A 230,686-nucleotide genomic window follows, 5' to 3' on the forward strand; every position below is an offset into this window, starting at 1 on the left:
GTATTTGTTTTTGGCGAAGTGAATTATACGAGATTACCTTCTTCGCACAAAATTCAAACAAAGATCAACAGCCCCTAATAACTTCCAAAGTTTTTTATATATTTTTTTTGTGTTATCAGGAAATCGTTCTTCCTTATTTGACAGTAAATTATTCCACTTATCAGTAACCTTGATAGTCCTTAATGCAATAGATTTTATTTCTTCAACATAGAATAAAATCATTACCATTTCAAAAGCTCTAAACTTTAATATGTTTTGCTCTAAGGCTCTGAGATTTTCTCCTCGGGGATTGAAACTAAACATAAAACCTCTAATAAGTTGCACTATTTGCAAAGTATAAATTGCTTGTTGGACTTGGCCGATGCCACATCCATATTAATCGGTAACTATTAACATAACATGCTATCGGAATTTTCTTTTTTGCGGTAGTTATTTTTTGTACAATCTTTCTGCTAATCGATTGTTCTAATTACACCTTTTAAGATGTATTTTTTAGTCATTCAGCCGATTTTTACCATTCATCACAGAATCTCATTATGATGCTTGGTTTAACATTTTCAGGGTTCCATGAATTGAGGTCGTTGAAGAAAATGACGTGGGTCCAGACATGGATGTCTGGCTAGCTTTCGCGGTACAGGATGTACCATCGGAAGCGATAGCATTTTCGAATAAGGCTGAAGCAGACACAAATGCAGGTCAAAGTTAAACTTGACCCCATGGCGACCTTTTCGCTGTTTGAAAATGTTGCGGGGCGGCTGGGAGATCCAAGAGGGAACAGCCGTTGGTTTCCTCTTGGTCTGGTGTGGGCGACGCGCCACGACGTTAGTGGCCGCAGGCCATAAATACAAAGAATAGCGCTGGATTCCGGCTCAACAACATTACCTGAACGACGGTGGGTTTGGCCTGTGCGGAATGTAACTTTCAACACGTAACTTTTATATGAAAACTTAACAATAGTATGCTTAACTTGAGCTTAGCGAAAATACGTCATACGTTATTAGGTATCACACAAACCAAGGGGATTACATGAATATACTGCAACGTTATAACCTGCTGTCCACCAGCATATTAATGTGTTGTTTCTTTTTTAGTGCGGGAGTATTTAGTTCGGGTGTGAATAGTTCGGAAGTGAATAGCTCGGAAGTGAATAGTGCCGATGTGAACAGTACAGGCAGCATGGCGAATATTGACACCAACACACTTGGCGACATAAAAGCAGTTAAATTTAATAACCAGCAAGTGATTACTGCAGGTTTACCCACAGAGCAACAATTTGCACAACTCGCTCAAGCTGGTATCAAAACGGTGATTAATCTCATTCCCAATGACAACCCAAACGCCTTACAAAATGAGCAGCAAATCGTCACTCAACTCGGTATGAACTATCACAATATTAGCGTGGACTGGCAGCAGCCTACACCAGAAAATCTACAGCAATTTTTTAGCCTGATGGACCAGAATGGCGATGCCCCTGTGCTAGTCCATTGCGCGGCTAATTATCGAGCGTCAGCCTTTTATTATTTATACCAAACCCGCCAAAACAAAGCACCGACGATGGCCGAAGCACTCACCCCTTGGGGCGACTTACAACAAAGCTTTGCTGAATACCCTCAGTGGCAACAACTGATAGAAGACACAAAACTGCAATATCAAACCAAGCAATAGTAATGTAAATACAGCTATCGCATTAGCTGAAACTAACAATTTTTTTGTTTGCGACTTTTGCGTATTTTACTTTGAAACCTTCAGTATCCAATAAATTGAGGCCGTTGAAGACTCTTTATAAAAGAATGCGTGAGCTGACCATGGCCTTTCACGTATATCCATATACTCCAAGGCATTCAGGCATCCTGCCTATCAGATGCCAGCTAGCTTTCGCGGGGAAAGGTCGTTCTTTGGCATCTGACCCATATGGACATGGGGAATGTCATTTGATGTCGGGAACATTATTGACCATGCCACCACAACATTCGTGAATCCATTCACATCAGATCCCCATCGGAAGCGTTAGCATTTTCACTCTTTACTGCAAGATGGGCCGAAGCAGTCTACAAACGAAGTCACAAGCTGGATCGTACCACGTCGCGAAATTATCGCTTCTATTGCTTAAATCACATTGGGATAATGTTGATGTGGCGGCTGGGCCAATTCTTTGAATAAAAAGTAAAGAGGAAACAGCCGTTGGTTTCCTCTTGGTCTGGTGTGGGTGAAGCGCCACGACCTTAGTGGCCGCAGGCCATATCTAAAAAATAAAGAAAAAAACCTACTATTGAGTATGAAAACCCTTCAAATCCATTTTATACAAAGGCGCTGGCAGCATCTCTGATGTAATAAAAATGCTGCTACCCTCTTGGCTAAAACTAACCGCTTCAGCTTGTTTTATCGCTGGCAGAGCAATCTCTTGTGGCGCTGTAGAAAACAGCGTTAACCAATCGCCAGGCTGTGATTGGGTAAAATAGAACGCGTGAGTGTAGGTTAATACTACAGCCGATAAACCATCCGCGGAGATATCAATTGCGGTGGGCTTTCCGGCAAAACCGGCCCAAGTATAGATACTGGCATAATCGAGCATCGCGGTTGGTAATGGCGCGATTTCGCCCAGCTTTTTGGCTTGTTTGTTAACCATTTGAACCGATGAATTGTTGGAAGCACTTTGTCCTAAAGCTGGAGCAATTAATGGCAACTCGAATAATATTGGTAATTTATCGCGTTTGCTCAGTAACAGTATTTTTTGCTTAGCCACATCAACGGCTACAGATTCACAATCGTGTGCACCATCTGGGTAGGTAAATGTCATGCTCCAAACGGGTTTAGCCGACAGTGTTTTTTGGCCATTCAGTTGGCTTAAATCAGGCTCTTTGATCAGATGTAGCTGATATTGCGATCGTTTCGCTTGGTTATCACCCACATCGGCGATCAATAAATACGATTCACCTTGGTAAACGAACGAGGCGATGTCTTCCCAATCGTTATTCTTAACGCCTGTAATGTTAACTGTCGCCAACTGATGACCTTGGGTATCAATGGCAAAAATTCTTGCGGTGTCACCACTGTCGTTATGTAGCCACAATATATTGTCGTTGAGCCTCGATACCGCCAAACCGCTGGCTTCGTCAATAGACGGGGCGGTAATGCTACCCGCTTGTGTCATCCCCAGTGGCATGGCGCATGCGCTGATCGATATAGCTAAGATTAAATACAAAAATAGAGAAAGACGGTTAAACATAATGGTTATTAACTCGGACTGCAGCTTGCAAAAGGTAGGTGTATTCTAACAACATCAGAGACTATTACTAAAAAGATAAAAAATCGATTAACCTATGTTAATCGACTTTATAAAGATTACTAATTAATTATAACCACGCTCGCTCAAATGCATTGATCATATCAAATGGCTGATGAATACCTTCCACTAGCTGTAGTTTATTTTTGTACTCAACAGGTAAAGAATCATATTGCTTCTGAGCTCTTAACTCCGAAGTAGAAAAAATTAACAATTTGATTTTATCTATTTCTTGAGTGACAAAAGTATTCTGTTCTGTCTTATTTTCATTTTCTAAATCTAGAAACACTTGGAGTAACTCAGTGTATTCATCACCCACGCACATCCGTATCGCTTTAAGATGTAAATAGCCTAAAGCCTCACCAACTGAAATGGGTAACTGTTTTAGAGTGGCAATGCTGCTATCAGATAATTGATTCTTTTTTGACATGATTAAACATTTATTATGTTTGACTTCAAAGGCTGTAAATTTCTCACCCAATAAATTCATACCAAAATCTAAGTACTCATCAGCTGAAATTTGTGAAGATGAGGTAGTTAAGATAAAGAATAAAAACGATAATATCTTCATTTTACTTTGCAACCATAGTGGACTGATTTCCAAAACAACCTCTCCTTTGAGTAGATTTCAGATCTTAACATTTACATAACTGCAATTGTTTCAGTTTGATTAAACACCGCTATCTTCATTATCGAATGAAATACATTCTCTATTGCCTAACGCAAGCTCATAATTATCTTGATTTTTTATCGCGATAATAATATCACGACGGTTATAACCTTATTTCCCACGATACTCATATTTTTGATACTCGCTGACTTATCTGCACCTGAAATTTTGTCTCTTCGATTTAGCTTCATTTATAGCAAATTGTAAAAGCAAAAATATTGAAATAAATCCATAGGTGAGTAGTTTTAGTTTTTTTACATGATCCATATGAATTGAGGATATCGAGAAAATTCCGTGAGTTTGGCATGTATGCTGCGCTAGCTTTCATTAGGCCAAGGGCGGCCCGTCGGAACCATGAGGTACTGTTGTATTAGACGACAATGGCCGGAGCTGACTACAGATACGCTTTAAAGCGGGATAGTTCCCCATCGAAAATATGCGCTTTTCAGCATTTTTAGTCTGGGGTGCAGAGGATTTTAAAAGGGATACAAACGCTTTGCCCCTTTGATCTGGTGTAGCCTCAACGCCACGACTCACGTCAGCCGTTGAGGCCGCAGAGCACTCGGCCACTAATCTATTCACTGAGAATTTCATCGTCAATCTAGGTTTAAGATACCAGCTCAATAGCTTGTTTTGCGGTTGTATATAGTGTTTTTATCATCAAGCCTAAAACCCAGCGAATAAACTTCACACTCATTTCTTTAACCGTTTGTATTCTATTTCCAGCAAAAACTAGCATGTGACCTAATAAACCTCTTAACTCCTCAGCTATTTCATCAGTTGACTTAACAACGATACCATGCAGGCAGCGAGCTAATATGTCATAAAACTGCAAACCATGACTTAAAGAGGCTTGGGCGACAATTAATGCATACTGACCTGTTTTTTTCAAAAGAGTGATTAAAGCATCGGTAATGATTTGCTGCCAGCGTTGAGAGAATGATGCATTATGACGTTGATCATATTTTAGTACCGTATGCTTATGGTTAAGCGTTTTAAGAGCTCTATTCATCGCGCTATAGCTCTTATATGATGCAACGGTATTGACATAACCAGGTGTGGCTTTTTCCATAGAATGCGCACCAATCGAGAAAAAAGATCCACTGTTCATTGCTGTTTGGTACTCACCGACAGTATGACTAAAGGGCCATACCGGAACTGCTGGTACAGGGTCCGCACCATGCGTAACACGATAATGCTCGATATTAGTAGATGCTTGGTGAACAAATCTCTCAGTAACAACCCTTGGCGCACCAAAGGTATATAACTTGGTGTCAATCCCTTTCTCACTTGCCCAAAGCGCTGTTAATTGCGCAATAGCCCCACCCAAACTATGACCCACAACATGTAAACAATGAGGTTTATGCAGTGCTACATAATCATTAAATTCAGACTGCATACTGCTAAAAGCTTTTTCAAATCCTGAGTGTACTTCAAGACTTTTAGGCCCAACTGTTATAGCAATATTGCCATTAGTTAACCAGTCAGCAAATGACGTAAAAACAGTGCCACGAACACTAATAATATGATGCTGTTTAAATTGTGGCGAGATCCCTTGTGCCGTTAATGCAAAGCCAGTACTGCGATTCAAGAGTTGGTTAACTAAGCCACCACTAACGCCTTGGATCTGACTATTAGTTATTTTAAAATTTTTAATAAAATCAAGATGAAAGTCACTCTGAAAACTTTTATTTTTCCTAGTATCATATACTCTTGAGGCTATACTAGCTGCTGTGCTAGGTGAAATTGTGTTACTCATAATTCGACTTCCTTGCCGGTAAAACGATCCGTTAGTTTATTAAAATCACCATCTTCAACAATATATTCCTTGTCACCATCATAAACTAATACGGGAGTATAATCCTCACCCCAGCGGCAGATGCTTGAAGCCATATGATCAAGATGTTCGTTATTGGTATTGTTAAATTGAAAACTCACACGCTTATCGGTCAATTCACAATTCATAAAAGATAGCTTTTTAGAAAACTCTGGCACTTCCTCAATACCAATATGGTTAGCAGACCATATTGCTAGCAGCTCATTATCGTAAACTACAGTAATCTGTTGTGACACTCTGTCTTCAGAGAAAAGTCTATTAGGAATAGATGAACGAATGCTTTTTTGAGGAAAATGGAAATGACCCTTACTATCGGTAATAGCCACATCAAGATGATCTTTTTCATCAATATACATTAATGAACGCGTCACCTCTAAATTAGCCACTGGATTACCATTTTTGGTAATAACACCATTAACTTCTGAGCTTAAAAAGACTTCCTTTTTTTTAAACCAACCAAACATATCAACTCCATGACTTAGAATAGGGTAAGCAAGCGCTAAAAAAACCAGTAATATGACACGACGGGGCCACTGTAAACGATTGTTCATTCGCTATCCCTGCTAAATAGTAATTTCGATTTTACTTAAAAATACTCACTGTTTATTTTACCCATTCGATTGCAAATTACTATTATCCAATAGAATGGGTTTTATCAATTAGTGACTCTTTTGGGCTGGGCGAGATTACGAACGTTTTACGAACAGACTCAGTATATTTTTCAAACTACATTTGCTCATAACTTTTTCTCTTCATGAATGATTGGAAGTGATTCTATATTTAAATCATTCATTGTGAGTAAAAAGCGCACACTCATGCTGTTGACCTGCTCTTTTGGATGTATATAAGCGCATTACCGGCATAAATTTCATAATATGCTTAAACAAAAAAAGGCCACTTTCTTTGTTCCGAAGAAAGTGGCCATGCACATTTTTAGCGATTGAAATGATGAATAAAAATCGCTAAAAACAAGTACTCTTTTATACGTGACTCTGAACACACTATTACACGTAACGATTAAACCTATTAATACTCATAGCTAAATTGCAAAGTGAACTCTGTGCCAGGGTCTTTAGCGTACACTTGAAGATCTTGCTGTTCGTATTCAGTGGTTTCACCTAAGATATTTTTCGCTTTTACTTTTACCGTAACGCTATCTGTCGGAAAGAAACTATAGGTAAAATCAAGGCTATGAAATGGCTTTTCAAATACGTCATCTAAACCACCACGGCCACCATAGGCAATGCGTTCACCAAACACGTTATAAACTAATGTGGCACTGTGATAACTGTCTGGCGAGTCGTAACTTAACTGTAAGTTAGCCACCCATTGTGAATGTCCGGTCATGCGGCGCGTGTTATTGGTTGGGTCGATTTCGCCGTTAGCAGCGATATCGATTTCTGAGTCGCCTAGGGTTAAGTTACCTGCGACAAAGAAGTCCTCCCAAATACTGCCATCGCTACCCAAAAACTCAAGCTCTTGCAAAAACTCGGTTTCAAGACCGTACACATAACCCGACTCGGCGTTATAAAATTTAAGCTGACGCCCCGCTTCTGAAATACGTTGAATAGGTTCAATCGGTGCGTCTACATCCTTATAGAATGCGCCCATACTGAAATTATTGCCCGAATCTGAGTAGTATTCCCAACGTAAGTCGAGGTTAACAATGTCGGAGCTTTTAAGTTCTGGATTACCGAAGAAATCAAAACCGGTAACGGGATCTTGGAATCGAACGGGCGACACTTCACGCAGATCTGGTCGTACTATGGTTTTGCTCGCGCCTAAACGCCATTGGGTAGTATCGGTTTGTTTCCAGGTTAATGACAACGACGGGAACCAACCATCTTCAGCAATCACATAATCAGTCAAGTCGTAACGCCCGCCTTCATCTGAAATTTCACCATCAGGGTCGATAGGTAAAGTCACGCGGCGAAAATCTTCGTAGCGAATACCAGCATATACGCGCCAAACATCATCAAAGTCGATGTCCATGCTCACAAAGGCGGCATCGTTTTTCTCTGCAGCAATGTAGTCTTCAGTGTCGGTTGACGCGTCTTTCAGCTCTAGTCCTAAGGTATTGTCGGTAATGTTTTTATCCGAAAAAATATCATTAAAGTCACTCGCTAAAATGCCACCGTTAGCATCAGTTGGACTTAAATCGACATCAAAACCTAAACGGGTGGCATAGCTTTCACGGGTACGCTCAAAGTATTCATAACCGGTTGTCAGTTTAACCAATGCGCCGTCTAAATTGATTGGGTAAGTAAAGTCCCAGGCATAGTTTTGGCTGTCATCTTCTAAGCGGCTGTAGACATACTTTGGCGCATCTTGAGTGTTGAGGTTACGTGACAATAACTGGTTGTTTTCATCTAAAATCACATTATAGGTGTACGACACTTCATTAGGAGCATAACGCTCTGAGCGGGCATCAGAAAACTTCCAGTTCACTTCAGCATCATTTAACAGCTCAATAAAATGATGACCTTTTATTTGGTTACTGATTAACGAACGTTCCTCGTAATCAATAGCATAAACTTGCAATGCATTAGGCTCACCCAGAGTATCGATGGTTTCTTCAAGCCCTATAGACACATCATCAGAGGTGTCTTGCAGATAAGTGGTGAAGGTTTCGATTTTATGGTTGTAACCAATTTCTAAGCCTAAGTTCAGCATGCCAGACACTTGCACAATCGAGTCGGTGCCGACGATGTCTTTTTGGTTTTCAACTTGTACTTGGCTGCTATCACCATCCAGTTCAACTTCGCGTTTAGTGTAGTTTTCGGCTTGCTGCTTGTACGACACCGCTGATAATGCACCAAAGATGATGTCGTCAGTAATGTCCCAACGATCACCAATGGCGATATCACCGCGCATTGCAGGATCAGTACTTTGACTTTGTACCGTCATATCGCGATACATGTCTAGTGCCAATTCGCGGTTAACTTGTTGTGCTGCGGGGTAACTTATAGCGCCATTAGAATTGCTGACGATATCAATTGGGCTAATTCCACCATATTGATTAATGGTGTTATTAATGTTGCTTGGCATGCTGCGAGTGCCATCGTCTTGGCCGGTCCAATCATCGCCACCACCATTATAGGTGAAGCTGTCATCTGAATCATTGGTGTTATAACGACCGCCCACAGAGGCTTTAAAAAAGAAATCTGCTGGAATAGATTTAGTCCGAATATCCACATGTCCGCCACCAAATGCGGCTGGAGAATTGGCAGAGGCTGACTTTTGCACCGATAACGATTCAATGATCGATGCAGGAAACATATCTAAAGGCACCACGTTACGGGTTGGATCCGGTGACGGCACTGTCGCGCCATTCAGTGAGGTACTTGAATAACGCTCACCTAAACCACGAACATAAATGAATTTGCCATCTTTTAAGGTTAAACCTGTCACACGACGAAGCGCTGCGGCTGCATCACTGTCACCGGTTCTTGAAATTTGTTCTGAGCCCATAATATCAGCTACAGCAATTTGTTCACGACGTTCTTCAGTTGCTTCTGATGCAGAGCTGCGTAAACGCCCGGTAACTGAAATCACTTCTATCGGTTCAATTGGGATCACTTCACCAGGATCGCGCGCAGGCGCTGGTTCTTGCGAGTATACGGGGGTAGCTGTTAATAGTGCCGCCGCAGAAATCACAGAGATAATGGCAAGACTTAACTTATTAACGGTAAAACTCGGCTTGGTTTTCATACTTAACTATCCTGTATGCGGTTCAGAGATAACCGCCCTTGCGGGCGGCTATTAATAGGTCACAGATTAATGTTATCGAGGTGATTACTGTGGAAAGTAAGCCCAACCTTGACGCCAGTCATTCTGGCCATCGAATGCACCAATAAAGTTGGTTGATTCGAAGAAGCTATCATCTGTGCTTAAGTCTTTACCTTTGCCAAGTAGCGTTGTATCTGTAGCTGCTGGCATACCGTCGGTGAGAGTCACTGCAGCTGTTGAGTTACCTTCTTGGCCCATGAACCAGGTTTCAACATTGACAGCGTCTGCTGTTGCTGCATTATCAGAGCTGTACTTAAAGGGCTCGTTACAGTCGATAATTGAATGAGACATCGTCAGCGTTTTGCTGTTTACGTTGTCGACTAAACCAGCGTAAGAGCCATCTAACTCTAAACATTCGCCAGACTCAGTTTCAGCAGTGCTGCCTTTACGACCTTGAACTAACACGTTGTATAACTCACCAGCAGTAGCCACACGTAGTAAGATACCTTCACCTTTATCGCCACTTGCGTTAGCAATATCTGTACCCGGTAAAATAGTGAAGTTAGCTAATTTAGGCGCTGACACTGGAGTATCCGTAGCACCTTTATGGCTATCACCTTCGATACCACGGTTAGCATTACCGTCTTCGTGAGTGATATACACAAACTGTGCTTTACCTGTCCAACCGTTAGTCCAATCTAAGCTGTCATCGAAGTTGGCTGTTAAGTACACATATTTCAAGTTAACTGCACCACCCCAAAACTCAACACCGTCGTCGCCGTTAGCGTGAATTTGAATATGGTCTACTTGAGTTCCGCTGCCCACTGCTGCAAATGAGATACCGTTCATTTCTTGAGTATCATTCACTTTAAAGCCAGCATACTTAATCACTACGTAGCTGATTTGACCGCTGTTATCAGCGTTGTTGTTACCACCGTATGGAAAGTCACCGACTTCAAACGACGCTGAACAAGCATTATGATCAGGACAGGTATTGGTTAAACCATTACCTAGAATAACCAAACCACCCCATTGACCACGTTCGCCACTTGCACCCGCAATAACATCTTCTTCAGAGGTCATTTCAATTGGGTGAGTTGCACTACCTTGAGCCATAATTTTTGAGCCACGACTCACTGCGATAAAGCTGTTAGATGTCGCGAATAGCTTAGTACCCGCTTGAATAGCCAATGTTGCAGGCGTGGTGTTATCACCACCGACGACTACCGCACCGCCATCAATTTTGTACATTACGTTTTGGCCAGCGAGAAGCGTCGTGTTGCTTAAAACATTGCCTTCAAGGGTACAAATTAACGTGATTGATGCATCTTTATATAACCCTGTTGCCGCTGCTGAAGCTGTTGTGCCTACTGGACAAGAGGTTAATACTGGTAATGCTGTTGGCGTTGGCGTCACATCGTCATGAATAGCTGTAGTCCAGCCTTTAGTCCAATCATTAGATCCATCAAACGCGCCAATATAGTTAGCATTAACTAAACGCGCATCAAGGTTAGCCAAATCAGCCTTACCAGCCGTTAAGGCAACAGATGATGAATTAGGCATGTAATCGGTTAAATCAGCTGCGGCAACTAAGTTATCGTCTTGCCCTGTGTACCAGGCTTCAACATCTAGCGCTAAAGTACGGCCTTCAGCAGCATCTGCCTTAGCATTTTTAAACGGTTCAACACAGTCAATTAAGCTGTTTTGCATGGTCAATTCAGCGGTGTTGGCGTTGTTAACGGTATTGTCGTCGTTAACCTCTAAACATTCGCCAGAATCAACGTCACCTTTAACAAGAATGTTATAAGTATTCACGCCAGTGCCTTTACGGAATAAAATACCTTCCGCATCGTCACCACCACTGTTGGTGCCATTAGCAACCTGAATAGTAAAGTTGGCTAACACTGGTTTTGACATAGGTACAGCGCTGGCATCACTGTTACTGTCAGCTTCAATACCACGGTTAGAAGCATTGTCAGCTTGACGGATATAAACGTGCTGCGCGCTACCTTGCCAACCGTTAGTCCAATCTAACGAGTCATCAAAGTTTTCTGTTAGTACGATATTTGTTACTGAAACATTACCGCCCCAGAATTCAAAACCGTCATCGTTATTCATGTGAACTTGTACGTGGTCAATTTCAGTACCCGCACCCACACCGGCAAAACTAATACCGTTCATTTCTTGGGTGTCATTGATTTTGAAACCACCAAACTCAACGCGTACATACTTGATTGAACCTGAATTGTCTTCGGTGTCATTACCGCCATAGCTGTGGTTACCCACTTCAAAAGACGCTGAACAATTGGTTAAATCTGGGCAGGTGTTTACTGGCGCATTACCCAATAACACTAAACCACCCCACTGACCCGCTTTACCTTCTTGGCCTAAAGCCGTCTCAACAGACGTAAATACGATAGGTGCAGCTGCAGTACCATCAGCCATAATTGTTGAACCACGGCTAATCACTAAATAAGAATCGCTGCCACCTAAGATTTTGGTGCCAGGTAATATCGATAACTCAACTGCATTGGCATTATCGCCACCGGCAATCACCGCGCCATCAAGCTGCCATACAACATCATTACCTAACACTATTTTGTCGCCATCTTGGCCACCGGTGGTAATGGTTGATGCTGCTGTTGAAGGGGCTAACGTACCTTTTAATACCCAAACTTCTTTACCATCAACGGCTGTCATTGTGGTGCTTTTAGTTGCAAAGCCACTGTATGATTTTTCTTGATCTGTCTGAGTTGGCGTTGTTGGAGTTGTTGGCGTAGTAGGGGTAACGGTATCGCTACCCGCATTGATATTAATATCACCACCACAACCAGCAAGCCCTAATGTTGCAGCAAGGGCGGTAGCAAGTGCAGTAAGTTTAAAAATGTTTTTCAGTTCCATTGTCATCTCCGAAGACGGATGTAAGCGTGTGAGTAAGTTGGTTGGATTACAAACTAACCTGCAAAAATGACAAAAAGACTGCGTAAACATGACACTCACATTTCATTAACATTACAGAAATATGCAAGTCCAATGGTGCTGCGGCTTAAGGGGAGTTTAGCTTGACATAAAATTTTAACAAATTAGCCAAAATAACGGTTTCACTGCCTATACAACAAAGCTGAGTCTTTAATCGATACTGACGTATAACGTCCAAAGACCCAATATTAAGGCGCAAAATCCTGCTGGTCTAAACCAACTAAGGCAATGTTTTACAGCCCATAACGCAAATGTTTTATGGTGTTTTTCAGTCATAAAAACTAAAATAATAGCGACTACAAACAAAATCTTAGCTATTACTTCAAACACTAACGGATATAAGGTATTACGCGCATCGAGTAACAATGCTGCGCCAATCACTAACCGAGAAATGATTTCGACATAATGAAAATAATCTTGGCGACTAAATAGAACAATAGCATCAGCAAAACCTTGGGGCTTAAGCAGCATAAACAGCCCAACACCACAGGTAATAACGCCCCAAACACTAATGAATATGGCCATGATGTTTCCACTATGTACTTTTATGAACTGATATTAGCAGTTTAAAATGTAATAAAAATGTTGTTAGACTGCTATTATTGCGCGAGTAAACGATCTATCCATTATGATTAAAGCTAAAACAAACAGACTCATCCTGTTTATATCTCTATTTCCACAAGCCAATAATGCATGGTCTTTATTGCAACCCACTGATGGGATATGAATTAATATTAATAAATACTCATAAAACGAGTTTAGGCTAATTTAATGCTAAAATAGCCATTTAGTGCAATTTAAACTAGCCAAGGAGTGCCTATATGCCATCTGATATTATTATTTTAGGGATCTCCATTCTTATTGCTATTGGCATTTTGCTCCATCATCCTTCTAAAACATTAGGCTTACCCTCGCTTCTCATTTTCATGGGCGTAGGCCTTGCTTTTGGTAATGGTGAATTTGGTTTTGTATACGACGACCTGAAGCTTACCTCGCTTATCGGTACCCTAGCGTTAAACACCATAGTGTTTGTGGGTGGGCTGAATACCCCAATGAAACACATTCAATTTTCTTGGAAAGAAGGCGGCATGTTATCCACCGCTGGAGTGATCTTTACAACGGTTATTTTTGGCTTTATCTTGAATGCGTTACTCGATTTTAACCTCATCACTTGCATGCTGTTTGCAGCGGTAGTGTCATCGACTGATGCTGCGGCAGTATTTTCTATTTTAGAATCCAAAAAGCTTAAATTAAAACATGGCACTGGCACTATTTTAGAATTCGAATCTGCTACCAATGACCCCGTCGCCCTACTGATGGTTGTCATGTTAACCGACTATATTATCAATAGTGCCAACGGTGCACCCACTACATTGTCAATACTCTCTAGCCTAGTTCAGCAAATTGGTGTTGGGGTGGTAGTAGGACTAATAATGGGTAAGATGGCCGTTTGGGCACTTAATCGCATCAAGTTGCCAGAATTTGGGCTTATTCCGGTATTTATTTTGGCAACCTTTGCCATCACAGTATCGAGTACCGAAATCTTGGGCGGTAATGAACTGATTGCTGTGTATATTGCAGGGGTAATAATAGGCAACTATTTGAAGAAAGGCGCTGAAGTCAGTAAACATTTCTTCAATGGCATATCTTGGTTAGCACAATCGTTGATGTTTATCATTTTAGGCTTACAGATATTCCCACAAAAATTATTGCCTGTGTTGATGGTGTCTTTATTGCCCGCAATCTTGTTGATTTTAGTGGCACGCCCTTTAGCAGTACAGTTGTGTTACCTGCCTTTTAAACAAGTTAATTGGCGCAAGCGCTTGTTTGTGTCGATGATCGGCCTCAAAGGCGCCACCCCAATCGTGTTTGCGCTTATTCCAGCCGCTGCCGGCGTTGAGGGATCACGTGAAATGATCCACATGGTATTTTTCATTGTACTGATTTCGGTCATAGTTCAAGGTGCAGCTATCGAGCCGTTAGCCAATAAACTCAAGCTCAACTTAAAGCCTAAACCACCTAAACCGCCTAAACTGCCTAAGGTTTAAGGTTTAAGGTTTAAGGTTTAAGGTTTAAAAAAGCCTAATCAGATGATTAGGCTTTTGGGTTTATTGAGCTAATGAGGTTTTATTTCGTTAGCCTCAACTCGGGTTAACTAAAACCTTGTCTCGATACAACCATTGATACACCGTCGGCAACACCAGTAAGGTCAAGGCTGTTGAGCTAAATAAGCCGCCGATGATCACTATCGCTAATGGTTGTTGGATTTCACTGCCAACGCCGGACGATATCAAGATTGGAATTAACCCTAATGCAGAGGTTAACGCGGTCATTAACACCGGACGTAATCGCCCAACAGTGCCTTCATACACACTGTTATATAGGCTTTCATCCATTGATTGTCTGCGCTGATTAATCGAGTCCACCAGCACCACACCATTGAGCACAGCAACGCCAAATAAGGTAATAAAACCAATTGAACTGGGTACCGACAAATAAGTGCCAGTGGCATACAAGGCCACCACGCCGCCAATTAATGCTAACGGCACATTAGCCATAATCAAGGTAACTTGTTTGATTGAACCAAACGAGAAATACAGCAATAACGCAATCAGTGCGATGGAAATTGGCACCACCAACATGAGTTTTTGTTGTGCCCGTTGTTGATTTTCATACTGACCGCCCACCACCACGGTATATCCAGGGGGCAATTCAGCTTGCGGCACTATGGCATAAATATCGCTGACGACCGAACCCATATCGCGCCCCGCCACGTTAGCTTGCACCACGACTCGGCGTTGCACGTCATCACGGCGAATATTCGGCGGCGCCATTTCGGTCACCACATCGGCGAGATCCCCCAGCCTCACAATCGCGCCATTAGCACCACTGAGTAACAAGTCTTCAATCGCATCTGGGGCATTACGATACTGCTTCGCTAATCGCAGGTTGATGTCATAACGGGCGTTACCATCAATCACTTGGCCTGCACTGGCACCCCCAATACCTTGGGTGACTAAACTCATCACTTCATCGACGCTGATGCCATAACGAGCAAGCACCTCGCGCTTAGGCCGAACCACTAATTGTGCCTCACCGCTGACTTGCTCTAACGACACATCAACCGCCCCGGGGATGGCAGCGACTAAGTCCGTTAACCGCTGACCTTTTTCAGACAATATCGTCAGATCTGGACCAAATATCTTAATCGCTAACTGCGCCTTAACCCCTGATAACAGTTCATCGACACGGGTGGCAATGGGCTGTGAGAAAGTCAGCAACAGTCCTGGGAATATTGCTAAACGTTGCTCCATCAAGCGTTGTAGTTCATAACGCGAACTTGCCGACGTCCATTGTTCTATCGGTTTAAGACCTATATAGATTTCAATATTACTCACAGGTTCAGGATCGCCGCCAAGCTCTGGCGCGCCAATTCGGCTTAAGGCATATTCCACTTCAGGAAACTCCAGCAACATGGCTTCAATTTTAGGCGCAATGCTGATAGAAGTAGCCAAGCTTGCCGTGGGCGCAAGAGTGACTCGCAAATTGATGGTGCCTTCTTCGAGTTCCGGCACAAATTCAGTACCTAACTTGGGCAGCAATAACATGCTTAACCCAAACAAACACACCGCGGCTATCATCACCCATTTTGGGCTTGATAACGCCAGCGTAAGAATACGTCGATAAACCGCATCAATGGGCGCTAGCACTTTGCTTTGACGTACCACAATACCGCGTTTAAATAAGAATACCGCTAATGCAGGTACCGCAAATAACGCCACCACCAATGCCGCCATCATGGCTAAAATAATACTGATCGCCATTGGCTGAAATAACTTGCCTTCTACGCCTTCAAGGGCAAATAACGGCATAAACACCACGATAATAATCGCCGTGGCAAAAAAGATCGGGTTGCAAACTTCTTTTGCCGCCAGCATGATCCTAATCGCAATGCTGCTGGGCTCACTCGTATCGCTAGCGTTGACATCTTGCTGCTGACTTGCCACAGATTGCCCGCTGACATGCTTAAAGATGTTTTCAACCATCACCACCGAGCCATCAACCAACATACCAATCGCAACCGCAAGACCACCCAACGACATTAAATTAGCCGACATACCATAGTAAGACATGATCAATAACGCCAAACCGATCGACACCGGGATCGACAACAATACCAACAATGTCGCCCGTATATTGACCAAAAACAGCGCCAGAATAATTACAATAAAACCAAATGCCATTAATAACGCATCAATGACCGTGGTCACGGCTTTTTCAACTAACTCCGCCTGGTCGTAAAACACTTCAAATGACACGCCTTTTGGCAAGGATTGTTCAATTAAACTCACTCGTGAATTGATGTCATCAATGGTGGCTTTGGTATTAGCGCCCATGCGCTTAAGCACCACGCCGGCAACGACCTCACCCAATGCTTGTACATCGGATGATGAGTCAGTATCAGCAGATGCCTGCCTGCGAGACATGGTCACCGCGCCCACTCTTATTTCGCTACCAAATACCACGTTAGCAATATCGGCCACGCGGATTGGCGTGCCATTGATTTCGGTTAACGGAATGTCGGCAATGGCTTGCAAGCCAGCGTCACCTGCTGGCAATAAACCGTAACCACGGACCACTAATTGTTCTTGGCCTTGGTCCATAAACCAGCCGCCCGCATTGCGGTTATTACTTTCCAGTGCTTGGCTAACCTGGGTCATCGACAAGCCATAACTGCGCAGTTTATTGGGGTCGACTTGCACTTGGTACTGCAACACTTCGCCGCCAAATGACAACACCTCAGTCACGCCGCTCACCGGCATTAATATCAACTTCACCAAGTAGTCATTTAAGCTACGCAGTTCAGAAGCACTGATATTGGTTTCGGGATCGGCGCGCAAAATGTATTGATAAATTTGCCCTAAACCAGAGGTATTCGGGCCAATTTCAGGCGTACCAACACCTGCGGGAATAGACTCTTTTGCCGCTTGTAGTTGTTCAAATACTTGCTGGCGAGCAAAGTAAATGTCGGTACCTTCGGCAAACACTACGGTCACCAACGACAAACCCGTGCGCGATAATGAACGCACTTCAGTCACAGCAGGCAAGGCATACATGGCTGATTCAACCGGATAACTGATCAGCTTCTCAACCTCTTCAGCCGCCAAGCCCTCGGCTTCTGTGTTGATGCTCACCTGCACGTTAGTCACATCTGGAAACGCATCTAAGTTTAGCTTTGGCAGCATTAATATTGAAGCCACCACTGTCGCGAGTAAGCCAAGTAAAACCAATAACCGCTTTTCAACGGCAATCTCAATTAATTTATATAACATGATGATGTCCTAGCGCTTAGTGGTTATGGATGTCAAAACCAGCTTTGGCTTGCTCTGAGGCTAAGAAAAAAGCCCCAGAAATAACCACTCGTGTTTGGGGAGCTAAACCGCGAATAAAGCTCAACCCACGTTGGCGTTCAACCACAGTGACCTCTACTGCGCTAAATCCACCCTCTTGCTCAACAAACACTTGCCAGTCGCCATCACCACCGCGAGTTAAGGCCGCATCAGGCACAATAAAACCAGCAGACTTCGCCTGCTGATCGTCTGCTAGGTATAATTCGGCAAACTCACCTGCATGTAATTCATGGCCTGGATTAGCCATCCTCACCAATACTTGTTCTGTGCGGGTTTGCGGATTAATTTCATGAGAGCGGCCAATAATGACCCCATTACGAGTACGACTGCCAACATGAACCAACACATTGCTGCCCATATTGACTTGATCCGCTTGCATAGGCGTAACCTCAGCCTCCACCCATAAATACGATTCATCTGTCAGTTGCATCAAAGGCGTACCCGCTATTAGCACTTGGCCTAAGGTCGCGACATCTTGTTGTACCCGGCCATTAATGGAAGCTAATAACTGAAACTGGCCAATCGAACTCGGCGATTTGGCTAACGCAGCAATTTGCGCTGGGGTCATCATGATTGATTCTAAAATGGCCCGTTTTAACTCAGCATTCACTTCGATTTGCATGCGTTGGCTAGCACTGATGGTGCCAGGACTCATGCGCTTTATTCGGTCCCATTCCGTCGCCGCATTAATGTAGTTCGCTTGGGCGGCAGCAATCTCCGCTCCGCCTATGGTTAACAAAGGTTGGCCTTTTGTCACCAGCTCTCCAGGCACCACATGACGCTTAAGTACCTGCATATCTAATTGCGGTGCAATGGTAATGGTTTTATCTTTATCAACGATTAATTGCGCGGTAGCGACAGCCTGTAAATTAAAAGCTTGCAGACTCAATTGTGACACCTCTATCCCCGCTAATTGGCGCTGCTCAGTATTTAAGCTTAGTAACGACTGTTGGTGGTCAGTTTCGGCTGGCTGACTACTTGCCTGAGCAGGCAAACTAGATAACATTAATAATGAACCGAGTAACGCTGAGCCGAACAATAATCCTCGAGAAACAGTTAAGTTACTTTGGTTATTTCTACGAGCATTGCTACGAGCATTTAATAGGGGATTTAACAGGCTTGTTAACTGAGCATGAGTGTCTGTATTACTCACGACACGACTCACGGCATTATTCACAAGAGATTTGGCATTTAATGCTGCCAGCAAAGACAGAGGCGGTACTAATTTGGTGTTCATGGTTAATCCTAAAACAATCTAGACCGTCGATAGCCACATATGACATCAACGGTAATAAGTTTAGCCACCGCCATAAAAAGCTTCACATAACGTCATAATAGAATGCAAAAGCAGCACTCATTGGCGCAATGTGAGCGGATCAAGAGGGGGTTCTAAACAGTAAAAAAGTGTTTAAAAGGATTAAACGGTAGGAGGACGATAAGCAGGGAAAGGCGCTGGCGCCATATAGTGCAAGCTAACATTGCCATAAGCATCATGAAAATGTTCACGGATAACATTATCACCAAGCGTCACCAGTGCCACATGGCCACCATGACACTGACAATCTAAGCAGATATCAACTTGCTCAATCTCGGTGATGTTATTAGCATGCTGATGATCATCATTAGCTGAATGAATACGTGAACCGTCTAGCGCACAAGCACAGTCTACACATTCAGCAAGGGTAATCACTTCGGTAGTAAATTGCAGATGTGAATGATTATTTTGCTCTTCGTTGCTGTTGCCCACATGCAGTTGATGCGCACCCATATTGGCGCCCATAAATTGCAGTAACACAATAGCAATTAGTAATCTTGATATCCCAGCCATTGAAAAGCGAGAAAGTAAATTGGACAACAATATAAAAGAATCCTGAGCAACGAGAAATCCACAACAACAAAGTGTAATGATACACACTTTTTATTAAAATCTAGAATAATTTACACAAGATTTTGACCCTGTAACCTATTCTTTGCTCAGTAACCTCAGTTTATCAAACTGCTCGTTGTTCTGCTATCTGTGTTGTATTGACTTACAATAGGTCTGTTATTGCCGCGTTGGCACTGTGTTGATGTGCTTTAATATATCTCCCCTCAAGACATTCCCACGCTGTATCGCTATCAGTCGATAATGCCTTGAACAATCTGAGTAAAATACCTTTTCTTGACCACAGTAAAAAACGACGGTAAACCGTATTCCATAAGCCAAAATATTCAGGTAAATCGCGCCAAGGACAGCCGACACGCAATCAATAGAGGCTCCCTTCCATCGTATATCTATGCTCTCGCTTGTTATAAACGCTATCGTCAAGCAGAATAGCTTTTAGCTTCGACCACATCTCATCAGCAAGCATTAATCGGGGCATGGTAATCTCGTTGTATTTGTTTTTGGCGAAGTGAACTATACGAGATTACCTTCTTCGCACAAAATTCAAACAAAGATCAACAGCCCCCTAATTTATAAAGGTATAAAACAATAAATTAACTGATTTACAGGCCTATTTAACAGATAATTTTAGTCAAATTCTTTTCCAGACAACTCAGCCTGTAGCTCTTCAGTAATTTTTGTAGTGCGAAAATCTTTGTATAAATTCGCTTCTAAAGACGGGTCTAGCGACACACCAGCGGAAGCCAATAAGTTATCAAATAAGGGTTGGGTATTTTCCATCTCAACCAATGCACAAAGTTGTTTCTGATTATCGATTAAGGCAAAAGCCACTTCTTTTGGAATGGCACCAATTAAACTTTGCTCGGCTACTTGTTTACTCACTTGACTAAACGTCGATTTATTCTGAACTTCAGTACCTTGTTGAGATTGTGAGTTCATGGTTTTATCCATGACTTTTGCACGAGTTTCAATTTGTAGCGCAAGGTCCGCTTTAGCATTGGCAATGGCTTGAGCTCTTGCTGCCGACATATTCCCACCCCAAGCAACACAACTTGAAGAAGCTAAGCCTTTTTCACTTGTTGGCATAAATACCCAACTTGGCACTGAATCATTGTCCGCAAGAGATGTAGATTGTGATTGAGGCGTACTGTTACAAGCCGCTAGCATTAAAACAGATGCAGAAATTAGTAGCACTTTTTTCATCATTATTCCCTTATTCGGATAAATTCCATTGATTAATTTGATGTTGATATTTAGCTTCAAGTTTAGACACTTTGGCTAAATACTTTTGAGTTTCGGGGTAAGGTAAACGCTTCATTAATTTGCTATAGACTTGATCGGGCGATAACGCATTAATCTTGCTATAAGCCTGCTTTATAGAGCGATTATTTCCACCATTAAAGGTTTTTGCAATATTACCTGCGCCAGTATTGTAAGCGGCTATAACGCAATATTGCCTGCTTGTTGGATCGTCAATACCATCAAGGTATTGTTCATTTAAAATGGACAAATAACCCGCGCCGTAACGAATGTTAATATTAGGCTGATACAGCTCTATCGAAGTTGGAGCTTGATTTTTACGATAAAACTTTCTAGCAACATCCATACCTGCAGATCTTGGCACAATTTGCATTAATCCAAATGCAGGAATATGAGATTTTGCTTTTGGGTCAAAAGTTGATTCAGCATATGAAATAGCAAGTAATAACGATAAGGGAATATTCATTTCTGAAGATTGCTTTTGATAGAAACTTAAATAATCCTTGGATAATTTGTACAAATAATCTTCAGGTAAACGCATGGTATTTACTTGAATTTTTTTATACGTAGGATTGATTTTAACTAATGCCTCAACTTGCTTATCGGCTATTTTTTTACGTTTTTGAGATTGCTTATTAATCTCGTTAACTTGCTTGAGTTTACTTTTTATCTCAAGAGATTTAGCCTTGCTAGGGGTAACTTTAGCCGCAATTTCTATCTCTATTTCTTCAATACTTTGTTGCGCATCAAGCTGTGACAGCATTTGTTGCTGTTGCGTATCAATTTGTTCGTTAATGACTTTTTCTGCCACGACTTCTGAAGGTTGGTCAATTAACGTATTAACAATATTTTTTTCATCTGTTAGCGAAGCTTGGTTATTTATATTGGTTAATAAAACGCGAGTATTAGGGTCGGCTTTCAACTTACTAATAATAACGTCTTGATCTATAACTTCATCAGTTAGATTTTCGATGACCACTTGTTGAGTTAACGCATCAATTTTAACGCGCGTCTGTTTATCTTGTGTATAAATAACTTCTACTTCGGAAGAGCTTTGTTCTGGTACACTCCAAAATTTCAGCAATTCACCACGGTAGGCGTCATACTCAGCTAAGTACTCATCACGGAATTTTTTAAATTCCGCTTTTTTAGATTGATTAAATTGTGAAACCTCAGCTTTACGCTGTTGTTTAAATTTCTCAAAATCACTATCTGCAGCATCAACCAGTGAGCCGACAGATAAGCCAACACCAATAAAGCAAAGGCTTATTAGAATCGGTTTGGCTTTATTTAATATCACACGTTTGCCCATGTTTCTTCATCCTTTGAAAACATCAATCCTTGAAATAAGCATTAAATTCATAGCGAGTTAATAAACTGTCGGCAATAATTTGCTCATCTATCTCATATACAGCATAAAAATTAGCGGCTTGTACTGTGAGTTTTTTAGCTAACGGTGCTACCTTTTCAGTTTCATCTAACATCAACACCTGGCCTAATTCATCTAAAGTAGATTTGAAATGATCTTGTTGTCCGTCATACTCTGTAAAACCAGCCGCTAGTTGTAACTGCATCCCAGCAGCACCAAGACCTGTGGTGGTCATAAAGTAAATTAAATTATTACTATCAAAGAAAAAGTCATTACTTCGCTGCGTAATTGATTCAATACTATCGGTTAGCAAATGTAAGTCCGTAAAGGGGATTTGCGGCGCAAAGCGATCTAATATTACGCTGTCATTAAATAAACTATGAACCACAACGCCAGAGACTCTTTGCTGCTCTGTAATTAAAGTTAGTAAGTACTTATCTTGTTTATAGTATCGATACTTTAAAGCGCTATTGATGCTTGAGCTTTTTATTATCGTTGGCATACCAATGTTGGCTTCAACATGTGCTAGATAATTACCCACTCTGATGGTATTAAGCGATTTTTGTTCTACTCTGTCAGTAAAATGAGTAATAAACCCTTGATAACCTTCGGTGAGTAACTCTTTAGTATCAGACCAATTACCTAACCCCATTAAAATAAATGCAATATAGATAAATAAACGAGACATTTTGGCAAAAAAACCAACTTGGCCTTCATCTTCTTCTATGGTCGAACCCGTAAGTAACTGCGCTACCGCTTTTTTCATCTTGGTCATGGAGTAATTTTTTTATGTTTTAGCGAAGATAAATCAACAAAGAAACTATCTAAACTGTCGCTTATTGCTAATTGAGTTAATTCACTTCGGCTTCTTTGACTGTAACTCATGGCTTTACCTGAATAGGTCTTATGCCAAATAGGTTGATTATTTCTGCTCACTTTAACGATAAGATTATTTTTAACCATATCGATACGCGCACTGACAATCTTACTCGTAAGCCTATATTTTACCTGACAAGTTTTGTCTGGATTAAATGCGAACCCTTGCTGTAACAAGCGTTCAATCATCCATTCTTTAACATGGACTCGATTCTCACCAGAACTTTCAACACAAGCATTTTGGGCCACCAACTGCTGTTGCTGTGCCTCTAGTTGTTCAGTTTTACCTTTATCGAGATCAGCTTGTTTTAACATAATCCCTGCATAAACAATACAGTTTTGATTATCAGTCCAACGCTCAAAAATAGTGGCATTTTTTAAGATGTGTTCACTTGTTAATTCAGTATTTGATTTATATCGTGAGTAACCCGCATCACCAACTGCACCAATAGATGTTTTCTCGCGAGTAGATACCGAAGTGTTTAACATTTTGGTCAGTGACGCTCTAGCGTCATTATCCACTCTTCGTTCATCTAAATTTTTGAGGCCCGTACACAATGATGACCCAGCTGCAATATAGGTTATTCCATCAGCTGTTTGGGAGGTAACCCAATCAGGCTGAGGGCGTTCTGCATAATATTGAGCACAGCTGCAAGCGACTACTGACGTCGGCCAAACCAAAACCAATGTTAATATAGATAGACTTAAAGCACGACGATGTCGTGCTTTATTAATAAAGGAAACCATTATTACAAACGCTCTGTGATTATCTTATTCAACACTTCCGTATCAATTAAGCGTTGTTTAATACGGGTTTCACCTTCCATAACTAATTTCAATTCATCAATTTCATCAGTCATAGTTGTTGCTTTAGAATAGAAAGCGTCAGCCATTTCAACATCCGCTAGAAACTCTGCACAAACTGCATTGTTATAGGTGATTGCAATAGATGATGAATATTTAGTTTGTGCTTTAGCAAACATTTGACAGGCATTTTTATACATACCTTCTTGTGTAAATTCAATGCCCATATCAAACATTTTTTCAGCATCATCAGGCATGTCAGAATTGTCGTCATCCATAAGGTCGACATCAGTTGTTAATGTAAATGGCGCTAAATCAATTTTTAATTCATGAGTAACTCGAGCCAAAGCTCTGCCAACTAATTCTTCATCTGTTGGTTGTGCATCGTTAGAATCATTACACACCTTACTCTCAGCAATTTCGCTATAATGGTTTGAAAATATAATTTGACCAGACTCTACAGAAACCGCTTTCGGTTCCAAGATAACAACAGCAGTTTTTTTGGTACAACTAACGGTATATTTTCGACTTTTTTTACACTTATACCAATTATCACCTTTTTCCGTACATTCACTTCTTTTTTCTGAATAACGAGATGAATCAACTGTAGTAGAGTAACCTGCATTGATTAATGTATCAGCACCCGTTAACTTACCTAATTTAATACGAGTCGCTGAATTAGTTAATATGCCATCATTCAACTTTTGTTCTTTAACAATAGCATCAATTTGAGAACGCTCGACTAAAGTGAAGTATGGGGAGTTATTAAGTTTAATGTTGGTAAGGTTGGTCTCTAGAATTGAACCACCCGTAGGCCTGCGTTGATCATGAATCACCGCAATACGCTTCATGTTTTTTGCGCTAGATTCTCGTGCTGGTTTTAATTCAGATACTGGAATTTGAGGTGTACTAAATGCGTTAGTTAAAGTCTTCATGCTATCATTAATGGTTTTTTCGATACTAACGCAACCAGATAATATTGCACATGCGACAGTTGCCGCAAAGAGTCCTTTCTTCATAAATTCCATCCTAAATAGTTTATAAACCTTTAAAATACATAAAGATATAACAGAGATTTGTTTCTAGCGATTCGCTCAATATACATTAATTATTATTAATGAGAAGTGGTTTGGCTCACATTAACATCACTTATTATCCAATGAATTTGGTGGCACTAAAAAATAGAATAAATATCAAACAAACTGATCAATGTTTATTCAATTTTTTGTGTTTATATTACTTAAAAATATTAAAACCAATAAATAACAACCAAAAAGTTATTAGAATAAAATAATATTCATTTAAATAGCTTAAATAGCTTAATTAGCCAGAATGTACTGCTTATCATATTTAAAGATGAACATTAAATTAATTAGAAGGGTTATGTACAAGTGCTAACAAAGGAAAATCTCGAGAGGGTGTATACTTTAAGGATTATTTTTCTTTATATTAATTTAGTACTATTGCAAAAAACTGAAAATTAAAATAGGGCATTTTAATAACAAATGCCCCTGTTTTAAATAAAACCAGATATAAATTTATTTAAAGACGCAGTATTTGGCATAATCGGCTGCTTCATTGGCAGTCCAATCACCACTTTGTTTTTCTTTCATCTGCTTACACCATGCTTCGCTACCGACTTCTGGTGCACATGCCGTTAAACTAAGGGTTAACAATAACGCACTTGATACGGCAAATAATTTTGATAATGACATAAGCTATCCTGTTCTAAAGTAATAACATCAATACTAACATTGCGATCGTTTGGTGATCCAAGTAACCGCATCTTGTTTACGTTCTAATGGAAACCAGGCGACTTCACCTTGCATAAACGGCCCCATTAACCTAACAGCATTACCGACCCAATCAGGGCCGCCCACAAACACTAAGGCATCAAACGCAGGTAACTGTACTTCACCACTGCCGGTTAATGAAGCAAATTCCCAGCCTTCTAATAACACATCCGCTTCAATGTAAAGACACACTTGATCCCAGTCTTTACGATAACTCTTAATGGCGGGCTGTAAACGGCTTCGGTAATCTTGGGCCGATAAACGGCCGCTGACAAATAAACTAATGACACCCTTGGTAATATCGGGGATTTGACATAACATAACGGCAACTCCAGCCTTATAATCAGGCCATAGAACAGACTTTATACGGTGATGTTATCGTGTAAAGCGACAATGGCGCTTATGATAGCAAAACTATTCTATTCATTTCATTAAATATGTAATAACTCAGAGGCCAGTCAGGCTTTTTAGTTCAAAGCCCATAGTTAAAGACCAAGGGTTAACGCCCCCGCGGCTAAAGGCTAACGGGTCATTGAAACATCAACACAGATATCACCATAAGACAACTCTGAAAATTTTCCGCGTCTGCGGTAGAATAGACCTACATCACCCAACATCAACACTCATGCCTTAGCGACATTTAAGCACAACGATAGGTTTATCGACAGTCAATGAAGGGGGCTATCACAACCCAATGATACAAATTACTCAACGAGTCATATTGCAAGACAATGAAATTGAATGGCACTTTGTCCGCTCAAGTGGTGCGGGTGGCCAACATATCAATAAAGTGTCGACCGCCGCTCAACTCAGCTTTGATATTGCCTCATCATCGTTACCCGAATTTTATCAACAAAAGCTGCTTGAAAAAGCCGATCATCGCATTACTAAAAGCGGCAAAGTCATTATAAAATGTCAGCAATCACGCAGCCAAGACTTTAACCGTCAAACGGCACTGGAACAATTTATTGAGCTGGTAAAAGGTGTTGGTATTGTTCAAAAAAAACGTATCCCGACTAGAGCAACAAAAGGCAGCCAAACGCGACGCATTGAAACCAAAAAACAACGCGGTGCCACCAAAGCGATGCGCCAAAATAAATCTGACTATTAATAAAAAAGTGAGCCCGCCATCGCTCAATCAATAAGGTTACACGCTAGTTGAGCATTTTTTGGTTTACCTGATAACCATCTTCGGTAAGAATGCTTGTTAAAAACCTATTTATGCTGCAGATTAAATCGACTTACGTTGCGATTTTTACAGGAACCGTCATGAGCCAAACAACAAAAATTTTATTGATCAACGGCCCCAATTTAAACCTGCTCGGCCGTCGTGAACCCGGACATTACGGTCACCAAACGCTCACCACTATTGTTGAAGCGTTAAGTAAAAGTGCGGTCCAAGCAGGGGTTCAACTGGAACATATTCAGTCTAATGCTGAGTACCAGCTGATTGATGCCATCCATGGGACTGATGCGCAGTTTATTATTATCAATCCTGCCGCTTTTACCCACACCAGTGTCGCCTTGCGTGATGCCATACTCGGTGTCTCGATCCCGTTTATTGAAGTGCATTTATCTAACGTACATGCCCGTGAGCCATTTAGGCACCATTCGTACTTTTCAGATAAAGCCCTAGGGGTGATTTGTGGCTTAGGTGCCCAAGGCTACGACTTTGCGTTGCAAGCGGCAATTAAACACTTAACAGATCAACACTAATAACGACGATTTAATCGCCATTGATCCGCCTCATTGGGTATTTACGTCGAACACAATTGGGTCGCAATTGTTGCTAAATCAACAAAAGGATAGCGCTTGAGTAAGTTAACAGCGGATGTGAGCATTATTTACAGTGGCATATTCAGTCAATGGGACAATCAGAACGACGACCTGCCACGCTTGTTACAGGCAACGGTTCATGTGCCCGCTATTATCGATACCGAATTTGGCTTTATCACTCGCATCCGTAAAGCCAAAAATCAAGTGCTAACCTACTGTATTTACCACCCGGATATTACTGATAACAATGGCAATATTCGTCCGCCATTCGATGGTGAAGTGTTTATTAAACAAAACGATTGGCGCTTTTATCTGGGTGATTGTATTTGGGCACCCATCACCAATAAAGTCGGTAACTGGCGAATGACGCTAGAGCTAAACGGTAAAATCATTGCCAACAAAACCTTTAAAGTGCATCTGCCAGATGAATAGTCTCTGCCGCAACTTCACTAAATCGGAATGTTTGCTATAATCCGCGCCAATTGCCACTCCATTTAACGAGCTCCCATGTCCATTCAAGCTGTTTTAGCCGATGCGTTAGCCAAACGAGCCACTTTTTTTGAGCAAGCGGCCCACAATAATACTGATTGTTATCGCGTTTTCCATGGCACTGTTGAAGGTGAGAATGGCCTGAATATCGATCGTTACGGTGATGCATGGCTAATCCAAACCTTTCATCAAACATTATCCGCGCAGCAACTTGAAGACATATCAAGCCTACTTACCGCCCATGCTGACTACCATATTGTTTACAACGACCGCTCTGGCAGTCATTCTCGGGTGGTAAATCATCCCGAAAATGAAGCCCAAGACTACGCGCAATCGACCCAAGTTATCCAAGAAAATGGCATTCTGTTCACGTCAAAACTGCGCCATGAAGGTCAAGATCCATTATTATTTTTAGACATGCGTATTGGCCGCGAATATGTTCGTAATAATAGCCAAGGCAAGACGGTGTTAAACCTGTTTTCATACACTTGTGGGATTGGAATTGCCGCCGCTATGGGCGGCGCTCGTAGAGTGATGAATGTCGACTTTTCATCATTTGCATTGGCCGCTGGGCAAACAAATGCCGAGTTAAACAATGTCACTGATGTGTGTGAATTTGTCCAAAGTGATGCCTTTCCGGCGCTGCGCCAATTGGCGGGTTTACCGATAGGCGGACGTCGCAATCAAAAACTGCCAAAATACCCCAAGCTGCGCGCAACACAATTTGATTTAGTCTTTTTAGACCCGCCACGTTTTGCCAAAAGTGCCTTCGGTATTGTCGATCTCGTCAATGATTACCAAGGCCTATTTAAACCTGCTGTTCTGGCGACAAAAGTCGGCGGCACTTTAGTATGCTGTAATAATGTCGCCAAAGTGGACCGCCAAGCATGGTATGACAGTTTAGTGCGCTGCGTTGAAAAACAAGGGCGTAAAGTTATTTATAATCAATGGCTCGACTGTTATGAAGATTTTCCGTCATTTGATGATAATCATCCGTTAAAAATTGTCGCTCTGACCATTAATTAACCTCGATCCGGATCTTGTTTCCAACAGCTTTAGCAATAAAAAAGCCACCTGAAGGTGGCTTTTTTACATCCAATGTCGATTAAAATGACACTACCTATGACGAAACGGGCATCACTTTAGGGCTACCCGCCGCGCTAGTGGCACTGTAACCACGCCCATCTAACGGAGCAAACGTCTTATTTAAAATCGTGTCTACATATTGCCAATCACTGCGCACTTCATCTTGAGTAAATGTCAGTAGCAAGTAACCGCGGTCTTTTAAGTTGGCGTAGTTAAGATCGGCGATCAAATCAACGATCGCCGCTTCTGTTGCTGGCATTTCAGCATCAGACAATCCTAAATAGTATTCCAGCCCAGGAGACGATACTGAACTGGTGGCAAATTCTATCCCCACGATCTCCCCGCCACTGTCGGTTAAATCACTCGCCCATGCATTATGAGTATCACCGGCAATAACCACCAAGTTATGATTTAACGATTTTGCCGTCGCTAAAATAACTTCACGCTCGTAAGCATAACCGTCCCAAGCATCTAAGTTGTATGGAATGGCTGGTAGTTGTAGCAGTGCAATAACCTCAGGGGTTAATTTGTCTTGATTAGCTTGTAGGTAAGCCAACTCTTGTGTGGTTAATGTCGGGTCGCTCGCTTGGGCGCGACCGGCTAATTGCGCTAATCCGGCGAGCTCTGCAAACTGCGGAATACTCATTTGTTGGGTGGCAATAGCCGCTGGCATTAACATTTTACCCATTAACACTTGTTGACCCAACACTTGCCACTTAGCAGTAGACTGCAATAAGGTTTGCTGTAACCACAATAATTGTGTCTGGCCTAGCATAGTGCGGTTGGTATCGGTCACATCGGCTAGAAAGGTTACGTTGTTAAATGCCCCCGTCGTCGCATCAATGTATTGGCTATATTCTAACTGCTTATCGCGAGCCAATACCCGAGTATCGAGCATATGCAAATCAACCAAATTACCAAAATTAAAGCTTCGGTAGATTTCCTCATGATTACCTTCGCTCCATGGGCGAATTGGCAGCCATTCAAAGTAAGCTTGCAGTGCCGCCTCTTTGCGCTGATCAAAATCGCCTTCACTATCGTTATGATTTTCGGCACCGTCTTTCCAAGTATCGTTGGCCACTTCATGGTCGTCCCACACGGTAATGAACGCCACTTTGGCATGCAGTTTTTGTAAACTGGCGTCACTACGATACTGACTGTAACGAGTCCGATAGTCGTCTAATAGAAATAGCTCGCCGGCTGGCAACACTTCACGATCCAGCTCAATGGCATGCTCACTGGCATATTCACCGCGGGCATACTCATATAAATAATCACCCAAATGCACCACAGCATCTATATCATCTTGCTGCGCCGCCATTTCGTATACATTAAAGTAACCCGCGGGAAAATTAGCACATGACATTACCGCTAATGTTACCGATGCAACACTGCCCTCGGGTAACGTGCGCGTTTGGCCAATTTCTGACACTGTATCGCCGGCTGTAAAACGATAAAAATACTGCTGACCCGCCTCCAGACCGACCGCGTCCACTTTAACGGTATAGTCACGATCTTTAGTCGTCACCATTTGGCCGTTAGTGACTAGCTGAGTAAAGTTACTGTCGGTGGCGACTTGCCATGAAACCGTAATATCACCTTCAACATCGGGCGTGACCCGGGTCCATAAAATGACGGCATCGGTTGCGGGATCGCCACTGGCAACACCTTGTAAAAACTGCCCTGAAATAGCATCGTCATCATCACTACTGCAGCCCATTAATCCATACGACACGACTACCGCGCCTACGCCTTTAGCTGACATTGCCAGAAAATCACGACGAGTCACAAACCGTTTCATAGCCTATCCTTATTTTTATCGTTAGCTGTTTATACGGCGATGCTTAGCACTGCCTAAGGGATCTAATGAGACGCTATTGTGAAAGCAAATGATGACATAAAGGTGACAAAATAATGACAAACTAATCATATTGATATCGAGGTGCAGATACGAATTGGGGCAATAAAATAACGGTAAGTAGATACAATAAAAAATTAAATTGTGCACAATGTAGTTGCAAAAGTTAAATCCTCGCGTTATAGTAAACACAATTAGATTGTGCGCAACTTAATATCGTTAATCACTTGATATGATCATCACTTAGTAACATCAACAAGATGTCGATATGAGCCAAAGCAATCAACAGAATTTTTACCACCAATATTTTTAACATACTTTATGAGGTCTATTATGAAAGCGTTATACACAACTTCAGCTACAGCACTAGCAGGTCGTAATGGCCAAGTTTCTACTGACGACAAAAAAGTTGATTTACAGTTAAGTTACCCAAAAGAAATGGGTGGCAGCGGTGAGTTTACTAATCCAGAACAGTTATTTGCTGCAGGTTATGCCGCGTGTTTTTCTAACGCGATTCTGCACGTTGCGAGTCAAACTAAAGTGGCGATCAAATCGGCTCCAACCACGTCTACTGTGGGTATAGGCGCCAATGATAGTGGTGGTTTTGCATTAATAGTTGCGCTAGCCGTTGAACTTGATCTGGACCAAGCAGAAGCTGAACAGTTAGTTAAAACAGCTCACCAAGTTTGCCCATACTCAAACGCAGTACGTGGCAACATTGATGTAAAACTGACTGTAAATGGTCAAGCTATTTAGCCTTTTTGAGCTGACCAGTTTAGATCTGACAGACAAAAAAACCAAGACATGTGTCTTGGTTTTTTTATGCTTTTAGCCACCATCAACTAAGCAATTGTGCAGCAAATGGGTATGCTATTGCTTCACGCTCATTAAAATATCTAAGGCGCGTAAACGGTGCTCGCTGTCATACAAGTCATTGGTAAACATCAACTCATCTACCCCAAATTGCTCTACAAACATCTCTAATTGATGCTTAATCGTTACTGGGCCGCCGCAGATAGACAAACTTAAAAAGCTATCAACATAGTTTTTTTCTTGCTCGCTCCACAGGCCATTCATGCTGTCTATTGGCGGTTTAAGCCACATTTCTTGGCCACGAATTAACGCTAAAATACGCTGTTTAGAGGTAGTGCTAAGATGCTCTGCCTCGGCATCGGTTGGCGCGGCAACTAAAGGCAGGCCGACCATCACATAAGGTTTATCCAGCACAGCTGAAGGAGTAAATTTACGTCGATAAAGCGCAAGGGCTTCAGACAGAAAACGCGGCGCAAAGTGGCCAGCAAACACATAAGGCAAGCCTCGCTCTGCCGCTAATTGCGCACTGAATAAGCTAGAGCCTAATAACCAAATAGGCACATTGGTGTCTTCACCAGGGATCGCTCGCACCGCTTTGCCGTTACTGTGTTGACGCAGTTCATGTGGGCCGAGTAACGATTGCAACTCGCGCACCTCATCAGGAAAATGTTCTGCCCGTTGGTTATCACGATTGAACGCTAAACTTGTGACCGGATCGCTGCCTGGTGCACGGCCTAAGCCTAAATCAATTCGTCCAGGATACAGACTGGCCAAGGTGCCAAACTGCTCTGCCACCACGAGCGGTGGATGGTTAGGTAACATAATCCCACCAGCACCAACACGAATGCGCTCAGTACCACCGGCAATGTAACCGATTAAAATTGAGGTGGCAGAGCAAATAATGCCCGGCATATTGTGGTGTTCGGCTAACCAAAAACGGTTCACATCAAGGCGTTCGGCGTACTGGGCATAACGTAAACTGTCTTGTAAGGTCTCTGACACAGTGGAATCTTCACGCATCGGCGCGAGTTCAAGTAATGAGAAAGGAATATCTGCCAATATTGACATCATGGCTCCTTATTTAAGGTAAGAATTGATGGCATCTACTGAAAAAATCAAGCTGTCGAGCCAGCAAAAAAGGTTATCAGCAGATGATAGATCTAAAAGTCTTTTAGCATTTCGGGAGTAAACTCATCCACATCAATAGAAAAACCAGCAGCGTCAATAGACTTTTGGAGTTTATCTAACTCATTGTTCACGTTTGACATGGTTAAGGTGTTGTTATCTAAATTATAAACTAACGCTAAGCTTTGATAATAAAAACACAGTATCAGCAATGCATCGCGATTATTATCTTTAGCGGCTTGTTGAATCGATTTTAGTTTACGAAAAATTTTATTCTGTAGCTGTTTCAATTGCCACACATAATACACTTCATAAAACTTCGGTTTTTGACGTAGGTTTCGCACCAATAAACTGCACACCATCAATGCCAAAATAACCCCGGTTAAATTCAAATGAAAATTACCGGTCGACTCTGCACCTGGTAATGGTTTCACACCGAAAAAGTAGATCAGCAACTGACCAAATATCAGCGACAAAATGGCTAATGTCGCCAGTAATCCTATCTGCACTAAATTGTTGGCCGAACGATATTGGCTCTTATTTATGTTGACTAACTTCATCACGCCACTCACATCTCTTATTTTGTGCATAGCTTAACGTGTCACGCCTATTTATAGAATGAAATATTAACGCTTATTAAGTGTGATTTAATCTAATGGCGCTCAAAATAGGTCGACTGATAAGACGGGGCGACGAAGATCGCCCCAAACAGAACCCCTCAAACAAACATACCTCAAACAGCGCCTTAGCGGATCGCCCCCTAAGCAGCCGATGTTGAACACCCTGTTGTATTATTTGAGCAATGGTTAAACCGTCAATACCATGGCTCGCGGTGTTGCGGTGAACAGGTGTAGATTAATTACGTCCTGCCATCACGCCGCCATCAACATCCCATACGGCGCCCGTGACCCAAGATGCTTGCTCTGATAGCAAAAACACTATGCTATTAGCGACATCGGCCGGACTACCCACTCGGCCGATAGGATGAAATGCATTGAAGCTTTCAAGCACACTAGCCATATTTTCAGGTTCAATAAAGGCTTCATAAATAGGTGTACTCACCACGGCGGGTGATACCGCATTAACTCGAATATGGTGCTCTGCCAGTTCCATTGCCATGTGTTGCGTTAAGGAATGCAAACCCGCTTTAGCCATAGAATAGGCACTTGATGGGGTGGCTTTAATGGCTTGTTTAGCCCACATAGAGCCAATATTCACAATGCTGCCACCGCCATATTTAATCATGTTGTTGCTAACCGCTTGCGAAATAACAAAAATCGCTTTGTTAAGATCCATGTAAGTATCGTAATCACTTACTTGATGGTCTAAAAATGGCTTAGGATTAAAAGACCCTGCTGCGTTAACCAAATAAGCAATCTTCTTGTCTGTTGAGTTGATCATATTGATCAAACGGGCAAGGTCTTGTGAGTCATATAAATTAGCTTGAAGCCCGTTTACACTGCCTAATGATGAGAGTTGCGCCACTGCGCTATTAAGCTTATCGACTTTGTTACCAACAATAATAGTATCGATACCTTGAGCCACTAATTGCTTTGCTGTTTCAAAGCCAATACCACTTGTGCCGCCAATAATTAGCGCTGTTTCTTGGGGTAAATTCGTCATGTGTTCACACCTAATGTAAGAGTAAGTGTGTTAAGCTTATGGGTAAACTATCCGATTGAATAGTAAGTACAAATCGGTGACATAGGTACTTTTAGGTACATATTGATGAATACAAAAGAAAAAATATTCCCTCGAAAATCCGCCCCAGAAAAAAGTGCCCGTATGGTCGAAACCATCTACGGCTGTAAATGGTCTTTAACTGTATATCAGTTATTAGCCAATAACATTAACCGTCCCGGTGAAATGGTAAAGTCAGTAGAAGGACTCAGCACTAAAGTGCTTAATCAATGTTTGAAGAAAAACATCGAATTCGGCATTTTGAATAAAATTAATTACCCTGAAATTCCACCCAGAGTGGAATACCAAGTGACCGAATTTGGGCAAAAATTTATGCGCATTTTAGATGACATCGAAAAGCTGCAACACGAAATTGATGCTTAGCCCGCAGGCTAAGCAATCGTTCACCTCATAACACATTTATTTGAATTAAGTTTCTGATGGCTCATTAGATCCACTTGCCTTATTCAGCCACACGAACTCAGGTAAAGCGTTTAAGTCTAGGCAATCTCCTCGCTCAGCAATGGCGCTATTTTTCGGTTTATTGGCACTGTCTTGATTAAGCGCTTCAATCAATACTTGCTGTGCTTCTAGTTCACCATGTACCAATATCACTGCGGGAGATTGCTCAAAATGGCGATACCAAGACAATAACTCGGCTTGGTCGGCATGGGCTGATAACCCACCTACCGTATGGATACTTGCAGCAACCTTAATACTCTGGCCATGAATCGTCAGTTCTTCAGCACCGTCGACGAGTATTCGGCCTGGCGTTCCCATTGCCTGAAAACCACAAATAATAATATCGGCTTCTTTACGCCATAGGTTATGCACAAAATGATTACGAATGCGGCCGCCATTACACATACCACTGCCCGCAATAATGATTAATCCTTTATGAATATCGTTCAGCTCTATCGACTCTTCAGTGCTACAGACAAATTCAGCACTGGATAACAAGGGATGTTGCCCAGAAGATAAGCGGGTAAAACGCTTAAAGTCATCGTCCATCAATGGATAATTGTTAACATATACCTCGGTTGCTTTTATCGCCATTGGACTGTCTAAACAAATACGCCAACGTGATAAGTCCCACTCTTTGGCATATAAATGAAATAGATAAAGAAGCTCTTGAGCACGTCCCACCGAAAATGCTGGGATCAAAATATTGCCCCTACTTTCATGAATAGTTCGTTTGAAAATTGATTTCAGTTCAACCAAGGTATCTTGCCAACTGCGATGCAACCTATCGCCGTAAGTACTTTCCATTAGCACTAAATCAGCTTGTTCAATAAACGTTGGGTCATCCAAAACCGGCATACCTGCACGACCTAAATCACCACTAAAAACCAGTTTTTTCTGTTGAGGTTTATTGCCTAACCACAACTCAACCACCGCAGAACCCAGAATATGTCCCGCATCGGACAAACAAACCTCTACCCCATCGGCAACCTGCACTCGCTGGCCATAATCTACCATCACAAACTGCGCCATCACTTGCTCAACATCCTCCTCGGTAAATAGCGGCTCGAGCGGTTCTAAATCATGTTTTGCACGTTTTTTATTTTGTCTGTCGGTGTCTCTTTCTTGCAGCATAGCCGCGTCACGCAACATCACATCACATAACTGCGCGGTGGCTTTTTGAGTATAAATGGGCCCAGTAAACCCCTGATTAATCAGATAAGGTAGACGACCGGAATGATCAATATGTGCATGGCTTAATACCACAGCATGGATATCTTGCGCTTTGAATGGAAAAGGATCGTGATTACGTAACCAGTCAGCTTTACTCCCTTGAATTAATCCACAATCAAGCAGCACTTGCTGCCCTTTGACTGTGAGTAAATGGCAAGATCCAGTGACCTCTTGAGTTGCGCCGTGAAACTGCAAAGTCATGTCCATAATGTCGCCCCCGATAAAATCGATAACAGTGCTAAATTAAGCGTATGCCATTGGTGAAATAAAGTCGCGATCTACATCAAATAAACGCTTAAAAAACACACTAGTTATAAAGCAAATAAAAATTCATATTAAATGCATAAGCAACCGCAATATAACATCTCCTTACAATTATTAACCATACTACAACCCAGTGTTAACACTCAATTTTGCTAAGTCATTGAACAACGTATTTTAAGAGATATATCGCCTTTTTTGAGCATATTTCACTTTGTGAGTCACTCATAGGTTTGATATTCTCCGTCGTCTTAATGGAAAGATATCTTAACGGACTAAGCTGTGCTTACTCAAACAACAAGACAAGAGATTAAAATGAACAGAACATTAATTGCAGCATTAATTTCAACCATTCTTATCGCACCCTCAGCGTCGGCAATCGAAATTTATAAAGATGATGTCAATGCGGTTAAAATTGGCGGATTTATCGATGCGCGCGTGATCAATACTCAAGGTGAAACAGAAGTTGTTAACGGTGCTTCACGCATTAATTTTGGTTTTAATCGTCAGCTACAAAATGACTGGAGAGCCTACGCCTTGCTTGAATGGGGTGTTAATCCGGTAGGTAGCACAGACATTGTTTACAACAATCGCTTTGAATCAATCCAAGAAGAGTTTTTTTATAACCGTTTAGGTTATGTCGGTATCGCACATGACACCTACGGTAGCATCACAATTGGCAAGCAATGGGGTGCTTGGTATGACGTGGTTTATAGCACAAACTATGGTTTTGTGTGGGACGGTAACACTGCTGGTGTTTACACTTATAACAAAGATGACGGCGCCGTAAATGGTGTCGGTCGTGGCGACAAAACAGTTCAGTATCGCAACAGCTTTGGCGACGTCAGTTTTGCAGTGCAAGCCCAGTTAAAAAACTCTGCTTTTTATACCTGTGATGTCGAAAACATTACCGAAAGTGCCTGTGAAGAATTGTGGGACTCTGGCTCAACGGCAGCACAACAAGTTGAATTCAATTATACTTATGGCGGTGCTGTCACTTACCAAGCAACCGACAAGTTAGTGTTAACCGCTGGGGTTAACCGGGGTGAGTTTGATGTGAACTTTGCTGATGGTGGCTCATCCACTGCGGTTGATCTTATTTACGGTATGGGGATCACGTGGGGCAACTTTGATCAAAACGGTTTTTATGCCGCTGCCAACGTGAATAAAAACGAAAATCACGACACCGACAACATCGGCCGGTTAATTAACGACGCTGTGGGTCTTGAGTCATTGTTCTCATACAAGTTCGATAATGACATTCGTGCTTTTGTGTCATACAACGTACTGGATGCGGGATCTAACTATGTGATCCAACCTAACTACAATGCAGACCCTAACGACGTCTTTAAGCGCCAATTTGTGGTAGTAGGTTTGCACTATTTATTTGACCCTCAAACGGTGATATACATTGAAACTCGTAGTGACTTCAGTGACTTTACCAGTGCAGACAAAGTACAACAAGCCAGAATGGAAGTGTCTGAAGATGACGGTATCGCCATCGGTCTTCGCTACACGCTTTAATCTGAACCTCTGTGCTATATCTCTGTGCTATTGCTAAATAGCACATTAAATTAATAGCAGATCAAAAAAGGTTCGACAGTGATGTCGAACCTTTTTTTATGGCTGTTGTTAAGCTGACAAAAACGCGCGCTTGAATTAGCACACCTAAGCCGCAAGGCTTAAAAGACAAATGCTGAACAACACATTTAAACAAGCAGTTAAACAAGCATTTAAACCAAACCCTTTAAACCACCGCGCTTAAGCAACGGGTTTCTCGTCAATTATCGTTACTTTCTCAACCACAATCGGCTCACGCGGCACATCATCATGGCCCGCAATAGTCGTGGTGTTAACCCGCTCCATTTGTTGGATAACATCCATACCCGCGGTCACTTTAGCAAACACCGCATAACCCCACCCTGCATTAGTTGTCGCAACGTGGTCTAGAAAATCATTGTCAGCGACATTAATAAAAAACTGCCCAGTAGCAGAATGCGGCGAATCCGTTCGCGCCATGGCTAACGTGCCCAACACGTTTTTCAAGCCTTTATTGGCTTCATTGGCAATAGGGTCGCGAGTTGGTTTTTCTGTCATTTTGGCGGTTAAGCCACCACCCTGCACCATAAAACCTTTAATAACCCGATGAAAAATAGTGCCTTGATAAAAACCGTCTTGGCAGTATTTTAGAAAGTTTTTTGAAGAAACCGGTGCACGTTCCATTTCAAGCTCTACGGTAAAATCGCCAAGGTTGGTGCTAAAGATAATCATATACTGCCATGTTCCAAAAATGAGAATAGCCGCCAGTATATTCTATAGTACCGAAGGCGGCTATTACGCTTATCCTTGAATGAAATCCCTGCCCTTTACATTTTCCACTTATTGGGCGGGCTGATTAAATAAATCCATCGCGGTGCGCGTCATTGCCCGAACGCCTGTTCGGATGGTTAACGGATAATCTGGCGCAAACTGGCTAGAATGCAAAGACGGCAAGGTATCGCCCGACTCAACACTTGCTTGATACTGGCTAGGTTCTACCGCGCCAAGCCAAAATAAAGTAATAGGGCGTTTCTCTGGTGTCAGTCCATATAAACCAAAATCTTCGCCAGCCATTACCGGTGGCGCCACCAGTACATTATCGCTGCCTAATTCGGCTTCGATACTGGCTTTAACCTTAGCGGCTAACGCTGGATGATTATAGGTTGACGGAATGGTTTCATCATCATGCACATACACCACAGGCATTAACTCATCTGCTAAGCCTGCGCTCAATGCAATACCTGTAGTAATACGTTTAATCGCCGCCATTTGCTGCTCACGCACCTTAGGATTATACGAGCGCAAGGTCAGCTGAAGCTTCACTTCATCGGAAATAATATTGTGTTTTGAGCCTCCATGAATCGAGCCCACAGTCACCACATTAGGCTCTAACGGCGACACCTCGCGGCTCACAATAGTTTGCAGTGCAAGTACGGTGCGCGCAGCAAGTACTACCGGATCGATGGTGGCGTGCGGATAAGCCCCATGGCCACCTTTACCCTTAATGGTAATATCAACCGAATCAACATTCGCCAAGGCATAACCACTTACGGTACCTACTTTACCCGCTGGGATTGACGCACTCACATGCAAACCAATAATGCTGTCTGGTGTCGGGAATTGGCTAAACAAACCCTGTTTGAGCATGGCTTTGGCGCCGCCGCCAACCTCTTCTGCAGGTTGAGCCACCATCATTAACGTGCCTTGCCAATCAGCTTTGTGAAGCATTAATTGTTGTGCAGTGCCAATTAAACTGGTCATGTGAATATCGTGGCCACAACCATGCATAATCCCAACCGTATTATTGTTCGCATCTTGCGTGGTAACCGTTGAGGCATATTGTTTACCGGTTTGCTCAATAATAGGCAATCCATCAATATCAGCACGGATCATCACCACTGGTCCTTTACCATTTTTAACGATGCCGACCACACCATAACCACCAAAATTAGCAGTCACCTCAAATCCTAATTGTTTCAGTTCTTGCGCCATGCGTTGGCTAGTGGCTTTTTCTTGATATGACAATTCAGGGTGTTGATGAAGGTGTAAATAAAGCTGCTCCAGTTTAGGTAATGCTTTAGTTACAGAGAGATCAAGATCGCTCGCGCTAACCGTAAATGACAACAACGAAACTGAAAACACTAACGCCAATAAGGGATATGCAACACGTAAGCAGGTCATATTATTATTCTTAATTGTCGGGAATTGAGTATGTTAATCTAGCATAAGCTTAAGCTACTTTATAATGGGTTTTCGTTAACCCCAAGCCAATTAAGGGATAAGGTTTGTAGTGGCATAGTGATTAAGTCATTGCGGACATAAAAATAATAGTAAGGGAAACCAATGACAGTCATTACTGAAACACCCAGGCTAATTATTCGACAATTTACCCTTGATGACGCGCCAGCCGTATTACACTTCAATACTCCAGAACAAGTCAGCCTCTATACCGGTGACGCAGGAATGTGCACAACATTAACCGACGCCGAAAATATCATTGCCAATATTTGGTTAGTTGAATATCAGCAATACGGTTTTGGCCGTTGGGCTGTGGTATTTAAAGAAACCAATACTGTGATTGGTTTTTGCGGTTTTAAAAATGAAACTCGTATTAATGCCATCGATATTGGTTATCGCCTACACCCTGACTACTGGGGTATTGGCTTAGCCACAGAAGCCAATCTCGCCTGCATTGCATACGCTAAAGAGCACATGTCACTAGACCTTGTTTATGCCGATGTTGTTGATGCCAATAGCGGCTCGATCAACGTGGCCACTAAGTTAGGCATGACATTTCATTCTCAATTCCAACGAGATGAATTTACTTTTAATCGTTATGTCATGTTATTGAACGGCAACTAACGAGTACTTATCTAAGTACTAACGCTAAGCTCTAAATCTAAGTACTAAATCTAAGTACTAAATCTAGTCACTAAAAAAGATCGCAAGCCGCAAAAGGATAACCGGCTTTGCCATCAGAACACACTCGGTGCTGCTGGCTTATTTTTGTCCCAAGCTAGCCTCCCACAAACAAATCCACTTTATAAAATGGCCTAAGCTGGTGATGATATAAGCCGTTATAACAAAGAACATGAAAATTATTGTTCCATGAAATGTTAACTAAATAAATTAAACAACATAAATGTCACAACAACCCCTTAACCCGCCTATACTCGATCGAGGACAGATTTAACGGCTCGCTGACGACTCAGTTGTATATCCGTATTCGCTCTGCCACAGAGTGAATTCGGATCACCTAATATAAGTTTAATTAATGTTTGCATAACACAACTTATTTGAGTAGGTTGATAAATAACCTCAGCTCGGGGTAATAGTCGGTTATCAAAGTGGTTTTTATCTATTTATCCTGTCGCTGATTGAGCGTTAAAGTTAAATAAAAACCGTATAGATTGAAGCGTACAAACGATATTTATGACTAACACTGTTATAGAGCATTTATCTTAGGTTGTAAGAGTGCTGTGTAAGCGTACGGTGTAAAAGAGCGATATGAGATTCATGGAAGAAGAGCAACTACTGCACTTAACATTGCTAGACCTGTTATGTAGCAACAGAATGGACTCTTTAGAAATTACCTGATCGGTATTTCCCCTTCATTCATGGCCTCACATTATGTAATAGCATGTTGATATGTGATTAAAATAATATATAGGTTTATATACCTTTATATACCTTTATATACCTTTATATAGGTTTATATAGAGCTAACAATATAGCTGTTAGTGATTAACTCGAATGTGCGCACCTTACAAAATGGCAAGCTGTTAACGTTTTTTAATATACAAACGGTCTGTTTATTGAGTAACAAGACAATGAAAGTAGGGATAATACGATGTTGAAAAACAACACTATTGCGATACCAGCAGAAATGCTAACGTCTTGGCAAACCACAGTAGACCTCATCGCCAAGGTCGCTAAAGTGCCAGCATCATTAATCATGAAACTTCATACTCATGAATTAGAAGTCTTTGTTGCCAACAATAATACTAACAGTCCATTTGCGGCTGGGATGAAGGACTCGCTGGGTCATGGTTTATATTGCGAATCAGTGATTGTTCAACAAACTAAATTACATGTCGAAAATGCCCTAGAAGATCCCAAATGGTGCACAAACCCTGCGCTTGCAGTAGGTATGATGTCTTATTATGGCTTACCCCTCAATTGGCCCGATGGGGAGCCTTTTGGCACCATTTGCATGCTAGACATAAAAGCAAATAGTTACTCAGGCGACCTTATGATGTTGATGGAGTGTTTTCGTCGCTGTATTGAAGGTAATCTAGAAATGTTAGCGCAAAAGGAAAAACTTGCACAAGCCAATTTACATTTAGAAACCAGTATTGCACAGCGCACCTTTGAATTAGAGAAGCTTAACAGCGATTTAATGCAAGAAATCGATTCACGCATCGCGGCGGAAAAACTATTAGATATCCAGCAACGTTTCGACTCCGTCACTGGTTTGCCTAAATTTAACCAGCTCGAAAAAGTGTTTAACAAACTTATTGCAAAAAATGAGTTGACTAGTATTTCGATAATTCATTTCAGCATCACTAACCTAAAGAGAATTCAAGACGGATTTGGTTATGACATAAGTGACAAAGTGCGCAATACCGTTGTCCAAAAACTGCAACTCTTTACTAATAATAGTACCTATCTTGCCATTTTCAGTGAAACCACATTCTGCATCATTATCCCGACCAAAAAACAGCAGTATGCCAACAAGATGGCGGTTTTTTGCAGCCGCTTATGTCAGCAATTTAGCCAAGATATTTATGTTGATGAATTATCACTCTCCATTACCACAGCAATGGGAGTCGCATTTTACCCCAATGATGGTAGTGGATTTATGGACCTATCAAGAAAATCCAGCGCCGCGCTATCAAATTGTGAAATGGGTAATAACAATAGCTATAAGTTTTTTAACCCAAAAATGGAATCTGAACTGTCTAGTCGTATAAAAATGGAATCATTATTAAGGGCGGCACTGCAGCGCGATGAGTTGTCATTGCATTATCAACCTTTTGTAAACACCCAAAGCCAAAGTGTTGTCGGCGCCGAAGTACTTATAAGATGGCATAACCCAATTTTAGGCCAAGTTTCACCGGTCGACTTTATTGAAATTGCAGAACATTCAGGGCAAATCATTGAAATCGGTTATTTTGTATTAAGAAGCGCTCTGAAACAGTTAGCTTATTGGCGCGAAATATACAATCAAGATTTTTATCTGGCGATCAATTTGTCTCCAGTACAACTCAAAGACAGCTACTTGGTCGATAAAATTGTTAACTTGCTTGAGTTATACAAAATACCCGGCCATTTGCTTGAGATTGAGCTAACAGAAAATGCGTTAATACATGATGCCGCATATGCCCAAGAAGTACTGAGCAAGTTACATCGGAAGGGGATCCGTTTGTCGTTAGATGATTTTGGTACTGGCTATTCATCACTCAGTTATTTGCAGTATTACCCTTTTAACTCAATTAAAATTGATCGCAGTTTTATTCACAATCTTGAAACCTCAGAACAGAGCCGACAGTTGGTGAACACCATTATCGCCATGGCCAATAACTTACAGTTGTCATTAGTGGCAGAAGGGGTCGAAAATCAATTTCAAGCCGATTTTGTTGCCAAGCAAGGAGCCAATATATGGCAGGGTTATTATCTGGGAAAACCGGTAGATGCCAATGCTTTTGCCCAGCAATACCTCATTCCCTCAATGACACCACTGTTTTAACCTTCGCCAGTTAGGACACAAAGCAGGATTAGAGTATGTACCATCATTAAGGGCGGATACGTCAACTGACGCACCCTTGGATCATACCCATTACATTTGTAAGCGCACATTTGAGGTTATTTTGGTCGAACATGCCAACACAAAACCTGCCGCAATTTCTTCAGCCGTTAATGCCATCTTACTAGACGACTCAGTGGTGCCCGAAACAACCTGACATTTACACGCCCCGCATACGCCAGAACGACAAGCAGCAATAATCGGTAACTTTGCAGACTCAATACCATCTAATAGCGTTTGATTGCCCGTTAATGGGATCTGTTTATCGCCAATGCTCAACATAAACTGCTCGGTAGATGGATTACTTTCCATCGCGGCTTTCAACCCCATAGCACTACTTGCACCAAAGCTTTCTTGATTGAACTGGCTCATATCAAATTCGGCAGCTTCAAGCATTAATTTTACCGCCGCCATGTAGGGCTCAGGTCCGCACACAAATACGGTACGCTGTTGATAATCTGGCACTAACTTGACTAAGGTTTGTAAACTTAAGCGACCACTTTCACAACCAGTAGAGGCATGCTTATCAGTCAAATTTTGCTTATTGCCGTCAGACTCAAGTACATAATTAAGATTGAATTTTGGGCTTCGTGATGCCATCGACGCCATTGAATTGGCAAACATAATGTCATCAACCGTTTTGGCACTGTGTACAAAGGCAATATCGCTGTCGGTGGTGGTATCGCAAAGCCAGCGCGACATAGAATGCATTGGCGTCACGCCGCAACCGGCACTTAAAAATAAGTACTTATCGGCCTCAATATCGACTAAGTTAAATATCCCATCAGGGCCAGTAACAGTCACTTCATCGCCTACGTTCAGCGACTCAGTTAAGTAATTAGACACCACGCCACCAGTGATTTTTTTAATCGTGATCACTAATGAAAATGGTCGTGAAGGTGACGATGAAATAGTGTAACTGCGGTAAACCTTGTCGCCATTAATCGCTAATTTAAAGGTAATAAACTGTCCCGGTTTAAAATTAAATTTAACCGGTGTAAGTCCCTGAAAGCGAAAACTGACCACATCGTGGGTTTCATTCCATTTTTCAACACAGCAAAGCTGTACTTCACCTCGTTGCCAGTTATCGGCAGCCAAAAGTGCTTTCGGAGTTGCCAGTACAGCAGGTTCAACCACAGGTGGAGCATCACTAACTGGGGTAACCTTTTTAGCCGTTTGGGCAGAAAGCGCTTGTGAAAATGAAAAACCAACGGAGGGAGTACTACTCATTTTGATGCCTTTAACGCAGTAAAAAAGAGAGGTGGCAATATGGATAATCCCATAGTGCCATTAATCGCAATAGTGCAAATAAGCTGGGCTTAGATGCACTATTGTTATAACAAGATTACGCCACGTTGATCATGGCTTTTAAGTCTGTTTCAACATCGGTAGTGGTGCGTAAACCAAACTGTTGCTCTAAAATGTTTGCTAGGTTTTCGGTTAAGAATCCTGGTGCACTTGGGCCAGTACGAATGTTTTTCACCCCAAGAGACAACAAGGTTAACAACACTACAATCGCTTTTTGCTCAAACCACGACAACACTATGCTTAACGGTAAGTCGTTAAGGTCACATTCAAAAATGTCCTTTAACGCTAACGCCAACTGAATAGCAGAATATGCATCATTACACTGGCCAATATCTAGCAAGCGTGGCACACCGTTAATGTCGCCAAATTCCAGTTTATTGAATTTGTACTTACCGCAACCTAAGGTCAAAATAATTGAATCATCAGGCACAGACTTAGCTAAGTCTGTAAAGTAATTGCGCTCTAATTTGTCGCCATCACAACCACCAATTAAGAAGAAGTGCTTAATAGAACCATTCTTAACGTTTTCAACCACTGTTGGTGCTGCAGCCATTAATGCATTGCGAGCAAAACCAATGGTGATCATGTGGGGGATTTCATCATAGATAAAGCCTTCAAGCGCGAGTGCTTTATTAATCACTTCGCTAAAGTCATCACCTTCAACATGGGTCACACCAGGCCAACCGACAATACTACGAGTATAAATACGGTCAGAGTATTCACCCACAGTAGGGTCGATAATACAGTTTGAGGTCATCACCACTGCACCAGGGAAAGTGGCAAATTCTTTTTGCTGATTCTGCCAAGCGCCGCCGTAGTTACCGACTAAATGCGGGTACTTTTTAAAGGCTGGGTAAGCCAGAGCCGGTAACATTTCGCCGTGAGTAAAGACATTAATGCCCTTGCCTTCGGTTTGTTGCAAAATAAGCTCTAAATCTTTCATGTCGTGGCCAGACACTAAAATCGCCTTGCCTTTAACAGATTTTGTATTCACTTGCGTTGGCTCAGGGTGGCCAAATGAGGTGGTTTCGCCTAAATCTAACATCGCCATAATGCGATAGTTTAATTGGCCAATTTCCATTGAGGTAGCAAATAACTTGTCAGCATCAACTGAGTCTTCACCTAAAAATGCCATGATTTTATGGAACTCAGCAGCCACATCAACATCAGTTTGGTCTAATACGCGAGCATGCTCCATATAAGCAGCCGCGCCTTTTAAGCCGTATAAGCATAATAAGCGTAAGCCAAGAATATCTTCATGCACGTCACCACGATTAGGCAGTGCTATTGGCGCTTGAGCTAAAATTTCAGGCTTAGATGCACCAAGTAATATCTCACCTTGGGCGCTGACTATTTCAGGCTCTATGCCTTTGTCTTTACAAGCAGCTATATAAGCGGCTTTTAATTGGTCACGATAGGTTTGAGCCTGATAGGCATAATCAATTAACCGTTCATCGTCAAAGTTTACGTTAGTGAGTGTGGCAAAAAAGGCCTTAGGAACAAAGACATCAATGTCGTTGTCTACAATGCCGAACTCGCGGGCTTTAATTGCGTAAGCAGACACGCCTTGCAGCATATAAATTAATAAGTCTTGAATATCAGACGTCGACGCCAACTTGCCGCACATTCCTTGCGAGTAACTACAGCCATTACCTTCTGGTGTTCTAATGGTTTGCTCACATTGCACACAAAACATAACTCTACTCCTCAAATATTATTCATGTATAAAGTTTACATGTTATAAATGAGTTTACTCTTTACACCGTAAAGCAAAACCCATTTTTAAGACCAATGTTGTATTTTACGAGCTACGTCACCTTCAGCAATCGCTAATGTAATCAGCTTTTATTCTAGCTTTTTCAAGCATGAACACCGATAGGTACCACAACAAGGTCTATTATCAATATCAGCATAAGTCGATATGATGGTAACAGTCGGTCTTTAAAAAACGTTCCATTTACCCAATGAAAACAAGTAGAATTAATTAAAGATTTTCAATCAGGATGAATAGATGAAAACCAAGCTTAATGTTATCGCATCGACCCTATTGTTGGTGCTTGCCCCCGTAGCTATGGCCGCCGATGTTGCAGTCATCACTTTAGACAATGGCGCTAATGTTCGCCTAAAAGATGACTTTACCTGGGAATACATCATTACCGAAACCGTCAGCCATGCGGCTATTACCGCTAAAATGGCAGTGACACAAGCTCCAGTATCAGTGACTCAAGACTCAGCATCTGTAACCCTGCCGGCAGGCGCAACGGTGAGCGTTGCTGCAAATGTCCCCCTAGCCACAACAAATAACCCTGCAGTTTCCACGGTCACCTCAACGCTAGCCACCACACGCTTAACGGCAGCGGCATTAGCACAACCAGAACTGTTAGGCAGCACGGCCAAAGATGGCATTAAAATCACCCTTGTAGACACCAAATGGAAGGATGATAACGTCGGTTTAGTGTTTGATTTTGACAGCACCAGTAACGAGCATGTCACCCTGGTTGAAGTTGAAGCCAGCTTTTATAACGACCAAGGTGAACTGATCAAACAAGAAAACCTACAAGCGTGGGAAGCTATTCCTAGGATGCCAGACACTTACCTGCGTAAAGGACAGCATCGCCAAAGTGATACCCTATGGATAGAAAATATTAATCAACAGCAATGGCAAAAGCAGTTGATAAGTTTAAAAATTGTCGAAATTGAGTCGCGCTAACCCTGCATCCAGTTCAACAGATAGCAACTAAAAATTGATATAAAAAAGCCTAAGCGAAATCAATATTTCATTTAGGCTTGGTCTTTGCGCGCCAAAGTGTTAACCCCCCCGCATAGGGACACTGATTAGTTTAACAATTCATGCTCTTTAGGCAGCTGCTTACTAATCCACAATATCAATTTATGTTTGCGATTCGGACCATCGTCTTTATCTTCGGCTAAGGGTTGGATTAAGTTGTCTTGAACCAATAATCGATAAATACATTCGACTTTATCTTTTGGCGAAATGCCTTTACCAAAATCATCAAAACCACGCTTTTGCGCGTATCCCATGCCAATCTCCATCGCGAGCTTGAGCAGTTTTGTATCGTGCTTACCAACTTTCATCTATCACCCTCATCGTACTATCTATTGCTATTAAGCTACGCGAATATCCACAAATTGCCACTACAATTGCGCCAAGAATGCCCCAAAACCTAACAAACATCACTATTGGTAAGTTTCGTTACAATAATTAATCATAGTTTATCCCTTTAACCTATGCTGCAAGACGCAGTCTTGTTATTGTATTGTGGTTATTTCATTACGTTTTTATTGTCACTATTGTTCGCCACAGCTACATTTCGAATAGGCATAAAAACACCTAAAAGGGCAAAGACCCAAGGATATTTCAATGCGCAAAACACTTATTACCACTGCAGTGAGTGCTGCACTGATGCTCAGCGCCTGTTCAGAGCCATCAGTAGATACTGCCATGGCAGACAAAACCGCCGCTGAGGCAACAAAAACAATGACTAAAGCTCCTGCAACTGCCAACAACGTACTGTTAACACCTAGCCCTTTACAATACATGGCGCCGCAGTTCGACAAGTTTACAGCCAGCGACTACTTGCCTGCATTTAAGCAAGGAATGCTAGAGCACAAAACTGAAATCGCAACTATCACCAATAACAGCGAACCAGCCACGTTTGACAACACCATTGTCGCGTTAGAAAAAACCGGAGCCACACTAGACCGAACTCAACGTGTTTTTTTCAATCTTTCAGGACTTATTTCAGACGACAACTTCATCAGCGTTGAAGAACAGATTGTGCCTAAGTTAACCGCACACCAAGACAACATCTACCTTGATGAAAAACTGTTTGCTCGCGTCCAAGTTATATATAAAAACAAAGCCGCATTAACAGGCGAAGATTTACGCTTGGTTGAAGTGTATTACGACCGTTTTGTGCGCGCAGGTGCTGAATTATCTGTCGCAGACAAAACGAAAATGCGTGAGCTAAACGGTGAGTTAGCCAAACTTGAAACCAGTTTTTCACAAAACGTTTTAAAATCATTTACAGCTGACGTTATCGTCATCGAAGACAAAGCTCAACTTGATGGTTTGTCAGACAGCGACATCGCATCATTAGCTGCTGCAGCAAAAGATGCTGGCAAAACGGGCTACATGATCACGCTAGTGAACACCACCACTCAGCCGCTACTGTCTAGCCTTAAAAACCGTGATGTTCGCAAACAACTGTGGGAAACCTCAGCTTATCGCGCCATGGACACTAACGCGCCGTTAAACATCAAAATAGCTCAACTGCGGGCACAAAAAGCCACACTATTAGGTTACCCAACTTGGGCGGCATACTCCTTAGGCGACCAAATGGCCAAAAACCCAGAAGCGGTTTATGGAATACTTGACGACCTAGCACCAAAAGCACTGATTAAGGCCAAAGTCGAAGCCGCTGACATCCAAGCCGAAATTGTTAAAGATGGCAAAGATTTCAAACTTCAGCCATGGGACTGGGCGTACTACGCAGAAAAAGTACGTAAAGCCAAATATGACTTAGACGACAACCAAGTTAAGCCGTATTTTGAAATGAATACCGTACTAAACGATGGCTTGTTCTTCGCCATGAACAAACTCTACGGCATCACGATTAAACCACGCAATGACTTACCGGTATGGCACAAAGACGTGTCAGCTTATGAAGTCTTTAACAAAGACGGTAGCTCAATTGGCTTATTCTATCTAGACCCATACGCTCGCCAAGGCAAACGTGGCGGCGCCTGGATGGACGAACTTGTCACCCAGTCATTCTTGCAAAACACTAAGCCTGTGGTCTATAACGCGCTGAATATTCCTAAGCCAGCCGAAGGTCAGCCAACACTGATGACATTCGACGAAGTTAACACCATGTTCCACGAATTTGGCCATGCTATCCATGGATTGTTCTCACAAGTTAACTACCCTAGCCTAGCGGGCACCGCAACCGCGCGTGACTTTGTTGAGTTTCCATCACAAGCTAATGAAGACTGGAGCGTCGACCCACAAGTGCTTGCCAATTACGCTAAGCACTACCAAACGGGCGAACCAATCCCAGCAGAGTTACTCGCAAAAGTATTAAAGTCACACACCTTTAACCAAGGCTTTAATACGGTTGAATACCTAGCCGCTGCGCTACTTGATATGGAATGGCACTCTATTGCTGCTGGAACTGAAATCACCGACGTTACGGCCTTTGAACAACAAGCACTGGCTAAACACGGTTTAGATTACACGCCTGTACCACCTCGCTACAAAACAACCTACTTTAGCCACAGCTTCGCTGGCGGCTATTCAGCAGGTTACTATGCGTACCTATGGACTGAAGTGTTTGCTGCTGACTCATTCTCTTACATGATGTCAAATGGTGGATTAACCCTAGAGAATGGCCAAAAGTACCGTGACACAGTGTTGTCAAAAGGTAACAGCCAAGATCTGATGCAAGACTACATCGACTTTACCGGTAAAAAACCCACTACCGACGCCTTATTAAAGCGCCGTGGTTTGGTTAACTAATCACGAAAAAGTCATTAGCCTCTCGACTTTGGTAACTCACCCCGTCGAGAGGCTAACTAATAATAAAAGTGTCACCAGGGTAATACAGGATAAATATTGCGCAACCGTGAGCTTATTTGTGTCATTTTGCACATTTGTTGTGCCATTAAACACCTCAAGGCTTTACATTTTCGCCAATACCCTTATTATCCACCCTGTTCGGAGGGATGGCAGAGTGGTCGAATGCACCGGTCTTGAAAACCGGCAACGGTTTATCCCGTTCTAGGGTTCAAATCCCTATCCCTCCGCCACATTTAAATAAAAAGGCCTGCTATTTATAGCGGGCCTTTTTATTGGGCGAAAGATAGGACTTTAAACCCAGGGTTCCTATTTATTACAAGCAAGCTATCCCTCCGCCACATTCAATGAAAAAGCCTTATCAGAAATGATAGGGCTTTTTTGTGTCTGTAGCATTTAAACCCACGGGTTCCTCTTTATTACAAGCAAGCTATCCCTCCGCCACATTTGACTACCAAAAATATCAACCCATGCACTTTTTTATATAGACATTTAGACTATTGATTTCAAATGAAATGCACATTAATTCAAGGTTTGTTCAATACTTTAATCGTGCTGGCTCGTTTTGTTGCTGTAAAACAGAAAAGATTAGAAGATTCACATCAAAGGCATAGCAATAAAATATGAAATAAATCAATTACTTATTCGGCCTAATTTATTATTCGATCCATTCAATAAAAGTTAGTGCGTTAAGGATTCATTTTGAATACCTTTTAATAGCTTGTATGGCTTTATCCTTTGCTGTTTATACGGAAACCACATTTAATAACGTAAACGAACTTGAGCCATCGTCAGAGCATGATGTTGATATGCTACGCGTAATAGACCTGAAGCAAGGTCATCATGAGATAACACAGATCAAACTTGCCGATAAGGAAAATAGCATGTCGAGTCAGTTTGTTAATTTTTGGAGTAAACAACCCTTACCTGATTATCCGTAAATTAACGATATACCACTATCTGTGATTGCTTCCATAGAAAATCACTAATAAGCCTGCGTATCTGTTTTTTCGCGAATAAAGATCCAAAATATGGGGCGAACTATGGCAAGGTTGGACGCACGTTTTCCCACACAGAAAACTGTATTGGCGCAAAACTGCGAACACTAGGTACAGTTTGATGAACCAGAATGGGTGATTAAGGAGCTTTTGTTACTCACCTCGACGCTGGATAATAGATGGGATAAATCGTTAAAAACGGGTTTACTTCAACTCTGTAATATCAAATTAGCCATGTGTTTTGCTAACAAGGCAGATAGCAAAATATAGGGTTGTTTGATAAGCTTTATTATCCAGAATTGAGGTTACTTATGCCGACGTTGGACAAACACTAACGAGCAAAGGCTGCACCGCGCGCCAGCGTTGGGCGAAAATATCAACCACGAGGATCTGGCGAGTCGTGTTATCTTAAAATTATCCATACAAAACTAGGCTCTCTATGTTAACGATACTGACATTTTGTACGCTATTGATCCTACTAGCTACTTTGTTGCCTTTGTCGCGACATCCGCATTGGATTGTCAGGGGCATGGATTTCCCTCGATTGCAGTTGACGATATTGGCAACGGTGCTGTTGATCGCTGATGTTGTTTTTCTCGACACTCAAATGATCAATACACAGGCACTGATTTTGGTCACTATGCTGTGTTTAATCTGGCAGTTGTGCTGGATATTGCCTTATACTTTTTTATTTCCCAAGGAGGTCAAAACCTCCACTGAATTCAATGCCGACAATCAACTCAGCATTATCACATCGAATGTACTCACACCAAATCGCAATGCAGAAGCGTTGATCCAGCTGGTTAACAAGCATAAGCCTGATGTACTAGTCACACTGGAATCCGACCAATGGTGGGAAAACAAACTTAAGATATTAGAAACTGACATGCCCTACAGCATCAAATGTCCTCTGGATAACCTTTATGGTATGCATGTGTTTTCACGCTTGCCGTTAGGCGAGCAAGAAATCTGCTATTTGGTTGAGAAGGATGTTCCATCGATACATGCAACATTAACGTTACGTACGGGAGATCACATTCGCGTGCACTTTCTCCATCCAGCGCCCCCAAGCCCAACAGAAAACGCTGAATCGGCGGAGCGAGATGCTGAATTGGTGATAGTGGCTCGAAGTGTAGCCGAGAGTGACCAACCTGTGATTGTAACCGGTGATCTTAACGATGTGGCTTGGTCTGCCACAACTCGTCTTTTTCGTAAAATTAGTGGCCTGCTTGATCCGCGCGTGGGGCGTGGAGCATTTAACACTTTTCACGTGGATTACTCGCTCTTGCATTGGCCTTTGGATCATTTGTTTCACAGTCGGCATTTTACTTTGCAAAACATTCAACGCTTACCTTCGATTGGTTCGGATCATTTCCCTCTACTGACTAGGCTCTCATTTACTCCGTCGCAAAGTACCAACCAGGAAGGTATTAAAGCCGGTGCTTGTGAGCATGAGTGGGCCAAAGCAGTATCAGCAGAGCAGAAAGTGAGTAAGAATGATGTGCCGAAGCCTGGAGAAGCACCCTAAGCAACAATAGCGATATTGATGAACATATACTTAAAAAATAACTGTTTATTGCCTAATCTCACTTATGAGGTAATAATATCACCTCGAATTTGGTGGCCAATAATGAGTGAGCTATTACTAACCTCCCCTTAAAAAGCAAATTTCTATCTTTAAATAATACTAAATAGTATTGACTAGGTATCGACCAAGCCTAACAAACGATTTATGCCTCGCACACAGCGTAACTCATAAAGACAATACGACAACACTAGAGGATGACAACAATGTACAAACAGATTTCAATTATTACACTCAGCATGATGCTGTTAATGGGTTGCTCTGGCACTGTACCTACATTGGGCTTAAATGATGGCCAATTAATGCCATGCCCTGACTCGCCAAACTGTGTCAATAGTCAACAAGCAGCAGATGAAGAACATTTTATAGCACCGATCGATTTCATCGGAACGCAGCAACAAGCGAAAGTGCGCCTTTTACACATATTAAAGGCCTCGGAGCGAACAAATATCGTCGTGGTTGAGGAAAATTATATTCGAGTTGAGTTTACCTCTCAGGTATTGCAGTTTGTTGACGATGTTGAGTTTTATTTCCCATCTACAATATCCGATAAAATATCCATACATGTCAGATCAGCTTCACGTATCGGACACTCTGACTTTGGTGTTAATCGGGAGCGAATAGAACAAATTAGAAATAAATTTAACGCATATGAACAACAATAAAAAATTTACAAACGTAATTTATATAGGTAATAGTGGTTTAGCTTTTGTCAGTCCAATTTTAGCTAAAATGGACTCGATGGAAGCTATCATTTCTCTGGAAATTGACAGAAAATTTATCGGGGATCCCCAATAACGAAACGTTATTGATTTCGTAAGTGCCATTAGTTTCAGGTCCATTATCTGTAACCTCATCAACTGTGACCTCTTAAAAGTCAGGAGTAAGAATGAATAATAAAATTATTGGGATCGTGCTTGTTATTGCGGGTATTTTTTTAGCTATGTGGGGCTACAATATTTATGATTCAGCGGGCTCTCAATTTAGCCGAGCGTTAAGTGGTGATGCGCCTATTGAAGCTTGGGCAGGAATGGTGGGGGGTATCATTTGCGTGTTAATTGGTATCACAAAATTAAAGTAAATTTGTTGTGGTTAAACACTTAGCAAAGTATTTGACGATAATAAGGCGTTAACAATAAATATTATTTATTGTTAACGCCTTATTATGCCTATTTATATGCAAGGTTATTTGTTGCAAGAACTGCACATTAACGTCGAGCATACAGCTAAACTTATCTTTTAAAACAAGTTGTTAAATAACCAATGCTCATTCTGTAACTATTGGGATCGATGCAGGCTGCAGTAAATAGTCACTGCAATCTTGCTTTAGGCTGTCATCTAAATAACATTACTCACTCAGCTTATCATCAAGTAAATCTAATCTATCTTGTCCCCAAAATTGCTCTTTTTCATACACATAAGCTGGCACACCCAACAAACCTTTCTCGATAGCGTCTAAGGTGTTGGCTTCGTATATTGCATCGATATCGGCTAATAGCGCTTGCTGTAAAACACTGTCTGCATCGATATTAACCGAGGTTAATATTTGTCTAATAACTGCCTCATCAGCAATGTTTTGATCTGCAGCCCAACATGCTGCCAGCACATTGCCGACAAACTCGCTGACCTCTTGCCCAGCTTGCTGTAATACAATCGTGCACTTATCTGCCAAACTAGGGTCTGCAGGGAAAAAAACCGGATGTAGACTAAGCGGTAATTGGCGCTTTTTTGCCCAGCGAGCTAGCTCTATTAAGCGATAGTCTTGTCGAGCTTGTGGGCGCTGTTTTACAGGCAGCACACCTAATACCGCAAATAATTTTGACAGTTTAATGGGCTTATAGTTTATCCCTAAGTGGTACTTATTTGCCAACGAGATAAAGGTGTTGTGGCCTAAATAAGTATAAGGAGAGAGGCTAGTAAAGTAATAATCTATTGCTGTTGTCATGGTTGGCACTACCTTTATGTTAATGGGATAATTAACACGACCCCATGATTTCATTTTAAATTCATCTTGAACATACTGTATTCGGTGCTGGGTAATCGCTACTCAAACTATAGCAGGTGTTGGCAGGTTTAATAACTCAGATGACATCAGAAGATAGTCACGCTTTACACCAATAGAAATATTGCATTGAAAGCTAGGGCCTGTTGATCTTTGCTGGTTAAATTTTGTTCGAGATAAAAACGTTTTAATCGAGGCGAGTGGATTGCTGCCTAGCAATCTAAGCAAAATTCGCTCAACAAAGAGTAAAACGTTTTTAGCCGAACCCTTCGGGCAGCTTTTGTTGGTCATTTCTACTGCGTTATTGGCTTTTTATGTAGAATAACTACACCACACAGCCTCTGCTTCATAGCTCATGTTTAAGTAATGAGCAACAATTCGCTGCAAAAACAACCTTGAAAGATCAACAGGCCCTATTAGGCCCATAAAAAAAACGCGAGTAGTACAGTTATATCTGCTGACGTTATTGCAATAACTAAGCTTAACGTAACACCAAAACACCACTCATTTGTACAATATCATCTTATATTGCAACTGGACGTAATGTCTATTTAGCTTTTTTTATCCCATGTTGATTGAGATAAACAAGCATGAATCATGGCACACGTCGACGAGTGTTATCTGTAATCATTTGCCTAATAAAGGCGCTAACACGGTTAACTGGCCATCTATGGGTTCTGTTATGGTTAAGCCTAAAATATGGGCGATAAGAGGATATAAATGGATGTTTTCAGCATTGGCTATGGTGACTTGATTAAACGCGGGTCCTTGAGCATATAACACAGTATTCATGTCGGTAATCACATTGGCATCGTAGCCGTGCTTACCAATGCGCCCTGCCCGTGCATCGCTACTAGTAATGTAGTGTTGATTACTGATCAGTACCGCATCTTCAATAGAGGGATTCGCGCTAAAGTGTAAATTGGCCGGTATATCTTGCTGACGATAAAACTGTAAACCGGGTACCTTTTGGGTTAATGCTTCTAACGCGGCTAAGTCTTGCTGTTTGTTTTGCCCTGTCGCAGTCACTAACGAAAATGCGGCATCGTTGTTAAAGCTAAATTTATCTTTTAACGTTTCATTGCCAGCAAACAGTTTGTCGGTATATACACGTTCAAATCCGTCAACCTTAGTCATGCCATGGTCGGAGGTGATAATTACATTCACTTTAAAGGGTAAGGCTTTTATTCCAGTCAGTAATTGCCCTATGGCTTGGTCAACGTTCTGCACTGCTTGGTAGGTGTTATCTGATGTTGGACCATAGAGATGCCCGGCAGTATCAACGTCTGAAAAATACAAGGTCACAAATTGTGGACGCTGATCTTCGGCCAAATTAAACCACTGTAACACCTGCTGTACTCGTTGATTATTTGCCGCATCATCTTTGTAAGGCAGCCAATAATCTGGACGGTGACCCGCAATTTTGGCTTCTGAACCTGGCCAAAAATAGCTGGCACTTTTTAACCCTTGTTGACCCGCTAATGACCATAATGGAACCCCATGGTAAAAGCGGCCATCGGTCAAAGCTTGTTTAATATTCAACCCATAGGGCTGCTGCAGAGTATGGTTATAAAAACGGTTTGACACTATGCCGTGATGGGCGGGATACAAACCTGTGACTAAGGTAATGTGGTTAGGAAACGTTACCGTGGGAAACGATGGCTTAAAGCGAGTCACTTGCGCTGCATGGCGAGCAAATTCGCTCAGATGTTTGGGTTTATGCAGACGGTTGTAATCGTATCGATAGCCATCAATAGAAATCAGCAAAACATAGGGTTTCTCGGGCTGTGCTATTGCGGCTTCAATTGGCTGAGCCAATAAAAAAAAGCTACTCACACTGAAAAATATGCAGCTAATAACTACACTTATGATGGCAATTACACGCATTGTGATTTACTCAATAAATCTAAAGAATATCGGCTAATAATATCAATTAAACATGACAGCTTTATTGATCTTTATGCTGTCTTTTTTCAATATTTTGAGCCTCACTCAATGCTATGTCTAAATTGTAAATAGGCCGTGGTAATGGCTTGTGCATCTTCGATGTGCGGGTAGTGGCCTAAGGTTAGCATTTCAGTGACATTGGCATTGGGGATCAAATCTCGATAATGATCGATCATATGCTGACCCGAGATCGGATCGAGCGCTCCGGCGATCAGCTTTATCGGTATCTTACTGTTGATAATGGCACCCACCCAACGCTCACGGTATTGTTGTCGCTGAGTAATGTAGTGAATCAATTTATGCATCACCGACAAACCGTCATTGTGGGTTAATAATTGCCATAGAGTGTCGATCGCTTCTGGCGAAGGTGGTGTCGACGGCCCAAATATGTGTTGTAGATTATTGGCAAACTTTTGTTTGTTGATCAGTTTAGACACCAAAACCCCTAACGGCGACAACAACAACTTCTGAATGAATAGCGGTTTATGGGTTTCAGGAAACAAACCACCATTTAAAAAGCACACACTCTCGATGGTCAATGGACTACAGCCGTCAATTTGCCTCGCTAACAACTCTTGCGCGACAGTGTCACCGTAATCATGAGCTAAAATATGATATTCACTGACACCTAGCTTGTATAAGCATGCCTGATAAATATCGGCTTGGTCGCTTATTAAATATGCCGAATTTTTGGGTTTATCTGATAAGCCAAAACCCAACATATCCAGAGTGATCACATAATAGTGCTGGGTTAATTCATACCACATGCCTTCCCAATCCCAACTGGCGCTAGGAAAACCATGAATGAGCAATAATGCAGGCGCCTTACAATCCCCCGCTTGACGGGTAAAAATTTGCTGACCGTTAATGAGAAGGTATTGTCCCTGCTGCTGCCACTCGCTCAATTGGATCATCGTTTCGTTATCCCTTCATTGATAGTTTATGTGCCGTAGAGTTATATCTCTTATCTGGAGTTGAGGTTATATATTGTGTTAATTAACTGACTCTATACTAAAAGGCAGTGATATTATCTCTGACTAACAATATCAAATAGCCAATTCCAATTATCTAATATCAATAGCCAATAGCAATGATTGGCGCGGGAGCATCGGTGTTAACAGATCCGTTATTTTGGTTAGTGGCTATTCCGGCAGTGTTAATCACTGGTATGTCAAAATCAGGTTTTGCTGGCGGTGCAGGCGGATTAACCGTCCCGTTGTTGGCATTAGCGATTAGCCCAGCAACCGCGGCAGCGGTGATGTTACCGTTATTAGTTTACATGGATTTTTTAAGTGTGCGTTCTTGGTGGGGAAAACACAATACCGCGCAATTGTGGATTTTATTGCCTGCTGCCATTGTCGGTATCGTGGTGGCTTATCTGTTATTTGATCAACTTAACGAGCAATATTTACGCGGTATATTAGGAGGGATTTCGTTAGGGTTTGGTATTTATGGCCTCACTTTAGGTGAATGGTCACAAGGTAAACCGTCCTCGTTCATTGGCCAAGTTTGCGGCACTATTGCAGGCTTTACTAGCTTTGTAGCCCATGCCGGCGGGCCACCATTAAATGCCTATTTAATTCCACTGCGTTTAGCCAAAACAGAATACTTGGGCACTGCGGTAGTCTTTTTTGCAGTGGTAAATATGGTCAAGTTAATTCCCTACAGCATGCTGGGACAAATCAATGGTAGCAATTTATTGATATCTGTATCGTTGGCGCCTATCGCTTGGATTGGGGTAAAACTGGGGCTGCGTATTCAAGATAAATTTAACGACAAACAGTTTAAGAAAATCATTCTCAGTTTAATGATAATAGTCGGTTTACGATTGCTGTGGACTGCATTAATGGCATAACTGTCCTTATAATGAAGCCATAACTATGGTCATATCAGTCCCTATAATAAATGCCATAACGATGGCCATATCGGTTCCTATAATGAATGCCATAACGATGGTCATATCAGTCCCTATAATGAATGCCATAACGATGGCCATATCGGTTCCTATAATGAATGCCATAACGATGGCCATATCAGTCCCTATAATGAATGCCATAACCATGGCCATATCTGTCCCTATAATGAATGCCATGATATTGATGATATGATATTAATTTTACCGTATTGATTTCAAAATATTGATGACATCGTCATGCCTAATAACGTCATTTAAGTTTACCAATATAAAGAAGGGAAGATATGAGTGCTGATAATCGCTATTTTTATGAACCAAGCAAAGGCCATGGTCTACCACATAACCCACTAAATGCCATTATAGGCCCGCGCCCAATTGGTTGGATTGCCTCTCGTAATGCCCAAGGCCAGCGAAACCTCGCGCCTTATAGTTTCTTTAACTGCTTTAATTACGATCCGCCCATTATCGGTTTTGCCAGTACCGGCTGGAAAGACAGCGTCGCCAATATTGTTGAAACCGGCGAGTTTGTGTGGAACTTAACCACCCGCAGTTTAGCCGAGCAAATGAATCAAACCTCTGCGGCATTACCTCATGGCACCGATGAATTTGAATTTGCAGGATTAACCCCAATAGCAGGCAACATAGTTAAGGCTGATCGTATTGCACAAAGCCCTGTTAGCTTCGAATGCAAACTGTCGCAATGCATCCAGCTAACGGCAGCAAATGGTGACAAAATTGATAGCTGGCTAGTGTTAGGTGAAGTCGTGGCGGTGCATATTGAAAAGCACTTACTCAGCGCCGAAGGGATTTATCAAACGGCATTAGCTGAACCGGTATTACGTGCTGGCGGTCCATCTGCCTATTATGGTATTTCAGACCAGTTACGCTTTGATTTACACCGCCCAACGGTGTAAGCCACTCATAAATATGACTTAACAACAAAGTTGCCATTGGCAGCCTTGTTGTTGAAAAGAATAAAATAGTCTCTTCACTACCTTTAATATCATGATTTTTTAGTAAAATAATATCAAATTGACTATATCCTCAACCAGTCTTGGCTAGCATGTTAGCGAATATTTAATTGAACCAACAAAATTTGTTACTATTATTACAAGACTAAGGTCGCGATTAAAAAATCATATCGATAACATCACTAACACGAGAACACCTTGAGTATTCCACCTAATATACTAACGCGAATTACCCATGCCCTAGGTGCAACTTCGCTAGATCATATCGAGAAAATACAGCCGCTTTGGGGAGGGTATGGTCAGCTATTTCGAGCCTATGTCACTGGCAAGCCATACCCGTCTGTGATTGTAAAATATATCTGTTTCCCTCAACCAGAATCACATCCTAAAGGTTGGAACACGCCGCTGTCGCATCAACGTAAATTGCGGTCGTATCAAGTAGAAGTTAATTGGTATCAACACTATGCTAATGCCCATGCAGAGCACTCAATGTGCCCGTTGCCCCGTTGCATACATGTCGACCAACAAGCCGATGAAACCCTATTAATATTACAAGATTTATATAACATCGGTTTTACCCAAGTAAGAAAAACTGCCACACCCGCGACTGTGCGCGAGTGTTTAACCTGGTTGGGACATTTTCATGCTAAATACATGCATGTCGAGCCTAATGGGCTTTGGCCTATAGGCACTTACTGGCATCTAGGCACCCGACCGGATGAATTAGCCGCCCTACCCGAAAGCCCGCTTAAGTCAGCGGCTCACCTTATCGACCAAGCGCTGAGGCAATCTAAGTACCAAACCTTGGTACACGGTGATGCAAAATTAGCTAATTTTTGCTTTAGCCCAGATGATCGCGCCGCTGCGGTAGACTTTCAATATATTGGTCAGGGCTGTGGCATGAAAGACGTGATCATGCTGTTAAGCAGTGTGCTGAACTATCGAGAGCCAGAAGCCTTAATTAATGACCATCTTAATCATTACTTTGCCGCTTTAACGCAAGGACTCATAGCGTTTCACCCTCAAATAAATCCGCTTGATGTACAACAGCAATGGCGGCCTTTATATTGCGTGGCTTGGGCTGATTTTCAGCGTTTTGTCAAAGGTTGGAGTGTTGAGCATTGCAAAATTAACCCTTATACCGAATCGCTAACCGAGCAGGCGATTAAGCAACTTACTATGGTGTAATACCAATAAGTGTAAATTAATTAACCACCTATTTGTCACGATTGGCTAAGGCGACTATTGCCGTCGACAGCTTACAAACACAGTCGTAATGGTTGCCCTACCTCAACTTAACCTCAACTCGGGTTAAGCATGGGGTAAATAGGTAAAAATTAGCATAGTTCATCTATTTCATATCAAACTTGCCATTTGTTTAGCTAACAAGCCGTTTTCACGTGTTAACCGCGGGGTCAATAGTTAACCTATTGCAAGTCAATGCAACTCAGATAGCATAACAAATGGCTGTCTGATAATCGTTTCTTGTCTTAAGCAGAGTTTACTTAGTAACATCGATACGAATATTATCGCTTAAGGTTTCAAGTTGAGATACTAACAGCGCTTTGGTCACGTTCTCCGGTAACCTTAACGTCATCTTAGCGCTATATACCGTTTTACCTAAACTGCTTACTTGCACACGATAACATTCTTGGTGATCAACACTCACATCAAGGTCTGATAAAATTTCATTAATATCATGGGTTAAACCCGAACGATCATTGCAATCTAAAGTGAGTTTACACTCTGTAGATAAATGTATAGATTGATGTTCAAACTCAGCATAGACAAAAGTCAATTGCGAAAACTGCTGCTCTAATGCTTGTTTTAAGGAAGCTTCCTTATCGACATCTATCATAACCCGCATCATTGCAACAAATTGCCCGTCGAGTTTGATGACTTTACTGGTTTCCCAACTTGCGCCTATTTCACGGCTGACTTGAGCAAGTGATTGCAGAAGATTGGGCTGTAAAGTGCCTAATACCGTAGTGATAAACTTATGTTGCATATAACCTCCGATGATAAATAAACCAAAATGATTTTGACCTATTTAATGTGGTTTTAGTTAAGAGCTAACCACAGATTAACTATCATTAGAAAGCTAATCTATGACCTAGGAAACAAATTAGATAATTTGAATTCGCCCAACAATACCTTAAAGAGCCCTCAATATACTCGGTCATTGTCCGACTCATGCCAATGACAATTGCGGACAGCAAATTAACATTATCACCAATTTTGGGGGTAGTTGAACTCAGCGACCAAGACATACCGATAGAGTAAGCAATCGATCTTGCGGATACCGGATTGCTTCAGTCCAAAATTAGCGCCCGAAATAAGGTGATATTGAGTGAATCATAAGCCGATAGACACCGAAAATGGCGCTGGCATCAATTAACATTAACTGACATTAACTGACAACAACCTCTGTCACGACACACTTTTTAGCATTAAAAGAAACTTTATTAACGTTTTGTAGCCTTAATCAAGTTTAGCTCATTAACCCAAGCATGATCACAAATATCTGCGGCTTTAACCCATTATTGCTGCGGCGAATTGGCGATTATTTAGGCGATACATTATGGGGGTCACGCTTACCACTCAAACGGTGAATACCATCACCCTCATTGTAAGATGTCTGTCTATCTAATTGAATTCAAATAACTTCCTACAATATTAATTTTCATTCAAATATGCCAATTACTCACAACGAGTTTAAGTAATTGTTTTTAATGATAATTTATTATTACATTTTACAATACTGCTACCTCTTCAGGCATATTGCGACCCCGGCCCCCTTTCTCTAGAATGCGCGCCTTACGCTATAAAGATACAGATTAACGCTCACTGAATCGACAGGATTCAGTGACCTTTACACTAGGGGAACTTAATGTCTACAAAACTGGCCAACCCAGCGCCACTGGGATTAATGGGCTTTGGCATGACCACCATTTTGCTGAATATTCACAATGCGGGTTACTTTCCAATTGATTCGATGATCCTTGCGATGGGGATTTTTTACGGTGGCATTGGCCAAGTGATTGTGGGCATCATGTGCTTTATGCGCGGCGATACCTTTGGCACAACAGCATTTACTTCCTACGGTTTGTTTTGGTTGACTTTAGTTGGGCTAATATTAATGCCAAACATGGGTGTTGCCGCCAGTCCCGCTCATTTTATGGGCTGGTATTTAACCTTATGGGGCATATTTACCGCCTTTATGTTTGTCGGGTCTTTACGATATCCACGAGCAAAACAAGTGATATTTGGTTCATTGACGGTGTTGTTTTTCTTACTGGCTGCACACGACTTTACCGATAATGCCCTGCTTGGCACTATCGCAGGATTTGAAGGTATTTTCTGCGGAGCAAGTGCCATTTATTTTGCTATGGCGCAGTTACTGAATGCCGAATACGGCCGTACTATTTTGCCCGTGGGTGAAGTCACTCAGACCAAACAAGTCACGCTCAACTCAATAAAAATATAACGGGTAGTCACTAGGGCCGGTAGATCTTTGAAGGTGAATGCTGCTGCATTTTGTGGCAGTTTTATCCAAGGCAGAGCTTATGACATGTCGTTGTTATACATTAATAAGCGATAACGCAGTACAAAGAAGCCACAAACGCAGCCCGAAGGGTTCGGCTAAACGGTCGTCCTTATTTGTAAGCGAAGAGTTTGTGCTAGGTATTAGCGTACAATGCTAGGCGCCGCATTTTTATTCAAAGCGCTAAACCGTTTAGCCCTTTGAACACGAAAGGTCAACAAGCCCTAGACACTAGAAGGTCGATGCATTTGCATCGACCTTTTTATTGGGTTTGATTAATGCACTAAGCGACAACCACACACGGTATTGCTAGGTTGAAACAGGACCACCGCATAATCTTTTGCTTCGTCTCGCTCAATAACTTGAAGCGATAACGAATGCAGCCCTTTTTTATTTAAATTTAAACTACTGACATAAGACAAGTACGCTAAATGCTGTGGCACTTTTGAGTTGTGACTCGCCAGGAATTCTTTTTTGGTGGTCACTGAAATATCGTAGATTTGATTTTCGGTATCAATTCTATCCACAGTTCCTTTCATTGATAATGTACCCGCCAAATTACCCTCGTAGTCAAAATAACGATAATTAATCTGAGCTTGGCCTTCATTGGAGACTAAATCGACTAATAAATAATGACGTTGGTCTTGTGCCGCGCTCTTACGATGAAATAATTCTGAACTGCAACTGAGCATAAAACTTGGCACACGTGTAGTAAGTCTATAAATAATTCCCATACTGGCCAGCAATAACACTAAGATCATAATATTAATAGCCCACAATCTACTTCTAGTCATACTATTATTACTCCAAATGCTGACTTGTTTGGGCTAGCTGTGCGTTAATCGTGTCACAAATATTCACCTGCCTGAGCCAATCACGATTAACAAACTGTTTAGGCTGCCTTAAATCACTGATTTTTAAATTACGAATAAGAGACTGTCCTAAGAGATCTCCCCGCAAGGTAATGTTCAATACTTGCTTGTCGTGAGACAGTGATAAATAAACTCTCTCCCAACTGCTCACGTCACAATCGGCAAAGCTTTGCTGTATTTGTTGCCCAAGTTCAATCAACTGCTCATTGTTGGTTCTTGATGGGGCATAGAGCATCACATCAACGGTACTTCCAGATAAGAGTTTAACGGTATTGACACTCAAAGGCGGGGTTGGTGTAACAATAGGCTGCATCAGTTTCACTGCAGCAATGCTACAAACGATTAGTATTATTGCCGTTACGATTAGTAATCCAGAATGACGGCGAATAATCGACGGTAATACACTTGCTGTTTGCTTACGAGGACGATGATGCCGCAGTAAGTAGCCCTGACCTTTAACCGTTTCAATAAGAGATTCCTGCTGTGGCCCAAAAAAAGACCGCAATGTAAATATGGCTCGCGCCACCGAAGCACTGCTTAAATGCGATTTATCACCATAGCCAGATTCTAATAAGGGTTTAGCAACAACTTTGCCTTGATACTCGACCAATAATGTCAGCACATGTAGCTCTGCTCGGGGAAGGTGCCACACCACGCCACTTTCCTGATTGATCAGATCACCTTTGTCGATATCAAACCTGCAATGGCCCAATTGCATATCAACTGCCTCAATACTGTTAACAATTGATAAAGTGTATGCAGAAAATCTTATGAAATCTGTGATCCCGATATCTTCACACTATTATTCCTTAAATTTTGTAAGGTGTAATGACTAACAATGATGTAATTGAGACGTTAATCACATAATTTCATGATGTTAATTTCAATAAATACACAGATAAATATGCATAAATCTTATAAATAATAAGACTACTGTCACAAAAAAAGCGCTTTTGGTATTTATTTTTGACCGTCATAGTCAGTGTTTATTAGCTAAATTTAATGGTTTTTTAAAAACAGTTTTATCGGGCATAAATCACACCATTAATAACCCTATTGATTATTGTTAGGTCATCGCGTTGCTGCCGACATTCAGGCCAGCAACGAATGTCAAAACAAGCCTAAGCCATAACAAATATTAGCGCTTGAATATAACAACAATGATATAGAGGGTAACCACAATGAGCATAAATAGACGCCAAGCATTAACAAAAATTATTGGATTAAGCACCGCAGCTGCTGGGGCAACACTATTAGGTACATCGGCATTTGCCGCCACCGATGAAGCCGGTAACTACCGCTTAGAGTTAGGTGAAAAACTCAAATATGTACCTTTAGATGCAATGGCAACCGCTAAGTTAGCCTATGAAACGGGCGGCGGCTGTATGCACCAAGTTTTCCATGCCATTATCACTATGCTTGCAGCATCTAGTAGTGCTGATGCCAGCAAATTTGCCACCATACCAACAGCATTAGCCGGTTATGGTTGGGCAGGGGTTGTGGGTCAAGGAACACTTTGTGGAAACTTAAATGCATCGGGTATGTTAATCAATTTCCTAGATGACATTAATGGCCAAAACAGTGCCATTATTGGTGCTTCATTCCGCTACTATGAAACGACAGATTTACCTTTATCCTCTGCTGAGTTTATTGCTGGGATTGGTTCTACGGAAGAGAAATCATTAGAAGTCGGTGCAACCTCTATTGCCAACAGCCCATTATGTCACTCATCTATTAGTAACTGGTCTGCTGCATCAGGCTTACCGTTTGTCAAAAAAGGTGAGCGCTGTAAACGTCTATCAGCCAGTATGGCTTTTCATATTGTTGAACTGCTCAACCGCGCTTATGCCTTAGAAGATATTTCAGCATTACCAGAAGCTAAACCTTCTGCTGAAGCACAAGCATGTCAAGTCTGTCATAATAAAGAAGCATCTGTTATGCCTTTGGCCAGTGTTCAAACCGATATGGAATGTACTACTTGTCATACCGGACATTTCAATTAAGGAGCGCATGATGAAAGTTAAATATCTCAGCGCCATATTAGCCAGTTCATTACTAATATTTGGCTGTAATAGTGATAACGATGACGACGTGGCTGTTATTGATCCACCAGTGGTCGTTGTACCTCCCGTTGTTGTGCCGCCAGTAATTGATGGCGTTAGTATCGATGATGCCAGCAGCGTGGTGGTTAAACTCGACACATTTGATGCCACCACTGGCGCACTATCATTCACCGTTGCCAATAGTGACGGCGAAGCACTCACTAACGTAGCCGATTACGATATTGTGTATTTTGGTTTTCCCGACCCAGCCTCACCGTCCACCAAACCTAAGGCTTGGAAACGTTGGCATGTCACCCAAAGCTATCAATGCGACAGTTCAACTAGCGATGAATGCACTGGAACATTGGAAGCCACCGACACAACCGGTACATATACGTTTAATGTCCATGACCTCGACTTACAAAGCAAAGCATCCGATAATGCGACGCTGCTTTACCAGGTCGCCATTAAAATCAATGGCACACTGGCAAGTAATGATATTGAGTTAATTAGCGCCACTAATTAATCGTCATTGAGCCTACCCCCCTAGCTAATGGCGCGAAAGGATCACTCGCGCTCATTTGCTTCAGGCTATTTTGCCGCAGTACTTCACTGCGGCAATTTTTTCATTATTGGGTAGGTTAAGCATCGATGCACTAAGGTAAATACTAACGTAAACACTAATGTGAACATCACTGTTAGAATTAGCGTAAAAATCAACGTTGAATTCTAAAATATAAAAAAAGGGCTTCAGTAGCACTGAAACCCTTTCTTTATTAATCACTAACCAAGTTTTTTAACGCAGCTGCTGCATTAAGTAAGCGTAAACCATTGAGCTTAACTCGGCAGCTTGAGTGTTATCTGCCGCGCCAGCATGGCCGCCTTCGATGTTCTCAAAATACAACACATCAATGCCCATGTCTGCCATTTTAGCCACCATTTTACGCGCGTGTGCAGGATGAACCCGATCATCACGTGTTGAGGTAGTAAAAAACACTTTAGGGTATGTAACCCCTAGTGTTAAATTATGATACGGCGAGTAGGTTTTAATATAGGCCCACTCTTGTGCGATATCAGGATTACCGTATTCACCCATCCAGCTGGCACCTGCTAATAACTTATTGTAGCGTTTCATGTCCAATAACGGCACTTGACACACTACGGCGTTATATAGCTCAGGGCGACGAGTAAATGCAGCGCCCACTAGCAAGCCACCATTACTGCCACCTTGAATGCCAAGATGTTGGCTTGAGGTGATTTTACGGGCAATTAAGTCTTCTGCAATGGCTTCAAAATCTTCATACGCTTTATGACGATGTTGTTTTAACGCCGCTTGATGCCAAGCGGGGCCGTATTCGCCACCACCACGAATGTTGGCAAGCACGTATACACCGCCCTGCTCTAACCAGTTTTTGCCAATAGTGGCCGAATAGGCCGGCAAGCGAGACACTTCAAAACCGCCATAACCGTAAAGTAACGTAGGGTTGCTGTTATCGAGTTTGATGTCTTTAGCCATCACCACAAAATAAGGCACTTTAGTGCCGTCTTTTGATTCAACAAAATACTGCTGGGTGACAAATTTATCGGCGCCAAATTGCTGTGGCATCGCTTTAATTTTATCCGCTTTTAGGCTTGCACCATTTAAGCGATATAAACTGGCAGGCTCTAAAAAACTGGTGTAGTTAACAAAAAAGTCATCGCTATCACGTTCAACATCAAACACACTTAAGGTGCCATTAGCTTCAAAGGGGACAGGCTTACTTTGCCACTCACCTTTATCATTTTGCATGTAGCGTACAAGTTGGCTTTTTACATCATCCAACCAAGTGACAAAAATAGCATTCTGGCTAAATGACACTTGCGAAATAGAGGCGTGCTTCGTTGGCGATACCAATTCACTAAACGCTGGTTTTTGCGCAATCAGCTTATTTACTGGGGTATAGACGATGGCACCTTGTTTAAAAGTACCGTTTTTAGTGACTAAATCACTTTTTAACTCAATATACAGCTGCCCCTTAAAGTAGCCTTTTAAATCTGCATCCTCAGGAATAGGCAGCGAGACCAGCTTTTTATTTTGATAAACATAATGTTTCGCGGTGTAAAAGGTTAAGCTTTCGGTGACGATATTCAGTGGTGTTTTATCATCAAACATCACATAACCCGACACCGCAACGGATGTTTTATCGCCTCTAAACACTAATTTAGCGGCAGACAATGGCGTACCGCGTTGCCACAATTTAACCACACTTGGGTAGCCTGAATCGGTCATACTGTGCCCATCACCAAAATCAGTACCAACAAACACGCTATCTTTATCAATCCAGCTTAGCATTGACTTCGCCTCAGCCAACACAAACGGCTGCTGAGTACTGTCGACAAAAGATTTAGTGGTTAAATTAAATTCGCGTACTTCAGCAGCATCTGCACCACCGCGAGACAAGGACACAAAGCAGCGCTCGTTTTGTGGGTATTGGCATTCAATGCCCTTAAATACCCAATTAACACTCTCAGCTTTACCGAGGGCATCAATATCAAGCACCGTTTCCCAGTTTGGTTGCGCTTTGGCGTATTCAGCTAACGTGGTACGGCGATAAATTCCACGCTGGTGGGTTTCATCTTTCCAAAAATTATACAAATAATCGCCAATGCGGCTGGCATAAGGGATACGCGCTTTATCGTTTAAGATCTCTAGGCTGTTTGCCACCAGATTATCAAAACTTGGGTAAGCCTTAATGTGGGCCGCAGACAGGGCATTTTGCTGCTTAACCCATTCCATTGGCTTTGCGCCTTCAACATCTTCTAGCCAAATATATTTGTCTTCTTCTGCATGAACAGGTGTTGCCATAGTCATCGCACTCGCTATACATAATGGTATGATTCGCTTAAGCATTAAAATTTCCTTTTCATTATCTGCTCGCGGTATTTTATAAACTTGCCAATACTGTAATCCATTTAAACAGTGTTTAATCACTAAACTTGCGCAAACGATAGCAAGTTATGCCTAGCTGATTGACTGGTTAGCGTAATGAATATCACTGACAACGGCACGAAAATGGCCAGTCCCAATGAGATAATATGCCATAGCTAACTGAGCTTGTAAGCGCATTCAGCCTAAGAAAAGCATGAACGATGCAAATCTCAACACGGTTATCTTACGCTAAAGTGCACCATAGTAAGCGCGTCATTGGACTGCCTAAATACCCATGTCAAACACACTCTTGAATGCATTTTTTGTGAGTAAAGCTAGGCGGCAACGCTGGACTAAACCTCAATATGGTTTTTACCTGCCAGTGATCATTATTGCAACACTATTATTGATGTTTACCTATGATACTTTGGCAGTTTTCAGTCAATTTACGCAATTCTATTTAGCGCATTTTGATTCACCGTTTATTCAGTTTTCAAGCTTATTATTAGTGCTGGCAATCGTTATTGTTGGCGCAATCCTCTTTACTCTCGTGCTGTGTTTACAATTGATTTTTTTGGCGAGAGATTGACCTGGTCACCCGGCAACATAATGGTGTAAACATCACTCAATGCTCACCATCTTTGACCTTATGGGATTGAATATATTATTCGGGTAAGGATCTACTGCCAATTTAGCTGACAAAGCAGGTATAATAATGCGCTAACTACAGCGACACTAAGACCGACATCATGGCCAAAACCGCAGCAGCATTACATATATTAGTTAAACACCAAACTCAAGCTGAAGACATCATCAAGCAGCTTAATAATGGCGCCAAGTTTGACGTGTTAGCCAAAAAGCATTCTAGCTGCCCTTCAGCTAAAAGTGGTGGTAACTTAGGTGAGTTCAAAAAAGGTCAGATGGTGCCACCATTTGACAAAGTGTGTTTCAACGGTGAATTAATTACCCCACACTTAGTCAAAACCAAATTTGGTTGGCATGTGGTGAAGGTACTTTATCGCACCTAGAAATACTCGTACCTAGAAATGGTCGATCTTAGAATGAGTCGCACCTAGAATAGTCGTTCTTAGCATGAGTCGCTCTTAGAATAAATCAGTCCAGAACAATCTTGTGATAAGTAAATGGTAAATAGTGGGCTTGATATCAATGCCCACTTTTCAAAACACCCTCGGTTTACAAAATTTACTCTCGCAGTTTGATCGACAGCTCACCGTCACGAATTTGAATATCATCCACACCATCGGCAAACGCATTCCAAAAGCCGCGATCGCCAAACTCACCCACCAAATTGACGTTTTTCATATTCCCAAGCCAGGCATTCGGGATAGGTACGCCCATTAAGCTCACGCCAACCAGAGCGACCACCGGGCGACGATTAGCGTCTAAATGAATATCTAGCCCTGTATTCACTCGTAAAATCTCCCCTGCCATAATCGGGAAATCTTCTGGGATGGGGATCAGCATTTTGGCGCTGGCTAAATTATTGGAAAAATCAATCGCGACACGCTGCGCAAAATCAGGATTGCGGCCAATCATTGAATTAACTTCTTTTTCACTAAAGGTCACCTGACGGTCGGCGTCAAATTCTCGATAGGCCTGTGGGGTTAACTCTGCGCTGTTATTATTGCCACGATTGCTTCGCTTGTTGGGATCTGACGATTGACTCACTTGAGTGCTAGGCTCAGCTTGCCAGCCCAATTGTGCCAGTTTATGGTCTAGCTGTTGAGTTTCTTTGGCCGTTAAGGTGACGGGGGTTAACGGCGACGGGAAGATATAAGTGCGGATAATAAAAAATGTTAATCCCACAGTCACCAACATGGTCGCTAAAATAATCAGCAGTAGTTTAACCCCAGACGCGCCACCTTGCCGACGGCATAGCGCCGAGATATTGATTAATGAAGCTCGCATTGACTCGCCTTTTTTTATTCTATGTTGGCCTATCATGGTAATGCTCTCTTTAGTTAAACAGCAACTATAAACTGAACATTGCAACGGATGCCCTCGTATAAAAGTATCATTACCCCGCAGATAGCATGGTTGTTAAATCTTATCTTTGTTCAATAAACCGAGTTACAAATCAAGTCAATTGTAATAAAGTTGTAAATAATAAAAGACTCAAATTAACCATGACATCTGAGTATATTAAAGGATTATGATGAAGTTACTCCCTAGACACATATTAGCCCCATTGATTATCAGCGCCAGCTTGCTGCTATTAACCGCTTGTGGCGGTTCATCTGGCGGCGATGACAGCACCAATACAGGGTCTACCTCACCTCAGTGGGTTGCAGGCCAATTTGCTGACGATTCGACCTTAGCAAATCAGTGCAGCGCGCCATTAACCCAAAAGCTGTGGCTCCGCTCATGGAGTAATGACACCTACCTGTGGTACAACGAAATTATTGATCGCGATCCGGCGCCCTATAACGTAGCAGAATATTTTGAACTGCTTAAAACAGAAGAATTGTCTGACACTGGTAACCTCAAAGATAACTTTCACTTTTCCATGTCGACAGCAGAATGGGAATTACTCAATGGATCCGGCGCCTCGGTTGGTTATGGCATGACGCTAAATTTGCGTAACGCTTCAGCAGGTATTTCACGACAAGTCACTGTGGCTTACAACGAACCCAACTCGCCAGCGAGTGATGCAGACATTAGCCGTGGCGCTATTATTGTCACTGTTGACGGCGTAAGCGTCGCAGATGCCAATGACAGCGGCAGTATCGACACCATAAATGCAGGTTTATTCCCCAGCACCAGTGGCAAGCAAACCGTGTTTACGCTTCGTGATTTAGATGCACAAACAGACCGCACCGTGACACTCTCTGCTAGCACTGTGGTATCAACACCAGTACAAAACACCAAAATCATTCAAACGGCTAGTGGCAAAGTGGGTTATTTACAATTTAACGCCCACATCGCAACCGCTGAAAAAGGTTTATACGATGCCATGACTTTGCTCAGCAACGCGCAAGTTGACGATTTAGTCGTGGATATTCGCTATAACGGCGGCGGATTGTTAGCCCTCGCCAGCCAAATGGGCTACATGATTGCCGGCGATAATGCTACAGCCAACCGAGTATTTGAACGCACCAGCTTTAATGACAAATACCCTACCGTTAATCCCGTTACCCGCGAAGCCTTAACGCCGATGCCGTTTATTCCTGAATCAATTGGATTTAATACTTCATTGCTTAGCAGCGGAGTCCCACTGCCTTCGTTAAATCTTAAGCGGGTATTTGTACTAACAACGCCAGGTACCTGTTCTGCCAGTGAAGCCTTAATGAATGCCCTTCGCGGTATTGATGTTGAGGTAATTCAACTCGGCGAGACCACCTGTGGAAAACCATACGGCTTTTACCCCACCAATAACTGCGACACAACATATTTTACCATCCAGTTTAAAGGGGTAAATGATAAAGGCTTTGGCGAGTATTCTGACGGTTTTATGCCATCAACCAATCCAACCGTAGACAGCGAAGTACCAGGTTGCGAGCTAGCCGACGACCTTGGGCACGCATTAGGTGATACCAACGAAAGATTATTGAGTGCAGCCTTATTTTATCGCGACAACAACCGCTGCCCATCGACAGCAACTGCAGTCGCACGCGCACCAGCACAAGATCCCTTTGTCGACCCAGGCTTTATGCTGCAAGACACACGTAATCAAAATGTGCTTAAAAATAACCGTATTCTCACGCCATTGGCTTTGGAGCAATAATGCTAAAGCAATTAATTGGCATACTGGCGATATTGGCGGTGGGCGGCTGTGGTGCAACGGCAAACGAGTCGCCAGCCCAAATGCAACGTGCAACACTGACCAACCCAAGCAGCCAAATCCATGCTGAGTTACAACAAGCATTGGCAACTTTGTTAGGGGCAAGTAATGTATTAATCGCAGACGATGCCTTCACACAGTTGAGCCAAGAAGTGATTGAACGTGCGCAGCACAAGGATGCTAATGGTTTGCTCATAATGGGGCGCAGTACTGAGATGCCAGTCACTGTGCAACTGCTTCAACAAGGCGATAATTGCCTATTGCGTCATGTGCAAAGCGGCAATACCACCTCGTTGTCGCAAGCACGTTGCGCCGCTGAAAAATAACGGATAAATGGCCCGAGCGCATATCACTTGCGGTCGGGCCATTTATACAGATCAAGCTTAACGGCTTGGTATCCAGCGCCATGAAAACTTACTACCGCAGTTATGTGGTAGAATTAGCCTATGTTTAACATCAACGATCACACAAGGTATCGTAATGAACCCTATTCTTGCCATCTTCAAAGAACACAATATCAGTGACGCGCAAATTAATGAGCTGTTCCAGACGTTGACTGAAAACCCATTTGCCGCAATGGCGACTATTGGCCAGTTAGGGATCCCTGCGGATAAGCTACAACAATTGATGGGCATGGTTATGCAAAACCCAACCTTAATCAAAGAAGCAGTCGATGAACTGGGTTTAGACTTTTCAAAAGTTGAAGCAGCAAAAGCGCAGCTACAGCCATAAGCGCAAAGCCTTTTCAACCTGCAATAACAAAAACGGCTAGGGTCTTAAAGACACTGGCCGTTTTTTATAGCATATCTTAACTCGGGATAATAAACGTTTATTAAACAGCACTTTGACCTGATAACTGCGTGTTATTGACTTACAATAGACCCACTATTGGCGTCCCTCAAAAGCAGTTAACCAATTTTTGAGTAGTTGGTTCAATTCGGGCACTTCAGCATCAGACAGGCTTTGGACCAGTTTGTGCTGAATTTTCACGTGCTGTTCAATCACTTCATCTATGGTGACAAGACCTTTTTCAGTCAAGCCAACCGAGACACTGCGCCTGTCTTCAGTGCTGTGTACACGTGCAATTAAGTCTTTATATTCAAGCTTATCTAAACGATTTGTCATCGCGCCAGAGGTTAACATCATTGACGATAATAACCCTGAAGGGGTTAAGATATAAGGCTTACCTGCACGTCTTAATGTCGCCAGCACATCAAACTCACCCATGGTCAAGCCAAACTGTTTATGGCAAGCGGATATTTCGGCTTCAATGTGTTTTTGCAAACGCAAAAAGCGCCCAAGTAACGCCATTGGTAGCGTATCTAAATGCGGCTTTTGTTCGCCCCATTGTGCTACCACTCTATCAATATCCTCCATACCTCACCCTTATCATTTGCCACTCAAAACACAAGTTAAAAACTTAATGTAAAGATACTTCATAAAAAGGTACTTTACAAAAATAACTTAACGGTTCAGAATTGATACTTATCTTTACGTGAAGATATTTAATACAAAGGTAGTTAATGAATATTTTACTGGCCATGATCCCAGCATTTTTTTGGGGTACCACTTATGCGATGACCCAGTTCACCTTGCCCGACTGGCCACCATTATTACTCGGTGCCCTACGTGCGTTGCCTGCTGGACTGATATTATTGGCAATAAAACCTAGCCGACCTCTAAAGGCAGACTGGCCCATTTTGATTAAACTCGGCGCAATCAATATTGCGGTATTTTTCAGTTTGATTTTTATTATGGCACTCACACTTCCGTCGGCCATTTCTGGTATTGGTATGATTTCAGTGCCGGTTTTCGCGATGTTATTTCATTGGGTTAGCAGTAAAAAGCGCCCGAATCTGCAGCAAGCCTTTTCTGGCGCTATCTTAATGGCCTTAGCTTGGATGCTGTTTGATCCAAATTCGATCAGCTTAAATCCGATCGGATTAGTGGCGATGCTGGCGGCTATCAGCTGTATTATTATCGGCAGCACGGTAACTAAATCGTTAGGTTCGCGGATTCATTGGTGGACAATATTAACCTGGCAACTCGTTATCGGCGGTGCATTCTTATTGGTTGCAGCAGGAATTCAGGCACTGTTTTCACCTGAGCAATACCTCAATGTGGTAAACCAATTTAGTCTAACTAATGGTTTAGGCATCAGCTGGATAATCTTACTCAACACCGTACTCGGTTACAGTATGTATGTGTGGTTATTACAACGCATGTCAGTGGTCGACTTCACTTTTGGCGGCATTGCCAACCCAGTAGCAGGTATAGTCTGCGGCCTGGTATTAATGGGTGAGTCATACACACCACAGCAATATCTGTTGATGAGCGGGATGATTTTAGCCTCTATCGCGCCAACATTAATTCAGTTGTTACGCCAAAGAATACCCAGCACTTAGGCTAGCGATTAAAATTAGGCGCTTAGCGAGTAACTAGATTTGTAACTAAGCTAGTCGCTCTAGCCTTTAAGCGAGTAACTTAGCGAGTAATGAGACTCGTAACTAAGTTGGTCACTCTAGCCATTAAGCTAGTCGCTTAGTGGCTAATAGACTAAAAATTAAGCGAGTGACTAGACTAGTTACTTAGCTGGCAATTACAGCATTGCTCTTAACTGATTGAGTGCATCAACTGAAAAGCCTTGGTCATAAAAGTAAATCACTTTACCTTGTGCATTTAATAGCACCACTCGAGTATTGTTTGGTTTTTCATTACCGGTAAAGGCTTGTACTTTTTCACCATCTTTATAGACAGTAACTACGCCTTTCCAAAGCGGTTTAGGTATTCCTGAACGCATGCCATTATCAATAAATGTACTGAACATTCTAGGAAACAGTCCCTGTATTGTCGGAACCTCAAATACCGAAACTTGAGTTTGGGTCATATCTAAACCAATCAACCAGCGATCAATGTCAAACTGAGAGTCTTGCTTGTAACCGATCAATAATAACGCCACTTCACCTTTTAAATCGTCAGGCAAGGTCATAGACTTTTCTTCAAGGTTTTGCCCTGATACAGACGGGAAAGCTTGCCCTGTAATAGCCTGATTTGGATAACTAGTGCTACAAGCACTAAGTAGCAATAAACTTGCAATAATCATTAAATAACGCATCTGTAGTCCTTTTTGATAAATTCCTTATCCCTTTGTACGCTGCTAAACGGCAAAAGGATTTTATTAAGCTAATTGAGATCTTTATTTTTCGGGCTCAAATAACGTTACCCTAAAGACATCTTCAAAGCTGCCATCTTGGTTACGCCGATATACACTCACTCTTTTTACTAAGTCGATTAACAGTTTAGCCAAGTTTTTATAAGCTCGCACCCACTTATTTTGGCTCTAAGCTCTATATTTTAAGCTCTATGTTTTAAATTTTAGCGGCTCTTTGCTTATGTCGCACAGGTGGCTATCGCTGTTTTTTTACCTGCTTTCGATACTGGCTTGGGGTCATGTTTTTGCAGCGCTTAAAGCTGTGGCTAAAATTAGCCCCATCACTAAAACCAAGGCGTTCAGCAATTTCATCAAGTTGTATCGGCGTTAATAATAACGCTTCGGCGATGCCAAAACGAACATCATCACGCACTTGGCGCCAACTGGTTTGTTCTAGTGTTAGTTGACGATGTAAAGTGCGAGTGGTTCGCGCTAAATGCTGGGCGATGTCTTGCATTGATGCTGTTAAGCCTAAGTGTACTAAGGTGTCTTTTACCAACTTAGCGACAGGCTGCCAGTTTTGCTTTTGTTGCAGTAGTTGGCTGCATTGCGCTTCACATAGTCTGGCGGTGGCTTCATTGGCTTTTATCAATGGCAAATCTAATAGCGGTGCCAATCCAGCAAAACCGTTATAGCTGGCATTAAACTCAATCTCAGCGCCCAGTCTTTGCTTTATATCCTCGAGTGACAAGCCTGGGGGCTGGGGCGACGTAAACTGCAATTGTATCGGCCAGTCGTTACTTTCAAATACTTCTCGTTGGAGCATAGCGGCGCCCAACATGTCTCTGACTAACACCAGTTCGCCTAACTCACCAGGAATGTCGCATGAGAACCTTAGGGATAAATCGTCTTTAAGCTCAGTTAATGTTATCTGTGAAAAAACATAGGTTAAATCTAGATAACGTAAGCCTAATTCAATTGCCTTTCTCGCAGTACTGCTCGCCAATAGGGCATAGCCCATGATGCCATAACTGGTCAGGTGATAACGGCAGCCTAACGCCATTCCCACCTTAAATGGGCATGAGGTATTGAGCATGAGGTTATTTAACACCTGTAATTCTTGTTTGCCTTCGACCAGTTGGTCGTGATCTGCTAATTGGGCGCTCACCAGACCCGACCCTTGCAGCAACCGATCCTCATCAATACCCAGCTCGATGCCATAAGAAACAATAATTTGCACACTGGTAATGCTGCGAAATGTCATAACTGATGGCCGCCATGTCTTAAAATCACAAATATACGTCCCTTTAGCGTGTAGATCAATTAACAATAGTTTCCTATGCTGGAAGGATAATACAAATCGTTAACATTCTTTGAATGCTTAGAGGCATTATTACTCAAAGCAGCAATAACAACAGCGAATAACGATAGTCATCATTGAGGGTCCCGATGAACCAAGTAAAGCGAAACCCTTCGGTTGTCATCATTGGCGCAGGCATGACGGGCATCTTAATGACCATTAAACTGCGCCAAGCTGGTATCACTGACATTGTAGTTCTAGAGAAAAAAGACTGCGTCGGCGGAACGTGGCGAGAAAACACTTATCCAGGGGCTGCCTGCGATGTACCCGCTCACATGTATACCTATTCATTTGAACCTAATCCCAACTGGAGTCGCTTTTTTGCCCATGGACCAGAGATTAAACAATACTTCGAGCACGTGGCAGATAAGTATGAGGTTAAACGAGACATCCGCTTTAACGAAGCGGTTACTGACGCACAATATGCCAATGGCAAATGGACCGTAAAAACCAGCCAACAGCAAACCTATATTGCCGATTTTATAGTGTGCGCCACGGGCATTTTGCATCATCCGCAATTTCCAGACATTCCCGGACTAGCAGATTTTAAAGGTACGACATTTCATACCGCCCAATGGAACCACGACGTCGACATATCCGCTGCAACCCGGGTTGGGGTGATAGGTACAGGGTCAACCGCCGCACAAGCCATACCCGAATTGATTAAAACCGGTGCTAAAGTCTCGGTTTTTCAGCGCACACCACAATGGCTAATGCACCTGCCCGATTTTACTTTTTCAAACACCAGCAGAAAGTTAATGGCTCGCTTTCCCATCATCACCAAAATTCATCGCAATACGGGCAAGTTCTTTCTAGAACATTTTTTTACCAAAGCGGTAACGGGTCACTTTATCCAAAAGCATGTGTTAAATTTTTTGTGTAAAGCCAATTTACGATTAAGCATCAAAGACAAAACCTTACGGGAAAAGCTACGACCTCATTATCAAGTAGGCTGTAAACGGGTCATTATCAACACCACCTTTTATAAAGCCATTCAAAAACCCAATGCTGAGTTAATAACAGCGGCCATTGAGCGCATAACTGAAACAGGCATTATCACTACAGACGGTAAACACCATGATCTAGACGTGTTGGTTTTATCGACGGGGTTTAATGCATTTAATTTTATGCGCCCAATGAATCTAATTGGGCGTAACAATTTACACATTGATAAAGCTTGGCAACATAAGATCAAAGCCTATCGATCAATGCTGCTCAGCGACTACCCTAACTTCTTTTTAATGCTCGGCCCCAATACCCCAATTGGTAACTTTTCGGTTATCGCCATGAGCGAGGTTCAAGCTGATTACGTGATTAAAATGATTGATAAATGGCGTGACCATGAATTTGATGAGTTTGAAGCCAAGCAACAAGCCATTGACGATTTTAATGCCTACGTAAAGGAAGGGTTAAAGGGTACGAGCTGGGTTGGTGGATGCCAAAGTTGGTATTTAGATGCCGATGGCGACCCAATTTTATGGCCTTATACTTGGCAGCGATGGGTGGATGAAATGAAACAGCCGCAGATGGAACACCTTAATACCCGATCATTTTAATTGGCGACTAATGGTAACGACTAGCGGTAACGATTAGCGGTAACGATTAACTGGATTTTATGATGAACAAAAACACCATCTTGATTACCGGCGCGGCTTCCGGCATTGGCTTAGCGGCAGCACGGCACTTTCATAAAATGGGCTACTGGGTCGGTATGGCCGACCTAAATTTAGCGCTATTAAAAGACGTCACCAAACCATGGGATCACGCTCGGGTGCGGCTATTTCAACTTGATGTCAGTGATTTTACCCAAGCACAAAATGTTGTGGCCGAATTTTGTGCTGAACATAATAATAGCTTAGCGGTATTACTCAATAACGCCGGCATATTGGAGATAGGTCCTTTTGAAGACATACCTATCGAACAGCATCAGCGCACGCTAAGTGTCAATGTCATCGGTGTAATGAACCTATGTCATGCTGCATGGCCATATTTAAACAACAATGGCACAAGTACCATTATCAATATGTCGTCAGCCAGCAGCGATTACGGAGTGCCAGAATTGGCCAGCTATTCGGCCAGTAAGTTTGCCGTAAAAGCGCTTACCGAGGCGCTAGAACTAGAATGGCAAAAATACGGCATCAGTGTATGCGATGTTATGCCGCCCTTTGTCGCCACCAATATGCTTAAGTCACAGAAAAACACTGCAAAAGTCATGCAACGACTCGGTGTTAATATCACCGCAGAAGATGTGGTAGCAGTGATAGATAAGCAAGTAAGGCAGCCTAAAACCCACAGAACGGTGAGTGTTTTTTATGGGCTATTACATGGATTAAGTAACGTATCACCAGCGCTTATCAATCGCCTAGCAATGAAGTTTTTAAGCCGATAAAGCTTTTTTAAATGCGTAACAATAACAACAAGGCCCATTAAAATGGACAGTTTCAACAAGCCACCGGCACAAGGCATTCAATCACACAAAAAACAGCTACCCATCGAGCAATTACAAGGCAAACCATTACAAGCCCCTCAACTTGAAGCTAAACAATTAATGGCCGCAAAGATGTTGTCATTAGCACCGTTATACAAGTTGCCAGTAACATTATTCAGATATGTATTTCTCGCGATGGACCGAGTACTTGGGCTGACTAAAATTGAAATGAATAAGGTGGTTAATTTAACTGTGCCAGTGCGCACTGGCACTCCTCTTATGGGCACTATTCCTTTGAACGAACATAGCGCCAGCGTTACTAGCAATAGCACAATCAACATTCGCAGCTATTATCCCAGCGCCAAAACACCTCAAAAAACACTGGTGTACTTTCATGGTGGCGGCTGCGTCATTGGCAGTATTAACACCCATGATCGCTTTTGCCGCTACCTGGCTAAACATGGCAAGATGAACATTATCTCAGTCGGTTATCGGCTGGCACCCGAACATAAATTCCCCATCCCGATTTGTGATGCCATTGAAGCGTGGAACTATATCAATGACAATCATCAACAATTTAACATTAACCCAGAACACATCGGTGTGGGCGGCGATAGCGCAGGCGGATATCTGGCATGTATCATCGGCTTAAATTCTCTGCAAACATCGCTGCCAGTAAAGACAAAAGTAAAACCCGCATTTCAGTTTTTAATCTATCCAATGGCAGATCTGCAAGGCTTAACTGAGTCTTATCAAGGTTTCAATAAGCAGTTAATACTCACTCGCGATTTAATGGATTATTTCAGGTTGCATTATTTAAACTCTCTCGACGAAGTCACCCTGCCCTTAGTGAGTCCACTGCAAGCAAAAGACATTAGCGAATCGCCCAAAAGCTACATATTAACCCTTGGTTTCGATCCATTAAGAGACGATGGCATAGCATATGCGCAACGCCTAAAAGCAGCAGGCATCAACACACAACACCAGCATTATGACGATTGCATGCATGGCTTTATTTCAATAACAAAGCTCAGCGCGCGCGCCAAACAAGCCACTCATAACATAGCAATGGCATTAAACCGCTTCAATGATTAATGATTGATTGATTGATTGATGGATTGATGGATTGATGGATTGATGAAAAGTTTACTCAAACATCACGTATTTCCAGCTAGCGAGACAACTTATGCTAAAATGCACCAATCAGCTTTATGAATGTGCAACTCTCATTTGTTTGACTGAGCGTAGTGAAACGCTACCGTGATTAACTAATGAGGATACAACAATGAGTAAGTTAAATGCCGAAGAACGCAAAGCCCGTGATAACGAACGTTTTTCACAACGAGTGGATGAACGCAGGGTAAAGGGCGAAGATGTTGTTGCGTATGCACTTGCCAATGATAAAGCGTTTAAGTTTCTGACCAAAGATGAGAAACATAGCCTTAAGGAAAGACAGGCAGCGCTTGCAGAAGATGTCAGTATTAAAAGACAGCAACAAATCGAGCTTAAAAATCAGCAAGAATTAGACAAGATTGCAGCGGACTTTACCGAAGAGTAACCCCCCTATAAACAGCCATTGTTAATGACGATGGCTGGCTTACATTCAAATGCTTATTTTTATAAACTAAAATCGATAAAGATAGGCATTTGAAGCGGCAAAAAGCTTACTGACTTACGGCAATGAAAACACTGCAATTCTTAGTCAGCGACTAGCAAGCATGCGATTAAATTTATGGGGGAGCTCCTAGACTCTTAGCCCATTTATTCAAAAGAGATAAAGTTTACTTCGCCCCTGACGACCTCTGATAACGATCACTCCAAAATGACTAGCGTACCCACCGCATGAGCTCGTTAGCATCTATCACCGCGAGCTGCCTTTTAGTTAGGATCCCTGCTGAGTCAAAGAGTAATAACTCTGAAGCGCTGGCACGATGTTTAGTGATGAACGCCTTTCCCTCAGGAGTACCCACTCTGGCAAGAAGAAAGAACACATTATCACCAAGATGAGCACGAGCTTCATTCATCTGCTCAGTCTGGCTGATACTCGCAACAAGGTTAGGATCATAAACAAATACTACCGAAGGCTTACCCGTTCCGATTTGTTCGTGGGTCGCCTTAAACCCCTTGGGCATCACCATTAGCAACAGTCCAAACAGCAAGACGATGGATGCAATAACACTTATCGTAATCCAAGGCATTTTACGCGTCGCGTTTGAATTATGTTTATCCATAATAATAGGTCCCTCTTTTAACGGTTGAAGTACATAACCAAGCAACGCAGTATAATTAATAAAGCTGAGGCCTAGATTAAAAATTGTTGCGATAAATAAACAGTAGATGATTTAGACGGCAATAACGCTTACTCTGCCTTCACTAAATATCAACCACTAAGAACATAATGCAATACACTGTGCATCATGCAAAGTGTACAGGCAACACATCATCACATGTGCCACTGCATGTCGGCGCAGTTAACGTTAATTTTGTTATTGTTTTAGAATGAGTGACTTGAGTTATTTCTACCTATTTTATCTGAAGGATTAAATTTTTTATGGAAAAAGTGTTTGAAAGATTGATGTATGCATCACGCTGGATCATGGCGCCTATTTATCTGGGATTAAGCCTAATCTTATTCGCCTTAGGCATAAAGTTCTTTCAGGAGATCTTTCATCTCCTACCCAATATCTTCTCGATAGCAGAAGTTGATTTGGTGCTAATCACACTATCACTTATCGATATTACCTTAGTCGGTGGTCTGCTCATCATGGTGATGTTTTCAGGCTACGAAAACTTCGTATCACAGCTTGATGTGGGCGAAAACAGTGAGAAACTCAGCTGGCTTGGCAAGATGGACACAGGTTCGCTTAAAAACAAGGTGGCCGCATCTATTGTAGCAATTTCATCCATTCACTTACTTAAAGTATTTATGAATGCCGAAAATATCGCGAACGACAAGATCATGTGGTATCTACTTATCCACATCACTTTTGTGTTATCGGCCTTTGCCATGGGATATCTGGATAAAATTACCCGCAAATAATAGCAGACTTATATAGTACAGATAGCATTGGTAAATGGGGTCATAGTCTGCCCCCACTAATTACAGATTTATGACATAGTACCTAATTAACTAGCGATTACTTTTCTGACGGTGTTACAAATGCAGGCTAGCGGTGTTACTAAGGTGGGACTCCACACTTTGGAATACTGGCTCTTAATGATAAGAATAAAATTGTGTGGGGGTGAGAGATGAAAGCTAAAGCTTTACTCATTGGGATTCTAATACTGATTGCTGCTTATGTGGCAGGGGCTATTTACACATTATCAAACAGTAAGATTGAAAGTGTCATTATTAGTGGTGCGGGTGAAGATGGCCTGTATATTCCCAATGCAATTAGTCACGCATACTTAATGAATTTTAGATTAAGGGATTCTGATATCAAAGAACTCGAATCTAGGGCAGGCATAGCAACCCTATTCGGAGTTCAGGATGAAGATAGAAAGTATCTCTACTTAGACAGTTTTATTAAAAATGGTGCATCAGTAAATGCAGAGAGCGTAATTAGTGGCCTGCCGCCACTTCATGCTGCCTTATTGTTTAATGATAGTAAGCTCGTTCACTTTTTGATCCTTCGAGGCGCTGAGACTAAGCAAAAAAATACTCAGTTCGGAATGAATGCCCATGACTTTGTGAAGCATTTACAGGCTAAGAAACCATTAATCGATCGAAGTGATGTTTTGATAGCGTTATCTCTGTAAGGCCATTTATGTTGATCCACATCACTTTTGTATTATCGGCCTTTACTGGGAGGCATGGACAAAATCACTCGCACAAAAATAGTAGAATTAAAAATAAGCCCCTATCAAATGGGGCCAGTTTAACTACCATTGCTTTAACAAGGTAAAAGGGACACCTGAAGATAGACGAGTTAACACATAAGCATACACAGAGGAGTAACTCCCACCCTCGACGCTGTTTTCAATATAAAACAATACATCTTCGATACCATCGCCGTTATAATCGCCTTTTGCCATTAATGTTATTTTTTGTCTGCCGCCTGTAGAATCGACAAAAATAGCCTGTTCAATATTCAGCTTTTCCACACTCTTAATTTGGCTCATATCTTCCCAGCTAGCCGCTTTAGCAAGAAGACGTTCATCATCTCTAGATATGACCAATGCTAATTGAGGTGGCGTTATGCCGGCAAAAGCTTTATTAAACTCGATATTTCCAAGAAAAGACTGTTTCGAAGCCTTAAAATCAGCCATGATCTGCCAGGTCATACAAACTGTATGCTTGGCATCAAACATTCCTTGTTTACTATTTTCTGTAGCAAAATACCCTGATGAAGTGAGATCTATCAGTGACGCACAACTGTTAACATTAACGATGTCCAAACCACGCTTCATCGTTTTTGAATAAAACCATTCTTTATCCAACGCTTCAGCCATATCGGTTGAAGTAGTTGCAATTACTGGCTCCATAAAATAACCATTAGTTCGATTATGTTCTGTAAAACTAGGAGCTATTATAAACTGTTCGTTACTCGCACAGGCTATGTGGGAAAAAATCAAAAAACCTAACAGAGCAATTTTTTTAATCATTTTGCATTACCTAATAAATTGCGAACGTAAGCATTACGTTCATCCGATATTTTTGCACGTGGAGACTCTAAAGAGGCACTTTTAAAATCACCAGCTTTAAGATTGTGTGGGGTGAGAGATGAAAGTTAAAGCTTTACTCATTGGGATTCTGATATTAAAGAACTGGAATCTAGGGCAGGCATAGCAACCCTATTCGGAGTTCAGGATGAAGATAGAAAGTATCTCTACTTAGACCGTTTTATTAAAAATGGTGCTTCAGTAAATGCAGAGAGCGAGATTAGTGGCCTGCCGCCACTTCATGCTGCCTTATTGTTTAATGATAGTAAGCTCGTTAACTTTTTGATCCTTCGAGGTGCTGCTACTAAGCAAAAAAACTCAGTTAGGAATGAATGCCCATGACTTTGTGAAGCATTTACAGGCTAAGAAACCATTAGTCGATCGAAGTGATGTTTTGAAAGCGTTATCTCTGTAAGGCCATTTATCTTGACCCACATCACTTTTGTGTTATCGGCCTTTGCCATGGGTATCTGGACAAAATCACCCGCAAATAATAGTAAAATCAAAAACTAGCCCCTATCAAATGGGGCTAGTTTTACTACCATTGCTTTAACAAGGTAAAAGATGCTTCTGAAGATAGACGCGTAAGAATGAAGTAATCGACTGAATTGTAGCTCCCACCTTCGACGGTATTACTGGTGCTCAAAAGCATATCCTCAATACCGTCACCATTATAGTCACCTTTAGCTCTTATATTAAGCCTTTGCGATCCTCCAGAATTATCAACAAAAATTGCGCTAGTTTCATCGATGGCTTCAACCTTCACGATGTGACTCATTTCATCCCAGTTTGTGGCTACAACCAGACGACGCTCATCATCCTTCGAGATAATTAAAGCTAATTGCGGCGGAACACGTTTGGCAAAGTTTTTGTCCAAATTAACAACACTAAGGTAGCTTTGATGCGACGGCTTAAACAGGGATAATTCTTGCCATGACTTACATATTTTATAATCTATTATAACGGCCCCATAATCCGCAGACTGCGAAGCTTCATACCCTAAATCTATACTCGCAACTAAATCTGCGCAGGTATTAACCGTTAACTTCTTATGGTGATTATGTTTCAGCTCTGTTTCATAACCCCATATGTCTTTATGTAAAAGTTTGAAGTCATCAGCATTGTGTGTTTCCCTTGTTTGTTCTAGGAAAAACTCACCTGCATTTAATGGTAATAATGGTGCTATATTTCCAGTTGCATTCACACAACCCAATCCTAATACAACTAAAATTATTAACGCTATTATTCTTACCATCTTGATATTAATCATAAATTTAAATTGGCAATGTAGGAAGACTGTATGAAATGAAACTCTAAATCTAACACTTTATTAGTATTCAAAATCGCTTACTATCAAGAATGCAAACGTTAAATTAGTGTGATGAAATACTGAGCTTAACTTCGACTGAAGAAAAAATAATATCATTCAGCTAAACACTTGCCCTATCAAATGGGGCTAGTTTTACTACCATTGCTTTAACAAGGTAAAAGAGGCATCTGAAGATAGACGAGTTAATACATAAGCGTACACAGAGGAGTAACTCCCACCTTCTACACTGTTTTCCATATAAAACAACACATCTTCAATACCATCGCCGTTATAATCGCCTTTTGCCATTAATGTTATTTTTTGTCTGCCGCCTGTAGAATCGACAAAAATAGTCTGTTCATTATTCAGCTTTTCCACACTCTTAATTTGGCTCATATCTTCCCAGTTAGCCGCTTTAGCAAGACGACGTTCATCATCTCTAGATATGACCAATGCTAATTGAGGTGGCGTTATGTCGGCAAAAGCTTTATTAAACTCGATATCTCCGAGGAAAGACTGTTTCGAAGCCTTAAAATCAGCCATGATCTGCCACGTTTTGCAAATATGAAACATCGCATCAAACATTTCTTGTTCATTCGCTTTCAACGCTGAATAGCCTTGTGTTGTTAATTCAATCATTGAGGCGCAACTATTTACATCAACAACTTTACCGTTGTCATGTCTCATATTGTCAGAGAAATACCATGGCAGTGCTAATGCTCTAACCATCTCGGCAGAAGTTGTTACTATGACTGGCTCCGTAAAATAGCCATTTGTCTTATTATGTTCACTATAACTTGGATCTATGAACTGTTCGTTACTCGCACAGGCTATATTTACAAAAATTAACGCACCTAACAGAGCAATTTTTTTTATCATTTTGCATTACCTAATAAATTACGAACGTAAGCATTACGTTCATCCGATATTTTTGTACGTGAAGATTCTAGAGAGGCACTTTTAAAATAACCAGCTTTGAGGTGCCTATTAAAATTAGGAAAGGTATTTTTTAGCTTAGTCATTCCTAAATTAAATATCATATCAAACAATGCCAATTTAACATCATTGGGAAACGCCGCAAATTCAGTAGCTCCATAAATACGTTTTAGCTCAATTTCAAAACTGGAAATGTGTTTTTGAATTTGATTATCAATCATTGAATCTGTTAGTACTAATGAGGTAAATGCTTTGAAACGTTTAGAGCCTTCCGCTTTACCAAATGGGCGTTTCTGTATTACATTAAACTCATCTTCAATCTGCTTAGCAGTTGCCGGCACTCCCGTGCTACTAACCACAAAAGGTACCTTTTGAGCAGCCTGAACATCAACCATCATATGCCCAACACCTACAGTGACTTTACCGACAGTATCTAAATACATATGCGGCACACGCCCTTCATATTTCTCTAGGTTTTTCTTCAAAATCACTTTCAGTGAACCAGAAATAGGTACTACTGCTGCCATCGCGATTGCGCTTAATTTTTCATTAAACTTACGATGTGAGCGACCGTTAGTATCTATTTTTCCGTCAGGGCGAACCATGGCAACTGATTTACTTTGAAAGATTTTAATCGCAGCTACAGTTTTTGAATTCTCTGGACGAGCACCCAATCTGCCGTCTTCAGCCAATTTTCTTGTGGGCGGTATGAGTCCTAATAAATTATTTAGTGCTACCTGCACGGCTTTTACATCATTCGGTGTGTTTACACCGCCCAATCCTACAGATTGAGTGATTACTAACTTAGCCATTGTTACTCCTTGTAAATGTCTAAACGTTTTAATTAGAACTGACTTATAAAATCTGTAACCCATTAGTGTGCATCTAAACGAGACCTAAAAACTCAAAAACCTATTTGATGTTCGTTTATTAGCCTTTTCAAGACTAACTTTTAAGGCGCTTCCGTAGTCAATAGCACATCAAAAGATTATTTCGTTTGATAAATAAAGGGATGGTAATTGATATAGTGGACTTTTTTGTATTATGCCAGCCAATAATAGCCATATCTAACGTCAAATAGACAAGAGAACTAGGCCTTTAACTATTTAATACTTACCAAATAGGCTGAAAATTAATAGATAGAATATACTTGAATTACCGAGCAGGTTAAATAATCAGAAATGATAGATTTTCCATCATAAATAATTACTTATGATGAGTTTAGGAATAAATGGGGTCAGAGTCTGAGGGATCCCCACGAATTTAATAGCATGCTTGTGGATCCTTGATTAACGATTGTAGCATCTTAATTCCTGCTAGCCAGTGAGACTTCAGTAGCCTCAAAGACTTATCTTTGTAGGCCCTTAATCCTATAAATTGGTTTGAGAGCACGTTGCGATGCTTTATTGAGTTAGCTTGATATTGCCTGTGCTTATCAGCTGATTTTACTGCCAAACCAAGCAGGTAAAGTATAAATTGTGATAAGCAAGCTATGAGCAGGAGTACGCCTAATTTACGGTGAATCCTTGTTCCGCTATCATTCATTTTCAACCCTGTTTTAACATCTCTAAAACTCTCTTCTATCTGCATTCTCGTCGCATAAATTTTAACGACTCTTTTAGCAGCATCTCTTCTACTGCATAGCGATGTTGCCAGTAACCACGGCTCTTTTTCTCGCTCGGCACTTGTTCGTGACTGTTTACTCCGTCTAGCTTTATCACCTGTAGCCACTTTGTCTTTTCGCCCTTTAGCGTTGCGTTTAAAAATCACTAAGCGAGATTTAAAAGCAGTTTGCTCACCTAAGTAATATATGCCGAGATTTTTGGCATTTGAGTTTGCTTGAGCATACAAATTTTTAACTGGAAACCAATCATCCCCAATATGCTTTTTACAGTGAGTTCTGTTTCTGAATCGCCCGACATAATCCCAATCAAGTGACAGTATTTGTTTAAACCATGGAATTCGAAATCCAGCATCAGTCACGATGACAGGCTTGCAGTCACTAGGTAGCATCGCCTTCAGTTTGGTCAGAAAGAGTAGATGAGTTTTAGGCTTTTCTTTTTTGTTTAGCGGATGTATTTCTTCATAAAGTGTCAATGAGCGTCCTTGAGCCGCCAAAGATGCTCTAATGAGAAAATGCTGCTTACGGTCATCAAGATCTGACCAATCGATATGAATGATGGGTTGCTTCATTTTTCCGAGGAGCAAGCAGGTCATACGAGTATAAATGAACTCAATATCACGATGAAGATGAGGATTACTACAAAGCCTATCAACACGCTTAATCTTATGTTTTTCTTTGGCTTTACTTTCAATATCACGACCAAGCCCTGTGATTGATAATGCTCCACCATTCATTGAGCTTTCAATTGCAGAGAACAGACTTTGTCGGCGAGTTTTGTGCATTAACGGGGTGACAAGTGAGAGGCATTTTGATAAAACTTGTTTTGCATTCATGGCATTTACTCGTGGTAATTTTTGTTTGGCGATAAATTTGATCACCAAATGTCATGAATGTTCCTTAGTTTTTAACCTATCTCATTATTTTTATTCATTCTTTTGTGGGGATTCGTCAGACTCTGACCCCACTAAATTCTTCACTAAATTCTTAAAGTATTTATGAATGCCGAAAATATCGCTAACGACAAGATCATGTGGTATCTGCTCATCCACATCACTTTTGTTTTAACGGCCTTTGCCATGGGATATCTGGATAAGATTACGCGGAAGTAATAACTGAATTTCGTCGTGGAAATGGCATAGACAATATCGTGGGGCAGAAAGTTTACTCTGACCCCACTAAATGTGCCACTAAATTTATTAATTCCTGCTAGCCAGTGAGACTTCAGTAGCCTCAAAGACTTATCTTTGTAGGCCCTTAATCCTATAAATTGGTTTGAGAGCACGTTGCGATGCTTTATTGAGTTAGCTTGATATTGCCTGTGCTTATCAGCTGATTTTACTGCCAAACCAAGCAGGTAAAGTATAAATTGTGATAAGCAAGCTATGAGCAGGAGTACGCCTAATTTACGGTGAATCCTTGTTCCGCTATCATTCATTTTCAACCCTGTTTTAACATCTCTAAAACTCTTTTCTATCTGCATCCTCGTCGCATAAATTTTAACGACTCTTTTAGCAGCATCTCTTCTACTGCATAGCGATGTTGCCAGTAACCACGGCTCTTTTTCTCGCTCGGCACTTGTTCGTGACTGTTTACTCCGTCTAGCTTTGTCACCTGTGGCCACTTTATCTTTTCGACCTTTTGCGTTGCGCTTAAAAATAACTAAGCGTGATTTAAAAGACACTTTCTCACCTAACAAGTAAACGCCGAGACTTTTGGCCCTAGCACTTGCTTGAACATAGAGTTGCTTAACGGGATACCAGTCATCCACAAGGCATTTTTTGCAGTGTGTTCGGTTTCTAAATCGACCTACGTAATCCCAGTTAAGCGACAATATTTGCTTAAACCAAGGGATCCGAAAACCTGCGTCAGTAACGATAATAGGCTTGCAGTCATTGGGTAGCATAGCCTTAAGTTGAGTCAGGAAGAGTAAATGGGGTTTAGGCTTCTCTTTTTTGTTTAGTGGATGTATTTCTTCATAAAGTGTCAGTGAACGTCCTCGAGCGGCAAGAGATGCTCGAATGAGAAAATGCTGCTTACGGTCATCAAGATCTGACCAATCGATATGAATGATTGGCTGCTTCATTTTACCCACTAACAAATGTGTCATGCGGGTATAGACACACTCGATTTCACGATGAAGATTAGCATTACTACAAAGCCTATCTACACGCTTAATCTTATGTTTTTCCTTCGCTTTATTCGTTATGTTACGGCCGAGTCCCGTGATAGAAAGTGGACCACCATTCATTGAGCTTTCAATGGCAGCAAACAAACTAGTACGAAGTGTTTTGTGCATTAATGGGGTGACAAGTGAGAGGCATTTTGATAAAACATGTTTAGCATTCATGGTATTTACTCGTGGTAATATTTGTTTGGCGATAAATTTGATCACCAAATGCCATGAATGTTCCTTTCTTTTTTACCTATCTCTTTATTTATTCAGTTCTTTTTGTGGGGATTCGTCAGAGTCAGAGTAAAAATATCCTTAAATCCCCAAATAACCAATAACAAAAAGCCCCGATATAGTTAAGTATCGAGGCTTTCTCTTTTCTTTTACAAGAAGTTTAGCTCTAAGCTTCTAGGCTTTAGAACGACAAGCAATATAGCGCAGGATAAATCGGGTTAGAACAAGGCGCTTTACCACGACGTTTAGTTTCTCATAAACGAGTGGTGAAGCAACGCAGTTATCACCGATTTAGACAAGCTAGATTACATCATACCGCCCACCTACAACTTAAGTAACTGATATTTAGATAAAAAATAAAATCCACAAAGTGGGATACCCCAAATTATACCCCGACCAATCAAGCAACCTAGTTAAGTAGTTGAAAACAACAAAATAAAATGTTTGTTGAAAATTCAATCGTGATTCACCACTATTCCAACACAGAGTCTAAAATTGTTACGACTCATTGTCTGCATCGCTATCATAACGGACATAGAAGCCTTAAACCAGATTGGCAGATGATCTGACTAGCCCTCATTAAAACCTATGAAAAGAGAAAATCCAGGCCCATACGACAATTTATATTTGCCTTAGTATTTTTGTAATACCTGCGAGCCCTTGTAATTTTGTTATCTATAATACTGGTATTAGAAATTATCCACCATCTGTCACCATCAAATAATAATTGAAAGTGGTTTAGTCCTTTCATCAATGGTTTTTCATCGGTCGTTTTTAACTTCACATCAAAGCTACTGTATACATTAGCCATGTTGCCGTACTGAACAACCTCCTTTGAAGTTTCTAATTCATGAAACCCTGTTTTGCCATAAGCCGATTCGGTCTGAGCGATAATGCCTTCAATATCAGCAGCGATAATCCCCGAAAATTGTGAAGATTGCATTGCAATCAACATCTCTGCATTGTCAAAAAACAAGTCTATAAAGCGGCACCAATTTCGTTTTTGATTTGGGCCCGCAGATATCGTGTTATACATCGCATCTATAATAGCTTCAGGACTTTTCCAGTCATTCGCATACAATTCACTATTAGCTTCATTGGCATTTATAGTAATACTGGTCAGTAGGGTACATAATAAGCAACGATCACTAAATTATGTATTTTCTTTAAATTAAACATTCGCTTACTCCTTCGTTGTTAATACCGGTTCTGAATGATTTAATTTTCCGTTAATCAAGTTGCCAGCGAGAAAAACTTGAGTAATTGTTTTTGTATTAGCAATATTTTCTAATGGGTTATTTTTGAGGAATACGATATTAGCGATTTTACCTTGCTCGATAGAGCCGTGTTGATCAGAGATATTCAGTTGTTTGGCAGCATTGATCGTTGCCATTCTTAGGATCTCACTATTAGGAATACCAGCATCTGCAAATATTTGCATTTCCTGATGTACACTAAAGCCTGGGATCACCCAAGGGTTACCTAAGTCTGTGCCGATGGTGAGCGGTACACCCTCTTTGTGTAAACGATTCACAAAACTTAATACCTTTGGCCACACTTTTTTAGCGCGGCTAAAATCTTGTTCTTTCCAGCCGATGTTAAAAGTGAAAAACGATTGCCAATTATTGAGTAATTCTGGGTGAACGTATTTAAGGTTTGGGTGCGCAACAACTTGTTGACTATCACCGTAAAAACTATTTTTAAACGCGATTAATGTCGGATCAACATGAACTTTGTTCTCACGTAAAGCTTGATATAGTTCGAGCATTGGTTTTGAGTTTAAGTCAGAATGCTCATACCACTCAAAATGAGCGAAAGGTCCAGGACGACTATTTTTCTGATATTCCTCTTTTGCTTCTTTACTGAGCAATTTAGATGAAACAGGCATAGCATGAACTATCCCGTCTATTTGCCAGTTTGCAGCATCCGTCCAACTCACTTCTTCGAGATGACCAATAACCTGCATATCGAGTTTATGACCAATTACTATAGCATCTTGAATCTGCTGCTCAGTTAAACCAGCATAAAGCTTAATAATATCTATACCCGCAGCCTTTTGTTGTTCAATTGCCGCGTGCAGTGACATGTTTTTATTTATATCAACGGTTAAACCTTCAAAGGCTCCTTGATTAATAATTTCACCAGCAATTATTACCCCAGGCCCAATAGTATTACCAGTAGCTACGTCGCGTTTGTATCGAAGGTTATGCTCACTACTACCACCTGGGTTTCTAATGAAGGTGATACCCCAACGCAGAAGCTCCTTTGCATTCCATTCAGATAACGCATCACTACTATTTGCATTGATAGCAAGCTTTCCACGTGTTTTTTTAAAGGTCACTTCGCCTAGTGAAATATGAGCGTGGGTGTCAATAAGCCCAGGAAGAAGGTATTGCCCCTGAGCATCAATAGGTTCAAGTTGTGAATATTGCTTGGGCAACTCTTGGCCAACATACTCAATAGTGTCACCATTAATCACTAAAAAACGGTTTTCGAGAATTTCGCCTTTGTTCACATCAACAATATTGGCATTACTAAATGATTGTACAGGGTTATTCGGTGTTTGATTGGCAAATGCTGTGTATGAAGAGCATAGGCAAACTGCTGTCGTAATAATTCTTGAAATGTTCATAAAAACTCCACGTATTAACTTAAATTTAAGTTCAACCTAACAGTGGAGTATTTTGAAAAAACCTTACAAATTATTGATTTTATTTTAATTTAGATAAAAACTCGTTGTGCTTTTTGATTTGTTTGATATTAAAAAGCCATACAAACGTCAACCAAATGATGCCAAATAAATAACGCCAAACGAGATCACTTATCGGACTTTCCATATAGAAATACTCGTAAGTAAAAGAAGTCGTGACCGCCCCAGCAAAAACAGCGATAAGGTATTTAGTATACTTTCCTCGCTGTAGCACTTCGAGACTCATACGTTCTTCAAATTCAATCCATTCACTTGTCGAGTTTTTGATCATTTGGTAACCTTTGAATCGGCTTTTCGACATTAATATGAAGGTGAATACACCGATGAACAGCGCAAAGATAAGCCCTATTTTTAAATGAATAGCCCAAGACTGGCTAAATGCTATCATTAAAAACCAAGCCACCGCTAATAGAATACCCAATTCAACGGTTGTTACTGCGAACAAACCTAATCGCTTTTTAATGAGCCGTTTTTTTATTTGCTCTTTTGTGAATTTGCTTGGGGTATTTTGGGCCTGCCAAACTGTTGACAAAGACTCTATATCGAAATCATCGTTCATAATTTCTACTCCCGTATATAAATTGATAGCTAATCATTAGATATTAATTGTGCTAAAGATTTTTTTGTCCTAGTGATTTTGACCGCTATATTATTTTCACTCATCCCGACGATCTCCGCGATATCCTGCTGTTTTACACCATCAAGATATAAAGTAATTATTTGTCGTTGGAGTAAAGGTAACTGCCAAATGGCGTTCATCAATCGTGTTAACTGTTGATCATTTGAGATCCCTTGCTCTAAGGAAGAAGTAACAGGAATATTATAATCTTCACTTGTTGTTTTTACCTGTTTCACCTGCTTTTTTATATGACCAACTCCAACATTATGCGAAATTTTATACATGAATGTTTCGACTGAACTATCACCACGAAAACTATTTAAAGACTGCCATATTGCCATCGCCATTTCTTGTACAAGCTCCTGCTGTAATTGGGGAATAGCTTCATAAGTTGAAGCTATTCGTGAAAGGCGCGGCCAAAACGTCTCAAGCAATTTATCTTTATTCATATTTAATTATCAAGTGGCACTCCACTAGCCATTATTGTCTAATAACTATCATTTCTTGAATGAAGATCTAGAGGTAGGTACAAGAGACTAAGGTTTATTCGCCTTAGGTTATGGCCTCTTGTGCGACATAGAAAACAGCAGCAATTGCAATTGTTATCTCCAAAACAACATAAACTAATCCTACTTTTAAGATGCGTTGAGACAACTTACTTTGTTTAATCTTATTTAATACTTGGTTCATTATAATACCCTATTATTTTGTGATTCTTTTACTAAGTAGTCATTCAGTAAAAATCCTTACAGTTTTTTTATATATTTCTAAATTTAATTTATTGCATGTATCAAGATTGGAGCAAGGTTGCCTTTCTAGGTGATTTTTGCAATGTGTTTGTTTTGAAGGGGATATAAAAAGTAGAAATGACCAACAAACACTGCCTTAATGGTTCAGCTAAAAAATTCTCACTTTCTGCTGAGTACTATATTTATTCCGAAGCCTTCCAATCATGGCTACACTACTTTGTATTAAGGGTAGCGTTTCATTCACCATTTGAACCCAAGGCTTATAACAAACCTTTAAAAACCAATAAAAAAGCCTGAATATTGCTATTCAGGCTTTCGTTTAAATGGTTAGAGCTAGGCTAATAGATTTAAAATCTACTACATCATGCCGCCCATTCCGCCCATACCGCCCATTCCGCCCATATCTGGCGCAGAATCTTGTGGTATTTCAGCGATCATCGCTTCAGTCGTGATCATTAAGCCCGCGATAGACGCGGCGAACTGTAATGCACTACGGGTCACTTTAGTTGGGTCAAGGATACCCATTTCTAACATGTCGCCGTAAGTGTCGTTACCTGCGTTGTAACCGAAGTTACCTTCACCGTTTTTAACAGTGTTAGCCACAACTGATGCTTCTTGACCTGCGTTAGTCGCGATTTGACGTAAAGGCGCTTCCATCGCACGTAGCGCAATAAGCACACCGTGCTTTTGGTCTTCGTTAAGCACGTCAATATCTTTAATCAGGCTTGCAACGCGAACAAGGGCTACACCACCACCGGCTACCACACCTTCTTCAACCGCTGCGCGAGTAGCATTTAATGCATCTTCAACGCGGGCTTTTTTCTCTTTCATTTCAACTTCAGTTGCTGCGCCAACTTTAATGACTGCAACACCGCCAGCTAACTTAGCCATACGCTCTTGTAGCTTTTCTTTGTCGTAGTCTGATGTTGACTCTTCAACTTGTTGTTTGATTTGCGAAACGCGAGCTGAAATCTGCACTTGGTCGCCGTTACCATCGATGATGGTGGTGTTATCTTTAGTAATGATAACGCGCTTAGCAGTACCTAAATCTTCTAGTGTCGCTTTTTCAAGTTCTAGGCCGATTTCTTCAGCGATAACAGTACCGCCAGTTAAGATGGCGACATCTTGAAGCATGGCTTTACGACGGTCACCAAAACCAGGAGCTTTAACTGCAGCCACTTTAACGATGCCACGCATGTTGTTGACAACCAATGTTGCTAATGCTTCGCCTTCAACGTCTTCTGCAACGATAAGCAATGGCTTACCTGTTTTAGCTAGACCTTCAAGGATAGGTAATAATTCACGGATATTAGACACTTTTTTGTCTACTAATAAAATGAATGGGCTGTCTAATTCAATGCTGCCAGTTTCTGGCTTGTTGATGAAGTATGGTGATAGGTAACCGCGATCAAACTGCATACCTTCAACAACGTCTAATTCGTTTTCAAGCGCTTGGCCTTCTTCAACGGTGATAACGCCTTCTTTACCGACTTTTTCCATTGCTGTTGCAATGATTTCGCCGATTGACTCATCAGAGTTAGCAGAGATAGTACCGACTTGGGCAATCGCTTTAGTGTCAGAACATTCTTGAGAAAGTAATTTAAGCTCAGCAACGGCTGCGATAACTGCTTTGTCGATACCACGCTTAAGGTCCATTGGGTTCATACCCGCTGCAACTGCTTTTAAGCCTTCAACAACAATAGCTTGAGCTAATACTGTTGCAGTAGTAGTACCGTCACCGGCTGCATCATTTGATTTAGAAGCAACTTCTTTAACCATTTGTGCGCCCATGTTTTCGAACTTGTCTGTCAGTTCGATTTCTCTCGCAACTGACACACCGTCTTTGGTGATCATTGGCGAACCAAAGCTTTTATCTAAAACAACGTTACGACCTTTAGGGCCTAAAGTCACTTTAACTGCGTTGGCTAGGATGTTAACGCCCGCAAGCATTTTTACGCGTGCGTCGTTACCAAATAAGACTTCTTTTGCTGCCATTTTTGATGTTCCTTTAAATTTGTTGATTAACTGGAAAGTCGAGTTGATGCAAGAGGCTTAGCCTACTACTGCCATCAGGTCAGCTTCTGACAGGATTAAGACTTCTTCTCCGTCAATTTTTTCTTTCTTGACGCCATAACCTTCATTGAAGATCACAACGTCGCCCACTTTAACGTCAAGCGGAGTAACTGAACCGTTTTCTAAGATGCGACCGTTGCCTACAGCAAGGATTTCACCACGAGTTGATTTCTCAGCTGCGCTGCCTGTAAGCACAATACCGCCGGCTGATTTTGATTCAACTTCTAAACGTTTAACGATAACGCGGTCATGTAATGGACGAATATTCATCTATGAACTCTCCTAATGATGTGATGCCCAGAAAACGAGGCTATTGACTAACAAATAAGGGTTTCCCCCTTAATGCATGTGATATGGGGGTGATTGATCACAGATCCAAGGGGACTTAAAAAAAAAACTCTACTTTTTTAAGTCTGATTTATTAATGCTGCACTAATCCTGATAGAATTCTGTTCCTTTGAAATATTAAGACCGAGAATAGATGAAAGACAGACATGGGTTGCTCACAGCCCCAATTGGTCGTGTTCTGCTTATCATGACCTTGCCTAACCTGATTGGCATTATGACCATTCTCGGTGGCAGTCTGGTAGACATCTTTTTTATCAGTAAGTTGGGCACTGAAGCACTGGCGGCGGTGAGTTTTACCTTCCCGGTAACCTTGGTCATTTCGAGTATCGGTATCGGCATTGGTGCTGGCGTGTCGACCAATCTGGGGCGCTTGATTGGTTCTGGGCATGCGCCCGAGTCTAGAGTGTTTTTATATGACACCTTGTGCATGACCTTAGTTATTATTTGGGGGTTATCGATACTCGGTTGTGTCTTGATTGAACCTACTTTTAGTTTACTGGGTGCCAATAGTGCCAGTTTGCCATTAATACATGACTACATGTGGTACTGGTATTTAGGTGCCCCTGCATTAGTGTTAGTGATGGTGGGTAATCAGGGATTACGTGCCACGGGTGATACCCGCTCACCGGCTAAAATTATGATGCTCGCCGCCATTGTAAACTTAGTACTCGACCCGCTACTTATCTTTGGCATTGGCCCTTTTCCTCGATTAGAAATACAAGGCGCAGCCATTGCGACAACGCTTTCCTGGGTGATGGCAATGTCGTTGTCGGGCTACCTGATTATTGTTAAGCGTAAACTGGTCAAGTTTGCTCGCTTTGATGTTGGTCGATTAATTTTGCATTGGAAGGTATTAGCTCATATTGCTCGCCCAGCGGCATTAATGAATGTGATTAACCCTATTACTAACGGCATTATCATGGCGATGTTAGCCCGGATTGATAATACCGGCGTTGCAGCGTTTGGCGCAGGTATTCGCCTTGAGTCGGTGTCGCTAATTGTGGTGATGGCGCTGTCGTCGAGTTTAATGCCCTTTATTGCGCAAAATTTAGGTGCTGGCCAGCCTGAACGCGCTAAAAAAGCCTTATTGATGTCGTTGCAATTCGTGTTTGTATTTCAAACATTGCTGTATATTCCACTGTATTTTAATGCTGATTTTATTGCTGGATTGTTTACTCACGACCCGCTTGTTATCGAGTGGCTGAGTTTTTATATCCTAGTGTTACCTGTCGCTTATGGGCCTCTGGGTATTGTGATTATTTTTGCCACTAGCTTAAACGCTTACCATAGGCCGTTGAGTTCACTGGTGATTAACTTGTGTCGGTTAATGTTATTGATGTTACCGCTAGCGGTTTTAGGATCTTATGTTGGTGGGGTAAAAGGTATTTTACTGGCACTGCCCATTACCAATACGCTTATGGGCTTAGCTTGTTATTATTTGGCGACTAAAATTAGCGAGCCAGACAACATTAAGCATGCTGTACCTTGTCCCGACAAATCCGAGCCAACTGACGCTGACGCAGCCGACAAACAAGTTGATGCAAAAGACTCAGCAACTCACCTTGGCGAATATTAAACTGTGTTAATGATGCCGACCAAACTTGCTTTTTAATCGCTGTCAGAGGATTAATAGCAGTATATTAATCGAAAATACAATTAAGCTATGATGAAAAAATCCATTTATGCCGCCATGCTCTCTGGCATTATTTGCCCTGGCAGTGGTCAACTCTGGTTAGGTAAAAAATTACAGGGCTGGGGGTTTATCAGTATCAGTGTGGTCTGCATTATGGTGCTTATGGACCAGATGATCAGTCGAGCACAAGTCATTGCAGAGCAAATTTTAGCGGGCAATATCGGCAACGATTTAGCCTCAATTTATGCTGCAGTATCAGAGGTCGCGCTCGACACCGGCAGCTCAAGCATGTCGGCGTTAACCTGGGTATTTTTGGCCAATTGGGGCTTGAGTATCATTAGTGCATTTTGGTTTGGTGCTCAGCAGGATAAACAACTTCAGCTACAAACAGACACAAAAACAGCCGAATAATACATCTCTCGGCTGTTTCGCTGTTTCTTTCATTAGGGCGTAAACGCCACACCCAATCGAACACGCTCTAAAAATTGAACCCCAAAGCGACTATTTTAACAATAATGATCTAAACCTAATGACCTCAACGTAAGACTCAATGGACATTGAATTGCTGGGTAACACTACGTCGGTTTGTTGTCATCTTTAGGGTTAACGGGCTCAACATCAATAATGTCGTCACGCTTGTCGTCATGGTTATCTTTATGACTGTTTTGATGCTTGTCTTCATTAAGGTTGTCATCAACATCGTCATGCTCAATTTGATGGCTACGAGGTTGCTCATTTCTATGTTCAAAATCACCGTCGAAGGTGTTGCCGGGTTGATCAGATGGTTTTTGCCCCGCAAATGGACCCGATGGCCCAAAAGGACTTTGTCCACCGCCAAAACCTGATTTAAAACCACCATTAGCCACTACGCGTAATTGCATGCGCTTGTAAAAAAATGCCGCAATGGGTGCACGGGTTAACGGTGTTAATAAAATTAAGCCGATAAAATCGGTCACAAAGCCGGGGATCAGTAATAATACCCCTGCGGCAGCTAGCATCATGCCTTCGACAATTTCTTGCCCAGGCGCTTCGCCTCGAGCTAACTTTTGTTGCACTGACATTAGGGTGCTTAAACCTTGGCTACGCACCAACGACACCCCGACTACGGCAGTAAAGAGCACCAAACCAACCGTGGGCCACGAGCCAATCGAACTGGCAACTTCAATGATCACATTGAGCTCTATAACCGGTATTAAAACAAATATTAACAATAAAATAAAAAACATATTGGCCTCTAATGATCGCTTTTTGATAGAGTGGCGACCGATAAAATAACTGTTGCCGATGAAACTTAAATGGGGGTGAGCAGGTCTGATTTCAAGACAGGTCACGAATATCACCTCAGTTTAATGAAAATGCGTTTAAAAAAGCGTACTGTGATGACTTTTAGCATGATAACAGCATTAACTTAAGTAAACTTTAAGACAACTTATGTATAAACCCGAACAGCTACTTATTTTAACCACTTGTCCCGATGTTGAAATCGCTTCACGTATTGCGACTGCATTAGTAGCGGCCCAATTAGCGGCTTGTGTACAAATAGGCCAAGCCGTTGAGTCAATATATCACTGGGACAATAACATTTGTCAGTCAAATGAAGTGCCGATGCAGATAAAATGCATGGCAACTGATTATCATGCAATTGAACAACTCGTGATCCAAATGCATCCTTATGAAGTACCAGAATTCATTGCCACTCCGATTATCGTTGGTTTTGGCCCTTATTTACAATGGATAAAAGACAACTCACCATCATGAAAAAAATCGTCGCAATATGCCTCACATCATTGTTAATGATGTCATCAATCATACTCGCGCCAGCAGCACACAGTGCTGATGTCTTGAGTAGTAAATTCAGTTTTTTAAGCAGTGAACCAGAATTAATGAAGGTGAACGATGCTTTTGTGTTTGATTACCAACAACAAGGTAATCAACTCAAAATCAATTTTGTGATCGCCGAAGGCTATTATTTATACCGCGACAAGCTACAGTTTTCCGTCGACGGTGCGGTGATTGGTGATATTGCATTACCCCATGGCAAAAACCATCATGACGAATACTTTGGCGACCAAGAGGTGTTTTACTCGTTTGTTGAAATCCCGATTGCTTTTAAAGAAGCGCAAGCCGATGCGGTATTTCATGTCACCTTTATGGGTTGTGCTGAAGGGACCTTGTGTTATCCACCCACCAAACACGATGTTACCTTATCCGCTATTGAGGCTAATGATGGCAAGTTAACCAGCAAAAAAGTGATTGGCGCACCTGATGAAGCACAATCATCAACGGCGACCGATGCCCCAGCCGCACCGATTACCCAACAAGACACCTTAAACCAAAGACTACAAAACGACAGTCTATTATGGACCTTAGTGATTTTCTTTGGTTTGGGAATAGGCTTAGCATTAACGCCTTGTGTATTCCCAATGTACCCTATTTTGTCTGGCATTATTGTTGGTCAAGGCAAGAAGCTGTCTACAGCCAAAGCCTTCACCCTATCAATGGCCTATGTGCAAGGGATGGCGATTACCTATTCCTTACTCGGGTTAGTGGTGGCCTCTGCCGGACTTAAGTTTCAAGCGGCCTTACAACACCCGGCCATTTTGATTTTCTTAGCGGTGATGTTTGTATTGCTGAGCTTGTCGATGTTTGGCATGTACGATTTAAAACTGCCATCAAAATGGCAACAAAAAATGAACTCGATGTCGAACAACCAAAAAGGTGGCAACCTCATTGGTGTGTTTATGATGGGAGTGATTTCTGGTTTAGTCGCTTCGCCTTGTACCACAGCGCCATTATCTGGGGTGCTCATTTACGTGGCGCAGTCTGGCGACTTACTGCAAGGCTTTTTAGCCCTGTATGTATTGAGCATGGGGATGGGAGTACCGTTATTAATTATTGGCACTTCGGGTGGTAAAATCTTACCGCGCGCAGGGGCTTGGATGGACATCATTAAAACCGTCTTTGGCTTCTTACTGATTTCAGTATCGATTGTGATGATTGGCCGTATTTGGCCTGGTTTAGTGTCCGATTTACTTTGGTCAGTATGGGCAATAAGCTTAATCGCTTACTTAATGCATCAAAACAGGTTGTCAGCATTTAACTGGAAACAAAGCACTCGTGGGGTGTTGTTATTGCTGGCTTTGATGGCAAGTTTCTCCTATGGCTTCCAAGCATTAATGACCAGCTTTGGTCATCAATCCTCAAATATGACCCAAACCGGTATAGATGGCAAAGCCAACACCGAAGCCAATCACTTTATCCATATTAAGTCGCTGGAAGACTTAGAACTTGAATTGGATAAAGCCAGTATTAGCGGTAAAACAGTGATGTTAGATTTATATGCCGACTGGTGTGTGGCCTGTAAAGAATTTGAAGCCATTACCTTTAAAAATGCCGAGGTTGCAGCGCGCATGAGTCAAATGGTGTTATTGCAAGCCGACGTGACCGCCAGCGATGATATTGATATTACTCTTTTAGAACATTATGGCGTATTAGGTTTACCCACCTTGTTAATGTTTAATAGCGATGGCGAACAACGTAAAGACTTACGCGTTACCGGCTTTATGGGCCCGAAAGACTTTGCCGCTCACTTAGATTTACTGTTAGCAAAGTAAATTAACCGACTCATTTAGCGCATAAGTTAATGCGCTAAATTAAGTACGTTAATGAAATTCACTCAATCAGTGATCTTATAGCGTAAAACGAGTTCGTAAAATCATTCCGTAAAAAACAATGTAAAACAGTATCTTTAGTCACTAAAGATGCTGTTTTTGCATTTAAGCAACGAAAGTCATCGAAAGTTAACCTTTTTCTTATACAATACGTTTTTATTGTTTATTTAAGGCGCTTTATGGAACCCGCAATCCTGATCATAACCCTATTGTGCGGCATGCTTGTCAGCCGAGTAGGTTTACCACCACTCATTGGTTATCTTGCTGCTGGTTTTGTATTGTTCACCTTAGGCATTAAAGACACTAGCTTACCTATTTTGCAGCAATTGGCTGACTTAGGTGTCACCTTACTGCTATTTTCCATTGGCCTTAAACTTGATCTTAAGAGCCTTTTTAAAGCCGAAGTATGGGCAGGCTCAAGCTTACATTTAATTGGTTCGCTCTTATTTTTTGTGCCCATGCTCAAGTTATTGGGCTTTTTAGGCATCGAGCAGCTGGACGGATTTAGCTTTAATCAACTGATGTTGATTTCGTTTGCATTAAGTTTTTCCAGTACCGTGTTTGCCGTAAAAGTGCTTGAAGATAGCGGTGATATGCAGTCGCTTTATGGCCGCGTGGCGATTGGTATCTTGATTATGGAAGACATCTTCGCCGTGATATTTTTAACCATTTCTAAAGGTGATATTCCGTCTGTTTGGGCTTTTGCTTTACTCTTGTTGCCGTTAGCAAGGCCGCTTATTTATAAAGTGTTTGATCGCGTCGGCCACGGTGAAATGCTGGTATTGTTTGGCCTGGTGATGGCATTAGTGGTGGGTGCATGGTTATTTGAAGCCGTGGGGCTAAAACCTGATTTAGGCGCGCTTATTGTGGGTATTTTATTAGCAGGGCATGCTAAATCATCGGAATTAGCCAAATCGATTTATTACTTTAAAGAAATATTTTTAATCGCCTTTTTCTTAACCATTGGCTTAAACGGATTACCAACATTAGCTGATATCGGCTTAGCCAGTATTTTAGTGCTGTTGATCCCGGTTAAGATTTTGATGTTTATCTACTTGCTCACCCGCTTTAAACTGCGCTCGCGCACCTCATTATTAGCCTCATTTAACTTAGGTAACTACAGTGAATTTGGGTTAATTGTCGCCGCTGTTGCGGCGCATAAAGGCTGGTTACCGCCAGAATGGCTGATCATTATCGCGGTCGCGTTAAGCATCAGTTTCTTATTTGCAGCGCCCTTGAATAGCAGCGTCGCAAAAATTTACTTGCGCTATCAAGCCAAGCTGATGAAGCTAGAACGTCACCCATTACACCCTGAAGATCGTCAAATCCGCATCGGTAATCCGCGCTTCTTAATCTTAGGTATGGGACGAATTGGTTGCGGTGCTTATGATGAACTGCATTCAAAATATACCGGCGAAATTTTAGGGATTGAGCATAAACAAGAATTGGTTGATTTTCATCGTAGCCAAAACCGTAATGTCGTCCAAGGTGACGCTGGCGATACTGATTTTTGGGAGAAGCTCGAGCGGGCGCCAGATTTAGAATTAGTCTTGTTGGCGATGCCTAATCACGTAGGTAATTTATTTGCGGTACAACAACTGCAAAAATTAAACTACCAAGGAAAAATCAGTGCCATTGTACAGTACGCTGAAGATGCTGAATCGTTGAAAGATTCAGGTGTGCACACTGTATATAACTTGTATGAAGCGGCGGGTGCCGGTTTTGTTGATCATGTGATCAAAGAGTTACTCGACTCTCCGCCAGAAATCACCCCAGACTCATTGACGAAGAATAGTCTTCAGCCAACACGGGCAGTGACCGATGAAGTCTCTTCCGAGTCGTGATAATAAAACGAACAGTCGCCTCAGCTCGGGATAATAAACCGGTTTTTATCGAATTATCCCATTTCTTATACCGAGTTGAGGTTAACTTACCGACGCCTAGATAACTTTCTAGGCGTTTTTGTTTATTGCCGCGTATTGCTGCGGATTAAAAATCTCCGTTACATACACAGTAAAGTCATGCTATAACTCATTAATAAGACTTTTTTTGTCACCCTTTTGTTGGATTTTTTGAAGTATGTCAAACCCTGCTCAACGCGCGACTAAATTATTTGTTCAAACATTTGGTACCAAGCCTGACGACTTATACCAAGCCCCTGGGCGAGTGAATATTATGGGCGAGCATACCGACTATAACGAAGGACTCGTACTACCTGCAGCAATTAACTTTCACACTGTGATTGCAGTAAAACATCGCGATGATAATTTATTTCGCGCCGTGACCACAGCTTTTCCAGGACAAATCAAACAATGGCACTTTGGTGAAGAAGGTGCAGTTGCGGCAGGTGATGATTGGTGTCATTACCTCAAAGGCGTGACAGCAGCCATGAACCAATCGGGTTTACGCGCAAATGGCTTAGACTTAGCCATAGTGGGTGACGTGCCACTCGGAGCAGGTTTATCGTCGTCGGCAGCACTTGAAATCGCTTTCGGTACGGCCATCAGTTATGCCAGCCAATTACACTTGTCACCTTTAGCTATTGCCCAATTGGCTCAGCGCGGCCAAAGCCAATTTATGCAGATAAATTGCGGCATGATGGACCAAATTATCAGCGCGATGGCACAACCCGATCACGCCTTATTAATTGATTGTTTAGAATTAGAAAGCGAAGCGGTTTTATTGCCAGAAGAGTTAAGCTTGATCGTGATTGATTTAAAACAAGACCGCCATGGGTTTACCCAGCAATTTGAACAACGCAAACAAGAATGCAACCAGATCACCGCGTTGCTTGGCCTCGACTCACTGCGAGATTTATCACTAAGCCAACTGACCCAAAATAAAGATGTGCTAAGTAATGAGCAATTTCGTCGAGCGCGCCATATCATCACTGAAAACCAACGCACCAGTAATGCCGCCAGAGCATTGCAACAGAATAACATCCCTCGTTTTAGTCAGTTAATGGCTCAGTCTCAAGCATCAATGCGTGATGACTTTGATATTATCACTGTCGAGATAGACACCTTAGTCACTATGGTTGCAACACTTATCGGTGAGCGAGGCGGTGTGCGTATGAGCGATGGTTGTGTATTAGCCTTGGTCAATCACGACCTCACCGATAAGGTGATTAATGTGGTTGAAAACCAATACCTTAAGCAAACCGGTATCGAAGCAACTATATACTTATGTTCCGCCAGTGGCGGTGCAGGACGCATCGGTTAATCGGTAATGTATCTAGATCAGAGAGGCATAAATGGTACGTTTTAGTGTGCTGGAACCTTGGCAAGATCCCCGTGGTGGTGAGATTGAACGAGTTATAATTGATAATGGCATCATCGCACTTGAAGTATTAAGTTTAGGTGGCATTATTCGATCATTATGGACCCCCGATCGCAGTGGTGAGCGTAAGAATATTGTCTTAGGTTGCGACAGTGTCGAAGACTATTTAGTCCAACAAGCCTATTTAGGCGCCATTGCAGGACGTTACAGCAATCGTATTGCCAATGGCAAAACGCAATATAATGGTAACGAGTATCATCTTAGCGTTAACCAAGCGAGTAATTGTTTACATGGCGGCATTGAGGGCTTCAATCGCAAGTTGTGGCAGCTTGGGGCATTAAGTGATGGCATGCGCTTAACCTTAAAAAGCCCAGACGGCGACATGGGATTTCCGGGCAATTGTACTGTGCAAATCGATTACCGTTTGGTGGCTAACAACTTGTACGTTGAAATGCTCGCCAGCACCGATAAAGCCTGTCCAATCAGTTTAACCCAACACAGCTACTTTAATTTAGACGGCAATCGCAGCGACACCAACCAACAACATACCTTGCAAGTGGATGCGAAAACCTACCTCACCATGAACGATGTTGGCATACCAACGTCAATGCAAGCGACTGCGGGCAGCGACTTAGACATGGCTGTACCTACGCCAATGTCGGTACAAACGGAGCGCGCTGCATTAGCCGCTACCAAGGGGTTTGATCATTGCTATGTGTTAGATAACCCAGGGGCAGACTTGCAACGTTTTGGCTGTTTAGCCAGTCCCAATAGCGGTCGTAGCATGACGGTTTATACCAATCAACCTGGGGTACAAGTGTATGGCGCTAACTTTTTACAAGGCACTATTGGCAAAAAACAGCGAATATTGAACGACCATCAAGCTGTGTGTATTGAACCGCAAATGCTACCTGATTCACCTAATCAACCCGACTTACCTGGCGATGTGTGGATAACACCTGGCCAAGTGTATCACCACATAACTCGATACCAGTTCGATGCCGAGTAATCCGCCGGGAAAGACGACATTTAACGCCGAAGATATTGGCCAAATTGCCGTGGGCGCTTTTGCCTTGTCGGTGCCGATAGCATTTTCTGAAGAAGCATGGCGTTTATCGGCAAGCTTACCGACATTAAATTTGGTTCTGGTGGTGGTGTTATCGCTAGCATTTATTACTCTGTTTGCTTACCAAAGTGTATTTCAGGCAAATATTGTTAAGCGCAGAGGAGCCTTTTTTTTGCGGGTGATAGCGGCGTATATATTGACGTTATTAGTGGTGGGTATTGTGCTATTGGCATTAAATAAATTGCCCTTATGGGACGATCCCATTTTAGCATTAAAACGGATTATTTTGATTGCGATGCCCGCATCCATGGGGGCGATAATTGTCGACAGTTTCGACAAAGAATAAACGGCATAAAGAATGGATTATTCTTTATGCCGTTAGTCATCTATAACAAATAAAAAATAGGATGATAAGATTAACCACAGAAACATCTTGAGTCGGAGACTTAAAGTTATCTGCTTGTTTAATCGTCTACGCTATCCCCCATTTCATCAAAGCTATCGTCATCATCATCGTCATCTAATTCTGGGATGTCATCATCTGTGTCAACAATTTCATCTGGCTCTGGTACAGGTTTAGCCTTACGAGAAGGCGCAGTATCAGGTACTTTTGACAAATCGATACGTGATTGATGTTTTAACATAAACTCAGCACGCTCCGCTTTCCAAGCTTCATTTAACTCAGCGATAGCGACTTTTGTTTGTTCATCATCCAAGTCATATAAATTAACTTTAACGATGTCTTCTACATACTCAACAATTGTGTTTCGAATTGTATTGTATAAGTAGATGCGTCCTGGAGACGCTTCTGGCAATTGGTTATCATGAACGACGATAGTGTTACCTTTCGATGTTCTTAATTCACCAAACCAAACTTGTTTTTTTGCCGTGTTATACATATATGCTAACGCCCTTAATCAACACATATTCTAAAAATGATGCAGGATTATTGAAGATAACATCTTCATACTGCGCCACGATTATCTGTTCTGTATTTGTGTGGGTATTTAACCAGAATATTTCTGATAATCAATGCCTAAAACGATGAATTTTCGCGTAATCGCATAAAAATGTCGGTTGTAGTCAGTTTTTTACACTTTACTGTCATTTTTCTCACCAAATAAACGTCCCAAAAAAGTGATTAACCACTTTCAGGCCAATCACTATGTCATCACGACTTTAGCTTAAAAAAACCAAGCTTCAAGTTTTTTATCAAAATATATCGCTGATTAAGACCCAATCGCTACTCTGTGCATGACTTAACCAGCTTGCGCTTGCAGAGCTAACACTATTTTGCCTTTATGTTGCCCAGACTCCATTCGCTGGTGCGCCTCAACCACCTGTGAAAAAGCAAATACGCTGTCGACAGGGATACTCATTTCACCGTTATTCAATAATGGCCATACATATTGAGCCAAGCCTTGTGCAATTTGGGCTTTATTAGCCACACTTTGTGGTCGAAGGGTTGAACCTGTCCACACTACCCGCTTCGCCATAATGCGGAAAATATCCACGTTGGCCTGTGCACCACGCTCCATTGATACCGATACCATGCGCCCGTCTACTGCGATGGCTTTTAAGTTCTCATTAATAAAGTCGCCACCGGCAATGTCCATAATCACATTAACCCCTTGGCCACCCGTCGCCTCTAAGATGGGTTCAACAAAATGCTGCTGGTTATAATTAATCGCCACACTGGCGCCTTGCTCAAGACAATATTGGCATTTTTCTGCACTGCCCGAGGTAGCAAAAACGGTCGCGCCTAGACAACTCGCCATTTGAATCGCAGTAGTACCAATTCCGCCAGAACCACCATGAATAAGCACGGTTTCACCTGCTTTAAGCCCGCCGCGAATAAATAAGTTACCCCAAACAGTAAAAAAGGTTTCTGGCAGAGCAGCAGCTTGTACGTAACTGTAACCGGTGGGAATAGGTAAGCAATGAGCTGCGTAAGTATTGACTAACTCGCCATAGCCGCCACCGGGCACTAATGCACACACTTTATCGCCTACTCGCCACTGAGTGACATCGTCGGCTACAGCAACAATTTCACCCGCCACTTCTAAACCAAGAATAGGGCTGGCATCTGCTGGAGGTGGGTAAGCACCAGCGCGCTGTTTGATATCTGGGCCATTAACGCCAGCAGCATACACTTTAATCGTCACTTGGCCCGCGGTTGGCATCGCAAGCGTTGACTGAGTCATGGTCATCACACTGGGTTCGCCGGTTTGTTCAGCAACCACATGGGTAAATTGTCTATTTAATGTCGCCATAAAAATATTATCTCGGTTGGTTGTTATCAAAAAGTAACCAGAATTAATAACCTGTTATAGGGCTCTGGGATCTGTTCACAAAACAGACATGTTTATTAAGGAACAACTAAACTAGTATCTTTTTTAATCAAAAAAGGTTGTCTATACACTTTAAACAATTACTATACTCGCCCATTCAAATCATGGAGCAAAATACTTGTTAAAGTACTTTATCGTTTTACTGTCTCTTTTCAGTATTAATGCCCACTCTGCGCCTCTTCGAATCGCCTCAGATATTTGGTGTCCGTATATCTGCGAAAATCAAACTGGATACGTTGTAGAACTAACCCGTCGCGCTTTTGAGATCCAAGGTCAAGCCGTTGAATTTCGAAAGCTTCCGTTTAAGCGGGCATTGATTGAACTGCAAAGAAACAATATTGATGCAGTGCTTGCACTGACCGCAAGCGCGATAGCCGACAATAAATTACTCAGTGCTGATGTGATTTTGGGCTATAACAGCAACGACTTTTATACTCTTGTTGACAGTAATGAGTCATTTAAGCAGATTAGCGACCTGAATAAAACTCAACAAGCGGCGATAGTGAATGGTTACGGCTATGGCGCAGCACTTGACGCCTGGTTTAACGCGCATGCTAATACGTACTTTGCCTCAGGTAGCGATCCATTAGCGATGAATATTATTCGCCTTGTAAAAGGCCGTCATTCCGTAATCGTCGACAACAGAAATGTCATTGAGTACACCGCGAGTCAATTAAATTTAAGTAAACAGCTTCGCTATGCTGGCACCATAGGAAAACCTGTGCCCTTGTATGTTGGTTTTAGTCAGCAAAATAAAGCCCATGCGATCACCTTTGCTAACGGCATAGATATACTAAAAGCTAATGGTGAATATCAACAGATTATCAATAAGTACAAAATTTTACCTGAATTAACCTCAGGCGAAGTCCGCCACAAAAACCTGCAAAAGTTTCTGCCTAGCTTCAATTAATACTGCTAGCCGTTTTTATGCCATAGGGAATTGGCATCAGCAAGGTGCAAAACTTCATAACCCTCTTCTCACTGCATAACCTTATTAAGTTAGTTACACTGCCCCAAAAAAAAGATATCAATCATCATTTTGGGTTTATTGGCATCAGTTTTCTACTGTCAAAGGAGTATTTGTGCGCGTGTATCGTCAACTTGAAGAGAGCCTACCCACGCCAAATGATTATCGCAATGCCGCTGGTGAACCGGGAGTCGATTACTGGCAACAGCAAGTTGATTATAAAATCAATGTCACACTTGATGAACCAAAGCGTCGTATTCGAGGTGAGCAAGTGATTACTTACCACATTAATGTTGAGCGTAATAAGCACGTTACTTCAGCAAGACTGCACATAGCAGACGCTTGGCAGTATATTGAAGTGGCACCGGCTAGCAAATAAACACCATCACCGTCAGCTAATGACAAAATAGCAAGCGCCATACTGACCAACCAATACTTCTGGTATTAATCCGTCAGTATGGCGTTTCTTATATTTTACTAACCGCAATCTCACTAACCACATCATCTAGCGCATCAGCCAAGGTTGAATAGGTCTCGCAATGAACGCCATCTGGTGCAAAGCCCGCTTTAGCTAAGGTTTTAAGTGGCTGAAATTGGAAATCGGCCAACAATACCCGAGTGTTATTATGTCGACATTTACCGAGGAATTTGTACAGCGCTGCCACTCCGCCGGAATCGAGTATCGATACCCCATCTAGGTATAGAATCACCCCATCTTGGCTCGTGCTTAAATGCCCTAACTCACCAAACACAGTGTCGGCGGCCGCAAAAAATAACGGGCCATTAATCTTAAATACTTTCCAACGTGGGGGTAACTCAACATGTATGTGCTTTTTCTGTCCACTGATGTCTTTCACCTTGGTCATGTCGGCCACTTGCTTCATAAACAATAACGACGCCAAAATAATCCCCGCACTGATGGCGATCACCATGTCGAAGAAAATGGTCAGTGACAAACACACCATCAACACCAACACTTCGCTGGCGGGGGCTTTTTTCACCAAGTGGACAATCTTGTGGGCTTCGCTCATGTTCCATGCCACCATGATCAGCAATGCCGACATGCCTGCCATCGGGATATAAGCCAAAATAGTACTTAACGATAATAAAGACACCAACACCACAACCGCATGACACATGGCCGCAATCGGGCTTACTGCGCCGGCTTTATAGTTAGCGGCAGAGCGTGCAATGGCGGCTGTTGCGGTAATACCGCCAAAAAATGGCGTGATAATGTTACCAATGCCTTGGCCAAGTAATTCACTGTTGGCACTGTGCTTTTTACCTGACATGCCGTCGAGCACCACGGCGCACAGTAACGATTCAATCGCACCTAACATGGCAATCGCAAATGCCGCTGACAATAGGTCTTTGGCTACTGCCCAACTCAACACCAAAGACGATTCATCTGCTTGCGTGCGTAGCCAAGGCCATTGAAAGTCGGGCAACATTGATGGAATGCCAGCCCCCAAGGTGCCATCAGGCAAGGTAAAACTAAAAGTAGAACCTATGGTGGCCACATTAAAGCCTTGCTGGTTAAATACCGCCGCCACCAGACTGGCGATAACCACAGCAGGAAGATGGGCAGGAACAGCGATTTTGAGCTTAGGCCATAGAATAAACACCCCTAACGCGCTTAATCCCACCAGCAATGTCGGCAGTGAAAATGCAGGTAATGCTTGTGCTAACGCAACAACTTTACCCACAAAACTTTCGGGCATCTCGGTAATGCTTAAGCCGAAAAACCCTTTAACTTGCAGCACAGCAATCACCACGGCAATACCGCCGGTAAAGCCTAACGTGACGGACTCTGGGATATATTGAATATATCGTCCTAGCCGAAACAGCGCCATAACGATCAAAATAAGCCCAGATAAGAGACTGGCAAGCAGTAAACCTGATAAGCCATATTGTTGGACTATAGGATATAAAATTACCACAAACGCAGCGGTAGGACCCGATACGCTATAACGCGACCCCCCCGTAAATGGGGTAATAAAACCGGCAATAATGGCAGTATATAAACCGTATTGGGGCGCAACACCAATGGCAATAGCCAACGCCATCGACAACGGAATGGCAATAATACCTACGGTCAAACCTGCTAATAAATCTTTATAAAATGCAGTAGCCTTGTAAGGAACATCTTTTAAGGACTCTCTAAGTGCATGACCAATTCGCAAAGAAAATAAATGCTTTCTATATTTCATCGTCAAGTAACCTCGTAAAACCAAACTGTCTTCGGCGTGCAAAGAGATACCGGTAATTATATGCTCATATACATACAATTCAACAGCCTTGCAGTTATAATGCGATTATCATATTAAAATAATTAAATGATAATCTTATTATAATAAATTGTTGTAAAAAAGATCCATGAACAGGCATAGAAACGGAAGCAGCAACAAGCTGAATGCATTAATGATAACCAGCCTAAACAGGGCTAAATAACGCTGCCGTACCCAAGTCACTTCAAAATGTTCGTTGCAAAAATCCTACGGGAACTCCCGATGGCCAAGATGAAAACAACCTGTTTCTGGGTGATGTCATGCTAAAAGCGAAGCGAAAGGCCTATAGGCTATACGAGCTAAAAGCCTAGAGGCTAGGACGCTTTGCGGCTGCTAGATGTTATAAAATCATGCGAGCAAGCGGTGACGAGCGATAACAAGCGAATAAACGTAAAAGCTAAAGCATAGCCCTTACTTAATGGCTGTACTAAGATGAAAGAGTTCAATCGTTTTATCGTTATGGGCTAAATGCTCATTGCTGCGCGATAAGCACACACCAAGCTAACCAGTATTAGGCATGATGACGATCATCAAGCAGATACTAATCCAATATCACGGTCACCAAACACCACTGACACTTTTCTGCCACTGCCCATATCTGTATGGTGATAATACCATCCATACTGAGCAATCAACTTTTGAGTGAGTTCAAGACCTAGGCCAAAGCCCAAATCATCTGCATCATATGCGGTAGAGTCACAGTGATTCTCGATATTGACCCTGTGGCCTGATTGCTCAATAATCACTCGGCCTTCTGCGGTATGCTGTAATGCATTGCGAATTAAATTGCTGATAATGATCCGGCATAAGGTTTTGGGTATGTATATTCTAAGTCATCGGTATTAACAATCACTTCTACTGGTTTAGCAAAAGTAAAATAGCCGAGGTCTTGCAGCAACGGTTTTATTCATCAACCTAACGTCACCTAGGTAAGCGATAAACGCTTACTTTCTTGGCGATTTAGCCATAACAAGGTTTCGGTTAAATCCGTCATGGTTAATCCTGCCAACGATTGTACCTGCACATCTTAAGTGTTTAAGGTCACTAGCAACGGTTATACCTGCCTCCGGTTGACGTTCTCAGTCGGTGTAATTGATATTTTCGGCAGTACTGCCCCTCAACTCCCTCGCTACTATCAGCGCCAGTATAAAGATCGACAGGTTAAGATGAGGATGGGGGATGTGGAATGGAGAAAGCTGAAAGCAACGTTGAAAACAACTGCTAACCTTGAAAAGTAGTGCCAAATGGGTAATTTAATGACTTATGTTTGTTATCTTTGCTGCCAATATAAGTCGCAAGGCTGTAAAAGATGTTGCGGCAAGCATGACTATCAAAATTGGAATTACGAGTTTGGCCGTATGAGGCGCTTAGCCCTGCGAGCGGCTTGGCTGTAGGTTTCTTGTGCTATGTTGCTGCTGACTTTATTTATTTCGCTGCAGCCTCGTCACCCAATGGCTGCAAAAAATTAGCGTTGCGGTTATTGTGAAACAATCAAAAAAGAGGCCAGGAGGCCTCTTTTTCACATATTAAAGTCTATATTGCTTAGAATGAGTAAAAGAACTTAGCTCTTAGCTCACCCTTGTCTTTTGCATCTGCGTCAGTGCCGTAGTCATAAACGGTGTAACGGATCGAAGTCGAGCAGCCTTTGAATGCGCCAGAAAGTGTATAACCAACATCTAAGTATGTTTGTGTGAGTTGATTTTTAGATATTGGGTTATCTGTTTCTGTATGAACCAGTTTCAATTTCAAATCAGCAAACGATTTAGCAACACCAACTTGCCAAGTATCAGCGTCTGCATTGTAGTTGCCTGATGTTAACGTAGAACTGGTAAATGACGCTGTGGCGGCCTCACCAATACCGCGATTAACCGAACCGTCTTGATCAACTGTAGTGTAAGATGCGTGCACATTATAACCGCTAAACGATGCGCCGACTTTATAACCCATTAACGAGCTATCTTCAGTCGCGGCATCATCGTAGTTAGAGCCATAGTACTGTGCAGCTACAAATGGGTGAAATTCGCCACCAAAGGTGTAGGTCGCATCAACGTAGAGATCCGCCACTTCATCGATAAAATCAACATAGTGAGCTTGAAGATTTAAATTCTCAACAGAATTATTTTTGATGTATAAAGACACGGCACCGTCGGTTCCAATATCGTAGAAACCGCCCACATCTCCGCGCTGTACATCATCATTGAAAAAGGTTGCTGCGTTCGTATACTTAGTAGCTTTATCCGTACGGGTTTGGTATTTTGTTACGTTTGCTAAAGATACGAGTGTATTTGGCAAATCGGTATTGGTAATCGAGTAGGCTTCAAAAGATTCTTTAATCAAACGCGAACCCGAACTTTTGATCAAAGGTAGTGCCATGTATTGGCGACCGCCTTTGAAGCTTGTGTTGTTGTATTTGTAACCAATATAAGACTCCGACATTACGGCGCCTTGGGCATTCATAGACGTCTTCATCTTATCAGCAGGATCATCAATGCTGGTCACATGAGAAGTTTGTAGTGTGGTGCCAAAACTGAAGCCGTAGAATTCAGCAGTGTTATAGTTTACGAAACCACCGTTGGCCCATATGTTGTTGTCGGCAGCTTCGTTAGAGTCATAGCTTTCATCGAAGTAGTAAGACTTTACTTGTCCTTTAAACTGACCATCTGAAAATGCGTCCGCAAGGGTGTCGCTTGCTAAGGCACTGCCACTGATACCGGCCATTGCCATTGCCATTGCAATCACGAGTACATTCTTATTACATTTCATCATCTATTTGCCTTTGATTTATTTGTATTATTTTATTAACGGTATTTTCAAGGCAGTTATCGCCTAAATTGTTATACCGTTTTTTGAGCGGTGGAATGTGTAGATAAGTTTGAGTTACACATCAAAAATTACGCTTCAAAACATGAATGAGAGTCGTCTCATTAATTATCGAATAAGATATTACTTCTTTGGGTATTATAGAGTTTAGATCGAGATCACTTAACCGCAGTAAATGGTAGCTTTTTTCTAGTTGTTAGATAAGCATCTCAACGAGGTAAGTGAGTTGTTAGATAAACATCGCAACTAGATGAATTAGTGTGACCTAATACTTTGCATGCGGATTAGATAGGCATTATTATTACTTTTTGTTAACATTAAATCTAATTATTCAGTCAGCCTTTGAATAAAAAATATTATATGAAACAGCAATATTATTACTACCTCAGTGTATAACTGAATATTAGTTTTATTAAATAATATAACTACATATTTTTATGTTAATCGAGAATGGTTTTTACCTAATTGAGCTTGAGTAATAAACTCGTTATCGACTTGCAAGCCATAGACTTAACAATATGATATTATTACATAATTTAAGTGTTACTGAAAAATTAACTGCCGACTTTTACTCCAATGTTTAACGTTGCCATAGCAGTCAAACTTACTCAGATTTTTAACGTTAATGTTATCTTTTGACTTTTGAGGATATATCTTTTTGGCGTTAATTCTGTTACAGATTGCAGATGATATATATATAATTAAGTACTTATTTCATGTTTTTAATGTTAACTCTACTTTCTAGATCTATTGAATAAACCTGAGCATATATTCTTTTAATAAGATTAATAAAATCATCACTACTTTGATCATCACGTTTTTGGTTAACCCATACATTAGACAGGGTAAGAATGAGTCTTTCTGCCTGGTTTAAATTGCTTTGTTGAGATACTTTTATAAATAAAATTTGGCAGTTTATGACTAGGCATTTAAAAACTAATTCATCTTTTAGAGGACTTTCAGTATCTTGATTCTCTTTTGTTAACCATATTGGTTCACCCTCACAGTACACTAACGCGGCGATTAAGTTAGTTACCGTCTTAATATCAGTAGCACCATTAAATAATTGCATTATTTCTTCTGAACGCCGAAAGTTTAACAACAAGCTATAACCTAAATCAGCTTTGTGCCATTGTTGTACTAATGATTGAAGAAATGCCATTGATATTAACCTACCGATAAATTGCAATTTTTTTGGGTGTAAGTTCAAATGTTTGTTCAAGATACAACAGATAATCTCTCGCTAAAATGGAGAATCCTCTATAATAGTCTGTTTCAGCATGGGTATAGGCGAGCTCCAGACATCGGTAAGCCCAAGGCAGCAAATGTTGCTCTAGTAATTCATCTATCGCTTGTTGAATATTTGGATTTTGTGGTGCTTCAATCGCTTTGTTCAATAAGAATGACAGTACCGCAAATATTAACCCAATATGATCGACAGGTTCATTCATTTTCATGTCGATATTGATATTGTTAGCGGCATAAAACCGTTTTAAAGTAATGGTACTGTGGTCATTAAGCAACTGTGAAGAACTTGTATAGGCTGAGCCCCAAGGCGCGGCTAAAGGCGTACCAGGGCCATAGAATAGTACTCCATATTCGAGTTTCAGCTTAAGTAGCTCTTCTTCATTATCGGTCCATTGATCAATATAAGCTTTTAGGTGCGTTAATCCTTTATTGTCGGGATCTGTGACTAACAACTTAGGCCAGTTTTCAACAATATCTTGCTGTTTAAAGGTATTGATTAAGTCCGACTCGGGATAAACGGTCAGTACAGAATGCAATACATTGGCAATTGCCTGTAAATCTTGAAGCTTTTCAATGTTCATATCATTCACATTTGGTTATAAATTTAACTAGGAAAGAAGGGTGCAATAACATTATTACACCCTGTATTTACTAATTTATACTTCTCGAACGTTTAAGATCCGACCCATGCTCGAACCAACGGGTTGTGCTTTCCTAGAACCCTTAACAATTAAGTTCGGCGATGTAATCGATTCTGATGGTAATGGAGCAAAGTGGCCATCGCCGTTGCCATATTTAGCGCGAAGGTTTTCCATCGTATCAAAGTCCAGCGCTCGTAAAGGGCATGACTCAACACAAATCGGTTTTTTACCTTCTGCTAGCCTATCAGAACAACCGTCACATTTGGTCATGACTTTGCGTTCAATATCAATCTGAGGCGCATCGTACGGGCAAGCTCTTGAACAGCTTTCGCAGCCAATACATAACGACTCTTGAACCAGTACCAAACCATCTTCTTTTCTTTTATGCATGGCTCCTGTGGGACATGCTTTTACACACACAGGTTCATTACAATGGTTACAACCGATAGAGGCATAATAGGCAAATATATTTTGCTCATAACTCTCATCGCTATTTTGCTCCCACGTACCACCGCCATATTCATAGACTCTTCGCCATAGCATGCCGGGTAATGCGGATACACCTTGAGTGCTGACATCATCTTTATTACGCGTTATACCAACCATTCGATCTTTACAGGCTATGTGGCAAGTTTTACAGCCAGTACATTTACTGCTATCGAAATAGAATCCTAATTGAGTTTCTTGTGTCATTTTAATTTACCCCTCAAGCCTTGACTACCTGAACACGATTGGTGTGCTGTGGATTTCCCTTTGATACTGGGGACGGATGATATTTTGTCAGAGTGTTAATACAGCCTCCAATATCCACAACATGGCCAGATGGACCGACTTTCCCACTCGCATCTGGTTTATACCAAGCACCTTGCCCTAAAGCACATACTCCAGGAGTGACTCTGGGCGTGAGTTTTATCGGCATTTCAATTGTTCCTCTACCGTTATAAACATGAACCATATCACCATCAGATAATCCTCGAGCAGAGGCATCTTTGGGGTTCATCCATACCGCATCTTCTACCGCTTCACGAAGCCACGGCACGTTATGATAGCTTGAGTGCGTTCTGCCTTTAGTGTGGTAGCCACATAATTGCAATGGGTATCCTGCATCGATAGCTTGTTGATCTTGATAGCCATCCCAAGTCACAACATATTGCGGTAATGGGGTAATTTCATCTCCAGTAGGCAGAGACCAGGTTGCCGCTTTACGTGCCAGTGATAATGAGAAAATCTCAAATTTTCCTGATATTGTTGGTCTTGGATTCGCAATTGGATCTTGAATATAGGATTGGAATGCGATAACTGGTGAAGACATATATTTACGGAAAACCCCCACTTTCTGGGCTTCTTGGTATGTATCAGGCATATCGACATCGGCATTCATCGACTTAGTTTCTTGATAAAGCTTTTCACACCATTGTTCACCGGTAAGCCCTTCAGTGTATGCAGCACCATTACCCATAGCGTTAGCAATACCAGCACAGATTTCATACATAGATTGCGATTCGCCTAACGGCTTCAGTGAGGTACTCATAAAGGTTGCATAGGCCATTTGACCAGATGCATATGAATCGTTTGCATAATCTACTGATTCTAGCCAAGTGCTATCTGGCAGTAAGTAATCGGCAAATTTAGCTGACGATGTCATCCAGCAATCACTGACAATAATCAGTTCACACTTACTGTCATCTTGTAAGATTTGAGCGGTGCCATTACTGTCTGAGTGTTGATTCAGTAAAGCGTTACCCGCACAGTTGATAATAGCCTTAATATTGGTACCCAGTTTAGCTGGATTGTTATCAACCCGCTCTTGGCTACCACTAGATTTAAAGCGAACGCCATCTGACGTTCCGCTAAAGTCTTCACCGCGCACAACGGCATCAGACCATGTGAAAACAGGGATGGTAACATCTACTGGATTGCTACCTGCTTGCATACCTGCAACACCAAAGCTATAGCTTGAAGGCATTGCACCACTATTGACACCAGCACGACCTATTTTTCCGGTCATAATGGCTAAGGTGTAAACGGCTCTAGTGGCTTGGTCGCCATTGGCATGTCGACTAATACCTGCACCTGCAGAAATATAGGGGGCTTCAGCGGCCATCATAGCGGTAGCTAACTGTTCAATTTTATACGCTGGGACTCCGCATACCACTGCAGCCCAATCTGGCGTTTTAGCGCCATCTTGCTCAAATATGCCTTGGCCCATAATGTAATCATGGTAATTTTGGTCTGGGTCGATAAATTCAGCATGTGAAGCAATGAACGGATCGGCGTTTAGCGTAACAGACGCCTTAGTATTGACTAGCGATGCTTTGTCATAACCCACAGCATATTTATCTAAAAATGGTTTCGCGTTTTGGTCAACCCAGCCACTATTAATCATTTGATAAATAACCGCTTCAATTAACGCGGCATCAGTACCAGGGCGGATCGCAAGCCACTCATCTTCATTGCCACGCATTGAATCTGTGTATCTTGGTTCTACCATCCAGACTTTAATATTCTTTTTATTATTTTCTAGAGACTTAACAAAATCATAGCCTTCACCGCTACCACTCATGCGTGTTTCGTTTGGATTAAAACCAAAGCCAACAAATAAATCAGAGTTAACGATTTCGCTTAATGAGCTGCCGCCAATGCTATCCCATTGATCGCCATAAGTCGCCATACACGCTGGATACACACCGGCCCATGAATAATCCCAATGATGGTCTAGAAAACCGCCATTTAAATTCAGTAATCGACCCCAGGTGGCGGTATTCGATGAGAAACCATAATAAGCGCCTGTACCGTAATGCATATAAATGGATTCAGGGCCGTAGTTATCTTTAATGGCTTGTAATTTTGAGCCTATTTCTGAATAAGCTTGTTCCCAACTGATAGGGACAAATTTTGCCTCGCCTCGTTTACCCACACGTTTCATTGGTGAACGTAGTCGGTCAGTTGCATAGGTTCTTTGACGAAGTGAACGACCACGTGGACATGCTCGAGCCTGATGGTTTACACCATATTCATCGGTTGTTTCATGGTCAGTTTCTATTCGAGTGATAACCCCGTCTTTACTGAATACTTTAATAGGGCAATTTGAACCACAGTTTACCAAGCATGCAGACCAGTTAAGTTGTTCAAGCGAACTTTCTGGTACTCCAGGCGGTATTACATTGATTTCTTTCGCACTATCTTCACACCCAGTGATAGTTGCTGCAGCGCCAATTGCTGCACTCATTTTTAAGAAATTTCTACGTTCCATTTCTATATCCTCGCGTAGTATTTACGATACGTTTAATGCAATTTGTAGCTAAATGACAACATCACTTGGTGTGCGTTATAGTCATGGTTTATATCTTGAAGTGTTATTAGTCCGGGTATACTGGCGATCTCAACAGATGCAGCATCGGTGTCGTAATAACGCTCGTATCGATAACTTAGTTTAAGTGCCATTTGTGGATTTAATGCATAATCAGCATATACACTGGCACTGTGGTTATAACTGTAATAATCACCATATGGGAGACTATTATCTACATTCACATTGGTATTACTCGTTGAATTAGCAAATAGATAATCCATACCTATTGTTAATTTATCTTGCATTAACCCTCTATAATTAAATCCAGCACCAACGTTAATAAATTCATCTTCTACATCTGTATACCAATATGAATTACTGACTTGACTGCCTGCTTGAGACGAATTAATCCATTGCTGACCGATAAAACCATAAGTATCAACATTTTTACTAATCTGAATACTTATATTGGCGTCATAGCCATAATCTTCTGAATCTAATAATCCAACTTCGGTATGTTTATATTCATCTTTGGCATATCGAGATGTCACATCAACACTCATCCAATCATTAGGTGTATGGGATAATTTTAATTCATAAGCATTACGAGTTCGGTCAGCTAAATAATATTTTCTGAGTAATGCATTTTCTTCGGATGCGGTTAAAATATCTGATTCAAATTTTGAACCATCTCTATTAGCATACTCAGATTTTAAATTGATATTGAACATTTCAAACTTACGTATGTTTAATTTCACCCATAATGTGTCATCTTGAGTTTGTTCACGTTCACTATAATTACGAGTAATTTCTTTACTGTCATAACCTGCCTGTAAACGATAACCGCTGGCGATTCTGTAACTCGCATTCACACCATAATTGTTACGTTCATAATCTAAAGGCGTATTTTGTCTAAACGCACCGGTTAAACTATTGAAGTTGTATTGGGCAAATTCTGCAGTCGAACTCTTATTATCACGCTTGTTATAATCGATTTTCCCACCCAAGCGAAGTCGATTACTTAGCATGGATGTCACCGCAAACCGGCCATCGATAGTATCGACTTGACCGTCCCAGCTTTGCAGTGGATTACCACTCATTTGAATTAAATTTTCATCTTGGATCATTCGTCCAGTCGCAACACGTCCGCTCATCACGGTCTGATCAATGCGATAATTGCCAGAAAGTGATATTTGATGAGCTTGACTATCTGGAGCTGCAGCATAGACATCATTTAAATAAGGTAGGCTTAAGTCACTTATTTTATTATTGTAAATGCTCCCAGAATAACTCAGATCAGTGGTCCAGTTATCGCCATTAAGACCTATCCCCGCATCCCATTGCGAAGTAGTCGCGTTAACGGGTAAGCCGATATTGATAGGGCTAGGCGTCACGATACTGCTTGAACGGTGGCCGGTTTTATCTTCTTGATTGTAACTGACAAAACTATTGTATTCGTCATTTTTATAGACAACCCCTACCCCCAGCTTCTCTCTTTCTAGTGCTAAGTTAAACGTATTCACATCAGCACTTGGGGTTAGCATGCCGTCGTTATGCCAAAGCTGACTATTCACATCGCCTGCTTTAATGGTTTTTATTGAAGCGTAATCTAAGACCAACTCATATAAACCTGAATCGCCGATTTGTAAACTGGCAAAGCTATTATCGAAACCCAACTGATGTGCGATTAATTGAGCTTGATATCCAGATTTATTTTGAAACAGAATATCACTGCTCACTGAACCAATAGCGCCATCCTCTGAAGTACCGAGTGCGTTACCTGCATGTATATCATCAATGTCGTTATAGCCAAGAGCAACATCTAGCTTGCCGCTATAAGCTGAATTTTCAACACAACGGTTACATTCATAGTTGCTACTATTTACATTATTGGTGTTGGCATTGTTCACACCAAAATTCGCTGCGAAACTGGGCCCAGATATCGCCACTAATATCGATACAGTAATAAGATTGATTTTGAATGACATAATCTTGCTCTCCATTAGCGTTGCAGCAAGCTGCCTGAGGGATGATTTGAACCATGAATTTGACTATGGCAATTCAGGCAACTTTTACCGCCACCAAAAGCATCAATACCTGACTCAGCGACGACTCGACTAGCATGTCCATCATTAGCATGACATTGCTGACATAATTGCGGTGCACGATGCTTGACTAAGGATTCATTAACACTGCCGTGAGGGTTATGACAGGTAACGCAATTTTCAGTTACTGGCGCATGTTCCCATAAGAAAGGACCGCGTTTTTCAGCATGACAGCTATAACAAGTATCATTTACTGTGGGTTTAACTAACGCATTCTCACTCATTGAGCCATGAGGTGAATGGCAATCAACACATGTCATGCTGTTCCACTTCAAGGGATGTGAAGAGCGCTTATTCATATCGCCTTTTTGGCTGGTATGACAGCTGACACAGGTGTCATTGATAGTCAGTTTATCCATAACAGGATCTTTTGCCGCATGGATCTTATGGCAATCTACACAGGCAACTTCTTCAAGATTATGAGTACTATTATGCCAACTCATCTGCTGTGCATCGTTATGGCAACCTTCACATACGCTGTTTTGAGAACTTGCCGGCAGCTTACTTTGAGGACCAAAAGCAATCATGGGCTCCTTACCACCTCGGTTATGCTGGCCTTGAGGGCCATGACATGCTTCGCATTGCAAACCTGCCATTGGGGAATCCTCGGAAATAACTTTTCCATGGGTGCCCTTAAATAAGTCCATCACCTGTTCATTTTTTTTATGACACATAAGGCAGGAATCTGCCCCTTTAGAAGAATATTTCCCCTCATCAAACTTTTGTTGTAGCTGTATTTCTAATTGTTCTGTGGTTAAATCGTCCCAAGGTAACGCATGAGAACTTTGCATTACGAATAATCCGCAACCTATGAGTATGGCTAGTTGATAGATAGATCTCATTTTTAAATACCTCCCAAAATCTGAAATTTTTACTTTCATTTTATTACCTGTAAAATAATTACTTCTTTAAAATAAGTTTTTATATTTATTTTAGAAAATAAAATCATAAACTTATTTTATTGCATCACTATCGAAGCCAAACAATGTTAACCAGTCGGGGGCTCTACTTAATATTTTGTTAGCACCTTCAAATTCCTTGAGCTAATTTAACCAAATCATCCACCCAAAAACCTTTATACAGGTATAGATAATGGTAAATAACATGTGATTAACTTAACAAAAAATAAAACTAATGGTATTTGTTAATTATTAGCTGTGCTAATCACAACTTAGAAAAACATGTGACTAGCACCACACAATATCAATATGTATAGAATTTAAACTTGTTCTATGCGGTTTGGGTTTATACTGGTACATATGCGATTGGTAATTTATGTAATGATAATTAAACATTAAGGTGTATTTATATGGCTCGCGTTATGTCCTTAAGCCCTGAAATGAAAGGTAAATCTACTATATTCTTTCCTGATATAGTTAAACCCGACATAATGCGTTTCATTAAAGAAAAGGGTGAACTAATAACCTTAAGCAAAGGTGATTTAATCCCAAAAAGCATCCTACTTAACAATTTTATCTATTTAAATACAGGCTTGATATTTTATATAAAACGAACAAACAACTATACCAAACCTAAATTTGTAAATGTCATTATCCCACATAGATTGACTGATTATCATTTACTATTAGAGAATAATTGTACTTGCTGTAAAAGCATTAAGGTCGCAAGAGACAGTCAGATAACGATTGTTGAAAAATCGTTGATAAAAAACCTAATAAAAGAAGATATTGAGCTTTTTACTCGTTTTATGTTTGATGCAAACTATTTTACTGAAAGACAAACTGCACTGGCTATTTTCTTATTAACCTCTTCACCAGAAGATAAACTCATTAAGTTTCTTTTTGATATTCTCGTTGCTTTTAAAACAGAATTTATATCAATGTGGCTTACCATTGATATAAAACTAACCCGAGAAGAGATTGCAGATATATTACATATTAGCATCATAAAGTTGGACTTAATGTTAGGAAGCTTAAAGAAGCAAGGCATGTTAAAAAAAGAAAAAGGACTATTTAGTATTAATACAGCATTATTTAGTGAACTTTCGCCATGCCCTTTAGGAAGAGAAGACGCGCAAGGATGTAAGTCTAATAACATGCTAAAGTTCAAAATGAAAAACATGATTGAAATCAATAATGTCTAGTGAAACTTTTACACGAGAACATCTATTAGAAATACGATAATAAATTCAATGGAATAACAATGAAACAATCAATAGTTCACATTGCTTTAGTCGTGAGAGATTATGATGAAGCTATCGATTTTTATGTCAATAAATTGAAATTTGAGTTAATCGAAGATACCTATCAAGCAGAACAGGACAAACGTTGGGTAGTTGTTTCCCCTCCAGGTTCAAGCGGAGTGTCGTTACTGTTAGCACGGGCATCGAAGCCGGAGCAGAATGATGTTATCGGTAACCAAACTGGCGGACGTGTTTTTCTTTTTTTGAACACCGATGATTTTTGGCGAGACTATCACCGCATGGTAGCAGACGGGATAAAGTTCGTTAGGCCGCCACAAGAACAAGATTATGGCACGGTGGCAGTATTTGAAGATCTCTATGGCAATCTTTGGGACTTACTGCAGTTAAATGATGATCATCCAATATCAATCAAAACCTCGTAAAAAGCATTAATTGGTGTATTACATTGGCTATTGTTTAGCCAGCTTTTAAGGCCGCACAATGGCATTAACAAGCTTTTGTGTAGCACTAATACTAATGTTGAAATATGTATCGTTAACATATTACAAGACCTGCACTCAATCACCACTATTTATACATGTTAACTAAACTGCTGCACATTCAGCGCTAATGTCCTTTGAGTCGTCGACTCAATGCACTTTGACTGATCCCAAGCACCTGCGCAGCGGCAGTTTGATTGTTGGCTGTGCGGCTCATCGCTTCATCCATTAAGGCTTGATTCATCTGCGCGAGTGTTGGCAACACCTTAGGGAAGATGATGAGATCTTGAGGGCCTTCAGTCAATAATTTGTGTTCATTAATCGCTTCCATAAAAGCAGAAGTGTTAAGCGCGATACCATCACTTCTACTTACCGCATCGAATACCATCCCTTTTAGCTCATGTAGATTACCGGGAAAGTCATAACCGGCTAAGCTAGGCGCCAAGTCTGCGGGTTGGATCGGTGCGGGTAAATTCATTTCTGCTGCCGCTAGGGCGATGAAATGATTGATCAACATAGCGATATCGAGTTGCCGGGCCGCTAATGGCGGTAATTTAATTTTATGGGCGCGTAAACGGTAGAGTAGATCGCTCCTAAACTCACCCGCTTGGTGAAGTTTACGTAAATCATCTTGAGTTGAGACCACAAACTTACATTTTACTGGGTAGGCTGTGTCGCTTCCTAAGGGGTAATATTGTTTGGTCTCTAAAAACTCTAATAGTCTAACTTGTGCGTTTAGCGGCAGGGCTCCTATCTCGTTAAGATAGATCACCCCGCTACCGACTTGATGCAGTAAGCCTACAACCGCGTCTAATTCACCATTACTGTGATGATACAGTTGACCACACATTTTCTGCTCGAAGAACTCGCTACTAATGCCCGCGAGGTTGAGACTGATGAACGGTTCGTTAGGGCTATAAAGTGTATGGCAAGATTTGGCAAATTCGCTTTTACCTGTGCCGCTAGCGCCATAAATTAATAAGGGCTCAGGACTGCATGAGACGGCTTCGAGATAGCGGAACTGATCCAGTAGCTGTGGCTCGCAAGTTAAAATATTATTGAACGCTTGCGGGGTGTCTAAAGTACGACTTAAAAATTTCTCTTTGATATAGAGGTAGTTTCTTTCCAGCCCGACGACTTCCAGTGCTCGGCGCACTGTATGCCCGAGGTCATCGACATTGTCGGTTTTAATAAAGTAGTCATAGGCGCCTTTTTTAATGCAACGTACTGCGGTGTCGACTTCGTTAACACCCGTCACAATAATGACTCGGGTGTTGGGGAAATCACTACGGATCATCGCTAATAACTCTTCGCCAGAGTGAAATGGCATGGTGAGATCGAGTAACACTAGCGCATAGTCGCCAACTTGTAATCTATTCTTCACTTGGCGACTATCAACGCAGCTGTCAATATCAGCTTCAGGAACCAGACGATTAAGGGTGACCGCTAACGTTCTTAACCAAGCGGCTTCATCGTCGACTAAAAGAATATTTCTGGCTAGTTTCATTTTCTAATCCTGTGATTCCAATGCAAAGGTTAGGCGAATTCGGGTGCCTTTACCTACACTCGACAGCATCTGCATTTCGCCTTGATGCTCTTTTATAATTTTGCTGCAGACCGATAATCCTAGCCCACTGCCCCCTTCGTTTCGCCTGGTGGTGAAAAAGGGCTCTGTTATACGCGTTAATGTGGCGCTATCCATCCCGCAGCCATTGTCGGTGATACTCAAAATAGCCTTATCACCTTCAACATGGGTCTCTATCACTATTGATCCCGATTGCTCAGAACAGGCATGACAAGCATTTTGAATGAGGTTAATTAATACTTGATGTAACTGCTGAGCATCACCCTCAATTTTGGGGCTTGGTTCACACAGCGTGGGAGTGATCTGATGGAATTTAGTTTGACTCGCGGTTAGGCGAAGTGCCACTTGCACCACATCATTTAGGCAAACTTGGGTATATTCATTGGCAATATGAGGCATGGCATAACGTTTAAGATCATTAACGATACGGCTGATACGTTTGGCGCCCTCTTCAATAGAGCCACAACTATACTGTAATTCTTCTATAGCAATGTCTGGGTTTAGCCCTGCAATAAGCCAGAAGGGGTTTTGTTTCTGATAATGCCTAGCTGCTGGTGTTAAGTCTTTCATTGCAGAAGTAAATAGTGCTACTGCATGTACGATAAGACCCGTTGGATTATTGATTTCGTGAGCAATACCGGCAGACAGTTCTCCTAGTGAGGCTAGGCGGCTGGCTTCTTCATTGGCTTGTCGCAGGTGATGCTGCTCGGTTGATTCTTCAAGCAGGATCACCACCTGATCTGCGGCAATAGGATGAATTTGTAATTGCCAACACTGCTGCTGATACCGCATATCGGCAGTAAACGACTTTTGGGTCGATAACACGTCTAATACTGCGCCTTTAAGCTTAAAAACATCGTTGTCGACATAGTAAAACTCATCTGAATCTAACAGGTGAATATTGTTATCGTTACTCCATAAATGCTGGAGGTCCTGGTTTACTATGGTCACGCCATTGGGGATCCCATCGAGAACAGACTGAAACTGTTTCGACAGTTCAAATATCTCAGCTTCAATGCGCCGGCGTTGAATTAATTCGGCATCGAGCGCCTTAGTGTGGCGGCGCAAACTGGCACTAATAAACCCGGTGTATACCATGCCTACTGCACAGACAAGCGCGACCAACATCGCGACTGAAAGCATTCGCTGTTCATTAGAGGTTAAATCCACTTTCTCTCGCCCAATACCAAACCATTTATTGACTAGTTTGTCGTATTCACCTGATAGTTTTAGTTGCCTAAGCGCCTCGTTGATTTTGTACATTAATAATGTTTTCTTAACATTACCAACAAAATTAAAGTCACCGTAGATCAGTGCATCACTTGAACTGCGAACCGATGGATACAAAGGGAGTAAACGCCGCGCAACAAAGCTTTCAGCAATAACCACGTCGGCTTGGTTGCTAATCAGTTGTTGAAAGCCTGTCTCATAGAGATCGACATCCACGCGTTCGAAATTTTGCGGATAGCCTGACAGGTATACATCGACAAAAGCCCCTATTTTGATGGCAACACGCTTACCAACGAGATCAGCCCAATTGTTTATTAACGCCTTGCCCTGCAAGGTATAGGCTCTAGCATGGGTGGCATAGATAGGATCGGATTGGCTTAACTTGCGGTCCAAATTGACTGGGCTAACCACAGCAATCACATCGATATCACTGTTAGGATTATGAACATCTTTTACTAATTGCTGAAAACTTTTACGCCGAACGATGATGCGCTTATTAGTGAGCTGACCGATTCGATTCATCAACTCGACATTAAAGCCTTGATCGACACCATTTTTACGCCATTCTAATGGCGCCGTTTTTGAGTGTACCCCAAAGACAATGCTTTCTTGAGCGAGCACAGGTAAGGAGAGGATGATAAGTAATAGCAATAAAAATCTCATGTTGCGATGATACACACCACCCGCAGCTTAAACTGTGCAGCATTACGCGAATTAGCAGATCGTTAAGTAGCTTTTTCGATGATATTTAGAGACTGTGATCTATCTCTACATAGGCTATGCAAAATCGCATATACCCCTTTATAACTATGCATCTTTGCATAGTTAATTTTTTTGCTTGTGATTGAGGAAACATTTCTGACCCCCCTGTTGATTATCTTATTGCTGGCCTTAGTGTCATAGGTGAAGATTAAATCGAGTAAAAGTAATCGCCGATAAAATCGAGATGAGTTTTGCCGATACTTTTGAAAGTGAACACCACTTCAACCTTAATAAAATAATGAGAGTACTTCTATAGTTAATCGACTAAGCGTCATTAAATGTAGAGGGGGGAGCAAAAATGAAAAAGATGAAACTTGCAGTCTGTCTAGCCACATTAATGGGCACAGCAGGTCTAATGGGCAATGCAGTTGCGGCTGATGACTTAGCCGAATTCCACGCTCAAAACCAAGAATGTGACAGCTGCCATACACCAGATGGTGAACTATCAAATGACAGCTTAACTTATGAAAATGCCCAATGTGTTTCTTGTCATGGAACACTAGCAGAAGTGGCTGAAACCACTAAGCATGAACATTACAATGCTCATGACTCGCATTTTCCTGGCGATGTATCATGTACCACATGTCACAGCGCTCACGAAAAATCTATGGTGTACTGCGACTCGTGCCACAGCTTCGATTTCAACATGCCATATGCTAAAAAATGGCAACGTGACGAACCGACTATTGCAGAATTGGCCAAAGATAAATCAGAACGTCAAGCAGCCCTTGCTAGCGCACCTCAAGATACCGTTGACGTCATTGTTGTCGGTTCTGGCGGCGCAGGCTTCTCTGCGGCAATCTCTGCATATGATAATGACGCTAAAGTCATTATTATTGAGAAAGAGCCGGTTATCGGTGGTAACGCTAAATTGGCCGCAGGTGGCATGAACGCTGCTTGGACTGATCAACAAAAAGCGAAAGACATTACTGATAGCCCTGAATTAATGTACAAAGACACCATGAAAGGTGGCCGTAACCTAAACGATCCTGCATTGGTTAAAATCTTAACCTCGCACTCTAAAGACTCTGTTAATTGGATGACCGCAATGGGCGCCGATTTAAATGATGTCGGTCGTATGGGCGGCGCATCTGCTAACCGTGCACACCGTCCAACTGGTGGTGCTGGTGTTGGTGCTCATATTGTTCAAGTGCTTTATGATAATGCCGTGAAACGCAATATCGACATACGCATGAACACTCGTGGTATCGAAATCCTTAAAGATGACAGTGGTAATGTCAAAGGTATCCTCGTTAAGGGTATGTACAAAGGCTACTACTGGGTGAAAGCGGATGCTGTAGTATTAGCAACCGGTGGTTTCGCTAAAAATAACGAACGTGTCGCTAAGCTTGATCCTAAGCTAAAAGGCTTTATCTCTACTAACCAACCTGGTGCGGTAGGTGATGGTCTTGATGTTGCCGAAAATGCGGGCGCAGCATTGAAAGACATGCAGTATATCCAAGCTCACCCAACCCTATCTGTTAAAGGTGGCGTAATGGTCACTGAAGCGGTTCGTGGTAATGGTGCTATTTTGGTTAACCGTGAAGGTAAGCGTTTCGTAAACGAAATCACTACACGTGATAAAGCGTCTGCGGCTATCTTGGGGCAAACCGGCAAATCAGCGTTTTTAATCTTCGAAGATTCTGTTCGTAAATCACTGTCTAAAATTGATAAGTATATTGGTTTAGGTGTTGCACCTTCTGCGGATACTTTAGTTAAGTTAGGCAAGATGGAAGGCATTGACGGTAAAGCGTTGACTGAAACCGTTGCGCGTTACAACAGCTTAGTCGCTAGCGGTAAAGACACTGATTTTGAGCGTCCAAACTTACCTCGTGCACTAAACGAAGGTAACTACTACGCGATCGAAGTAACACCTGGTGTTCACCACACCATGGGTGGTGTGATGATCGATACTAAAGCAGAAGTCATGGATGCTAAGAAGCAAGTTATTCCTGGCCTATATGGCGCTGGTGAAGTAACCGGTGGTGTTCATGGTGCAAACCGCTTAGGTGGTAACGCCATTTCAGACATCGTCACCTTTGGTCGTTTAGCGGGTGAAGAAGCAGCGAAATATTCTAAGAAGAACTAATCGATTTAGAATTAACTGACTCGCTAGTATCAGTAAGCCACAGTTCATTGCTGTGGCTTTTTTTATAGGCGAATTTCTATACACAAATTTTCACATAAATGCACTTATCTCCAGCGTACTCTCAGTGAGTTGATTGATTTAAGATGCGTATTTAACGATTGATGTCAGTTCCCCGCAAATCATTACTCATCCCGCTCATTAACCGAAGCGCGGTATAGGTCTATTATTTCATGGTGAGGAATGTGTATGTTTGTTATGTAGAGGGAAATGTATGAGTAATCAATCCTGTAAGTAGATTAAACATAAAGCTCACCGAACTTGAATGCCTCAAGGATTCTATTTGGGATATTTTTAACCGATGGAATACTGATGATATCGAATTGACTAAAATGAGCAAAACAACAACTAACACGTTCATGCCCGTGCGACGTGAAGTCGTATGAAGCGTTGTTCACCACGATAAGAGTGAACCATCTGTATCACCAGATGACCCTATGGCTCTGAATAAAGTAGCGAGCCAGACAATGTAACGAAGTCCATTGGACGGGAACAGAATCGTGAGAGGACGTTCTTCCTGATAACCACAATCGGGTGAGTGCTAGGGAGTCAGTATGATGAACATATGTGAATCCACGAAGTGCGACGTGAAGTCGTATTGATCGCTGTCCTCCGACCCAAAGAGAGGACCATCTGTATCACCAGATGACCCTATGGCTCTGAATAAAGAAGCGAGCCTGACAATGTAACGAAGTCTATTTTAAATAGACGGGAAAATAATCGTGAGAGGACGTTCCTCCTGATAACCACAAATTGGGTGAGTGCTAGGGAGTCAGTAAGATGAATGAAAGTGAATCCATATAATATGCGTAATTTCACAAGCAGCGGAAGTGGTTTACACGCTGTGGCCAAAAGGCAACGAGAGTAGGAAAGAAGTTTGCGTGTATTCTTTCGTGATCAACACGCTCTCCGCATTATAGTGGGCATCTAAACTGACATTACGCTTCATACGGAACACGGTAAGCCTGTATCGCTCCTAATGGGAAAGCTCTCTGCAAAGAGAGCCGATAGTGATGCAGGTAAAGGAGGCTGGAGAAAGCTAATGCTGCATTGTAATGATGCAGATACAGACTTATGTCTGGCACGAAAGTGGGCCCACTTCCAGCTGGTCTCCCGTTGCAAGAAAATTAAAAGAACTTTGTTAATGGAGAAACGCAAATGATGACTTCGATTGAAGTTAGTGCCTCTCCTTGCTTTGCTCAACGATAATCCAAAGATTGGAAAGTCATGGAGCAGAAAGTATCAAAGCTTCGAGTGAGTATTGCAAAGGTAACCCCTGTGGTTACCGGGTAACATAGTACGCCTTAGTGGAGGCTTGAGCCGTATGCAGTGAAAGTTGCACGTACGGTTCTTAGGAGAGCGGCACTTGGTAACAGGTGCCGCTTATCCGACCAAAGTGAGTGACGCGCTATTGCTAGTGACATCATTATATCTAATGATAAACACCGAATCAGTGACTGATTGATTTATAGCATATTGGCCAAAATAACTTGACCATTACAGACTGTTTAATTTGAATATTGACTAAGGGAAACAGAGGCAATGAACAGAGGGGGTAAAATACCTGTCCGAGGCTGGTCTATCTTATGGATAGCATGGTTAGCCTTTATGGTCGCTAATTTAACAAACTTTGCCTTTGGTGTGATCTTACCTGATATGAGATCTGATATTGGCTTTGATCTGCAGACCGCGGGGTATCTGAGTGCAATAGCCTGGATTGGTAAGGGACTTTTAACCATTCCAATTACTTGCCTGATCAGTAAAGGAAAACCGAAGATAGTTTTGCTTAGCATTTTTGTTCTTCTCGGCATTGGTATGTTTCTGCAAGGTTTTGCAACAAACACATTTATGCTGTTTGTTGGTCGACTGCTTGTGATGGGGGTAACGGCAGGAATTGTTTCTGTGTTGGTTGTGTTTAAGATCCAGTGGATCCCAACAGAAAAAATGGGTGCAGTGAACGGCATAGAAATGTTTACCGGTCCTGCAGGACAGCTTCTGGGAACTGCCGCATTTCCGATGTTTTTGGCTATGATGGCAGGCTGGCGTGAAGTCATGGTAGCTATGGGGGTCTTTGCTTTTTTGCTTGCGTTCGTTTGGATGTTTGTGGCGAAAGAGTGCAATCAACCTTGGCAATCAACCCATTATGAAAAAGTGCCTATACTCCAGCCTCTGAAAGAGGCATTGGCTTATAAAAATACCTGGCTTCTGGCTTTGGCCTGGCCTGCAACGTCGTTAACGTGGATTGCAATATACACATTCTGGGCCACCTACGCGGTTGAAAATATTGGATTATCAACCGCGGAAGCGGGCATGATCCTTGGTTTTATACCTATTGGCTCTGCTATTGCTTGCTTAGTTTCACCTGTAATTGCGCAAACATGGGGCTATGACAAGCCACTTATTGTTGCTTCCGGCGTAGTATTGCCTTTCTCGTACTATGGCTTGATGTTGTCCGACAATATTACAGTACTGTCCTTAGTCTCTTTTGTCACTGGGTATGCCGCATACAACTTTGTTCCTCTAGCGTTAACGACACTTTATAAGACAGGCATGTCTCCTCGCGCGGTATCAATGGGGACTGGGTTTATCTTTTCATTGAGTGGTTTAGGAGGTGCTGTTGGCGGCGCTCTGACAGGCTGGCTGGGCTCTCTCTATGGTCTCAAGACCGCCTTGTCGTTGACATGTTTCGCTCCAATTCTATTTGCTCTCTTTGCTTTATTCTTAACTGAAACAGGCTGGAAAGCAGGCGAAAAAAATAAATTACTGGAACAAAATCTCTGCCAATAAAAAATAAAAACCAACCATTTAGACATTAAAAGATATGGCGTTCTAATGCCCATTAATCCAAATTAAATGTTAACCATGATATCTATGGTTAACTCAATTTGACCACGATTTTAGGCAATAAGCGAAGCAGAATGCTTGCGTCGAGGACTTACTGCAATGCAAATCCTAAGTTACATTTCTGGTTAGCTTCTTTGTTTCGAGAGTGAACGTCGATCCATCCCTTTTTCAGTAAATACCATCCAGCAGGCTTAAGCTTTAGAGTTTTACCATACTTATCGTAGTGTGAATTATAGGATTTTGAGTATGAGATCTAATGCACTTTTGTCCATAAATGCCTTAGCATTAAAGTATATTCTATGCACAATACAATGTCAGAATGCGGACTCTATTTCATTTTATCTTTATGTTAAACCCCATTAATCAAACCTACAAAAAAGGAGCATTTTCATGCTCCCTTCCCGAGTAACAATCTACCGTTTAAATCATCTTGAGAATCGCTGACTAAATTCTTGAATGCGTTTCGCGTTGACGCCCGCATCGCCAATACCAATCCGTGACACGCTGCGTAAATCAATGCGACTGCCCTGTTCAAATGTAGATACAACAACCACAACATCGTCAGCAAAATTGAAAAAAGGCGTTGTGGCCGTACTTTCAAAGCGCAGTGCTTTTGGGTCTTGATGGACAATCGTCCAACCCATAGTTTTCGCGACAGTTAATGCTTTTTGATAAGCCGCTTCAACCGATAAGTCTGATGCTATAGGCCCAATAGTGGGGAAAGCTTTTAGTTGCTGCGCGGCAATCTCTTCTCCACCATAAACCAAACTATTTCTCGCTCCAATCCGGTTGTCAGTTAAAAACTCAAACTGCGGTGGTGATTGAGTATTGGTAGTAATATCGTGAATGGGTGGATATTTCACCGGTTCGATAACCAACGCCATAATGCGCGGCGACAATATAGCTAAACCCAGTAATAACGCTATTGTCGAGGTTAATATGCCTTTGCCCTTAGCGCGACTGTCTTGCTTAGCACTACTTTTAGCACTAAAGCTGGTGACTAATGCCAGCACCGAAAAAACCACTATCACATAACCCAACAGGTTATTGTAATTACGGCTGGCCATAAAGCCGACGATGGGTTCCCACAATCCCATTGACGATCCAAACACCATTAAAGCCGCTATCCCCACTGCGACCAATGCAACCACTAATGCGACCTTGCCTAAATTATCTTTTTGCATCACACCTATCCTTTAGAAGACTCTAGTTGAGCTAACTTAATCCAACTTATATTGACCTGAAATTATCGACATAAATTTCTGACAAAACATAAAAAATAATTTTGCCAAATAATCTGGCCGATTTTGTAGCTCTTTTACGATTAATACGCAGCGTTAGGATCAAGCCCTAAGCGCTGCATGGTACGAATTAAATTACTTCTATCCAGCTTTAAACACCTAGCAACGGCGGCTAAATTACCTCGTTCGGCCGCTAATACTGTCTGGATCACTTGCCGCTGGTACTCATCGGTTGAATCACGTAATCCTAGGGTTAACACCTGTGATAACTCGATAGTTGAATGATTGTCGCTGATGTTATCAACCTCGGCTATCGCTGATGCGGCAGAATGACTCGGGGAAAACTCGGAACCGAGATGAACACGACTGATACTAATAATGCTGGCATGACGACCTTGCTCGCTAGTGGCACGAAGCGCCGCACGGCTTAGTACGTGTTCTAACTCGCGCACATTGCCGGGCCAATGGTATTGGGTTAACTGATCAATCGCGGTTTGTTGCAGCCTGAGTTTAGTCACCCCAAGCTGATGTTGATTTTTCTCTAGAAAATAGCCCGCCAGTAAAATAACGTCTTTACCGCGATCACGCAATGGCGGTACAGGCAAAGGATACACACTCAAGCGATGGTATAAGTCAGCCCTAAAGCGGCCTTCTTTAACTTCTAACTGTAAATTACGATTGGTTGCCGCCACAATCCTGACATCAACAACAATGGTATCGTCACTGCCGACGCGCTGGATCTCACCATTTTGTAAAGTACGCAGTAATTTAGCTTGTACCGCTAGTGGCAACTCACCCACTTCATCTAAAAATAACGTACCACCATCTGCCAGTTCAAAACGGCCACGACGATCACTTACTGCCCCAGAATATGCGCCTTTTACATGGCCAAAGAGTTCACTTTCGACGATGTTTTCAGGCAATGCAGCACAGTTAATTTGCACTAGCGGTTGCTCACTTCGACGTGATTGCTGATGAATGCTTTTGGCAACCAGCTCTTTACCCACACCGGTTTCACCAGTAATTAATACCGATAGATCACTGCTGGCAACAGTATTTATCTCTGACAATAAATCCCGGACCGCGACACTGTTACCAATAATACTCGACGGTCCCGTGGTCGCTAGCATGTATTGCGCCACTTGATGGTTGCGCTCAACTTTAACTTCTAACGCTTCAATATGTTCACTGGTATTAATCGCAGCGGCCACTGCGGCAATATAAGCACGGGTTTCTGTTGGGTTAAGCGTATCAAAGCTACCCGCTTGCATCGCATCTAAGGTCAGCACGCCCCAAGGTTTACCATCGATGTAAATAGTGCTGCCCATGCAGTCATGGACATGCAATTGTTCACTGTCATCATCGACTAAACCGTCGTAGGGATCGGGCAGTGTCGACTCAGCATCAAAGCGAGTAATGTGTGGATTAGCTAAAATTTGCTGTAAGCGTGGATGATGACTAATGGCAAATTGCCGCGCGAGTGCCTCTTGTTTAAGGCCTACGACCGCAACAGGCACCAAATGATCGTGTTTAAGCTTCAACAAGGCCACCACATCACATGGTATCGCGCGTTGAATCGCCAAAATCAGGCGCAAGTAACGTTCAGATTTTACAAGATCACGATTTAAGTCTTCTACAATGTCTATAAAGGGAGCAATATTCATAATAAGTCAAATTAACCCAATTTAGGTTAATTTGACACATATATTGATCTAGGTCAAATTAACCCTTAACAAAATTACACCTTATAAATCAGGTGGATAAATATTGGCGTGTTCTGTGCAGTGTCTGGATAGACAAGGTAATTGATTGAAGCTTATCGCTATTTTACTCCCTAAAGGAAATCATTAATGTTAGACACTGCAACTGTTCAAATCATTAAAGCCACCGTTCCGGCTCTGCAAATTTACGCTAATGACATCACTAGCCATTTTTACCCATTACTGTTTGCCCAGTATCCAGAAGTATTGCCATTTTTCAATAAAACGAACCAAGGCAAAGGCACTCAGCCTAAAGCACTGGCAAATGCGGTTATTGCTTATGGCGCCAATATTGATGAATTGGGAAACCTAAGCGAAGCGGTCAGTAAAATCGTTCAAAAGCATGTTGCATTAGGCATTTTACCTGAACAATATGACGCTGTTGGCAGTTGTTTATTACAAGCCATTAAAGCCGTACTCGGTGATGCTGCGACAGATGAAGTGATGGACGCTTGGGCCAAAGCTTATGGCCAATTAGCCAACATTTTGATTGCCGCAGAAGAGTCAATTTATACTGCTAAAGAGCAACAGCCAGGTGGTTGGCGTGGCGAGCGAGAGTTTATTTTAGTCAAACGCGTGGATGAAAGCTCAGTAATCAGCTCATTTTACTTTCAACCACAAGATGACAACGGCATTCCAAGCTTTGAAGCGGGACAATTCCTGACGCTGGTATTTGATGATATCGGCGGAATACCGATGCGTCGTAACTACAGCTTGTCTGACGCGGCCGGTAAAGATCACTTAAGAATTAGTGTCAAACGTGAACCCAATGGTGTGGTATCAAATCACTTACATGACAAGATTCAGTTAGGCGATAAAGTAAAATTACGTGCACCCAGTGGCGATTTCACCTTACGTAAAAACACCAAACCGTTAATTTTATTGACTGGCGGTGTGGGCATTACTCCTGCGATCAGTATGCTCAATACTGAAGCCGGTTCAGGCCGTGATATTCGCTTTATTCATGCGGCCCTTAATAGTGATGTGCACGCCTTTAAACAACATGTTGACCAACTGGCCTCTGTCCATGAACATATCAAGCCGCTGTATGTTTACAGTCAACCAGAACCTCATTGCCAACCTCATGCGACTGGGTTTATTGATGCCTCAATGATTGCAGAGCAGCTACCCGCAGACCGCGATGTAGAATTCTATCTGCTTGGCCCTACTGGTTTTATGAAAGCAGCATTGGCCATCGCCACCAGCTTAGGTGTACCAGAAAGCCAAATTCATTATGAATTCTTCGGCCCAGCTGAAGCGTTAACCGCTTAAGAGCCCAACAAATATAACAGAGTATAAGAAAGTATAAGAAAGCCCTGACTATTCAGTCAGGGCTTTTTAGTAATCTTTAAGAGTGGGGCTAGATCGGTAGTTTACATAAAAAATACGTCATCCCAACCTGATTCAAATCTTGAGTGAAGTGCTGTGAATACCGTGGCACTGAAGCTGGGCTAAAGAACTCTGGATTGGACGTTACCTTTAGCGCAGTTTGGTTAACCATGTTGTTACTGCGATGAGTATCATGTCGACAGAATTAACGGCCAATACTTTTGATTGTTTGATTGTTTGATTGTTTGATTGTTTGACATATCGAGCTTGAAAATAGACTGAGTGCTATCAGTTTATTCTCCTCGACTTTATCTCATATCCCAAATCGTATTTATTATCCAGCATCCCGTCCCCTAACCCGAGTTGAACTTAAATAAACTGGATAGCACACATGGTCAAATCATCCTGAAATTCTGAATAACCGCAAAACAGTTTCATTTGCTGCTCAAGATATTCCAGCATCGCCTCGGGTTGATCGGGCGCAGCACTGATGGCTTTTTCTAAACGATCGAAACCGAATAACTCTTTTTGAGCATTTTGCGTTTCGATAACCACATCGGTATACACAAACAAAATATCACCTACATCTACGCTGACACTATAGGTATCCCAATTTTGTTCACGCAGCACGCCAATGGGAATGCCGCCTTGATCTAGGGCGACGAGTCTATTGGCTTTTTTCAAATACGCGTGGGGATGACCGGCATTAGCATAAATAAGTTCTTTTTCTTTGAAATTATAACGTAACACTGTCGCGGTTAGAAAACTGCCGCGAGGCTTTTTAGTGAAAAAATGTTGATTGATATAATTGAGGACTTCAGAAGAACTGCTGTTTAAATCTTTTGGCTCAAAGGTGCGCAGTATGGCGTCTATCATGGCGGTTTCTACTGCCGCGGCGGGGCCGTGACCCGATACGTCAGCAATAATCATTCCTACATCGCCTCGGACGTCCGGGCGACTTTTACCCAAATCGACAATATCTAGATAATCGCCTCCGGCGCCTTTCATCGCTTTATAGGTATAAGCCATTTTGACCGAACTGAGTTCGATACCTTTGTCTGGCAACATTAGCTGTTGCAAGCGCGAAATCTCATCTATTTCGTCGCGGATCCACACTTGAGCAGCATTAAGCTGTGAAGAGGCTTCTGAAAATTGAAAACTTTTTAACTGGTACAGTAGCTTGAAATACAAGGCACTAACATGATGCGACTCAACGCCGGCAGGTAAATCGAGCAAAATGATACAATCAAATAAGCTCGATTCTTTACCAAAGGGCAGCGCCCAACATGTCTTGCCATCATCATTTAATGGCATTATTTCAGCAAGGCTATGTTGCAACGACATGGCGGTAAACTGCGTATAGAGTCTGCTGTAATGATCATCACACAGGGATGAAAAATTACAGCTAATTTGGCCATTCTTCTTAATTAAGTAATAATTAAACTCACTTAATGTGGCTGCCAAAGTGGTTTTAAACCATAAGGTTTCATCAATGATATTGTTGGCTAGCGCTTTATCTATGCTCAAAGGAAAACCTTACTTTTGGGCTAATTTAGCAGCAAGGGCTTCATTTAACCCACTGACACCACTTTGTTTCAACGTTCTTCGATAGTCATTGCTAAATGTACGGATCATCGACAAGCCCTCGGCGACAAAATCGTAAATTTTCCATTCATTATTACGTTGATAAAGTCGATACGAAACCGGAATAATATTCTCTTTGGTATGAATTTCAGTATCAACCGTCGCATAGACTTTTTTCTTAATAGTTTCACTGGTGTAATCGACCGTTTGGTTATCATATTCCTCTAATAATATAATATAGGTATCGACTAACACACCTTTTAATAGCAGCATAAATTGGCGTTTTTCGGTATCGTTTGCTTGTCTCCAATACTTACCTAACACCCGTTGGGCTGAGGCTTGTAGATCAACATGCTTTTCAATCACATTACTGAGTGATTGTTTTTTCTGTTCCGCTGACAATGCACTATCAGATGCAATACCTATAATATCAGCCACACCTAATTTAACGCGATCCGTTGGTTCTTGAGCCGCTAAAGCTAAAGACGGCATCACTAACAACATGATTAAAAAAATTATCGATTTCATTATTTATCCTGACTAAACATATATTTGCTAATTAACTCTTCGATACTGATTGATGATTCAGTATCAATAAACTCATCACCATCGGTCATATTGATATCTGAGCCACCGCTGGCAATTTTAAGAAATCTGTCGCCGATAATACCGGATGTACGAATAGCGGCCACGGAATCATCAGGCACGGTAATCGAATTATCTAATGACACCTTAACGACAGATTCATACGCTTTGGGGTCGTAATTAATTGATTGAATTAATCCAACACGTACACCAGACATTTCAACAAAGGCACCTTCTTTCAAACCTGAAGAATTTTCAAATTTAGCAACTAAGGTATATTGACCACTATTAGAAATGGATGCCCCACCAATGGTAACAGACATAAATACCAAGGCCCCGCTCCCGATTAACACAAATAGGCCGACGAGAAAATTGACGTAATTGTTTTTCATTGTTACCTCTAGTTAAAGCGCTAATGAGCTAACGATATAGTCACTAAACAACATAATAATTGCACTCATTACCACCGCCTGAGTGGTGCCATTGCTGACCCCCTCTGCGCCCATATTCTTTTGATTCCGGTGTAAATAATAGCCGTAATACAAGGGTATCCACATAATGAATAAACCAAATACCAACGACTTTATTTGACCGACTAACACATCTTTAAAGCTAATCGTATCCATCACACCTTGAATATACGCACCAGGACTTTCTCCTTGAATGTGTATGCCGACAATATAACCACCGCCAATACCCACCAAGTCAAACACGGCCGTCAGGATAGGGACACAAATCAACGCAGCCAGCAGTCTTGGCAACATTACATAGCGATAACTGTTAATCGCCATGCAATCAAGCGCATCAAATTGTTGCTCATTACGCATAATGCCAATTTCTGAACAGGTCGCAGACCCTACCCGTGCAATCACCATTAACGCGGTCATCACCGGGCCCAATTCTTTAATCAGGCTCAAGGCTACTGCCGACCCTAATAAATCTACCGAGCCGAATCGCACTAAGGTATCGTAAAACTGCAGTGCCACGACCATACCGGTAAATAATGCTGCCACAATAATGACGATTAACGATCGATTACCAATAAAATATATTTGCTTAATCACTTGCTTAAATGACACCCGCCCAGTGAATAAGCTGCTAACAATGCGCAGTAAAAATAACGTCGCTAGGCCAACACTATCAATGTTTTTTCGGGTTGCCGCGCCCAATTTACTAACCGAATTAAATAAGGTCGACATCAAGTTTTTTCCTTATCTAACAATCGATTAAGGTAAACCTCACCATCGTCTCTGTGAGTATTAGGTTGACGGTTGATCATGTGTTGAATGCGTTCATCTGGCGAATTTTTAATCTCATCAACGGTGCCGTTAGCCACCACTTCTCCGGCAAATAATACCACCACGCGATCGGCAATTTTAAACACACTTTCAAGCTCATGAGTCACCACCACTATGGTCATGTTCATCGCATCTCTTAGGGTTAAAATAAGCTCATCCAATTCTACCGCGGTGGTGGGATCAAGCCCTGCTGAAGGTTCATCAAAAAACAGTAACTTAGGGTCCATAATCACCGCCCGAGCTAATCCGGCTCGCTTGAGCATGCCGCCAGACAGCTCAGAGGGCATAAGATGACCAGTGCCAGCCATATTCATTAATTCAAGCTTCATCCGCACCATAATATCAATGGTTTGAGTATCTAAAGCGGTATTTTGCTCTAAGGGTAGCCTGACATTATCGGCCACCGTCAATGAACTGAGCAGTGCGCCGCCTTGGAACGCCACGCCCATTTTTTGACGTAAGTTGCGTAATGGCTTATTTTTGGCCGTAAAAATATTCACACCATCAATCATGATAGTGCCTGAAGTCGGGGTTTTAAGCCCAAGCATATGGTTGAACAAGGTGCTTTTTCCTGAGCCAGATCCGCCCATCACCACCAGAATTTCTCCGGGTTTGACCTCTAAATTGACATCTTTGAGTACATGGGTGTCGCCATATTGGGCAAACAAATGTTCTACGGTAATGATTGGTTTAACCATTGTTACTCACAGCTGCTACTGAATCTACTAAGTTAAATACTGTGTTTAACCGAGTTAATTGCAGTACTTGAAGAGGGGAACCGTTGGCACCAGCTATATGAAACTCAGTGTCGTTTTCTCTGGCTTCATTGAACGCCTCAACCAGTGACGCCATACCTGAGCTGTCGATATATTGCAGATGGGTGAAATCGACAATGATGTTATTTTTACTCTTAATTAATTTTATAATGTCGAGTTTGATACTGCGCGAATTGTTCAGATCCACTTCACCATAAAGCTTAATCACTTGGTAATTGTTCTGTGTTTCAATTTCAATATTCATTTTATATCACTTAAATTTAACCGTCAGTTCTAACCAATTGCCTTTACCTTTATGCGGGATAAGTCGTACTTTCTCTGCCACATAATGGATCAGGCAAAGGCCTAATCCACCGGGTTTACATAAATCATTTTCTGTCGGTGTTAATTGCTTGTCAGTAATCTGCGAACACACATCTTTAATCACAAATAGCGCATGATCATCATGACTGCTAATCACTAGTTCTAAACAGCCTTTGCTCGACATGTGGTAACCATGACGAATAACATTGGCGCAAGCCTCATCAACGGCTAATACGATTTCATTGACTTTACCTTCGCTAAAAGGAAAGTCGCGGCAAGCATCTATCACAAATCCGCGAATATTTTTTAATTCACTCGTACAAGAGGAAAACGTTTTGATGTTTGACATTGGCTAGTCCGTTATCTCGAAATGAGTTTTGTCGTCTACTTTTTTGTCATCTATTGGTTTGTCGTCTATCGGTTTATCGTCTACTGCTTGGTTATTTAATGGTTTGGTCTCTAACGTTTTAATATCTAAAGGTTGTTCATCTACTAATTCGTTATCAAGTGGTTCGTCACCTAATAGTTCGTCATCAAGCTCCATGTCAAACTCTAAGTCAAACTCATCAGTCTCAATCTCATCGGTCTGGCCATCATTGACCAAGTGCGCATCCCGTTGCAGATAGACATCTTTAACATAGCCATAAGGATCTAACGACCCATCTAATATGGGTTCATATTGCTGAAATTCAATCCTACTGTCTAAACCTTCTACTACAAATTTACCGGCTCTTTGCTCAAATGAAAGAATAGATAAAGGATAGACAAAAATATCAACAAAATCACCGACGGTATTGCGTGCCGTGCTGGCGCCATAAACAGGCCACATAATATAAGGCCCATTACCGATCCCCCATGCACCAAATGTTTGCGCAAAGGTCTCTTCTTTCTTAGGTAATCCCATGCCAGTGGCGGGGTCAAAAATACCGACAAGACCAATTGTTGTGTTCAATACAAATCGTAACACTGTGCTGCCACTGTCGGTCACTTTACCTTGTAGAAGATTGTTCACGGCGTAGAGTGGTTCGCTTAAATTCGATAGCAGGTTCGTCACACCATTTCGGATAGAATGAGGAACATATTCATAACCTTCGGCGGCGGGTTTTAGCAGATGTTTATCCATTATCTGGTAATTGAAATACCAACTTTTTCGATTAACCGATTCTAGTGGATCACCCGGTGTGGAGGTGCTAGCACATCCACTTAAAAACAGTAGCGTGAACATAATAACTAATAGTCGACCCATTACTGCCACCCATTCCTCCGGCTTTTATTCAAAAGTATCTGCTCTCTATATTGGTATTGAGCACAACATTTACTATCGTTTACGATACTCAAGATTGGAAATATAACATTAAAACCACTGAAACCATTAATACAAGTTTGATTGATCGTTCAAAAATAACTTATGTCGTGATCGAATCAGCTAAATGACCCACCTTATCCATTAAGGTATGGCTTAACATGCTCGTTGATCGTTTGTTGATGACTAGTTGGTTGATGACGGGTTGTTGATGATGGGTTGTTGATAACCGATTGTTAATAACTTAACGCGCATAAGTGCTGCAGATCATTACAAGCCATTATTAATCATTTGTTTAATTTTATCAGCCTTAACGAAATGATCTAATTGATGAGTCTGGATCCACCATGTCGCCGCTTCCATCAGTAGCTCAGGATTATCATTTTTATTGGCAAAAAAAGCATAAAATGACAACCCCACATTATCGCCTTTACTGGCAATTTTTTTATCACAAACGTCGATAATTTTAGCTCTTAATTTATCTCTCATCATTTATCTCTCATCATTTATCTCGGATAGTTTGTCTCGGATAGTTTGTCTCGGATAGTGTATAGCCATCAGCAGATGGTGTTTATAGGATATTGCCATCGCAAAAAAATATCTGCTGATATTTTAAAAAGTGGTATATCACGGTCAATTCTTCGTTAGCGTCGCGCCCAAAAAGCTACCGCCACGGTTATGACAGCTATAAAATCGACATTAACTTATTGAACATAATTGCAGTCATACTCAAGGCTATTGATTGTGTTTGATTTTAGCACTCTGCTTAATTATCCATTCAGCCTGTTTGATCACCTGCAGGCAGTTATCACGAGGTGAGCCAATTGCAGATATAGCGGTTACGCCCTCGAGTAGTATTATCAATATTGAAACCAAATCGTCATCAGAAATACCGTCATGCTGTAAGCGTTGAGTAAGGTCGACTCGCATTCGCTGCTTGTGCTCCAAGACGAAATTCTCGATACGTGAGTGCTTACCCTTATATTCTGCTAAAGCGTGCATGTAAAAGCAGCCATGACTAGCCTCTTTCTCTAACCAATTCAGCAATGAATAAAACGGGATCAGTGCATGGAAGTGAGATGTATTTAAGCGCGCTAATCTAGCAAAATCTTGAAAGTAGCGAGACTCACGTTCACCCATAATGCATAGAACTAAGTCTTCCTTGGACGGGAAGTGCTTATAGAGCGTTCTCTGCGTTGTCCCTGCTTTTGAAGCTATCCTTGCAACACCTGTGCGATGAAAACCCTCTTCATAAAATAACTTTTCAGCGGTGTGCATTATATCATTTTTTTTTGACAATTTTCGCCTCTACATGCAAGTATAGTGACCACTATACAACGAATACCATTCTATAGGAAAGATGTGCTAATGATGAATAAAACAATGAAAGCCGTTGTGACCATGGGCAGTGGCGGAATGGAGCAACTGGTCTATAAAGATGTCCCCATTCCAGAACTGCAAGCAAATGAAGTTCTCGTTCGTGTGCTCGCAGCGGGTGTGAACAACACCGAAATTAATACTCGTTTAGGCTGGTATTCTGCCAAGGTGAGTGAGTCAACCAATAATATGGCCGACAACGTGGATCAACAAGCGTTAGCTGATGGAGGCTGGAATGCGGCAACACCATTTCCGCTGATCCAGGGAACAGATTGTTGTGGCGAGGTCTTAAAAACAGCAGAGAACCACGATCAACATCTTGTTGGCAAGAGAGTGTTAATTCGACCTTGTATCCGGGTAAATGGATTTGGTTCGTTGGACAATATCTGGATGGCATCTGACTTTGATGGTGCATTCGCCCAATACGTAAAAGTATGGGCTACAGAAGTTTTCCCTATTGATTCAACATGGCAAGATGATGAATTGGCGAGCATACCGTGTGCTTACGGCACCGCAGAAAACATGCTTCATAGAGCACAGGTTATCCAAGGTGAGCGTGTGTTAATTATGGGAGCATCTGGCGGCGTAGGTTCAGCGGCTGTTCAGTTAGCGAAACGTCGAGGCGCGCACATCATTGCGGTCGCATCATTAAAAAACCATGCCCAGCTGAAAAAAATGGGCGCAGATAGTGTCTTTGATCGTGAGGCAAATCTCGTTAAGGAGTTGGGGGAATCATCAATAGATGTCGTTATTGATAATGTGGCCGGTGATAAGTTCGGCCGTGCTCTGCAAATATTAAAACGCGGTGGCCGTCTGGTGACTTCAGGAGCTATAGCGGGACCGATTGTGTCATTAGACCTTCGCCAACTCTATTTAAAAGATATTGGGTTGATCGGTACAACGGCATGGGATGAACCCGTGTTCCCCAACCTAATAAGGTACATTGAAAACAATGAAATAAAACCTTTGGTCGCAAGAACATATGCTTTAGAAAATATTGTAGAGGCTCAAACTGAGTTTTTGAAAAAACAGCATTTTGGCAAATTCGTCCTACTGCCAAGCTAATTTATCGCTAGTGTTAAACCGCTATTGCTAAACCGCTACTGTTAAACAAGAATGCAACGCACTTCTCGCTGGTACTATACGGCTGTGTATTTGCTGATTAAGATGGTTAATCGCAGGGCCAATTACCTACTAATACCGATAGCTAATCAATCAGCCTGCTACACAGCAATCCGGCCGCGCTACTCAAGAGGTCCTTAACAGCATCTATGCTTAACGCCAGCATATAGATCACGGTATTGGTCTTGATTAGGCTGATATTTGATATAATCATTCTAAGAAAATTGTACCTGATAGCCTACCCAAGTATGTTGATTGTCTTAAGCAATGCTTGCTTAAGACGCTTGCGGCTAAAGCGAATGGGCTAACACCATTCGATAACATTTAACCCTGCTTAGAGCCATTATCCTACCCAAACTGCGATCTCAACAGCCTCTTTCCCTGGTGCATTAATCTAGGCAAGACGTCGTTCGCCAGACGCTGACTATTGATTTTATATCGCTGCTGTTTTAGTGAACAGTCACCTGTGTGATCTGGCAAACATTTTTAGCTTTTTTATGAATAAACCTCCACATTCTTAATATAGATCAATTAAGCCTATTCTCATTCTTTTAGTATGACCGCGAAAATAAGCACTACATATATGTGTAGTGATTATTCATTTTTATACAACAAAAATGCAACCTCTACAACATGTTGCAGAAAATAGTCGTTTCGATGGGAGATTTAATGAGTAAGCAACAACTTGATTTGAATCGCAGATCTTTACTAAAAGCCATCACTATTGGTGGTACAGCAAGTGTCGCGATTGCCGCAACTGGCATGAATATTGCTAATGCAACAGAAAAAAGTGCTAGCACTTCTCGCACTAAAGGCTATCAAGAAACAACTCACATTCGCAATTATTACGATAGCTTACGCGGCTAGTTTAGGAGAATTTAAGCGATGAAATTAACTCGCAAATCAATCACGGCTCCTACCAATGAAGCTTCAAACAAGCTTGGTATTAATCGTCGTCAATTTATGAAGCAAATGAGTGTTGCCACCGGCGGTATTGCGGCAGCATCAATGATGGGCACTGGCATGATCCGTCGTGCTGAAGCGAAAGATGTGCCCCACAATGCACCCACTGAAATCAAACGTACTGTATGTAGTGCGTGTGCCGTAGGGTGTGGTGTATATGCCGAAGTACAAAATGGCGTGTGGACTGGTCAAGAGCCTGCATTCGACCACCCATTTAACAATGGTGGACATTGCGCTAAAGGTGCGGCATTACGCGAACATGGTCACGGTGAAAAACGCCTTAAATACCCAATGAAATTGGTCGGCGGCAAGTGGAAAAAAATATCTTGGGAGCAAGCTTTTAACGAAGTAGGCGACAAGATGACGGATATTCGTAAAGAGTCAGGTCCTGATTCGATCTACTTTATGGGTAGCGCTAAGTTTTCGAACGAAGGCTGCTACATGTATCGCAAATTTGCCGCCATGTGGGGCACGAACAACATCGACCATTGTGCTCGTATTTGTCACTCTACCACGGTAGCCGGTGTTGCTAACACTTGGGGTTACGGTGCGCAAACTAACTCTTTTAATGATATTCAAAATGCCAATGCAATCTTCTTTATCGGTGCTAACCCTGCAGAGGCGCATCCGGTTGCAATGCAACATATCATGATCGCAAAAGAGAAAAACAACGCTAAATTAATCGTTGTCGATCCTCGCTTTACCCGTACTGCTGCACACGCAGACCTACATTGTGGCCTACGTCCTGGTACTGACATTCCGTTTATCTACGGAATGTTATGGCACATCTTTGAAAATGGTTGGGAAGATAAAACCTTTATTAAAGAACGTGTTTTCGAAATGGAATCCATTCGTGCAGAAGCCAAGAAGTTCCCACCTAAAGAAGTGGCCAGTGTCACAGGTTGTAGCGAAGAAGAAGTTTACCAAGCCGCTAAACTAATGGCTGATAACCGTCCAGGTACCGTTATTTGGTGTATGGGTGGTACTCAGCATCACGTGGGTAATGCTAACACACGTGCTTATTGTATTTTACAGCTTGCGCTTGGCAACATGGGTGTCTCAGGTGGTGGTACTAACATCTTCCGTGGTCACGATAATGTACAAGGCGCGACTGACTTAGGTTTATTATTCGATAATCTACCGGGTTACTACGGTTTAACCTCTGGCGCATGGGAACATTGGACCAATGTCTGGAGCCTAGATTTAGATTGGGTTAAATCACGCTTTGATCAAAACAAATATTTAGGCCGTGTACCAATGAATACCCCGGGTATTCCATGTTCTCGCTGGCACGATGGTGTGTTAGAAACGCCTGAGCATTTAGCTCAGAAAGACCGTGTGCGTATGGGCTTCTTCTGGGGACAATCGGTTAACACTGAAACTCGTCAGGCTGATGTACGTGATGCACTAGACAAGATGGACACTGTGGTAGTGGTTGATCCATTTCCAACCATGGCAGCAGTTATGCACCGTCGTCAAGATGGCGTGTACTTGTTACCTGCAACGACTCAATTTGAAACAGAGGGTTCAGTCTCTAACTCTGGTCGTAGCCAACAATGGCGTGAAAAAGTGATCGAGCCATTATTTGAATCGAAAACTGACCTTGAAATCATGTACCGCTTATCGCAAAAGCTGGGCTTTGATAAAGAGTACACCAAGCGTATCGCTAAAGATTCAAGCGACATGTTGGTGATAGAAGACATTACTCGCGAAATTAACCGTGGTATGTGGACTATTGGTATGACGGGCCAAAGCCCTGAGCGTATTAAGCAACACACCCTAAACTGGGGCTTATTCAGCAATAAGACCCTAGAAGCTGCCGGTGGCGAAGTAAAAGGTGAAACCTACGGTTTACCTTGGCCATGTTGGGGAACACCAGAACAGAAACATCCAGGTACTCAAATTTTGTATGACACAAGTAAACATGTGTCAAAGGGTGGTGGTAACTTCCGCGCCCGTTACGGTGTTGAATACCAAGGAAAAAATCTATTAGCAGAAGATAGCTTTTCTCAAGGTGCAGAAATCCAAGACGGTTACCCTGAGTTCACTTCAGGCATGCTTAAACAGCTTGGCTGGTGGGATGATTTAACGGCTGAAGAGAAACAATATGCTGAAGGCAAAAACTGGAAAACCGATATTTCTGGCGGTATTCAGCGTGTCGCGGTGAAGCATGGTTGTAGCCCTTATGGTAACGCTAAAGCGCGTTGTATCGTGTGGAATTTCCCCGATCAAGTGCCTATTCACCGTGAACCCTTGTATACCCCGCGTCGTGACTTAGTCGCTAAATATCCCACTTACGATGATATGCAAGTTCACCGTTTACCGACCTTATATAAATCAATTCAACAGCATGATAGTTCTATTAAATATCCTTTAATACTGACTTCTGGCCGTTTAGTTGAGTATGAGGGCGGTGGTGAAGAGTCGCGTTCTAACCCTTGGTTGGCAGAATTACAGCAAGAAATGTTTGTTGAAATTAACCCAGCGGATGCAGCGGATCGCGGACTACGCGATGGTGACTCAATATGGTTAGAAGGCGCTGAAGGTGGACGCATTAAGATTAAGGCCATGGTAACGCCACGCGTTAAGCCTGGTGTGACTTGGATGCCTTATCACTTTGCCGGTGTCATGCATGGCGAAAGTTTAGCGGCTAACTACCCAGAAGGCACAGTGCCTTACGTTATTGGTGAATCTGCTAACACGGCATTGACTTATGGTTATGACCCTGTAACTCAAATGCAGGAAACCAAGGCATCGCTTTGTCAGATTGAAAAAGCGTAATTGCAGTTAAGCGAGGAGAATTGCCAATATGGCTACAATGAAATTTTTATGTGATACCAAGCGCTGCATCGAATGTAACGGTTGTGTCACAGCTTGTAAAAACGAAAACGACTCTGCTTTAGAGTGGGGTATTCAACGTCGTCGCGTGGTGACACTGAACGACGGTGTTCCTGGTGAAGTGTCTATCTCAGTCGCATGTATGCATTGTACCGATGCACCTTGTATGGCGGTGTGTCCGGCAGATTGTTTCTACCGTACCGAAGACGGCATCGTGCTACACAACAAAGATACGTGTATTGGTTGTGGTTATTGCTTCTATGCCTGCCCATTTGGTGCGCCGCAGTTCCCGCAAAAGAGTACTTATGGTGGCCGCGGCAAAATGGATAAATGTACCTTCTGTGCCGGTGGCCCAGAAGAAGATCATTCAGAAGCTGAGCATCTAAAATACGGTTCAAACCGTATCGCAGAAGGTAAATTACCCATGTGTGCCGAGTTATGTGCGACTAAGGCATTACTTGCGGGCGACGCTGGCATAGTGTCTGACATTTATCGTCAGCGCATGGCAGCACGTGGTAATCCCAATGCAATTTGGGGTTACGATCCTAAAACAGGCGAAATAATCTAATCAGAGCATGGGCTGCGACCTTGTTCGCAGCCATTTTAAGGAGTGACAATGTTAACGTTAATGTTAAACAAATCATTGCGCAGGATATTTGCTCTGTTGGTTCTGTGTATGGGATTGGGGTTGGCTACAGTGCCTGTGTATGCCGCCGATGAACAATCAAGCCAGCAACAAGCAAAGTCGATGACCAGTGATGCCGATCTCTGGCGTGCAATAAAAGCCGGTGAATCAGGCTACAGCACATATAAAGGTGTAGATGCTGATATTCTAATAAATGTCGCGGGTAATGAAGGCAAAATATTACGAAATACTTATCTAAAACCGTTACTAGGCCTAGCTTTTGTCGGGGTTTTTGTAGCCTTTTTAGTCTTTTACTTTGTTAATGGTCCATCTACACTGAGTAAAGGCTTTTCCGGCAAAATGGTCTTTCGTTGGAGCAAAGCGGATCTTTGGTTGCATTGGATTATGGCCGTATCGTGCCTAATCATGATGTTAACTGGTTTGGTCATTATGCTTGGACGCCATTTCTTAGCCCCGTATGTCGGCGACGATATTTGGGCAGGAATAATCGCCTTTAGCAAGTTTAGCCACGATTGGTCTAGCCCCATTTTTATGGTGTCTTGGCTGGCGTGTGTTATCAAGTGGATGCCACTACAAACCGTTAAACTGTATGATTTAAAATGGTTTTTAGTAGTCGGTGGCTACATTAACTTTGGCCCGTTTAAAGGTAAACACCCAGACAGTGGGTTTGCCAATGCGGGTGAAAAAATGTGGTTCTGGAGCTTAGCTATTTTCGGTCTTTGCATCAGTGTGACCGGGATAATGTTAGTCTTCCCTACACTTGATTTACCACGAATATGGTCAATGCTTGCGCTGCTTATACATGGCGTCAGCGCTGTGATTATTGTCGCGTTTACCATAGTGCATATTTGGATGGCGACCGTACTCAGTGAAGGCGGTATGGAGTGTATGGTCTCGGGCTATTGCGACGAAAACTGGGCTTCACAGCACCATAACTTGTGGTACGACGAAATTAAAGCCAATGGCACATTAAAATACAAAGAGTAAACCAATAATACTGGTGTTAACACACACGTTTATTGCATAAATCAAACACCTTGTCAGGTCACTGGCAAGGTGTTTTTTTATGACAGGAGCTAATGGTTTTAGTTCAAAAAGAGAGCAAGTATAAGATGAATTTAATCAACTGCTTAATAAACTTTTTCACTGGCAGAACGATTCAATAAGTTATATTGGTTAAGCGTCAGCCTGTTGCTAGGACACAAACATGTTACTTGCCAATATCATTGTAGTTAATAGGCAATATAAAAATGGATTATATAAACTTCATAGACAGGTTTTGGCAACGCCGACAGCCTTAACAATAACCCAGATGTGAAGATAAAACCTTATGTTATCGATATGGGTCGTGAACATGGTGTGGGTAATATCGTTAGTGCTATCGCTAACGAAGTTAACATAGACAGCCGTTATATTGGTCAAATCCAGTAATAGGATCAAGTAACAACCGCTGATTTACCAGAAAGTAGGCTAAAGACGCTCTACAGCATCTACGTAAAGTTCACGTATGTGACAGAGCGCAGAACATTGGTGAAGCTGGTGGTGAGATAGCTTAAGACTCTGGTGGTGAGAACGCTAAAGACTTTGGTCGTTGAGCTCCTCAACGTGACCGCTCAGCAGGTGCCGCGAGCATCGTCTATGCAAACCAAGAAACAATATGGTCAATCCTCGAGATTAATCCTGTAGATCAAAAAAGGAGCCTAAGGGCTCCTTTTGTACCTATTGGCGCTTAAATATAATACCGATCCCTTCCTACCGCCTCCAAAGATATCTCTTAAACACACTAAAAAAACCTAAGTTCAACCTAAGTTAAACCTAAGTTAAACCTAATAAAGTAACGTTTAAAGTACATTTACCACCAAAAAACCAACACTAGATCACAAAATTTCAAAATCAACCTAAAAATACAAACAGAGATATAACGAATGAGAGCTAGATCACAGTCATAACCTCCAACAAACTAGAGTATATGCTCTAATTTAGAGTATAAGCTCTAATTAGTTATAGAGTTGTTAAACTCTTTCAATGGGCTATCTGGAGGCATTATGGAAATCCCCGTGTGGCAATATGTTGTATCTATGAGTGGTTACATCGTTTTCTTACTCTTATTGGTTGAAGGCATGCGCCGGACACCAAGACTAACGGCAGTGTTTTGGGTGCTGTCCCTACTCACCGCCCCTTTATGGGTTGATCACTTAGACGGCTGGTTTCGCTGGGCAAAATCAGTTAGCGTTTTATTACCAACGGCTATTGTTGTCGGTGGTGCTAGGATTGCCTGGCTCTATAACGATAACCCAAACCGGGTGCTGTCTTTCTTCCGTGGTGATTGGGTACTTAAAGTGCTCTATGCAGTGTTATTCCTTAACATTGCTGAAGCGACGCTAAAAGACTTTGCAACGGCAAACTACTTCAACGCTATTTGTGGTTTCATCTTATGTATCACAATTCCATTCCCTCGCTATAAGAATGGTAAGCGTCAGTTCTGGGTTATAGGCAGAGACAAGCCAAATGATCTTCTGCTCTATTCAACGGCGGCGTGGAACTTCCTCTACACCACTTGGAACTTAGCTTTCGTCTTCGGTGAAAACCCTGGTTTCTTCGCTAGCTCCTTCTGTATTTTGATGGCGGCTGAGCTTTACCCCATCATCAAAGGCCGTCCAGAGCTATATATCATAGCGCGAGTTTACACCTTAGCTTTTCACATCTTGATAAGATCCAATTCCGACATATTCACTCCCCTGATGGATTCCAGCAGCTGGGCTAATGACAATGTGTTATGGGTTTGGGGCGCTGTCAACTTGGCTCTGCATATCCCGTTTGCAATCTGGTACTTCTACAAGCAGAAAACCAGCCCAACAAACGAACCTCCCTGCGGTGACAATCCTGCGCCCTTAATTAGCGACCTTGAACCAAAACTCGTTAAACAAACGGCCTAGTACTGCAAGGCGTTGGCTTAAGCCAAAACGCTTAAGCCAACGCCAACACTGCCAAGAGTTCACGCTAAGAGGGGAAGCATATGAAATTTATCACACTCAAATCCATGGCCTTGTCTCTGCTATTGCTCCTTGGCACCGGCAGTGCTCAGCAAGCCATTGCAGACACCCAAAGCCAAGATGCACTGCAGCTTCAAGGGGAAGTCTGGCAAGGCACAAGAGACGGAAAACCCGGTGAAGGCAGTTTATTCTATCGCCTAGAGTTCACTGAAAATAACCACGTTAACGTCATGAAACAATCTGGCGGGTTTAACAAGGTTGAGCAACAACAATGGCATGAACATTTAGGCGAGCTAGTCATTACTAGCACCCCAGGCAATGAAATCACTGATTTTGATGGTGCCCGTTTAACGTTCATCGACGACAGCCAAATCCAATTTAGCCTCGATGGTGACAAGTTTAAGATCCACGAATGGCACATGGTTCGTGCTGTCATCCATGTTCTGTTTGTATTGTGTGGTTTGATGCTACTCAATGAAATATGTCGCCGCTATAAATGGAGTAACTACGTACTCTGGTTCCTGCTGCCCATCGTCCTTATTCCACTCTGGTCAAGCTACGGCATCACCTACTGGTTTAAATGGGTAAAACTCTATTCAGTTATCTTCGCTGCTGGACTATTCACCTTAATACGATTCACTAAGATTGGGAATATAAAATGGGCTAAGTTCGGCGCAGCCGCCTTCCTAGCCGTTAACATTGCCGAAGCCGTGACCCAAGATTTCACTATGGGTAATATGGCCAATATCTTAAATGCCATTGGTGGCGTGCTCTCCATCATCACCTTGACTGGCTGGGCCATGATTGCCGCCGACAAGAGCAAACAACAAGACATGATCTGGCCTGCCATGACCACCTTCTGGATCATCGCCTACGACGTGTGGAATATCGTTTTTGTCTACCTTAATTTCCCCGGTTCTGCCACAGCCCAAGCCATGGTGTTGCTTGCGGCGACCCTACCGGCCCTGTTTGTGAAAAAAGGCACTTGGTTACAAGCCCGCGCATTTACGTTGGCAGGCTCGTTTATGTACTACTTCTGCTTTCCGTTTATGTACGAAAGCAACGTAGTGCCTTTACCCCGTAATGATGAACTTATGTTAGCGGCAGGCCTTGCCAGCTTCCTAATCAATAGTGCTTATGCTTATGTTTTCTTTAGTAAAAAATGGAAAAATCACCAACTTAACTTAGCTTAACTCAGGGCATCAGTCACTTCCCCTGCTGATGCCACCGTTCCACTGCTTGACCATACGTTAATAAAACACATTAATGATAATGATAAGATTCTGGAGTAAAACATGAAAAAAAAATTACTTACCATAGCAATCCTTTCTTCAATGATTTCTGCTAGCGCCATTGCCGAAGAGATAAATAATGATATTGACATGTCTGACCCCACAGACGTGTCTACCTCAGTTGGCGCATCCTATGGTAACGATGGTTTTAACATCAAAGGTCAGTTGATGTTGTCTGAAAAGAGCGCCACCAGCGGTCAAAAAAGCGGGGTGATTTTCGAAGCGAAAAACGTCTTCAATGAAGATGCCGACACCCCTAAGTTTAGTGGCATGGTCTCTCACCCTACCTATGGATCAGTTCCAACCTTTAACGATACTAAGATTGAACGGTCTTTCCGTCTACGTTACGGCACAATTAACACTAACAATGGTATAGGCTGGTCAGCCGATGCCGTGTTTGGTGACCATCCCTTCTACGGTAACTTTGCTGTCATCCAAGCAGGTCCTGTGATGACCATTCCCGTCACCAAAGACCTATACATATGGCCAATTCTGTATGCTGGCGCCGTGGTAGTTGAAGACAATATGTCGCAACTGCTGCCACCAGAAAAGGCTGCGGCCGCTAACATGTCTAGCAGTGGTATCGACATAGCATCAACAATCATGACAGGTATGATCTACACCCGTTACACCCTTTCTGAGCACTACTGGGTACTGTTAAGCACCTCTTACACCGAAGAACTACAAGGTAAATCTTGGCATGATGACGTGCTCGATGGCGGCCTACAAATGCCAAGTTTTCAAGGTGAAATAGCCGTCGCCTATCAAATGAACAAGCGTCAAAACATTCGTTTAAACTACAAAACTGACAACAGTGACGACACTGATGACTCTTACTGGGTTGAATACAACCAGGCATTTTAATCATCAAGGCGGGCAGCATTAGTGCTGCCCGCTGACGAGTTTTAACATAATTGTCAGCTAGATCATATGTTGCCTAAACAGTTAGCAGTCTAAAGCGTTTGTTATCAACAACCTTGTTTTATCTATAAATTGGAGTTCATCGTGATAAAAAAATCTCTTGGGTTAGCCCTAGTCCTCTTATGTAGCAGCTCAGCCTTTGCCGATACTCAGATCGGCGATGTTACCTTGCCCGACACCCTCACAGTGCAAGAACAACATTTGCAACTCAATGGTGCCGGCATTCGCAGTAAATTCTTCATGGATTTATATGTAGGCTCGCTATTTACCTTAACCCAAACAGACAATGCCCAAATGGTTATTAATGGCCAAACGCCTGTGGTTATCCAGCTCAATATCACCTCAGATATGATCACCTCAGAAAAAATGACCGATGCCATGAATGATGGTTTCCAGCTCGCTACCCATGGCGATACTTCGGCCATAGATAGTGGTATTAGTGCCTTTATTGCCACCTTTGCTGAGCCGATTAAAACCGGAGATAAATTCACCTTAGTCAGCATCGTTGGCCAAGGGGTAATTAGCTATAAAAACGACAAGCAACTGTCTGTCACCAAAGGCGAAGACTTTAGAAAAGCCTTACTGGCTATCTGGCTGGGTGAAGATCCTACTGATGATGATCTTAAAGAGGCCATGTTAGATCTATAACTACCTGCCCTATAAGTGAGTGAGCAAGGCTACTTGCTCACTTTTTACCACCGGAAAAGGATAAGCCATGACCCCCTTCACCCTCTGGCGCAGTGCCTTTTTACCCAAATTCCACAGCTGGGGTTCTGATGAGCTTCGCAATATCGACACGCTGTTGTTTTTCACTTTACTCTCCATCTGTACTGGCCTTTACAGCATAATGAAGTGGAACCAATACGAAAACCAACTGTTGTTATACACCTCTGTTGGTGTGGTCATCACACAAATTGGCGCAGGTTTGTTAATTAAGTGGCTTCGCAGCCCTTGGCTGGCGATTAATCTGGGCTTGGCTGGCGTAGTGCTACACGCCCTCAATCTTGTGTATCAAAGTGGTGGGCCTATATCGGCACAAGCTTTTTGGATCCCATTGATAATAATAGCGATTTTTCTTACAACTCGATTAATCAACGCCGTCATCTGGAGCCTAGTCGTCATAGCTGCAACCAGTGCTATGTTAATGCGCGTATTAGCTGATATCCCCCTACCTCATCTAATCCTGACTGCAGACCAAGCCAATGTCGAAACTTGGGCTGGGGTATTACTGCCGCTTATCGTGATTGTTATAGCCCAAGGTTTTACCGCGATTCAACGGGATAAAGCCCATAAGCTCACCCAAGAATCTCAGCAACAAATGCAACAAGCTGCAGCGAAATCTTTAGCAGGGGAAGAACAGCTCTCGGGGGTGCTTAGCAGTGCCGGTGAAAATGCAAACCAATTAAGCCAAGTGGCCGGTTCGCTTGCCTTGCAAGCCAATGCACTTCACAGCCAAGTGACCTCACTAAACACTAACTGTGATGCCCAAGCCAGTGCCACAGAGCAAATGAACCAACAATTACAGCAGATGACCCAAGACATCGCCCAGTCAGAGCAATTTGTTTGCGGCCTTAAAGAGCGCAGCCAAGTCATTAGCACTCAAGCTGAACGAAGTGCTAGCTCTTTACTGGCATCGACCCAGGCAATTGACCATATTCTTGATAGCAACCTAGCAATTATGTCTGTCGCGGATCTTATCTCCTCGGTTGCCGATCAAACTAACTTGCTGGCACTCAATGCTGCTATCGAAGCCGCCAGAGCAGGTGACAAGGGCCGAAGCTTTTCTGTGGTTGCAGATCAAGTACGAGAGCTGTCAGCTAAGAGTAGACACTCAGCCATTGAAATTCGCACACTTCTGGACAATAGCAAGGAGCAAGTACTTCAAGGTCAAAAGGTGATACAACACACGGCCACCGAAGTTTCGGGCATCCTTGAGCAAATTACTCCAGTCCTTGGGGATATCAACCAGCTTGCAGATATTATGTCCCAGCAAGTGCTTGCCTTAAACGAATTAAATTGTGCCAGCAGTCACGTGGCCACCAGCGTGGTTAATACACACCATATTTCAGACTCAGTAGCAGCCCAAGGGACCGCGCTCACTCAACAAGTGAGCGCCTTAAATGTACTGGCTGAAAGCTTAGATGCCTGCGTCAATAGCAGTGCCAACAAGCCCCTAGTAAAAGATAAAAGTTCATCGGCTAATGGCTCATAAAAGTGAATAACATCAGTACTACAACATTAGGTTACGTTAAATAAAATTTTTAATGCCAATCCCTATCAAGCGGATTTAAGCAAATAATGCAGGCATTTACTCAATAGAAAGGGAAGAGGATGAGTAACATAATAAAAGTCGATGATCTTGACGTCATCATAGAAGGCAGCGGCGAAGAAACCATCGTCATGATCCATGGTTGGCCCGATACCTACAGGCTGTGGGACAAACAAGTTGAGGTGCTCAAAGATAAATACCGCTGTGTGCGCTTTACCTTGCCAGGCTATGAACTCGACTCCAACAGACGTATGTACTCACTAGAAGAAATTATTAGCAAAATTAATTCAGTCGTCGATGCTGTTAGCGATGGTCAGCCCGTTACTTTGTTGCTGCACGATTGGGGCTGCTTCTTTGGTTACCAGTTCTACCTAAGGAATGAAATAAAAGTAAATAGAATCATTGGGGTAGACATTGGTGATGCTGGATCAATAGAACATGAATTAAGCCTTAAAGTGAAGCTATTCATGTTCAGCTACCAGATGTGGCTAGCGCTGGCTTGGAAACTAGGCGGCAGCTTAGGTGATGCCATGACACGCAAGATGGCCAAGATGTTAAAAGCCCCTGGAGATCAAAAGCTAATTACCTCTTCCATGACCTATTCCTATTACTGGAAATGGAGCAAAACCCTCACAGGTAAGCCCCTAGGCAATCTGCCACTCGTTGTTAACTGCCCACTGCTATTTATGTATGGCGAGAACAAGCCCGGCATGTTCCATTCTAAGGAATGGGAACACAAGATGGCGTCTATTCCAGGTAATAAGGTGGTTCCTTTCAATACCCGCCATTGGATCATGGCAGAAGAGCCAGAGGAGTTTAATCGGGTCATGCTCGAATGGTTAGAGCATTAAGCGCCTTCAGCCTTAAAAGAATAATAACAAACATTTATTGTTTATAGGTGCTTTAAGCGTCTTGCTCATAAAAAACGTCAGTTAACCAAAAAAGAGGAGCATTAAATGCGCCTCTTTTTTGTTTATGCTCGGCAATACTCATTGAAAGCCTTTACCGCGGTTTAATCTAGGCCACAGCGTGTAATTGCTTATCATGGGGAATGCTCAATATCACCAGTGCGCTGAGCGCGCCGACTAACGCCAACGCCATATCTGATTGTGTATCCCAAATATAACCTTGAGCACCCAAGAAGGCCTCGGCATTTTCACCTGTTGCTAGCGCTATTAACCTTGATGAGTGAAAAAATAAAACAAGCAGAACAATAGAGTGGATATGTTATTTTCTTTGTGCTCAAAGGCTAATGATAGTTTTTCGATAACTTAAATTGCCGCTGTCGATACTTAACCCCAATAATAGCAAAGACAAAGAAGACAACAAACAGTCCCCACAGTTGTAGCCAAAGCCCTATCAAGCTGTGCCAGTCGGCGCCCATTTGGGTAAGTTTAAGCAGCCCCATCATGCCTGGTACGGCGGGGATGGTTTGCGACAGCCAGATCAAAGGTGTTGGGATAAGCTCTAATGGCCACACAAAGCCTGAAACAAACAATATCGGCATAGAAATAAGCAACAGCACTTGAGTGGGTAAATCTCTGCGGGTAAATAGGCAACTAAACGCCACACTTGCTGCCGCGGTTGCCAATAAAAAGACACTAATCAACAGGGCTAACTCTATGGGCGAGCCTTGCAGTGTCAAGTCATAGGCATAAAAACAAAATCCTAGGTAAAAGCTGGTTAAATACGCATAAATACACAGGAGTGCCACAATTCTGCCACAGACTAACTCTAACGCCGACACTTGCTGCCAATAACCGTCATGCAACCATTGGCCTGCCCCCAAAATGCCACTGGCGATCAGTAGCGTCTGATGCAATACCAGTAATAATACCGCGGGCACCACATAGGGAAGGTAACCTAAACTTTGGTTAAACACAGGCACAGCATTAAGGGTCACTGGATTGAGGGATAATTCTGCCTGCTTGGCCTGAACCCCTGCACTTAATAAATCCACAAACTGCACCTGTTTAGCCATATCTAGCCCTGAGGCCACTAAACCTCCGGCAATCGCGGAATAGATTAAGAAATAGTTAGCATCGCCGCTATAACTTAAGGTTACCCCTTTACCCAAAATTAAATTCCGACGAAAACCTTCAGGGATCACCAGTAAACCATGGGCTTTATCGGCTTCAATCCACTCCTGGGCGCTGGTTATAGAATCTAATGACGCGGCCAATGCTATCTTAGGGCTGGCATCCACATGGCGGGCCAAAGTGCGGCTAAGACTCGATTTATCTAAGTCCACCAAAACGATTTCTTGCTCAGTCGCCACCTGATTAAGGTAAGGCAAAGGGTAAAGTAATGCATAAAAAATCACCCCACCAAATAAGGTTAATGAAATGGCTTTATCTTTTATTAGGAGCTTAATATCTAAGTAGACTAACTGCCAAAACTGCATTAGATGCCCCTTGATGGTTGCGTAATATCATCGGGCTTATCGGCAGTGCTCATCACAGCCAAGGCTTTTCTTTGCCGCTTAACTAAATAAAATATCACCGGAACAAGCAATAAAAACCCCCAGTAACTGGCCACTTGTTGCAGCATATTAAACCAACTCTGGCCATAACTAACCACCCCAACATGGGTTTCAATATAGTGGCTTGAAGGCATAATTTGACGCCACCACTGGGCTAAAACCGGCATATTTTGAGTGGGAAAGGTAATGCCCATAAAGGGGAATGCTGGGGCAAATAACGCGGTACAAAAACTCACAAGTCGGGTGGCATCTAAGAGTAAAAAGAAGATCGCCAACACAATTAACCATACCGCCGAAATCATAAGGAATTGTGCCAACAATAACTGACCAAACTTCCCCGCCAAAGGTAAGGCAAGATATTGATATAAAACGGCTAAAATAAGTTTCCCCTGTAAAATAAGCAATGGGGTGTACAGCAAAAACTTAACCCCGATTACCCGCCAAATACCGGCACGATAACATTGTGTTAGCTTGCCTAAACGCACCTCGCGGCTTAAACAGTTGGCAAACACTAGCATAGCTAATAACTGCCCGAGGGCAATTAACACTGGCGGCAATAAAAACACTAGGTAACTCTTGTTCATATTAAATAAAGGCGTCACTTGGCTAGCCACCGGCCTAAGACGAGTTTCTACCTTGACCTTAGGCACCCCAGCGGCCATCTGCTTGATCCCCGCAAGTTCAGACAATCCCGCCCCTAAACTTTGCTGGATTTGGCTTACCAGTAATTTACCCACCAGCAGAAATTGTCCATTGTAACGAATGTCGATAACGGGCTGTTTTGCTGTGAGCAAATCCTTTCTAAGCCCATAGGGCAACACCACCATGGCATATACTTCCGCCTCTTTCATGGCTTGTTGTGCACTGAGTAAATCAGGATAACTAATAGGGGTGATCACCGGGCTTGCCGCTAAGTTACGCCCTAAACTGCGGCTTAGCTGGCTCATATCTTGATCAACCAAAGCCACAGGTAAAGCTCGGGGCAGTCCGGCACTAAATAACCACCAGAGCATGAAGATCCCAACTAATGGCAAATAGCTCACCAAGGCCAGCTGCCAAGGATCTTGCCATAGGGCCTTAAGCTCTCTGATGACTAACGCACTAAGGGGGGGGCGCATTACGGGTTACCACTGTATCAAGGTTGACATGCCAACACGTAGCCCAGAGATGGGCTCAACAGGCCGTAGTTCAACTTCAAAGGTGCGCATGTCAAAATCATGGCCGCTTTCGGTGGCACGCCAAGTAGCAAAATCTCCCATCACACTAATATGTGTTACTTGAAAGGGGTAACTCTGTTTGAGTGCAGGCAGTGTTAGGCGAACGTTTTGCCCTAAGGTAAATTCAGATAGCAGATCCTCACGCACCTGAAATACCGCCCAGGCATCTTGCATATCAATCAAGCTCACCACAGGAAACCCACTCGGTGCGAGCTCACCGGCTTGTAATAACACCTCACTCACCTCAGCTTTTTTGGGTGAGCGCATTTGGCTATCGGCTAAAATCGCATTCACCTCGTTAACCGCACCTTCTGCCATACGTGTCTTACCTGCTGCTGCGGCTTTGGTTTCGACGCGCGCACCTTCGGAAGACATTTGATACATGGCATAGGCTGCTTGCTGGGTATATTTGGCGGCCTGCCATTGTGTATAAGCTTCATCGCGCTTTTGCCGTGCAACAACACCTTCATCGAACAGGTTTTCAATTCGTTGATAGGTTTTGTCACTCAGTTCCGTCGCAGCTTTGGCTTTTGACCATTGATCTTTGGCTGCCGTTATTTGCTGTTGCCTCGCACCATTAATGGCTTGTTGCTGCATAGCCGTTGCCGCGTCAAGACCACCTTGAGCCTGCAGTAACTTAGCATCAAGCTCTGGGCTACTAATAGCAAATAACAGATCACCCTCTTTAACGTTATCCCCGCGCCTAACCAGCACCTGATCTACGCGCCCAGGTACTTTGGAAGAGATATTATATTCTCTGGCTTCAATTTGCCCCTGTAACAATAAAGGTTTTGGCACAAATGCAAGGTGCACGCCGTAGGCAAGAATACAGCCTAAAGCCACTAACGCCACGGGGGCTAGAATACGGTTAGCTTGCATATCATTTCTCCAAGCTGTTGCTATTATTAATAAATTTATCAAGCTGACCACTTATCGTCATCAGACTCGCATAGGCCTGTAGGTAGCGATATTTGGCAGCTAATTGCTGAGTGTGCACGGCTTTGAGTTTGATTTCAGCATCAACCCTGTCTATGGAAGTCGATAATCCCTGATTAAAGGCAATGTCTCTTAATCGTAGGTTTTCCTTCGCTAAAGCTAAGCTGGTATCGAGGGACTGACTTTCTTCCTTGGCCTGTAACAGTTGACGGTAGTTTTGATCGAGCAGCAAACTGAGATCTTGCTGAGTTTGTGCCTTAGTATAACGAGCTTGCAGCAACGCACTCCTGGCCGCCCGAACCTTACCACTGCGCCCGTCTCGGCTAATAAGCGGCATAGTCAGGCCAACACCTACCATCCAGTCTGGCTCAATATGGGATAAAGTGCTGTCATCTTCATACAAGGTATAGTTACCGTACAGAAACACCTTAGGCTTATACAAGCCTTTTTCCACATCAATCAGCCCTTCTGCTTGAGCTTCCTTCGCCTGAAGTAATTTTAGTGCGGGATGCTGCGTTAGGGTTAGTTGCGACAAATAAGGCAAAGAAGGCGACTCATCGAGCATGAAAAGTGCCGAATATAAATTTACCGAAGGTAGCTTTAGCATACGTGCCATAGCAATATTGGCCATTTCCCATTGGCGAACTGTGCTGGCTAAATTAATTTTGCCATTGTTGTATGCCACTTCAGCATTGAGCACTTCGACTCTCGCGATTTGCCCTTGCTGTTCGCGCTTAGTAGCATGATCTAAATGCACAGCTAAGGAATCGACTAAGGTCTGGTTAGTTTCCACCGTAGCTTTAGCGACAGCAACGCCGTAATAGCGATTCACGAGAAGAAGGAATAACTCTCTTGTCGCCAAGGCCTGCTGCTGTTTTTTCTCCTCCACTTTGGCCTTATGTATCCCTTGAGCCGCGGTGATCTGACCACCGGTATAAATAGGCCACATGGCTTTTAAGCTAGTGCGAAAAATATCTTGCTCTGAAAAGGCAAACTGGCTCGGCAGTGCCCCTAACATCTGACCCAGAGCTGGCGGTAAGCTTGTTGCATCGATCCCAAGCTCGGCCACATCCAGAGCTAAGGGTTTTTCTAACAAGGAATAACTACTAGTGAGCTGTAACGATGGCCAGTCCATGTCTTCACCAGCCTCTTCGAGCCCTTTTGCTCGGGCGACTTGAGCCGATTGGGCCTGCTGTGAATCACTGACTCTTTGTACTTGTTGCCAAGCCTTAGCAAATGACAAAGCGACTACCTCATCGGCAAGCAGCGGCTGACTGACAACAGTCAAAACACCCGTAAATACTAAAGTAGCCAGATTCCTCGTTGGACGGCTGAACAGACGACGAGTAAGGCTTTTAAGCTGCACTTTGGCTAAATTAAAGCGCCCAAGTAGGGCGCGGCTTTGATCATAAAAATTCATACTCATCCTTTTTTAGAGCTTAAACTCTAAATATAGCGCCAAGTATACTCCCATAGGCCATGCAGCTCCATATGTTAAATCAATAGGTCAGTTTTTAGTTGCTACTTTTCGTCAAAATTGACGACCTTGACACCTAAATTACCACCTATAAGCTGTGGCAACTGACAAGAACGAATATCAAGAGTCATAGTAAACCATGTTGCAGCTAGTCGCCAAAACTCGATTGACCAACGTAAAGCGAGCGGCGTAATGCGGTAGCAATCATAGGCGTTCAGTGGAGTTGTTTGCTGTATATTAACCAGAATATCCAAATCTTTTAACACGACCCGCGAGTGTTCACTTTCGCAGTGCATTACTAACAGGTTTTTGAAACATCTGCAGCCTCAACTTGACCGCTAAGTCAGTACTAAAGTCGAACTTTATTTAGATCATCTTCGTTATGCATTTTACGCTTGCTGGCAACATAATAAAAACATACCCCGAACGAATACATTCATAGACGTTGCAAGGGTTCTCGTCAGCCCAGTGATATAATTTAAAGATATTCTTGCCGAGATTTAGCACTGTTTGAATCGCAAACATCTCGCGCATAGCGAATAAATAACGATAGGGTAAATCAACCGAAATGCCAATCTCATCAACGATAAATATGGCTAAATCACTCGTATCATCGAGCTTACCATTTTTGCTTTGCAGCTCATCTGTGGTCTTTTTACAAAACTAACCATACAAGACTACTCTACATCCTACATAAAACACACAACCGATATTGATTTTTCAAACACAAAAAAGCCACGACAGACGTGGCTTTAAGCAATTTACAGTTTTAAATAAACCGTCTGCTAGAACGGAATATCGTCATCCCAGCCTTCATCCAAATCTGGAGTGAAGTTTTGTTGTGGCTGTGGTGCTGGGCGCTGTGCAGGGGCATTTTGTGGTTGGAAATTACCCTGTGGTGCAGCGGCTGGCTTTGGAGCATAAGCTGGAGCGGCTTGTTGCGCTGGCGCCGGTTGTTGCTGGTAACCACCTTGCTGGCCAGCATCTGGTTGAGCTTGGTAAGCAGGTGCAGTTTGATTATATTGTGCTTGTGGCGGACGAGCTTGAGGTGCTGGCGCGGGACGAGACTGTTGTTGTCCCATCTTTTGTCCAGGGTTTTGCCCCGAGTTTTGTCCTTGCCCCTGATATTGACCTTGACCTTGACCACCACTGGCGTTATCACCACCCGAGTTACGGCTGTCTAACATTTGCATTTCCATGGCGTTGATTTCAGTTTTATAGCGGTCTTGACCGGTAGTCTGATCTTGCCATTTATTGGTTTGCAATTTGCCTTCTAAATAAACTTTAGAGCCTTTCTTTAAGTACTCGCCTGCAATTTCCGCAAGACGACGATACATTACAATGTTGTGCCACTCGGTCCGCTCTTGCGTTTGACCTTGCTGGTCTTTCCACGACTCACTTGTCGCTACGGTAAAGTTAGCTACGGCATTGCCATTTGGCATGTAACGAACCTCAGGGTCTTTACCTAAGTTACCTACCAAAATGACTTTATTCACACCACGACTGGCCATCGAAATCTCCTGAGATTTTTATCTGTTTACTTATCTGAATACTAAGCTTAGCGATCAATACGATCTAATCCACAGAGCCTAACACAGCTCGCGCTTCGCTTAAATTGAATTTATCATCGACCTTTAAATAAGCCGCTTTCTCTTCGAGTACCACAATGGCTTCAACGACGCCAATTAACTGCGACAATTTGCTGGCCATATTTTGTGCATCGGATTTATCTTTTACTGTAGCTTCAAGGGTATAGCTTTTCAATAGTACAGGTTTTTGCATGCCTATGGTCAAGAATAACCACACACACATCAGTCCTAGTGCGACAAAAAACACCCCGGATGCGCCGACGAGTTGATAGGCTCCGCCGCCTAACATGCCGCCGCAAAAGGCACCTAAAAACTGGCTGGTCGAATACACGCCCATGGCCGAACCTTTATCACCGACAGGACAAAACTTAGCAATTAAACTCGGTAGTGATGCTTCAAGGTAGTTAAAGCCGGTGAAAAATAATACTACGGCGCCACTGAGCACCCAAATATTATCAGCATAAAACCCCATCATGCCAAGTGACACCATCATGATCATCAACGACAATTGGAACATGGTTTTGGTGTTGTTGCGTTTAACCCCAATGATGATCAGCGGCACCATTAAGAAAAAGGCCCCAACAAACGCGGGAAAGTACAGCATCCAATGTTTTTCTTTGACTAAACCAGCATCAACCAAATCTAATGGTAAGGCGACAAACACCGCGGTGAGCACTAAATGCAGAATAAAAATGCCTGCATCTAAGCGAAATAATTGTGGGTCTAACAACATACGCTTGAGTTTTGTCGGGGTTGCTACCGTATCGCCTCTAGGCGCTTGGCTAATTGGATTGGGCACAAAAAACTGCACGATTAACATACCCAATACGGCTAATACTGCGGTTAACAAAAACAACCCTGTTAAGCCTAAATACTGCGCCACAATCGGTCCGACTAATAATGACAAGGCGAATGAAAAACCAATACACATGCCAATGACGGCCATCACTTTAGTGCGTTGTTCGTCTCGGGTTAAATCGGCGGCAAGGGCTAACACGGCTGCAGCAATGGCTCCCATACCTTGTACTGCACGGCCAAATACCACGCCATAAATGTGGTCCGACGATGCGGCGATTAAACTACCAATCGCAAACAAGACTAAACCACCGAGAATAATCGGCTTACGTCCGTATTTGTCGGACAAAATACCCATAGGGATCTGTAAAAAAGCCTGGGTTAATCCATAAGCACCAATGGCAATACCTACCCACAGCGGTGAAAAGCCTTCTAAATGCTGACCATACAGCGCGAAGACAGGCATAATCATAAACAATCCCATCATTCGTAAACCAAACACTCCGGCTAACGAAAATGCGACCTTTTTCTCCAAACCTGACAGTCCATTACTGGCCATGCGGTGCCCTTTGATAAGTGATTCAACAATATTATGAGCTGCGCATATTATCACAGCGACATAAATTAGCTCAAAAGGAAATCACAGTTTTTGATATAAGATGTTTTATGGGTGCACGTTAAACCTTAGGTCTGTTCGATGCGTATCTTAAAACCACCATAGACAAAATTGATATGAAGTCCGCCAATAAACTATGCGATACTGATTGCTGTTTTGTTTTACATAAGTCATAGAGCGAGTCGATGGATAAAATTGAAATACGCGGTGCCCGAACCCACAATCTTAAGAACATCAATCTAACCATACCCCGTGACAAACTTATTGTGATAACAGGGTTATCCGGTTCAGGAAAATCATCATTAGCCTTCGATACCTTGTATGCAGAAGGTCAACGTCGTTATGTCGAATCGCTGTCGGCCTATGCGCGTCAATTCTTGAGCATAATGGAAAAGCCCGATGTTGATCATATTGAAGGCTTAAGTCCTGCCATTTCAATTGAACAAAAATCAACCTCACACAATCCGCGCTCCACCGTCGGTACCATTACCGAAATCTATGACTATTTACGTTTATTATTTGCCCGTGTGGGTGAGCCTCGTTGCCCAACGCATAACCAGCCTTTATCGGCGCAAACGGTCAGCCAAATGGTTGATAGAGTATTAGCCTTACCAGCAGACAGCCGCCAAATGCTGCTTGCGCCTGTGGTAAACGATCGTAAAGGTGAGCACGTTAAGCTGCTTGAAAGCTTATCGGCACAAGGCTATATCCGTGCTCGTATTGACGGTGAAGTGTGTGACTTAACCGATCCTCCGACATTAGATTTACACATCAAACACACCATTGAGGTGGTTGTCGATCGCTTCAAAGTTCGCGAAGACATGAAACAGCGCTTAGCGGAGTCGTTTGAAACGACTTTAGAACTGTCTGGTGGTATCGCTAAAATTGCCAGTATGGAAGATAACAATATTGAAGAGCTGATATTCTCGGCTAATTTTGCCTGTCCACATTGTGGCTATTCGATGGCAGAACTTGAGCCACGAATTTTCTCATTTAACAATCCGGCTGGCGCGTGCCAAACCTGTGACGGTTTAGGCGTGCAGCAATTTTTTGATCCAGAACGCGTTATCACCAATACCGAATTGTCGTTGGCTGGAGGGGCTATCCGCGGTTGGGACAGACGTAACTTTTATTATTTCCAAATGCTCAGTTCACTGGCCGAACACTATAAATTTGATGTCGAACAGCCATTTGAAGCCCTTAGCGACAAAATCAAAAAAATAGTCCTGTATGGGTCTGGCAAACAAAGCATCGCCTTTAAATACATTAATGACCGCGGCGACGTAGTGGTGCGTAATCATCCGTTTGAAGGCATTTTAAATAATATGGACCGCCGCTACCGCGAAACCGAAAGTAACTCGGTACGCGACGAACTGTCTAAGTTTATTAATATGCAACCTTGTAACAGCTGTGGCGGCTCGCGCTTACGTGAAGAAGCCCGCAACGTGTTTATTGGCGAACTCAATTTACCCCAGCTAACAATGTGGTCGATTGGCGAAACCAAACAATACTTCGATACGGTCGTGTTTGAAGGTCAACGGGCCAAAATTGCCGAAAAAATCTTAAATGAGATCAGTCAACGCCTCGGTTTTTTGGTCAATGTAGGCCTTAACTACCTAAGTTTGTCACGCTCAGCCGACAGCTTATCGGGTGGCGAGGCACAACGTATTCGTTTAGCCAGCCAGATTGGTGCTGGTTTAATGGGCGTGATGTACGTGCTTGATGAGCCGTCAATTGGTTTACATCAACGCGACAATGAACGCTTATTACAAACATTAATCCACCTGCGCGATTTAGGTAACACTGTCATTGTGGTCGAACACGATGAAGATGCTATTCGTCTTGCTGATCACATTATTGATATCGGCCCTGGTGCTGGTGTTCATGGCGGTGAAGTCATTTGCGACGGTACCCTAGAAGATATTGTTAACTGTGAAGCGTCTGTCACGGGTCAATATATTTCCGGTAAAAAGCAAATACACATTAGTGACGAGCGCACCCCAATCGATCCGAAAAAGGTAATTGAGTTATTTGGCGCATCGGGTAATAACCTAAGAGATGTTGATTTAACCATTCCAGTGGGATTATTTACCTGTGTTACTGGGGTATCTGGCTCAGGTAAATCGACACTGATTAACGACACCTTCTTTAAAATAGCTCATCATATGCTCAATGGTGCCACCGTTGACGAACCCGCGCCCTACAAAAGCATTAAAGGCATGGATCATTGCGACAAAGTAGTCGATATCGATCAAAGCCCGATTGGCCGCACGCCACGATCTAATCCTGCCACTTATACGGGTATTTTCACCCCAATACGTGAGCTATTTGCTGGCACACAAGAATCGCGCACCCGGGGTTATCTGGTAGGTCGATTTTCGTTTAACGTCAAAGGCGGTCGCTGTGAAGCCTGCCAAGGTGATGGCTTAATTAAAGTTGAGATGCATTTTTTACCAGACGTATACGTGCCTTGTGATGCTTGTAAAGGTAAGCGCTATAACCGCGAAACCTTAGAAGTAAAATACAAAGGCAAGAACATTCACGAAGTGCTGCAAATGACGGTTGAAGATGCTCGTGGCTATTTTACTGCTATTCCATCAATAGCACGTAAACTGCAAACCTTAATGGATGTAGGCTTGTCGTACATTCGTTTAGGCCAAAGTGCAACCACCTTGTCTGGCGGTGAAGCCCAACGGGTTAAATTAGCTAAAGAGTTGTCTAAACGCGACACGGGTAAAACCTTGTATATTTTGGATGAACCGACTACCGGCCTGCACTTTGCCGACATTCAACTATTGTTAGAAGTATTGCATCGCTTAAAATCTCACGGCAACACTGTGGTGGTGATTGAGCATAATTTAGATGTGATTAAAACGGCAGACTGGATTATCGATTTAGGCCCTGAAGGTGGTGCTGGCGGCGGAATGATTTTAGCCACCGGCAGCCCAGAAGATATCGCAGAGCATCCAGAGTCGCATACGGCCAGATTCTTAAAGCCCAAGCTTGCGTTACACAACAAACGGGTAAAGGCGAAAAAAGCCCAATCCGAGGCTTAGATCAACGACCAAGCCTTAAGCGAATAAGAGGAGATAACACACCATGTTTACTGCTCAAATTCGCCTTAAGGTGACCGGTTTTAGCCTATTATGCAGCTTATTAATTGGCTGTAGCCAAACACCGCGCCAATGCTCACCTAATATCACTACCACCTGGCCCGATGCCAATCAACAAGTCACCCAAGACATATCCATCTTAACCTCTGCGAAATTTCAAGGCCGCAAGACTGCCACACACGGTGCGCGTCTCACTCAAGACTACTTAATAAAGCGGTTTACTGAGATGGGATTACAACCTTGGCAGCCAACATTTGCAGTACCGTTTAGCTATCAGCATCAATTTTCGACCGTCTCTGGGGTTAATATCATCGCCACCATTGCGGCAAAAACCCACTCCACTCGATGGCGAGTGATCACCGCGCATTATGATCATTTAGGTCAAACGGCACGCAACATGTATCCGGGAGCAGATGATAACGCCTCAGGTATTGCCGGAATGATGGCCATTGCCGCCCAATGGCAACGCAATCCGCCGTTAGATGATGTCAATGTAATGATTGTTGCCACCGATGCTGAGGAACCCGGTTTGTATGGCAGCGATGCCTTGGTGGCGTTGTTACAACAACAACCACAGATGGACATTGAATTAAGCATTAACTTAGACATGATAGGTCACCCAGACCGCCGCAGGGCAATCTACATGGAAGGTCAACACAATCTGGCTGATTTTGCACTTATCGAGCCAGGGTTGATGCAGCAAAATCAATTGTGTATCCGTACTCATCACACGAGGTTGTTAAGTGGGCGGATGAGAAAAAGTGATTGGCTAAGGGCATCAGACCATTATGCATTCCATAAGGCAGGTTACTCTTGGGTGTATTTTGGCGTACCACCCCATGCACAATACCACACGCCAGACGACACAATAAGCACCTTAGACATCGACTTTGTTGTGGCAGTAGCTGAAACAGTGTATCAAATGCTCAGTATAGATAAACTGACTAAGGCCCCATAAATCACCTAATTCACAGTAACAATTGTTCATATTTCAACCAATTAACAAATACTAAAAATCAAGAATCAGGCCAATATTAACCTCGAATAGGCAAATTAATGTTTATTTTCAGTTTTTACGTGGTCAACACGCATAGTTGCTGCTATAATACGCCCCCTTATATCGGCGCGGGAAATCGACACGGGGTTGATTTTCTGTCTGTGAAACTTTAGCACGAGCTTCCGAACTTCGTGCGCATCCACAAGGCTACAACTCAATGTCATCTGAAAAAACTTTCCGCGAACTCGGCCTGTCTGAGTCTTTGTTGCGTTCGCTTGACGACTTAGGTTATGAAAACCCAACGCCAATTCAAGCGGCGAGTATCGACCCGCTTATGGCTGGTAAAGATATTATCGGTCAAGCACAAACCGGTACCGGTAAAACAGGTGCGTTTGCCCTGCCTTTACTAAACAAAATCGACATGAAAATCAATGCCCCACAGATTTTAGTGTTAGCACCAACCCGTGAATTAGCGGTTCAAGTTGCCGAAGCATTTGGTAGCTACGCTAAACACATGAAAGGCTTCCACGTACTACCGATTTACGGTGGTCAAAGCATGCAACAACAGTTAAACGCCCTTAAGCGTGGACCACAAGTGATTGTCGGTACACCAGGTCGTGTAATGGATCACATGCGCCGTGGCACATTAAAGCTAGATGGCCTAAAAGCCTTAGTATTAGATGAAGCCGACGAAATGCTAAAAATGGGCTTTATCGACGATATCGAATGGGTATTAGAGCACAAGCCAGCTGATAGCCAACTTGCCTTATTCTCGGCCACTATGCCTGAGCAAATTAAGCGTGTTGCTGCTAAGCACTTAAACAATCCAGTGAACATCAGCATAGCCTCAAGCCAGGCAACTGTTGAGTCTATCGATCAGCGTTATGTGCAAGTATCACAGCACAACAAACTAGAAGCGTTAGTACGTGTATTAGAAGTTGAAAATACTGAAGGTATCATCATCTTCGTTCGTACTCGTAACAGCTGTGTTGAATTAGCTGAAAAATTAGAAGCCCGTGGTTATGCTTCATCACCATTACATGGTGACATGAATCAACAAGCTCGTGAGCGTGCTGTTGAGCAGCTTAAGCGCGGCAAGTTAGACATTTTAATCGCGACAGATGTTGCGGCACGTGGCCTAGACGTTGAACGTATTGGACACGTAGTAAACTACGATATTCCTTATGATTCAGAAGCATATGTTCACCGCATCGGTCGTACCGGTCGTGCTGGTCGTGCTGGTATGGCGATTTTGTTTGTGACCAATCGTGAAATGCGCATGTTACGCACTATCGAACGCGCCACTAACAGCCGTATTTCGCCAATGAAAGTACCTAGCCCAGAGTCAGTTGCAGAGCGTCGTTTATCTCGTTTAGGTGAGCAAATCCAAGAGACCATTAATGGTGACTTAGATTTCATGAAAAATGCCGTTGCTGAATTATGCCAACAGCTTGAAGTTGATACTGATTTATTGGCTGCTGCTTTGTTGAAACAAGTACAGCAAGAGCGCCCTCTACAATTACCGACAATTACAGAGCGTCAGCGTGATTCACGTGACGAGCGCGGAAACGATCGTAATGACCGTAATAGCAGCGACCGTCCACGTCGTGAACGCAGTGACCGTGGCGAACGTAGTAGCCGTCCAGCACCAAATAGTTTTGGTGATGCAGAAGGCTTAAAAGATAATCCAGACGTGAAAATGAATCGTTATGTTATCGATGTTGGTCGTGAAAATGGCGTAGGTGTAGGTAACATCGTTGGCGCGATTGCTAACGAAGCGAACATCGATAGCCGTTTCATTGGTCAAATTCAATTATTTGATCAAGTCACAACCGTTGATTTACCTGACGGAATGCCTAAAGACATCCTTTCACACCTTAGAAAAGTGCGTGTTTGTGGTCGTCCTTTAAACATTCGTGAAGCCGGTGATGAAGTCTTTGCTGATACGACTCGCGGCGCAGGTGCTCCACGTCGTCCGCGCACAGATCGTGCTCGCAGTGATCGCCCACGTAAGCCTCGTGACAACGGCTAATCATTCTGTTGAATGACATAAAAAATGGAGCCTAAGGGCTCCATTTTTGTTTTCTATTCTGATGACAAAATAAGTCTAAACATCATTAGCATCCATTAACTTGCCGATTACCTTTTTAATATCACTCTTCCTAGATTCTAGATCGCTATGCGGCTAGATGCTATAGCAAGAGCCTAGATCGCTTCGCTGCTAGGACGCTGCGCGGCTAGATGCTATAAAATCTTAGCAGCGAAGCTGTCCCTATTCCTGAGATAACAAGCGGTGACGAGATAGATTAAGAGATGACAAGCCAAGAGCCTAGGTGGTAGACCACTTTATCCGTGAGCGCTGCGTTCGCTTGTTATCATTTCCTAGCAGGACGCAGTCCGCCCTAGCAGCGAAGCGACTCTAGCAGTATTGTGCTTTAATGCCCCTAAGCGCCATTGAATTAACAAGGTCACCACTAATGCCATGACAAACCGAAACCAAGTCAGGGTTACTGGGGTAATAAAACCACCTGATAGCTTTAACGCAATAGGTAAAATGCCCCAGAAAAATACCGCAATAGACACAAATATCAGCCCTAAACGGTTATTAATACTTACTTGTTCGCTGTTCAATTTTTGTTATTCCAAGCACTATTTAGGAAGTGAATTTTGCCTGATTAACCTGACAAAGTCTTTATCAAGATATTGCTAAACTAGTCGATGATTGTTCGCATAACAAAAAAGCCTATTTCAACTCACCCTTTCCCGTGGCAAACCCGCTTAATGCAGGTAACATAGCCGCCATAAAAACCCTATACGCCCTTCAACCTAAGGAACATTCGCATGAGTCTTGCTGATTCCGTTCTTGCCGTGAACAATGATTTACCTATCCGTACCGACAAGCCTGTCCACAGTGGCAAAGTTCGCAGTGTTTACTGGTTAACCGATACTGATAGCCGCCGCTTAATTCGCGACAAAGGTTACGATGTACCTGAAGATACGCCACTAGCGATTATGGTGATCAGTGACAGAATTTCTGCTTTTGATTGTATTTTTCATGGCGAAGGTAACTTGCAAGGCATCCCAGGCAAAGGCGCGGCACTCAATGCCATTTCAAACCATTGGTTTAGTTTATTTGCCGAAAATGGCTTAGCTGATAGCCATATCTTAGATATCCCACACCCTTTTGTGTGGATAGTGCAAAAAGCCCGTCCAATTAAAGTGGAAGCCATTTGTCGTCAGTACATTACCGGCTCTATGTGGCGGGCTTATTCAAAAGGTGAACGAGTATTTTGCGGCATCACCCTGCCTGAAGGCTTAAACAAAGATCAAAAACTGTCTGAACTGCTAATCACTCCGTCAACCAAAGGTATTTTAAGCGGTATTGCCGGTGTCCCCGCCCAAGATGACGTCAATATTAGTCGTAGCGACATTGAAGCCAACTACCAGGCATTTGGGTTTGAAAAACCACAAGATATCGACCTGTATGAAATCTTGCTCAAGCAAGGCTTTAAAGTGATTTCTGCTGCGCTTGCCAAGCTTGATCAAGTGTTTGTTGATACCAAGTTTGAGTTTGGCTATGTCAACGATAAAGACGGCAACGCTAAACTGATTTACATGGATGAAGTCGGCACTCCTGATTCATCACGTATTTGGGATGGCGCGGCTTATCGAGATGGTAAGATTGTTGAAAACTCAAAAGAAGGTTTCCGTCAGTTTTTATTAAATCACTTTGACGATGCCGATATTTTGTTAAACAAAGACAGAATGCCAGAACGTGAAGCCCTTGCTCGTGATAACGAGCTACCATTAGAAGCCATGATGAACGTATCTCGTACTTATATTGGTGTTGCAGAAAAAGTCACCGGGGCCACAATTGCACTCCCGGCTAACCCTAAAGCAGACATTATCAAGGTATTGCGCGAACAATATGACCTGATTGTATAAGCTCATACCGGATTAAATAATATCAATCCACATAAAAGGATTGGAATAAGGCGCCTAAGGGCGCCTTATTTTATGTCCTAAACCACATGTATAACATGCTATAAGCATGGATTCTGGATATGACGCTAATTTTGGCTTAGTTATCGCTTAAGGCAACCGCATGAGTGCATGTGTTTTGTACGCCATGTTTGATCTGCAAACGAAAAAGCTAGAAGTCGCGCTAGCGATGAAGATTTTATGAACAATGACAACTCGATACATAAACTGATCCTATTCAAAAAATGTTCACAATCTCGCCCTCTCTCTTAACCTGAGTTGAGGTGAATTAAAGCGGAACTATCAACGCCAGCATCACCTAGCAAAAAATCCCCTACGATGGATAAAATTTACAAACCCTACAAATGTAAATGATAATGATTTTCATTTGATTTATGCGTATTATCATAGCGGTTGAATAATAGAGCCACAAAAACCGACTTTTATAACACCCAGAATATGGATCCGTTCATAGCAATAAAAGATGACAACACCATGAAATTGAATAAAATTAGTTTAACAGTATTATGCGCTATCAGCCTCTCCCAGCAGGCCATTGCAGCCGACGCGGTGACGGATGAAAACAGTAAAAATGAAAACATTGAAAAAATTGAAGTCAAAGGCAGTTATATTGCCGGTTATAATGCTCACTCAGCCAGCGGCGCATCGCGGTTAGATTTAGCCATTATTGACATTCCTCAATCAGTTTCAGTCATTACCGATGCACAATTACAAGACTTTCAGTTACATGATATTAACTCAGCGCTAGACACGGCTACTGGCGTTAATGTTGAACGAATTGAGACTGATCGTACTTATTATACTGCCCGTGGTTTTGACATCACCAACTTCCAAATCGATGGGATTGGTTTACCCCTAACATCGGGTAACAACCATGCCGACGAAGATACCGCTATTTATGACCGTATTGAAGTTATTCGCGGTGCAAATGGCTTAATGACCGGTGTAGGTAATCCTTCTGCCACAATTAACTTTATTCGTAAACGCCCAACGGCAGACAATCAACTGTCGGTTAACGCCACCTATGGCAGTTTTAATAATACTCGCTTAGAAGCAGACGGTTCAGTCCAACTTAATGACACCTTTGCGGCACGCGCGGTGGCGGTGACTCAAAGTAAAGATTCTTACTTAGACCGCTACCAAACAGACAAAAATGTATTTTATGTATTTTTAGAAGCTAATTTGTCTGACGACACTAGCGTGTCATTAAGCCACAGCTATATCAATAACGACGCTACCGGCAATAACTGGGGCGCTTTACCGTTATTTTACACCGACGGCAGCGCAACCCATTATGATAGCTCAACTAACACCTCGGCCGACTGGTCAAATTGGCAAGTGATGAAAAATAATACTGTTTTAGAACTGAGTCATCACTTTAATAACGACTGGCGTTTACGAGCGACCTATTCCCATAAGACCACTGACGAAGACACTGAACTGTTTTATGTCTTCGGCACGCCAGATAAAGACACCGAGTTAGGCTTAACCGGTTATGGCAGTGAATACGATTTAGATGACACAAGCGACTTAGTTGATCTTTATATTGATGGAAACTTCAGCTTATTGGGTCGTGAGCATCAAATTGTGGCCGGGGTAAACTATTCGAAAATGAGCTATACCGACAGCTCACTTTACGATTACACCACAGGCAACGGTTTCCCTGCGATGCCAGACCTCAACACCTGGGACGGCAATACGCCTAAGCCGACCTTTACGGATGCTTTACGTGGCAGTGATGTCAGCCGTGAACAGCAAGCCGCCTACTTCACTGGACGATTCAATATCGTAGACGATTTACACGTTATTGTCGGCGGACGTTATAACGACTGGCAAGCTGAAGGTATCTCTTATGAAACAGACCAAGATGCCGACTATCAAAAATTTATTCCATATTTAGGTGCGGTTTATCGTTTTATGCCTCAATTGGTCGCCTATGCCAGCTACACCGAAACCTTTGTCCAGCAGACAGAGCATGACAGTAGCGATCGATTTCTTGATCCTATCACTGGTGAAAGTCGTGAAATGGGTTTAAAAAGCGAATGGTTTAATGGCCGCTTAATTGCCAGCCTAGCGTATTTTGACGTGATCCAAACCAACATAGCGGTACTGGATCCTAACACTGCAGATTTACCCATAGACATGCAGCAATATTATGGTTCCGACGGTATTAGTAGTAACGGTTTTGAAATTGATATTGCCGGTGAAATTTATCCTGGCCTCAATGTCAGCATTGGCTATACCGATTTTGATATCGAAGGTGATGAGATTGTGGCGGCTTATACTCCGAGTAAATTGTTCAAATTGGCTGCCATTTACGACGTTGAAACCATTGAAGGATTCTCTGTTGGGATCAACATGCGTTGGCAAGATGACATCTCACGCAATCAAGGTGTGGTGGCCACTGGTTTTGACAATGCCGGTGCTGAAATCGTCACCAAACAAGAGGCATACGCGATTATCGACCTGATGGCCAAGTATCAAATCACCGACAATTTAGCCTTAGCAGTTAATGCCAATAACGTCGGCGATGAGAAATACATCAACAGCTTATATTGGGCTCAAGGTTATTACGGTGCACCAGCCAATTACAGCGCAACCCTAACGTGGAAAATGTAGGCTGAAGTCGGTAATCCAACGTTCATAACCGGATAAGTGTCGATAACCTCGATGAATAGCCTTAGCAAGGATGCGACAAGGCCATTGATCTTAGTGACATAAACACACAGGTTATCTGCCCTATTTGATTGACATGTCGAACCATAATGATAAAGCAACTCTTATGAGAAAAACCTTATTTAAATGGCACTCCTATGGTGCCCTCATTGCCATGCTACCGTTATTGATCATGTCAATAACTGGGAGTATTTTGGTCTTTAAAGTCGAAATAGACAGCCTACTTCGCCCCGCCCACATGTTAGTTGACGCCACGCCCTCAACCCCAAGAGTCAGCTTAGACACATTGATGAAAACGTTACTGGTGACCAACCCGCAGTTTGAGCTGGGTGGCTGGGAAATATTTGATGATAAATCACGGTCAGATGCGGGATACATCATTAAACGCGGCACTGAAGATTGGTCCAAAGTATATGTAAACCAATATGACGGCCAGTTACTCTCTGAGCCACAGTCGCTAGAGCACTATCTCACCGACTGGCTCCTTGAACTCCACTACACGTTTCTTCTTCACGTTACGGGAACCTCAGTGGCGTTAGTGGTGGGGATAATCATGTTGTTCTTAGGCATCAGTGGGATGATGTTATATCGACGCTTTTGGGCTAAATTATTCACCTTACGTTTTCAAGCGGTGCGCCGAATACTGTTTAGCGATATTCATAAATTTATCGGTATTTTAAGCTCACCAGTATTAATTATTGTGGCAGCAACGGGGGTGTATTGGAACGTTATCGGTATTCAACATGAACTCACTGAACACCCAGACGGTGAACATGTTTACGTTACCGCGGCTCGCCACAGTAAGAATATTTCATTTGAAGCTTTAATGCGCCAAACTGAAGTTGAAATTGACAGCTATAAAGCCGGCTATCTGGCGATGCCCTTTGAACCTGGTCGAGACATTACCTTTTATGGCGACGTCGACAGTCGTAATCCGTTTAACAGTGAATACGCCAGTTTTGTCAGTTTTGACCGCATTACAGGATTGTTGCTAGCGAAGCAAGACATTCGCCAAGCTAACACCCTCACGGTATTTTTAGACAGCTTTCGCAAACTTCATTTCGGCTATTTTGGCGGCTTATTCACGCGGATCATTTGGTGTATTGTTGGTCTAATGCCGATGATATTGGCTTTTACTGGGCTGTATTCATACTGGCATCGTCGTAAACAAAGGCTGAAATCAATACAAAATCGTCGTCAGCAAGCCTTAAGCGTTGAATCGCCCATGCTTTACACCCTAATGGCTGTCCTTATCAAAATGGGTAGGTATCCGTTTGACGTTACCCCCTAGCCAAGAGTCGTTTTATCATAAAAAAAGGATGACAGTTGTCATCCTTTTTTCTGCATCATCAATGAACGATGATACTTCTTTATCACCTCATCATTAACTGCGACGGCGTAAGCCTAGTGCACCTAATAACATCAACGCAAAGTAACCTAAACTACCACCATCGCTGTCTTTCACAGGTTCAGGTGTTGGCGTAGGTAATACCACTACTGGTTCTGGATAGCTCAATGCAATGATCACAGGGTCGTGATCTGAGGCAGAAAATGCATTCTCTGATTTAACCAAATCACCAGTGTACTTGCTGCCATATTCAAACAGGTTAGATTCAACCGAGTTGATGTGCCAGTCGTCAATATCGACTAACTTAGCCGCTAAACTCGCATTACCCAAAGCATGGTCTAAGTTACCTAACTCACCGTTATAACTATATGAGTAAGTCGTTGCACCATGTGCTTGAGTGTTTAAGTTAATTAACCCATAACCTTTATCAATCACACTGCCTTCGCGCTCGTACACTTTACCGTTTAAGGTTGTCCAAGAAGCGGTGCGAATAATATGATCAGTTGTTGACGCATCATAGTCAGTCAATACTGCAACCGGATCTTCTTTGCCATAGGCATTTAAGTCACCAATAACCAGTACATCACCTTCAACATCTTTTAGTGACTCACCTAATACTTTGGCAGCGGACACTCGGAACGCATTACACTTGCCTTGCATGTCTGCGGGTTCTGAATCTTCGTTAAACTCAGCCCAGTCTTCAATACAACCTGAACCTTTCGATTTCAGGTGATTAACAACAATAGTCAGTTTTTCATCATTAATGCTAAAGCTTTGCACTAAGCTGTGACGTTGGAACTTATCATAGCCTGGGCTTTGTTCAACCACGCTGTCTTTCTCGCGGGTTTGAGCACCTTCGGCAGCATGTTGCTCTGGCGTTGCGATAACGTTTGCTGCACCGTCTAAGCTGATACGCGCGGGGCGATATAGCATACCAACGGTAATTGCATCACCACCGATGAATTTGCCGTCATATTTATCAGCCTCTTCAACTTCAACAAAGCGATAGGCTTGATCATCCGCTAATTCGGCATTAAGGGCATCAACCAAGTTTTGGATTGCACTAAGCTCACCAAAGCCATTGTTAGCAATTTCCATTAAACCAACAACATCGGCATTCATGGCCACTAGCGCAGTCACAATTTTAGTGCGCTGCAATACCATTTCAGCTTCTACTTTCGCACCGCGATTGCTGTTTGATGGATTAACATCACCACCAACCGAGTCATTGAAGAAGTTCAATACATTAAAGCTCGCTACCCGAATATCACCCATATCTGCTACTGTTGGCGCATAGGTACGGTCATTCGCGCGGATAAAATCACCGGCCGTAATGGTGTTGGTCGCTAAAATACGGTATGCGCTGTAGCTATAACCAATCACACCTTCAAGGTTTGTTAGTTGGTCGCCAACACGGATATAGCCGGTTTCAGCGTTAAAATCTGGGAAGTAAGGTACTTCGCCGCTTTTAGCCTTATAGTCAGATTCTACAAATAACTGATTAACAGCATTGGCTTCACCTAATGCAACAGACTCAGCTGAATTTGGCTCAAACACTTGAGTCGGCTTCATTAATGGGGCTTTATGAGACAACACCATATTGTTACGATATGAATCATAATCGAAACTAAAGTTGCGGGTGATTTTCATCTCACTACCGGCATCTAATGTCACTTTCATGCCTTCGACACGCTCTAATGCTTGCGCTAGGGTTTCACCATCGGCAACATAAAATGCACTGGCCGCAGGTACTTCGCCTAATGCGCCCACTTCAAATTTTTGATCGGCTTTAAGGTCTATCTGAGTTGAGCCGTAAAACTCGTTTACTTTACCTTGCACACACACTTCAGCACCGGGCTGAATCGTGTCTGGCGCGGCTTGGTCTAGAAAGACAAAAATGCCGTCAGAGGTATAAGGCGAGTTGTCGCCTTGCATGTCTTGAATAAAGAAACCCTTATATAAACTGTCACTTCTCGCAGTAACAATCCCTTTTACGGTCACTTCGTTAGCCGATGAAAAACTACCATCAACAATCAATGGGCTAGAATCTCCAGCGCCTTGGACATCATAAATATTGGTGAGTGTGGCGCCATTACAGGTAAATGCGACGGTATCTGGAATGGTGGCTGCGTCAAGCGAGCCTAAACCACTAAAGGTGTCTATATTTAATGTAACCCATTGGGTTGCATCATAAGTGGTGCTGGCTGTTAAGGCGTCTAATTTACGTTGGAATGTAGTATTGCTGCCCCAACCGTCTGGCGTTGGAATGTCACCAATCACATCAACTAGCACACCGTCTTTTAATAAGCCGACAGCATCGCCACCATTAAAATTGACATCGCCCGTCATAGTGTCGGTTGAGGCTGGTAAGGTAATCGCTGCATTTGTATTCAAAATAACTTTGACACCTTTAGCGGCAATTGAGTCAGTTAACACCACCATATCCAGTGCAACGGTGTCTCCATCTTTATAACGTACTAATTTATAACCAGTTAAATCAATTTCAACATCACTGTTGTTGTAAAGCTCAATCGCTTTATTGTATGAACTACCTTCAACGTATTCACTAATCAATACATCTGCATTTGCCATCATTGGCAATGCTGCAGCAACTGCGAGTGAAACCGCCGTTAGTTTAGTCAGTCCTTTCATTTTTTAACCCCATATTTTGTAATCAAAATGCTATTTTTTTGTAATATTCGGCTGGATTGTGTCAAATTTTGATTACATAAAAAACAACATAGATCACATTAACGAGGCAAATAAATAGCTATCTCATTGATTAACTTTAATATTTTATGCTTGCAAAAGAACAAGGATAACTTGAGAGGGAAATAACCAATTAAAAACAGTAGCTAACACAAAAACAACCCCCATTTTAATATGCTCACGTTAAAATAAACTTTGTAACACTTGTTTAAATAAAAAAGAAAAAACTTACAACATACTGTTGCGTGCCGTATATTCCTCTCATCTAATCATCTAATCATTTTGAAAATGTCAGACATTATCAGATTGTCGCGATGACATTTCCACCAACAGTAAGTGACTTAGTACGTTAAATAGACATTGTACAAAAAATCCAATAAATAACTTAAGCTATTCGATTTATTGTCGATATTGATCATGTATTGATGATGATTGAATGTCATGTTCATCACACACAAAATACGATTAAGCTGTCTATTTAATATTAAAATATGACAAGCTTATCTAGTCTTTGAATTTATTGTCTTTACCGGTTTAGGTACCAAAACCATGAAACAAGTTGATTTTAGAAATATCGATAAACTCTTTATCAAAATGTCCATTAACGATAAGTTTTGGACTGTCTTCGGACTGTTCCTGATCATTTTATCCAGTGTATCGATTAGTGGTTACTTAAATAAAATTGAACATATTGAACAGCAATCATTACATGTTTTAGAACAAAAAATGGCCGCTACCGTTCAAGCACTAGATGCTACCAGCCAGCTTGCACAAGCTTCAAACTTAGGCTTGCAGGTGTCTGGTCGTTCGCAAATTAGTTCACGCCAACAAGATACCGTTACTGCGGTTTATGCATTAGATGGCCAATATTATACGCTGAGTGAATCAGTCTATGGTCAAGAAGCCAATGCTAAGCAAGCTGCATTAATGTCACTATTGCTCTCATTGTTATGGATCTTGCCCTTTGCTATCGTGCTTTACTGGAATGCCACTTTTATTGGTGGAGCGCTGTGGGTGTTATGGGATACCACGGAAAAAATTGCCAAAGGAGATCTCACCTCTCGTTTAGGCTTCCATCCTGGTCGTGATGAATTCGGCACCATTGGTTGTGCGCTAGATAAAGCCATGGACACATTAACCGAGCTTGTTGTTACAGTGAAAAAAAGTGCCGAAACATTGGAAACGACTTCCAGCTCGTTTGCCAGTGAAACGGCTCAAAGTGCTGAACAAATTGATCAACAATATGCATCACTTGACTCGGTTGCTACGGCAATGGAAGAAATGACCGCATCCGCCGCTGAAGTGTCTAATATTGCACGCAATTCAACCCAAAAAGTTGAACAAGATTCGGAGTATACACGTCAGAGTTATGACCGGGCAAAGCGTGCCATTAATGAAATTAAACAGTTATCGACCTACATTGAACAAACGTCAAACTCGGTCCATACCCTAAAAATTAATGCGACCAATATTAATGATGTGATCACCACCATTAATGCTATTTCTGATCAAACCAACTTGCTGGCATTAAACGCTGCCATTGAAGCGGCACGCGCGGGTGAAATGGGACGAGGGTTTGCCGTTGTTGCCGATGAAGTAAGAACCCTTGCAGGTCGTACTCAAGCAGCGACTGTTGAAATTCATAAAATGATTGAACTCCTGCAAAGTGAAACACTCAATATCGACAGTATCACTCAAGATACGGTTAAGCAGGCACAAACCAGCAGCGATTTGATCACTAATATTGGTACTGATATTAATGCGATTTCAGAATCATCACGTTCAATTATGGACATGAGTTTCCAAATTTCTACATCGTCAGAAGAACAAAGTGCAGTGGCAAATGACATTGCCAAAGAACTGACGGATATAAGACAGAAATCAAATGTTATTAGGGGTTTATCACAACAGTCTTCAAGCGGTGTTAAAGCGTTATCAAAAGCATCCGCTGATTTAGGTAAAATTTTAAGCCAATACCGCACTAATTAGCCTTAGGCTAACTAACTTACTCGTTTGTATGTCCATTTGAATATAAGCGCTAAATGAAAAGCCGATATCGATGATATCGGCTTTTTTGATGTTTTATCGACAGTGGCTTAACTCACTCTCAATTAACTTAACATTACTGTAATGACGTAAGTCTATGACCTAAAGTACTGGTACTGTCTGGAGTCAGCACGAAAGTATAGTTACTGTCGCCATCAAAGCTGATTGCATCAGACTGATAAACTAACGTTTGCGTGCCATTATCGGCCTCGTAAACAATGTTAATCTCATAATAATCTTCAGGCAGTGTTAGGCTTAGTTGCTCGACAAAATCTAAATCCGTTAAGCTGTATTCGGCGGTTTCGATAGTTTCTGAAGCGCGGACAAAATACACGGTTAGATCATCATAATCGTAAGCCAAATTGACCACATCGACTTTATATTCAAAAGCTCGAGGTCGTAAGTCTTGCTCGATCACCATACCTTTGACAGAACTGTCTTCTTGTTGATAAATCAGTAAGGACTTCACTTCATCTTGGTTAAACGTTACTAGCAAGTTATCGAACAACTTGGCTTTGCTAGTCGCATCTTTAGCAGTGATACCATAATCATTAAACGATGTTGATTGGTAACCCGTTACTGTGAAGGGTGAAATACCATACAAGTATTGTGTCTCTTGCTTACTGGCCACATCAACGTCAATACTTTGAGTTTCTAAACCATTAAACACGCGATAATCGGCCGTTGCCTCTAATGCGGCGTAAGTAACAGGCGTTGTAGTTGAGTCAATGCTGTCGATAGTGACGTTAATATCACCTGCACCAAAACTGTTACGAATCATCAGTTTATAGGCAGTTTCCGAGGTTAAACTCATGCTGCCTGTTGTGTAAATCACATTTTTAGTGCCGGTTTCGGTCAGATACACAATATAATCATCAGTATCGAATATCTGTTCGCTGGTGTAACTGCTATACGGCACATTACCGAGCATCACCGCTTCGTCAATGGTTTGGGTATCGAGTGAAATATAGGTATCAAAAGTACCTTCATCAGTCGCTACGTTAGCCACCAGCACTTCCATTTTGCTGTAGTCATTATCCTCGTCGGCATTTAACTCGTCCATTTCATCGCGTGAATAGTTAATATCCAATAGTACGGGATCGTGATAGTCACCATAAAGCACAAACAAATGGTTCGAGTCGCTCGCTAAATCAATGGTATCGCTGTAAACGGTTACCGTTTCACTATCTTCATCTTGACCATAAATGTCCAGTTCTGTACTCCCTGTACTATAAGCATAACGCGGCATTGCATCAGCAAAATCAACCGCAGTATATGAATAGTCATCGAGCACTAACGAGGTCGATGTGCTATTAGGTGATGCATTATAAAACTGCACATATGCGACATCATCACTGCTTTCTTCACTGTCTGAGCCACACCCTAATAACAAGGCTCCCATTGCAGACACCATCATCAATCGACTTATTTTTTTGTTAAACATATTTACTCCATTAACCATCTAGTTACATTTACAAGAGTTATGACAACCTTTGCCTGTAAACGACTGTCAAGAAAGGTAAAGTAAAGATATAAAGCGTCAAGAGACAAATTAAAGCCAAAAAAAAGCCTCTTAATCAATTAGATAAGAGGCTTTAATTATTTTTACATTTAAACCATAAATGCGTTTTTTAGCAAAAGGGGTTAATTACCCGCGACCTTCATCTCGCTCAGTAAAATACCCCCGGTGCGGATTGATGAACGTAAATCGCGATCTTTACCTACACCTTGTATTCCCATAAACATGTCTTTTAAATTGCCTGCGATGGTAATTTCTTCTACGGGGTATAACACCTCGCCGTTTTCAACATAAAACCCCGCCGCGCCGCGAGAATAATCCCCGGTGACACCATTAACGCCTTGGCCCATCACTTCCGTCACAATTAAGCCGGTATTCATGGCTTTCACTAAGTCGTCAAATGTTTGGTTTGAATGGCTCAAGGTCCAGTTATAAATACCACCGGCATGGCCTGTATTAGTCATCGCCAATTTACGTGCGGAGTAACTGGTTAATAAATAGGTCTCTAGTTGGCCACGGTCAATAATACGTCGGTCTTGAGTTGCCACGCCTTCACTGTCGTAATTAGCACTAGCCAGGGCCCCAACCAAATGCGGCTGCTCTTCAATGCTAAACCAGTCAGGGAATATTTGAGTGTTCAACGCTTCCATTAAGAAGCTCGACTTACGGTAAATACTGCTACCACTAATCGCACCAATTAAATGACCCATGAGGCCTGTGGCAATTTCAGGCGCAAATAACACTGGCATTTTTGCAGTAGGAATTTTACGCGCATCCAATCGACTTAAGGTTTTGTTTGCTGCTTGCAAACCTACCAATTCAGGTGAAAGTAAATCATGATACTTACGGGCCACCGTATAGTCGTAGTCGCGCTGCATATTGCCATCAGACTCTTGGCCTATTACAACACAACTTAAACTGTAGCGAGAGCTGCAATAACCGTTAAGAAAACCATGGCTGTTACCATAAACTCTGGCGGCCGTATGCGCGTTGGCGCTGGCACCATCGGAATTACGGATCCGGCTATCAACTGACAAACTGGCTTCTTCTGCACGAATGGCCAACTGAGCGAGCTCTTCTGCATCGATATCTTGTGGATGATATAACTCTAAGTCGCGAATATCTTGCGCCATCAAAGCGGGATCAGCCAAGCCACTGAACGGATCTTCTGAGGTATATTTGGCAATACCATCGGCCGCTTTTACCGCTTGGCGAATCGCCTCAGGGCTTAAGTCTGAAGTTGATGAATTACCTTTGCGGCCATCACGGTAAATGGTAATGCCTAATGCACCGTCTTTATTAAACTCAACGGTTTCAACTTCTTTTTCACGGGTCGAAACCGACAAACCTTGCTGCTTACTGATGGCCACTTCAGCGGCCGAAGTCCCCAACACTTTTGCGTATTCTAACGCAACAGTGACAGCGTCTTTTAACGCCGATAATTCAGCATCAATTCTAGGGGTTGGTTCACTTGCGCTAGGCGCTGGAGAAGGATGAGAAGCCACAAATTTACTCTTTGATTAGTCTAATTGACCTTAGCATATCAAATTCAAATGGCGATTGATAACCGAGCATTTATATCGCTGCCTATCAGCAATAAATTCTGCATATTCTAGGCCGAATAAATGTTATCATTGATGCATATTGATTTGAGGTTTATGACTATGAAAATTGTTGGCGATTCTGAGCTATTTCAGCAGCCCTATGATAATGATGACAACTATGTCAGCAGAACGGGTGTAAAAAAAGAAAGTGAGGATGCTCAAGAACTTGGCATGCGTTTGATTGCCCTGAGCAAAACTCAATTAGACAAAATGGGTTTAGATGAATTTCTGTATGATGCGATTCTAAAAACAAAACTGATTAAACAAAAAACTGAAGCCTATCGTCGCCATTTGCAATACATTGGTAAGTTGATGCGCGGATTTGAGCATGAACCTATTCAAGCTGCACTCGATAAAGTGTTGAATAAAAACAATAATGAAGCAGCTCAAGTGCAGATTTTTGAAAAAATTCGCGAACGCTTATTAACTAATGGCGATGATGAAATCCAAGTGTTATTGGATCTATACCCACAACTTGAGCGTCAAAAAATGCGTCAATTGATCCGCCAAGCCAATAAAGAACTGGCTAAAGGTGCTGAATCAAAATCATCAAGAGAGTTGTTTAAGTATTTGCGCGCTGAAATAAAAGACTAAACCGTTTAATAGAATAAGGATGTTGCTAATGCGGCTCAAAATGATGGCTCGTACACTATGGTTATTACTGACTTCAGTGTTGTTATTGACAGCTTGTAACGGTGCCGCAGACGGCACCGACTCAGATACATCAGATGACAGTTATGGTTTATCGGTTAGTTATCAAAATGTGGTTAATGGCCAATGTGATTCCAGCACCGATGGACTTATTTTTGATATCGATGGCAGTTTTTGTGCCGTAGCTCACCTCAAGTTTGGTAATACCAACGTCAGTGGGGCACTCATTACTTTTAGCACAACCAATGCAGCAATAGCCCCTACAACGGTGTTAACCCTATCTTCTGGTCTTGCAACAACAGTTGTCACATCAAGCAGCAGCGATGCCGGCGTCCTCACCGCAACTTATACATCAAGTGATGACGATTCAGTCAGTGCGACTCGTAATTATCAATTTAAAGAATATAACTCCACAGCTCCAGCTGAAGCACTTAGCATAACCGCTTCAATTAGCGATGCAACGGGCCCTATTACACGCTTTAATATTGACAATACCGTTCAACTCAACGCCTTGATTACAGACAGCAATAATCAAGGTATTGCCAACCAAATTGTTACTTTTAATGCCGGTAGTGCTACGTTAACACCAGCAACCGCGCTAACAAAAACCTCAGGTATTGCTACCCTTAACTTCACACCTTCAGATTCAGATCTCGGTGCGAGTTTACTTACCGTCACCACTGAATACGAAGACACACCCCTCAATAGCACCAGTGCTTATGAGGTGCTTTCATCTGACGATGTTGTCACGGATATCATCGTTAAAATGGGCGCTTATGTGGATGATGCGTTTATTGAGGGTAAATTATCAACGACACTTACCGCTGACATTGATGGTAATTATGCCATAAGTTCAGGTGGCACATTTGGGGTTACTGCCACACTGGTGACTGAAGATTCAGATGGTACGATTACGCGTTTACAAAGCCCAACCAGTATTAGTTTTAGCTCAGACTGTACAACAACTGATAATGCTTCACTCGATTCCCCAGTAGCTAGCTTATCAGGTTCTGCCAACTCAACCTTTTTAGATATCAGCTGCAGTGGCAACAGTGAACGCAATGACATCATTATCGCAACAGCAACCATTAATGGCACTAGCATAAGCGCAAGTTTACCTTTTACTTTGGCGCGTCAAACCTTATCTAATATCAGTTTTGTATCTGCTGAACCAAACCAAATTCGCATTAAAGGTTCAGGCGGCACTGGCACTACAGAATCTTCTTTGGTGACTTTTTTAGTGACTAGTGCGAGTGGTCAACCTGCTGAACAACAATCAGTGAACTTTAGTTTAGACACCTCAGTTGGCGACTTACAATTTATTAATGGTGACGTAACAGATAGCAGTGTCACCAATTCAGAAGGTTTAGTGAGTGTCAGAGTGCAAGCGGGTACTTCCCCAACGCCAGTGCGTGTAATGGCATCAACTTCAGATGATAACCAGACCATTACAACCCAATCAGAACAGCTAACGGTTAACACTGGTTTACCGCAACAGTTGGGGTTTAGTCTTTCAAGATCGACCGGCAACCCAGAAGCTGGAGATAACAATGGTGAAGAAGTCACTATTACAGCTTATGCCTCTGACAGTTTTGCTAACCCAGCACCGGACGACACCACCATCAACTTTACCGCAGAAGGTGGCCAAATTGAGCCATCGTGTACCATAGTAAACGGAACATGTTCAGTCACTTGGACTTCAACATCGCCTAGGGTGAGCGATCACCGCATCACCATTTTAGCTTATGCTTTAGGCCACGAAACCTTCTTCGATACCAATGGCAATAATGTATTTGACGATGCTGATGGCGGCGTAGTTAACGGCTGCTTAAGCGGTACAACGCCTGTAGTGTGTAGTGGTAACGGCATGGATGTAGAAACCTACCATGACGGCGGTTTTGTTGATTTGCCTGATGCTTTTAGAGATGACGATGAGTCAGGAACACATCAATCAGGTGAACCGTACTTTAATATTCAAGCGAGTGACACATACCAAGCGGCTGATAGTAAGTTTAACGGCCCACAGTGCCAAGGTAGCTTGTGCGATAGCAATGCCATGACCACTTATATCCGTAAGGCGTTGGTGTTAACAATGTCAGGTTCAACGGCCACGATGACAGTAAGCAGAGATGGTAGTTTGATCACTAACAATGAAGAAATTGCAAATGGCGATATTGCTCAGTTTACTGTGGTATTAACCGACAATGCTGAGCAAATATTACCCTTTGGCACGACCTTAACCGTGGCTAGCACAGAGGGTGATTTGCAATTCTCTGGCTATACCGTGCCAAACAAGACCGCTGCAGGTGGAACATCAACCTCATTTAGCATTGAAAATGATGGTACTGCTGGTACAAGCTTGGTAACACTAACAGCCACTACGCCTAAAGGCATTGAAACTGTGCTGTCGTTTTATGTCACCTTGTTGTAACTAACCAAAATACAACGACAAACTAACTAACCAGCCTGCTATTTAGCAGGCTGTTTTTTATTGGAATTTGTTGATAACTTGTTACAATGAATATGTAGACAGGGCTAGTTTACTATCACGAGGGACCGACTTATGACTCTCGACGCATACTAAGGAATAATAATGCGCATAATTTCTATACTTTTTACCTTTACAGCAGGCGTACTACTCACCGCTTGTGCAGCTAAACCACCGATCGTGGCTCAAAATAAAACGGTTGTCGTCAACGACCAAACTTTCGTGCTTGGCGGATCGTATGATACAGAAAAGAAGAAACTGCTACTGACCGCCAATGGTGACGCGATCATGCAAGGCAGATTCCCGCCTATGACGCCTACACAAAATCTCAATGCAAACTTTGAGGACATGAAGTTTAAAGGTGATTGTTACTTTGGCTCGGTACTCGGTGATCAAGGTGGACGCTTTGGTATTGTTGCTAGCATTATACAATCGGCAAAATCGAGCACGGCAGATAAGTGCGACATCTTTATCGATGGCACCAAGCAAGAAACATTGTACTTTTAACCAGACACATTAACTAAGCGCTAGCCCTGCTTACTTCACCTCACCGCGAGATAATAAACGGTTATCAGCAACCCTTTGCCCTGCTAACTACCTTGCAATAACTTGTAACAGACTTGCAATAACTTGCAATAGACCCACTATTAGCGCTGCTATTAACACGTGAAGGCACCTTGTTAACAAAAAAGGGATGTTTGAGATGAAATAGGTGAAAGAGGCTGATTTTAGCTTACTGATACCACCTCTTATACCATCTCTTAAACCGAGTAACGTTAGCTTACTGACTTCACCGGCTATGGTGCTGATGTTGTATGATGCAGGTGTTGTAGGTATTGATGCTGCAACCTTAAAATCTTGCTGTTTACGCGCAATTGCCATAATGACCATGGTGACGAATAGCGCAAACAAACCCCATAATTGCTGCCATTTAGGCATGACAGCCAACCAACCTACTTCCTAATTGATTCAGCTCGAGCATTCCCATAATAGCAGGCACTGCAGGAATAATTTGAGATGCTAATACCGATGGTTCAGAAATAAGCGCCAGTGGCCACACATACCCAGACACGAATAGAATTGGCATCGATACCAGTAAATTGACATAAGCCACGATAAGCCATTAAATGATGCTCAGATCACAAATGCTCACTGAGTAAACACACTCAGCAAGCCGTCAAAATACTAATAATAGAAGCTTAACGTTAAGCTGTGCCGCCGACCGTTAGACGATCAATTTTCAATGTTGGTTGTCCCACACCAACAGGCACGCTTTGTCCGTCTTTACCGCACACGCCGACGCCTTTATCTAGGGCTAAGTCATTACCCACCATTGAAATTAATCCCATGGCCTCAGGTCCGTTACCAATTAAGGTCGCGCCTTTAATCGCCTGAGTGACTTCACCGTCTTCAATCAAATATGCTTCAGAAGCCGAGAACACAAACTTGCCTGAAGTGATATCTACCTGTCCGCCACCAAAGTTAGGTGCGTAAATGCCTTTTTTCACTGACTTAATAATGTCTGCTGGATTGGAATCACCGGCTTTCATGTAAGTATTGGTCATACGCGGCATAGGTAAATGCGCATAAGATTCGCGGCGACCATTCCCGGTTGGTGTTTGCCCCATTAAACGGGCATTTAACTTATCTTGCATGTAACCTTTCAAAATACCGTTTTCAATCAAGGTGGTTTTTTGGCTTGGCACACCTTCATCATCAATACTTAATGAACCACGACGATTTTCCATGGTGCCATCATCGACGATGGTGACTAAAGTGGACGCCACTTGTTGACCCATCTTACCGCTAAAAGCACTGCTGCCTTTGCGATTAAAGTCACCTTCTAAACCATGACCGACCGCTTCATGCAGTAGAACACCTGGCCAGCCATTACCTAGTACCACTGGCATTTCACCTGCTGGGGCATCAATAGCGTTAACATTAACCTGTGCTTGGCGCACCGCTTCACGGGCAAATTCAAAGCTTAAAGGTAAGCCTGCTTCATCTGTGGCTAAAAAGGCGCTGTAATCGTGACGACCACCGCCACCAGCACTACCACGCTCGCGTTTGCCCTTGTCTTCTAAGATAACGCTACAGTTAAAACGCACTAACGGACGAATGTCTGCCGCTAACGTGCCATCACTTGCGGCAATTAATATTTCTTCATGCACGCCAGATAAGCTGACCACTACCTGAATAATACGGCTGTCGAGGCTACGAATATAGGCATCGGCTTGCTTTAATAGGTCGATTTTTTTGACTTCGTCCATAGCCGCAATCGGATCGGCACTGTCATACAGTTTATGAGCCGTTTGACGTTTAAAGGCTTGCACCTTGTGTTGTTCACCTGCGCTAGCAATGCCGCGGGCAGCTTTTGCTGCAGCATCAAGGGCGGCCGGAGTAATCTCGTCTGCATAAGCAAAACCGGTTTTTTCACCGCTAATGGCACGCACACCCACACCACGCTCAATGTGAAAACTGCCTTCTTTGACTATGCCATCTTCTAATACCCAAGACTCATGACGGCTACCTTGGAAATACAGGTCTGAAAAATCGATATTGTGTTGATGAATGGTATTTAAGTAACCTTGTAGTCCATCTAAGGTTAATCCATCTTGCAATAAACTCTGCTCTATTTGGGTTAAAAATGGCATTAAAATTCTCTTTATTAATGGGTAACGCATACTGCGAATTCAGTGTTAATAGTAGTATCCAGTGTTATTTCAACTGTGGCGCCATAAATCGATTATGGCCCATCACCGGCATTTGTTGACGAATACGGCGTAATTCGGCTAAATCGACTTTAGCTTGTACCCAGCCACATTCAGTGGCTCGCTCAGCAATGACTCGGCCCCAAGGGTCGACTATCATACTGTGACCCCATGTTTCTCTACTACCTTGATTATGTTGCCCCCATTGGCCTGCGCCCAACAAATAACATTGAGTTTCAATTGCACGCGCTTGTAATAACACTTGCCAATGCGCTTCACCGGTGACTTTAGTAAATGCCGAAGGTAGGGCAATATAATCTGCCCCCGCCAAACGCAAAGCCCGGAATATATCGCCGAAGCGAATGTCATAACAAATGGCTAGACCAACTTTGCCAAAAGGTGTATCAATGACACTAATGTGATCACCGGGATGAAAGGTATCACTTTCGCGATAAGTTTTGGTGTCATCACTCACCTCAACATCGAATAAATGCAGTTTATCGTAATGACCTAGGGTGGCGCCATGATCATCAAAAAAATAACAGCGGCTGAACACTCTACCATCGTCGGCACGCATGGGAATGGTGCCGGCAATAACATACACTTGGTACTGCTTTGCCAACGCGGCTAATGCGCTTTTTAGTTCGCTTTGATGCTGACTGCCAGCATATTCAAGCTGTTGACTTTCATGGCCGCCAAACAATAAACAACACTCAGGTAACACCACTAATTGTGGCTCATTGGCATCACGGGGTAAGGCGTTGAGTTGCGAGTCGATAAACGCAAGATTGGCTTTGACATCGCGGCCGCTTTGGGATTGTAATAAGCTGATTTGCATCTCGAACTCCTTATCGCATAAACACATTAGTTGATGAGTAAACCCAAGCCTGTCTCATTGGACCGACTTCAGCATCGCTACCTGGCAGTCGGTCAGCTTAAGGTCAATTATCGATAACCGGAACGAGCTGAGTTGATGGCGCGCTCGATGGAGTATGGCCTCACGATCTATCGCTTTTATTACTGAGCTTTAACATCTGAGTCAACTTCAGTTTCGACTTCAGTTTCGACTTTAGCCTCTACTTTAGCATTGGCGTTAGTATTAAGGTTAGTTTCTATACTGGTTTCGTCTACCTGCGGTAATATTGCCTTTGGGATTTCGATTTCTTTACTCTTACGCTCAAGCTCTTCTAGTTGCGGATTGTCCATGGTACCGGTGACTCGGAAACGAATTTCTGAGATCACTTCAATAACCGGTTCTAACACTTTTGTCAGGGCAAATGCCCCTAACCCCAAAGTCCACGCACTGGTACTCAATAACACCACGGTTGGCACACTGGACGCAAGTTGCGGCACAAAACGAATGTCATAATTTAAGCTTTGGGTGGTTAAGTCGGTGTAACCTCGTACTCGCATGTTACCGGCAATGGCGTCCATTTCAGTATCGGTGGTTTTAACCACCCCATTATCGATCATAAGATTGCCGTTAAAGGTATTGAAATATAGGCCTTTGCCGAACACATCCGAAAAGTCTAACGATAATTTACGCAATAATGAATCTAAACTAAACAATGAAAACACTCGCGCGCCTTTATCACTAATCTCCGAAAGATGACCTTTGCCTAGTGCAAACTTGAGTTGGCCGTTTAGCGTGTCGAGAGTGAAGTAATAGGGCGCACTTTGCCAAGATAACTGACCGCTGAGATCCAATGGCGCATCTTGTAGTCCAGGATTGATGTTTAATATCCTTGATAGGTCATCAAACTTTTCAGCCTGTAAATTGATATCGAACACGGTTTTATCGGTGCCATTTTCAAGCGACCATAACCCATTGGCCTGTAAGGTAACAGTAGGTTGCGTTAATGACAGCGTTTGAAATTGGTATCCTAGTTCATGGGGTAAGCCTTGTAACACTAAGTGCCCTAACGATAAGTCATTAACCTTAAAATCATCCACATCTATTGCTAAAGTGGGCAGATATTGCAGCATGGATGCCGCTGTCGGCTCTGTTTGTTCAGCCATGCTGACGCTAGGGTATAAATACAACTTTTTAGCGACCACTTTAATCCCTTGATCGCGCCAGTTAGGGTAAAAATCGATACGGCCATCAAACTGTTGCGACTCAGCGTCAAAGCGCCACACCTGTTCTGTGGGTTCGGCATAAAAATGTAATTTATCAAATGATTGTCCCAACACATTTAATTGCTCGATGTCGGCATGAATCCCAGCTAATCGAGGGAATGACCTTGCGGCATTAATAATCGCTGTGGTTTCAGCTCGATTGTCTTGAGTTGCCATCCCCGGCAACTCATCTGCTGTTAAAATACGATCGCGTACCGACGACCTCACAACATCTGGTTCAGCGCTAACACTGAAGCGATTAATAATCGGCAACCACTGCGCTAAATCGACTTTAGGCAGGTCTACATGTATATGGCCTTGTTGTTTATTTAATCTGTCACCCAATTTAAAATGACGACCAATCATCACGTCATAAAAAGCAAGCCGGCTGCCACTGTCGGCATTAAATTCCCCCCAAAACTCGACATCATTAGCCAACTTAATGCTTAACGATGATTGTTTATTATCGCCAATAAGATCCACGCTTAGTTTTCTAGGTTCAGCGGCCGACTTTTGATAAGGCATCGGTAAATCCAGTGAGGTGCCGATAAGATCGGAATTAGCAGAGACTTGTAAGCTATAACCACTTGGGTCAAAAATCATGGTTAAGCCACCATTCCAGTCCATTTTGCCCTGGTAAGTGTCACTCAATGGATTGTGTAAGCTGGCGGGTAATGTGTCGAGATCCCAGCGACCATTCATATCAACATTTAAGCTAAAATTGCTATTGTTTTTCTTGGTTTTTACACTAAACGTCAACGGTTGTTGAAATAACCTCGCCTTGATATTTTTGCCTTCAACCAACTGATTCACAAAATTAACTTGTCCAGATACGCCTTGTAAATCTAAGCCGGGAGTGGTTATAAACAGCGGATTATTATCAAAGGTCACCTGGCCTTTAATCAATTTTTCACCGCCTTTGTATAACGGGATCGCCAGATCTAATTGGGTATTGATTTGCTGTCGAATTTGTACCACATCTAACGTGGCACCTACTGAATCACGAAGTGAAGAGGCGTTAATCACTTTGGCCGCGGCTTGTGCGTCGGTGGTGATATCCGCTTCAATTCTTAATAAAGACTGTTTACCCAACTGCGGGATAGAGACTCGCGCGCCGTCAACCGCAACGTTATCGAGTTTGCCCTGATCAATATGCAAATCCATCATGGCATTTTCAAACAAGGCTGATAGCGTGAGTTCGCTGACCTCTGGCCAATTAGGTTGAAATTTAAAGGTGCCACTGTCGAGGCGAAATGCAGCTTGGAATACACCACTGTGATCTTGATAGGGATAACCGCCTAACGCACCATGCCACACTACCTGCGCGTCGTTGACTCGCCCTGCGACTAAACCATCATTAAGATAACTGACTAATTTTGGACTCATGGCCATCTGTGGGAAATAACGTCCAACATCGGCCACATCATCAATGCTTAAGTGAGCCGCCAACCCCATATGAATCTCGTCAACAAACTCAAGATTCAGGCTCGCTTGCAAGGTAATATCATCATTAATTAATTCAATATCAGCCACGGTAAGACGCTGTTGTTCTACATCATAGCGGCCCATCATTGCGCTGCCGTGAAGCGCTAATGGTTGGCTAAAACCACCGTTAAAATCGACACTGTACTCTTGTTCTGGCAAGCTAAATTCAAGCAGGCTATTCGCCCATGTCAATTGAGCATCAATCGGACTCACACCCGGTATCGACTGATAAGCTTGCCACTGTAATTGCTGAACTTCAACGTTGCCGATAAGCGGTTTGTCGGCCGCTTTATACAGCCTAATGGGGCCAATTTGACCTTGAGGATTGAGTTGTTGCCAAAGGTTCACTTGCTGTTTGCCCAAACCGGGCACTAACGGCAGCATTGGCTTTAAGTTCGACGGAGTAATCTGGTTGGCATAACCAAAAAAATCACCATCACGAGTGCCTATCGCTAACTTAAGAGACGGCCAAGTTTGATCATTAGTCGATAAATCTAAATCATGGCTGGCGATTTTCCAGCCATCAGGCTGCGGTGTCCATTGCAATGAACCTGAGTTGATAGCAAATTTTTGCTGGGTATCAGCGTCACTCCATTGCAACCAACTGGGTTTAAACACTAATACACCATCTTGGATCTGACGATGTGCAAATGTCATCCACGCATCAAGGTTAATCACGCCTTGAAATTCAATGTTGTCAGTGTTTTCTTGCGCAATATGTTGTCTAGACGCCCATTCACCTAAGTCTAATGAATCTGCGGTAACGTAAAGTTGGCCTGCGACCGTATCAGGTTGATAACCATCACCGCTAAGATCAATACGTAAGGTTAACTGTTCTTGCTGCGACTCAAGTTGATCCACATGGATCATACCCTGCGCTTGGTGACGATTGGCACTGTTTTGCCACAGCAGATTATCGATAAAAATCGGCCGATAATCCTGTTGTTTACTAAACAGTTGTAATGACGCATCGGTGATTGAAAAATGCCCTAACTGTTCTAATAACAATCCATACAACCAATCAAGATTAGTCATATCACCCGCGGTAGCGTTCTCATCCATAGACGCCAACGCATCGAGATTTAATGCCACTTTAACACCATCAAATACCACGGTTTCAATCTGCGGGCTCAAGGTTAAAAGTGACTGCCAAAAATCGAGTTTGATATGCACATTTTCGCTGATAACGGTAATCGGCAGATTATCTTGTGGCAGTAACACTAAATTGCTCACGGTCAGTGCTGGCCCAAAAGCTTGCCATTCGGCACTGAGCTCGCCCATCTGCACATGCAGTTGGTATTCGTTTTGAAGATAATGAACTAATTCAGTACGGACTTCAGGAATATGAGGCAATAAACCACGAATGAGGCTAACGACCAATGCAAATAGCACCAGTGCAATAGCCAAAATTTGCCAAGATAATCTGTTAATCGTTACCGCCTGAGTTGTCGACACTACATCATCACCACATCATATTTACTTTGAATGTATAAGGGTTCATTTTGCAAACGAATACGCTTACCGATGTAAACTTCTAATTCTGCCAGCAAATGCGATTCTTCACCACTAAAGCTCATATACACTGCCGGCGAGCAATACAGTAAAAACTCATCGGCTTTATAAGCTCGGTCTAAACGAATAATTTCCCGGAAAATTTCATATGACACACTTTCAATCGTTTTCATGGTACCCGTGCCTTTGCAAGACGGACATTCACCACACACCACATGTTCTAAACTTTCGCGAGTACGTTTGCGGGTCATTTCAACTAAGCCCAGACCCGAAAAACCGCTGACGCTTGTTTTGACTCTATCTAACGCCAATGCCGCGTTTAAGCTTTCTAACACCCGCGCTTGGTGTTCCTTAATCTGCATATCGATAAAATCGATAATGATAATCCCACCCAAATTGCGTAACCGCAGTTGCCTTGCTATCGCTTGAGTGGCTTCAAGATTAGTATTAAAAATGGTTTCTTCTAAGTTGCGATGGCCAACAAATGCACCGGTATTAATGTCGACCGTAGTCATGGCTTCGGTTTGGTCGATAATCAAATATCCGCCAGACTTAAGCTCAACTTTACGGCCTAAGGCCCGTTGAACTTCATTCTCAACATCATACAATTCAAAGATAGGTGCTGGGCCCGCATAATGCTCAATTTTTTCAGCAATTTCAGGCATAAACTCTTGGGCAAAGTGTTGTAATTCAGCATAAGTACGGCGCGAATCGACTTGAATATGGTCAAGTTCAGTACCGACAAAATCACGAATGATCCGCACAGGTAATGCCAAATCTTGATACAGTAATATAACGCCTTTACGCTTACGTCGTTCACTGACCTTAGCCCACACCCGACGCAAAAAGGCCGCATCTTGGGCGAGTTCATCTTCGCCAACATTTTCAGCTGCGGTACGGATAATAAAGCCGCCGTCATCATCAACATAAGGTAGGGTAATATTTTTAAGGCGTTGACGTTCTTCTTCAAGTTCAATACGTTGCGATACGCCAACATGACTAGAGCCAGGCATAAACACTAGATAACGCGAGGGTAAAGTAATATCCGTTGTCAGGCGGGCACCTTTAGTGCCGAGTGGATCTTTGACCACTTGCACCATAATGTCTTGGCCTTGACGCACTAACTCGGCAATATCACGCACCACAAAGTTGCCCTTTTCGACATCGGCAACACATTCGGTATGAGGAACAATATCTGAAGCATGTAAGAAAGCGGCTTTTTCTAAGCCTATATCAACAAACGCGGCTTGCATACCAGGTAATACTCGACTGATTTTACCTTTGTAGATATTACCGACCAAACCTCGCTTCATGCGGCGTTCAATATGCACCTCTTGTAAAACACCATGCTCGACTAATGCAACACGCGCTTCAGTTGGCGTGACATTGATGAGCAATTCTGTGCCTTTTTTACGTTGTGCTTTTATGTTCATAAGCCACCAGTATTCGGGTCATGCTTCAATGGGAATATTGACAGTAGTTGCACCACCGTAGATGCCCGATTAAAGCAAAAGGTTATTAAGTGTGCTGCATCATGCAGGCTAATAATTCACGCGTTTCTACTAGGGGTAAACCAACAACGGCAGAATAACTACCACTAATAGATTGAACAAAACAACCACCCAAGGCTTGTATTCCATACGCACCAGCTTTGTCCATTGGTTCATTTGAGGCAATATAAGCGTCTATGTCGGCAGCGGATAATTCACAAAAGCTCACTTGGGTACGACATAATCGGCTAAAGGTGTGTTCACCATCCGTTAACGCCACCGCTGTCATCACTTCATGAGTTTGACCGGATAACAATGTCAGCATACGCTTGGCATCATTTTGGTCCATTGGCTTACCTAATATCTGCTGATTTAACACCACGATTGTATCTGAACCCAGTACTTTAGGGGCGATAATATGACCACTGAGCGCCAAACCTGCTAGGGCTTTTTCAAGCGCTAAACGGCATACATATTGTTCTGCCGTTTCAGTCGATAAAGGCGTTTCATCAATATTGGGTGCGACGAGCTCGAACGTAAAACCGGGATGACTAAAGCCTGCTTGAGCCAGTAATTCTTTTCTTCTTGGCGATGTTGAAGCCAGTACCCATGTCATCTGATATTTACTCTAATTAACGAACATAAAAACAATATTCACCCTATCGGGTGAATTAACGTACTTTATAATGGCGACGCATATTGCGTAGTATCCAAAACACCCACCACCAAATAAATAAACTCGAAATCGCGGGTAAAAACATCTCAAGATTAAACGGTGCAGCCCCAACAACAACAAACTGTACCCAAAATATCACCACATGATAAATACAAATAAAACACGCGAGCAGTAATGACTGTTGCCAGCGAGGATAATTGCGTAATTGTTGACACAACATCACCACCAAATAAATAACCAACGACAGTGCTAATGAACGGATGCCTAAATGGGCTCCCAATAGCACATCAAGCATTACGCCGAGCAACCACGCGGTCAAAATACTGTAACGATGCGGTAATGCCATCGCCCAATACATCATCACCATAAGCAGCCAGTCAGGTCGCCACGCTTCTACCATTGTGGGCAGCGGCATAATCTGAAACATCATCCCGATAAATAAAGTCAGCCATACCACTAAGCGACCATTTGCAATATGCGCGCTCATTGGTTTATCTCGCTGGTTATTGGCGTAGTCGTGGTTTCTGAAGGTGGAGCTTGAGATACTGATTCATTCGCAGCGGCTTCGGCTGCCTTTTTTATCAACTCTTGTACGTCAGCTGGAAGCGTAAAAGGTTTGGTTTCATCCGGCCAAATAAGTAATACGTAACGTATGCGATCAAGTGCCGCTAAAGGCTGAGCATTAATCACTGCATAGCTCTGACCATCATCACGGGATACACTGATAACACGGGCTACTGGATATCCTTCTGGAAAACGACTACCTAGCCCTGAAGTGACTAATAAATCGCCCACTATGATGTCAGTACTTTTAGCCACATGGCGTAATTCAATTTGATCAATATCGCCCATGCCATTAGCAATTGCACGCACATCGTTACGGGTAACACGCACCGGAATACCATGCGTTGCATCTGACACCATCAACACACGGCTGGTAAACTCACTCACTTCAACCACCTGCCCGACAACACCTTGGCCATCAACCACAGGCTGACCGACATAAATGCCGGTTTGCGAACCATGATTTAACACCACAAACTGTCTAAATGGATCGCTGGCCACTTCCATTACTTCGGCCACCATTTTACGAGAATCCATATGCACAGGTGAACCGAGCAATGCCCGTAAACGCTCATTTTCTTGGCGAACATGCTCAAAACGTTGTAAACGCTCTGACATGAGCAGCTGTTGGCGTAATAGTTGTTTGTTTTGCAATTCAAGCATGTTGCGGGTTGCAAATGCCTCGGCTGACCAGTCGAGCATCACACCTGGTACATTGGCTAAATATTGAAGCGGGCTTAACACCGAGGATAAAGACTGGCGAATGGGATCCAGGCGATGATTAGTCATCAGTAATGCCACCGACAAAATAATTGCCAGTGTCAATCTAAATTGACTAGAGACGCCACGAACGAAAATTGGTTTCATAAATTGTTCGCAACTTTGTTAACCCATAAAATGCCATTAACAAAGCCGCTCAGCCGATGATAATTAGGTCTCTTCAGAGAACAAATCACCACCGTGCACATCAATCATTTCAAGGGCTTTACCACCGCCACGAGCAACACAAGTCAGCGGGTCGTCTGCGACCATCACCGGAATGCCCGTTTCTTGCATTAATAAACGGTCTAAGTCACGCAATAATGCACCACCGCCGGTTAAGACCATGCCACGCTCAGCAATATCGGACGCCAGCTCTGGTGGCGACTGCTCAAGGGCAACCATCACCGCACTCACTATGCCAGATAACGGCTCTTGTAATGCTTCTAATATTTCATTGCTGTTTAAGGTGAAGCTTCTTGGCACACCTTCTGCGAGGTTACGACCGCGCACTTCAATTTCAAGTACTTCGTCACCAGGGTATGCGGTGCCAATGGTATGCTTAATACGCTCAGCCGTTGCTTCACCAATTAAGCTACCGTAGTTACGACGGACATAATTAATAATCGCATCGTCAAACTTATCACCACCAATACGTACTGATGAAGAATACACCACGCCATTTAACGAAATAATCGCCACTTCGGTAGTACCACCACCAATATCGACAACCATAGAGCCGGTCGCTTCTGATACTGGTAAACCAGCACCAATCGCTGCAGCCATTGGCTCTTCGATTAGGTACACTTCACGAGCGCCTGCACCCATTGCTGATTCGCGAATCGCGCGACGTTCAACTTGAGTTGCGCCTACGGGTACACACACTAATACGCGAGGACTGGGGCGGAAGAAACTGTTGTTGTGTACTTGCTTAATAAAATGCTGAAGCATTTTTTCAGTCACATAGAAATCAGCAATTACGCCGTCTTTCATTGGACGAATAGCTTGAATATTACCAGGCGTTCGGCCTAGCATTTGTTTTGCCTCTCTACCGACTGCAGCAACTGACTTTGGCCCATTGCTATTGCGTTCGCCGCGAATGGCAACCACTGAGGGTTCGTTCAAAACGATGCCTTCATCGCGAACATAAATAAGAGTGTTTGCCGTACCTAAATCGATCGATAGGTCGTTAGAAAAAATGCCGCGCAACTTTTTGAACATGTATCAGGCCTGTATTCTGTTGAGTCAGAAGAAGAAAAATCAGCTAACTTTATCAATGACACCCCCATTCTACAATACCGAATAGGTTAACAATTGCTAATCTGGCGTTTTTTTTTACAAAAGCTGTTAAAAAAACAACATTCGCGCAGTTTTAAATCAAAAAAGCGCAAAACTGACGCTTTTTTATCCAGATCATTGACCGACTTCGCGCCAATAAATGATCCTATCATGGCCTCGGTAACGCCCCAAGAACGCACTTGCTCTTGGCTCATAGAGCAGAGTTGGACTTGCCTCGTCCCAATTCCAATACCACTGAAGCCAGGGCTCTACTTTTAACGGGGCAGTCACCTGACCTCGATATGCTGCAGAGCCGCTATTTTGCCATAATAAGCTTAATCGGCCACTGCTAACTGAACTGCCACCATCACGGCGAGTCACGGTTTGACCAGCGGTTAAAGATGGCGCGTATATTTCGCTGCCATCAAGCGCATCGATAACGTGAGTACAGCTATCATCGGTGTTAGTTATCCAAGCGCTACCATTCCAATATTGGGCATAGGTTGGCATACGCAGTATTTCATTTTCAGGGCCAAAGGTATTGTCCATCACCACTCTGCCATGACGTAAATCTTGGGTCGATAATAACGTTGCAGTGCAGTCGTTGCTGGCGGCACAGTTACCACTGCTGTCGGTTCGCATATCAGCAGAGGCAACAAAAGACACCGCCCCATCGTTATCAAATACTTGTACGCCGATAGCTAATTGACTAAATGGTCCATCCACACTAGGGGCCACAGTACGACTAAAATTAGCTTGGTAAGATAATCCTACGTTTGCTTCTCCCAAAGCCCAAGAGCTGGCATCAATAGGTAACACGCTTAACCTGCCGCTTAAATCCACACCATCATTGGCATTTTCGCCCACTAAGCTGGCACCGGCTTTAGCAAAGGCATCTTGATAATTTTGGGTAACATAACTGCCAGTATTTAAAGCACTTAAGGTTAATGTTAGATCAAAGGCTTGGTCCATATAGCTAAAGCTACCGCAAGATGGCAGCACACTTGAGCTACTCACCACAAAGCGGTCGGGTACAAAGCGCCCTATATTAGGCGATGTCGCCAGCGGAATATCGTAAAAGCTCGAACCTAAATAAGGACTGGGTGGATTAGCGCTGAATTTAAATACGCCGACTTCACTGACGGATTGAGCAACGGCATTAGTGTTTGTTGCTTCTGCTACATGGTTATACTGTGACAAGCCGACCTCACCTAGCTCGCCACCAGAAGGGGCAACTAATTGATGGCCTAATGTTACCTCGTCATGGGCATAATTTGGGGTATTGATGATGTTATCGCAATAATCGGTATCACCATCCGACTCCCAGGCTTTACCTTGAATAGTTAACTCAAAAGACTCGCCGGCTTTTTTGTATCGATTACAGCTACTGTCACCTGCAGAGCACTCAGCATTATTATCTTTTGGTGTAACGCACAAGCCCACGGGAAAACTGACAAACTGATCTGAGCCTACCATCACTAGGCCAGCTTCATCGCCTGTGCCTGTGTACTTAGCATCAAGCTGCATTTTTCCGGCATCAGGGTAATTAACAATAATATCAGCTTTACCTGTCGCATCGAATGCCAACGCAAGCGTTGTTGCTGCGCTATCCAGTTTACCCATCACCGTATTATTCACGGTGACCGATTGGCCATTTATTGGTAAAATAGGCTCTATATAGGAGCTCCAAAACGCAACATTTTTAGTGGTATCGGCAAACATGGGTACACATTGCAGGGTCTCATCTGATGTTTTCACCGCACTAATGGTAATATTGCCTGTCGGTTTGTTTGCTAGCTTATCCGGCACATCAAAAATAAAACCGCTTTCGGCAAAGCTTAACTTACAACTTGCAGCATTTAACCCACCAGCACCGCTTCGGCACAAAGTATTACTGCCTGCTATGGTAGAAGGAACGGAAGAACTCACCCCTATGGTTATGGGTGTAATCACATTATTGCGTAAAGCGACCGTTGCACTGCCATTTTCAAACTTCACTACATTGGTTTTAATAGCGTCAACATACCAAGCGCCATTGGTATTAGGAGCAAGCGATAAATTAGCCTCCACTGGATCAGTAAATAAATTACATGCCGCATCTTTACACGCTCTGACCGTCATGGTTTCGGCCTTACAGGTCAATGGCGAGCTAGTATAGTCAAACTCAAAATGATGAATTTGTTGACCGATCGGATTGGATTTAAGGGCACAAACCTTAAAGTTATCCATCTCATGATTATTGTTTGCGCCACCTGTGGAACCAGTAATAGACAGGTAAAAACTTTCAGGTACGGGCGCTTGCCCGCTGACGCTTAATGCATCAAAAGGAGCGATTAAGGTTTCATAATCATCTGGATCACCGTTGTTAACAGTATCTCGCAGCACTGACACCATGGCCTTACCTGGGGTTCGCGAATCTATGATGATTTTGTATTTATGATTTGGCTGAGCGCTGGACGTACTGCGCACATCAATTTTGGGGCTAATGTTGGCATTAGTACCTGTTAGATATTGGTAATCTGTACCTGAGGAACCACGGATAGCCACGGCCTGAGATCTAAACCCAGGTCCACCAATCTTACCTTCGTTGGGGTTAGAGAAGTTGCCGTATTCATCCAATGCGATACCAAGCCAACCACCAGCAAAACCAGGAGTACCATTATTACGCTGTGCATATCCTAAGGCGCCACCAAAACTACCAGGCTGAGGAGTAATACTGGCATCAGACAAGATAATTGCAATGCCGTCAGCCCCTGTGCCCGACTGGCTCGACCAAGCATAATAGTCAAACTCCAGCTCAACTAAGTTATCCGCAGCAGGGAATAATCGCTGATAAGTACTGGATGTCGCTTGATTGCCACTGGCTGAGGTAAAACGCAAACGGTTATTCACTATTGCAGGCGGCAATGACGAGCCTAAGACCTTGAGCGCCCAATCATCACCGACATCAGTGCGATTAAAATCGTCAGTAAAACAAGTCAAGGTGTCTACTTTTTTTTCAAACGCAACAAAGCTGTAATTCTCCCAGCGATGTTTGCGGTCGTTATCTCTAAAAGTATCTTCGTCAACGACCATGCTGACTTTGTCGTTAGTCAACTGACAACGACGCAGCCAGCCTCCATCTCCACCTAGGCGGCTGTTTTTACCTGCCACCAGCATAGGAGCATTAGTAAACCCCTTTAATTCGGTCGTTTCAGCACATTGATCGGTAATATCCTTGGTGCCATTATCTGTAAAGGTTTGCGCTTGACCAAAATGATAATTAACGGCGCTACCTCCAAGTGTTAGCGTCCCAGAGCCTGATGGCACTGATAAATAAGCAATAGTTTCATTTTGAAGTTTTCCATTTTTCAAATTTCCAGGTTGGCATTTATTATTATTAGTTCTTACCTCTGAAGTATCTAGCGCTAGTTCAATATCATAAGTAGTAGTATCAGGAGTAGGTAATTGAGAAGTACTGGTAAACCAACATTCATTATTTTGAGTTTGAATTTGATTTAATAACACATCTTGAGTAACACCTTGAGTAGAAGGTAAGGTCACTGTGGTATAAGGTGAATTAGAACCGAATAAAGCCTGATTATAGTCAACCGATCCAGCAATAAGTGGTACGCCGTCTGCGAGCTCATAAGTACCTGCTGTTACCGCTATCCAATGTACTTCAGGCATATCATTAGATTTAACATAACGGTTATCAGGTGATTCTGGTTCTTGTTGTGACCAAGTAAAACCTTGCTCAGACACACTCTTAACAAATACCGATGCAGGGCCATCACTATTACTGTCTTCTATAGTCGGCATCAAGAAAATTAATGGCGTCACACCCGTTGGAAATGGACTGTCAAAAGTAATGTTATTGGTGGTCGCTTTGCCATATTGGATATGGAAACCCTCTGGTTCCACATCGCACATACCATTAAAATTTGCTTTACTAATGGGCTTAAAATCGACGGTACTATTACCTGAAAGAGCTAAGGCACCACCAGCCCCAAGTGCGCCAGTAATGCTACTATTTCCCGACATAGAAACAGAACCAGCCACATACACGATAGCATTAATATTAGTGTTGCCAGAAATGCTTAACGAACCTGCCACATAAATAATCAGGTTTTCCGCGGCTTCATCTAAATTGATATTCGCGTTGTTCAAATTTAAGTTATTAAAATATAAACGCGCTGTGGCGCCCGTGGTTTTAATCACAGCTTTATTGTCAAAGTTACCATTATTGTAATCATAGTCTCCAGGCTGGAATTGATTGCCACCATCTCTGTTACAGGTTGTTGAACTGCAGTTTAAATCTGATAATGGAGAGGCTAAAATACCTGACGGCAAAGCTAACCCAAAAGGAGAATGGTTACCTGAAGGTGGGTCGGTAAATATGCTGTCACATTGCGGCGCAGCAAAAGCTTGCGAAGGCAATAACAGCCAACAAACCAATAAAATAAAACCAAGATTATTGCGCACGCGCTTCTACCTCCACTTGACGACTGACTCGCAAACACGTTGAACTGCTGGAGTTACCAGCACAATTACCGGTTTCACATACCGCTGAGCTGTTAATGCGATATTGGCTCACACTGCCCACAGTGGCAGTATTACAACTCACCAACACAGTGCAGTTATGAAACCCATTGAAGTCTGGCCCAGTTGGTGGTGTCCATGTAGGACTCACATTAGCACAAGTTTTGGTAACGCCATTAAGCGGAAACAGCTGAGCAAGCGCCGCATCAGCGCCACTGTTAGCACTAAATAATGCCCGAGTGCCCCACACTTCTTGATTAACCGACTCATCAGCATCACCAACAATGCGGATCAGACTCGCCGCAATAAGAAACATCACAGTCAGCACAAAAATACCAATAATAAGTGCACTGCCTTGTTGCGAATGTTGGCTTAATTTCAGCTTAGGGAACATTCATCACCTGCACTTGATGTTGATAATTGAACGTTTCACCATTGACGCTAAATACTGGCTGTAAATGCACAATGGCATTGGTCATTAACGTTGATGGGGTAAGGATCACCGCCGGATTAACGGTTAAGGTATTGGTGATATTTTGCGCCATCAATACCCCATTGCCCATCACTGTTGGCGACATTGTTGGTGACGGTTGATTGGGCTGGTAACCATAGTCTTGATATAAGCGCAGCTCGACATTACTGGTGGTGTTAATAAAGCAGTAACTCAATGGGCTATCGGCAAGGTATAAGCGTTTTAATGGCGAAGCCTCAGTAAAGCGCACGCTTTGAGTTAAGGTAATTGTCAGCTGGTCGCCGGTTTCTGCCACACTTTGCACGGTAAATCGTTTAGCGGTTGTCCCTAGGGGATGATAGATTTCTGTCGTTGTTAATGGATAAATCAGCACTGATTGACCTGTATTAATACTACGAACACTTTTAATCGCTGTTAAACTATTTTGCGCCGTTTGTGGCACAAACGGCGCATCAAGATACGATGTGCTGGTGCTAATGGGTAATAATTCAAGGCATTGGTAACTGCCATCGGTTGCGGTAAGTACGCGCATACTATTAGGCACGGCACGGCGGATATCCCGAGTCATCCGCTCGATCCCAAATCGGCTCTGACTGAGCACTTGATCAACCGCGCTTGATTCGACAAAAATGCGGGTGCCAAAAATAACAAAGCTACTGACCCCAACCACAATAATGCCCAAGATTAAAATCACTGTAACCATTTCTATTAAGGTAAAACCAGCAGTATTTGATCGGCAGCGACAAGGCATTAGTAGTTACTCCTTAGCGCTTGGTAAGTGATCACTTCATTGGCAGGCGTGGTCACGGCGACGGTAATTAATTTTTGCGCTTTCGTCGCCGAGTCAAGATACTCAACTGACACGTTCAACTGATAACGAGGATAGGCTTGGGCATAGGTTTGGCTTGAGTCGAGCATATTATCGTCTTGATCCAAGCCATCATAATCATCAATGTCATTGAAGGTGTCGCGGCTTTCACCGTCAGGCCCAAGAAATGGGGTTCCGTCCACTGCTAAAGCATAAGAACAAGCTGAACCTGCTGAACCTGCTGAACTATCACAGGCTGGGACACCGCCATTGGGATTGGTATTTTGATCATAACGCTTACCCCATATTTCATTCATTACCGAATGAGCCAACTCGGCCGAGCGCACTCTGTGCAAGGTTTTTGCCGCCCTGTCCGCTTGGGGAAACAACATGCTGGTGAGCATCACTATCGCAATAGCTATCACCATCATACCCACCACGAGTTCGATTAAGGTAAAGCCACGCTCAGATGGAGACAGTTGCCGCGTTTGAGACCCTTTCTTAAGCCCTTTTCTAAGCTCTTTTGCAGGCCCTTTTACATACTTAAGTCGAGATGGTGTTTGCATTTGAATTTGCGGTTTAGAGAGCATAAATATAACCCTCAGACTCTACTGCTATGGCGAGGGTTTCATCTGCCACCACATTAAAACAATGGCCTGAACACGCCGGCGATATTATCCGCCCTGCACTATCAAAGGTAATCGAAAACACTTGGCTGGCGGTACTGGCAAGGGCAATATGGGCGCCACCACTAAAGACTTGTGTTTGCTCGGTACGGACTGGATTGCTGCAAGTATTACCCATTCGATCACTAAAATACCCTAAGGTATAGCCACTGGCATTCACCTCAATTTGGTAACACTGATCGGTATTTTGCATCGCTTGTAACTGGACCAGACGTAACTCGCTGATAAATTCATTACGCAAACTATAGGCACTAAAAGATGAGTCAGATGATAGACGCGGTAATACCGCCACGGCCAAAATGCCGATCAAAATCATGGTGGTAACCAATTCAACCAAGGTAAACCCAAGCTGAATATTGCGTTGTTGTTTCACGGTAATGAAGTCCTTAACGTCATAAAACAGTTAAAACGATTAGCCATAACGCTTTGGCAACCATGGCAACAGATAAGCTCACTTATCTGGGCTGCAGCTGATCCCTATAGGCAATATTCATATTTAATCAGTATGCCAAAAAATAGCGTAAATTATCAGTTTATTTATTGAGTTAGTCAAAAAATCACCAATGCCCATTGATGATTCAAATGCGTTAAATGAACACTCAATAACCTGCAGTCGGGATACATTCACTAAAGATTATCGAGCATCTTTAGAGTCATGATAGCCATCATTAACAATTATCAGCCCAATGTTAGCGGGTCAAATGATCAAAGATGCTATTTTAGCTTGGATAGAAAATGCTCAAAAAAAAACCTGCAAAAGCAGGCTTTATATGACTAATCATTAACAATCAATAATTAACAATCGTCTGCATCAGGCACTTGAGTCAGCACAGGAGTTGATGAGTCTGTTGCTGGACTATAAGTAAATGAACAAGTTGATGGTGCACCGGCTTGCCAAATTTCGACACCTGCAGCCGTTGCTGGAGTAGTAGTAGTATCCTCGGCAACAACTTTAATAATCCAATCTGCGGTACCAGTTGTAGCTGTAGCAACACCATCTGCACCAGCATCAAATGTCACATCCAATGCCGCTTCTAAAGCAGTCTCTGTCGCTGCAATATAGCCGTAAACGATATCAACATCTGCTCCAGTCCCAATAGATACTGTTGCAATACCAGTAGAAGCTGCACCCTTTTCTTCACCAGCCAAAGCAGCCTTCGAATAAACCAGGGTATTTCCACCTTGAATGGCTGCTTTCAATCCCGATAATGCTGACGCGCGTGCATCACCTTGCAGGTTAATAAACTTAGGTGCCGCAGTTACCGCTAAAATACCCAGAATAATGATCACAACCACTAATTCGATTAATGTAAAACCTTGTTGTTTTTGCATGTTAATTTGCATTTAACTTACCTTTTATATAATAAAATCAGATATTTAATATTTCATCTCGTTGAACCGTATTAAACCTTGGTAAAACATGGCACGAGCTGAACTTCTAGCTATTGTTTGAAACGACTATCACTGACTAACGATAACCAATTAAAACGACTATCACCTTTAGTGACAATGACGGCTTAACACGGTGACTGTTTAACTCTTAGACTAATAACAGCATATTTTATTAATCATTTCAATGACAAACGCCTTAAACTATAAACTATGACTTATGGCGTGAAGGGTGTTTGGGTAAAGCTTAATACTTGCCCTGTACCTGGATTATATGTCACGCCTTTTGCATCCGCAGTCGTTAAGTCAGGTGCAGGTGAAGGCACACCATTCTGATTGAGTGCTAGTGAGGCCACTTGATGATAAACACATAAATCAAGATTGTTAATGTTTAGACCGTCAATACTGGTAGATGAACCGCCGACACCATTTAGCATTCTTACGGTATAACGCTGCTGCCTTGCATCTAGATTATATATAAGGTTTCTTGGTGCATTTTGTAACACCGAATCAAAGACTTCCTTGCAGGTAGCATTAGTCATGCCTGTTGCACTGGTGTTTGTTGTACCGGTAGGGAAACCAAAACGCTTGTCTAATGACACACTGGTGCCGTCTAATAGCACACTGGTATTACGACGACCATCGACTTCCCATTGGGCACGCACAAAACTCACCGCAGTGGCTATGCCGCCCGCTACACCGTCTACACTGGCGTCTTCAGCATCATCGGTCACATTTAAAAAACGCGGGATCGCTGTGGCGGCCAATAAACCGAGGATAACAATAACAATGACCAACTCGATCAATGAAAAACCTTGTTGTTTCAATTTCATAATATTTTACTCTTCTATATTGCGCCTAAAACAGAAATAATATTGGTTCAGCTCTAACTTAGCTAATATTATCAGCTTATTAACACTTTAACACTAATGGAACACTCTCTATCGGTCATTAATTAAAAATATCACTCTACCCGTTTGCAATTGATAACTTAAATTGGCTTTATTATCTGAAGAGTAGCGGCAAATATTAGTATCAGACTGATAATCTACCGTAATATGCAACTGTTGAAGATTAGTGGCCAGTAATTGGCCCCATAGTCGCTCGCAACCTTGAACATCATTCGTATCAATGATTGGCCAACCTTGATCAGATAAAGAAATCCAATTATTGGTGCCAACGAGATCAGCATCGTCGTTAATCTCGTCGGTGTTGGTTCGACCGTTTTTTGACGCTGTCTTATTGCTCTGTGAGGTAAGCACATTTGATGCCAGATTATGCCATGACAACTGCATTTTATCCGGCCGACCAGAAGCTAACCATTGACTGCGCACCATAGCTAACACATTCAAAAAACGATTTTGTTCAAGCTCTAGACCCCGTCCACCTATATTTGACGCGGTATTGAGATAACGTATACCGAAAATAGCCAGCAACACTAACAACACCACAATAGCAATGACCCTGCCATAAATGCTAAGCAGTTCATGATCCGCTTTTTGCTGGCTCAGCATACCGCTATCCCATCAATAATGTGCATTATGCGTTAACCGCCTTTGACCACATTAAGCATATCCCACATAGGAAGATAAATGCCCAGTGCCAGTATCAATACAATGCCAGCAACAAAGCCGATTAAAATAGGTTCGAGTTTTGCCGTCAGATTTTTTAAATCGTAATCGACTTCGGCTTCATAAAAATCAGCGGCATCATTTAATAGCTGATCGATTTGGCCCGTCTCTTCACCCACGGCCACCATTTGCAGTACTAACGGCGTAAACAGCTGACTGCTATTGGATACCCTTAGCATTGATTCTCCCGATTCAATACCATGGCGCATGCCGACAATCTGGTCATGCATATAGGCATTATCCACTGCATCCGCCACCAAACTTAATGCTTGGGTCATGGGAACACCCGCACTGATCATCATCGAAAAACTGCGACAATAGCGCGACAAGGTTGAACGCTCAATAATGGAGCCTATAACAGGAATATGCAGCTTCCATAAGTCCCACTGTTTTTCACCTTTTGCACTATGATGCCAATATCGAATACCCACTACAACGCCAATCAATAGCACTATCATGTGGGGCCAGAAATTAACAAACAGGCTAGAGGCGCCAATTAATATTTTTGTCGCCCATGGTAGTTCTGCACCAAAACGAGAGAACATATCGGCAAACTTAGGGATAACCATAATATTCAAAATAACCATCGCAATGGTAATGGCGATCAATACAAACATGGGATAACGCATTGCCGCTTTAATCCGCCGGCGAGTTTCTTGTTCTCGCTCGATATAACCTGACAACTGGATAAAGGCATCTTCCAACTTACCGGTATTTTCACCCACATGGATCATCGACACAAACAACGAATCGAATATCTCCGGATGTTGATTCATCGCCGAAGATAACGGTCGACCCGAAGTGAGCTGTTGTGAAATATCATCTAAGGCTTGTTTCATCCGATCAGAATGAGTGGTTTCTGATAAGCCCGCAATCGCCCTTAAAATGGGAATACCTGAACGGGTCAGTGAATACATTTGCCGACTAAATATTTGCAATTCTTCCAGCGACACTTTGCTTTGAAACAAGCTCATTGAGAAAGGTTGCTTGGTTTTCACTTCATGTAATTCTAGTGGAATAATCCCACGAGAAAGCAACGCATCGGCCGCCGCGCTTTCATTGGCAGACTCAAGCTGTGAACTAACAGCCTGCCCTTGTGAATTACGTCCTCGATATTGATATGTTGGCATTATTACAATCCAATATCTTGTTGGCTAATCAAATCTTCCGACAAGGCCACTTTCGATTCACTGACATCTTCAACCAGTTTTGACACCTCTTCGAGTGTGGTCGTGCCTAAGAATAAATACTCCATCGCGGAATGTGCCAGTGGGATAAAGTTAGGACTGCGCAGGGCTGCACGAGCGAAATCTTGCGGATTACCGGTGCGCATGGCATCTATCATGTTCTCATCGAGTTCGAGTATTTCAAAAATACCAATCCGGCCGCGATAGCCTGAGCCGTTACAGGTTTGACAACCGCTGCCCACTTTAAACGTGGCGCTGCTAATATCTCTTTTAGTCACACTGTTAAGCCAGCTACGTTCAGCCGCTGTGGGCTGATAATCTACCGCACAATTATGGCAAACACGTCGAACCAGACGCTGAGCGATAATGACCCGCAGCGCACTGGCAACCAAATAACTTGCCGCGCCCATATCGAGTAATCGCAACGCGCTGGTAACAGCATCATTAGTATGTAACGTCGATAACACGAAGTGACCGGTTAATGCACCTCGTAAACCAATTTCCACGGTTTCTTGGTCACGCATTTCTCCCACCATGATGATGTCGGGATCTTGACGAAGCGTGGTACGCAACACGTTAGAAAAGTCTAAACCAATCTTATGATTAACCTGGACTTGGTTAATTCGCGGTAATTGATATTCAATCGGATCTTCTACGGTGATAATCTTTTTATCTGCAGTGTTAAGCTCACTTAAAATACCGTACAAGGTGGTCGTTTTACCGCTACCCGTTGGCCCAGTAACTAACAACATACCGTGAGGACGTTTAATCTGTTTACGAATACGCGCCACAATATTCGCTGGCATACCGGTTTCATCTAAGGTGCGCAGGCCGGTGGTTTGATCTAATAAACGCATCACCACAGATTCGCCATGATAAATCGGCATGGTCGACATCCGCACGTCGATTTGATGACCTTTTATTTCCATATGAAAACGGCCATCTTGTGGCATACGCTTTTCTGAAATATCCAATCCCGCCATCAATTTAAGCCGTAATACCAGGGCCGAGGCAATATTGACTTCACTGAGAATGTTTTCATGCAATTGACCATCAATACGCTGGCGGATCCGCAAGACTTTATCGCCGGGTTCAATGTGAATATCTGAGGCACGCATTTGAACCGCATCCTCAAAAATAGACTGTAATAACTTCACCACTGTGGTTTCGTTATCACTGTCGCTTTGCGTTAAATTAGCCAAATCGAACATGTCATCAGCGGCATATTCTTCATCAAGCTTACCGGCAATCGCTGCAATTTGATCGGTACGGCGGTAAAGGTTGTCAAACGCATCGAGTAATTGTTGTTCTGGCGCCACCGCGATCATTAACTGCTTAGGGGCAACTAATACTTCAATGTTGTCGATAGCCTGCAAATCAGCAGGATCACTCATGGCAACTAACACATGGTCAGAGTGACTCTCCACCACTAAAGCACGAAAACGCCGCGCTTGTACTTCGGGGAGAATATTGACCACTTCGGCGGCAATCGGACGACGACTAATATCAAGGTACGGTAAATTAAGCTGCTGAGATAAAAACTTAAGTAACTGATCTTCAGTGATACAGTTCAAATCAATTAATGTCCGACCCAGCTTTTTACCTGAGCTACGTTGCTCTGTTAATGCTTGCTGTAATTGCTCGTCGGTGATAATCAGCTCTTGAACAAGAAGATCTCCTAACCGCATCTTTAACTTAGGCTTCATCGGTTTGCTCCTAACTGATCTAAACGCTTTTCAATAAATGTCATGGCTGAAGTTGATAATCCTTCATAGCTTAATGCTGATCGGTAAGCTTGAGCGGCTTGGGGATATTTTTTCTGCGAATCGAGTGAATAACCTAAGCCCATCCACCAGCGAGGTTTAGTCGATTCGGATAACAATAAGTGACGATAAGCAGCCTCGGCTAAAGCAAAATTTTTCGATTTTTGGGCTAAATCGGTTTGGGCTATCCATTTATCACGAGCCCATAAAGAGTTATCGGGGATCATGGCCACTGTCGACAATGCGGCATCATAAGCCTTCATTTGAGTTTGAATTTGCGACAGAATCACATAAAACTCCCATTGCTGCGGAAATAAACTGACTCCACTTTCGAGTAATAGCATTGCCGCCGTAAGATTACTTTGCACATAATAAATTTTGGCCAATTGCTTACGGGCTTTATGTAAACTCGGCTGTAAAATAATCGCTTCTAAATAGTAACCTGCTGCATCATCAAGGCGCTGCGCTTGCTCTGCATTCATCGCTTTTTGATATTGCAATTGCGCCATTTGCGTCTTAGTGAGAACCACTTCTTTAACCGTCATTTCCACCGGCTTTTGTATCACAATTGGAGCTTGTGCAGGCAAACCAGACGATGGCGCTGTGGTTAAGGCTTGCGTGGGGGCAATGTTATTAGATGCACTGTTATTAGGTGCAATCTTATTCGATGTAGTGTTATTCGATATAGTCTTACTTGATACCGCGTTATTCGATACAGTCTGATTTGTTCCGATGTTATTTAGGGCTGTCTTATTCGAGCCTAAAACACTGGGCTTATCTGTGACTGTTTCTGTGACTATTTCTGTGACTAAGGCTGCCGCTATTTGCGCGGGTGTTTTGACTGTTTCAGCGACTTGCCCCCTAGTTTGTGGCGTTTCAGGTGCTGTCATGTCAATGCTTTGATGAGTCTCTAATGCAGTGCCCACTGCTGAGGTATCCGTTGTCTGACTGACTTGAGTACTGTCTTGAGTTATTGCGACAGTGTTCGCCTGAGTTGATGCTTCAATAGGAGCTTGAATCGATGTCGCTGTTGAGCTTACAACTAACAACTTAGGCGACTCAGTAGCAACACCATCATTATCTTGTGGCTGACTCAGCAATGATTGGGTTTCTTTACTCGCAGAAGCGCTGACAGCGACTGGCTCACTGACCATTTGAATATTGGCTTGGCGGTACATCGACACACCAAACCACAACGTGGGGATCAATAGTGCCGCAACAATAAAAAGACCAATAGATGCTGAGCGAGATTTAGCGACGGATTGATACTGAATTTCAGGACGCACGAATTCTCCCACCGGTGGTGCCGATGGGTTGTCTATTCCGGGCTGCTGACCCTGCTCTAAATCTTTGAGCATTTTGATAATCACACTCATTTAATTTCGCTTATTTGTGTCATCCATTCACCACAACAATTTGGGCCATTCAATCCGATAAACAACAGCAATACCCCAAACAATATAATGAGCAGCATACTGACACGAGAGAACGTTACTTTGTGTTGTAAATTAACATCTTCGGTATCCATTATTGCCGCGAGACAATGCCGCGACAGTACCTTTTTTTCACCTTGGCCATAACACAGCAATAAACTCTTATGCGCCAATATATTCACTAAACGCGGGATGCCTCGAGCGGCTTTGGCAATACGCTTAATATCGACGGTACTAAACAATTCCGGCCCTTGATAACCCGCAACAGCAAGTCGGTGATGAATATAAGCTTGTATTTCATCCCATGTTAACGGACGCAGATCGTAGCTAAAGGTAATACGTTGTCTTAATTGTCTAAATTTAGCTTGCGCCAAACGTTCGTCTAATTCTGGTTGACCAAACAGCACGACTTGCAGCAACTTGCGACTTTCGGTTTCTAAGTTAGTAAATAAGCGTAACGCTTCAATACTGTCATCAGGTAATGATTGTGCTTCGTCCAACACTAACACTACGTGAAAGCCTTGGTGATTTAACGCTAACAAACGCTCATGGATTAGCCTTGTTAGCTGTTGCTGATCTAATTTGTTCGGTAATGCCAAGCCAAGTTCACCCGCCACAGCCCAGCGTAATTCTTTAGGGGTTAAATAGGGATTAGGTAAGTAAGCGCAATGGTATTGAGCCGGTAAATCATTTATCAGCTTACGACAAACCAAGGTTTTACCTGTGCCCACTTCACCAGTGACCTTGATAAAACCTTCACCTGTCTGCAATGCGGTTTGGAGTACTTGTAAGGCTTCCACATGCGGCGACAAGCCAAAAAAGAAACCCGTATTTGGGGTAAGCGTAAAGGGCAACTGACTTAAGCCAAAGTGCTGCAAATACATAATTACTGGCTATCCCTTATCAATTTCAACCGCCACACTTATCAACCGCCTACGGCAACTTATCTATCAATCACCAACCGCCACTACTTAGAAGGATACCAACGCTCTATTAAATCTTGTGAGCGCTTTAACTCATCCTTCCATGTATCACCACCGACAACCGTTGGTTTCAACATAATAATCAATTCGGTTTTCTTTTTAGATTTAGTGCGGCTGGTGAAAGCTTCGCCCAGAAAAGGAATATCACCCAATAACGGTACTTTTGACACGGTTTCAATGTTTTCGCTCTTCATTAATCCACCAATCACCACGACATCGCCAGAAGCGGCGCGGATAACCGTATCCGACTCACGGATCTCACTTTGCGCTAACGGTAACTCTAAGGTTGAATCACTGATTTTTATCTCTTTAGTTTGTTCTTTCACATCTATCACGGAAGGATGAACATGCAATATTACATTGCCATCTTCGTCAATCTGAGGCGTTACATCTAAGGCAATGCCGGAGAAAAATGGCGTTAGTTCAACCTGTGGCGTCGTCACTGGAGTGGTGCCAGCCACTGTCGTTGATGACACATCAGTGACAAAGTATTCGTCATTACCCACTTTAATAACCGCTTTTTGGTTATTAGAAGCCGTAACACGAGGACTTGAAAGCACATCTACATCACCTTGAGTATCCAGCAAACTAATAATGCTACTAAAATCGCTTCCGGTGAAATTAATCGAGGTGACACCGCCAATGGCAGATGTAATGGCATTACTTAAACCTTGTCCTGCTGAGGTACTGAAATCAATGTTGGTATTGCCGGCATGGCCTAAAACATTCTCCCACTGGATCCCTTGCTGGTAACCATCAGATAAGGTTACTTCTATAATTTTTGCTTCTAAAATCACTTGGCGCTGTAAATGGCTTTCTGCTATTTGTAAGAAGCTACGAATTTGACGTAATTCATCAGGGAAAGCCCGAACGGTTACCAGCCCTGCTTGAGGTGTCACCACCACTTGTCGCCCGCCACCGGTTTCACCCATAATTGACATTAAGGTGGCTTCTAACTCACCCCAAAAATCCGTCTTGGTCGTTGAACGAATAAACGTACCATTGGTATTGTCACTGCTGTTGGCATTACCATTGCTACTATTGTTACTGTTACTCGAACTACTGTTGCTGCTCGAACTGCTATTACCACTGCTGTTTGAGTTACTATTTTGATCGGAAATACGACCAGAGCTCACCGAAGTTAATGACAAACCTTCTCGTTGCATATAGATATAATTTAATGGGAACGTTTCGGTTCTCATACCCGACGGGTAAACCCGTAAAATACGACCTTCGCGCTTAACTTGGTAACCGTAAATGTCTTCAACAACCTGAATGGTTTCTGCCAAGGTGACCGCTTTTAATGATAACGAAATGTTACCTTGCACATCAGGATGTACCGCAACACTTAAGGGCGTGTCTTTGACTAAGCTTGGAAAGAACACTCTCGCATCAACGTCATTTGCTGACACATCAAAACGACGCTCTGCAGGTAAGGCCCTTGCTGATGAGCTCAACACATTATTACCATTAAGCTCACGTTGAACATCTTCTGGCATAACCGCTGGTGGTGGCACAGTGGCTTGACGGGTCTCAGCTTGTTGCCTTGACTCATTCAAAGCCGCTTTTGCGGTTTGTGGATCGGGTCTATCTGTCGTTTGGCAAGCAACTAGGCACAGCGACATCAGAGGAGTAACATATTTAATTACATTCATTTTTATTCTTATCCTACCGCTCTGTTATCGACTGAAATAGCTGAAGTTTTCTTCCATCTGACAAGGTGACATAGTCTTGGCTAATCTTTGATACACGTAATCCACTGCCGCTAATTGCGTCACCCACCGAAAGAATAATATTATTAATGACCGCATAGCTATGTTGGCCGTTAACAATACTGTTTAACACCAAAGATGGGTTATCGGCTTTGGCCTTAACGGCAATAAAGCCCTGACCCGGTAAGGTTGGATCACGTAATGTCTGTGCGTTTGCAGCAAACACTAACAGCATCATTAGGCAGGATGCATACGCCATGGGATTAATCTTGTTTCGCAACACTGATAAAGTCCTTATTCACACTCAGTGTGTAAAGTTCTAATTCAACTAACGCTTCGGGATGAGATTCAACACGGTAATCTAAACGCTTCCAATACAATTTATCTGGCATCGTTTCAACGGCTTTAATAAACGCTAAAATAGAAAAATAATCGCCTTGTAACATCAGCTTAATACCATGACTGTAAAGGTTAACTTTACTGCCATCACCCACTTGCAGTAAGGCTTTGGGTGCAATGGAGGCAAACGAGATTAATGTCACGCCTTTCACATTACCCAACAAGTTGGCTAATACTGTTGGCATGTAATCCGCAGGAACCATATCAACCATTTGATCGGTGAGATCGGCATCAATCAATTGCATCTGCTCGGTAATGATTTGTAACCGTTGCTGATAATCTTTATTAGGGTCAAGTTGTAAACGCTCTTCATAGAGTGCCACTTGCTGTAAGGAAATCGAATTTTCTTGTTCTAGCCCCTTAAGCTGATTTTGTAAGCTTTGGTGCTGTTTCCATTGCGATTCTAATGGCATAAACAGCAACATCCCTGCCAGAACTAGCAGAGCAAACGTAATCAATATCCGCTCTCGAGGGCTTAACGCATCAAATTTTGACGACCACACCAGCCATTGCTGCTTCATTGTGCTGACTCCTTAGCAATGGGTTGGCTTATTAATTTAAACGCCAACGGTTGTGCTTCGCCGCGATCCATCGTCATTGCTGAAAACGCATAACCCTTTAATGTTGAAGTGGTTTTGAGTTTATCTATCCATAATGGAATACTTTGCGGATGACGACCGTAACCTTCAAACTCAATGCGTTGAGCATCGTTTTTTTGCTGTTCAATGGTGATATGACTCAACCACACACTGCTATCCGCCACGGCGGCCAAGTCAGTCAGCATTGGCGAGTAACCTTGGCTAATCAGAGTATTGCGTTGGCTAAGCTCATCTTTTAACAGTTTTTTTAGATCTAAACGCTGCTGTTCAAGCTCAACCTTTGCCACTAAGTCCCCATTGGGCTTACGGGCAGCAATTTGTTGTTCAAGCTGACTTTTCTGGTTTTTTAAACTATTTTTCTCAGTGCTTGCCTGCTGGTTTAGGGTTTGCAACTCATCGGCATGCCACAGTCCTACTGCATAAAGTACCGCGCTGCATCCGCACAGAAAGGCCAATGCAAGCATCAGCCTTATAAAGGTCAGTCTTTGTTTTTTCGGCAACAAATCTGTGGAATATAAATTAACGGCGGTTTTTATCACGCTTCACCTCGAGCTAATTCCTGCAACGCTAACTGAGCAAGTAAACTCGGTACGCCATCGTGAGTCACGGCAACCACTTTTTGATTAAAGTTAGCGCCGACAAGATTGGCTAATGATGAACTATCACCTTCAGCCAAGATACTAATCGATCCCACTGGAGCTTGACGTAATTGGCTTTCAAAATAGTCCATAGACCGTTGAATTTCTAAACTGAGATTATCGGCTAAGCCCAGCTTTAACTCTTCTAAAGTCGCTTTGTTAAGCTGATTAAACCCTCTCACTCGACGTTGCATTAACACTTCACCCGCTTTAACAACCAACAACAACAACTCTTGTTGTGGCAAGTGGGCTACCAACATATGTGCCATATTATCGTGGGTTAATAGATGGCTTAATGCGAATTCTTCAATGCTTATCCCGGCAACATCTAATCCGTTAGCATCACAAGCACTTGCCACTTGAGTTAAAAACTGACGGCTACTAACCACCACATTCACTTTTGAACTGGAGATAAGACTGGACTCAAAATAATCCAGATAAATATTAGTGACAGGCTCTGACACCATATCTTTAACAGACCAGATCAACGCCTGAGTCACTTCGCCAGGTTCGACATTGGGTTTGTCAGCTTGTAATAATTGATAATACTGCTGCGACAGTACTAATTGCACCCGAACTCGGCCAAACTGGCTCTTTAGTGTTTCAAAGGCTTGAAGCAAATTGTTTTTTTGTACTAAAATTTGATTGATAACTGGCGCGATTTGACCTTGTTGGGGATGACACACCCACAGCGAATTACCAGTGATAAATACGCCTACATTACCCATCAATTGCGATGTCTGCCAAAAAGCTAGTTTACTCAAAAAACCATTGTCCATTGGGTAGTCCATATTCACTAACATATTAATTAGTTAGTTAAGATTACTGAGCAGAGGTACAACATCCAAAAACGACATTATAAATCTAATACAACAACACGTAACATCGATACAATTCGATTAAGATATATGGTGTTTTCTAGTATTACCGGGCAATTTTATCACGATTACAGTTTGTTATTATTGCGTTAATGCTATAAATCATCATAAATATGCCACATATCTACTTACAATAAGGTGCAATCTATTGATAAACAAGATCTAACGTGAATGAATTACCGCAAACATAGCACTATAATACTTAAACTTCAGATCTTTGCCCCAAAAACTCTCCCTGAGCAGCACTCACGCCTAGAATTTTTAACGTTTGCCATTCTTCGAAACATTCAACACCTTCAGCAATAACTTTCACTTCGGCGCGATAAAGGCCACCAATTAGACTGCGTATAAACAATTGGTTTTCTGAACGTTGATGTACTCGTCGCACGATCGAACGATGTAATTTCACTAAATCAAAGTGGTACTCCTGAATATAGTGAGTCCCCACAACATATTGGCCAACATGATCTACCGCTAATTTAGCGCCCATTTTTCTTAACATATCGAGCGTTTTAAGCAGTGAAGTATTTTTCTGGTTTTTAACAATGATGTCTTCCGACACTTCAAAAATAAGTCGTGCCGCTAAAGGGCGATGTTCCAATAACGTCGATTGTAACCAACGAACAAACGCTCTGCTGGTCAAACTATATAGACTTAAGTTGATACTGTAGGTTGATGTATTTTCGGACATTAACCTGAAGAGTACTTGTTCCAACATTTGGCGTTCAATCTGTGGCATCAATCCACATTTATTGGCCATCGGAATAAACAGTGTTGCGCGCACATCATTACCGTGTAAATCACGAGCACGACTGAATATTTCATAATGTAAAATCTGATTATCGCTATCGACAATAACTTGCTGTAAGGTAAAAAATCGTTTTGAAACCAGTGCATTTTCAATGAAACTACGCCAACGCACAGAACCTTTAGCAATTTGTTCATCTAACGCGCCTTTGTCGTACATAAACCAGTTATTAACCCGTTGTAATTGTGCTGCTCGAAGTGCCATCTCTGCTTCTTCAACAAGTTGAACTTGTAAATCTGCAATTTTAAAAAACGCACAGCCTAAATGTAGAAAATTATCAGGATTACCTATGCCAGAAAAAGGTAATGCAAGGCAGATTTTGAGTATTCGCTGGGCTAACTGATCCGCTTCTACCTGGGATAATTGTGGTACGACTATGGCTAATTGTGAGTAACTACGCCGCGCAAAAATACTGTCCTCATATTGGACTAATGCAGCAGTAATGGCTTGGGTTGTTAATGAAAGCATGGTCTTCACACCGCTCTCACCGTATTGGTCTTCGACTAAATCAACATCATCAAACTCAATCAACATCAGTACGCCATGAACAATCATTTTTTGATTATGGCTCAATCCATCAAGACGGTTTTGAAAGAATATCGGGTTGCCAATCTGAGTTTGTTTATCAAGGAAAGTATCTTTACGAATAAATTGATCTAAGCGGCCACGTTCTTTGCGGGCATCATCGAGCTCGGCAAGCAATTGACTGATCGCACGGTTTATCATCCTTGGCTTACCATTAGTCGGCATATCGGCAGCTTGCTTTAAGTGACCGTCTAAAATGAGCTTACTGCGCAGAGCGAGTTGTTCAATCCCATCTAACTCTCTGGAATACCAACCATAACCAAAACGCACAAAAATACCTATGCTGATAAAACCAATGACGAGCATAATCAGCTCATGCCAGCCAAGATCATGTAAAGAAAATGGTGGAGGTAAGGTTATCGTCATCGATAATTTTCCATGACTTAACTGGGTCTGATATAGGGTCAAACTACTGCTGGGCGTGTCGGCTTTACTGCGATGAAATTGATAAACTAATTGGCTGCCTTGCGACAGAGAAAAATCAACCGCGTTATAAGCCGTTAGCAAAGGGGGTAACCAAGTAGAAAATTGATTATTGCCATGTTGTTGATAGTCAGCAGCTAACATGGTTTCTAATTCAGCGACTTTCTGTTGCTGAAAAGTGTAGGTTAATTGAGTAAAGCCCATCACCGCACACAGTAAAAACACAAAAGCCACTGCGACTAATGAAAGCAGCCAAAAGCTGGTCAGTTTTTTGGTAAGGATCTTGGTGAGTTTCATTTATCCGCTATCCTGCTGGATTTATTTATTTTATTAATAACTCAAATTTTGTCCAGTATAACGATTGTGCTCGGCAAGTTCACTATTCGTTTTTAATCATGCTTTTGCAATAGCCAATAAAAAGGGGCAAAAGCCCCTTTAATTAACGATATTTTTTTACCATCATGCGATGACTTATAGCAGATCATCTATCGCTGATTATTTATAGCTAACTGTCTATACCTGATATTCAGTCGGCAAGGTGATGATTTTAGCCACCCCAGAATCGATTGCCGCTTGTGATACTGCTCGAGCAACTAGCGGCAGTAATCTTGGGTCCATTGGTTTAGGCAACACATATTGTGAACCAAAACTCAATGATGACACGTTTGGATAAGCGGCTAATACCTCAGCAGGGACAGGCTCCTTGGCGAGGTTAGCAATAGCATACACTGCAGCCAGCTTCATTTCGTCGTTAATCACAGCCGCGCGGACATCGAGCGCGCCTCGAAAAATAAACGGGAAGCACAATACATTGTTTACTTGATTTGGATAGTCACTACGACCCGTACCCATAATTAAGTCTTTACGGATGCTATGGGCTAATTCAGGTTTAATTTCTGGATCAGGATTTGAACAAGCAAAAATAACCGGGTTTGGTGCCATTAAGGCGATATCATCAGCAGCCAAAAGGTTCGCGCCTGACAATCCTAAAAATACATCGGCATCCTTCATCACATCTTGCAAGGTGCGTTTGTCAGTATTGTTAGCAAATAATGCTTTGTATTCATTGATATCGTCACGACGAGTATGGATAACGCCTTGTCTGTCGAGCATGTAGACATTTTCTCGTAATGCACCACATTTTACTATCATGGTCATACACGCAATCGCAGCTGCACCAGCACCTAAACAGACAAATACTGCATCATCAATTTTTTTACCCTGAATTTCGAGCGCGTTTAACATGCCGGCAGCCGTGACAATTGCAGTGCCATGTTGATCGTCATGAAACACCGGAATATTACAACGCTTAATAAGCTCGCGTTCAATTTCAAAGCATTCTGGCGCCTTAATGTCTTCTAAGTTAATCCCACCAAAAGTATCGGCAATAGACTCGACGGTATTGATAAAATCTTCAGTGGTGCGGTGTTTCACTTCAATATCAATCGAGTCAATATTAGCAAAACGTTTAAAGAGCAGAGATTTGCCTTCCATAACAGGTTTTGAAGCTAATGGACCTAAATTACCCAGTCCTAAAATAGCGGTCCCGTTGGTGATCACCGCGACAGTGTTGCCTTTATTAGTATATCGATAGGCATTTTCAGGATTCGATGCGATCTCTCTAACCGGCTCTGCCACGCCAGGACTATATGCCAAAGCAAGATCGTGGCTCGATTGAGCGGGTTTTGTCAGGCAAACAGCTGTTTTACCTGGTATGGGGAATTCATGATAATCGAGGGCTTGTTGACGAATATCTGACATTTTATACATCCTGAAATGCGCTATCTATGAAGGAAAGTATGATCCGCAGTACACACTTACAGTGAGCTTGCTAACCATCGAAAATTTTAATCACAATACGCTAATACAAGGACGATATAAATCAAAAACTTAATCATAGGAGGTGTTGTGGGCCAAAACAGAGGGTATGTTTTATTAATCTAACTCTTCGAATATGAATATATATAAATCAATAAGTTAAAAATGTAGGAAAATAACAAGATTTACCATAACAATCGGATATAGAGGTTGATATTTGCAGTTTATTTTGTCTAAATAACAATAAAGTAGCCTTTATTTTTTTTATATTGTTTGTCACTAAAAAATTAGTTTTCGCCTCAGCACAATACTGGTTAACCTCAATTCGGGATAAGAGATGGAGTAACGTGTAAAAAATAGGTTTATTTCAAGTCTGCAATATCAAACTTGCATTTGTTTTGCTAACAAGGCGTATTGACGCGGCAATAACTGGCCTATGGTAAGTCGATACAACACGTAGAGCGTAACAAAGGGCTGGTTGATAACCGTTTATTCGCCAGAATTGAGGTTATTTATCCTCAACTCGAGTTAAGAGATGGGATTGGTTAACGATAAGCAATAAAAAAGGCGCCAAAGGCGCCTTATTAAAAATAATTGCAATGCAATTATTTTTTGCCAAGCATACCAAAACGCTTGTTGAACTTATCAATACGTCCGCCAGTATCAACAACTTTCTGAGTACCAGTGTAGAATGGGTGACATGCACCACATACGTCCAAGTGTAGGTTTTTACCTGCAGTTGAGTTCACTTTGATGATGTTACCACAACTACAAGTTGCAGTAATTTCAGCGTAATTTGGGTGGATACCTGTTTTCATTTGGGGTTACCTTAAATTGAAGGCCATGTCGCTCTCCCAACCCGAAGTTGAGCACCACATGCAGTTAATAACAATATGTTTTAGGCGCAAGATAATACAGTGTCTCATGTACACAAACAAGTAGAATTTCTAAACGATACTATGACTACCTATACCTGCGTGCTAGAGCCTCGTAGGTAACTTGGGCCTCCGACGAATTTTGATATTGGTTCAATATCACCCTAGAGGGACATTTTAAACGGCTATCTGCCATCAGTAAGTAAATTTTATCATCTGCAAACGCATTCGGATTTGCATCATAAATCGCCAGCATTGCCCCGAAGACACTGATTTGCCATTGTCGATAGTAACGATCGGCAACACGCCATAACGTATCTTGTGGAGATTTATCAATTACACAGATTTTATCCTGCCCATCGGTCTGCATGTCTTTTTTTGCAGGGGCTGATGTCTTGGCTACTTTATTGACGGGTGTTGGCTGAGGCACTATTTGCGTTTTATCAATAATCGCTAATTGTTGATTACTTTCAGATGTTTTACTGTCGATTGAATTGATTGAGCCATTTGTTGATACCGGCTGAGTCGCGACAATCGATGTACTAACGGGTAACACCGGCGTTGGTACCACTTGAGACTGACCACCTTGAGTAGCCACTAAACTATCAAATGTCACTTTATCTACTGCGATATCTTGATAGTGCGAAAGCGTCTCCACTGATGGGCAGCGTAATGAGTTTCCTAATCGCAGTTGGCTAATATTATTTTGATGAAATGCTGATGGATTAGTTTGATAAAGGGCAAGCATTGCGCCATAGAGGTTTGAATTCCATTGCTTGCGATAACGCACAGCAATTTCCCATAAGGTATCATCTGCTAACAAAGTGATCTGACATTGATCCACTCTCTTTTGCATTGGCGCGTCTTGAGGTGATGCGATGGCCTTGGTATTTATTGACTTAGGTATCGATGTCGGCAATGCCGAAGGAGACTTCATTGTTTTTATGGCAACTGGCTGGTACTGATCCTGAACAATAGCTTGAGAGAATATAGATACCGGCGAATATTGCAGCCATTTAGCATTACGGTATTCAGATACAATAAGTGCCGCATCCGGATCGTGTATTTTTTCAGCACCGTTTAACACAAATACATCACCATCGCGTCGTTCTACAGTAAGCTTTTCTAACACTATATTATTTTGATAAATTTGACGTAAATAAAAAGTCAGCCGCGATAAATCATGTTGATCGGTTATGATTTGCACGGTTAGGTTAGGAGATTGTCCACTTTCAAATGGAATGGTATCAATACTGATATGACTGACTTGTGCAATAACCGTTGAAATACTATCAACAGCCAGTAATGCTAATATTGCTAGCACCTTAAAGCTTCTCATTAAATCAATCCTTTTGATTATAAATCGCTTCAACACAGCGCAAAATTACGCTGTAAAACCATGATATTTAATGTCCTTATACACTACTTCGCTGACTAACAGCACTGACTAATAATGTTCTTACACTAAGCTTATCTGGTTGTAATTTATTATTATTGTTTACTTTTTAACCTTAAGACCGATCGAAATCACAAGTCTTAATACGGACAACTATATAAATTAACATAATCAGCTGCAACCCATTACTGACAAACAAGAGTAAATACTCGATGGGTGATGCTGATTATCACTCTTTATGGTCAGAAAACTTATTTCTCGCCATGTTTCGCTTCAATCATCTCAAAGACTTTCTTGTCGAATGCTTTATTATTGTATTCCGCTAAAATAGCAGTTGATGGGCAATTCAATGGAACATCTTTCACTAATAAGTGAATTTTTTGCTTGGAAAAAGCCAGTAAATTAGTCTCAAAAATAGCTAGCATCGCACCATAAACACTCGTATGCCATTGTTCTTTATAACGGTTAGCGATTCGCCATAATGTGTCACTATTATCCCGTTCAATCAAACATCTCACCTGTTGAGCTGATTTAACGCTTGATGGTGCTGGTAGTGATGGCTCTTGAGCCAAGCGATGGTCAACTTGCCGAGTTTTGGAGGCTCTCATAACGGGGGGGGTCGCAACTGGTGATGTTTGCTGATTATCAAGATTAGAGACTAAGGTTGCACTATTAACCGAATACGGTGCATCAAAAACGGCCATTATCGCTAACGTCGCCACTCCTGCCGCAGTGTCTTGAGTAATCATTAACTGCGCATTTGGATCACTGACAACGTCAGTGCCACTAAGCTGAAATAAGAAGTGATTAATCCCTTGTACCGTTAACTTCTGCTGCTGAACGTTACCATCATCTAACTGACGAATATAAAAGCTTAGCCGCGACACATCATCATTTTGAGCCACCATATTGACTCTTAATCTGGCTACTTTATTCAATTCAAATTGACGACTATTGATACTGACATGATCCACTTGAGCCGTTACTGCAGCAATATTACCTAATAATCCAAAGACTATGATACCGACCTCAATAAGTCCTTTACGCATATATGTTGCCCTATCTCTTTGATGACACTTAGAGGTAAACTGATCAACAATCCACTATACAATTGAAAAATGATGAAGTCTTATGCCCGTGTTTGTTGAAGTCGCCTTACCCGTCCCCTTGCGCAGAAACTTTAGTTATCGCGTAAAAGAGCAACATCAAGCGGGATTGCAAATAGGTCTTAGAGTTAAAGTCCCTTTTGGCCCTCAACAACTCATCGGCCTAATTACCGCTATTAATGATAGCTGTGACTTGGCACCGCAACAAATTAAATCTGTCACTGCAGTACTTGATGATGCCCCATTGTTACCTGATTCGCTCTATAAATTAACCCTATGGGCCGCCCGGTATTACTTTACCACTCAAGGACAAATGCTCAGCCAAGCGCTGCCGGTTGCATTGCGAAAAGGCCTAAACGCTGCACCGCAGGCGGTGATTGAATATCATTTAAGCCAACAAGGACGCAATGCTGATTCTAGCGTATTAAAACGTGCCCCAGCACAAAAAAAACTGTATGAGTTATTGCTGGCCAACTCAATTAGCCACGATGAATTCATCACCCAACAATTAAGCAAACCTGCGCTAAAGGCATTAGAACAAAGAGAGTGGATTGAACGGCAGCAAAAAGTGCTCAGCCATGATTTAAGTTGGCGTCAACAGCTGGTCATGAATGAATCACCCCATAAGCTTAACAAGCAACAAGCCGTCGCGGTGTCGGT

192 protein-coding genes, 1 tRNA gene and 6 pseudogenes (1 of these 199 cut by a window edge) are annotated in these 230,686 nt (G+C 42.5%); 76 read left to right on the forward strand and 123 right to left on the reverse strand.

Annotated elements, in window-relative coordinates; all coding sequences use genetic code 11:
• Nucleotides 1-33: 33 nt before the first annotated feature.
• A complete protein-coding gene (locus AAEY93_RS01165) occupies nt 34-303 on the reverse strand; it encodes a hypothetical protein (protein ID WP_351074512.1) in 270 nt (89 codons plus the stop codon).
• 723 nt (nt 304-1,026) lie between these two features.
• On the opposite strand from AAEY93_RS01165, the gene AAEY93_RS01170 reads away from it, so the two are divergent.
• Nucleotides 1,027-1,665 (forward strand): protein tyrosine phosphatase family protein, encoded by a 639-nt coding sequence (locus AAEY93_RS01170; protein WP_124012570.1) that lies wholly within the window; start codon nt 1,027-1,029, stop codon nt 1,663-1,665.
• Between the two features lie 601 nt (nt 1,666-2,266).
• Here AAEY93_RS01170 and AAEY93_RS01175 read toward each other — a convergent pair.
• The 7 genes from AAEY93_RS01175 to AAEY93_RS01205 form a co-directional block, all read right to left on the reverse strand.
• A complete protein-coding gene (locus tag AAEY93_RS01175; protein ID WP_351074514.1) occupies nt 2,267-3,226 on the reverse strand; it encodes a hypothetical protein in 960 nt (319 codons plus the stop codon).
• A 127-nt stretch (nt 3,227-3,353) separates the two neighbouring features.
• On the reverse strand, nt 3,354-3,887 hold the full coding sequence (locus AAEY93_RS01180) for a hypothetical protein (protein WP_351074516.1): 534 nt from the start codon (nt 3,885-3,887) through the stop codon (nt 3,354-3,356).
• A gap of 673 nt (nt 3,888-4,560) precedes the next feature.
• Nucleotides 4,561-5,712 carry a lipase family protein gene (locus AAEY93_RS01185; RefSeq protein ID WP_101085091.1) on the reverse strand — a complete coding sequence of 384 codons (1,152 nt, stop codon included), beginning with the start codon at nt 5,710-5,712 and terminating at the stop codon, nt 4,561-4,563.
• On the reverse strand, nt 5,709-6,341 hold the full coding sequence (locus tag AAEY93_RS01190; RefSeq protein ID WP_351074518.1) for a DUF6795 domain-containing protein: 633 nt from the start codon (nt 6,339-6,341) through the stop codon (nt 5,709-5,711). The genes AAEY93_RS01185 and AAEY93_RS01190 overlap by 4 nt, the downstream gene beginning before the upstream one ends.
• Nucleotides 6,342-6,816: 475 nt before the next feature.
• On the reverse strand, nt 6,817-9,501 hold the full coding sequence (locus AAEY93_RS01195) for a TonB-dependent receptor domain-containing protein (RefSeq protein WP_351074520.1): 2,685 nt from the start codon (nt 9,499-9,501) through the stop codon (nt 6,817-6,819).
• Between the two features lie 84 nt (nt 9,502-9,585).
• Nucleotides 9,586-12,420 carry a beta-helix domain-containing protein gene (locus tag AAEY93_RS01200; protein WP_351074522.1) on the reverse strand — a complete coding sequence of 945 codons (2,835 nt, stop codon included), beginning with the start codon at nt 12,418-12,420 and terminating at the stop codon, nt 9,586-9,588.
• 228 nt (nt 12,421-12,648) lie between these two features.
• The gene (locus AAEY93_RS01205) at nt 12,649-13,023 is read right to left on the reverse strand and encodes a hypothetical protein (RefSeq protein ID WP_101033957.1); all 375 of its coding nucleotides are present in this window, start codon (nt 13,021-13,023) and stop codon (nt 12,649-12,651) included.
• A gap of 296 nt (nt 13,024-13,319) precedes the next feature.
• Between AAEY93_RS01205 and AAEY93_RS01210 the strand changes: the two genes are divergently transcribed.
• Nucleotides 13,320-14,546: a potassium/proton antiporter gene (locus AAEY93_RS01210; protein WP_124012577.1), complete on the forward strand. Its 1,227-nt coding sequence runs from the start codon at nt 13,320-13,322 to the stop codon at nt 14,544-14,546.
• A 93-nt stretch (nt 14,547-14,639) separates the two neighbouring features.
• On the opposite strand, the gene AAEY93_RS01215 is transcribed toward AAEY93_RS01210, so the two are convergent.
• From AAEY93_RS01215 to AAEY93_RS01265, 11 genes are all read right to left on the reverse strand, one after another.
• On the reverse strand, nt 14,640-17,831 hold the full coding sequence (locus AAEY93_RS01215; protein WP_124012578.1) for an efflux RND transporter permease subunit: 3,192 nt from the start codon (nt 17,829-17,831) through the stop codon (nt 14,640-14,642).
• Between the two features lie 16 nt (nt 17,832-17,847).
• Entirely contained in the window at nt 17,848-19,146 is a 1,299-nt protein-coding gene (locus tag AAEY93_RS01220; RefSeq protein ID WP_351074525.1) for an efflux RND transporter periplasmic adaptor subunit, read from the reverse strand.
• Between the two features lie 180 nt (nt 19,147-19,326).
• The gene (locus AAEY93_RS01225; protein WP_124012691.1) at nt 19,327-19,737 is read right to left on the reverse strand and encodes a hypothetical protein; all 411 of its coding nucleotides are present in this window, start codon (nt 19,735-19,737) and stop codon (nt 19,327-19,329) included.
• 202 nt (nt 19,738-19,939) lie between these two features.
• A complete protein-coding gene (locus AAEY93_RS01230) occupies nt 19,940-20,155 on the reverse strand; it encodes a transposase (RefSeq protein WP_502959544.1) in 216 nt (71 codons plus the stop codon).
• Nucleotides 20,156-20,421: 266 nt separating this feature from the next.
• Nucleotides 20,422-21,000: a hypothetical protein gene (locus tag AAEY93_RS01235; RefSeq protein ID WP_233768613.1), complete on the reverse strand. Its 579-nt coding sequence runs from the start codon at nt 20,998-21,000 to the stop codon at nt 20,422-20,424.
• Between the two features lie 7 nt (nt 21,001-21,007).
• The gene (locus tag AAEY93_RS01240; protein WP_351074528.1) at nt 21,008-22,366 is read right to left on the reverse strand and encodes a transglycosylase SLT domain-containing protein; all 1,359 of its coding nucleotides are present in this window, start codon (nt 22,364-22,366) and stop codon (nt 21,008-21,010) included.
• A gap of 22 nt (nt 22,367-22,388) precedes the next feature.
• Nucleotides 22,389-23,198: an ETEC_3214 domain-containing protein gene (locus AAEY93_RS01245; RefSeq protein WP_351074530.1), complete on the reverse strand. Its 810-nt coding sequence runs from the start codon at nt 23,196-23,198 to the stop codon at nt 22,389-22,391.
• The gene (locus AAEY93_RS01250) at nt 23,195-23,821 is read right to left on the reverse strand and encodes a hypothetical protein (protein ID WP_124012582.1); all 627 of its coding nucleotides are present in this window, start codon (nt 23,819-23,821) and stop codon (nt 23,195-23,197) included. Before AAEY93_RS01250 ends, AAEY93_RS01245 begins: the two co-directional genes overlap by 4 nt.
• A 227-nt stretch (nt 23,822-24,048) precedes the next feature.
• The gene (locus AAEY93_RS01255; RefSeq protein WP_124012583.1) at nt 24,049-25,122 is read right to left on the reverse strand and encodes a CsgG/HfaB family protein; all 1,074 of its coding nucleotides are present in this window, start codon (nt 25,120-25,122) and stop codon (nt 24,049-24,051) included.
• Nucleotides 25,123-25,641: 519 nt separating this feature from the next.
• On the reverse strand, nt 25,642-25,818 hold the full coding sequence (locus AAEY93_RS01260; RefSeq protein WP_124012584.1) for a DUF3012 domain-containing protein: 177 nt from the start codon (nt 25,816-25,818) through the stop codon (nt 25,642-25,644).
• 33 nt (nt 25,819-25,851) lie between these two features.
• On the reverse strand, nt 25,852-26,217 hold the full coding sequence (locus AAEY93_RS01265) for a SpoIIAA family protein (protein WP_101033952.1): 366 nt from the start codon (nt 26,215-26,217) through the stop codon (nt 25,852-25,854).
• A 373-nt stretch (nt 26,218-26,590) separates the two neighbouring features.
• Between AAEY93_RS01265 and arfB the strand changes: the two genes are divergently transcribed.
• The 4 genes from arfB (at nt 26,591) to AAEY93_RS01285 (ending at nt 29,187) form a co-directional block, all read left to right on the forward strand.
• Nucleotides 26,591-27,007 (forward strand): alternative ribosome rescue aminoacyl-tRNA hydrolase ArfB, encoded by a 417-nt coding sequence (gene arfB / locus AAEY93_RS01270; protein ID WP_101033951.1) that lies wholly within the window; start codon nt 26,591-26,593, stop codon nt 27,005-27,007.
• Nucleotides 27,008-27,165: 158 nt separating this feature from the next.
• Nucleotides 27,166-27,612: a type II 3-dehydroquinate dehydratase gene (gene aroQ, locus AAEY93_RS01275; RefSeq protein WP_101033950.1), complete on the forward strand. Its 447-nt coding sequence runs from the start codon at nt 27,166-27,168 to the stop codon at nt 27,610-27,612.
• A 96-nt stretch (nt 27,613-27,708) separates the two neighbouring features.
• Nucleotides 27,709-28,104, forward strand: coding sequence for a DUF3859 domain-containing protein (locus AAEY93_RS01280; protein WP_124012585.1), 396 nt, complete (start codon nt 27,709-27,711; stop codon nt 28,102-28,104).
• A gap of 75 nt (nt 28,105-28,179) precedes the next feature.
• Nucleotides 28,180-29,187, forward strand: a complete 1,008-nt coding sequence (locus AAEY93_RS01285; RefSeq protein ID WP_124012586.1) for a class I SAM-dependent rRNA methyltransferase — start codon at nt 28,180-28,182, stop codon at nt 29,185-29,187.
• 94 nt (nt 29,188-29,281) lie between these two features.
• Here AAEY93_RS01285 and AAEY93_RS01290 read toward each other — a convergent pair whose 3' ends face one another.
• Nucleotides 29,282-31,048 carry an alkaline phosphatase D family protein gene (locus tag AAEY93_RS01290; protein ID WP_351074535.1) on the reverse strand — a complete coding sequence of 589 codons (1,767 nt, stop codon included), beginning with the start codon at nt 31,046-31,048 and terminating at the stop codon, nt 29,282-29,284.
• Nucleotides 31,049-31,438: 390 nt separating this feature from the next.
• Between AAEY93_RS01290 and ohr the strand changes: the two genes are divergently transcribed.
• Nucleotides 31,439-31,861, forward strand: coding sequence for an organic hydroperoxide reductase Ohr (gene ohr / locus AAEY93_RS01295; RefSeq protein WP_124012588.1), 423 nt, complete (start codon nt 31,439-31,441; stop codon nt 31,859-31,861).
• A 114-nt stretch (nt 31,862-31,975) separates the two neighbouring features.
• Here ohr and AAEY93_RS01300 read toward each other — a convergent pair whose 3' ends face one another.
• From AAEY93_RS01300 to AAEY93_RS01310, 3 genes are all read right to left on the reverse strand, one after another.
• Nucleotides 31,976-32,986: an LLM class flavin-dependent oxidoreductase gene (locus AAEY93_RS01300; protein WP_124012692.1), complete on the reverse strand. Its 1,011-nt coding sequence runs from the start codon at nt 32,984-32,986 to the stop codon at nt 31,976-31,978.
• A gap of 92 nt (nt 32,987-33,078) precedes the next feature.
• On the reverse strand, nt 33,079-33,603 hold the full coding sequence (locus AAEY93_RS01305; RefSeq protein WP_101033944.1) for a DUF3087 domain-containing protein: 525 nt from the start codon (nt 33,601-33,603) through the stop codon (nt 33,079-33,081).
• A 295-nt stretch (nt 33,604-33,898) separates the two neighbouring features.
• Nucleotides 33,899-34,666, reverse strand: coding sequence for an SDR family NAD(P)-dependent oxidoreductase (locus AAEY93_RS01310; protein ID WP_351074538.1), 768 nt, complete (start codon nt 34,664-34,666; stop codon nt 33,899-33,901).
• Nucleotides 34,667-34,771: 105 nt separating this feature from the next.
• On the opposite strand from AAEY93_RS01310, the gene AAEY93_RS01315 reads away from it, so the two are divergent.
• On the forward strand, nt 34,772-35,107 hold the full coding sequence (locus AAEY93_RS01315; RefSeq protein WP_101033942.1) for a winged helix-turn-helix transcriptional regulator: 336 nt from the start codon (nt 34,772-34,774) through the stop codon (nt 35,105-35,107).
• 45 nt (nt 35,108-35,152) lie between these two features.
• On the opposite strand, the gene AAEY93_RS01320 is transcribed toward AAEY93_RS01315, so the two are convergent.
• Entirely contained in the window at nt 35,153-36,625 is a 1,473-nt protein-coding gene (locus tag AAEY93_RS01320) for an MBL fold metallo-hydrolase RNA specificity domain-containing protein (RefSeq protein ID WP_351074540.1), read from the reverse strand.
• A gap of 369 nt (nt 36,626-36,994) precedes the next feature.
• On the opposite strand from AAEY93_RS01320, the gene AAEY93_RS01325 reads away from it, so the two are divergent.
• Nucleotides 36,995-38,203, forward strand: a complete 1,209-nt coding sequence (locus tag AAEY93_RS01325) for a porin (RefSeq protein WP_351074542.1) — start codon at nt 36,995-36,997, stop codon at nt 38,201-38,203.
• A gap of 237 nt (nt 38,204-38,440) precedes the next feature.
• On the opposite strand, the gene AAEY93_RS01330 is transcribed toward AAEY93_RS01325, so the two are convergent.
• Nucleotides 38,441-38,950, reverse strand: a complete 510-nt coding sequence (locus AAEY93_RS01330) for a peptidylprolyl isomerase (protein WP_124012592.1) — start codon at nt 38,948-38,950, stop codon at nt 38,441-38,443.
• A 108-nt stretch (nt 38,951-39,058) separates the two neighbouring features.
• Nucleotides 39,059-40,399, reverse strand: a complete 1,341-nt coding sequence (locus tag AAEY93_RS01335) for a M20 metallopeptidase family protein (protein WP_124012593.1) — start codon at nt 40,397-40,399, stop codon at nt 39,059-39,061.
• Nucleotides 40,400-40,561: 162 nt separating this feature from the next.
• Here AAEY93_RS01335 and AAEY93_RS01340 point away from each other — a divergent pair, with 162 nt between their 5' ends.
• Nucleotides 40,562-41,080 (forward strand): GNAT family N-acetyltransferase, encoded by a 519-nt coding sequence (locus tag AAEY93_RS01340; protein ID WP_124012594.1) that lies wholly within the window; start codon nt 40,562-40,564, stop codon nt 41,078-41,080.
• A 988-nt stretch (nt 41,081-42,068) separates the two neighbouring features.
• Nucleotides 42,069-43,967 carry a sensor domain-containing phosphodiesterase gene (locus tag AAEY93_RS01345; RefSeq protein WP_124012595.1) on the forward strand — a complete coding sequence of 633 codons (1,899 nt, stop codon included), beginning with the start codon at nt 42,069-42,071 and terminating at the stop codon, nt 43,965-43,967.
• A gap of 90 nt (nt 43,968-44,057) precedes the next feature.
• Here the strand turns inward: AAEY93_RS01345 and AAEY93_RS01350 are convergent, their stop codons facing one another.
• Entirely contained in the window at nt 44,058-45,254 is a 1,197-nt protein-coding gene (locus AAEY93_RS01350) for an FAD-binding oxidoreductase (RefSeq protein ID WP_351074544.1), read from the reverse strand.
• A 115-nt stretch (nt 45,255-45,369) separates the two neighbouring features.
• Complete coding sequence (gene hcp / locus AAEY93_RS01355) at nt 45,370-47,028, reverse strand: hydroxylamine reductase (protein WP_351074545.1); 1,659 nt, start codon at nt 47,026-47,028, stop codon at nt 45,370-45,372.
• 315 nt (nt 47,029-47,343) lie between these two features.
• Here hcp and AAEY93_RS01360 point away from each other — a divergent pair, with 315 nt between their 5' ends.
• On the forward strand, nt 47,344-48,042 hold the full coding sequence (locus AAEY93_RS01360) for a DUF3157 family protein (protein WP_351074547.1): 699 nt from the start codon (nt 47,344-47,346) through the stop codon (nt 48,040-48,042).
• A gap of 125 nt (nt 48,043-48,167) precedes the next feature.
• Here the strand turns inward: AAEY93_RS01360 and AAEY93_RS01365 are convergent, their stop codons facing one another.
• Nucleotides 48,168-48,428, reverse strand: coding sequence for a DUF5062 family protein (locus AAEY93_RS01365; protein WP_101033932.1), 261 nt, complete (start codon nt 48,426-48,428; stop codon nt 48,168-48,170).
• 286 nt (nt 48,429-48,714) lie between these two features.
• Between AAEY93_RS01365 and AAEY93_RS01370 the strand changes: the two genes are divergently transcribed.
• From AAEY93_RS01370 to AAEY93_RS01395, 6 genes are all read left to right on the forward strand, one after another.
• On the forward strand, nt 48,715-50,871 hold the full coding sequence (locus tag AAEY93_RS01370) for a M3 family metallopeptidase (RefSeq protein ID WP_124012599.1): 2,157 nt from the start codon (nt 48,715-48,717) through the stop codon (nt 50,869-50,871).
• A 200-nt stretch (nt 50,872-51,071) separates the two neighbouring features.
• Nucleotides 51,072-51,161, forward strand: a tRNA-Ser gene (locus AAEY93_RS01375).
• A gap of 492 nt (nt 51,162-51,653) precedes the next feature.
• A complete protein-coding gene (locus AAEY93_RS01380) occupies nt 51,654-51,869 on the forward strand; it encodes a hypothetical protein (protein WP_124012600.1) in 216 nt (71 codons plus the stop codon).
• A gap of 586 nt (nt 51,870-52,455) precedes the next feature.
• Nucleotides 52,456-53,454: an endonuclease/exonuclease/phosphatase family protein gene (locus tag AAEY93_RS01385; RefSeq protein ID WP_351074550.1), complete on the forward strand. Its 999-nt coding sequence runs from the start codon at nt 52,456-52,458 to the stop codon at nt 53,452-53,454.
• Nucleotides 53,455-53,717: 263 nt separating this feature from the next.
• Nucleotides 53,718-54,176 (forward strand): DUF1499 domain-containing protein, encoded by a 459-nt coding sequence (locus AAEY93_RS01390; RefSeq protein ID WP_101033927.1) that lies wholly within the window; start codon nt 53,718-53,720, stop codon nt 54,174-54,176.
• 224 nt (nt 54,177-54,400) lie between these two features.
• The gene (locus AAEY93_RS01395) at nt 54,401-54,592 is read left to right on the forward strand and encodes a DUF3185 family protein (RefSeq protein ID WP_124012603.1); all 192 of its coding nucleotides are present in this window, start codon (nt 54,401-54,403) and stop codon (nt 54,590-54,592) included.
• A 267-nt stretch (nt 54,593-54,859) separates the two neighbouring features.
• On the opposite strand, the gene AAEY93_RS01400 is transcribed toward AAEY93_RS01395, so the two are convergent.
• The 3 genes from AAEY93_RS01400 to AAEY93_RS01410 all read right to left on the reverse strand — a co-directional run bounded on the left by AAEY93_RS01400 (nt 54,860) and on the right by AAEY93_RS01410 (nt 58,374).
• Nucleotides 54,860-55,456, reverse strand: a complete 597-nt coding sequence (locus tag AAEY93_RS01400) for a 2-hydroxychromene-2-carboxylate isomerase (RefSeq protein ID WP_124012604.1) — start codon at nt 55,454-55,456, stop codon at nt 54,860-54,862.
• Between the two features lie 684 nt (nt 55,457-56,140).
• Nucleotides 56,141-57,331 carry an alkaline phosphatase family protein gene (locus AAEY93_RS01405; protein ID WP_351074553.1) on the reverse strand — a complete coding sequence of 397 codons (1,191 nt, stop codon included), beginning with the start codon at nt 57,329-57,331 and terminating at the stop codon, nt 56,141-56,143.
• Between the two features lie 170 nt (nt 57,332-57,501).
• Entirely contained in the window at nt 57,502-58,374 is an 873-nt protein-coding gene (locus AAEY93_RS01410; protein WP_124012607.1) for an alpha/beta fold hydrolase, read from the reverse strand.
• A gap of 197 nt (nt 58,375-58,571) precedes the next feature.
• Here AAEY93_RS01410 and AAEY93_RS01415 point away from each other — a divergent pair, with 197 nt between their 5' ends.
• Entirely contained in the window at nt 58,572-59,315 is a 744-nt protein-coding gene (locus tag AAEY93_RS01415) for a sulfite exporter TauE/SafE family protein (RefSeq protein WP_101034795.1), read from the forward strand.
• 6 nt (nt 59,316-59,321) lie between these two features.
• On the opposite strand, the gene AAEY93_RS01420 is transcribed toward AAEY93_RS01415, so the two are convergent.
• Complete coding sequence (locus tag AAEY93_RS01420; RefSeq protein WP_351074556.1) at nt 59,322-59,528, reverse strand: hypothetical protein; 207 nt, start codon at nt 59,526-59,528, stop codon at nt 59,322-59,324.
• Between the two features lie 131 nt (nt 59,529-59,659).
• On the opposite strand from AAEY93_RS01420, the gene AAEY93_RS01425 reads away from it, so the two are divergent.
• Nucleotides 59,660-60,289 (forward strand): flavin reductase family protein, encoded by a 630-nt coding sequence (locus AAEY93_RS01425; protein WP_101033923.1) that lies wholly within the window; start codon nt 59,660-59,662, stop codon nt 60,287-60,289.
• A gap of 255 nt (nt 60,290-60,544) precedes the next feature.
• On the forward strand, nt 60,545-61,534 hold the full coding sequence (locus AAEY93_RS01430) for a phosphotransferase (protein ID WP_351074558.1): 990 nt from the start codon (nt 60,545-60,547) through the stop codon (nt 61,532-61,534).
• Nucleotides 61,535-61,847: 313 nt separating this feature from the next.
• On the opposite strand, the gene AAEY93_RS01435 is transcribed toward AAEY93_RS01430, so the two are convergent.
• Nucleotides 61,848-62,354: a glycine cleavage system transcriptional repressor gene (locus AAEY93_RS01435; RefSeq protein ID WP_101033921.1), complete on the reverse strand. Its 507-nt coding sequence runs from the start codon at nt 62,352-62,354 to the stop codon at nt 61,848-61,850.
• Between the two features lie 882 nt (nt 62,355-63,236).
• Here AAEY93_RS01435 and AAEY93_RS01440 point away from each other — a divergent pair.
• Nucleotides 63,237-63,833: an acetate uptake transporter gene (locus AAEY93_RS01440; RefSeq protein ID WP_101033920.1), complete on the forward strand. Its 597-nt coding sequence runs from the start codon at nt 63,237-63,239 to the stop codon at nt 63,831-63,833.
• A 332-nt stretch (nt 63,834-64,165) separates the two neighbouring features.
• Here the strand turns inward: AAEY93_RS01440 and AAEY93_RS01445 are convergent, their stop codons facing one another.
• Together AAEY93_RS01445 and AAEY93_RS01450 are read right to left on the reverse strand one after the other, a co-directional pair.
• Nucleotides 64,166-64,684 (reverse strand): hypothetical protein, encoded by a 519-nt coding sequence (locus AAEY93_RS01445; RefSeq protein WP_101033919.1) that lies wholly within the window; start codon nt 64,682-64,684, stop codon nt 64,166-64,168.
• 7 nt (nt 64,685-64,691) lie between these two features.
• A complete protein-coding gene (locus AAEY93_RS01450; protein ID WP_351074561.1) occupies nt 64,692-65,480 on the reverse strand; it encodes a winged helix-turn-helix domain-containing protein in 789 nt (262 codons plus the stop codon).
• A gap of 463 nt (nt 65,481-65,943) precedes the next feature.
• Between AAEY93_RS01450 and AAEY93_RS01455 the strand changes: the two genes are divergently transcribed.
• Nucleotides 65,944-66,765 (forward strand): cytochrome c3 family protein, encoded by an 822-nt coding sequence (locus tag AAEY93_RS01455; RefSeq protein WP_101033917.1) that lies wholly within the window; start codon nt 65,944-65,946, stop codon nt 66,763-66,765.
• A gap of 7 nt (nt 66,766-66,772) precedes the next feature.
• A complete protein-coding gene (locus AAEY93_RS01460) occupies nt 66,773-67,330 on the forward strand; it encodes a hypothetical protein (RefSeq protein WP_335687190.1) in 558 nt (185 codons plus the stop codon).
• Between the two features lie 270 nt (nt 67,331-67,600).
• Here AAEY93_RS01460 and AAEY93_RS01465 read toward each other — a convergent pair whose 3' ends face one another.
• On the reverse strand, nt 67,601-69,694 hold the full coding sequence (locus AAEY93_RS01465) for a prolyl oligopeptidase family serine peptidase (RefSeq protein WP_351074564.1): 2,094 nt from the start codon (nt 69,692-69,694) through the stop codon (nt 67,601-67,603).
• A 313-nt stretch (nt 69,695-70,007) separates the two neighbouring features.
• Here AAEY93_RS01465 and AAEY93_RS01470 point away from each other — a divergent pair, with 313 nt between their 5' ends.
• Together AAEY93_RS01470 and AAEY93_RS01475 are read left to right on the forward strand one after the other, a co-directional pair.
• Nucleotides 70,008-70,301 (forward strand): hypothetical protein, encoded by a 294-nt coding sequence (locus AAEY93_RS01470; protein ID WP_351074566.1) that lies wholly within the window; start codon nt 70,008-70,010, stop codon nt 70,299-70,301.
• A 160-nt stretch (nt 70,302-70,461) separates the two neighbouring features.
• On the forward strand, nt 70,462-70,740 hold the full coding sequence (locus AAEY93_RS01475; RefSeq protein ID WP_011639051.1) for a peptidylprolyl isomerase: 279 nt from the start codon (nt 70,462-70,464) through the stop codon (nt 70,738-70,740).
• A 175-nt stretch (nt 70,741-70,915) separates the two neighbouring features.
• Here the strand turns inward: AAEY93_RS01475 and AAEY93_RS01480 are convergent, their stop codons facing one another.
• Nucleotides 70,916-71,641: an arginine N-succinyltransferase gene (locus AAEY93_RS01480; RefSeq protein WP_124012621.1), complete on the reverse strand. Its 726-nt coding sequence runs from the start codon at nt 71,639-71,641 to the stop codon at nt 70,916-70,918.
• Between the two features lie 247 nt (nt 71,642-71,888).
• Between AAEY93_RS01480 and AAEY93_RS01485 the strand changes: the two genes are divergently transcribed.
• The 3 genes from AAEY93_RS01485 to AAEY93_RS01495 all read left to right on the forward strand — a co-directional run bounded on the left by AAEY93_RS01485 (nt 71,889) and on the right by AAEY93_RS01495 (nt 74,246).
• Nucleotides 71,889-73,457 carry a S41 family peptidase gene (locus AAEY93_RS01485; RefSeq protein ID WP_124012694.1) on the forward strand — a complete coding sequence of 523 codons (1,569 nt, stop codon included), beginning with the start codon at nt 71,889-71,891 and terminating at the stop codon, nt 73,455-73,457.
• Nucleotides 73,457-73,840: a hypothetical protein gene (locus AAEY93_RS01490; RefSeq protein WP_351074569.1), complete on the forward strand. Its 384-nt coding sequence runs from the start codon at nt 73,457-73,459 to the stop codon at nt 73,838-73,840. Before AAEY93_RS01485 ends, AAEY93_RS01490 begins: the two co-directional genes overlap by 1 nt.
• 154 nt (nt 73,841-73,994) lie before the next feature.
• On the forward strand, nt 73,995-74,246 hold the full coding sequence (locus tag AAEY93_RS01495; RefSeq protein WP_101033909.1) for a DUF2999 family protein: 252 nt from the start codon (nt 73,995-73,997) through the stop codon (nt 74,244-74,246).
• Nucleotides 74,247-74,399: 153 nt separating this feature from the next.
• Here the strand turns inward: AAEY93_RS01495 and AAEY93_RS01500 are convergent, their stop codons facing one another.
• Complete coding sequence (locus tag AAEY93_RS01500; RefSeq protein WP_124012623.1) at nt 74,400-74,891, reverse strand: MarR family winged helix-turn-helix transcriptional regulator; 492 nt, start codon at nt 74,889-74,891, stop codon at nt 74,400-74,402.
• 146 nt (nt 74,892-75,037) lie between these two features.
• Between AAEY93_RS01500 and AAEY93_RS01505 the strand changes: the two genes are divergently transcribed.
• Nucleotides 75,038-75,919 (forward strand): EamA family transporter, encoded by an 882-nt coding sequence (locus AAEY93_RS01505; protein ID WP_124012624.1) that lies wholly within the window; start codon nt 75,038-75,040, stop codon nt 75,917-75,919.
• Nucleotides 75,920-76,113: 194 nt separating this feature from the next.
• On the opposite strand, the gene AAEY93_RS01510 is transcribed toward AAEY93_RS01505, so the two are convergent.
• Together AAEY93_RS01510 and AAEY93_RS01515 are read right to left on the reverse strand one after the other, a co-directional pair.
• Nucleotides 76,114-76,629 carry a hypothetical protein gene (locus AAEY93_RS01510; protein ID WP_101033905.1) on the reverse strand — a complete coding sequence of 172 codons (516 nt, stop codon included), beginning with the start codon at nt 76,627-76,629 and terminating at the stop codon, nt 76,114-76,116.
• A gap of 292 nt (nt 76,630-76,921) precedes the next feature.
• Nucleotides 76,922-77,929 (reverse strand): AraC family transcriptional regulator, encoded by a 1,008-nt coding sequence (locus AAEY93_RS01515; protein ID WP_351074572.1) that lies wholly within the window; start codon nt 77,927-77,929, stop codon nt 76,922-76,924.
• 185 nt (nt 77,930-78,114) lie between these two features.
• On the opposite strand from AAEY93_RS01515, the gene AAEY93_RS01520 reads away from it, so the two are divergent.
• The 4 genes from AAEY93_RS01520 to AAEY93_RS01535 all read left to right on the forward strand — a co-directional run bounded on the left by AAEY93_RS01520 (nt 78,115) and on the right by AAEY93_RS01535 (nt 82,011).
• On the forward strand, nt 78,115-79,581 hold the full coding sequence (locus AAEY93_RS01520) for a flavin-containing monooxygenase (protein ID WP_351074574.1): 1,467 nt from the start codon (nt 78,115-78,117) through the stop codon (nt 79,579-79,581).
• Between the two features lie 59 nt (nt 79,582-79,640).
• The gene (locus AAEY93_RS01525) at nt 79,641-80,414 is read left to right on the forward strand and encodes an SDR family oxidoreductase (RefSeq protein WP_351074576.1); all 774 of its coding nucleotides are present in this window, start codon (nt 79,641-79,643) and stop codon (nt 80,412-80,414) included.
• Between the two features lie 42 nt (nt 80,415-80,456).
• Complete coding sequence (locus AAEY93_RS01530) at nt 80,457-81,548, forward strand: alpha/beta hydrolase (RefSeq protein ID WP_351074578.1); 1,092 nt, start codon at nt 80,457-80,459, stop codon at nt 81,546-81,548.
• A 190-nt stretch (nt 81,549-81,738) separates the two neighbouring features.
• Nucleotides 81,739-82,011: a DNA polymerase III subunit epsilon gene (locus AAEY93_RS01535; protein ID WP_351074580.1), complete on the forward strand. Its 273-nt coding sequence runs from the start codon at nt 81,739-81,741 to the stop codon at nt 82,009-82,011.
• Between the two features lie 268 nt (nt 82,012-82,279).
• Here AAEY93_RS01535 and AAEY93_RS01540 read toward each other — a convergent pair whose 3' ends face one another.
• Complete coding sequence (locus tag AAEY93_RS01540) at nt 82,280-82,684, reverse strand: hypothetical protein (protein ID WP_335687162.1); 405 nt, start codon at nt 82,682-82,684, stop codon at nt 82,280-82,282.
• A gap of 320 nt (nt 82,685-83,004) precedes the next feature.
• Here AAEY93_RS01540 and AAEY93_RS01545 point away from each other — a divergent pair, with 320 nt between their 5' ends.
• Both AAEY93_RS01545 and AAEY93_RS01550 read left to right on the forward strand, forming a co-directional pair.
• A complete protein-coding gene (locus tag AAEY93_RS01545) occupies nt 83,005-83,493 on the forward strand; it encodes a TIGR00645 family protein (protein ID WP_351074582.1) in 489 nt (162 codons plus the stop codon).
• A gap of 209 nt (nt 83,494-83,702) precedes the next feature.
• Complete coding sequence (locus tag AAEY93_RS01550) at nt 83,703-84,212, forward strand: ankyrin repeat domain-containing protein (RefSeq protein ID WP_351074584.1); 510 nt, start codon at nt 83,703-83,705, stop codon at nt 84,210-84,212.
• Nucleotides 84,213-84,335: 123 nt separating this feature from the next.
• Here AAEY93_RS01550 and AAEY93_RS01555 read toward each other — a convergent pair whose 3' ends face one another.
• Nucleotides 84,336-85,058: a hypothetical protein gene (locus AAEY93_RS01555; RefSeq protein WP_351074586.1), complete on the reverse strand. Its 723-nt coding sequence runs from the start codon at nt 85,056-85,058 to the stop codon at nt 84,336-84,338.
• 180 nt (nt 85,059-85,238) lie between these two features.
• Between AAEY93_RS01555 and AAEY93_RS21250 the strand changes: the two genes are divergently transcribed.
• Entirely contained in the window at nt 85,239-85,457 is a 219-nt protein-coding gene (locus AAEY93_RS21250; protein WP_502959545.1) for an ankyrin repeat domain-containing protein, read from the forward strand.
• Between the two features lie 196 nt (nt 85,458-85,653).
• Here the strand turns inward: AAEY93_RS21250 and AAEY93_RS01560 are convergent, their stop codons facing one another.
• From AAEY93_RS01560 to AAEY93_RS01575, 4 genes are all read right to left on the reverse strand, one after another.
• Nucleotides 85,654-86,319 (reverse strand): hypothetical protein, encoded by a 666-nt coding sequence (locus AAEY93_RS01560; protein WP_351074588.1) that lies wholly within the window; start codon nt 86,317-86,319, stop codon nt 85,654-85,656.
• 261 nt (nt 86,320-86,580) lie between these two features.
• The gene (locus tag AAEY93_RS01565) at nt 86,581-87,303 is read right to left on the reverse strand and encodes a hypothetical protein (protein ID WP_351074590.1); all 723 of its coding nucleotides are present in this window, start codon (nt 87,301-87,303) and stop codon (nt 86,581-86,583) included.
• Nucleotides 87,300-88,172, reverse strand: coding sequence for a hypothetical protein (locus AAEY93_RS01570; protein WP_351074592.1), 873 nt, complete (start codon nt 88,170-88,172; stop codon nt 87,300-87,302). Before AAEY93_RS01570 ends, AAEY93_RS01565 begins: the two co-directional genes overlap by 4 nt.
• Nucleotides 88,173-88,623: 451 nt before the next feature.
• Nucleotides 88,624-89,817: an IS4 family transposase gene (locus AAEY93_RS01575; protein WP_351074718.1), complete on the reverse strand. Its 1,194-nt coding sequence runs from the start codon at nt 89,815-89,817 to the stop codon at nt 88,624-88,626.
• Between the two features lie 147 nt (nt 89,818-89,964).
• Between AAEY93_RS01575 and AAEY93_RS21255 the strand changes: the two are divergent.
• Nucleotides 89,965-90,093: pseudogene (locus AAEY93_RS21255) on the forward strand (TIGR00645 family protein); the annotation flags it as partial.
• A gap of 89 nt (nt 90,094-90,182) precedes the next feature.
• Here the strand turns inward: AAEY93_RS21255 and AAEY93_RS01580 are convergent.
• The 8 genes and pseudogenes from AAEY93_RS01580 to AAEY93_RS01615 form a co-directional block, all read right to left on the reverse strand.
• Nucleotides 90,183-91,331 (reverse strand): annotated as a pseudogene (locus AAEY93_RS01580) (IS4 family transposase); the annotation flags it as partial.
• 643 nt (nt 91,332-91,974) lie between these two features.
• Nucleotides 91,975-92,469, reverse strand: a complete 495-nt coding sequence (locus AAEY93_RS01585) for a hypothetical protein (protein WP_351074594.1) — start codon at nt 92,467-92,469, stop codon at nt 91,975-91,977.
• Nucleotides 92,470-92,571: 102 nt separating this feature from the next.
• Nucleotides 92,572-94,020, reverse strand: a complete 1,449-nt coding sequence (locus AAEY93_RS01590; RefSeq protein ID WP_351074596.1) for an amidohydrolase family protein — start codon at nt 94,018-94,020, stop codon at nt 92,572-92,574.
• 79 nt (nt 94,021-94,099) lie between these two features.
• The gene (locus AAEY93_RS01595) at nt 94,100-94,657 is read right to left on the reverse strand and encodes a hypothetical protein (protein ID WP_351074598.1); all 558 of its coding nucleotides are present in this window, start codon (nt 94,655-94,657) and stop codon (nt 94,100-94,102) included.
• 29 nt (nt 94,658-94,686) lie between these two features.
• Nucleotides 94,687-95,166: an RNA polymerase sigma factor gene (locus AAEY93_RS01600; RefSeq protein WP_351074600.1), complete on the reverse strand. Its 480-nt coding sequence runs from the start codon at nt 95,164-95,166 to the stop codon at nt 94,687-94,689.
• A 103-nt stretch (nt 95,167-95,269) separates the two neighbouring features.
• Nucleotides 95,270-95,407, reverse strand: coding sequence for a hypothetical protein (locus AAEY93_RS01605; protein WP_351074602.1), 138 nt, complete (start codon nt 95,405-95,407; stop codon nt 95,270-95,272).
• A gap of 416 nt (nt 95,408-95,823) precedes the next feature.
• A complete protein-coding gene (gene groL, locus AAEY93_RS01610; RefSeq protein WP_351074604.1) occupies nt 95,824-97,461 on the reverse strand; it encodes a chaperonin GroEL in 1,638 nt (545 codons plus the stop codon).
• Between the two features lie 57 nt (nt 97,462-97,518).
• Nucleotides 97,519-97,809 carry a co-chaperone GroES gene (locus AAEY93_RS01615; protein ID WP_101033888.1) on the reverse strand — a complete coding sequence of 97 codons (291 nt, stop codon included), beginning with the start codon at nt 97,807-97,809 and terminating at the stop codon, nt 97,519-97,521.
• Nucleotides 97,810-98,020: 211 nt separating this feature from the next.
• On the opposite strand from AAEY93_RS01615, the gene AAEY93_RS01620 reads away from it, so the two are divergent.
• Both AAEY93_RS01620 and AAEY93_RS01625 read left to right on the forward strand, forming a co-directional pair.
• Nucleotides 98,021-99,463 (forward strand): MATE family efflux transporter, encoded by a 1,443-nt coding sequence (locus AAEY93_RS01620; protein ID WP_351074606.1) that lies wholly within the window; start codon nt 98,021-98,023, stop codon nt 99,461-99,463.
• An 87-nt stretch (nt 99,464-99,550) separates the two neighbouring features.
• Entirely contained in the window at nt 99,551-99,931 is a 381-nt protein-coding gene (locus AAEY93_RS01625; RefSeq protein WP_233768610.1) for a hypothetical protein, read from the forward strand.
• A gap of 164 nt (nt 99,932-100,095) precedes the next feature.
• Here AAEY93_RS01625 and AAEY93_RS01630 read toward each other — a convergent pair whose 3' ends face one another.
• The gene (locus AAEY93_RS01630) at nt 100,096-100,746 is read right to left on the reverse strand and encodes an FxsA family protein (RefSeq protein WP_351074720.1); all 651 of its coding nucleotides are present in this window, start codon (nt 100,744-100,746) and stop codon (nt 100,096-100,098) included.
• A gap of 205 nt (nt 100,747-100,951) precedes the next feature.
• On the opposite strand from AAEY93_RS01630, the gene cutA reads away from it, so the two are divergent.
• The 6 genes from cutA (at nt 100,952) to AAEY93_RS01660 (ending at nt 107,882) form a co-directional block, all read left to right on the forward strand.
• Nucleotides 100,952-101,278 carry a divalent-cation tolerance protein CutA gene (gene cutA, locus AAEY93_RS01635; RefSeq protein WP_101033885.1) on the forward strand — a complete coding sequence of 109 codons (327 nt, stop codon included), beginning with the start codon at nt 100,952-100,954 and terminating at the stop codon, nt 101,276-101,278.
• Nucleotides 101,275-103,134 carry a protein-disulfide reductase DsbD gene (locus tag AAEY93_RS01640; RefSeq protein ID WP_124012637.1) on the forward strand — a complete coding sequence of 620 codons (1,860 nt, stop codon included), beginning with the start codon at nt 101,275-101,277 and terminating at the stop codon, nt 103,132-103,134. Before cutA ends, AAEY93_RS01640 begins: the two co-directional genes overlap by 4 nt.
• Before the next feature lie 236 nt (nt 103,135-103,370).
• Nucleotides 103,371-105,035, forward strand: coding sequence for a cation:proton antiporter domain-containing protein (locus AAEY93_RS01645; protein WP_124012638.1), 1,665 nt, complete (start codon nt 103,371-103,373; stop codon nt 105,033-105,035).
• Between the two features lie 235 nt (nt 105,036-105,270).
• Complete coding sequence (galK, locus tag AAEY93_RS01650) at nt 105,271-106,413, forward strand: galactokinase (RefSeq protein ID WP_351074610.1); 1,143 nt, start codon at nt 105,271-105,273, stop codon at nt 106,411-106,413.
• Nucleotides 106,414-106,444: 31 nt separating this feature from the next.
• The gene (locus tag AAEY93_RS01655) at nt 106,445-107,479 is read left to right on the forward strand and encodes an aldose epimerase family protein (RefSeq protein WP_351074612.1); all 1,035 of its coding nucleotides are present in this window, start codon (nt 106,445-106,447) and stop codon (nt 107,477-107,479) included.
• The gene (locus AAEY93_RS01660) at nt 107,469-107,882 is read left to right on the forward strand and encodes a DUF2391 family protein (protein ID WP_101033880.1); all 414 of its coding nucleotides are present in this window, start codon (nt 107,469-107,471) and stop codon (nt 107,880-107,882) included. Before AAEY93_RS01655 ends, AAEY93_RS01660 begins: the two co-directional genes overlap by 11 nt.
• A 118-nt stretch (nt 107,883-108,000) precedes the next feature.
• On the opposite strand, the gene AAEY93_RS01665 is transcribed toward AAEY93_RS01660, so the two are convergent.
• Both AAEY93_RS01665 and AAEY93_RS01670 read right to left on the reverse strand, forming a co-directional pair.
• On the reverse strand, nt 108,001-108,435 hold the full coding sequence (locus AAEY93_RS01665; RefSeq protein ID WP_124012641.1) for a hypothetical protein: 435 nt from the start codon (nt 108,433-108,435) through the stop codon (nt 108,001-108,003).
• Nucleotides 108,436-108,795: 360 nt separating this feature from the next.
• Entirely contained in the window at nt 108,796-109,809 is a 1,014-nt protein-coding gene (locus AAEY93_RS01670; RefSeq protein WP_351074722.1) for an NAD(P)H-quinone oxidoreductase, read from the reverse strand.
• Nucleotides 109,810-110,005: 196 nt separating this feature from the next.
• Here AAEY93_RS01670 and AAEY93_RS01675 point away from each other — a divergent pair, with 196 nt between their 5' ends.
• The gene (locus AAEY93_RS01675; RefSeq protein WP_164839432.1) at nt 110,006-110,797 is read left to right on the forward strand and encodes a substrate-binding periplasmic protein; all 792 of its coding nucleotides are present in this window, start codon (nt 110,006-110,008) and stop codon (nt 110,795-110,797) included.
• 160 nt (nt 110,798-110,957) lie between these two features.
• A pseudogene (locus tag AAEY93_RS01680) lies at nt 110,958-111,146 on the forward strand (hypothetical protein); the annotation flags it as partial.
• Between the two features lie 175 nt (nt 111,147-111,321).
• On the opposite strand, the gene dauA reads toward AAEY93_RS01680, so the two are convergent.
• The 9 genes from dauA to AAEY93_RS01725 form a co-directional block, all read right to left on the reverse strand.
• The gene (gene dauA, locus AAEY93_RS01685) at nt 111,322-113,064 is read right to left on the reverse strand and encodes a C4-dicarboxylic acid transporter DauA (protein ID WP_351074615.1); all 1,743 of its coding nucleotides are present in this window, start codon (nt 113,062-113,064) and stop codon (nt 111,322-111,324) included.
• Nucleotides 113,065-113,672: 608 nt separating this feature from the next.
• Nucleotides 113,673-113,888, reverse strand: coding sequence for a hypothetical protein (locus tag AAEY93_RS01690; RefSeq protein WP_335687134.1), 216 nt, complete (start codon nt 113,886-113,888; stop codon nt 113,673-113,675).
• A gap of 796 nt (nt 113,889-114,684) precedes the next feature.
• Nucleotides 114,685-115,908, reverse strand: a complete 1,224-nt coding sequence (locus AAEY93_RS01695) for an OprD family porin (RefSeq protein ID WP_351074617.1) — start codon at nt 115,906-115,908, stop codon at nt 114,685-114,687.
• A 763-nt stretch (nt 115,909-116,671) separates the two neighbouring features.
• Nucleotides 116,672-117,124: a hypothetical protein gene (locus AAEY93_RS01700; protein WP_351074619.1), complete on the reverse strand. Its 453-nt coding sequence runs from the start codon at nt 117,122-117,124 to the stop codon at nt 116,672-116,674.
• Between the two features lie 10 nt (nt 117,125-117,134).
• Nucleotides 117,135-117,791: a TorD/DmsD family molecular chaperone gene (locus AAEY93_RS01705; protein ID WP_351074621.1), complete on the reverse strand. Its 657-nt coding sequence runs from the start codon at nt 117,789-117,791 to the stop codon at nt 117,135-117,137.
• A 75-nt stretch (nt 117,792-117,866) separates the two neighbouring features.
• Complete coding sequence (locus AAEY93_RS01710; protein ID WP_101033871.1) at nt 117,867-118,544, reverse strand: DMSO/selenate family reductase complex B subunit; 678 nt, start codon at nt 118,542-118,544, stop codon at nt 117,867-117,869.
• 13 nt (nt 118,545-118,557) lie between these two features.
• Nucleotides 118,558-121,104, reverse strand: a complete 2,547-nt coding sequence (locus AAEY93_RS01715; protein WP_351074623.1) for a DMSO/selenate family reductase complex A subunit — start codon at nt 121,102-121,104, stop codon at nt 118,558-118,560.
• 32 nt (nt 121,105-121,136) lie between these two features.
• Entirely contained in the window at nt 121,137-123,131 is a 1,995-nt protein-coding gene (locus AAEY93_RS01720; protein WP_124012655.1) for an MtrB/PioB family decaheme-associated outer membrane protein, read from the reverse strand.
• 14 nt (nt 123,132-123,145) lie between these two features.
• Nucleotides 123,146-124,039 (reverse strand): DmsE family decaheme c-type cytochrome, encoded by an 894-nt coding sequence (locus tag AAEY93_RS01725; protein WP_269801262.1) that lies wholly within the window; start codon nt 124,037-124,039, stop codon nt 123,146-123,148.
• Between the two features lie 518 nt (nt 124,040-124,557).
• On the opposite strand from AAEY93_RS01725, the gene AAEY93_RS01730 reads away from it, so the two are divergent.
• Nucleotides 124,558-125,352, forward strand: coding sequence for a Crp/Fnr family transcriptional regulator (locus tag AAEY93_RS01730; protein WP_351074626.1), 795 nt, complete (start codon nt 124,558-124,560; stop codon nt 125,350-125,352).
• A 59-nt stretch (nt 125,353-125,411) separates the two neighbouring features.
• Nucleotides 125,412-125,834 (forward strand): VOC family protein, encoded by a 423-nt coding sequence (locus AAEY93_RS01735; RefSeq protein ID WP_124012657.1) that lies wholly within the window; start codon nt 125,412-125,414, stop codon nt 125,832-125,834.
• A gap of 184 nt (nt 125,835-126,018) precedes the next feature.
• Here the strand turns inward: AAEY93_RS01735 and AAEY93_RS01740 are convergent, their stop codons facing one another.
• Entirely contained in the window at nt 126,019-127,398 is a 1,380-nt protein-coding gene (locus AAEY93_RS01740; protein ID WP_351074628.1) for a sigma-54-dependent transcriptional regulator, read from the reverse strand.
• Nucleotides 127,399-127,401: 3 nt separating this feature from the next.
• On the reverse strand, nt 127,402-129,369 hold the full coding sequence (locus AAEY93_RS01745) for an ATP-binding protein (protein WP_351074630.1): 1,968 nt from the start codon (nt 129,367-129,369) through the stop codon (nt 127,402-127,404).
• Nucleotides 129,370-129,766: 397 nt separating this feature from the next.
• Between AAEY93_RS01745 and AAEY93_RS01750 the strand changes: the two genes are divergently transcribed.
• Both AAEY93_RS01750 and AAEY93_RS01755 read left to right on the forward strand, forming a co-directional pair.
• Entirely contained in the window at nt 129,767-131,557 is a 1,791-nt protein-coding gene (locus AAEY93_RS01750) for a flavocytochrome c (protein WP_124012660.1), read from the forward strand.
• Nucleotides 131,558-133,156: 1,599 nt separating this feature from the next.
• Complete coding sequence (locus AAEY93_RS01755; protein ID WP_101033862.1) at nt 133,157-134,401, forward strand: MFS transporter; 1,245 nt, start codon at nt 133,157-133,159, stop codon at nt 134,399-134,401.
• 482 nt (nt 134,402-134,883) lie between these two features.
• Here AAEY93_RS01755 and AAEY93_RS01760 read toward each other — a convergent pair whose 3' ends face one another.
• Entirely contained in the window at nt 134,884-135,642 is a 759-nt protein-coding gene (locus tag AAEY93_RS01760) for a DUF1499 domain-containing protein (RefSeq protein ID WP_351074633.1), read from the reverse strand.
• Nucleotides 135,643-135,782: 140 nt separating this feature from the next.
• Complete coding sequence (gene norR, locus AAEY93_RS01765; protein ID WP_101033860.1) at nt 135,783-137,363, reverse strand: nitric oxide reductase transcriptional regulator NorR; 1,581 nt, start codon at nt 137,361-137,363, stop codon at nt 135,783-135,785.
• 186 nt (nt 137,364-137,549) lie between these two features.
• Between norR and hmpA the strand changes: the two genes are divergently transcribed.
• The gene (hmpA, locus tag AAEY93_RS01770; protein WP_335689378.1) at nt 137,550-138,731 is read left to right on the forward strand and encodes an NO-inducible flavohemoprotein; all 1,182 of its coding nucleotides are present in this window, start codon (nt 137,550-137,552) and stop codon (nt 138,729-138,731) included.
• Nucleotides 138,732-139,157: 426 nt separating this feature from the next.
• On the opposite strand, the gene AAEY93_RS01775 is transcribed toward hmpA, so the two are convergent.
• The 10 genes from AAEY93_RS01775 to AAEY93_RS01820 form a co-directional block, all read right to left on the reverse strand.
• On the reverse strand, nt 139,158-140,315 hold the full coding sequence (locus AAEY93_RS01775) for a PP2C family protein-serine/threonine phosphatase (protein WP_124014086.1): 1,158 nt from the start codon (nt 140,313-140,315) through the stop codon (nt 139,158-139,160).
• A 9-nt stretch (nt 140,316-140,324) separates the two neighbouring features.
• On the reverse strand, nt 140,325-140,900 hold the full coding sequence (locus tag AAEY93_RS01780) for an MlaC/ttg2D family ABC transporter substrate-binding protein (protein ID WP_124014085.1): 576 nt from the start codon (nt 140,898-140,900) through the stop codon (nt 140,325-140,327).
• Entirely contained in the window at nt 140,900-141,349 is a 450-nt protein-coding gene (gene mlaD / locus AAEY93_RS01785; RefSeq protein ID WP_101033856.1) for an outer membrane lipid asymmetry maintenance protein MlaD, read from the reverse strand. Before mlaD ends, AAEY93_RS01780 begins: the two co-directional genes overlap by 1 nt.
• 12 nt (nt 141,350-141,361) lie before the next feature.
• Complete coding sequence (locus AAEY93_RS01790) at nt 141,362-142,156, reverse strand: MlaE family ABC transporter permease (protein WP_351074637.1); 795 nt, start codon at nt 142,154-142,156, stop codon at nt 141,362-141,364.
• On the reverse strand, nt 142,156-142,953 hold the full coding sequence (locus AAEY93_RS01795; protein WP_124014084.1) for an ABC transporter ATP-binding protein: 798 nt from the start codon (nt 142,951-142,953) through the stop codon (nt 142,156-142,158). The genes AAEY93_RS01790 and AAEY93_RS01795 overlap by 1 nt, the downstream gene beginning before the upstream one ends.
• Nucleotides 142,946-143,275 (reverse strand): STAS domain-containing protein, encoded by a 330-nt coding sequence (locus AAEY93_RS01800; RefSeq protein ID WP_101033853.1) that lies wholly within the window; start codon nt 143,273-143,275, stop codon nt 142,946-142,948. Before AAEY93_RS01800 ends, AAEY93_RS01795 begins: the two co-directional genes overlap by 8 nt.
• Before the next feature lie 6 nt (nt 143,276-143,281).
• Nucleotides 143,282-143,683, reverse strand: a complete 402-nt coding sequence (locus tag AAEY93_RS01805; protein ID WP_101033852.1) for an ATP-binding protein — start codon at nt 143,681-143,683, stop codon at nt 143,282-143,284.
• A 3-nt stretch (nt 143,684-143,686) separates the two neighbouring features.
• A complete protein-coding gene (locus AAEY93_RS01810; protein WP_101033851.1) occupies nt 143,687-144,580 on the reverse strand; it encodes an MlaA family lipoprotein in 894 nt (297 codons plus the stop codon).
• A gap of 327 nt (nt 144,581-144,907) precedes the next feature.
• Nucleotides 144,908-145,126 (reverse strand): DUF6500 family protein, encoded by a 219-nt coding sequence (locus AAEY93_RS01815; RefSeq protein ID WP_335689381.1) that lies wholly within the window; start codon nt 145,124-145,126, stop codon nt 144,908-144,910.
• A 246-nt stretch (nt 145,127-145,372) separates the two neighbouring features.
• A complete protein-coding gene (locus AAEY93_RS01820; RefSeq protein WP_101033850.1) occupies nt 145,373-145,936 on the reverse strand; it encodes a TetR/AcrR family transcriptional regulator in 564 nt (187 codons plus the stop codon).
• A gap of 69 nt (nt 145,937-146,005) precedes the next feature.
• Between AAEY93_RS01820 and AAEY93_RS01825 the strand changes: the two genes are divergently transcribed.
• The 12 genes from AAEY93_RS01825 (at nt 146,006) to AAEY93_RS01880 (ending at nt 159,909) form a co-directional block, all read left to right on the forward strand.
• On the forward strand, nt 146,006-147,079 hold the full coding sequence (locus AAEY93_RS01825) for an alcohol dehydrogenase family protein (protein WP_198554772.1): 1,074 nt from the start codon (nt 146,006-146,008) through the stop codon (nt 147,077-147,079).
• Between the two features lie 726 nt (nt 147,080-147,805).
• Nucleotides 147,806-148,003, forward strand: coding sequence for a twin-arginine translocation signal domain-containing protein (locus AAEY93_RS01830; protein ID WP_101033849.1), 198 nt, complete (start codon nt 147,806-147,808; stop codon nt 148,001-148,003).
• Between the two features lie 18 nt (nt 148,004-148,021).
• Nucleotides 148,022-150,880, forward strand: coding sequence for a formate dehydrogenase subunit alpha (locus AAEY93_RS01835; protein ID WP_351074642.1), 2,859 nt, complete (start codon nt 148,022-148,024; stop codon nt 150,878-150,880).
• A gap of 28 nt (nt 150,881-150,908) precedes the next feature.
• The gene (gene fdh3B / locus AAEY93_RS01840) at nt 150,909-151,505 is read left to right on the forward strand and encodes a formate dehydrogenase FDH3 subunit beta (RefSeq protein ID WP_101033847.1); all 597 of its coding nucleotides are present in this window, start codon (nt 150,909-150,911) and stop codon (nt 151,503-151,505) included.
• 48 nt (nt 151,506-151,553) lie between these two features.
• Nucleotides 151,554-152,570 (forward strand): formate dehydrogenase subunit gamma, encoded by a 1,017-nt coding sequence (locus tag AAEY93_RS01845; RefSeq protein WP_124014080.1) that lies wholly within the window; start codon nt 151,554-151,556, stop codon nt 152,568-152,570.
• A 327-nt stretch (nt 152,571-152,897) separates the two neighbouring features.
• Nucleotides 152,898-153,014: a DbpA RNA binding domain-containing protein gene (locus AAEY93_RS21260; protein ID WP_459178790.1), complete on the forward strand. Its 117-nt coding sequence runs from the start codon at nt 152,898-152,900 to the stop codon at nt 153,012-153,014.
• A gap of 614 nt (nt 153,015-153,628) precedes the next feature.
• Nucleotides 153,629-154,519: a hypothetical protein gene (locus tag AAEY93_RS01855; RefSeq protein WP_124014079.1), complete on the forward strand. Its 891-nt coding sequence runs from the start codon at nt 153,629-153,631 to the stop codon at nt 154,517-154,519.
• Nucleotides 154,520-154,599: 80 nt separating this feature from the next.
• Entirely contained in the window at nt 154,600-155,769 is a 1,170-nt protein-coding gene (locus tag AAEY93_RS01860; protein ID WP_351074645.1) for a DUF5692 family protein, read from the forward strand.
• A 102-nt stretch (nt 155,770-155,871) separates the two neighbouring features.
• Nucleotides 155,872-156,732, forward strand: coding sequence for a hypothetical protein (locus AAEY93_RS01865; RefSeq protein ID WP_101033843.1), 861 nt, complete (start codon nt 155,872-155,874; stop codon nt 156,730-156,732).
• A gap of 141 nt (nt 156,733-156,873) precedes the next feature.
• A complete protein-coding gene (locus AAEY93_RS01870; protein ID WP_351074648.1) occupies nt 156,874-157,437 on the forward strand; it encodes a chalcone isomerase family protein in 564 nt (187 codons plus the stop codon).
• A 67-nt stretch (nt 157,438-157,504) separates the two neighbouring features.
• Nucleotides 157,505-159,001 carry a methyl-accepting chemotaxis protein gene (locus AAEY93_RS01875; RefSeq protein WP_101033841.1) on the forward strand — a complete coding sequence of 499 codons (1,497 nt, stop codon included), beginning with the start codon at nt 157,505-157,507 and terminating at the stop codon, nt 158,999-159,001.
• Between the two features lie 119 nt (nt 159,002-159,120).
• A complete protein-coding gene (locus AAEY93_RS01880) occupies nt 159,121-159,909 on the forward strand; it encodes an alpha/beta fold hydrolase (protein WP_101033840.1) in 789 nt (262 codons plus the stop codon).
• A 166-nt stretch (nt 159,910-160,075) separates the two neighbouring features.
• On the opposite strand, the pseudogene AAEY93_RS01885 reads toward AAEY93_RS01880, so the two are convergent.
• From AAEY93_RS01885 to AAEY93_RS01915, 7 genes and pseudogenes are all read right to left on the reverse strand, one after another.
• Nucleotides 160,076-160,234: pseudogene (locus AAEY93_RS01885) on the reverse strand (DUF2238 domain-containing protein); the annotation flags it as partial.
• Nucleotides 160,235-160,307: 73 nt separating this feature from the next.
• Nucleotides 160,308-161,462 carry an ABC transporter permease gene (locus AAEY93_RS01890; protein ID WP_351074650.1) on the reverse strand — a complete coding sequence of 385 codons (1,155 nt, stop codon included), beginning with the start codon at nt 161,460-161,462 and terminating at the stop codon, nt 160,308-160,310.
• Nucleotides 161,462-162,658, reverse strand: coding sequence for an ABC transporter permease (locus AAEY93_RS01895; RefSeq protein WP_101033837.1), 1,197 nt, complete (start codon nt 162,656-162,658; stop codon nt 161,462-161,464). Before AAEY93_RS01895 ends, AAEY93_RS01890 begins: the two co-directional genes overlap by 1 nt.
• A gap of 6 nt (nt 162,659-162,664) precedes the next feature.
• Complete coding sequence (locus AAEY93_RS01900) at nt 162,665-163,636, reverse strand: HlyD family secretion protein (protein ID WP_101033836.1); 972 nt, start codon at nt 163,634-163,636, stop codon at nt 162,665-162,667.
• Nucleotide 163,637: 1 nt separating this feature from the next.
• Nucleotides 163,638-165,113: a TolC family protein gene (locus AAEY93_RS01905; RefSeq protein ID WP_351074653.1), complete on the reverse strand. Its 1,476-nt coding sequence runs from the start codon at nt 165,111-165,113 to the stop codon at nt 163,638-163,640.
• An 842-nt stretch (nt 165,114-165,955) separates the two neighbouring features.
• A complete protein-coding gene (locus AAEY93_RS01910) occupies nt 165,956-166,681 on the reverse strand; it encodes a single-stranded DNA-binding protein (RefSeq protein ID WP_101033833.1) in 726 nt (241 codons plus the stop codon).
• Between the two features lie 64 nt (nt 166,682-166,745).
• Nucleotides 166,746-168,113 carry an MFS transporter gene (locus AAEY93_RS01915; RefSeq protein ID WP_101033832.1) on the reverse strand — a complete coding sequence of 456 codons (1,368 nt, stop codon included), beginning with the start codon at nt 168,111-168,113 and terminating at the stop codon, nt 166,746-166,748.
• A 242-nt stretch (nt 168,114-168,355) separates the two neighbouring features.
• On the opposite strand from AAEY93_RS01915, the gene uvrA reads away from it, so the two are divergent.
• The 3 genes from uvrA (at nt 168,356) to AAEY93_RS01930 (ending at nt 174,312) form a co-directional block, all read left to right on the forward strand.
• A complete protein-coding gene (uvrA, locus tag AAEY93_RS01920) occupies nt 168,356-171,226 on the forward strand; it encodes an excinuclease ABC subunit UvrA (protein WP_124013467.1) in 2,871 nt (956 codons plus the stop codon).
• A gap of 43 nt (nt 171,227-171,269) precedes the next feature.
• Complete coding sequence (locus AAEY93_RS01925; RefSeq protein ID WP_351074656.1) at nt 171,270-172,241, forward strand: M20/M25/M40 family metallo-hydrolase; 972 nt, start codon at nt 171,270-171,272, stop codon at nt 172,239-172,241.
• 256 nt (nt 172,242-172,497) lie between these two features.
• Entirely contained in the window at nt 172,498-174,312 is a 1,815-nt protein-coding gene (locus AAEY93_RS01930) for a DEAD/DEAH box helicase (RefSeq protein ID WP_101033829.1), read from the forward strand.
• A gap of 389 nt (nt 174,313-174,701) precedes the next feature.
• Here the strand turns inward: AAEY93_RS01930 and AAEY93_RS01935 are convergent.
• A pseudogene (locus tag AAEY93_RS01935) lies at nt 174,702-174,911 on the reverse strand (EamA family transporter); the annotation flags it as partial.
• Nucleotides 174,912-175,121: 210 nt separating this feature from the next.
• Here AAEY93_RS01935 and AAEY93_RS01940 point away from each other — a divergent pair.
• The 3 genes from AAEY93_RS01940 (at nt 175,122) to AAEY93_RS01950 (ending at nt 180,249) form a co-directional block, all read left to right on the forward strand.
• Nucleotides 175,122-176,225, forward strand: a complete 1,104-nt coding sequence (locus tag AAEY93_RS01940; RefSeq protein WP_351074658.1) for a phosphoribosylaminoimidazolesuccinocarboxamide synthase — start codon at nt 175,122-175,124, stop codon at nt 176,223-176,225.
• Between the two features lie 531 nt (nt 176,226-176,756).
• Complete coding sequence (locus AAEY93_RS01945) at nt 176,757-178,901, forward strand: TonB-dependent siderophore receptor (protein ID WP_351074660.1); 2,145 nt, start codon at nt 176,757-176,759, stop codon at nt 178,899-178,901.
• A 163-nt stretch (nt 178,902-179,064) separates the two neighbouring features.
• Nucleotides 179,065-180,249: a PepSY-associated TM helix domain-containing protein gene (locus AAEY93_RS01950; protein ID WP_351074662.1), complete on the forward strand. Its 1,185-nt coding sequence runs from the start codon at nt 179,065-179,067 to the stop codon at nt 180,247-180,249.
• Between the two features lie 93 nt (nt 180,250-180,342).
• Here AAEY93_RS01950 and exeM read toward each other — a convergent pair whose 3' ends face one another.
• Entirely contained in the window at nt 180,343-182,958 is a 2,616-nt protein-coding gene (exeM, locus tag AAEY93_RS01955; protein WP_124013464.1) for an extracellular exonuclease ExeM, read from the reverse strand.
• A 606-nt stretch (nt 182,959-183,564) separates the two neighbouring features.
• On the opposite strand from exeM, the gene AAEY93_RS01960 reads away from it, so the two are divergent.
• Nucleotides 183,565-185,004: a methyl-accepting chemotaxis protein gene (locus AAEY93_RS01960; protein WP_124013463.1), complete on the forward strand. Its 1,440-nt coding sequence runs from the start codon at nt 183,565-183,567 to the stop codon at nt 185,002-185,004.
• Nucleotides 185,005-185,137: 133 nt separating this feature from the next.
• Here AAEY93_RS01960 and AAEY93_RS01965 read toward each other — a convergent pair whose 3' ends face one another.
• Both AAEY93_RS01965 and pmbA read right to left on the reverse strand, forming a co-directional pair.
• Nucleotides 185,138-186,505 carry a hypothetical protein gene (locus AAEY93_RS01965; RefSeq protein WP_351074665.1) on the reverse strand — a complete coding sequence of 456 codons (1,368 nt, stop codon included), beginning with the start codon at nt 186,503-186,505 and terminating at the stop codon, nt 185,138-185,140.
• Nucleotides 186,506-186,705: 200 nt separating this feature from the next.
• A complete protein-coding gene (pmbA, locus tag AAEY93_RS01970; protein WP_351074667.1) occupies nt 186,706-188,085 on the reverse strand; it encodes a metalloprotease PmbA in 1,380 nt (459 codons plus the stop codon).
• 159 nt (nt 188,086-188,244) lie between these two features.
• Between pmbA and yjgA the strand changes: the two genes are divergently transcribed.
• From yjgA to AAEY93_RS01985, 3 genes are all read left to right on the forward strand, one after another.
• Complete coding sequence (yjgA, locus tag AAEY93_RS01975) at nt 188,245-188,778, forward strand: ribosome biogenesis factor YjgA (protein ID WP_101034789.1); 534 nt, start codon at nt 188,245-188,247, stop codon at nt 188,776-188,778.
• Between the two features lie 28 nt (nt 188,779-188,806).
• Entirely contained in the window at nt 188,807-191,266 is a 2,460-nt protein-coding gene (locus tag AAEY93_RS01980) for an Ig-like domain-containing protein (RefSeq protein ID WP_351074669.1), read from the forward strand.
• 162 nt (nt 191,267-191,428) lie between these two features.
• Nucleotides 191,429-191,830 (forward strand): hypothetical protein, encoded by a 402-nt coding sequence (locus AAEY93_RS01985; protein ID WP_351074671.1) that lies wholly within the window; start codon nt 191,429-191,431, stop codon nt 191,828-191,830.
• Between the two features lie 357 nt (nt 191,831-192,187).
• Here the strand turns inward: AAEY93_RS01985 and AAEY93_RS01990 are convergent.
• From AAEY93_RS01990 to AAEY93_RS02140, 31 genes and pseudogenes are all read right to left on the reverse strand, one after another.
• Nucleotides 192,188-192,428, reverse strand: a pseudogene (locus tag AAEY93_RS01990) (ABC transporter permease); the annotation flags it as partial.
• Nucleotides 192,429-192,528: 100 nt separating this feature from the next.
• Nucleotides 192,529-193,977: a metalloprotease TldD gene (gene tldD, locus AAEY93_RS01995; RefSeq protein ID WP_101033821.1), complete on the reverse strand. Its 1,449-nt coding sequence runs from the start codon at nt 193,975-193,977 to the stop codon at nt 192,529-192,531.
• A 64-nt stretch (nt 193,978-194,041) separates the two neighbouring features.
• Nucleotides 194,042-194,872 (reverse strand): carbon-nitrogen hydrolase family protein, encoded by an 831-nt coding sequence (locus AAEY93_RS02000; RefSeq protein WP_101033820.1) that lies wholly within the window; start codon nt 194,870-194,872, stop codon nt 194,042-194,044.
• Nucleotides 194,873-195,051: 179 nt separating this feature from the next.
• Nucleotides 195,052-199,092: a YhdP family protein gene (locus tag AAEY93_RS02005; protein WP_351074674.1), complete on the reverse strand. Its 4,041-nt coding sequence runs from the start codon at nt 199,090-199,092 to the stop codon at nt 195,052-195,054.
• On the reverse strand, nt 199,092-200,582 hold the full coding sequence (rng, locus tag AAEY93_RS02010) for a ribonuclease G (protein WP_101033818.1): 1,491 nt from the start codon (nt 200,580-200,582) through the stop codon (nt 199,092-199,094). Before rng ends, AAEY93_RS02005 begins: the two co-directional genes overlap by 1 nt.
• 85 nt (nt 200,583-200,667) lie before the next feature.
• A complete protein-coding gene (locus tag AAEY93_RS02015) occupies nt 200,668-201,255 on the reverse strand; it encodes a Maf family protein (protein ID WP_124013459.1) in 588 nt (195 codons plus the stop codon).
• Between the two features lie 55 nt (nt 201,256-201,310).
• The gene (mreD, locus tag AAEY93_RS02020; RefSeq protein WP_124013458.1) at nt 201,311-201,802 is read right to left on the reverse strand and encodes a rod shape-determining protein MreD; all 492 of its coding nucleotides are present in this window, start codon (nt 201,800-201,802) and stop codon (nt 201,311-201,313) included.
• Complete coding sequence (gene mreC, locus AAEY93_RS02025) at nt 201,799-202,746, reverse strand: rod shape-determining protein MreC (RefSeq protein ID WP_101033815.1); 948 nt, start codon at nt 202,744-202,746, stop codon at nt 201,799-201,801. The genes mreD and mreC overlap by 4 nt, the downstream gene beginning before the upstream one ends.
• A 63-nt stretch (nt 202,747-202,809) precedes the next feature.
• The gene (locus AAEY93_RS02030) at nt 202,810-203,859 is read right to left on the reverse strand and encodes a rod shape-determining protein (RefSeq protein WP_101033814.1); all 1,050 of its coding nucleotides are present in this window, start codon (nt 203,857-203,859) and stop codon (nt 202,810-202,812) included.
• A gap of 192 nt (nt 203,860-204,051) precedes the next feature.
• Nucleotides 204,052-208,380: a DUF6701 domain-containing protein gene (locus tag AAEY93_RS02035; RefSeq protein ID WP_351074678.1), complete on the reverse strand. Its 4,329-nt coding sequence runs from the start codon at nt 208,378-208,380 to the stop codon at nt 204,052-204,054.
• Nucleotides 208,370-208,831: an MSHA biogenesis protein MshP gene (locus AAEY93_RS02040; RefSeq protein ID WP_351074680.1), complete on the reverse strand. Its 462-nt coding sequence runs from the start codon at nt 208,829-208,831 to the stop codon at nt 208,370-208,372. The genes AAEY93_RS02035 and AAEY93_RS02040 overlap by 11 nt, the downstream gene beginning before the upstream one ends.
• Nucleotides 208,821-209,660: a PilW family protein gene (locus AAEY93_RS02045; RefSeq protein ID WP_351074682.1), complete on the reverse strand. Its 840-nt coding sequence runs from the start codon at nt 209,658-209,660 to the stop codon at nt 208,821-208,823. Before AAEY93_RS02045 ends, AAEY93_RS02040 begins: the two co-directional genes overlap by 11 nt.
• Nucleotides 209,660-210,307, reverse strand: a complete 648-nt coding sequence (locus AAEY93_RS02050) for a type IV pilus modification PilV family protein (RefSeq protein ID WP_351074684.1) — start codon at nt 210,305-210,307, stop codon at nt 209,660-209,662. Before AAEY93_RS02050 ends, AAEY93_RS02045 begins: the two co-directional genes overlap by 1 nt.
• Nucleotides 210,297-210,776: a pilus assembly FimT family protein gene (locus tag AAEY93_RS02055; RefSeq protein WP_351074686.1), complete on the reverse strand. Its 480-nt coding sequence runs from the start codon at nt 210,774-210,776 to the stop codon at nt 210,297-210,299. Before AAEY93_RS02055 ends, AAEY93_RS02050 begins: the two co-directional genes overlap by 11 nt.
• 422 nt (nt 210,777-211,198) lie before the next feature.
• Nucleotides 211,199-211,735, reverse strand: coding sequence for a type II secretion system protein (locus AAEY93_RS02060; RefSeq protein WP_351074724.1), 537 nt, complete (start codon nt 211,733-211,735; stop codon nt 211,199-211,201).
• Nucleotides 211,736-212,010: 275 nt separating this feature from the next.
• Nucleotides 212,011-212,625, reverse strand: a complete 615-nt coding sequence (locus AAEY93_RS02065; RefSeq protein ID WP_351074688.1) for a pilin — start codon at nt 212,623-212,625, stop codon at nt 212,011-212,013.
• 108 nt (nt 212,626-212,733) lie between these two features.
• Nucleotides 212,734-213,306, reverse strand: a complete 573-nt coding sequence (locus AAEY93_RS02070) for an MSHA biogenesis protein MshF (RefSeq protein WP_351074690.1) — start codon at nt 213,304-213,306, stop codon at nt 212,734-212,736.
• A 32-nt stretch (nt 213,307-213,338) separates the two neighbouring features.
• Nucleotides 213,339-214,553: a type II secretion system F family protein gene (locus AAEY93_RS02075; RefSeq protein WP_351074692.1), complete on the reverse strand. Its 1,215-nt coding sequence runs from the start codon at nt 214,551-214,553 to the stop codon at nt 213,339-213,341.
• 2 nt (nt 214,554-214,555) lie between these two features.
• Nucleotides 214,556-216,316, reverse strand: coding sequence for a GspE/PulE family protein (locus AAEY93_RS02080; RefSeq protein WP_335689548.1), 1,761 nt, complete (start codon nt 216,314-216,316; stop codon nt 214,556-214,558).
• Nucleotides 216,313-217,749, reverse strand: coding sequence for a tetratricopeptide repeat protein (locus AAEY93_RS02085; RefSeq protein WP_124013449.1), 1,437 nt, complete (start codon nt 217,747-217,749; stop codon nt 216,313-216,315). Before AAEY93_RS02085 ends, AAEY93_RS02080 begins: the two co-directional genes overlap by 4 nt.
• Complete coding sequence (locus AAEY93_RS02090) at nt 217,746-218,690, reverse strand: ExeA family protein (protein WP_124013448.1); 945 nt, start codon at nt 218,688-218,690, stop codon at nt 217,746-217,748. The genes AAEY93_RS02085 and AAEY93_RS02090 overlap by 4 nt, the downstream gene beginning before the upstream one ends.
• An 83-nt stretch (nt 218,691-218,773) precedes the next feature.
• Nucleotides 218,774-220,444: a pilus (MSHA type) biogenesis protein MshL gene (gene mshL, locus AAEY93_RS02095; RefSeq protein WP_124013447.1), complete on the reverse strand. Its 1,671-nt coding sequence runs from the start codon at nt 220,442-220,444 to the stop codon at nt 218,774-218,776.
• A 13-nt stretch (nt 220,445-220,457) separates the two neighbouring features.
• Nucleotides 220,458-220,760 (reverse strand): MSHA biogenesis protein MshK, encoded by a 303-nt coding sequence (locus tag AAEY93_RS02100; protein ID WP_164839429.1) that lies wholly within the window; start codon nt 220,758-220,760, stop codon nt 220,458-220,460.
• Between the two features lie 4 nt (nt 220,761-220,764).
• A complete protein-coding gene (locus AAEY93_RS02105) occupies nt 220,765-221,421 on the reverse strand; it encodes an MSHA biogenesis protein MshJ (RefSeq protein ID WP_124013445.1) in 657 nt (218 codons plus the stop codon).
• Complete coding sequence (locus AAEY93_RS02110) at nt 221,418-222,038, reverse strand: PilN family protein (RefSeq protein WP_124013444.1); 621 nt, start codon at nt 222,036-222,038, stop codon at nt 221,418-221,420. The genes AAEY93_RS02105 and AAEY93_RS02110 overlap by 4 nt, the downstream gene beginning before the upstream one ends.
• A complete protein-coding gene (locus AAEY93_RS02115; RefSeq protein ID WP_164839428.1) occupies nt 222,035-222,916 on the reverse strand; it encodes a biogenesis protein MshI in 882 nt (293 codons plus the stop codon). Before AAEY93_RS02115 ends, AAEY93_RS02110 begins: the two co-directional genes overlap by 4 nt.
• A gap of 301 nt (nt 222,917-223,217) precedes the next feature.
• On the reverse strand, nt 223,218-225,128 hold the full coding sequence (gene csrD, locus AAEY93_RS02120) for an RNase E specificity factor CsrD (protein ID WP_124013442.1): 1,911 nt from the start codon (nt 225,126-225,128) through the stop codon (nt 223,218-223,220).
• A gap of 216 nt (nt 225,129-225,344) precedes the next feature.
• Nucleotides 225,345-226,592, reverse strand: a complete 1,248-nt coding sequence (locus AAEY93_RS02125) for a malic enzyme-like NAD(P)-binding protein (RefSeq protein WP_101033797.1) — start codon at nt 226,590-226,592, stop codon at nt 225,345-225,347.
• Nucleotides 226,593-227,254: 662 nt separating this feature from the next.
• Complete coding sequence (gene rpmE, locus AAEY93_RS02130) at nt 227,255-227,467, reverse strand: 50S ribosomal protein L31 (RefSeq protein ID WP_101033796.1); 213 nt, start codon at nt 227,465-227,467, stop codon at nt 227,255-227,257.
• A gap of 145 nt (nt 227,468-227,612) precedes the next feature.
• Complete coding sequence (locus tag AAEY93_RS02135; RefSeq protein ID WP_124013441.1) at nt 227,613-228,863, reverse strand: FimV/HubP family polar landmark protein; 1,251 nt, start codon at nt 228,861-228,863, stop codon at nt 227,613-227,615.
• 308 nt (nt 228,864-229,171) lie between these two features.
• Entirely contained in the window at nt 229,172-229,969 is a 798-nt protein-coding gene (locus AAEY93_RS02140) for a FimV/HubP family polar landmark protein (protein WP_124013440.1), read from the reverse strand.
• An 82-nt stretch (nt 229,970-230,051) separates the two neighbouring features.
• On the opposite strand from AAEY93_RS02140, the gene priA reads away from it, so the two are divergent.
• Nucleotides 230,052-230,686, forward strand: the start of a protein-coding gene (priA, locus tag AAEY93_RS02145; RefSeq protein WP_351074699.1) for a primosomal protein N'. Its footprint extends 1,561 nt past the window's final position; only the first 635 of its 2,196 coding nucleotides appear in the window; the start codon lies at nt 230,052-230,054; the stop codon falls past the right edge of the window.

It is taken from the genome of Shewanella sp. CAL98-MNA-CIBAN-0140, assembly GCF_040309905.1.
Classification (GTDB): Bacteria; Pseudomonadota; Gammaproteobacteria; order Enterobacterales; family Shewanellaceae; genus Shewanella; species Shewanella psychromarinicola.

What these genes read in the sequence shown, in the direction of transcription:
- mreD (WP_124013458.1), bottom strand. Translation starts at nt 201,802, where the DNA reads ATGAGCGCGCATATTGCAAATGGTCGCTTAGTGGTATGGCTGACTTTA.
- AAEY93_RS01305 (WP_101033944.1), bottom strand. Translation starts at nt 33,603, where the DNA reads ATGAAGTTAGTCAACATAAATAAGAGCCAATATCGTTCGGCCAACAAT.
- AAEY93_RS01985 (WP_351074671.1), top strand. Translation starts at nt 191,429, where the DNA reads ATGCGCATAATTTCTATACTTTTTACCTTTACAGCAGGCGTACTACTC.
- rng (WP_101033818.1), bottom strand. Translation starts at nt 200,582, where the DNA reads ATGAACATAAAAGCACAACGTAAAAAAGGCACAGAATTGCTCATCAAT.
- AAEY93_RS01630 (WP_351074720.1), bottom strand. Translation starts at nt 100,746, where the DNA reads ATGTTTTTTATTTTATTGTTAATATTTGTTTTAATACCGGTTATAGAG.
- AAEY93_RS01225 (WP_124012691.1), bottom strand. Translation starts at nt 19,737, where the DNA reads ATGGCTGGGATATCAAGATTACTAATTGCTATTGTGTTACTGCAATTT.
- mreC (WP_101033815.1), bottom strand. Translation starts at nt 202,746, where the DNA reads ATGAAACCAATTTTCGTTCGTGGCGTCTCTAGTCAATTTAGATTGACA.
- AAEY93_RS01475 (WP_011639051.1), top strand. Translation starts at nt 70,462, where the DNA reads ATGGCCAAAACCGCAGCAGCATTACATATATTAGTTAAACACCAAACT.
- AAEY93_RS02115 (WP_164839428.1), bottom strand. Translation starts at nt 222,916, where the DNA reads ATGGACAATGGTTTTTTGAGTAAACTAGCTTTTTGGCAGACATCGCAA.
- AAEY93_RS01825 (WP_198554772.1), top strand. Translation starts at nt 146,006, where the DNA reads ATGATGAATAAAACAATGAAAGCCGTTGTGACCATGGGCAGTGGCGGA.
- mshL (WP_124013447.1), bottom strand. Translation starts at nt 220,444, where the DNA reads ATGAATGTAATTAAATATGTTACTCCTCTGATGTCGCTGTGCCTAGTT.
- AAEY93_RS01420 (WP_351074556.1), bottom strand. Translation starts at nt 59,528, where the DNA reads ATGGCCATGGTTATGGCATTCATTATAGGGACTGATATGGCCATCGTT.
- AAEY93_RS01915 (WP_101033832.1), bottom strand. Translation starts at nt 168,113, where the DNA reads ATGGCCAGTAATGGACTGTCAGGTTTGGAGAAAAAGGTCGCATTTTCG.
- AAEY93_RS01800 (WP_101033853.1), bottom strand. Translation starts at nt 143,275, where the DNA reads ATGAATATTGAAATTGAAACACAGAACAATTACCAAGTGATTAAGCTT.
- AAEY93_RS01525 (WP_351074576.1), top strand. Translation starts at nt 79,641, where the DNA reads ATGATGAACAAAAACACCATCTTGATTACCGGCGCGGCTTCCGGCATT.
- AAEY93_RS01340 (WP_124012594.1), top strand. Translation starts at nt 40,562, where the DNA reads ATGACAGTCATTACTGAAACACCCAGGCTAATTATTCGACAATTTACC.
- AAEY93_RS01670 (WP_351074722.1), bottom strand. Translation starts at nt 109,809, where the DNA reads ATGGCGACATTAAATAGACAATTTACCCATGTGGTTGCTGAACAAACC.
- AAEY93_RS01645 (WP_124012638.1), top strand. Translation starts at nt 103,371, where the DNA reads ATGGAACCCGCAATCCTGATCATAACCCTATTGTGCGGCATGCTTGTC.
- AAEY93_RS02070 (WP_351074690.1), bottom strand. Translation starts at nt 213,306, where the DNA reads ATGCTGAGCCAGCAAAAAGCGGATCATGAACTGCTTAGCATTTATGGC.
- AAEY93_RS01260 (WP_124012584.1), bottom strand. Translation starts at nt 25,818, where the DNA reads ATGTCATTATCAAAATTATTTGCCGTATCAAGTGCGTTATTGTTAACC.
- tldD (WP_101033821.1), bottom strand. Translation starts at nt 193,977, where the DNA reads ATGCCATTTTTAACCCAAATAGAGCAGAGTTTATTGCAAGATGGATTA.
- AAEY93_RS01905 (WP_351074653.1), bottom strand. Translation starts at nt 165,113, where the DNA reads ATGAATTTTTATGATCAAAGCCGCGCCCTACTTGGGCGCTTTAATTTA.
- AAEY93_RS01245 (WP_351074530.1), bottom strand. Translation starts at nt 23,198, where the DNA reads ATGACCAAGATGAAAAAAGCGGTAGCGCAGTTACTTACGGGTTCGACC.
- AAEY93_RS01550 (WP_351074584.1), top strand. Translation starts at nt 83,703, where the DNA reads ATGAAAGCTAAAGCTTTACTCATTGGGATTCTAATACTGATTGCTGCT.
- AAEY93_RS01520 (WP_351074574.1), top strand. Translation starts at nt 78,115, where the DNA reads ATGAACCAAGTAAAGCGAAACCCTTCGGTTGTCATCATTGGCGCAGGC.
- AAEY93_RS01370 (WP_124012599.1), top strand. Translation starts at nt 48,715, where the DNA reads ATGCGCAAAACACTTATTACCACTGCAGTGAGTGCTGCACTGATGCTC.
- AAEY93_RS02050 (WP_351074684.1), bottom strand. Translation starts at nt 210,307, where the DNA reads ATGCTCTCTAAACCGCAAATTCAAATGCAAACACCATCTCGACTTAAG.
- AAEY93_RS01465 (WP_351074564.1), bottom strand. Translation starts at nt 69,694, where the DNA reads ATGCTTAAGCGAATCATACCATTATGTATAGCGAGTGCGATGACTATG.
- AAEY93_RS01315 (WP_101033942.1), top strand. Translation starts at nt 34,772, where the DNA reads ATGAATACAAAAGAAAAAATATTCCCTCGAAAATCCGCCCCAGAAAAA.
- AAEY93_RS02080 (WP_335689548.1), bottom strand. Translation starts at nt 216,316, where the DNA reads ATGAAGCCTAAGTTAAAGATGCGGTTAGGAGATCTTCTTGTTCAAGAG.
- AAEY93_RS01195 (WP_351074520.1), bottom strand. Translation starts at nt 9,501, where the DNA reads ATGAAAACCAAGCCGAGTTTTACCGTTAATAAGTTAAGTCTTGCCATT.
- AAEY93_RS01445 (WP_101033919.1), bottom strand. Translation starts at nt 64,684, where the DNA reads ATGACTAGAAGTAGATTGTGGGCTATTAATATTATGATCTTAGTGTTA.
- AAEY93_RS01660 (WP_101033880.1), top strand. Translation starts at nt 107,469, where the DNA reads ATGCCGAGTAATCCGCCGGGAAAGACGACATTTAACGCCGAAGATATT.
- AAEY93_RS01395 (WP_124012603.1), top strand. Translation starts at nt 54,401, where the DNA reads ATGAATAATAAAATTATTGGGATCGTGCTTGTTATTGCGGGTATTTTT.
- groL (WP_351074604.1), bottom strand. Translation starts at nt 97,461, where the DNA reads ATGGCAGCAAAAGAAGTCTTATTTGGTAACGACGCACGCGTAAAAATG.
- AAEY93_RS02135 (WP_124013441.1), bottom strand. Translation starts at nt 228,863, where the DNA reads ATGAGAAGCTTTAAGGTGCTAGCAATATTAGCATTACTGGCTGTTGAT.
- AAEY93_RS02125 (WP_101033797.1), bottom strand. Translation starts at nt 226,592, where the DNA reads ATGTCAGATATTCGTCAACAAGCCCTCGATTATCATGAATTCCCCATA.
- AAEY93_RS01895 (WP_101033837.1), bottom strand. Translation starts at nt 162,658, where the DNA reads ATGCGCCCCCCCCTTAGTGCGTTAGTCATCAGAGAGCTTAAGGCCCTA.
- ohr (WP_124012588.1), top strand. Translation starts at nt 31,439, where the DNA reads ATGAAAGCGTTATACACAACTTCAGCTACAGCACTAGCAGGTCGTAAT.
- AAEY93_RS01545 (WP_351074582.1), top strand. Translation starts at nt 83,005, where the DNA reads ATGGAAAAAGTGTTTGAAAGATTGATGTATGCATCACGCTGGATCATG.
- AAEY93_RS01365 (WP_101033932.1), bottom strand. Translation starts at nt 48,428, where the DNA reads ATGAAAGTTGGTAAGCACGATACAAAACTGCTCAAGCTCGCGATGGAG.
- AAEY93_RS01450 (WP_351074561.1), bottom strand. Translation starts at nt 65,480, where the DNA reads ATGCAATTGGGCCATTGCAGGTTTGATATCGACAAAGGTGATCTGATC.
- AAEY93_RS01945 (WP_351074660.1), top strand. Translation starts at nt 176,757, where the DNA reads ATGAAATTGAATAAAATTAGTTTAACAGTATTATGCGCTATCAGCCTC.
- AAEY93_RS02100 (WP_164839429.1), bottom strand. Translation starts at nt 220,760, where the DNA reads ATGGCGTATGCATCCTGCCTAATGATGCTGTTAGTGTTTGCTGCAAAC.
- AAEY93_RS01555 (WP_351074586.1), bottom strand. Translation starts at nt 85,058, where the DNA reads ATGATTAAAAAAATTGCTCTGTTAGGTTTTTTGATTTTTTCCCACATA.
- AAEY93_RS01940 (WP_351074658.1), top strand. Translation starts at nt 175,122, where the DNA reads ATGAGTCTTGCTGATTCCGTTCTTGCCGTGAACAATGATTTACCTATC.
- AAEY93_RS01390 (WP_101033927.1), top strand. Translation starts at nt 53,718, where the DNA reads ATGTACAAACAGATTTCAATTATTACACTCAGCATGATGCTGTTAATG.
- AAEY93_RS01910 (WP_101033833.1), bottom strand. Translation starts at nt 166,681, where the DNA reads ATGGCCAGTCGTGGTGTGAATAAAGTCATTTTGGTAGGTAACTTAGGT.
- AAEY93_RS01200 (WP_351074522.1), bottom strand. Translation starts at nt 12,420, where the DNA reads ATGGAACTGAAAAACATTTTTAAACTTACTGCACTTGCTACCGCCCTT.
- AAEY93_RS01570 (WP_351074592.1), bottom strand. Translation starts at nt 88,172, where the DNA reads ATGGCTAAGTTAGTAATCACTCAATCTGTAGGATTGGGCGGTGTAAAC.
- AAEY93_RS02040 (WP_351074680.1), bottom strand. Translation starts at nt 208,831, where the DNA reads ATGTTCCCTAAGCTGAAATTAAGCCAACATTCGCAACAAGGCAGTGCA.
- AAEY93_RS01455 (WP_101033917.1), top strand. Translation starts at nt 65,944, where the DNA reads ATGAGCATAAATAGACGCCAAGCATTAACAAAAATTATTGGATTAAGC.
- AAEY93_RS01220 (WP_351074525.1), bottom strand. Translation starts at nt 19,146, where the DNA reads ATGAACACCAAATTAGTACCGCCTCTGTCTTTGCTGGCAGCATTAAAT.
- AAEY93_RS01855 (WP_124014079.1), top strand. Translation starts at nt 153,629, where the DNA reads ATGGAAATCCCCGTGTGGCAATATGTTGTATCTATGAGTGGTTACATC.
- aroQ (WP_101033950.1), top strand. Translation starts at nt 27,166, where the DNA reads ATGAGCCAAACAACAAAAATTTTATTGATCAACGGCCCCAATTTAAAC.
- AAEY93_RS01170 (WP_124012570.1), top strand. Translation starts at nt 1,027, where the DNA reads ATGAATATACTGCAACGTTATAACCTGCTGTCCACCAGCATATTAATG.
- AAEY93_RS02140 (WP_124013440.1), bottom strand. Translation starts at nt 229,969, where the DNA reads ATGCGTAAAGGACTTATTGAGGTCGGTATCATAGTCTTTGGATTATTA.
- AAEY93_RS02045 (WP_351074682.1), bottom strand. Translation starts at nt 209,660, where the DNA reads ATGCCTTGTCGCTGCCGATCAAATACTGCTGGTTTTACCTTAATAGAA.
- AAEY93_RS01950 (WP_351074662.1), top strand. Translation starts at nt 179,065, where the DNA reads ATGAGAAAAACCTTATTTAAATGGCACTCCTATGGTGCCCTCATTGCC.
- AAEY93_RS01795 (WP_124014084.1), bottom strand. Translation starts at nt 142,953, where the DNA reads ATGGTTAAACCAATCATTACCGTAGAACATTTGTTTGCCCAATATGGC.
- AAEY93_RS01625 (WP_233768610.1), top strand. Translation starts at nt 99,551, where the DNA reads ATGATGAAAAAATCCATTTATGCCGCCATGCTCTCTGGCATTATTTGC.
- cutA (WP_101033885.1), top strand. Translation starts at nt 100,952, where the DNA reads ATGTATAAACCCGAACAGCTACTTATTTTAACCACTTGTCCCGATGTT.
- AAEY93_RS01175 (WP_351074514.1), bottom strand. Translation starts at nt 3,226, where the DNA reads ATGTTTAACCGTCTTTCTCTATTTTTGTATTTAATCTTAGCTATATCG.
- fdh3B (WP_101033847.1), top strand. Translation starts at nt 150,909, where the DNA reads ATGGCTACAATGAAATTTTTATGTGATACCAAGCGCTGCATCGAATGT.
- AAEY93_RS01565 (WP_351074590.1), bottom strand. Translation starts at nt 87,303, where the DNA reads ATGATAAAAAAAATTGCTCTGTTAGGTGCGTTAATTTTTGTAAATATA.
- AAEY93_RS02075 (WP_351074692.1), bottom strand. Translation starts at nt 214,553, where the DNA reads ATGCCAACATATCAATATCGAGGACGTAATTCACAAGGGCAGGCTGTT.
- AAEY93_RS01715 (WP_351074623.1), bottom strand. Translation starts at nt 121,104, where the DNA reads ATGGAACGTAGAAATTTCTTAAAAATGAGTGCAGCAATTGGCGCTGCA.
- csrD (WP_124013442.1), bottom strand. Translation starts at nt 225,128, where the DNA reads ATGAAACTCACCAAGATCCTTACCAAAAAACTGACCAGCTTTTGGCTG.
- AAEY93_RS01960 (WP_124013463.1), top strand. Translation starts at nt 183,565, where the DNA reads ATGAAACAAGTTGATTTTAGAAATATCGATAAACTCTTTATCAAAATG.
- mlaD (WP_101033856.1), bottom strand. Translation starts at nt 141,349, where the DNA reads ATGAAAAACAATTACGTCAATTTTCTCGTCGGCCTATTTGTGTTAATC.
- rpmE (WP_101033796.1), bottom strand. Translation starts at nt 227,467, where the DNA reads ATGAAAACAGGTATCCACCCAAATTACGCTGAAATTACTGCAACTTGT.
- uvrA (WP_124013467.1), top strand. Translation starts at nt 168,356, where the DNA reads ATGGATAAAATTGAAATACGCGGTGCCCGAACCCACAATCTTAAGAAC.
- AAEY93_RS01300 (WP_124012692.1), bottom strand. Translation starts at nt 32,986, where the DNA reads ATGTCAATATTGGCAGATATTCCTTTCTCATTACTTGAACTCGCGCCG.
- AAEY93_RS01930 (WP_101033829.1), top strand. Translation starts at nt 172,498, where the DNA reads ATGTCATCTGAAAAAACTTTCCGCGAACTCGGCCTGTCTGAGTCTTTG.
- AAEY93_RS01505 (WP_124012624.1), top strand. Translation starts at nt 75,038, where the DNA reads ATGAATATTTTACTGGCCATGATCCCAGCATTTTTTTGGGGTACCACT.
- AAEY93_RS01830 (WP_101033849.1), top strand. Translation starts at nt 147,806, where the DNA reads ATGAGTAAGCAACAACTTGATTTGAATCGCAGATCTTTACTAAAAGCC.
- dauA (WP_351074615.1), bottom strand. Translation starts at nt 113,064, where the DNA reads ATGAAATATAGAAAGCATTTATTTTCTTTGCGAATTGGTCATGCACTT.
- AAEY93_RS01205 (WP_101033957.1), bottom strand. Translation starts at nt 13,023, where the DNA reads ATGGCCATATTCATTAGTGTTTGGGGCGTTATTACCTGTGGTGTTGGG.
- AAEY93_RS01760 (WP_351074633.1), bottom strand. Translation starts at nt 135,642, where the DNA reads ATGCAAAAAGATAATTTAGGCAAGGTCGCATTAGTGGTTGCATTGGTC.
- AAEY93_RS01515 (WP_351074572.1), bottom strand. Translation starts at nt 77,929, where the DNA reads ATGACATTTCGCAGCATTACCAGTGTGCAAATTATTGTTTCTTATGGC.
- AAEY93_RS01485 (WP_124012694.1), top strand. Translation starts at nt 71,889, where the DNA reads ATGAAGTTACTCCCTAGACACATATTAGCCCCATTGATTATCAGCGCC.
- AAEY93_RS01780 (WP_124014085.1), bottom strand. Translation starts at nt 140,900, where the DNA reads ATGAAATCGATAATTTTTTTAATCATGTTGTTAGTGATGCCGTCTTTA.
- AAEY93_RS01410 (WP_124012607.1), bottom strand. Translation starts at nt 58,374, where the DNA reads ATGATCCAATTGAGCGAGTGGCAGCAGCAGGGACAATACCTTCTCATT.
- AAEY93_RS01385 (WP_351074550.1), top strand. Translation starts at nt 52,456, where the DNA reads ATGGATTTCCCTCGATTGCAGTTGACGATATTGGCAACGGTGCTGTTG.
- AAEY93_RS02065 (WP_351074688.1), bottom strand. Translation starts at nt 212,625, where the DNA reads ATGAAATTGAAACAACAAGGTTTTTCATTGATCGAGTTGGTCATTGTT.
- AAEY93_RS01965 (WP_351074665.1), bottom strand. Translation starts at nt 186,505, where the DNA reads ATGTTTAACAAAAAAATAAGTCGATTGATGATGGTGTCTGCAATGGGA.
- AAEY93_RS01495 (WP_101033909.1), top strand. Translation starts at nt 73,995, where the DNA reads ATGAACCCTATTCTTGCCATCTTCAAAGAACACAATATCAGTGACGCG.
- AAEY93_RS01725 (WP_269801262.1), bottom strand. Translation starts at nt 124,039, where the DNA reads ATGCAAAGTTCTCATGCGTTACCTTGGGACGATTTAACCACAGAACAA.
- AAEY93_RS01750 (WP_124012660.1), top strand. Translation starts at nt 129,767, where the DNA reads ATGAAAAAGATGAAACTTGCAGTCTGTCTAGCCACATTAATGGGCACA.
- AAEY93_RS01835 (WP_351074642.1), top strand. Translation starts at nt 148,022, where the DNA reads ATGAAATTAACTCGCAAATCAATCACGGCTCCTACCAATGAAGCTTCA.
- AAEY93_RS01615 (WP_101033888.1), bottom strand. Translation starts at nt 97,809, where the DNA reads ATGAATATTCGTCCATTACATGACCGCGTTATCGTTAAACGTTTAGAA.
- AAEY93_RS01890 (WP_351074650.1), bottom strand. Translation starts at nt 161,462, where the DNA reads ATGCAGTTTTGGCAGTTAGTCTACTTAGATATTAAGCTCCTAATAAAA.
- AAEY93_RS01880 (WP_101033840.1), top strand. Translation starts at nt 159,121, where the DNA reads ATGAGTAACATAATAAAAGTCGATGATCTTGACGTCATCATAGAAGGC.
- hmpA (WP_335689378.1), top strand. Translation starts at nt 137,550, where the DNA reads ATGTTAGACACTGCAACTGTTCAAATCATTAAAGCCACCGTTCCGGCT.
- AAEY93_RS01860 (WP_351074645.1), top strand. Translation starts at nt 154,600, where the DNA reads ATGAAATTTATCACACTCAAATCCATGGCCTTGTCTCTGCTATTGCTC.
- AAEY93_RS01655 (WP_351074612.1), top strand. Translation starts at nt 106,445, where the DNA reads ATGGTACGTTTTAGTGTGCTGGAACCTTGGCAAGATCCCCGTGGTGGT.
- AAEY93_RS02015 (WP_124013459.1), bottom strand. Translation starts at nt 201,255, where the DNA reads ATGACATGGGTACTGGCTTCAACATCGCCAAGAAGAAAAGAATTACTG.
- AAEY93_RS01490 (WP_351074569.1), top strand. Translation starts at nt 73,457, where the DNA reads ATGCTAAAGCAATTAATTGGCATACTGGCGATATTGGCGGTGGGCGGC.
- AAEY93_RS01360 (WP_351074547.1), top strand. Translation starts at nt 47,344, where the DNA reads ATGAAAACCAAGCTTAATGTTATCGCATCGACCCTATTGTTGGTGCTT.
- AAEY93_RS01865 (WP_101033843.1), top strand. Translation starts at nt 155,872, where the DNA reads ATGAAAAAAAAATTACTTACCATAGCAATCCTTTCTTCAATGATTTCT.
- AAEY93_RS01755 (WP_101033862.1), top strand. Translation starts at nt 133,157, where the DNA reads ATGAACAGAGGGGGTAAAATACCTGTCCGAGGCTGGTCTATCTTATGG.
- AAEY93_RS01440 (WP_101033920.1), top strand. Translation starts at nt 63,237, where the DNA reads ATGTCTACAAAACTGGCCAACCCAGCGCCACTGGGATTAATGGGCTTT.
- AAEY93_RS01710 (WP_101033871.1), bottom strand. Translation starts at nt 118,544, where the DNA reads ATGACACAAGAAACTCAATTAGGATTCTATTTCGATAGCAGTAAATGT.
- AAEY93_RS01185 (WP_101085091.1), bottom strand. Translation starts at nt 5,712, where the DNA reads ATGAGTAACACAATTTCACCTAGCACAGCAGCTAGTATAGCCTCAAGA.
- AAEY93_RS01735 (WP_124012657.1), top strand. Translation starts at nt 125,412, where the DNA reads ATGAAACAATCAATAGTTCACATTGCTTTAGTCGTGAGAGATTATGAT.
- AAEY93_RS01600 (WP_351074600.1), bottom strand. Translation starts at nt 95,166, where the DNA reads ATGAATAAAGATAAATTGCTTGAGACGTTTTGGCCGCGCCTTTCACGA.
- AAEY93_RS01190 (WP_351074518.1), bottom strand. Translation starts at nt 6,341, where the DNA reads ATGAACAATCGTTTACAGTGGCCCCGTCGTGTCATATTACTGGTTTTT.
- arfB (WP_101033951.1), top strand. Translation starts at nt 26,591, where the DNA reads ATGATACAAATTACTCAACGAGTCATATTGCAAGACAATGAAATTGAA.
- AAEY93_RS01215 (WP_124012578.1), bottom strand. Translation starts at nt 17,831, where the DNA reads ATGTTATATAAATTAATTGAGATTGCCGTTGAAAAGCGGTTATTGGTT.
- AAEY93_RS01810 (WP_101033851.1), bottom strand. Translation starts at nt 144,580, where the DNA reads ATGGGTCGACTATTAGTTATTATGTTCACGCTACTGTTTTTAAGTGGA.
- AAEY93_RS01695 (WP_351074617.1), bottom strand. Translation starts at nt 115,908, where the DNA reads ATGATGAAATGTAATAAGAATGTACTCGTGATTGCAATGGCAATGGCA.
- AAEY93_RS01330 (WP_124012592.1), bottom strand. Translation starts at nt 38,950, where the DNA reads ATGATTATCTTTAGCACCAACCTTGGCGATTTTACCGTAGAGCTTGAA.
- AAEY93_RS01290 (WP_351074535.1), bottom strand. Translation starts at nt 31,048, where the DNA reads ATGAAACGGTTTGTGACTCGTCGTGATTTTCTGGCAATGTCAGCTAAA.
- AAEY93_RS01925 (WP_351074656.1), top strand. Translation starts at nt 171,270, where the DNA reads ATGTTTACTGCTCAAATTCGCCTTAAGGTGACCGGTTTTAGCCTATTA.
- AAEY93_RS01620 (WP_351074606.1), top strand. Translation starts at nt 98,021, where the DNA reads ATGAAAGACAGACATGGGTTGCTCACAGCCCCAATTGGTCGTGTTCTG.
- AAEY93_RS01805 (WP_101033852.1), bottom strand. Translation starts at nt 143,683, where the DNA reads ATGTCAAACATCAAAACGTTTTCCTCTTGTACGAGTGAATTAAAAAAT.
- AAEY93_RS01640 (WP_124012637.1), top strand. Translation starts at nt 101,275, where the DNA reads ATGAAAAAAATCGTCGCAATATGCCTCACATCATTGTTAATGATGTCA.
- exeM (WP_124013464.1), bottom strand. Translation starts at nt 182,958, where the DNA reads ATGAAAGGACTGACTAAACTAACGGCGGTTTCACTCGCAGTTGCTGCA.
- AAEY93_RS01705 (WP_351074621.1), bottom strand. Translation starts at nt 117,791, where the DNA reads ATGAACATTGAAAAGCTTCAAGATTTACAGGCAATTGCCAATGTATTG.
- AAEY93_RS01875 (WP_101033841.1), top strand. Translation starts at nt 157,505, where the DNA reads ATGACCCCCTTCACCCTCTGGCGCAGTGCCTTTTTACCCAAATTCCAC.
- AAEY93_RS01165 (WP_351074512.1), bottom strand. Translation starts at nt 303, where the DNA reads ATGTTTAGTTTCAATCCCCGAGGAGAAAATCTCAGAGCCTTAGAGCAA.
- AAEY93_RS01265 (WP_101033952.1), bottom strand. Translation starts at nt 26,217, where the DNA reads ATGTTATGTCAAATCCCCGATATTACCAAGGGTGTCATTAGTTTATTT.
- AAEY93_RS01480 (WP_124012621.1), bottom strand. Translation starts at nt 71,641, where the DNA reads ATGCGAGCTTCATTAATCAATATCTCGGCGCTATGCCGTCGGCAAGGT.
- AAEY93_RS01535 (WP_351074580.1), top strand. Translation starts at nt 81,739, where the DNA reads ATGAGTAAGTTAAATGCCGAAGAACGCAAAGCCCGTGATAACGAACGT.
- AAEY93_RS01790 (WP_351074637.1), bottom strand. Translation starts at nt 142,156, where the DNA reads ATGTCGACCTTATTTAATTCGGTTAGTAAATTGGGCGCGGCAACCCGA.
- AAEY93_RS01255 (WP_124012583.1), bottom strand. Translation starts at nt 25,122, where the DNA reads ATGAAGAAAGGACTCTTTGCGGCAACTGTCGCATGTGCAATATTATCT.
- AAEY93_RS01540 (WP_335687162.1), bottom strand. Translation starts at nt 82,684, where the DNA reads ATGGATAAACATAATTCAAACGCGACGCGTAAAATGCCTTGGATTACG.
- AAEY93_RS01285 (WP_124012586.1), top strand. Translation starts at nt 28,180, where the DNA reads ATGTCCATTCAAGCTGTTTTAGCCGATGCGTTAGCCAAACGAGCCACT.
- AAEY93_RS01400 (WP_124012604.1), bottom strand. Translation starts at nt 55,456, where the DNA reads ATGACAACAGCAATAGATTATTACTTTACTAGCCTCTCTCCTTATACT.
- AAEY93_RS01325 (WP_351074542.1), top strand. Translation starts at nt 36,995, where the DNA reads ATGAACAGAACATTAATTGCAGCATTAATTTCAACCATTCTTATCGCA.
- AAEY93_RS01900 (WP_101033836.1), bottom strand. Translation starts at nt 163,636, where the DNA reads ATGCAAGCTAACCGTATTCTAGCCCCCGTGGCGTTAGTGGCTTTAGGC.
- AAEY93_RS02060 (WP_351074724.1), bottom strand. Translation starts at nt 211,735, where the DNA reads ATGCAAAAACAACAAGGTTTTACATTAATCGAATTAGTGGTTGTGATC.
- AAEY93_RS01235 (WP_233768613.1), bottom strand. Translation starts at nt 21,000, where the DNA reads ATGATGAAAAAAGTGCTACTAATTTCTGCATCTGTTTTAATGCTAGCG.
- AAEY93_RS01470 (WP_351074566.1), top strand. Translation starts at nt 70,008, where the DNA reads ATGTCAAACACACTCTTGAATGCATTTTTTGTGAGTAAAGCTAGGCGG.
- AAEY93_RS01310 (WP_351074538.1), bottom strand. Translation starts at nt 34,666, where the DNA reads ATGACGAATTTACCCCAAGAAACAGCGCTAATTATTGGCGGCACAAGT.
- AAEY93_RS01425 (WP_101033923.1), top strand. Translation starts at nt 59,660, where the DNA reads ATGAGTGCTGATAATCGCTATTTTTATGAACCAAGCAAAGGCCATGGT.
- AAEY93_RS02000 (WP_101033820.1), bottom strand. Translation starts at nt 194,872, where the DNA reads ATGCAAATCAGCTTATTACAATCCCAAAGCGGCCGCGATGTCAAAGCC.
- AAEY93_RS02090 (WP_124013448.1), bottom strand. Translation starts at nt 218,690, where the DNA reads ATGTATTTGCAGCACTTTGGCTTAAGTCAGTTGCCCTTTACGCTTACC.
- AAEY93_RS01665 (WP_124012641.1), bottom strand. Translation starts at nt 108,435, where the DNA reads ATGTATAACACGGCAAAAAAACAAGTTTGGTTTGGTGAATTAAGAACA.
- AAEY93_RS01595 (WP_351074598.1), bottom strand. Translation starts at nt 94,657, where the DNA reads ATGAACGATGATTTCGATATAGAGTCTTTGTCAACAGTTTGGCAGGCC.
- hcp (WP_351074545.1), bottom strand. Translation starts at nt 47,028, where the DNA reads ATGTTTTGTGTGCAATGTGAGCAAACCATTAGAACACCAGAAGGTAAT.
- AAEY93_RS01700 (WP_351074619.1), bottom strand. Translation starts at nt 117,124, where the DNA reads ATGGCATTTCTTCAATCATTAGTACAACAATGGCACAAAGCTGATTTA.
- AAEY93_RS01815 (WP_335689381.1), bottom strand. Translation starts at nt 145,126, where the DNA reads ATGAGAGATAAATTAAGAGCTAAAATTATCGACGTTTGTGATAAAAAA.
- AAEY93_RS01500 (WP_124012623.1), bottom strand. Translation starts at nt 74,891, where the DNA reads ATGGAGGATATTGATAGAGTGGTAGCACAATGGGGCGAACAAAAGCCG.
- AAEY93_RS02105 (WP_124013445.1), bottom strand. Translation starts at nt 221,421, where the DNA reads ATGAAGCAGCAATGGCTGGTGTGGTCGTCAAAATTTGATGCGTTAAGC.
- AAEY93_RS01575 (WP_351074718.1), bottom strand. Translation starts at nt 89,817, where the DNA reads ATGAATGCAAAACAAGTTTTATCAAAATGCCTCTCACTTGTCACCCCG.
- AAEY93_RS01345 (WP_124012595.1), top strand. Translation starts at nt 42,069, where the DNA reads ATGTTGAAAAACAACACTATTGCGATACCAGCAGAAATGCTAACGTCT.
- AAEY93_RS01590 (WP_351074596.1), bottom strand. Translation starts at nt 94,020, where the DNA reads ATGAACATTTCAAGAATTATTACGACAGCAGTTTGCCTATGCTCTTCA.
- norR (WP_101033860.1), bottom strand. Translation starts at nt 137,363, where the DNA reads ATGAATATTGCTCCCTTTATAGACATTGTAGAAGACTTAAATCGTGAT.
- AAEY93_RS01435 (WP_101033921.1), bottom strand. Translation starts at nt 62,354, where the DNA reads ATGCAACATAAGTTTATCACTACGGTATTAGGCACTTTACAGCCCAAT.
- AAEY93_RS01210 (WP_124012577.1), top strand. Translation starts at nt 13,320, where the DNA reads ATGCCATCTGATATTATTATTTTAGGGATCTCCATTCTTATTGCTATT.
- AAEY93_RS02085 (WP_124013449.1), bottom strand. Translation starts at nt 217,749, where the DNA reads ATGAGTGTGATTATCAAAATGCTCAAAGATTTAGAGCAGGGTCAGCAG.
- AAEY93_RS01980 (WP_351074669.1), top strand. Translation starts at nt 188,807, where the DNA reads ATGCGGCTCAAAATGATGGCTCGTACACTATGGTTATTACTGACTTCA.
- AAEY93_RS01605 (WP_351074602.1), bottom strand. Translation starts at nt 95,407, where the DNA reads ATGAACCAAGTATTAAATAAGATTAAACAAAGTAAGTTGTCTCAACGC.
- AAEY93_RS01380 (WP_124012600.1), top strand. Translation starts at nt 51,654, where the DNA reads ATGGCTTTATCCTTTGCTGTTTATACGGAAACCACATTTAATAACGTA.
- AAEY93_RS01335 (WP_124012593.1), bottom strand. Translation starts at nt 40,399, where the DNA reads ATGACCTGCTTACGTGTTGCATATCCCTTATTGGCGTTAGTGTTTTCA.
- AAEY93_RS01745 (WP_351074630.1), bottom strand. Translation starts at nt 129,369, where the DNA reads ATGAGATTTTTATTGCTATTACTTATCATCCTCTCCTTACCTGTGCTC.
- AAEY93_RS01740 (WP_351074628.1), bottom strand. Translation starts at nt 127,398, where the DNA reads ATGAAACTAGCCAGAAATATTCTTTTAGTCGACGATGAAGCCGCTTGG.
- yjgA (WP_101034789.1), top strand. Translation starts at nt 188,245, where the DNA reads ATGAAAATTGTTGGCGATTCTGAGCTATTTCAGCAGCCCTATGATAAT.
- AAEY93_RS01510 (WP_101033905.1), bottom strand. Translation starts at nt 76,629, where the DNA reads ATGCGTTATTTAATGATTATTGCAAGTTTATTGCTACTTAGTGCTTGT.
- AAEY93_RS01350 (WP_351074544.1), bottom strand. Translation starts at nt 45,254, where the DNA reads ATGAGTAGTACTCCCTCCGTTGGTTTTTCATTTTCACAAGCGCTTTCT.
- AAEY93_RS02030 (WP_101033814.1), bottom strand. Translation starts at nt 203,859, where the DNA reads ATGTTCAAAAAGTTGCGCGGCATTTTTTCTAACGACCTATCGATCGAT.
- galK (WP_351074610.1), top strand. Translation starts at nt 105,271, where the DNA reads ATGTCAAACCCTGCTCAACGCGCGACTAAATTATTTGTTCAAACATTT.
- AAEY93_RS01730 (WP_351074626.1), top strand. Translation starts at nt 124,558, where the DNA reads ATGGCTCGCGTTATGTCCTTAAGCCCTGAAATGAAAGGTAAATCTACT.
- AAEY93_RS01530 (WP_351074578.1), top strand. Translation starts at nt 80,457, where the DNA reads ATGGACAGTTTCAACAAGCCACCGGCACAAGGCATTCAATCACACAAA.
- AAEY93_RS01720 (WP_124012655.1), bottom strand. Translation starts at nt 123,131, where the DNA reads ATGTCATTCAAAATCAATCTTATTACTGTATCGATATTAGTGGCGATA.
- AAEY93_RS01240 (WP_351074528.1), bottom strand. Translation starts at nt 22,366, where the DNA reads ATGGGCAAACGTGTGATATTAAATAAAGCCAAACCGATTCTAATAAGC.
- AAEY93_RS01845 (WP_124014080.1), top strand. Translation starts at nt 151,554, where the DNA reads ATGTTAACGTTAATGTTAAACAAATCATTGCGCAGGATATTTGCTCTG.
- AAEY93_RS01320 (WP_351074540.1), bottom strand. Translation starts at nt 36,625, where the DNA reads ATGGACATGACTTTGCAGTTTCACGGCGCAACTCAAGAGGTCACTGGA.
- AAEY93_RS01460 (WP_335687190.1), top strand. Translation starts at nt 66,773, where the DNA reads ATGATGAAAGTTAAATATCTCAGCGCCATATTAGCCAGTTCATTACTA.